This is a genomic window from Nitrosopumilus adriaticus (genome assembly GCF_000956175.1).
Classification (GTDB): Archaea; Thermoproteota; Nitrososphaeria; order Nitrososphaerales; family Nitrosopumilaceae; genus Nitrosopumilus; species Nitrosopumilus adriaticus.
Genome location: NZ_CP011070.1, coordinates 1,511,810 through 1,738,252 on the forward strand (window position 1 = coordinate 1,511,810; position 226,443 = coordinate 1,738,252).

The 226,443-nt window shown below is 32.8% G+C and carries 255 protein-coding genes, 13 tRNA genes, 1 rRNA gene and 4 pseudogenes (2 of these 273 only partly in view); 138 read left to right on the plus strand and 135 right to left on the minus strand.

Annotated elements, in window-relative coordinates; all coding sequences use genetic code 11:
• The 9 genes from NADRNF5_RS08995 to NADRNF5_RS09030 form a co-directional block, all read right to left on the minus strand.
• Nucleotides 1–10, minus strand: the 5' end (the start) of a protein-coding gene (locus NADRNF5_RS08995; RefSeq protein WP_048117681.1) for a NusA-like transcription termination signal-binding factor. Its footprint begins 455 nt before the window's first position; the window shows 10 of its 465 coding nt (coding positions 1–10); its start codon is at nt 8–10; its stop codon lies beyond the left edge, outside the window.
• Nucleotides 11–73: 63 nt separating this feature from the next.
• Entirely contained in the window at nt 74–397 is a 324-nt protein-coding gene (locus NADRNF5_RS09000; protein ID WP_048117684.1) for a ribosomal L7Ae/L30e/S12e/Gadd45 family protein, read from the minus strand.
• 76 nt (nt 398–473) lie between these two features.
• On the minus strand, nt 474–1,451 hold the full coding sequence (locus tag NADRNF5_RS11655; RefSeq protein WP_237089263.1) for a tetratricopeptide repeat protein: 978 nt from the start codon (nt 1,449–1,451) through the stop codon (nt 474–476).
• Nucleotides 1,420–2,088: a hypothetical protein gene (locus NADRNF5_RS11660; protein WP_237089264.1), complete on the minus strand. Its 669-nt coding sequence runs from the start codon at nt 2,086–2,088 to the stop codon at nt 1,420–1,422. Before NADRNF5_RS11660 ends, NADRNF5_RS11655 begins: the two co-directional genes overlap by 32 nt.
• A 51-nt stretch (nt 2,089–2,139) precedes the next feature.
• Nucleotides 2,140–3,321: a hypothetical protein gene (locus tag NADRNF5_RS09010; RefSeq protein ID WP_192828322.1), complete on the minus strand. Its 1,182-nt coding sequence runs from the start codon at nt 3,319–3,321 to the stop codon at nt 2,140–2,142.
• 44 nt (nt 3,322–3,365) lie between these two features.
• Nucleotides 3,366–3,596 (minus strand): LSM domain-containing protein, encoded by a 231-nt coding sequence (locus tag NADRNF5_RS09015; protein ID WP_048117687.1) that lies wholly within the window; start codon nt 3,594–3,596, stop codon nt 3,366–3,368.
• Nucleotides 3,597–3,609: 13 nt separating this feature from the next.
• A complete protein-coding gene (locus tag NADRNF5_RS09020) occupies nt 3,610–7,401 on the minus strand; it encodes a DNA-directed RNA polymerase subunit A' (protein WP_048117690.1) in 3,792 nt (1,263 codons plus the stop codon).
• Complete coding sequence (locus NADRNF5_RS09025) at nt 7,401–10,748, minus strand: DNA-directed RNA polymerase subunit B (protein ID WP_048117692.1); 3,348 nt, start codon at nt 10,746–10,748, stop codon at nt 7,401–7,403. Before NADRNF5_RS09025 ends, NADRNF5_RS09020 begins: the two co-directional genes overlap by 1 nt.
• The gene (locus NADRNF5_RS09030) at nt 10,748–10,999 is read right to left on the minus strand and encodes a DNA-directed RNA polymerase subunit H (RefSeq protein WP_048117695.1); all 252 of its coding nucleotides are present in this window, start codon (nt 10,997–10,999) and stop codon (nt 10,748–10,750) included. Before NADRNF5_RS09030 ends, NADRNF5_RS09025 begins: the two co-directional genes overlap by 1 nt.
• Before the next feature lie 178 nt (nt 11,000–11,177).
• On the opposite strand from NADRNF5_RS09030, the gene NADRNF5_RS09035 reads away from it, so the two are divergent.
• The 4 genes from NADRNF5_RS09035 (at nt 11,178) to NADRNF5_RS09050 (ending at nt 14,742) form a co-directional block, all read left to right on the plus strand.
• Nucleotides 11,178–12,014: a PEFG-CTERM sorting domain-containing protein gene (locus tag NADRNF5_RS09035; protein ID WP_048117698.1), complete on the plus strand. Its 837-nt coding sequence runs from the start codon at nt 11,178–11,180 to the stop codon at nt 12,012–12,014.
• 63 nt (nt 12,015–12,077) lie between these two features.
• Nucleotides 12,078–12,935, plus strand: coding sequence for a PEFG-CTERM sorting domain-containing protein (locus tag NADRNF5_RS09040; protein ID WP_048117702.1), 858 nt, complete (start codon nt 12,078–12,080; stop codon nt 12,933–12,935).
• Nucleotides 12,936–13,057: 122 nt separating this feature from the next.
• Nucleotides 13,058–13,870 (plus strand): PEFG-CTERM sorting domain-containing protein, encoded by an 813-nt coding sequence (locus NADRNF5_RS09045; protein ID WP_048117704.1) that lies wholly within the window; start codon nt 13,058–13,060, stop codon nt 13,868–13,870.
• Between the two features lie 71 nt (nt 13,871–13,941).
• Complete coding sequence (locus NADRNF5_RS09050) at nt 13,942–14,742, plus strand: PEFG-CTERM sorting domain-containing protein (protein WP_048117707.1); 801 nt, start codon at nt 13,942–13,944, stop codon at nt 14,740–14,742.
• On the opposite strand, the gene NADRNF5_RS09055 is transcribed toward NADRNF5_RS09050, so the two are convergent.
• The 3 genes from NADRNF5_RS09055 to larC are packed head-to-tail and all read right to left on the minus strand — an operon-like array spanning nt 14,739 to nt 17,922.
• On the minus strand, nt 14,739–15,905 hold the full coding sequence (locus tag NADRNF5_RS09055) for a cysteine desulfurase family protein (protein ID WP_048117710.1): 1,167 nt from the start codon (nt 15,903–15,905) through the stop codon (nt 14,739–14,741). The genes NADRNF5_RS09050 and NADRNF5_RS09055 overlap by 4 nt on opposite strands.
• On the minus strand, nt 15,902–16,699 hold the full coding sequence (gene larE / locus NADRNF5_RS09060) for an ATP-dependent sacrificial sulfur transferase LarE (protein WP_048117713.1): 798 nt from the start codon (nt 16,697–16,699) through the stop codon (nt 15,902–15,904). The genes NADRNF5_RS09055 and larE overlap by 4 nt, the downstream gene beginning before the upstream one ends.
• Complete coding sequence (gene larC / locus NADRNF5_RS09065) at nt 16,696–17,922, minus strand: nickel pincer cofactor biosynthesis protein LarC (RefSeq protein ID WP_048117716.1); 1,227 nt, start codon at nt 17,920–17,922, stop codon at nt 16,696–16,698. Before larC ends, larE begins: the two co-directional genes overlap by 4 nt.
• A gap of 89 nt (nt 17,923–18,011) precedes the next feature.
• Here larC and NADRNF5_RS09070 point away from each other — a divergent pair, with 89 nt between their 5' ends.
• The 3 genes from NADRNF5_RS09070 to NADRNF5_RS09080 all read left to right on the plus strand — a co-directional run bounded on the left by NADRNF5_RS09070 (nt 18,012) and on the right by NADRNF5_RS09080 (nt 21,380).
• Nucleotides 18,012–18,926, plus strand: a complete 915-nt coding sequence (locus NADRNF5_RS09070; protein ID WP_048119518.1) for a malate dehydrogenase — start codon at nt 18,012–18,014, stop codon at nt 18,924–18,926.
• Nucleotides 18,927–18,959: 33 nt separating this feature from the next.
• Nucleotides 18,960–19,736, plus strand: coding sequence for a nickel pincer cofactor biosynthesis protein LarB (larB, locus tag NADRNF5_RS09075; protein ID WP_048117720.1), 777 nt, complete (start codon nt 18,960–18,962; stop codon nt 19,734–19,736).
• A gap of 63 nt (nt 19,737–19,799) precedes the next feature.
• Nucleotides 19,800–21,380 (plus strand): B12-binding domain-containing radical SAM protein, encoded by a 1,581-nt coding sequence (locus tag NADRNF5_RS09080; RefSeq protein ID WP_192828323.1) that lies wholly within the window; start codon nt 19,800–19,802, stop codon nt 21,378–21,380.
• Here the strand turns inward: NADRNF5_RS09080 and NADRNF5_RS09085 are convergent.
• The 3 genes from NADRNF5_RS09085 to NADRNF5_RS09095 are packed head-to-tail and all read right to left on the minus strand — an operon-like array spanning nt 21,375 to nt 25,995.
• The gene (locus NADRNF5_RS09085; protein ID WP_048117723.1) at nt 21,375–21,698 is read right to left on the minus strand and encodes a hypothetical protein; all 324 of its coding nucleotides are present in this window, start codon (nt 21,696–21,698) and stop codon (nt 21,375–21,377) included. The two genes, NADRNF5_RS09080 and NADRNF5_RS09085, sit on opposite strands and share 6 nt — an antisense overlap.
• Nucleotides 21,699–21,752: 54 nt before the next feature.
• Nucleotides 21,753–22,742, minus strand: a complete 990-nt coding sequence (locus NADRNF5_RS09090) for a CFI-box-CTERM domain-containing protein (RefSeq protein WP_048117726.1) — start codon at nt 22,740–22,742, stop codon at nt 21,753–21,755.
• 55 nt (nt 22,743–22,797) lie between these two features.
• Nucleotides 22,798–25,995, minus strand: a complete 3,198-nt coding sequence (locus tag NADRNF5_RS09095; protein ID WP_048119524.1) for a peptidase — start codon at nt 25,993–25,995, stop codon at nt 22,798–22,800.
• 100 nt (nt 25,996–26,095) lie between these two features.
• Here NADRNF5_RS09095 and NADRNF5_RS09100 point away from each other — a divergent pair.
• Nucleotides 26,096–27,449, plus strand: a pseudogene (locus tag NADRNF5_RS09100) (cation diffusion facilitator family transporter).
• Here NADRNF5_RS09100 and NADRNF5_RS09105 read toward each other — a convergent pair.
• Nucleotides 27,446–28,624: a ZIP family metal transporter gene (locus NADRNF5_RS09105; protein WP_048117729.1), complete on the minus strand. Its 1,179-nt coding sequence runs from the start codon at nt 28,622–28,624 to the stop codon at nt 27,446–27,448. The pseudogene NADRNF5_RS09100 and the gene NADRNF5_RS09105 overlap by 4 nt on opposite strands.
• A complete protein-coding gene (locus NADRNF5_RS09110) occupies nt 28,614–29,642 on the minus strand; it encodes a multicopper oxidase domain-containing protein (protein WP_048117732.1) in 1,029 nt (342 codons plus the stop codon). Before NADRNF5_RS09110 ends, NADRNF5_RS09105 begins: the two co-directional genes overlap by 11 nt.
• Nucleotides 29,643–29,797: 155 nt before the next feature.
• Here NADRNF5_RS09110 and NADRNF5_RS09115 point away from each other — a divergent pair, with 155 nt between their 5' ends.
• Nucleotides 29,798–30,301 carry a hypothetical protein gene (locus NADRNF5_RS09115; RefSeq protein ID WP_048117736.1) on the plus strand — a complete coding sequence of 168 codons (504 nt, stop codon included), beginning with the start codon at nt 29,798–29,800 and terminating at the stop codon, nt 30,299–30,301.
• On the opposite strand, the gene NADRNF5_RS09120 is transcribed toward NADRNF5_RS09115, so the two are convergent.
• Entirely contained in the window at nt 30,293–30,604 is a 312-nt protein-coding gene (locus tag NADRNF5_RS09120; RefSeq protein WP_048117739.1) for a hypothetical protein, read from the minus strand. The two genes, NADRNF5_RS09115 and NADRNF5_RS09120, sit on opposite strands and share 9 nt — an antisense overlap.
• A gap of 361 nt (nt 30,605–30,965) precedes the next feature.
• Here NADRNF5_RS09120 and NADRNF5_RS09125 point away from each other — a divergent pair, with 361 nt between their 5' ends.
• Genes NADRNF5_RS09125 through glmS form a run of 3 tightly spaced genes read left to right on the plus strand, consistent with a single transcriptional unit; the run spans nt 30,966 to nt 33,938 of the window.
• Nucleotides 30,966–31,532, plus strand: coding sequence for a 30S ribosomal protein S13 (locus NADRNF5_RS09125; protein ID WP_048117741.1), 567 nt, complete (start codon nt 30,966–30,968; stop codon nt 31,530–31,532).
• A 9-nt stretch (nt 31,533–31,541) separates the two neighbouring features.
• Nucleotides 31,542–32,126 (plus strand): 30S ribosomal protein S4, encoded by a 585-nt coding sequence (locus NADRNF5_RS09130; RefSeq protein WP_048117744.1) that lies wholly within the window; start codon nt 31,542–31,544, stop codon nt 32,124–32,126.
• 51 nt (nt 32,127–32,177) lie between these two features.
• On the plus strand, nt 32,178–33,938 hold the full coding sequence (glmS, locus tag NADRNF5_RS09135; RefSeq protein WP_048117748.1) for a glutamine--fructose-6-phosphate transaminase (isomerizing): 1,761 nt from the start codon (nt 32,178–32,180) through the stop codon (nt 33,936–33,938).
• On the opposite strand, the gene cobT is transcribed toward glmS, so the two are convergent.
• The 3 genes from cobT to NADRNF5_RS09150 are packed head-to-tail and all read right to left on the minus strand — an operon-like array spanning nt 33,925 to nt 36,249.
• Nucleotides 33,925–34,989: a nicotinate mononucleotide-dependent phosphoribosyltransferase CobT gene (gene cobT, locus NADRNF5_RS09140; RefSeq protein WP_048117751.1), complete on the minus strand. Its 1,065-nt coding sequence runs from the start codon at nt 34,987–34,989 to the stop codon at nt 33,925–33,927. The genes glmS and cobT overlap by 14 nt on opposite strands.
• Nucleotides 34,990–34,996: 7 nt before the next feature.
• A complete protein-coding gene (locus tag NADRNF5_RS09145) occupies nt 34,997–35,605 on the minus strand; it encodes a hydroxyacylglutathione hydrolase family protein (RefSeq protein ID WP_048117762.1) in 609 nt (202 codons plus the stop codon).
• Nucleotides 35,602–36,249, minus strand: a complete 648-nt coding sequence (locus NADRNF5_RS09150; protein ID WP_048119527.1) for an NAD(P)H-hydrate epimerase — start codon at nt 36,247–36,249, stop codon at nt 35,602–35,604. Before NADRNF5_RS09150 ends, NADRNF5_RS09145 begins: the two co-directional genes overlap by 4 nt.
• A gap of 222 nt (nt 36,250–36,471) precedes the next feature.
• On the opposite strand from NADRNF5_RS09150, the gene NADRNF5_RS09155 reads away from it, so the two are divergent.
• Nucleotides 36,472–37,944, plus strand: a complete 1,473-nt coding sequence (locus NADRNF5_RS09155; protein WP_052661932.1) for a hypothetical protein — start codon at nt 36,472–36,474, stop codon at nt 37,942–37,944.
• Here NADRNF5_RS09155 and NADRNF5_RS09160 read toward each other — a convergent pair.
• Nucleotides 37,938–38,585, minus strand: coding sequence for a fibronectin type III domain-containing protein (locus NADRNF5_RS09160; RefSeq protein ID WP_048117765.1), 648 nt, complete (start codon nt 38,583–38,585; stop codon nt 37,938–37,940). The two genes, NADRNF5_RS09155 and NADRNF5_RS09160, sit on opposite strands and share 7 nt — an antisense overlap.
• 145 nt (nt 38,586–38,730) lie before the next feature.
• Here NADRNF5_RS09160 and NADRNF5_RS09165 point away from each other — a divergent pair, with 145 nt between their 5' ends.
• Nucleotides 38,731–39,342, plus strand: a complete 612-nt coding sequence (locus NADRNF5_RS09165) for a translin family protein (RefSeq protein WP_048117773.1) — start codon at nt 38,731–38,733, stop codon at nt 39,340–39,342.
• A 19-nt stretch (nt 39,343–39,361) separates the two neighbouring features.
• Here the strand turns inward: NADRNF5_RS09165 and NADRNF5_RS09170 are convergent.
• Nucleotides 39,362–39,446, minus strand: a tRNA-Leu gene (locus tag NADRNF5_RS09170).
• Between the two features lie 52 nt (nt 39,447–39,498).
• On the opposite strand from NADRNF5_RS09170, the gene NADRNF5_RS09175 reads away from it, so the two are divergent.
• Genes NADRNF5_RS09175 through NADRNF5_RS09215 form a run of 9 tightly spaced genes read left to right on the plus strand, consistent with a single transcriptional unit; the run spans nt 39,499 to nt 47,563 of the window.
• Nucleotides 39,499–39,735, plus strand: a complete 237-nt coding sequence (locus NADRNF5_RS09175) for a DNA-directed RNA polymerase subunit N (RefSeq protein WP_048117776.1) — start codon at nt 39,499–39,501, stop codon at nt 39,733–39,735.
• A 1-nt stretch (nt 39,736) separates the two neighbouring features.
• The gene (eno, locus tag NADRNF5_RS09180) at nt 39,737–40,975 is read left to right on the plus strand and encodes a phosphopyruvate hydratase (protein WP_048117778.1); all 1,239 of its coding nucleotides are present in this window, start codon (nt 39,737–39,739) and stop codon (nt 40,973–40,975) included.
• A gap of 7 nt (nt 40,976–40,982) precedes the next feature.
• On the plus strand, nt 40,983–41,606 hold the full coding sequence (gene rpsB / locus NADRNF5_RS09185; RefSeq protein ID WP_048117790.1) for a 30S ribosomal protein S2: 624 nt from the start codon (nt 40,983–40,985) through the stop codon (nt 41,604–41,606).
• 23 nt (nt 41,607–41,629) lie between these two features.
• Entirely contained in the window at nt 41,630–42,571 is a 942-nt protein-coding gene (gene mvk, locus NADRNF5_RS09190; protein WP_048117793.1) for a mevalonate kinase, read from the plus strand.
• A 23-nt stretch (nt 42,572–42,594) separates the two neighbouring features.
• Complete coding sequence (locus NADRNF5_RS09195; RefSeq protein ID WP_048117795.1) at nt 42,595–43,338, plus strand: isopentenyl phosphate kinase; 744 nt, start codon at nt 42,595–42,597, stop codon at nt 43,336–43,338.
• A gap of 1 nt (nt 43,339) precedes the next feature.
• Nucleotides 43,340–43,990: an isopentenyl-diphosphate Delta-isomerase gene (gene idi / locus NADRNF5_RS09200; RefSeq protein ID WP_192828324.1), complete on the plus strand. Its 651-nt coding sequence runs from the start codon at nt 43,340–43,342 to the stop codon at nt 43,988–43,990.
• Entirely contained in the window at nt 43,977–44,957 is a 981-nt protein-coding gene (locus NADRNF5_RS09205; RefSeq protein WP_048117817.1) for a polyprenyl synthetase family protein, read from the plus strand. Before idi ends, NADRNF5_RS09205 begins: the two co-directional genes overlap by 14 nt.
• Before the next feature lie 20 nt (nt 44,958–44,977).
• Complete coding sequence (gene gltX, locus NADRNF5_RS09210; RefSeq protein WP_048117821.1) at nt 44,978–46,687, plus strand: glutamate--tRNA ligase; 1,710 nt, start codon at nt 44,978–44,980, stop codon at nt 46,685–46,687.
• Nucleotides 46,688–46,693: 6 nt separating this feature from the next.
• The gene (locus NADRNF5_RS09215) at nt 46,694–47,563 is read left to right on the plus strand and encodes a fumarylacetoacetate hydrolase family protein (RefSeq protein WP_048117824.1); all 870 of its coding nucleotides are present in this window, start codon (nt 46,694–46,696) and stop codon (nt 47,561–47,563) included.
• Here the strand turns inward: NADRNF5_RS09215 and NADRNF5_RS09220 are convergent.
• A complete protein-coding gene (locus NADRNF5_RS09220; RefSeq protein WP_048117827.1) occupies nt 47,550–48,335 on the minus strand; it encodes a GNAT family N-acetyltransferase in 786 nt (261 codons plus the stop codon). The two genes, NADRNF5_RS09215 and NADRNF5_RS09220, sit on opposite strands and share 14 nt — an antisense overlap.
• Before the next feature lie 51 nt (nt 48,336–48,386).
• Between NADRNF5_RS09220 and NADRNF5_RS09225 the strand changes: the two genes are divergently transcribed.
• From NADRNF5_RS09225 to NADRNF5_RS09240, 4 genes are read left to right on the plus strand one after another with little or no spacing between them, the layout of a single operon-like run.
• Entirely contained in the window at nt 48,387–48,695 is a 309-nt protein-coding gene (locus NADRNF5_RS09225) for a Rieske (2Fe-2S) protein (RefSeq protein ID WP_048117830.1), read from the plus strand.
• Between the two features lie 35 nt (nt 48,696–48,730).
• The gene (locus tag NADRNF5_RS09230) at nt 48,731–49,000 is read left to right on the plus strand and encodes a stationary phase-response protein (RefSeq protein ID WP_048117838.1); all 270 of its coding nucleotides are present in this window, start codon (nt 48,731–48,733) and stop codon (nt 48,998–49,000) included.
• Nucleotides 49,001–49,025: 25 nt separating this feature from the next.
• Nucleotides 49,026–49,787 (plus strand): class I SAM-dependent methyltransferase, encoded by a 762-nt coding sequence (locus NADRNF5_RS09235; protein WP_048117841.1) that lies wholly within the window; start codon nt 49,026–49,028, stop codon nt 49,785–49,787.
• Between the two features lie 41 nt (nt 49,788–49,828).
• Nucleotides 49,829–50,176 carry a hypothetical protein gene (locus NADRNF5_RS09240; RefSeq protein ID WP_048117843.1) on the plus strand — a complete coding sequence of 116 codons (348 nt, stop codon included), beginning with the start codon at nt 49,829–49,831 and terminating at the stop codon, nt 50,174–50,176.
• An 11-nt stretch (nt 50,177–50,187) separates the two neighbouring features.
• Here the strand turns inward: NADRNF5_RS09240 and NADRNF5_RS09245 are convergent.
• A tRNA-His gene (locus NADRNF5_RS09245) sits at nt 50,188–50,259 on the minus strand.
• A 267-nt stretch (nt 50,260–50,526) separates the two neighbouring features.
• Here NADRNF5_RS09245 and NADRNF5_RS09250 point away from each other — a divergent pair.
• On the plus strand, nt 50,527–51,552 hold the full coding sequence (locus NADRNF5_RS09250) for a magnesium transporter CorA family protein (RefSeq protein WP_048117846.1): 1,026 nt from the start codon (nt 50,527–50,529) through the stop codon (nt 51,550–51,552).
• Between the two features lie 127 nt (nt 51,553–51,679).
• Nucleotides 51,680–51,952 carry a hypothetical protein gene (locus NADRNF5_RS09255; RefSeq protein WP_048117849.1) on the plus strand — a complete coding sequence of 91 codons (273 nt, stop codon included), beginning with the start codon at nt 51,680–51,682 and terminating at the stop codon, nt 51,950–51,952.
• Nucleotides 51,953–51,990: 38 nt separating this feature from the next.
• Here the strand turns inward: NADRNF5_RS09255 and fsa are convergent, their stop codons facing one another.
• Genes fsa through NADRNF5_RS09270 form a run of 3 tightly spaced genes read right to left on the minus strand, consistent with a single transcriptional unit; the run spans nt 51,991 to nt 55,297 of the window.
• On the minus strand, nt 51,991–52,662 hold the full coding sequence (fsa, locus tag NADRNF5_RS09260) for a fructose-6-phosphate aldolase (protein WP_048117852.1): 672 nt from the start codon (nt 52,660–52,662) through the stop codon (nt 51,991–51,993).
• Nucleotides 52,659–53,633 carry a transketolase family protein gene (locus tag NADRNF5_RS09265; RefSeq protein ID WP_048117855.1) on the minus strand — a complete coding sequence of 325 codons (975 nt, stop codon included), beginning with the start codon at nt 53,631–53,633 and terminating at the stop codon, nt 52,659–52,661. The genes fsa and NADRNF5_RS09265 overlap by 4 nt, the downstream gene beginning before the upstream one ends.
• Complete coding sequence (locus NADRNF5_RS09270; protein ID WP_048117860.1) at nt 53,630–55,297, minus strand: ribulose-phosphate 3-epimerase; 1,668 nt, start codon at nt 55,295–55,297, stop codon at nt 53,630–53,632. Before NADRNF5_RS09270 ends, NADRNF5_RS09265 begins: the two co-directional genes overlap by 4 nt.
• 76 nt (nt 55,298–55,373) lie before the next feature.
• Between NADRNF5_RS09270 and NADRNF5_RS09275 the strand changes: the two genes are divergently transcribed.
• Both NADRNF5_RS09275 and NADRNF5_RS09280 read left to right on the plus strand, forming a co-directional pair.
• Complete coding sequence (locus NADRNF5_RS09275; RefSeq protein ID WP_048117863.1) at nt 55,374–55,751, plus strand: hypothetical protein; 378 nt, start codon at nt 55,374–55,376, stop codon at nt 55,749–55,751.
• Between the two features lie 12 nt (nt 55,752–55,763).
• The gene (locus NADRNF5_RS09280; RefSeq protein WP_237089266.1) at nt 55,764–57,260 is read left to right on the plus strand and encodes a leucyl aminopeptidase; all 1,497 of its coding nucleotides are present in this window, start codon (nt 55,764–55,766) and stop codon (nt 57,258–57,260) included.
• Between the two features lie 2 nt (nt 57,261–57,262).
• Here the strand turns inward: NADRNF5_RS09280 and NADRNF5_RS11830 are convergent, their stop codons facing one another.
• Together NADRNF5_RS11830 and rrf are read right to left on the minus strand one after the other, a co-directional pair.
• Complete coding sequence (locus NADRNF5_RS11830; RefSeq protein WP_255465311.1) at nt 57,263–57,391, minus strand: hypothetical protein; 129 nt, start codon at nt 57,389–57,391, stop codon at nt 57,263–57,265.
• Nucleotides 57,392–57,445: 54 nt separating this feature from the next.
• Nucleotides 57,446–57,565: ribosomal RNA gene (gene rrf / locus NADRNF5_RS09285) — 5S ribosomal RNA — on the minus strand.
• A 93-nt stretch (nt 57,566–57,658) separates the two neighbouring features.
• Between rrf and NADRNF5_RS09290 the strand changes: the two genes are divergently transcribed.
• Together NADRNF5_RS09290 and NADRNF5_RS09295 are read left to right on the plus strand one after the other, a co-directional pair.
• A complete protein-coding gene (locus tag NADRNF5_RS09290; protein ID WP_048117866.1) occupies nt 57,659–59,446 on the plus strand; it encodes a ribosome biogenesis/translation initiation ATPase RLI in 1,788 nt (595 codons plus the stop codon).
• A gap of 5 nt (nt 59,447–59,451) precedes the next feature.
• Nucleotides 59,452–60,278 (plus strand): annotated as a pseudogene (locus NADRNF5_RS09295) (class I SAM-dependent methyltransferase).
• Here NADRNF5_RS09295 and NADRNF5_RS09300 read toward each other — a convergent pair.
• Entirely contained in the window at nt 60,279–60,497 is a 219-nt protein-coding gene (locus NADRNF5_RS09300) for a hypothetical protein (RefSeq protein WP_048117869.1), read from the minus strand. It lies immediately after the preceding pseudogene.
• Between the two features lie 37 nt (nt 60,498–60,534).
• Nucleotides 60,535–61,032 carry a ribosomal protein S18-alanine N-acetyltransferase gene (gene rimI / locus NADRNF5_RS09305; protein ID WP_048117872.1) on the minus strand — a complete coding sequence of 166 codons (498 nt, stop codon included), beginning with the start codon at nt 61,030–61,032 and terminating at the stop codon, nt 60,535–60,537.
• 74 nt (nt 61,033–61,106) lie between these two features.
• On the opposite strand from rimI, the gene NADRNF5_RS09310 reads away from it, so the two are divergent.
• On the plus strand, nt 61,107–62,213 hold the full coding sequence (locus tag NADRNF5_RS09310; protein WP_048117875.1) for a site-2 protease family protein: 1,107 nt from the start codon (nt 61,107–61,109) through the stop codon (nt 62,211–62,213).
• On the opposite strand, the gene NADRNF5_RS09315 is transcribed toward NADRNF5_RS09310, so the two are convergent.
• Nucleotides 62,205–63,287 (minus strand): nickel-dependent lactate racemase family protein, encoded by a 1,083-nt coding sequence (locus NADRNF5_RS09315; protein WP_048117878.1) that lies wholly within the window; start codon nt 63,285–63,287, stop codon nt 62,205–62,207. The genes NADRNF5_RS09310 and NADRNF5_RS09315 overlap by 9 nt on opposite strands.
• 50 nt (nt 63,288–63,337) lie before the next feature.
• On the opposite strand from NADRNF5_RS09315, the gene pyrE reads away from it, so the two are divergent.
• Nucleotides 63,338–63,943 carry an orotate phosphoribosyltransferase gene (gene pyrE / locus NADRNF5_RS09320; protein ID WP_048117890.1) on the plus strand — a complete coding sequence of 202 codons (606 nt, stop codon included), beginning with the start codon at nt 63,338–63,340 and terminating at the stop codon, nt 63,941–63,943.
• 112 nt (nt 63,944–64,055) lie between these two features.
• Here pyrE and NADRNF5_RS09325 read toward each other — a convergent pair.
• Nucleotides 64,056–64,129: transfer RNA gene (locus NADRNF5_RS09325), tRNA-Ile, on the minus strand.
• A gap of 41 nt (nt 64,130–64,170) precedes the next feature.
• On the minus strand, nt 64,171–64,803 hold the full coding sequence (locus NADRNF5_RS09330; RefSeq protein ID WP_048117893.1) for an iron-containing redox enzyme family protein: 633 nt from the start codon (nt 64,801–64,803) through the stop codon (nt 64,171–64,173).
• Nucleotides 64,804–64,883: 80 nt separating this feature from the next.
• On the opposite strand from NADRNF5_RS09330, the gene NADRNF5_RS09335 reads away from it, so the two are divergent.
• Together NADRNF5_RS09335 and NADRNF5_RS09340 are read left to right on the plus strand one after the other, a co-directional pair.
• A tRNA-Glu gene (locus NADRNF5_RS09335) sits at nt 64,884–64,977 on the plus strand.
• A 14-nt stretch (nt 64,978–64,991) separates the two neighbouring features.
• Nucleotides 64,992–65,870, plus strand: a complete 879-nt coding sequence (locus NADRNF5_RS09340; protein ID WP_237089267.1) for a polyprenyl synthetase family protein — start codon at nt 64,992–64,994, stop codon at nt 65,868–65,870.
• Here NADRNF5_RS09340 and NADRNF5_RS09345 read toward each other — a convergent pair.
• From NADRNF5_RS09345 to NADRNF5_RS09395, 11 genes and pseudogenes are all read right to left on the minus strand, one after another.
• Nucleotides 65,860–67,344, minus strand: a complete 1,485-nt coding sequence (locus NADRNF5_RS09345; RefSeq protein WP_048117897.1) for an NADH-quinone oxidoreductase subunit N — start codon at nt 67,342–67,344, stop codon at nt 65,860–65,862. The genes NADRNF5_RS09340 and NADRNF5_RS09345 overlap by 11 nt on opposite strands.
• Before the next feature lie 12 nt (nt 67,345–67,356).
• A complete protein-coding gene (locus NADRNF5_RS09350) occupies nt 67,357–69,435 on the minus strand; it encodes an NADH-quinone oxidoreductase subunit 5 family protein (protein ID WP_048117900.1) in 2,079 nt (692 codons plus the stop codon).
• Nucleotides 69,436–69,438: 3 nt separating this feature from the next.
• Complete coding sequence (locus NADRNF5_RS09355) at nt 69,439–70,992, minus strand: complex I subunit 4 family protein (protein WP_048117903.1); 1,554 nt, start codon at nt 70,990–70,992, stop codon at nt 69,439–69,441.
• Nucleotides 70,992–71,297, minus strand: coding sequence for an NADH-quinone oxidoreductase subunit NuoK (gene nuoK / locus NADRNF5_RS09360; RefSeq protein WP_048117906.1), 306 nt, complete (start codon nt 71,295–71,297; stop codon nt 70,992–70,994). The genes NADRNF5_RS09355 and nuoK overlap by 1 nt, the downstream gene beginning before the upstream one ends.
• Nucleotides 71,278–71,790, minus strand: coding sequence for an NADH-quinone oxidoreductase subunit J family protein (locus NADRNF5_RS09365; protein ID WP_048117911.1), 513 nt, complete (start codon nt 71,788–71,790; stop codon nt 71,278–71,280). The genes nuoK and NADRNF5_RS09365 overlap by 20 nt, the downstream gene beginning before the upstream one ends.
• Nucleotides 71,783–72,280 carry an NADH-quinone oxidoreductase subunit I gene (locus tag NADRNF5_RS09370; protein WP_048117914.1) on the minus strand — a complete coding sequence of 166 codons (498 nt, stop codon included), beginning with the start codon at nt 72,278–72,280 and terminating at the stop codon, nt 71,783–71,785. Before NADRNF5_RS09370 ends, NADRNF5_RS09365 begins: the two co-directional genes overlap by 8 nt.
• Nucleotides 72,280–73,578: an NADH-quinone oxidoreductase subunit NuoH gene (gene nuoH / locus NADRNF5_RS09375; RefSeq protein ID WP_048117917.1), complete on the minus strand. Its 1,299-nt coding sequence runs from the start codon at nt 73,576–73,578 to the stop codon at nt 72,280–72,282. The genes NADRNF5_RS09370 and nuoH overlap by 1 nt, the downstream gene beginning before the upstream one ends.
• On the minus strand, nt 73,579–74,715 hold the full coding sequence (locus tag NADRNF5_RS09380) for an NADH-quinone oxidoreductase subunit D (RefSeq protein WP_048117920.1): 1,137 nt from the start codon (nt 74,713–74,715) through the stop codon (nt 73,579–73,581).
• A gap of 1 nt (nt 74,716) precedes the next feature.
• Nucleotides 74,717–75,309, minus strand: a pseudogene (locus tag NADRNF5_RS09385) (NADH-quinone oxidoreductase subunit C).
• On the minus strand, nt 75,309–75,833 hold the full coding sequence (locus NADRNF5_RS09390) for an NADH-quinone oxidoreductase subunit B (RefSeq protein ID WP_014964441.1): 525 nt from the start codon (nt 75,831–75,833) through the stop codon (nt 75,309–75,311). Before NADRNF5_RS09390 ends, NADRNF5_RS09385 begins: the two are co-directional and overlap by 1 nt.
• 40 nt (nt 75,834–75,873) lie before the next feature.
• Nucleotides 75,874–76,206, minus strand: coding sequence for an NADH-quinone oxidoreductase subunit A (locus NADRNF5_RS09395; protein WP_048119539.1), 333 nt, complete (start codon nt 76,204–76,206; stop codon nt 75,874–75,876).
• Between the two features lie 155 nt (nt 76,207–76,361).
• On the opposite strand from NADRNF5_RS09395, the gene NADRNF5_RS09400 reads away from it, so the two are divergent.
• Nucleotides 76,362–76,826: a redoxin domain-containing protein gene (locus NADRNF5_RS09400; RefSeq protein ID WP_048117926.1), complete on the plus strand. Its 465-nt coding sequence runs from the start codon at nt 76,362–76,364 to the stop codon at nt 76,824–76,826.
• A gap of 14 nt (nt 76,827–76,840) precedes the next feature.
• Here NADRNF5_RS09400 and NADRNF5_RS09405 read toward each other — a convergent pair whose 3' ends face one another.
• The 6 genes from NADRNF5_RS09405 to NADRNF5_RS11670 form a co-directional block, all read right to left on the minus strand.
• Nucleotides 76,841–77,353 (minus strand): acyl-CoA carboxylase biotin carboxyl carrier protein subunit, encoded by a 513-nt coding sequence (locus tag NADRNF5_RS09405; protein WP_048117929.1) that lies wholly within the window; start codon nt 77,351–77,353, stop codon nt 76,841–76,843.
• 6 nt (nt 77,354–77,359) lie between these two features.
• Entirely contained in the window at nt 77,360–78,847 is a 1,488-nt protein-coding gene (locus NADRNF5_RS09410; RefSeq protein WP_048117932.1) for an acetyl-CoA carboxylase biotin carboxylase subunit, read from the minus strand.
• Between the two features lie 6 nt (nt 78,848–78,853).
• Nucleotides 78,854–80,401, minus strand: coding sequence for an acyl-CoA carboxylase subunit beta (locus NADRNF5_RS09415; RefSeq protein WP_048117935.1), 1,548 nt, complete (start codon nt 80,399–80,401; stop codon nt 78,854–78,856).
• A gap of 105 nt (nt 80,402–80,506) precedes the next feature.
• Complete coding sequence (locus tag NADRNF5_RS09420; RefSeq protein ID WP_237089270.1) at nt 80,507–80,797, minus strand: hypothetical protein; 291 nt, start codon at nt 80,795–80,797, stop codon at nt 80,507–80,509.
• 17 nt (nt 80,798–80,814) lie between these two features.
• Nucleotides 80,815–81,972, minus strand: coding sequence for an AAA family ATPase (locus tag NADRNF5_RS09425; RefSeq protein WP_048119542.1), 1,158 nt, complete (start codon nt 81,970–81,972; stop codon nt 80,815–80,817).
• Nucleotides 81,973–81,980: 8 nt separating this feature from the next.
• Nucleotides 81,981–83,096, minus strand: a complete 1,116-nt coding sequence (locus NADRNF5_RS11670) for a hypothetical protein (protein WP_048117945.1) — start codon at nt 83,094–83,096, stop codon at nt 81,981–81,983.
• An 82-nt stretch (nt 83,097–83,178) separates the two neighbouring features.
• On the opposite strand from NADRNF5_RS11670, the gene NADRNF5_RS09435 reads away from it, so the two are divergent.
• The 3 genes from NADRNF5_RS09435 to NADRNF5_RS10965 all read left to right on the plus strand — a co-directional run bounded on the left by NADRNF5_RS09435 (nt 83,179) and on the right by NADRNF5_RS10965 (nt 85,227).
• The gene (locus NADRNF5_RS09435) at nt 83,179–83,979 is read left to right on the plus strand and encodes an inositol monophosphatase family protein (RefSeq protein ID WP_048117948.1); all 801 of its coding nucleotides are present in this window, start codon (nt 83,179–83,181) and stop codon (nt 83,977–83,979) included.
• Nucleotides 83,980–84,111: 132 nt separating this feature from the next.
• Nucleotides 84,112–84,954 carry an FAD-binding oxidoreductase gene (locus NADRNF5_RS09440; RefSeq protein WP_048117951.1) on the plus strand — a complete coding sequence of 281 codons (843 nt, stop codon included), beginning with the start codon at nt 84,112–84,114 and terminating at the stop codon, nt 84,952–84,954.
• A 105-nt stretch (nt 84,955–85,059) separates the two neighbouring features.
• Complete coding sequence (locus NADRNF5_RS10965) at nt 85,060–85,227, plus strand: DUF1059 domain-containing protein (RefSeq protein ID WP_082052010.1); 168 nt, start codon at nt 85,060–85,062, stop codon at nt 85,225–85,227.
• A 4-nt stretch (nt 85,228–85,231) separates the two neighbouring features.
• Here NADRNF5_RS10965 and NADRNF5_RS09445 read toward each other — a convergent pair whose 3' ends face one another.
• The 3 genes from NADRNF5_RS09445 to NADRNF5_RS09455 form a co-directional block, all read right to left on the minus strand.
• Nucleotides 85,232–86,308, minus strand: coding sequence for a glutamyl-tRNA reductase (locus tag NADRNF5_RS09445; protein WP_148313095.1), 1,077 nt, complete (start codon nt 86,306–86,308; stop codon nt 85,232–85,234).
• A 10-nt stretch (nt 86,309–86,318) separates the two neighbouring features.
• Nucleotides 86,319–87,110, minus strand: a complete 792-nt coding sequence (locus NADRNF5_RS09450; protein WP_048117965.1) for a hypothetical protein — start codon at nt 87,108–87,110, stop codon at nt 86,319–86,321.
• 136 nt (nt 87,111–87,246) lie between these two features.
• A tRNA-Asp gene (locus NADRNF5_RS09455) sits at nt 87,247–87,324 on the minus strand.
• 96 nt (nt 87,325–87,420) lie between these two features.
• On the opposite strand from NADRNF5_RS09455, the gene NADRNF5_RS09460 reads away from it, so the two are divergent.
• Nucleotides 87,421–87,494: transfer RNA gene (locus NADRNF5_RS09460), tRNA-Lys, on the plus strand.
• Between the two features lie 13 nt (nt 87,495–87,507).
• Here NADRNF5_RS09460 and argH read toward each other — a convergent pair.
• Complete coding sequence (argH, locus tag NADRNF5_RS09465) at nt 87,508–88,968, minus strand: argininosuccinate lyase (protein ID WP_048117968.1); 1,461 nt, start codon at nt 88,966–88,968, stop codon at nt 87,508–87,510.
• 49 nt (nt 88,969–89,017) lie between these two features.
• Here argH and NADRNF5_RS09470 point away from each other — a divergent pair, with 49 nt between their 5' ends.
• Nucleotides 89,018–89,341, plus strand: coding sequence for a metal-sulfur cluster assembly factor (locus tag NADRNF5_RS09470; protein WP_048117971.1), 324 nt, complete (start codon nt 89,018–89,020; stop codon nt 89,339–89,341).
• Here the strand turns inward: NADRNF5_RS09470 and NADRNF5_RS09475 are convergent.
• The 4 genes from NADRNF5_RS09475 to NADRNF5_RS09490 are packed head-to-tail and all read right to left on the minus strand — an operon-like array spanning nt 89,338 to nt 92,598.
• Nucleotides 89,338–90,105, minus strand: a complete 768-nt coding sequence (locus NADRNF5_RS09475; RefSeq protein WP_048117974.1) for a succinate dehydrogenase/fumarate reductase iron-sulfur subunit — start codon at nt 90,103–90,105, stop codon at nt 89,338–89,340. The two genes, NADRNF5_RS09470 and NADRNF5_RS09475, sit on opposite strands and share 4 nt — an antisense overlap.
• Before the next feature lie 2 nt (nt 90,106–90,107).
• Nucleotides 90,108–90,452, minus strand: a complete 345-nt coding sequence (locus NADRNF5_RS09480) for a succinate dehydrogenase/fumarate reductase transmembrane subunit (RefSeq protein ID WP_048117977.1) — start codon at nt 90,450–90,452, stop codon at nt 90,108–90,110.
• Between the two features lies 1 nt (nt 90,453).
• The gene (locus NADRNF5_RS09485) at nt 90,454–90,885 is read right to left on the minus strand and encodes a succinate dehydrogenase/fumarate reductase transmembrane subunit (protein WP_048117980.1); all 432 of its coding nucleotides are present in this window, start codon (nt 90,883–90,885) and stop codon (nt 90,454–90,456) included.
• Nucleotides 90,886–92,598: a succinate dehydrogenase/fumarate reductase flavoprotein subunit gene (locus NADRNF5_RS09490; RefSeq protein WP_048117983.1), complete on the minus strand. Its 1,713-nt coding sequence runs from the start codon at nt 92,596–92,598 to the stop codon at nt 90,886–90,888.
• A gap of 118 nt (nt 92,599–92,716) precedes the next feature.
• Between NADRNF5_RS09490 and NADRNF5_RS09495 the strand changes: the two genes are divergently transcribed.
• The gene (locus tag NADRNF5_RS09495; protein WP_237089271.1) at nt 92,717–93,199 is read left to right on the plus strand and encodes a PadR family transcriptional regulator; all 483 of its coding nucleotides are present in this window, start codon (nt 92,717–92,719) and stop codon (nt 93,197–93,199) included.
• Nucleotides 93,200–93,277: 78 nt separating this feature from the next.
• Here NADRNF5_RS09495 and NADRNF5_RS09500 read toward each other — a convergent pair whose 3' ends face one another.
• Nucleotides 93,278–94,345: an MBL fold metallo-hydrolase gene (locus tag NADRNF5_RS09500; protein ID WP_052661934.1), complete on the minus strand. Its 1,068-nt coding sequence runs from the start codon at nt 94,343–94,345 to the stop codon at nt 93,278–93,280.
• 151 nt (nt 94,346–94,496) lie between these two features.
• On the opposite strand from NADRNF5_RS09500, the gene NADRNF5_RS09505 reads away from it, so the two are divergent.
• Entirely contained in the window at nt 94,497–95,345 is an 849-nt protein-coding gene (locus NADRNF5_RS09505) for an isocitrate lyase/phosphoenolpyruvate mutase family protein (protein WP_048117989.1), read from the plus strand.
• A gap of 28 nt (nt 95,346–95,373) precedes the next feature.
• On the opposite strand, the gene NADRNF5_RS09510 is transcribed toward NADRNF5_RS09505, so the two are convergent.
• Nucleotides 95,374–95,661, minus strand: coding sequence for an AlbA family DNA/RNA-binding protein (locus NADRNF5_RS09510; protein ID WP_048117992.1), 288 nt, complete (start codon nt 95,659–95,661; stop codon nt 95,374–95,376).
• 114 nt (nt 95,662–95,775) lie between these two features.
• On the opposite strand from NADRNF5_RS09510, the gene NADRNF5_RS09515 reads away from it, so the two are divergent.
• Complete coding sequence (locus tag NADRNF5_RS09515; protein ID WP_048117995.1) at nt 95,776–96,309, plus strand: HEAT repeat domain-containing protein; 534 nt, start codon at nt 95,776–95,778, stop codon at nt 96,307–96,309.
• On the opposite strand, the gene NADRNF5_RS09520 is transcribed toward NADRNF5_RS09515, so the two are convergent.
• Nucleotides 96,310–96,383 (minus strand) — tRNA-Ala (locus NADRNF5_RS09520).
• A gap of 124 nt (nt 96,384–96,507) precedes the next feature.
• On the opposite strand from NADRNF5_RS09520, the gene NADRNF5_RS09525 reads away from it, so the two are divergent.
• From NADRNF5_RS09525 to NADRNF5_RS09550, 6 genes are all read left to right on the plus strand, one after another.
• Nucleotides 96,508–97,353 (plus strand): ferredoxin--NADP reductase, encoded by an 846-nt coding sequence (locus tag NADRNF5_RS09525; protein ID WP_048117998.1) that lies wholly within the window; start codon nt 96,508–96,510, stop codon nt 97,351–97,353.
• A 64-nt stretch (nt 97,354–97,417) separates the two neighbouring features.
• Entirely contained in the window at nt 97,418–98,029 is a 612-nt protein-coding gene (locus tag NADRNF5_RS09530) for a nucleotidyl transferase family protein (RefSeq protein WP_048118001.1), read from the plus strand.
• Between the two features lie 84 nt (nt 98,030–98,113).
• Nucleotides 98,114–99,031 (plus strand): branched-chain amino acid transaminase, encoded by a 918-nt coding sequence (locus tag NADRNF5_RS09535; protein ID WP_048118004.1) that lies wholly within the window; start codon nt 98,114–98,116, stop codon nt 99,029–99,031.
• Nucleotides 99,032–99,967 (plus strand): Gfo/Idh/MocA family protein, encoded by a 936-nt coding sequence (locus tag NADRNF5_RS09540; RefSeq protein WP_048118006.1) that lies wholly within the window; start codon nt 99,032–99,034, stop codon nt 99,965–99,967.
• On the plus strand, nt 99,964–100,233 hold the full coding sequence (locus tag NADRNF5_RS09545; protein ID WP_048118009.1) for a Trm112 family protein: 270 nt from the start codon (nt 99,964–99,966) through the stop codon (nt 100,231–100,233). The genes NADRNF5_RS09540 and NADRNF5_RS09545 overlap by 4 nt, the downstream gene beginning before the upstream one ends.
• Before the next feature lie 4 nt (nt 100,234–100,237).
• Nucleotides 100,238–100,714: an acyltransferase gene (locus tag NADRNF5_RS09550; protein WP_048118011.1), complete on the plus strand. Its 477-nt coding sequence runs from the start codon at nt 100,238–100,240 to the stop codon at nt 100,712–100,714.
• On the opposite strand, the gene NADRNF5_RS09555 is transcribed toward NADRNF5_RS09550, so the two are convergent.
• From NADRNF5_RS09555 to gins23, 5 genes are read right to left on the minus strand one after another with little or no spacing between them, the layout of a single operon-like run.
• Nucleotides 100,711–100,941: a hypothetical protein gene (locus tag NADRNF5_RS09555; protein WP_048118014.1), complete on the minus strand. Its 231-nt coding sequence runs from the start codon at nt 100,939–100,941 to the stop codon at nt 100,711–100,713. The two genes, NADRNF5_RS09550 and NADRNF5_RS09555, sit on opposite strands and share 4 nt — an antisense overlap.
• Nucleotides 100,938–101,930: an MraY family glycosyltransferase gene (locus tag NADRNF5_RS09560; RefSeq protein WP_048118016.1), complete on the minus strand. Its 993-nt coding sequence runs from the start codon at nt 101,928–101,930 to the stop codon at nt 100,938–100,940. Before NADRNF5_RS09560 ends, NADRNF5_RS09555 begins: the two co-directional genes overlap by 4 nt.
• Nucleotides 101,931–104,057, minus strand: a complete 2,127-nt coding sequence (locus tag NADRNF5_RS09565; RefSeq protein ID WP_048118019.1) for a DEAD/DEAH box helicase — start codon at nt 104,055–104,057, stop codon at nt 101,931–101,933.
• Complete coding sequence (locus NADRNF5_RS09570) at nt 104,054–106,141, minus strand: minichromosome maintenance protein MCM (RefSeq protein WP_048118023.1); 2,088 nt, start codon at nt 106,139–106,141, stop codon at nt 104,054–104,056. The genes NADRNF5_RS09565 and NADRNF5_RS09570 overlap by 4 nt, the downstream gene beginning before the upstream one ends.
• Entirely contained in the window at nt 106,122–106,652 is a 531-nt protein-coding gene (gins23, locus tag NADRNF5_RS09575; protein WP_048118025.1) for a DNA replication protein Gins23, read from the minus strand. Before gins23 ends, NADRNF5_RS09570 begins: the two co-directional genes overlap by 20 nt.
• A gap of 192 nt (nt 106,653–106,844) precedes the next feature.
• Between gins23 and NADRNF5_RS09580 the strand changes: the two genes are divergently transcribed.
• Nucleotides 106,845–107,795 (plus strand): replication factor C small subunit, encoded by a 951-nt coding sequence (locus NADRNF5_RS09580; RefSeq protein WP_048118028.1) that lies wholly within the window; start codon nt 106,845–106,847, stop codon nt 107,793–107,795.
• Between the two features lie 2 nt (nt 107,796–107,797).
• On the opposite strand, the gene NADRNF5_RS09585 is transcribed toward NADRNF5_RS09580, so the two are convergent.
• From NADRNF5_RS09585 to NADRNF5_RS09595, 3 genes are all read right to left on the minus strand, one after another.
• Nucleotides 107,798–107,881, minus strand: a tRNA-Ser gene (locus tag NADRNF5_RS09585).
• Between the two features lie 73 nt (nt 107,882–107,954).
• A complete protein-coding gene (locus NADRNF5_RS09590; protein WP_048118031.1) occupies nt 107,955–108,503 on the minus strand; it encodes a 4Fe-4S dicluster domain-containing protein in 549 nt (182 codons plus the stop codon).
• A gap of 98 nt (nt 108,504–108,601) precedes the next feature.
• Nucleotides 108,602–109,111, minus strand: coding sequence for a 4Fe-4S dicluster domain-containing protein (locus NADRNF5_RS09595; RefSeq protein ID WP_048118035.1), 510 nt, complete (start codon nt 109,109–109,111; stop codon nt 108,602–108,604).
• Nucleotides 109,112–109,235: 124 nt separating this feature from the next.
• Between NADRNF5_RS09595 and NADRNF5_RS09600 the strand changes: the two genes are divergently transcribed.
• Nucleotides 109,236–109,901, plus strand: coding sequence for a translation initiation factor IF-6 (locus NADRNF5_RS09600; protein ID WP_048118038.1), 666 nt, complete (start codon nt 109,236–109,238; stop codon nt 109,899–109,901).
• On the opposite strand, the gene hisS is transcribed toward NADRNF5_RS09600, so the two are convergent.
• A complete protein-coding gene (hisS, locus tag NADRNF5_RS09605; RefSeq protein WP_048118040.1) occupies nt 109,882–111,165 on the minus strand; it encodes a histidine--tRNA ligase in 1,284 nt (427 codons plus the stop codon). The two genes, NADRNF5_RS09600 and hisS, sit on opposite strands and share 20 nt — an antisense overlap.
• 82 nt (nt 111,166–111,247) lie before the next feature.
• Here hisS and NADRNF5_RS09610 point away from each other — a divergent pair, with 82 nt between their 5' ends.
• Together NADRNF5_RS09610 and NADRNF5_RS11480 are read left to right on the plus strand one after the other, a co-directional pair.
• Nucleotides 111,248–112,234 carry an aldo/keto reductase gene (locus NADRNF5_RS09610; protein WP_048118048.1) on the plus strand — a complete coding sequence of 329 codons (987 nt, stop codon included), beginning with the start codon at nt 111,248–111,250 and terminating at the stop codon, nt 112,232–112,234.
• A gap of 87 nt (nt 112,235–112,321) precedes the next feature.
• Entirely contained in the window at nt 112,322–113,065 is a 744-nt protein-coding gene (locus tag NADRNF5_RS11480) for a thermonuclease family protein (RefSeq protein WP_048119548.1), read from the plus strand.
• 196 nt (nt 113,066–113,261) lie between these two features.
• On the opposite strand, the gene NADRNF5_RS09620 is transcribed toward NADRNF5_RS11480, so the two are convergent.
• Complete coding sequence (locus tag NADRNF5_RS09620) at nt 113,262–114,905, minus strand: hypothetical protein (RefSeq protein WP_048118051.1); 1,644 nt, start codon at nt 114,903–114,905, stop codon at nt 113,262–113,264.
• Nucleotides 114,906–115,393: 488 nt separating this feature from the next.
• On the opposite strand from NADRNF5_RS09620, the gene NADRNF5_RS09625 reads away from it, so the two are divergent.
• Complete coding sequence (locus tag NADRNF5_RS09625) at nt 115,394–116,053, plus strand: uracil-DNA glycosylase (protein WP_048118054.1); 660 nt, start codon at nt 115,394–115,396, stop codon at nt 116,051–116,053.
• Between the two features lie 405 nt (nt 116,054–116,458).
• On the opposite strand, the gene NADRNF5_RS09630 is transcribed toward NADRNF5_RS09625, so the two are convergent.
• Complete coding sequence (locus tag NADRNF5_RS09630; protein ID WP_048118057.1) at nt 116,459–116,854, minus strand: DUF6659 family protein; 396 nt, start codon at nt 116,852–116,854, stop codon at nt 116,459–116,461.
• Between the two features lie 387 nt (nt 116,855–117,241).
• Between NADRNF5_RS09630 and NADRNF5_RS09635 the strand changes: the two genes are divergently transcribed.
• The 3 genes from NADRNF5_RS09635 to NADRNF5_RS09645 all read left to right on the plus strand — a co-directional run bounded on the left by NADRNF5_RS09635 (nt 117,242) and on the right by NADRNF5_RS09645 (nt 120,096).
• A complete protein-coding gene (locus tag NADRNF5_RS09635) occupies nt 117,242–117,430 on the plus strand; it encodes a hypothetical protein (protein ID WP_048118061.1) in 189 nt (62 codons plus the stop codon).
• Nucleotides 117,431–117,510: 80 nt separating this feature from the next.
• The gene (locus NADRNF5_RS09640) at nt 117,511–118,944 is read left to right on the plus strand and encodes a PQQ-dependent sugar dehydrogenase (protein WP_237089273.1); all 1,434 of its coding nucleotides are present in this window, start codon (nt 117,511–117,513) and stop codon (nt 118,942–118,944) included.
• A 360-nt stretch (nt 118,945–119,304) separates the two neighbouring features.
• Nucleotides 119,305–120,096 carry a DUF72 domain-containing protein gene (locus tag NADRNF5_RS09645; RefSeq protein ID WP_048118067.1) on the plus strand — a complete coding sequence of 264 codons (792 nt, stop codon included), beginning with the start codon at nt 119,305–119,307 and terminating at the stop codon, nt 120,094–120,096.
• A gap of 97 nt (nt 120,097–120,193) precedes the next feature.
• Here NADRNF5_RS09645 and NADRNF5_RS09650 read toward each other — a convergent pair whose 3' ends face one another.
• Both NADRNF5_RS09650 and NADRNF5_RS09655 read right to left on the minus strand, forming a co-directional pair.
• Nucleotides 120,194–120,742, minus strand: coding sequence for a DedA family protein (locus tag NADRNF5_RS09650; protein WP_048118070.1), 549 nt, complete (start codon nt 120,740–120,742; stop codon nt 120,194–120,196).
• 731 nt (nt 120,743–121,473) lie between these two features.
• A complete protein-coding gene (locus tag NADRNF5_RS09655) occupies nt 121,474–122,424 on the minus strand; it encodes an MDR/zinc-dependent alcohol dehydrogenase-like family protein (protein ID WP_048118074.1) in 951 nt (316 codons plus the stop codon).
• Nucleotides 122,425–122,515: 91 nt separating this feature from the next.
• Between NADRNF5_RS09655 and NADRNF5_RS09660 the strand changes: the two genes are divergently transcribed.
• The 7 genes from NADRNF5_RS09660 to trxA (NADRNF5_RS09685) all read left to right on the plus strand — a co-directional run bounded on the left by NADRNF5_RS09660 (nt 122,516) and on the right by trxA (NADRNF5_RS09685) (nt 129,381).
• Nucleotides 122,516–122,881: a VOC family protein gene (locus NADRNF5_RS09660; protein ID WP_048118077.1), complete on the plus strand. Its 366-nt coding sequence runs from the start codon at nt 122,516–122,518 to the stop codon at nt 122,879–122,881.
• A gap of 47 nt (nt 122,882–122,928) precedes the next feature.
• Nucleotides 122,929–123,468 carry an HD domain-containing protein gene (locus tag NADRNF5_RS09665; protein ID WP_048118080.1) on the plus strand — a complete coding sequence of 180 codons (540 nt, stop codon included), beginning with the start codon at nt 122,929–122,931 and terminating at the stop codon, nt 123,466–123,468.
• A gap of 75 nt (nt 123,469–123,543) precedes the next feature.
• A complete protein-coding gene (locus tag NADRNF5_RS09670; RefSeq protein ID WP_048118083.1) occupies nt 123,544–123,960 on the plus strand; it encodes an archease in 417 nt (138 codons plus the stop codon).
• Nucleotides 123,961–124,119: 159 nt separating this feature from the next.
• Complete coding sequence (locus tag NADRNF5_RS09675) at nt 124,120–125,673, plus strand: CFI-box-CTERM domain-containing protein (RefSeq protein WP_425339014.1); 1,554 nt, start codon at nt 124,120–124,122, stop codon at nt 125,671–125,673.
• 102 nt (nt 125,674–125,775) lie between these two features.
• Nucleotides 125,776–128,526, plus strand: a complete 2,751-nt coding sequence (locus NADRNF5_RS09680; RefSeq protein ID WP_048118089.1) for a fibronectin type III domain-containing protein — start codon at nt 125,776–125,778, stop codon at nt 128,524–128,526.
• A 48-nt stretch (nt 128,527–128,574) separates the two neighbouring features.
• On the plus strand, nt 128,575–128,721 hold the full coding sequence (locus tag NADRNF5_RS11485; protein ID WP_192828325.1) for a hypothetical protein: 147 nt from the start codon (nt 128,575–128,577) through the stop codon (nt 128,719–128,721).
• 258 nt (nt 128,722–128,979) lie between these two features.
• Nucleotides 128,980–129,381 (plus strand): thioredoxin, encoded by a 402-nt coding sequence (gene trxA, locus NADRNF5_RS09685; protein WP_048118092.1) that lies wholly within the window; start codon nt 128,980–128,982, stop codon nt 129,379–129,381.
• Here the strand turns inward: trxA (NADRNF5_RS09685) and infB are convergent, their stop codons facing one another.
• The 6 genes from infB to glmM all read right to left on the minus strand — a co-directional run bounded on the left by infB (nt 129,382) and on the right by glmM (nt 133,792).
• On the minus strand, nt 129,382–131,163 hold the full coding sequence (gene infB / locus NADRNF5_RS09690; RefSeq protein WP_082052012.1) for a translation initiation factor IF-2: 1,782 nt from the start codon (nt 131,161–131,163) through the stop codon (nt 129,382–129,384).
• A 6-nt stretch (nt 131,164–131,169) separates the two neighbouring features.
• Entirely contained in the window at nt 131,170–131,571 is a 402-nt protein-coding gene (gene ndk / locus NADRNF5_RS09695) for a nucleoside-diphosphate kinase (protein ID WP_048118105.1), read from the minus strand.
• 2 nt (nt 131,572–131,573) lie between these two features.
• A complete protein-coding gene (locus NADRNF5_RS09700; protein WP_048118108.1) occupies nt 131,574–131,774 on the minus strand; it encodes a 50S ribosomal protein L24e in 201 nt (66 codons plus the stop codon).
• Nucleotides 131,775–131,784: 10 nt separating this feature from the next.
• Nucleotides 131,785–131,997, minus strand: coding sequence for a 30S ribosomal protein S28e (locus tag NADRNF5_RS09705; protein WP_048118111.1), 213 nt, complete (start codon nt 131,995–131,997; stop codon nt 131,785–131,787).
• Nucleotides 131,994–132,380, minus strand: coding sequence for a 50S ribosomal protein L7Ae (gene rpl7ae / locus NADRNF5_RS09710; protein WP_014964374.1), 387 nt, complete (start codon nt 132,378–132,380; stop codon nt 131,994–131,996). The genes NADRNF5_RS09705 and rpl7ae overlap by 4 nt, the downstream gene beginning before the upstream one ends.
• A 62-nt stretch (nt 132,381–132,442) precedes the next feature.
• Nucleotides 132,443–133,792, minus strand: a complete 1,350-nt coding sequence (gene glmM, locus NADRNF5_RS09715) for a phosphoglucosamine mutase (protein WP_048118114.1) — start codon at nt 133,790–133,792, stop codon at nt 132,443–132,445.
• 47 nt (nt 133,793–133,839) lie between these two features.
• Here glmM and NADRNF5_RS09720 point away from each other — a divergent pair.
• From NADRNF5_RS09720 to rpiA, 7 genes are all read left to right on the plus strand, one after another.
• Nucleotides 133,840–133,927 (plus strand) — tRNA-Leu (locus tag NADRNF5_RS09720).
• A gap of 51 nt (nt 133,928–133,978) precedes the next feature.
• Complete coding sequence (locus tag NADRNF5_RS09725) at nt 133,979–134,821, plus strand: formyltetrahydrofolate deformylase (protein WP_048118123.1); 843 nt, start codon at nt 133,979–133,981, stop codon at nt 134,819–134,821.
• 5 nt (nt 134,822–134,826) lie between these two features.
• On the plus strand, nt 134,827–135,549 hold the full coding sequence (locus NADRNF5_RS09730; protein WP_048119551.1) for a creatininase family protein: 723 nt from the start codon (nt 134,827–134,829) through the stop codon (nt 135,547–135,549).
• Between the two features lie 58 nt (nt 135,550–135,607).
• The gene (locus NADRNF5_RS09735; protein ID WP_048118126.1) at nt 135,608–135,844 is read left to right on the plus strand and encodes an LSm family protein; all 237 of its coding nucleotides are present in this window, start codon (nt 135,608–135,610) and stop codon (nt 135,842–135,844) included.
• Nucleotides 135,845–135,854: 10 nt separating this feature from the next.
• On the plus strand, nt 135,855–136,022 hold the full coding sequence (locus NADRNF5_RS10970) for a 50S ribosomal protein L37e (RefSeq protein ID WP_014964369.1): 168 nt from the start codon (nt 135,855–135,857) through the stop codon (nt 136,020–136,022).
• Nucleotides 136,023–136,988 (plus strand): hypothetical protein, encoded by a 966-nt coding sequence (locus NADRNF5_RS09740; RefSeq protein WP_048118129.1) that lies wholly within the window; start codon nt 136,023–136,025, stop codon nt 136,986–136,988.
• The gene (gene rpiA, locus NADRNF5_RS09745; RefSeq protein ID WP_048118132.1) at nt 136,989–137,663 is read left to right on the plus strand and encodes a ribose 5-phosphate isomerase A; all 675 of its coding nucleotides are present in this window, start codon (nt 136,989–136,991) and stop codon (nt 137,661–137,663) included.
• A gap of 6 nt (nt 137,664–137,669) precedes the next feature.
• Here the strand turns inward: rpiA and NADRNF5_RS09750 are convergent, their stop codons facing one another.
• The 3 genes from NADRNF5_RS09750 to NADRNF5_RS09760 all read right to left on the minus strand — a co-directional run bounded on the left by NADRNF5_RS09750 (nt 137,670) and on the right by NADRNF5_RS09760 (nt 140,717).
• Entirely contained in the window at nt 137,670–138,338 is a 669-nt protein-coding gene (locus NADRNF5_RS09750; protein WP_237089274.1) for a protein-L-isoaspartate(D-aspartate) O-methyltransferase, read from the minus strand.
• Nucleotides 138,339–138,395: 57 nt separating this feature from the next.
• A complete protein-coding gene (locus NADRNF5_RS09755) occupies nt 138,396–139,160 on the minus strand; it encodes a hypothetical protein (RefSeq protein WP_237089275.1) in 765 nt (254 codons plus the stop codon).
• Nucleotides 139,161–139,325: 165 nt separating this feature from the next.
• On the minus strand, nt 139,326–140,717 hold the full coding sequence (locus tag NADRNF5_RS09760) for a dihydroorotase (protein ID WP_048118135.1): 1,392 nt from the start codon (nt 140,715–140,717) through the stop codon (nt 139,326–139,328).
• Nucleotides 140,718–140,792: 75 nt separating this feature from the next.
• Here NADRNF5_RS09760 and NADRNF5_RS09765 point away from each other — a divergent pair.
• A tRNA-Ala gene (locus NADRNF5_RS09765) sits at nt 140,793–140,867 on the plus strand.
• Between the two features lie 162 nt (nt 140,868–141,029).
• Here NADRNF5_RS09765 and NADRNF5_RS10770 read toward each other — a convergent pair.
• Entirely contained in the window at nt 141,030–141,644 is a 615-nt protein-coding gene (locus NADRNF5_RS10770) for a hypothetical protein (RefSeq protein ID WP_148313096.1), read from the minus strand.
• A 98-nt stretch (nt 141,645–141,742) separates the two neighbouring features.
• Between NADRNF5_RS10770 and NADRNF5_RS09775 the strand changes: the two genes are divergently transcribed.
• Nucleotides 141,743–142,099, plus strand: coding sequence for a zinc ribbon domain-containing protein (locus NADRNF5_RS09775; protein ID WP_048118138.1), 357 nt, complete (start codon nt 141,743–141,745; stop codon nt 142,097–142,099).
• Between the two features lie 26 nt (nt 142,100–142,125).
• Here the strand turns inward: NADRNF5_RS09775 and NADRNF5_RS09780 are convergent, their stop codons facing one another.
• Together NADRNF5_RS09780 and trxA (NADRNF5_RS09785) are read right to left on the minus strand one after the other, a co-directional pair.
• Nucleotides 142,126–142,659 carry a zinc ribbon domain-containing protein gene (locus NADRNF5_RS09780; protein ID WP_048118141.1) on the minus strand — a complete coding sequence of 178 codons (534 nt, stop codon included), beginning with the start codon at nt 142,657–142,659 and terminating at the stop codon, nt 142,126–142,128.
• 65 nt (nt 142,660–142,724) lie between these two features.
• Entirely contained in the window at nt 142,725–143,051 is a 327-nt protein-coding gene (gene trxA / locus NADRNF5_RS09785; RefSeq protein WP_048118145.1) for a thioredoxin, read from the minus strand.
• Between the two features lie 115 nt (nt 143,052–143,166).
• On the opposite strand from trxA (NADRNF5_RS09785), the gene NADRNF5_RS09790 reads away from it, so the two are divergent.
• The gene (locus tag NADRNF5_RS09790) at nt 143,167–143,904 is read left to right on the plus strand and encodes a PRC-barrel domain-containing protein (RefSeq protein ID WP_048118148.1); all 738 of its coding nucleotides are present in this window, start codon (nt 143,167–143,169) and stop codon (nt 143,902–143,904) included.
• Nucleotides 143,905–143,943: 39 nt separating this feature from the next.
• Nucleotides 143,944–144,705 carry a signal peptidase I gene (locus NADRNF5_RS09795; RefSeq protein WP_048118151.1) on the plus strand — a complete coding sequence of 254 codons (762 nt, stop codon included), beginning with the start codon at nt 143,944–143,946 and terminating at the stop codon, nt 144,703–144,705.
• Nucleotides 144,706–144,913: 208 nt separating this feature from the next.
• Here the strand turns inward: NADRNF5_RS09795 and NADRNF5_RS09800 are convergent, their stop codons facing one another.
• From NADRNF5_RS09800 to NADRNF5_RS09825, 6 genes are all read right to left on the minus strand, one after another.
• Nucleotides 144,914–146,428, minus strand: coding sequence for a 4-hydroxyphenylacetate 3-hydroxylase family protein (locus tag NADRNF5_RS09800; protein ID WP_269464926.1), 1,515 nt, complete (start codon nt 146,426–146,428; stop codon nt 144,914–144,916).
• Between the two features lie 84 nt (nt 146,429–146,512).
• Complete coding sequence (locus NADRNF5_RS09805) at nt 146,513–148,609, minus strand: 4-hydroxybutyrate--CoA ligase (RefSeq protein WP_048118157.1); 2,097 nt, start codon at nt 148,607–148,609, stop codon at nt 146,513–146,515.
• A gap of 65 nt (nt 148,610–148,674) precedes the next feature.
• Nucleotides 148,675–149,031, minus strand: a complete 357-nt coding sequence (locus NADRNF5_RS09810) for a reverse transcriptase-like protein (RefSeq protein ID WP_048118160.1) — start codon at nt 149,029–149,031, stop codon at nt 148,675–148,677.
• Nucleotides 149,021–149,464 carry a hypothetical protein gene (locus NADRNF5_RS09815; protein ID WP_048118163.1) on the minus strand — a complete coding sequence of 148 codons (444 nt, stop codon included), beginning with the start codon at nt 149,462–149,464 and terminating at the stop codon, nt 149,021–149,023. The genes NADRNF5_RS09810 and NADRNF5_RS09815 overlap by 11 nt, the downstream gene beginning before the upstream one ends.
• Nucleotides 149,465–149,494: 30 nt before the next feature.
• The gene (locus tag NADRNF5_RS09820) at nt 149,495–149,779 is read right to left on the minus strand and encodes a DUF8036 family membrane protein (RefSeq protein ID WP_048118166.1); all 285 of its coding nucleotides are present in this window, start codon (nt 149,777–149,779) and stop codon (nt 149,495–149,497) included.
• Between the two features lie 25 nt (nt 149,780–149,804).
• Nucleotides 149,805–150,107, minus strand: a complete 303-nt coding sequence (locus NADRNF5_RS09825; protein ID WP_048118168.1) for an ArsR/SmtB family transcription factor — start codon at nt 150,105–150,107, stop codon at nt 149,805–149,807.
• A 102-nt stretch (nt 150,108–150,209) separates the two neighbouring features.
• Between NADRNF5_RS09825 and NADRNF5_RS09830 the strand changes: the two genes are divergently transcribed.
• Nucleotides 150,210–151,088 (plus strand): radical SAM protein, encoded by an 879-nt coding sequence (locus NADRNF5_RS09830; RefSeq protein ID WP_048119563.1) that lies wholly within the window; start codon nt 150,210–150,212, stop codon nt 151,086–151,088.
• Here the strand turns inward: NADRNF5_RS09830 and NADRNF5_RS09835 are convergent.
• A complete protein-coding gene (locus NADRNF5_RS09835) occupies nt 151,085–151,537 on the minus strand; it encodes a hypothetical protein (protein WP_048118171.1) in 453 nt (150 codons plus the stop codon). The genes NADRNF5_RS09830 and NADRNF5_RS09835 overlap by 4 nt on opposite strands.
• Nucleotides 151,538–151,575: 38 nt before the next feature.
• On the minus strand, nt 151,576–151,827 hold the full coding sequence (locus NADRNF5_RS09840) for a hypothetical protein (protein ID WP_048118174.1): 252 nt from the start codon (nt 151,825–151,827) through the stop codon (nt 151,576–151,578).
• Between the two features lie 78 nt (nt 151,828–151,905).
• Between NADRNF5_RS09840 and NADRNF5_RS09845 the strand changes: the two genes are divergently transcribed.
• Nucleotides 151,906–152,397: a hypothetical protein gene (locus NADRNF5_RS09845; protein ID WP_052661937.1), complete on the plus strand. Its 492-nt coding sequence runs from the start codon at nt 151,906–151,908 to the stop codon at nt 152,395–152,397.
• A gap of 39 nt (nt 152,398–152,436) precedes the next feature.
• Here NADRNF5_RS09845 and NADRNF5_RS09850 read toward each other — a convergent pair whose 3' ends face one another.
• Entirely contained in the window at nt 152,437–152,889 is a 453-nt protein-coding gene (locus NADRNF5_RS09850; RefSeq protein WP_048118177.1) for a GNAT family N-acetyltransferase, read from the minus strand.
• 330 nt (nt 152,890–153,219) lie between these two features.
• Nucleotides 153,220–153,597 carry a response regulator gene (locus NADRNF5_RS09855; RefSeq protein WP_048118188.1) on the minus strand — a complete coding sequence of 126 codons (378 nt, stop codon included), beginning with the start codon at nt 153,595–153,597 and terminating at the stop codon, nt 153,220–153,222.
• Nucleotides 153,598–153,758: 161 nt separating this feature from the next.
• Between NADRNF5_RS09855 and NADRNF5_RS09860 the strand changes: the two genes are divergently transcribed.
• Nucleotides 153,759–155,552: a sensor histidine kinase gene (locus NADRNF5_RS09860; protein WP_048118191.1), complete on the plus strand. Its 1,794-nt coding sequence runs from the start codon at nt 153,759–153,761 to the stop codon at nt 155,550–155,552.
• Here NADRNF5_RS09860 and NADRNF5_RS09865 read toward each other — a convergent pair.
• The 3 genes from NADRNF5_RS09865 to NADRNF5_RS09870 are packed head-to-tail and all read right to left on the minus strand — an operon-like array spanning nt 155,547 to nt 157,257.
• Nucleotides 155,547–156,101, minus strand: coding sequence for a class I SAM-dependent methyltransferase (locus tag NADRNF5_RS09865; protein ID WP_048118194.1), 555 nt, complete (start codon nt 156,099–156,101; stop codon nt 155,547–155,549). The genes NADRNF5_RS09860 and NADRNF5_RS09865 overlap by 6 nt on opposite strands.
• 38 nt (nt 156,102–156,139) lie before the next feature.
• Entirely contained in the window at nt 156,140–156,301 is a 162-nt protein-coding gene (locus tag NADRNF5_RS11490; protein ID WP_192828326.1) for a hypothetical protein, read from the minus strand.
• A gap of 41 nt (nt 156,302–156,342) precedes the next feature.
• Nucleotides 156,343–157,257, minus strand: a complete 915-nt coding sequence (locus tag NADRNF5_RS09870) for a branched-chain amino acid transaminase (RefSeq protein ID WP_048119569.1) — start codon at nt 157,255–157,257, stop codon at nt 156,343–156,345.
• A 97-nt stretch (nt 157,258–157,354) separates the two neighbouring features.
• On the opposite strand from NADRNF5_RS09870, the gene NADRNF5_RS09875 reads away from it, so the two are divergent.
• Complete coding sequence (locus tag NADRNF5_RS09875; RefSeq protein ID WP_048118197.1) at nt 157,355–157,561, plus strand: hypothetical protein; 207 nt, start codon at nt 157,355–157,357, stop codon at nt 157,559–157,561.
• A gap of 150 nt (nt 157,562–157,711) precedes the next feature.
• On the opposite strand, the gene NADRNF5_RS09880 is transcribed toward NADRNF5_RS09875, so the two are convergent.
• Nucleotides 157,712–159,127 carry an amino acid kinase family protein gene (locus NADRNF5_RS09880; RefSeq protein ID WP_048118208.1) on the minus strand — a complete coding sequence of 472 codons (1,416 nt, stop codon included), beginning with the start codon at nt 159,125–159,127 and terminating at the stop codon, nt 157,712–157,714.
• A gap of 45 nt (nt 159,128–159,172) precedes the next feature.
• Nucleotides 159,173–160,186, minus strand: coding sequence for a glycosyltransferase (locus NADRNF5_RS09885; RefSeq protein ID WP_048118212.1), 1,014 nt, complete (start codon nt 160,184–160,186; stop codon nt 159,173–159,175).
• Nucleotides 160,187–160,265: 79 nt separating this feature from the next.
• Here NADRNF5_RS09885 and NADRNF5_RS09890 point away from each other — a divergent pair.
• From NADRNF5_RS09890 to NADRNF5_RS09920, 7 genes are all read left to right on the plus strand, one after another.
• A tRNA-Val gene (locus NADRNF5_RS09890) sits at nt 160,266–160,340 on the plus strand.
• Nucleotides 160,341–160,384: 44 nt separating this feature from the next.
• Nucleotides 160,385–161,575, plus strand: a complete 1,191-nt coding sequence (locus NADRNF5_RS09895) for a site-specific integrase (protein ID WP_048118215.1) — start codon at nt 160,385–160,387, stop codon at nt 161,573–161,575.
• A gap of 216 nt (nt 161,576–161,791) precedes the next feature.
• Nucleotides 161,792–161,923, plus strand: coding sequence for a hypothetical protein (locus NADRNF5_RS11835; RefSeq protein WP_257719699.1), 132 nt, complete (start codon nt 161,792–161,794; stop codon nt 161,921–161,923).
• Nucleotides 161,924–162,115: 192 nt separating this feature from the next.
• Nucleotides 162,116–162,679 (plus strand): HNH endonuclease signature motif containing protein, encoded by a 564-nt coding sequence (locus NADRNF5_RS09905; RefSeq protein WP_048118226.1) that lies wholly within the window; start codon nt 162,116–162,118, stop codon nt 162,677–162,679.
• A gap of 514 nt (nt 162,680–163,193) precedes the next feature.
• Nucleotides 163,194–164,054, plus strand: coding sequence for a hypothetical protein (locus NADRNF5_RS09910; RefSeq protein ID WP_048118229.1), 861 nt, complete (start codon nt 163,194–163,196; stop codon nt 164,052–164,054).
• 165 nt (nt 164,055–164,219) lie between these two features.
• Nucleotides 164,220–164,471, plus strand: a complete 252-nt coding sequence (locus NADRNF5_RS09915) for a hypothetical protein (RefSeq protein WP_148313097.1) — start codon at nt 164,220–164,222, stop codon at nt 164,469–164,471.
• A 138-nt stretch (nt 164,472–164,609) separates the two neighbouring features.
• Nucleotides 164,610–164,936: a hypothetical protein gene (locus NADRNF5_RS09920; RefSeq protein ID WP_048118235.1), complete on the plus strand. Its 327-nt coding sequence runs from the start codon at nt 164,610–164,612 to the stop codon at nt 164,934–164,936.
• 19 nt (nt 164,937–164,955) lie between these two features.
• Here the strand turns inward: NADRNF5_RS09920 and NADRNF5_RS09925 are convergent, their stop codons facing one another.
• A complete protein-coding gene (locus tag NADRNF5_RS09925) occupies nt 164,956–165,312 on the minus strand; it encodes a hypothetical protein (protein ID WP_048118238.1) in 357 nt (118 codons plus the stop codon).
• 148 nt (nt 165,313–165,460) lie between these two features.
• Between NADRNF5_RS09925 and NADRNF5_RS09930 the strand changes: the two genes are divergently transcribed.
• From NADRNF5_RS09930 to NADRNF5_RS09990, 13 genes are all read left to right on the plus strand, one after another.
• A complete protein-coding gene (locus tag NADRNF5_RS09930) occupies nt 165,461–165,793 on the plus strand; it encodes a hypothetical protein (RefSeq protein WP_048118241.1) in 333 nt (110 codons plus the stop codon).
• Nucleotides 165,777–166,037, plus strand: coding sequence for a multiubiquitin domain-containing protein (locus NADRNF5_RS09935; protein ID WP_048118244.1), 261 nt, complete (start codon nt 165,777–165,779; stop codon nt 166,035–166,037). Before NADRNF5_RS09930 ends, NADRNF5_RS09935 begins: the two co-directional genes overlap by 17 nt.
• Complete coding sequence (locus tag NADRNF5_RS09940; RefSeq protein WP_052661938.1) at nt 166,012–166,866, plus strand: ThiF family adenylyltransferase; 855 nt, start codon at nt 166,012–166,014, stop codon at nt 166,864–166,866. Before NADRNF5_RS09935 ends, NADRNF5_RS09940 begins: the two co-directional genes overlap by 26 nt.
• Nucleotides 166,833–167,198: a hypothetical protein gene (locus tag NADRNF5_RS10775; RefSeq protein WP_148313098.1), complete on the plus strand. Its 366-nt coding sequence runs from the start codon at nt 166,833–166,835 to the stop codon at nt 167,196–167,198. The genes NADRNF5_RS09940 and NADRNF5_RS10775 overlap by 34 nt, the downstream gene beginning before the upstream one ends.
• On the plus strand, nt 167,188–167,559 hold the full coding sequence (locus NADRNF5_RS09945) for a ubiquitination-like system serine protease family protein (protein ID WP_048118247.1): 372 nt from the start codon (nt 167,188–167,190) through the stop codon (nt 167,557–167,559). The genes NADRNF5_RS10775 and NADRNF5_RS09945 overlap by 11 nt, the downstream gene beginning before the upstream one ends.
• Nucleotides 167,547–167,858: a hypothetical protein gene (locus tag NADRNF5_RS09950; RefSeq protein ID WP_048118250.1), complete on the plus strand. Its 312-nt coding sequence runs from the start codon at nt 167,547–167,549 to the stop codon at nt 167,856–167,858. Before NADRNF5_RS09945 ends, NADRNF5_RS09950 begins: the two co-directional genes overlap by 13 nt.
• A gap of 85 nt (nt 167,859–167,943) precedes the next feature.
• On the plus strand, nt 167,944–168,216 hold the full coding sequence (locus NADRNF5_RS09955) for a hypothetical protein (RefSeq protein ID WP_048118253.1): 273 nt from the start codon (nt 167,944–167,946) through the stop codon (nt 168,214–168,216).
• Between the two features lie 33 nt (nt 168,217–168,249).
• Complete coding sequence (locus tag NADRNF5_RS10780) at nt 168,250–169,131, plus strand: CAP domain-containing protein (RefSeq protein WP_052661941.1); 882 nt, start codon at nt 168,250–168,252, stop codon at nt 169,129–169,131.
• A gap of 39 nt (nt 169,132–169,170) precedes the next feature.
• The gene (locus NADRNF5_RS09965) at nt 169,171–169,758 is read left to right on the plus strand and encodes a 2'-5' RNA ligase family protein (protein ID WP_160289406.1); all 588 of its coding nucleotides are present in this window, start codon (nt 169,171–169,173) and stop codon (nt 169,756–169,758) included.
• 151 nt (nt 169,759–169,909) lie between these two features.
• Nucleotides 169,910–171,283 carry a hypothetical protein gene (locus tag NADRNF5_RS11925; protein ID WP_425338999.1) on the plus strand — a complete coding sequence of 458 codons (1,374 nt, stop codon included), beginning with the start codon at nt 169,910–169,912 and terminating at the stop codon, nt 171,281–171,283.
• The gene (locus NADRNF5_RS11675; protein WP_237089277.1) at nt 171,280–172,038 is read left to right on the plus strand and encodes a CFI-box-CTERM domain-containing protein; all 759 of its coding nucleotides are present in this window, start codon (nt 171,280–171,282) and stop codon (nt 172,036–172,038) included. The genes NADRNF5_RS11925 and NADRNF5_RS11675 overlap by 4 nt, the downstream gene beginning before the upstream one ends.
• A 169-nt stretch (nt 172,039–172,207) precedes the next feature.
• Nucleotides 172,208–172,591: a response regulator gene (locus tag NADRNF5_RS09985; protein ID WP_202812730.1), complete on the plus strand. Its 384-nt coding sequence runs from the start codon at nt 172,208–172,210 to the stop codon at nt 172,589–172,591.
• An 88-nt stretch (nt 172,592–172,679) separates the two neighbouring features.
• The gene (locus tag NADRNF5_RS09990; RefSeq protein WP_082052013.1) at nt 172,680–173,099 is read left to right on the plus strand and encodes a response regulator; all 420 of its coding nucleotides are present in this window, start codon (nt 172,680–172,682) and stop codon (nt 173,097–173,099) included.
• A 64-nt stretch (nt 173,100–173,163) separates the two neighbouring features.
• Here the strand turns inward: NADRNF5_RS09990 and NADRNF5_RS09995 are convergent, their stop codons facing one another.
• Nucleotides 173,164–173,529 (minus strand): response regulator, encoded by a 366-nt coding sequence (locus NADRNF5_RS09995; RefSeq protein WP_048118259.1) that lies wholly within the window; start codon nt 173,527–173,529, stop codon nt 173,164–173,166.
• 103 nt (nt 173,530–173,632) lie between these two features.
• Between NADRNF5_RS09995 and NADRNF5_RS10000 the strand changes: the two genes are divergently transcribed.
• Nucleotides 173,633–173,830, plus strand: a complete 198-nt coding sequence (locus NADRNF5_RS10000; protein WP_048118262.1) for a hypothetical protein — start codon at nt 173,633–173,635, stop codon at nt 173,828–173,830.
• Nucleotides 173,831–173,898: 68 nt separating this feature from the next.
• Here the strand turns inward: NADRNF5_RS10000 and NADRNF5_RS10005 are convergent.
• Nucleotides 173,899–173,972, minus strand: a tRNA-Lys gene (locus tag NADRNF5_RS10005).
• 59 nt (nt 173,973–174,031) lie between these two features.
• Nucleotides 174,032–174,634 carry an SRPBCC family protein gene (locus NADRNF5_RS10010; RefSeq protein ID WP_048118265.1) on the minus strand — a complete coding sequence of 201 codons (603 nt, stop codon included), beginning with the start codon at nt 174,632–174,634 and terminating at the stop codon, nt 174,032–174,034.
• 96 nt (nt 174,635–174,730) lie between these two features.
• On the opposite strand from NADRNF5_RS10010, the gene NADRNF5_RS10015 reads away from it, so the two are divergent.
• Nucleotides 174,731–175,252, plus strand: coding sequence for a hypothetical protein (locus tag NADRNF5_RS10015; protein ID WP_048118268.1), 522 nt, complete (start codon nt 174,731–174,733; stop codon nt 175,250–175,252).
• Here NADRNF5_RS10015 and NADRNF5_RS10020 read toward each other — a convergent pair.
• From NADRNF5_RS10020 to NADRNF5_RS10045, 6 genes are read right to left on the minus strand one after another with little or no spacing between them, the layout of a single operon-like run.
• Nucleotides 175,242–175,685 carry a COX15/CtaA family protein gene (locus NADRNF5_RS10020; protein WP_048118270.1) on the minus strand — a complete coding sequence of 148 codons (444 nt, stop codon included), beginning with the start codon at nt 175,683–175,685 and terminating at the stop codon, nt 175,242–175,244. The genes NADRNF5_RS10015 and NADRNF5_RS10020 overlap by 11 nt on opposite strands.
• 2 nt (nt 175,686–175,687) lie before the next feature.
• A complete protein-coding gene (locus NADRNF5_RS10025; RefSeq protein ID WP_048118273.1) occupies nt 175,688–176,650 on the minus strand; it encodes a plastocyanin/azurin family copper-binding protein in 963 nt (320 codons plus the stop codon).
• Between the two features lie 12 nt (nt 176,651–176,662).
• A complete protein-coding gene (locus NADRNF5_RS10030; RefSeq protein ID WP_048118276.1) occupies nt 176,663–178,189 on the minus strand; it encodes a cytochrome c oxidase subunit I in 1,527 nt (508 codons plus the stop codon).
• A 49-nt stretch (nt 178,190–178,238) separates the two neighbouring features.
• Nucleotides 178,239–178,667, minus strand: a complete 429-nt coding sequence (locus NADRNF5_RS10035) for a cytochrome c oxidase subunit II (protein WP_048118280.1) — start codon at nt 178,665–178,667, stop codon at nt 178,239–178,241.
• Between the two features lie 2 nt (nt 178,668–178,669).
• Entirely contained in the window at nt 178,670–178,930 is a 261-nt protein-coding gene (locus NADRNF5_RS10040; protein WP_048118283.1) for a cytochrome c oxidase subunit II, read from the minus strand.
• A gap of 59 nt (nt 178,931–178,989) precedes the next feature.
• Nucleotides 178,990–179,610: a histidine phosphatase family protein gene (locus tag NADRNF5_RS10045; protein WP_048118286.1), complete on the minus strand. Its 621-nt coding sequence runs from the start codon at nt 179,608–179,610 to the stop codon at nt 178,990–178,992.
• Nucleotides 179,611–179,662: 52 nt separating this feature from the next.
• On the opposite strand from NADRNF5_RS10045, the gene npdG reads away from it, so the two are divergent.
• From npdG to NADRNF5_RS10060, 3 genes are read left to right on the plus strand one after another with little or no spacing between them, the layout of a single operon-like run.
• Nucleotides 179,663–180,334 (plus strand): NADPH-dependent F420 reductase, encoded by a 672-nt coding sequence (gene npdG, locus NADRNF5_RS10050; protein WP_048118288.1) that lies wholly within the window; start codon nt 179,663–179,665, stop codon nt 180,332–180,334.
• A 16-nt stretch (nt 180,335–180,350) separates the two neighbouring features.
• Complete coding sequence (locus NADRNF5_RS10055) at nt 180,351–180,584, plus strand: hypothetical protein (protein ID WP_048118290.1); 234 nt, start codon at nt 180,351–180,353, stop codon at nt 180,582–180,584.
• A complete protein-coding gene (locus NADRNF5_RS10060) occupies nt 180,568–180,969 on the plus strand; it encodes a pyridoxamine 5'-phosphate oxidase family protein (RefSeq protein WP_048118292.1) in 402 nt (133 codons plus the stop codon). The genes NADRNF5_RS10055 and NADRNF5_RS10060 overlap by 17 nt, the downstream gene beginning before the upstream one ends.
• Here NADRNF5_RS10060 and NADRNF5_RS10065 read toward each other — a convergent pair.
• A complete protein-coding gene (locus NADRNF5_RS10065) occupies nt 180,963–182,138 on the minus strand; it encodes an aminotransferase class I/II-fold pyridoxal phosphate-dependent enzyme (protein WP_048118295.1) in 1,176 nt (391 codons plus the stop codon). The two genes, NADRNF5_RS10060 and NADRNF5_RS10065, sit on opposite strands and share 7 nt — an antisense overlap.
• A 44-nt stretch (nt 182,139–182,182) precedes the next feature.
• On the opposite strand from NADRNF5_RS10065, the gene NADRNF5_RS10070 reads away from it, so the two are divergent.
• Nucleotides 182,183–182,257, plus strand: a tRNA-Arg gene (locus NADRNF5_RS10070).
• Between the two features lie 42 nt (nt 182,258–182,299).
• A complete protein-coding gene (locus NADRNF5_RS10075; protein ID WP_048118298.1) occupies nt 182,300–182,791 on the plus strand; it encodes a hypothetical protein in 492 nt (163 codons plus the stop codon).
• Here the strand turns inward: NADRNF5_RS10075 and NADRNF5_RS10080 are convergent.
• The gene (locus tag NADRNF5_RS10080; protein ID WP_048118302.1) at nt 182,755–183,348 is read right to left on the minus strand and encodes a hypothetical protein; all 594 of its coding nucleotides are present in this window, start codon (nt 183,346–183,348) and stop codon (nt 182,755–182,757) included. The genes NADRNF5_RS10075 and NADRNF5_RS10080 overlap by 37 nt on opposite strands.
• 116 nt (nt 183,349–183,464) lie before the next feature.
• Here NADRNF5_RS10080 and NADRNF5_RS10085 point away from each other — a divergent pair, with 116 nt between their 5' ends.
• The 4 genes from NADRNF5_RS10085 to NADRNF5_RS10100 all read left to right on the plus strand — a co-directional run bounded on the left by NADRNF5_RS10085 (nt 183,465) and on the right by NADRNF5_RS10100 (nt 186,396).
• Nucleotides 183,465–183,704, plus strand: a complete 240-nt coding sequence (locus tag NADRNF5_RS10085) for a hypothetical protein (RefSeq protein WP_048118305.1) — start codon at nt 183,465–183,467, stop codon at nt 183,702–183,704.
• A gap of 26 nt (nt 183,705–183,730) precedes the next feature.
• Nucleotides 183,731–184,378, plus strand: a complete 648-nt coding sequence (locus NADRNF5_RS10090) for an SDR family NAD(P)-dependent oxidoreductase (RefSeq protein ID WP_048118308.1) — start codon at nt 183,731–183,733, stop codon at nt 184,376–184,378.
• A gap of 66 nt (nt 184,379–184,444) precedes the next feature.
• Complete coding sequence (locus NADRNF5_RS10095) at nt 184,445–185,383, plus strand: class I SAM-dependent methyltransferase (protein ID WP_048118311.1); 939 nt, start codon at nt 184,445–184,447, stop codon at nt 185,381–185,383.
• Nucleotides 185,384–185,535: 152 nt separating this feature from the next.
• Nucleotides 185,536–186,396 carry a polysaccharide deacetylase family protein gene (locus NADRNF5_RS10100; protein ID WP_160289407.1) on the plus strand — a complete coding sequence of 287 codons (861 nt, stop codon included), beginning with the start codon at nt 185,536–185,538 and terminating at the stop codon, nt 186,394–186,396.
• Nucleotides 186,397–186,414: 18 nt separating this feature from the next.
• Here NADRNF5_RS10100 and NADRNF5_RS10105 read toward each other — a convergent pair whose 3' ends face one another.
• The 4 genes from NADRNF5_RS10105 to mtnA all read right to left on the minus strand — a co-directional run bounded on the left by NADRNF5_RS10105 (nt 186,415) and on the right by mtnA (nt 189,404).
• Nucleotides 186,415–187,275, minus strand: a complete 861-nt coding sequence (locus tag NADRNF5_RS10105) for a sulfotransferase family protein (RefSeq protein ID WP_048118317.1) — start codon at nt 187,273–187,275, stop codon at nt 186,415–186,417.
• A gap of 172 nt (nt 187,276–187,447) precedes the next feature.
• Entirely contained in the window at nt 187,448–188,086 is a 639-nt protein-coding gene (locus NADRNF5_RS10110) for a PqqD family peptide modification chaperone (RefSeq protein WP_048118321.1), read from the minus strand.
• A gap of 123 nt (nt 188,087–188,209) precedes the next feature.
• Entirely contained in the window at nt 188,210–188,344 is a 135-nt protein-coding gene (locus tag NADRNF5_RS11840; protein ID WP_257719700.1) for a hypothetical protein, read from the minus strand.
• 31 nt (nt 188,345–188,375) lie between these two features.
• On the minus strand, nt 188,376–189,404 hold the full coding sequence (gene mtnA, locus NADRNF5_RS10115) for an S-methyl-5-thioribose-1-phosphate isomerase (RefSeq protein ID WP_048118324.1): 1,029 nt from the start codon (nt 189,402–189,404) through the stop codon (nt 188,376–188,378).
• A 93-nt stretch (nt 189,405–189,497) separates the two neighbouring features.
• On the opposite strand from mtnA, the gene NADRNF5_RS10120 reads away from it, so the two are divergent.
• Genes NADRNF5_RS10120 through NADRNF5_RS10135 form a run of 4 tightly spaced genes read left to right on the plus strand, consistent with a single transcriptional unit; the run spans nt 189,498 to nt 193,409 of the window.
• Complete coding sequence (locus tag NADRNF5_RS10120) at nt 189,498–190,526, plus strand: SIS domain-containing protein (protein ID WP_048118327.1); 1,029 nt, start codon at nt 189,498–189,500, stop codon at nt 190,524–190,526.
• 56 nt (nt 190,527–190,582) lie between these two features.
• Nucleotides 190,583–191,488 (plus strand): NAD-dependent epimerase/dehydratase family protein, encoded by a 906-nt coding sequence (locus tag NADRNF5_RS10125; RefSeq protein WP_048118329.1) that lies wholly within the window; start codon nt 190,583–190,585, stop codon nt 191,486–191,488.
• Between the two features lie 60 nt (nt 191,489–191,548).
• Nucleotides 191,549–192,340: a cytidylyltransferase domain-containing protein gene (locus NADRNF5_RS10130; protein WP_048118330.1), complete on the plus strand. Its 792-nt coding sequence runs from the start codon at nt 191,549–191,551 to the stop codon at nt 192,338–192,340.
• Nucleotides 192,327–193,409: a DegT/DnrJ/EryC1/StrS family aminotransferase gene (locus NADRNF5_RS10135; protein WP_048118333.1), complete on the plus strand. Its 1,083-nt coding sequence runs from the start codon at nt 192,327–192,329 to the stop codon at nt 193,407–193,409. Before NADRNF5_RS10130 ends, NADRNF5_RS10135 begins: the two co-directional genes overlap by 14 nt.
• A 7-nt stretch (nt 193,410–193,416) precedes the next feature.
• On the opposite strand, the gene NADRNF5_RS10140 is transcribed toward NADRNF5_RS10135, so the two are convergent.
• Nucleotides 193,417–194,148, minus strand: a complete 732-nt coding sequence (locus NADRNF5_RS10140) for an N-acetylneuraminate synthase family protein (RefSeq protein WP_048118336.1) — start codon at nt 194,146–194,148, stop codon at nt 193,417–193,419.
• Between the two features lie 59 nt (nt 194,149–194,207).
• Here NADRNF5_RS10140 and NADRNF5_RS10145 point away from each other — a divergent pair, with 59 nt between their 5' ends.
• Entirely contained in the window at nt 194,208–194,630 is a 423-nt protein-coding gene (locus NADRNF5_RS10145) for a GNAT family N-acetyltransferase (protein ID WP_048118339.1), read from the plus strand.
• Here NADRNF5_RS10145 and NADRNF5_RS10150 read toward each other — a convergent pair.
• From NADRNF5_RS10150 to NADRNF5_RS10165, 4 genes are all read right to left on the minus strand, one after another.
• On the minus strand, nt 194,627–195,637 hold the full coding sequence (locus NADRNF5_RS10150; protein ID WP_048118342.1) for a polysaccharide biosynthesis protein: 1,011 nt from the start codon (nt 195,635–195,637) through the stop codon (nt 194,627–194,629). The genes NADRNF5_RS10145 and NADRNF5_RS10150 overlap by 4 nt on opposite strands.
• A gap of 70 nt (nt 195,638–195,707) precedes the next feature.
• Complete coding sequence (locus NADRNF5_RS10155; protein WP_048118345.1) at nt 195,708–196,847, minus strand: N-acetyl sugar amidotransferase; 1,140 nt, start codon at nt 196,845–196,847, stop codon at nt 195,708–195,710.
• A gap of 27 nt (nt 196,848–196,874) precedes the next feature.
• Nucleotides 196,875–198,761, minus strand: coding sequence for a CDP-glycerol glycerophosphotransferase family protein (locus NADRNF5_RS10160; protein ID WP_048118348.1), 1,887 nt, complete (start codon nt 198,759–198,761; stop codon nt 196,875–196,877).
• Nucleotides 198,762–198,857: 96 nt separating this feature from the next.
• On the minus strand, nt 198,858–199,862 hold the full coding sequence (locus NADRNF5_RS10165; protein ID WP_048118351.1) for a class I SAM-dependent methyltransferase: 1,005 nt from the start codon (nt 199,860–199,862) through the stop codon (nt 198,858–198,860).
• 71 nt (nt 199,863–199,933) lie between these two features.
• Between NADRNF5_RS10165 and nadE the strand changes: the two genes are divergently transcribed.
• Both nadE and NADRNF5_RS10175 read left to right on the plus strand, forming a co-directional pair.
• Nucleotides 199,934–200,908 (plus strand): NAD(+) synthase, encoded by a 975-nt coding sequence (gene nadE / locus NADRNF5_RS10170; RefSeq protein WP_048118353.1) that lies wholly within the window; start codon nt 199,934–199,936, stop codon nt 200,906–200,908.
• A gap of 41 nt (nt 200,909–200,949) precedes the next feature.
• Complete coding sequence (locus NADRNF5_RS10175; RefSeq protein WP_048118356.1) at nt 200,950–202,029, plus strand: glycosyltransferase family 2 protein; 1,080 nt, start codon at nt 200,950–200,952, stop codon at nt 202,027–202,029.
• A 1-nt stretch (nt 202,030) separates the two neighbouring features.
• On the opposite strand, the gene NADRNF5_RS10180 is transcribed toward NADRNF5_RS10175, so the two are convergent.
• A complete protein-coding gene (locus NADRNF5_RS10180; RefSeq protein WP_048118360.1) occupies nt 202,031–202,378 on the minus strand; it encodes a holo-ACP synthase in 348 nt (115 codons plus the stop codon).
• A gap of 52 nt (nt 202,379–202,430) precedes the next feature.
• Here NADRNF5_RS10180 and NADRNF5_RS10185 point away from each other — a divergent pair, with 52 nt between their 5' ends.
• The 8 genes from NADRNF5_RS10185 to NADRNF5_RS10220 are packed head-to-tail and all read left to right on the plus strand — an operon-like array spanning nt 202,431 to nt 209,680.
• Complete coding sequence (locus NADRNF5_RS10185; protein ID WP_160289408.1) at nt 202,431–202,679, plus strand: acyl carrier protein; 249 nt, start codon at nt 202,431–202,433, stop codon at nt 202,677–202,679.
• Nucleotides 202,676–204,112, plus strand: coding sequence for a class I adenylate-forming enzyme family protein (locus NADRNF5_RS10190; protein ID WP_048118363.1), 1,437 nt, complete (start codon nt 202,676–202,678; stop codon nt 204,110–204,112). Before NADRNF5_RS10185 ends, NADRNF5_RS10190 begins: the two co-directional genes overlap by 4 nt.
• An 11-nt stretch (nt 204,113–204,123) precedes the next feature.
• Nucleotides 204,124–204,654: an acyltransferase gene (locus NADRNF5_RS10195; RefSeq protein WP_048118366.1), complete on the plus strand. Its 531-nt coding sequence runs from the start codon at nt 204,124–204,126 to the stop codon at nt 204,652–204,654.
• Nucleotides 204,655–204,677: 23 nt separating this feature from the next.
• Nucleotides 204,678–205,673, plus strand: a complete 996-nt coding sequence (locus NADRNF5_RS10200; RefSeq protein ID WP_048118369.1) for a hypothetical protein — start codon at nt 204,678–204,680, stop codon at nt 205,671–205,673.
• The gene (locus NADRNF5_RS10205; RefSeq protein ID WP_048118372.1) at nt 205,673–207,139 is read left to right on the plus strand and encodes an MBOAT family O-acyltransferase; all 1,467 of its coding nucleotides are present in this window, start codon (nt 205,673–205,675) and stop codon (nt 207,137–207,139) included. Before NADRNF5_RS10200 ends, NADRNF5_RS10205 begins: the two co-directional genes overlap by 1 nt.
• 50 nt (nt 207,140–207,189) lie before the next feature.
• Entirely contained in the window at nt 207,190–207,738 is a 549-nt protein-coding gene (rfbC, locus tag NADRNF5_RS10210; protein ID WP_048118375.1) for a dTDP-4-dehydrorhamnose 3,5-epimerase, read from the plus strand.
• 50 nt (nt 207,739–207,788) lie between these two features.
• Nucleotides 207,789–208,790: a dTDP-glucose 4,6-dehydratase gene (rfbB, locus tag NADRNF5_RS10215; protein ID WP_048118378.1), complete on the plus strand. Its 1,002-nt coding sequence runs from the start codon at nt 207,789–207,791 to the stop codon at nt 208,788–208,790.
• Nucleotides 208,787–209,680, plus strand: coding sequence for an SDR family oxidoreductase (locus tag NADRNF5_RS10220; RefSeq protein ID WP_048118381.1), 894 nt, complete (start codon nt 208,787–208,789; stop codon nt 209,678–209,680). The genes rfbB and NADRNF5_RS10220 overlap by 4 nt, the downstream gene beginning before the upstream one ends.
• 9 nt (nt 209,681–209,689) lie before the next feature.
• Here the strand turns inward: NADRNF5_RS10220 and NADRNF5_RS10225 are convergent, their stop codons facing one another.
• The 4 genes from NADRNF5_RS10225 to NADRNF5_RS10240 all read right to left on the minus strand — a co-directional run bounded on the left by NADRNF5_RS10225 (nt 209,690) and on the right by NADRNF5_RS10240 (nt 213,996).
• Nucleotides 209,690–210,568, minus strand: coding sequence for a glycosyltransferase family 2 protein (locus NADRNF5_RS10225; RefSeq protein WP_048118384.1), 879 nt, complete (start codon nt 210,566–210,568; stop codon nt 209,690–209,692).
• Nucleotides 210,569–210,590: 22 nt separating this feature from the next.
• Nucleotides 210,591–212,099 (minus strand): capsular polysaccharide export protein, LipB/KpsS family, encoded by a 1,509-nt coding sequence (locus NADRNF5_RS10230; RefSeq protein ID WP_048118389.1) that lies wholly within the window; start codon nt 212,097–212,099, stop codon nt 210,591–210,593.
• A 57-nt stretch (nt 212,100–212,156) separates the two neighbouring features.
• Nucleotides 212,157–213,245: a lipopolysaccharide biosynthesis protein gene (locus NADRNF5_RS10235; RefSeq protein WP_148313099.1), complete on the minus strand. Its 1,089-nt coding sequence runs from the start codon at nt 213,243–213,245 to the stop codon at nt 212,157–212,159.
• A 100-nt stretch (nt 213,246–213,345) separates the two neighbouring features.
• A complete protein-coding gene (locus NADRNF5_RS10240; protein WP_048118396.1) occupies nt 213,346–213,996 on the minus strand; it encodes a class I SAM-dependent methyltransferase in 651 nt (216 codons plus the stop codon).
• A 142-nt stretch (nt 213,997–214,138) separates the two neighbouring features.
• Here NADRNF5_RS10240 and NADRNF5_RS11680 point away from each other — a divergent pair, with 142 nt between their 5' ends.
• The 5 genes from NADRNF5_RS11680 (at nt 214,139) to NADRNF5_RS10260 (ending at nt 217,652) form a co-directional block, all read left to right on the plus strand.
• The gene (locus NADRNF5_RS11680) at nt 214,139–214,993 is read left to right on the plus strand and encodes a glycosyltransferase family 39 protein (protein WP_237089278.1); all 855 of its coding nucleotides are present in this window, start codon (nt 214,139–214,141) and stop codon (nt 214,991–214,993) included.
• A gap of 281 nt (nt 214,994–215,274) precedes the next feature.
• On the plus strand, nt 215,275–215,658 hold the full coding sequence (locus NADRNF5_RS11685; RefSeq protein WP_237089279.1) for a hypothetical protein: 384 nt from the start codon (nt 215,275–215,277) through the stop codon (nt 215,656–215,658).
• Between the two features lie 42 nt (nt 215,659–215,700).
• Nucleotides 215,701–216,090 carry a hypothetical protein gene (locus NADRNF5_RS10250; protein ID WP_048118399.1) on the plus strand — a complete coding sequence of 130 codons (390 nt, stop codon included), beginning with the start codon at nt 215,701–215,703 and terminating at the stop codon, nt 216,088–216,090.
• 1 nt (nt 216,091) lies between these two features.
• Entirely contained in the window at nt 216,092–216,493 is a 402-nt protein-coding gene (locus NADRNF5_RS10255) for a hypothetical protein (protein ID WP_048118402.1), read from the plus strand.
• A gap of 94 nt (nt 216,494–216,587) precedes the next feature.
• Entirely contained in the window at nt 216,588–217,652 is a 1,065-nt protein-coding gene (locus NADRNF5_RS10260) for a glucose-1-phosphate thymidylyltransferase (RefSeq protein WP_048118405.1), read from the plus strand.
• A gap of 21 nt (nt 217,653–217,673) precedes the next feature.
• On the opposite strand, the gene NADRNF5_RS10265 is transcribed toward NADRNF5_RS10260, so the two are convergent.
• From NADRNF5_RS10265 to NADRNF5_RS11695, 3 genes are all read right to left on the minus strand, one after another.
• A complete protein-coding gene (locus NADRNF5_RS10265; RefSeq protein ID WP_048118408.1) occupies nt 217,674–219,221 on the minus strand; it encodes a capsular polysaccharide export protein, LipB/KpsS family in 1,548 nt (515 codons plus the stop codon).
• Between the two features lie 126 nt (nt 219,222–219,347).
• Nucleotides 219,348–219,833, minus strand: a complete 486-nt coding sequence (locus tag NADRNF5_RS11690; RefSeq protein WP_237089280.1) for a DUF3473 domain-containing protein — start codon at nt 219,831–219,833, stop codon at nt 219,348–219,350.
• 41 nt (nt 219,834–219,874) lie between these two features.
• Nucleotides 219,875–220,183: a polysaccharide deacetylase family protein gene (locus NADRNF5_RS11695; protein ID WP_237089281.1), complete on the minus strand. Its 309-nt coding sequence runs from the start codon at nt 220,181–220,183 to the stop codon at nt 219,875–219,877.
• A 132-nt stretch (nt 220,184–220,315) separates the two neighbouring features.
• Here NADRNF5_RS11695 and NADRNF5_RS10275 point away from each other — a divergent pair, with 132 nt between their 5' ends.
• Nucleotides 220,316–221,293 carry a glycosyltransferase gene (locus tag NADRNF5_RS10275; RefSeq protein ID WP_048118411.1) on the plus strand — a complete coding sequence of 326 codons (978 nt, stop codon included), beginning with the start codon at nt 220,316–220,318 and terminating at the stop codon, nt 221,291–221,293.
• Between the two features lie 27 nt (nt 221,294–221,320).
• Here NADRNF5_RS10275 and NADRNF5_RS10280 read toward each other — a convergent pair whose 3' ends face one another.
• From NADRNF5_RS10280 to NADRNF5_RS10290, 3 genes are all read right to left on the minus strand, one after another.
• Nucleotides 221,321–222,316: a Gfo/Idh/MocA family protein gene (locus NADRNF5_RS10280; RefSeq protein ID WP_048118414.1), complete on the minus strand. Its 996-nt coding sequence runs from the start codon at nt 222,314–222,316 to the stop codon at nt 221,321–221,323.
• Nucleotides 222,317–222,323: 7 nt separating this feature from the next.
• Nucleotides 222,324–222,755: a cupin domain-containing protein gene (locus NADRNF5_RS10285; protein WP_048118417.1), complete on the minus strand. Its 432-nt coding sequence runs from the start codon at nt 222,753–222,755 to the stop codon at nt 222,324–222,326.
• Between the two features lie 80 nt (nt 222,756–222,835).
• On the minus strand, nt 222,836–223,720 hold the full coding sequence (locus tag NADRNF5_RS10290) for an NAD-dependent epimerase/dehydratase family protein (protein WP_048118420.1): 885 nt from the start codon (nt 223,718–223,720) through the stop codon (nt 222,836–222,838).
• Nucleotides 223,721–223,811: 91 nt separating this feature from the next.
• Here NADRNF5_RS10290 and NADRNF5_RS10295 point away from each other — a divergent pair, with 91 nt between their 5' ends.
• The 4 genes and pseudogenes from NADRNF5_RS10295 to NADRNF5_RS10790 all read left to right on the plus strand — a co-directional run.
• Nucleotides 223,812–224,816, plus strand: a complete 1,005-nt coding sequence (locus NADRNF5_RS10295; RefSeq protein ID WP_048118423.1) for a GDP-mannose 4,6-dehydratase — start codon at nt 223,812–223,814, stop codon at nt 224,814–224,816.
• Nucleotides 224,817–224,865: 49 nt separating this feature from the next.
• Nucleotides 224,866–225,849, plus strand: coding sequence for a Gfo/Idh/MocA family protein (locus tag NADRNF5_RS10300; RefSeq protein WP_048118424.1), 984 nt, complete (start codon nt 224,866–224,868; stop codon nt 225,847–225,849).
• The gene (locus tag NADRNF5_RS11180; protein ID WP_160289409.1) at nt 225,846–226,007 is read left to right on the plus strand and encodes a hypothetical protein; all 162 of its coding nucleotides are present in this window, start codon (nt 225,846–225,848) and stop codon (nt 226,005–226,007) included. The genes NADRNF5_RS10300 and NADRNF5_RS11180 overlap by 4 nt, the downstream gene beginning before the upstream one ends.
• A 14-nt stretch (nt 226,008–226,021) precedes the next feature.
• Nucleotides 226,022–226,443 (plus strand): annotated as a pseudogene (locus NADRNF5_RS10790) (SDR family oxidoreductase) (its annotated part continues 223 nt past the right edge of the window); the annotation flags it as partial.

Sequence of the window (226,443 nt, forward strand, 5' to 3'; positions counted from 1 at the left end):
ACTGTGTCATAAGAAATCCTATTTATCTCCGACCTGAATTGTCTCATTTAAACTTTCATTAAATAAAATATAGTTATTCATTTTTTTCCTCAGCTTCTGTATCTTTTAAAATTGATTTTATGTTTGCGTCAGTTATTGATGTAAATGAAATTGTTGAAATTCTAAATTGTAAGCCGCATAATCTTCCTAGTGCGACTGAAGTCCCTTGAAAGTTGACTAGAGGTACTTTTTCTTTTTTTGCATCTGATTCAATTTTCTCAACCATTTCTTTACTCACTGATTGAGATAATACAATTAGCTTGGAATTTTTTAGAGAGTTCAAAACTTGTTTTGTTCCGAATGTTAATTGATCTTCTTTTCGGGCATCCTTTAATGATTTTTCAAGTAGTTTACTCATTTATGTTTCCTTAAATCGATCGTCATCACAGGGCTTTATAGGTTTATTGAAAAAATACGCATGGATATAGAAAAAATTAGTTCAGAAAATCAAACACAGAACCCAAATTTGAAAATACTAAACCAATTTCATCAAACAAGGAAATTGGTTTTTCCTTTTCATGATTTGAAGTACTAGTAACTTTCGGCAATACATTTTCAGAGTAATCTATTTTTTTGATACTTGGTTGTACTGGCTTATCAACTAAAGTTACAATTGGAGTGTTTAATGAATCTGCAATTTCAAGATTTTTTCTTGCTGAATTATAGTTTGGATTTTTCTTTAAAATTTCTTCATAAATTGAAATAGCTTTTTCATAATCTTTCAAATTTGCAAGTGCATTTGCCTTGTTATTTTTGGCAGGTAAGAATTCGGGATTGATTTTGATAGCATGTTCATAGTAGATTAGAGCCTCAGTGAAATATCCCAATTTCCCCAAGGCAGAGCCTTTGTTTACTAGAATTTCCACATCGTTTGGATTTTCAGTTAGGGATTGATTAAAGAATTCCAAAGATCCATCAAAATCACATAATCTATACAGTGCAGGGCCCATTCCATCATAGTAAGATATAGTATCAGTAAACATGCTTTTGTCACATTCCAAATTAATTTGGTTTAGAATTAGTCCCAATTCAATATCCTCAACAGTAAGATTTGTTTGTTTTTTGATTTCAGTTGGAATGATTTTTTCTTGAATAGTTTTTTTGATTTCAATTGTATTAGATTTTGATTCAGAAGTTGGAGGAGTTTCTTTAATTGCAGACGTTATAATGGAATTCGAATTATCAATTGTTTCTTCAATTGTTTCTTCAATTGTTTCTTCAATTGTTTCTTCAATTGTTTCTTCAATTGTTTCTTCAATTGTTTCTTCAATTGTTTCTTCAATTGTTTCTTCAATTGTTTCTTCAATTGTTTCTTCAATTGTTTCTTCAATTGTTTCTTCAATTGTTTCTTCAGATACAATTTGAGGCTCCTTATAATAATCAAAAAAAAGATATTGCTTCAGATTCCCCATAATGGGCTTTTATTGAATAAGTTCCCTCGGTTCTAAAATTAACACCATCTTTTACAAGAAAGCTAGTTGAGAATTCCAGATCAGAATTTATTGTTCCAAAATAAAACCCAGCAGGCATTCCAAATGGATCATAAACTCCAATCAACGAAGTTGGCGAACCTAGCGAAGAAACAAGACCTGTGATATGTATAGTATCATTGTCAGCGTATTGATTTTGGTCAGTGTAAAGAAGAAAGATTTCTGGTTCTTCATTTACCCGAACTGGAATTTCAGGTGCGGAATAATCCCCTACAGTGAAATAATGATTATCAGAGATTTGTCCATAGTCTAATTTTATTTGGTATTCCCCAGTTTTTTCATAAAATGGAGAATCAAGTTGAATGGTTTTTGTAAATGTTTTTTCAGATGAGATTTCCAAATTATTTGCAGACAAAATTTTCCCATCAGGATCATAGATACTCATAGCAATTACTGGCATTCCAAAATCAAGAATTTGGCCTGAAATAGTAAGAGAATCACCTGTGTTGTAGGATTGTTTATCTGTACTTACCAGAAATGTTTCGGCAAAGGCATCAGAGAAGACTAGAGGAGATAATACGGTTAACACTAAGGTAATTCCAATTAAATATCCTAACACATGAAAAATTTTGTAATTTTCTATTTAATTATCACGTAGAAATGATACTTTTCATTCCACTGTAATTAAACTCGACATTATTGGTGCTAGCACAGTTGGATCGCCAAGAGAGTTCCAGACAAATGTTTCAATGGCGTAATTTCCAGAGTTTTTTGGGATCCATGATTGTGAAACATCAAGACTTTGTCCAGACGATAATTCACCTTGAACCCATGAGATAGACTCTACAATATTATTTTCGTTTTTAACTTGAATCAAGTAAACAAATTTCTGATCAAATTCATTTGGATTAACTATAGTTCCAACTATTTGTAATGAATTATCAGGTGAAAAGGATTCTAGAGAATTTCCAAGTGCATCAGAAAATTGGATTGGGAGATTATCAATTCTATCTATTGGAGGAATTGATGAATCAACCAAGGCAAAAGTTTCAAGGGCTAAATTATCTGAGACGGAATATGGCTTTGGTAAAGTATAATCATCATATTTTGCAGAGATTTTATCACCAGGAATCGAATACAGTCTACTTCCACTGGTAGTTGAACTTTGAGATAAGGAAAAGGTTGCCACAAACATACCAGAACTTTCTGATGTCTCAATTCCATCAACTTCAAATCCTGCAATATCAGAATCAGATGAAATTTGAATTGGAATATGATCTAGTGCTTCAGGATTGAGATTCATATCTGAATCAATGATGCGTACAGTTACAATTTCATCTAAGAGATAAACTTCTTGAGTGAATTGAATAGTTCCAGCATTCCAACGTACAGGTGCAGATTCAGTTAGGATTACACCATCTGCAAATTCAAATGATATTGTAACTGCCGAATCCCTATCGACTTCTAAAAATCCACTAGTAGGACCAGTGCCCATGGTTCTCGGAGTTGTGTCAATAGTTCCATCACCATCTACATCATGCGCAAATCCTGTAAGTATTACTTCAGCTGTAAAAATTCCAGAATTTACATCAGTCTCTGTAAATCTATAAGGCTCTAGCGAATGCTCTCTTGTGGAAATTTTAATGGGATGGTCTTGTGTATTTCCTATTGAATCAATCAAATCTTTATCAGTATTCCAACTAGGAGCAATGATTGTCATCTTTATTTTGTCAGTCCAAGAGTAGAAGGGTTTGTCTGTAAATATCGGAGAGTATGGTTTATCATAATCAGGAATTGATTCTCCAAATGCTGGAAATAAAATCAATGGAACTATGATGAAAAAAAGATACATGTGAATAATTAACAAATATTGAATTTAATGTTTGATAGAATAATCTAGGATTCGTCTTCTGGAAGAGAGACGAGTAAAATATTATCTCCACGCAGTAGAGTCTTTCCAATCTTTTCATGCTTTTCTTCAGTCACATCTTCAGCATCTTCTAATGTCAAATTCATGTGAATATCAAAGTCTTTGAGAATTCCTTGAATAGTTCTAGTATTTCTTAAACGAAGTAAGACAAGCTTATCTTTGCTGTTGTTCATTAGATTTGTAATTTCATCGGCCATAATTTTTACCAGATTATTTCTTTTTACTTACTTGCATGTACAAGTCAACAGTTCCACTTCCGATTGGAATGTTACTACCGACAATTACATTTTCAGTGATACCCTTGAGTTGTTCCACTTCCCCGCCAAGTGCAGCATGTGCAATGGTTGGAACTGTAATTTCAAATGCGGCTCTTGCAAGGACACTGTCTTTGGTACCTGCAATTCCGTGTCTACCGATTTGTTGCATGTATCCTCTTGAGCACATCAAATCAGATACTAACATAATGTATCTATTATCTACCTCCAATCCTTGGTCGCCTAGTGTGTGATTGAGTTCATCAATCAATGCGTTTCTTGCAGCCTCAATACCCAGAGTTCCTGCAATTTCAAAGACATTGTTTGTTCTGACATTTGTTTTGTCAATGCCCTTTACTTCAAGAACTTTGGCAATGTTTGAACCAGTTGTTTGAATTACCCATTCATCATCTTTTTGAACCAGTGTTACACGTTCAACGTCAGGAACTCCCTTTACGGTAGTGTTTAGAACTTTATTTCTAATTGCAATTACAGTAGCAGTGTCAGACTCTTCAACTAGTTTGAGAGTAATCAGTTCACCAACTGTCTCCATTTTGAATTTCTTGTTGGATGCAAGTGATGCTTCAACCTCAGCAATTGAGCAACCCCTTTCTTTGAGCCTATTTTCACTTAAGATTAATTTGATTTCAGTAGAATAGTCAGTTTCACTGGTTGCAATTAACGCACTGATTTTAGTTTGTAATACATTTCTTGCAACTTCAATTGCTTTTTCTCGAGATTTCTTTGATTCGTTATCAAGATAGATATCCATAGTTGGAGTTACAGGTTTCTTTCTTGCGTCAACTAATTCAATTAATCTTGGAAGACCCAAAGTTACGTTTCTTTCTTTAATTCCTGCAAAGTGGAATGTTCTCAAAGTCATCTGAGTTCCAGGTTCACCAATTGATTGTGCAGTAATAATTCCGACTGCTTGTCCTGGCTCCACTTTGGCTTTGTTGTACAGTGATAATCCTTTCTTACAAACTGCTTCCACACCATCTTTACTTAAAGAAGACTCATGCAAGGCTTCAGAAACAAGAGAGGTTAGTCTTGGACTGAATGTCTTTGTGTATTTTTTAATGGCAGAATCAATTTCATCTTTTGTTGCTTTTTTACCAGAATCAATCATGGTTTGAGATTCAGCTAGTCTACTAGCGTTAAATGCTTCACCATGATCACTTTTTGCAACATCAATTCCATCTTCACCGTAAAGGAATTGTACAATGTGACCGTGTGGATCTCTTACTGTTCCATCATATTCTAATCTAATGTGTTCTAATGCGTTGATCAATCTACGCTGCATGTAACCACTTTGTTGGGTTCTAACTGCAGTATCTACAAGTCCTTCACGTCCACCCATTGCGTGGAAGAAGAATTCTAATGCAGAAAGACCTTCTCTATAATTGGATTTTACAAATCCGTGTGCATCGGGATTATTATCATGTTCTTGGAAATGGGTCAATGCACGATTATGATAACCATCATTCATTCTATTTCCTCTTCTTGACTGTTGTCCTAATGCACCTGCCATCTGACCTACGTTAAGAGATGAACCTCTAGCACCTGTTGTAGCCATAATTTTTCCAGCATTAGTGTCATCAAGGGAATTATTTGCAGTAGAGCCGGCTTTGTCTCTTGCTTTACCCAATTCATTTACAATGTATGCTTCAAGTGCCTCTTCAGCTCTCATTCCTCTTGTAAGTTTCAGGGTTCCTTTTTCATATTGATGAGTTAAATCAGATACAACATCATAAGTTGCTTGAATATCATCTAGAATCTGTTGTTTTTCTTTTTCTGGTACTTCAAGATCACCAAAGCCATAACTGAAACCATAACTTGTGATGAATTGTTTTACCATAATTAGAATAGAGTTTAAGAAATTCTTTCCAACTGCATTTCCATAGTCTTTTGTAATTCGGTGTAAGACACTTTCTGGTTCTTCTGCACCAATTGATGTTTTGTCAATCACACCACTGATGAGTTCACCTTTTTTAATTACAACATCTTTTGCAGGACCGCTTGTACCCTTTGACCATTTTGATGTAAGGACATAGTTGAAGTCTTTTGGAAGGAATAGTGAAAATAGTTGTTTTCCAGTGTAGGCTGGACCATCTTTAGTTTTAGTACCGGGCTTTGGAAGTGCGTCTTTGTAACCGCCAAGCATTGCAAGGTTTGAGAATTCTTGAACAGAAAGAGTTGTTCCGTCTTTTGTTAGAAGATATGCACCAGTAACAAAGTCTCTTAGTGCGCCAATGATTGGACCACCATATCTAGGAGAGATTAATTGATCTTGAACTCTCATCAAAAGAATTGCTTCTGCTCTGGCCTCCTCACTTTGAGGAACGTGAAGGTTCATCTCATCACCATCAAAATCTGCGTTGTATGGAGGACACACTGAAGGATGCAATCTGAAAGTTTTACCAGGGAGTACTCTCACATAGTGAGCCATAATTGACATCTGGTGAAGTGAAGGTTGTCTGTTAAACATGACAATATCACCGTCTGCAAGATGTCTTTCAATTAGATAACCAATCTCAAGGGTTTCTGCAATAGTAGAACGGTCTTCTACAAAATCCAATCTAATCTTTACACCATCAGGTCTAACGATATAGTTGACACCTGGGAATTTTTCAGGTCCGTTAATTACGAGTTTTCGCATTCTCTCAATATTCCATTCTGTAACAATTTCAGGGATTGTTAGTTTCATGGCTACTTGTTCAGGAACTCCAACTTCAGACAAATCCAAGTTAGGATCAGGGGAAATTACAGTTCTACTTGAAAAGTCAACCCTCTTTCCAGAGAGTGAACCTCTGAATCGTCCTTCTTTTCCTTTTAGTCTTTGAGTTAATGTTTTAAGTGGACGTCCAGAACGATGATGAGCTTGTGGAATTCCAGAAACTTCATTATCAAAATATGTTGTAGAGTGATATTGTAACAGGTCAACTAGGTCTTGTACAATGAGTGGCGGTGTTCCTGCCTCTTTACTTTCTTTTAGTCTTTGATTAACTCTGATGATATCTACCATTTTGTGTGTCAAATCATCCTCAGATCTAATTCCTGTCTCAAGAATAATTGATGGTCTTACAGTTACTGGTGGTACTGGTAATGCTTGAAGAATAAACCACTCAGGTCGAGCAGTGACAGGATCATATGATAGCAATTGCAAGTCTTCATCAAGAATTTGTGAGAATCTTTCTCTAATTGTAATTGGAAGTAATCTATGTTCACCAATCTCTGTTTTCTCAACGAAGATAGTTGGTTTTGTAAATACTAGCTCATACTGTGTCTTTCCACAATGTGGACATTCTTTTGCTTTCTTTGCTTTTTCTATAATTTGTTCTGGAATACGTTTTTGAGAAATTACAGTATATGCAGCATGTTTGTCTTTGATTTTTTTGAATTCATTCAAATCTTCTTGTGGGACTTTGAGTCTTGCACATGAGCGACATGTTGATTGTAATAGTTTGTAAATATTATCAATGAATGCAATATGTAAAATTGGTTCTGCAAGTTCAATATGTCCAAAGTGTCCAGGACATCTGGCTGCTGTATTTCCACATGTTAGACATTTTTGTCCAGGTTCAAGAGTTCCAAGTCGTCCATCCATAAGACCGCCTTGAACTGGCATTCCATCTTCATCATATGTTTCAGGAGCAGTGATTTCTGCAACAGAGTATTTTCTAACTTCAGTTGGAGACCATACAGAAAAACGAATTCCGTCAATTGATTTGATAGCTTGAAGGGACATTAGATTTTCTCCTTGATTAATAGACGTGGTGCAACGTTAAGACTCTGCATTTCTTGTAAGAGTAGTTTGAATGCATATGCCACTGATACTGATGAGACTTTGGCTTTATCGCCACAAACTCGGCAGACATATTTTCTTTGTTTAACATCATGATAAGCAACTAGACCACATCTTTCACATACAAAGATATCAGATTTGTCAGATTCATCTAGCAATCTATCTTTTAGAATCATTGAAGCACCATAAGCAATCAAGCAATCTCTCTCCATTTCACCAAATCTTAATCCACCACCTCTTGCTCTACCTTCAGTTGGTTGTTTAGTTAACATCTGAACTTGTCCACGTGCTCTTGCATGGATTTTGTCTGCAACCATGTGATGAAGTTTTTGATAGTACACAACACCAATAAAGACATCTACTGGGAATGGTTTTCCAGTTCTTCCGTCATACATCACTTCTTTACCAGAATATTTGAAACCATGTGCATCCATTACTTCCTTGACCTCATCCATTTTTTCTCCTACAAATGCTGAACCATCAAATCGCTTTCCACGAAATGCAGCAGCTTTTCCACATACAGATTCCATCATCATTCCAACAGTCATTCTTGATGGGAATGCATGAGGATTAATTAAAACGTCAGGAGACATTCCTTCTGCAGTATATGGTAAATCTTCTGCTTTAGCTAAAATTCCAAGAACACCTTTTTGTCCGTGTCTTGATGCAAACTTGTCACCAATTTCAGGTATTCTCATATCTCTTGCCCGAATCTTGTACATTTTTCCACCTTCATTTGATTGAGTCATTACTACAGTATCAACAACACCAGTTTCAGATGGTCTTACACCAATTGAGGTATCTCGTCTGTAAGGACCTGAAGATTCAAACTCTCTATATTCTTCCATAAATCTTGGAGGACTGGTTTTTCCAATTAAAATATCCCCACCCTTTACTGGTGCTTCTGATGCAACAACACCATCTTCTTCAAGTAATCTATATGCTCTCTCTCCCTTGTAACCTCTAATGTTATCTTCAGCATTAGGAATTTCAAAAGTATCACGCATTCCACCAGGGTATTGTTTTGCCTCGGCATCATAAATTCTATAAAAGAAAGTTCTACCCAAACCCCTATCAACAGATGCCTTGCTAAGTACAATTGCATCTTCGATGTTATATCCATCAAATGGTAATACTGCAACTACACAGTTCTGACCTGCAGGTCTATCTTCCAATCCTAAAAGCTTCATTGCTTTGGTGTTTACAATTGGAACTTGAGGATATAGCATAAAGTGTTGTCTAACGTAAGTACTAGTATTCATCATCGGTGTTGAGAATCCTAAACTTTGTTTTGCCATTGCAGACTCGTATGTATTTCTTGGAGACTGGTTATGTTCAGGATATGGAATGATAGAAGCTCCTGCACCCAAGATTGCTGGTGGGAAGACTTCAAGATGAGTGTGTTTCTTTGTATCTTTTTCATCCAAAGTAACATAGCAATTTTCTTCTTCATTAGCATCAATCATTTCTAAAACACCCATTCTCAAAAGATCAGTCCAAGAAAGTAATTTCTTTGAAATTTTATCCAACAGATCTTGGGTTAGTAATGATTTGTTATCTTTGATAATTATCAGTGGTCTCAAAACACGTCCAGCATTGCAATTTACATAAAGTCTTCTTGTCGATCCTTCAATGTCAGATTTATGGAATGAGACTCCAACGTGAGGATGTATCTTTGAGTTTCTTCTAAGATCTCTTAGAGATTCAGCTAGTTCTTGACCGTCTTTATAATAGCCAATAAGACGACCATCAACAAATACGCGGGTTCCATCTTTCTTCAAATCTTCTTTTGCATCAAAGAAATGTACAGTTCCAAGATCATAGAGTTTTTCTACAATTTCTTCAGATGGGACATTTACTGAGATAATTCCAGATAGTGCAAGATTTTTTACCAAACCACAGTTGGAGCCTTCAGGAGTTTCACTAGGACAAATTCTTCCAAAGTGAGTAGCATGCAAGTCTCTTGCCTCAAAGTTTGGCTGTGTTCTACTAAGAGGAGATTGAATTCTTCTAAGATGGCTAATTGTTGAGAGATAGTTTGTTCTATCAAGTAATTGAGTAACACCGACACGTCCTCGTCCCCAGTTTCCTGTTGCAATGGCATTGTTTAGTTTATCAGTGATAATTCCTGGACGAATTGCAGCAGCGACTGCATTGATTCCACGTTTTTGACCTGATCTTTCTAATTGGTATTTCATGTCTCGGACCAAATTTCTAAATGCAGTTCTAAATAGATCTGCTAACATTTGTCCGGCAAATTTGATTACTTTGTTTCCATAATGATCCTTGTCATCAGGAGTAATCCAGCCGAGTTTTAATTCTAATAATTTACAAGCTGCCTCACCTAAGAATTGTGCTTTCTCTTTTCTGTTCTCGGGATGTTTACCCAAATGTGGTAACAATCCCCAATCAAGTAAAGTCTCAGCACGTTTGATTTGGAATTCCTCTAACATTCCAGGTGCGATTCTTTTACTGATGTAAACAATAGCATCTTTAGATGTTGGAACATCACCTGCTTTTTCAAAGGAGCCTTCTAATTCATCTTGCAAGTCATCTACCAATGAAACTACTGCCGCAATTTCTCTATCAGATTCCAATCCAAGTGCCCTCATTAATGTGACAACGGGGATATCAACAGGAGAGCCAGGGATTCTAGCTACAATCAAACCATCATTTTTCATTACAAGTTCTAATTTTGCACGATAACCAACAATTGATGAATATACTTTAGCTTTGAAAACAATGTTTCCACCAACAGTTTCTCTATCAACAATAATTTTGTTGTATGAAAGATCTTCGAGTCCTACTATGACTCTCTCAGAACCATTAATGATAAAGTAACCACCTGGATCATTTGGATCTTCACCATGTTCAATTAATTTTTGAGTAGAGAAATTATGTAAGATGCATGCATTTGATTTTGCCATTACTGGTACGTCACCAACATGAACAAATCTTGATTCCAAAATTTTACCATCTTCTACAACACTTGCCTCCATCATTACAGGTGCAGAATATGAAACATTTCTCAGTCTTGCCTCAGCGGGAGTAATGTGAGTAATAGAACCATCAAGTTCCATCATTCTTGGTTGTTGGAGTTTAACTTTTCCTAGTTGAATTTTGTAAGGATATTCAGCATTTTCAATATCAATTTGACCTACCTCATTGATGATACTTTGTAATCCTCTTTCTAGGAATTCATCAAAGGAGTTTAGATGTTGACGTGCAATACCTTCACGTTTTAAAATATCTTGAATTACGGGCCAACGTTTGGTAGAAGGATCTGCCATTATACTTCCACCACGTATCTGTAATAGAGACTCTCACCGGCAGTTGGGCTTTTTCTAGTAATTTTTATCATATCACCAGGTTTTATTCCAAGTCCCAAAATTGCAGGATCGTTTACAAAGATTAAAGGCAATTCTGTTGGTTTACAGTTGTATTTTTTCAAAACTTCTTCAGCTTCTTGTTTTGAAATAATCTCATGTTTTGGTACATAGATATGATCAGGTACTAGAACTTGATTTTTTTTAGTTGCCATCTACAAAACCCCCACGTAGAACATTAAATGTAACGGAAAATAATACACACAAACTGTCAAATTTCACGCTCGGGTTAATATATATCTAATCTGATATTCGTCAGAGAATTGTGTTTTTTCTTTTTAGTCAATAAATTTTATCGCAACCTTAAATAGCATAATTTTTCGCCTAAAATTGATGAAAGCTCATCTAACGGTGTTTACCTTATCTGCAATTTTAATTGTAAGTATTGGTATGGCACCAGCATTTGGACAAATACAAAACTCGATTGTTGTTACTACGGACAAATCATCATATTCAGAAGGTGAAACAATTCTAGTAACAGGTGAAGTGAGAGATCTGTATTCTGGCACTCCAGTTAGTGTAATAGTCAAGGCTCCTAATGGAAACTTGGTATCAATTGCACAAGTAACAGTTGGTGTTGATAAAAAATTCAGCACTGAGATTACTGCTGGCGGAGCGTTAATGAAAGCAGAAGGATCATACACGATTACAGTTCAGTATGGAACTGAAAATCGATCAGCTGAAGCAACATTTGAATTTGGAGGATCAACAATGACACCACCATCTACAGGAGGTTCTGGTGTAACTGACAAAACAGTTGCAATTGAGGGTTCTACAGATTTGATTGGATATACGATCACAGGTGGAAAATTACTAAGTATCATGCCTGATGTAGAAGCAAATTCACTCATTGTATCTATTGATGCAACAAGTGACGGTTCACTAACCTTGACAATTCCAAGATCTGTGTTGGATGCAACAATGAATGGTGAAGATGACGATTTCTTTGTCTTAATTGATGGAGAAGAAGTTGACTTTGAGGAAACAACATCAGCGACAAACAGAGTTCTTACCATAGCATTCCCAGCAGGAGCTGAAGAGATCGAAATAATCGGTACATTTGTAGTCCCAGAATTTGGTACAATTGCAGCCATGATTCTAGCAGTAGCAATTATCTCAATAATTGCAGTATCTGCAAAGTCAAGACTTAGCATTATGCCAAGATACTAAATTTCATCTTTTTTTCTATTTTTAAATATACATAAATAACAAGATATCTGAAGTTGAATTAGTATGAATTTTAAACGTTCTACAACATCAATGGCGATAGCCCTCATGGCATTGTCATTAATTTCAATGACTTCAATTCAACAAGATGCTTTTGCTCAAAGTCAAGGAATGAGTCTTACAGCCATGGCTGACAGAAACTCAGACACGATTACAGTAACAGGCAAGACAATTTCAAAAATTACAGATGTCACATTTAGAGTAACATCTCCAAGTGGAAACAATGTAGTAGGAATTAGTCAAGTTTCACCAGATGTCAATGGAGAATTTGCAACTGAATTCAAAATAGGTCCAACATGGACTGAAAATGGATTCTATACAATCAAGGCAATGCAAAGCCCACAGCAAAGTTCATTGTACTCACTAAAGGTGCTTGTTGAAGTAACAAACGGAATGGCAAAAAAAACTCTTGTAACTGAAACCAATATGGAATCAGGATTAGTTTACACCACTCCAAATGTTGCAACAGATCAAGGAATTGAAATTTATGCAGATGCTGTTATAGGATCTACAACAATCAACATAGAAGGTACAACAGACAGAGTAAGTCAAGATGTTACTTTGACCATAACGGCACCAAATGGAAATGTAGTATCTGTTGCCCAAGTATCACCAATGCTTAATGGAGAATTTACCAAAGAAATTACGACAGGTGGACCACTATGGAAGCAAAATGGATTCTATACTGTAAGTGCAAAACAATTTGACGATCCAAAATATACCGCTTCAACCGAAGTCGATATCAAAGATGGAGTCGTAGTACCTGAATTTGGTACAATTGCAGCCATGATTCTAGCAGTAGCAATTATCTCAATAATTGCAGTATCTGCAAAGTCAAGACTTAGCATTATGCCAAGATACTAAGTTCACAACTTTTTTCTCTTTTTAAATATACATAAATAGAGACAGGTTCAATTCGCAACAAGATGAACAGTCGTACGTCGTTCGCGCTACTAGCCGTTTTGACTGCAGTCGGTACCTTAACTATGTCATCAGCATATGCAGCAGAACTTCCACCAGCATGTGTAGGATGTGCTCAGGATGAGGCCAAAGCATCAGCAAAAAATGCTTTGATGCAAGCACTTCCGATATCTGTGTGGACAGATAAAGAAGAATACATGCATAATGAGATAATTACGGTAACAGGCCAAGTAGCAAACATAGCATCTGGATATCCAGTCACAGTAACTGTTGTGAACCCACTCAACTCCATTGTTACAATTAATCAAATAGTTGTAGCAGATGACAAGAGTTTTGAGACCACATTAAACACAGCAGGTGCATTGTGGAAATACGACGGTACTTACACCATTAAAGTAAACTATGGCAGTGTTGAAAAAAGCAGCAAAGCACAAGTTGAACTAATTGGTGGAGAAGCAACTTCAAAACCTACAACACCAAGCAAATGTGGCCCCGGTCAGATTACTGCAAGTGGTCAATGCATACCATTTACCATAAATGGTGGAGTAGTGAAAAGTGCAACTCTCAATACTAATGACAAATCAATTGTCATTAACATCGACGCTAAAAGTGATGGAACACTAACAGTAACCCCAACCAAAAAAGTCCAAGATGGTATCTTCATGGTACTAGTTGATGGACAAGAATGGGATGATGTTGAAATTGACGGAAACAAAGTAACAGTCATGTTCCTTGCAGGCGCTGAGAAAATTGAAATTATAGGTACCTTTGTGATACCAGAATTTGGTACAATTGCAGCCATGATTCTAGCAGTAGCAATTATCTCAATAATTGCAGTATCTGCAAAGTCAAGACTTAGCATTATGCCAAGATACTAAAATCACACAACTTTTTTCATTTTTTCATTTTTAGTAGTAAAGAAAATATACAAATAGACATTTCAAACTTTGTGGAGTTTAGAATATTTTATGCATTATTGCCATTACTAATAATCACTGGAGGAACTGCTTTTGCACAAGAATCCTTACTATCTGTTGAAACTGATGATAACAATTATGATGAAGGAGACACGATTGTAATTTTTGGAAATGTGAACACTGTAATTGGTGACACACCAGTATTGATACAAATTGTAAACGAGGGCGCCATAGTAGAAATTGCACAGATTACTGTAGGTCAAGATGGAACATTTACAAAAATAATTATCGCAGAGGGAGGAGTATGGAAAAAAGGCGGAGATTATACAATTCGAGCATTTTATCAAGAACACATTGCAGAATCAGAATTTACATTTACTCCAAAATCACAGATGACTGAAACCACCACTAATTTCGAGGTTGATGCAGGAAGTAAGGGAACATTTGATGTAGAATATACTATCAAGGGTGGCACAGTGAAAAACATAGTAGTAGATTCTGAAATTTTTGCATTGATTGTACAAATTGACGCAATAGATGAAGGAACAATCACACTAGATCTACCTAGAGAATTCATCGGGGCAGAAAAACAAGATGGAAAGGATGACACATTCATCATTCTAATAGATGGAATTGAAGTGGCATATCAGGAATCAGTAGTAGGTTCAGATTCAAGAGTAATAACAATTAATTTTGAACAAGGGGATTCAGACATAGAGATTATCGGGACATATGTAGTTCCAGAATTCAGTACGATTGCAGTAATGATTCTCATCATAGGAATCATGGCAACAATTGTAATGACTAGAAACAAAATTCAAATAAAAATTTAGTTCAAGCCAAAAGAATATTTTTCTTTGAATGGGGAAACTGAACGGAGTTCTTCAACAACCCTTTTGAGCACTTCAACGGTTTCATTAATTTCATCCTCATTATTAAAAATCCCAATGGTTAATCGCAACGAACCAGTAATTTGTTCTAGTGAAAAACCCATTGCCTCTAAAACATGTGAAGCTTTTTGTGTATTAACAGAACATGCAGAACCGGTCGAAGCTGCAATTCCAAATTCATCTAGTTTGATTATCAAGTCTTCTCCATTAACTCCAAGAAATGTAAAATGAATATTATTAGGCAATCTTGATTCAGAATGTCCATTTAGAGTAACTTGGGGTATTTCATCAAGCACTCTTTTAATCATATAATCTCGCAGTTTTTTCATATTAGAGAGATTTTCATCTAAATGGGTTTTTGCAATCTCACATGCTTTTCCAAATCCTACAATATTTGCAACATTTTCAGTTCCAGAGCGTAAGCCATTTTCTTGTCCACCCCCTAAAATGACAGGATCGATTGAAATTCCATTTTTGATAAATAATGCACCTACTCCTTTTGGTCCATAGAGTTTATGAGATGAAATTGACAGTAAATCTACACCTAATTCTTTGACATCAATGGGGATTTTACCAACTGCTTGAACTGCATCAGTATGAAATAAAATATTTTTTTCATTACAAATTTTTGCAATTTCAGAGATTTGTTGAATAGTACCCACCTCATTATTTCCAAACATAATAGAGACAAGACGAGTTTTTTCAGAAATGTGGTTTTTGAGTTCCAAGATATCCACCATTCCAAATGAATCTACGGGGAGATAATCAATGTCAAATCCATTTTGAGATAATTTCTTGCAAGGCTCTAAAATTGCATCATGTTCAATTGAGGATGTGATGATTCGAGATGATGGATTTTTCATCGCTATCCCCCTTAATGCAGTGTTGTTAGATTCTGTACCTCCGGAAGTGATAAGAATTTCAGAAGGTTCAGCATTTATTAAGGATGCAATTTGTTTTCTTGCCTTTTCAATGGCTTTGTGTGATAATCTCCCATAACGATGAATAGATGACGGGTTACCATATTGTTCTTTGAGATATGGAAGCATTGTTTCTAAAACATCTTCATGAATTTTAGTGGATGCAGCATTATCAAGATAAATCAATCTGCAATCACATTGATTTTTCCTGGTTTATATCCTTCCGGATCAATTTCGACGGTACGAAACCCTATCAGTTTTAGTTTTTCAGAAATTTGCTTGAAAATAGATTCATCAAAAATAGATATCATTTCTTTGTCAACTTCAATTTTGGCAGAACCATTCAGATCTCGAACTCGAACTTGTTTTAATTTAGTTAATTGTTTTACAATTGTCTCACCAAATTCTATTCTAGTTAGTTTTTCTGCTGTTACTCTTTGTCCCCAAGGAATCCTAGATGCAAGACAAGAATTTGATGGCTTGTCAAACACAGACAATCCAACAGATTTAGCAGCATCTCTAACTTTAGATTTTGAAAATCCTGTTTCCACAAGTGGACTCCTAATCCCATATTGTTTTAATGCCTCAATTCCAGGTCTATAGTCACCCAAATCATCAAGATTTGTACCATCAACAATAATCTGAACATCATGCTCTTTTGCCAATTCAGTTAGATGATCTCCCAATTCCATTCTACAGTGAAAACATCGATTTGAATCGTTTTTTGTAAAATCTTCATTTTCAAGTTCATCATAATCCAAAAAGATCTGCTCAATCCCTATCTCAGAACAGACATCTCTAGATGTCTGTAGTTCTTCTTCAGACAAAGTTTTGTAGTCAGCAGTAACAGCAATTGCAGATTTTCCTAATTTTTGAAAAGCAGCATAAGCTACAAGTGCACTATCAACACCGCCAGAAAGTGCAATCATCACCTTACTTTTGTCACCAAACCAATCAACTAGTTCATCAAGATTTGTCATGTTGAAATCTCCATTTTCTCAATTTCTTTTCTTAGTAATGATTCTGTTTCTTTAATTGATTTATCAATGGTGTTCGATATTTTCTTTAAATCATCAAATTCTATTTTAAAATCAGTTTTTCCTTTAAAGGTAGACTTTTTGTAATTTACTTTGAAAGACTTGCCATCCAATGTTAAAGATACATCATGGATTGTTCTGGGAACAATGAATCGATTGGAATCAGATATTCTCACACCCAAAGTTCCTGTTTCTAAGACCAAGGCATCAACAATATCATCCACATTTTCATCATCACATATGACAGACACAAGATTTGTAGGCCTTCCTTTCTTTGCAATTCCATGATATATCGAGACATCTTTTGCACCTTTAGTCATAATTTTTTCAATAAGATTTCCAAGAATTTCACCAGATACATCATCAACGTTTGTTTCTAGAATCTTTACTGAATCAACATCAAAATTATTGTTTGAGCCACGAATAATTTTCAAAGAATTTGAAAAAGATTCAAAATTTTTTTGACCTGCGCCATAACCGATTGAATCGATTTTCATTGATGGGTAATACTCCACAGCAATATCTGTCAAGTTCACTAAAATGCATGCTCCAGTAGGGGTGGTAAGTTCTTCTTTAGAATCATTTCCTTTGACTATTAAATTTGAGTTTTTAAAGATCTCAAGAATTGCACTAGCTGGATTAGACATGATTCCATGTGAAAAAGTCACAGTCCCCCCACCAACAGAAACAGGCAGACAAACAATCTTCTCTTTAAACAAACCCAAATCCTCTAAGCAAATTGTAACACCTACAATGTCTACAAGTGTGTCAATACTTGAGGCTTCATGAAAATGAACCGAGTCTTCAGGAATTCCATGGATTTTAGATTCAGAAGAGATCAGAGTATCAATACAAGATTCAGCAAAAACTTGTGATTTCTCGCATAGCCCTAATGCTTTAGTTGAATTAACAATAGCATTTTTTATTTCTGAGCCTTTTCGTTCATGTGGCTCTTCATTAACTTCTAAAATCAATTGCTGACAATCAATTCCATGTTTCTGAATTTTTTGAAAATCAATTTTATTAATCGTAGAATTTGAAAGAAATTTTTCAGAATCCTTAATTCCGTCAATTATCCTTTTTTTATCAGCACCCAAATCAATTAATGAAGATAAAATCATATCACCGGAGATTCCAGCAATCTGAGGATCAATCACTACAACCATGATTAAAAATTATCAAAAATGCTTATAAATTCGTCTAAAAGTTGAATAATTTCATTAGATTTAATTATTCAAAATCATCGATGATTTTTATGATTACAATTATTGGTTCTGGTAAAGTAGGTGGAGATGCAGCATTATTCTCAGCATTAAAAAGATTAGATGATCAGATTTTGCTACTTGATGTTGCAAAAGGACTTCCACAGGGTGAAGCAATGGATATCAATCATATGCTATCAGAACAAGGCATTGACGTAGAGGTTAAAGGATCAAATGATTTTGCAGATATGAAAGGTTCAGATGTTGTTGTAGTGGTTGCAGGTTCTGGTAGAAAACCAGGAATGACAAGAATGGATCTTTTGAAAATCAATGCATCAATTGTAAAAAGTGTTGTAGAAAATGTCAAAAAATTTGCCGATAATTCAATGATAATTCCAGTGACAAATCCGCTTGACCCAATGGCCTACATCACATACAAGGTTTCAGGATTTGATAGAAGTAGAGTATTTGGTATGGGAGGTATGCTGGATTTGTCAAGATTTAGACAATTCATTCACGAAGCAACAGGACATTCTCGTGATTCAATCAGAGCACTAGTCATTGGAGAACATGGTGAAAACATGTTACCATTACCAAGATTTTCATCAGTATCAGGAATTCCATTATCAACATTTCTTCCAAAAGAGAAATTAGATGAGTTAGTTCAAAATACAAAACAAGTAGCAGCTAAAGTAATTGAATTGAAAGGAGCAACAGTGCACGCACCAGGAAATGCAATTTCTGCAATTGTAGAATCAGTAGTAAGAGACAGAAAACAAGTCATTCCTGTTGCCACATATCTTGATGGGGAATATGGTCATTCAGATGTTACAATTGGTGTTCCAGCAATAATTGGAAGAAAAGGTGTGGAGAAAATTATCGAGTTGGATCTAAATGATGAAGAAAAACAGGTTTTTGATAAAGCTGTTGAGAGTGTCAAGAGTGCCATTTCAGGTATAGAAATCTAAGCATTTTTTTATACTAACAAAAATACAACATCATTGGAAATTGATAAAATCCTAGAATCACTAAGTGCTGGAAAGATATCAGTTAACAATGCAAAAAAACTTCTTTCATTATATTCAATTGAAGAGGTAGAAGGATTTGCAAAAATTGATATCAATAGAAGTAAGAGACGTGGAATTCCCGAAGTGATTTTTGCTGAAACCAAAGAAATTGAAGAGATTAAAAAAATTGTGAAAAAAACTTTAGAAAAATCAAATTCAGTATTAATTTCAAGAATTAAGAAAAAGGACTATCCAACAATTTTAGCATTTGCTAAAAGATTAAAAATTACAATTAAAACTGGAAAAAATTCATCTACCTTACTATTATTTAAAAACCCAATTTCATTTCATGGAGGAAAAGTAGGAATTCTTACTGCAGGAACTTCAGATATAGGAGTTGCAGAGGAATCTAGATTGATGTGCGAAGCGATGAATTGTAAATGCATAACAGGATATGATGTTGGCGTTGCAGGAATTCAAAGAATTTTTCCAATTTTAAAAAAAATGATTAAAGAGGATGTAGATTGCATAATAGTTGCTGCAGGGATGGAGGGGGCTTTGGCAACACTCGTTTCATCTATGGTAGATATTCCAATAATAGGAATTCCAACATCAGTGGGATATGGATATGGAGAAAAAGGAATTGCTGCATTAGCATCAATGCTTCAAAGCTGCTCATTGGGGTTATCAGTGGTTAACATAGATAACGGAATAGCTGCCGGAGGAATTGCTGCAAATATTGCAAATAGAACAATTAGAAAAAAGGATTAATTTCCAATCAGTAATAATCTGTCTCGTAAATCATATATAACATACTTTGTCGAAGTCTGGTAGTTGGCTGGCAAACGTGTTGTTCTTACTGCTGATCGTAGCTTAATGACAAATTACAGAGGAAATTTTCTTTATGGATTCATCGCATGTGGACCATATGAGGTGCTACCTGAATGGGTATTTGATAAAGTATTTTGTCCCTCAGTTGAAACAGACCCAATCACAGGAGAGGTGAAAGTTGCTCAAGTTGGACTAAGAAGAATTGAAAGTTCATTGATTCAAGGAGGATACAAAAGAGAAGATGTTTTTATGGCACATCCAGAAATGCTTCACAAATCAATTGGACCAGATACCAAAGTTGTAGGAATTAATGTTATGGATCCATTAGGAATGGCCCCTGTAACTACAACAATGTCACCTGAAAAATTATCCTATGTAGCAATGAAATTTAAAAAAATGTGTGCAAGTATTATTCAACTCAAAAAGAAATATGATTTCAAAGTGGTAGTAGGTGGAAATGGTGCATGGGAATTAGCAAAATCAGATAGAATGAAAATACATGGAATTGATACCGTTGTTGTAGGGGAAGCAGATGAGTTAGCAGTAGATTTATTCCAAGACCTGGAAAAAAATGATGCTCCAGAACTAATGCATTGTTTTGTCAGAAATCTTGAAAACATTCCAGTAATAGAAGGACCCACAATCAACTCATTGATTGAAGCAATGAGAGGTTGTGGAAGAGGATGTGACTTTTGTGATGTAAATAAAAGATCAAAGAAAGACTTGCCTTTAGAGAGATTGCAGCATGAGGCTAAAACTAATTTAGATTATGGATTTGATTCAATTTGGTTACATTCAGATGAAATGCTTCTTTATGGATGCGACAATAGGGATTTCATCCCAAACAGAGACGCCATTGTAGATTTGTGGAAAGGACTAAAAGGATTAGGTGCAAATTTCGTTGGCACTACACACATGACATTTTCAGCAGTTGCTGCAGATCCGACATTAATGCAACAAATTTCACAAATCAACGAACAAGACAAAACAGGGAGATGGCTTGCAACCAATTTAGGGATTGAAACTGTTGCACCTGCAATGGTAAAGAAACATCTAGGTGTCAAAACAAAACCATTTTCACCAGAAGAGTGGGGAAGTGTAGTTAGAGAAGGAGCAAAAATACTAAATGAAAACCATTGGTTCCCAGCTGCTACAATCATCATTGGATGGCCAGATGAAACTCCAGATGACATTCAGTACACCATTGATATGATGAGCGACTTTAGAGAGATGGACTTTAGAGGTCTAGTAGCACCATTACTTTATCAAGACTTTAGTGAGAAAAATTCAATGCATTTTGGAAACTTGAATGAAGCACAATTTACACTGTTTTGGAAATGTTGGGAAAATAATTTGCGAGTAATTAATGATATCATCCCAATTATTCTCAGAAATAAGACATATGGGCCACCAATGAAAGTATTCATGTACGGAATACTAAAAGCTGGGACATGGGCAATTATGAGATATCTAAGAGGATTATGTAAGGATCTCTTTAATGGAAGAACTCCAGATGAAATAATTGACAAATATGCAAGAAGTAGATCAGTATCTGCACCTAAAATTCAAACTAAAAAATTATAGAGTATCAATAGCAGAATCTGCTAGAGTGTTTCTTTTTGGTGTTAAACAAATAAAGTAAACTTTGTCTGCTCTTTCAATTCCATCTACCTTTTTGTAAGATTTTGATGAAACATCAAATTCATAAATCCCAGGTTCAAGAGAGCCAGTTGCATAAATCATAAGATATGTTTCGCCAGTTGAAGGGCTGAGCGGAATAAATGCCATCACATATCCTTTGTAGGAATTAATCGGCATTGTATTTTTCATTGGAGGGGCTGCAGATGCCATATACATGAACATATCTTCAATATTTTCAAATTCTTCATATTCAGTATGCATTACAATTGGTAATCTGTCTCAATATAATAAGTTACTAGAAGAGAGTCTGGTAAATTATTTTCTGGATTTAAAGTGTTTGTGAACTTTGAATCCAATTAATGCAGGTGCTGCAATATACATTCCCAAGTTAAGCGCAATTACAGAAATTCCGAGACCTAAAACTTCAACTTCAGAACCACTATCTGCTAAAGTCATAATAGATAATGTTGAAATCATTGGAGTGATAAATACTCTAACAGCTTCTTGGAACATTGGGTTTTCTCTTTCCATATCAGCAATTGTTGGTGAGAATGAATAATACAATTGATTAAATCCAGTCATGAAAGCCATTCCAGAAGAAGTACTCATTACAGTATTATCTCTAATTTCTCTAAGGAATTGAACTTGCGGAGCTAATTCAGTTCCATAAGCTGCTGTTGCAATTAAGCATCCACCACCTTTAGATTCTGGTTCTGGGGTTTTGATTACTTGACAAATTCCATTAACAAGTTCAGTTCCTGCCCCACATGTTGGTTCTGGCTCAGGTTCTGGTTCTGGCTCAGGTTCTGGTTCTGGCTCAGGTTCTGGTTCTGGCTCAGGTTCTGGCTCAGGTTCTGGCTCAGGTTCTGGCTCAGGCTCAGGTTCCGGAGTATTAACTACCAAGTCTCCACCTACATAATCAAGAACGAGTTCACTAGTATTTCCACCATATTTTGTTTCAACAATATAATCTCCACTTAATTTCCATAGTTGACCACCTGCAATAAATGAAAATTCAAAAGTTCCATCAGAATCCGGAATCAATTGCCCAATAGTTACAAGATTATTTTCCGGAGATTTTACAACGTATGTAACTGCACCAGCAGATGGAGATAATGGATCATAGTCTTTCAGATTTCCAGATATTATGACATTTGCACCATTTGCAACAATGTCTATGTTTGAAGATGTATTTACTGGTAAAAGATTATGACTATCAGCAAAGACAGAGCCATTAACTCCGTATGATAAAATAGATATTGATAATAATGCAAATGCTAAGATTGCAGTAAGCCTCATTTTCATTTTGATTCATGAGTTGAGAGTATTTATGTTTTCAACGAAACAAAAATTGACCAGATTATACTCTAATGATACCTTTTTTGATTAAGAATTGAAGTGATTTAACAAAGTCATCGTCAGATATTTTCCCATCAGCCCACCACAAGGCATTATTTTTGATCCAATCTGGAATCATTTGATTTGCAGAAGACATACTTTCAATAGAAGGAACAGAGATTATACCTTCCTCAATCAGAAATTGAATCCCATCAATAAATTCAGAATTTGTAATTGTAGTTGAGGCCCAAGATTTTGCAGTGTTTTTAACCCAACTAGGTATTTTTGGTGAGATTACTTCAAAGGATACAGAACCCAAATCAAAGTTATTGTGAGACAATTGAATTTCATAAAGTCCGGACAAAGAATTTTCGTTAATTGAAATTATGGATCTATAACTTCCTCCACTAGAAAGGGTTGCTCCAAAATTCTGAGATTGCCCATCTGGAGAAACAATATTCACTTCCAATGGAATTCCACGTCTGTGATTATTTACGCTGCCAGAGAGAGTTATTTCCTCAATGTTTCCTGAAAGAGGTTTTACAATTTCATAGGAACTAAGTTGTGGTGAGCTAGAAAAAGAAGCAGATGATTTACTTCTCAACAAACTAAACGTATTTGCATTACCAGAACTATCTCGTGAATCATAATACTTAGCATCAAGACTGCCCCCTGCAGATGAAATTAAAGCAGTTCCAGATTTGTTACAAATTTGTGAAGGCATTTTAAATACACCTTCAAAAACACCGGTACTTGGTCCAGTCTCAACTAGAGTGAATCCAGTAGCACCTAAACCACCATGTTCAACTCCATTAACAGTACAACGTTTGTAACGAATATCCTTAATCAAAACTTCAAGTAAAATAGCCCCGTCCTTTCCGACGGTATCAACATCATCAGAATTTGGATCGTTATTTACAAAATAAATGTCAATTAGATCTTTTTTTAAGTTAAGATCAGGATCTTTGAGAGTTATTGTAACAGGTTGCCCAAAACGAAATGATTGTGAAGATGTAAAAACATCACCAGAGTGAGTTTTAAAATCAGATTGTGATGTAATAGTAGTTGCAACACCAGTCACATCAAGATCAGAATAAGATATAGTAATTCCAGTTTCATCAATCAATCTATTTATGACAATAATTTTTACCTCATCACCAATTGTTTGAATGGTTTGAATGAAATTAGGATCTAGTATATTCAATTGATTTGTTACAGCATATTCCAAAGTACCTTCAAAAATTGAAGAGTTATCACCTATTTCTTCTAACTCAAAACGGTAAATAGAATTGTTTATACTTTTATCATTTTTTAATCCAAAAGAAAATACATCAAAGACAATGGGTTGTTTTTTGGTTTCACTAGAAATATCAATTACACCTGCATTATTATTAGATGAGTCAAAATCAATTACAAGAAATACATTTCCACTTTCAACCAAGATGGAAGTTATATCAGAATTATCAATTTGAATAAATCCTTGTGATGATGAAAGATCACCTGCATCAACAATAGTAATTGGTGAAGAACCAAGCGTTCCAAAAGTTAAAGTGAATGAGGTATCACTAAAGTCAGAAACACCTAACTCTTTTTCAAATGATCTTAAATCATAATTTATCCAGTTTGTACCACTTGTGTTGGATTTAGAATCATCAAGTAAAATTGAAGTAAAGGTAGAGGCAGAAACCCCCAAGTTTACAGAAAGCATGTCATATGATGCAACTCCCAATGTTGTAGTATCAATTATCAACCTATCAGAATTAGAGTCAGGCACAGATGAAGTGACGCTAGTACCACCTGTCAGAGCAGGTGAAGTTAAATGAAATTTAACATCATTTGCATTACCCAGAGTTATTGGATTTCCAATTGTTATAGTAGGAATTATTGCAGTTTCCCTAAAGACGTCTAAATCATCATTTGAGCCAGTGTTTAAATTTTGATCTGGATCTTTTAAAATCACAGGATATTCAGTTCCAGGACGTAGAGAGTTATTGTTTCCAATAGTCAGAGTAGGGGTATTATCAAGTGAAACAGATGCAGTTGAAGAACCTGTCAAAACTGACAGGGACTCATCATTGTAGCTTATTTTTCCCGTTTGCCCACGAGGAGCATTAGCAAGAATTCCGATTGTGGATTGATCATTTGAATCAAAGCTCTCAAAAATTCCTGAATTTGGTTGTTGTTCAACTAATGTCACTATCTCTGAAAAAGTATTTGCACCCCCATCATTTACAGAAGAAGAAGGCTGATCACTGTTTGTTCTTAATTCCATGATATTTCCAAGATCTATGGAAAGTTTACCATTGCTTTCAAATCCCAAAGAAGAAAGACTGGGTACCAAGTCAACTAAACCTAGACCTCCATTTGCAGAATTAGTTCCAGAATTATCAAATGCTTGATAAAATGTTGATGGATTAGATCCAATATCAAATGTCCATGAATCTTCATCCGTAGGATCCTGATTTAATTGAAAATCATTGACAGTTAGAAACACTTCAGCATTATTAGGATATAGAGTTCTATCAATATTCAAAGAAATATTTTCCATTTCATCAAATTCAAGTGATACTTTTTGTGTTGGACCACCGGGATTATATTGAATCACTACATCATCAAATGAATAAAGTTGAATCAATGGCCACGCATTTGAATTCAAACCAATTTGTCCAACTGGAATATTGGAATTAGTGTTGATTGATTTTGCTTTTCTAACTACATTATTCAAATTTGCAGTAGAGCCTGGTGTACCAGTACATGCATTAAATGAAGAATCACCATTTGTGGAACCAGTCAAAGATCCTAAACGTGGTACTGCAAAACCATCTGTTTCAGAAAGGGAAATTCCAAAAATCGAAGGAGAAGTATCTCGACTACAAAAAACACCAAAATCTAAACCTTCTCCAGATAAACCAACTGTTGCATCTGCAGATTTTGCCATTTCAACATTGGCAAAATAGGCATACCAATTTCCATCAGTTGCCTGAACCATCCGTAATGATTTTCCATTAATAGTAACATCAGGTTCACCCTTTCCCTGACCCGTATCCTTGAGATTAGGATCATTTACTACAACTTCAATTACCATGGAACCTGAAAAATGGTTTTTAAATTGTGAATTTTCAGCTGATACAAACAGGTTTGGATTACTAGAAGCTTCTACTTCAAAAAGTGGAATTAAAGATAGTAATGAAAGAAGTACTGTAATATAGAAGAATTTCATGCCCAACATTGCAAAAAATCACTTTATCACAAATAATGTTGTCGTATCTTTTATTCTTAGAAACCTGTAATACATGATTAGAATTATTAAAAATATGGAAATGTTTGTACAAAGGACCAAAGTATTAAAAATTTCATTAGTAGCTATATTTTCGGCATTTTTAGTAGAATTAATTTTTGGTTTAATCTCAAACAGTCTAGCCCTCATTACAGATGGTATTCATGCATTATTGGATAGTGTGGTAACAATGGTCTTGTTATTGGCTGCAAGAATGGCAATGAAACCAGCTGATGCAGAGCATACCTACGGACATGGAAAAATTGAGTCATTAGGAGGTATGATTGGAGGAATTGCAATTTTTTTGATTGCATGTTTTTTTATTTATGAATCGATTCACAGACTACAAAGTCCACCCCCAGCAATATTGCCAGGATTGTTTGCAATCGTTGCAGGGCTGTACACAATCGGTATTGATATTTTTAGAATAGGGCTATTAAGAAAATCAATGAAAAAAAATCGGAGGGGCCACTCTCAAAGCAGATTTCTATCACGCATTTATGGATCTTGGATCTACTCTAGTTGCAATAATTGGAATAATTCTTGTTTCATATGGATTATACTTTGGAGATTTTGTTGCAGCGTTAATACTAGGAGGATTATTAGCTGTACTAAGCATCAAACTAGTCTACAAAACTGCACTTGATTTAACAGACATCATATCACCAGAACTTGTAAAAAATGTAAAGGAAATTGCAATATCAACTGACGGTGTAATTAATGCAGAACCAATATTGATGAGAAGATCAGGTGAGACAATTTTTGCAGACATTACCATATCATTAAGAGGAGACACTAGTTTTGATAAAGCGCATGAAATAAGTAATAATGTTGAAGCTAACATAAAAAATGAAATTTCAAATTCAGCAATTACAGTACATTTTGAGCCTAATTGGCAAGATGTTCCACTAGATGCAAAAATTCTAGAAATTGCAAAAGGAGTTGAAGGTGTAAAAGATGTTCATAATGTAAGTACGCATAAAACCAAAGGAAGAACATTTTCAAATTTACATGTAATGGTTGACCGAAAAATGGATCTTTTATCTGCACATAAAATTTCTGAAGTTATTGAAGAAGAAATTCACAAAAATATTCCAGAAATAGAGCATGCTACAATTCATTTAGAACCTTTTGTTAAAATACCAGAAAATTTCAACTTGGAAGACAAAATTACTGAAAATCAAATTAAAAGAATATTAGAAAAATATTCAGAAATTAAAAAGATTGGAAGGATAGTATCTTTGAATTTTGAAAATATTCTAAAAATTGATATCGATTGTTCCTTTGACAAAGACTTGTCGATAGAAAAAGTTCATGATTTGATTTCAGAGATAGAGCATGAAATCAGGACTAAGATAAATGATTCAGTGATAACAATTCATCCAGAACCAGTCTAAACCAAAATACTGGTCAAATACATAATGACCATTCCAATTGCAAAACCAGAGGCAACTGCAGCACTTGAGAGATTTTTGTCACCTTGTTCCCTTATCCACTTTAAAATTGTGATAATTACTTGAAATATCGCACCAGCTCCAATTGACAAAAATACCACAGATGTAAATGGTGAATAAACAAAACCACCTATCCACGCACCAAAAATAGCCGGAGCTCCGGCAATTAATCCCATGGCAGCAAGTTTTCCAATCACTTTTTTTTCTCTAGACATTGGTGCAGCTATTGCAAGTCCTTCAGTTGTATTATGTAATGCAAATCCTATTATCAAAAATGTGCTAAACGCAATGGACCCAAGACCTACTGCAGCTCCAATTGCAAGTCCTTCACCAAAATTATGTAAACCAATGCCAATTGATATCATTAATGCAATTGCAACAGGCTTTGTAATCCTAGAGGATTTTGCTCTACTCACCAATTTTTCACCAGTATAATACAATCCAAGAAATGACAATATCAAAACAGTTGCAACAAGCAATACTCCATTAAAGCTTCCTGCAAGACTTTCATTTGAAACATCTAATGCCTCTTCAACAGAATCAATTGCTAAAAATAACAATAATCCAGCAGTTAATGCCAAAAAGAAATGATATTTTTGTTTGCTAATCCGTTTGATAAAGGGTAGCCAAAGCAAACCAATCATTACAGGGATTATTCCAACGTAGGTTCCAATGATTGCAAAAAATCCTAAAAGCTCAAAGCTTGGTTCTAATGCAGGAGCTGCTGCCTCAATCTCTTTTTCAAATCTAGTTCCATCTTCAATCGTAATTCCAACGATATAGGGTTCTGCATCATTCCATTCAAAAGGAATTCTAACGAGGGCTGTTTCATATCGTTCTAGATATCTGTCTGGTTCAACTGCTGCCGGTTGTATCCTATCATTGACATCAGCCATTGCAATCTCTACGGATATTGGACCAGTGTTTCTAACTGTCACTTGAATTTCAGAATCTAGGAAGTCAACTTTTTCCATAGTTATCTCAGGTAAGGGAATACCAAGATCCAATAATTCAGATCCAGGTCCAAAAATGTAAGCAATCAAGATGATTAAAAATGCAAATGGAATTACACCACTGGCAATTAATTTTCCTTTTGAAGACGTATTACTAACTTCCATATTTTACATCCTCCGTACCTTCTTTGTTTTCATTTACCATGAATATCCCAACCCATCCTTTTTCTGAGAACTCAACTTTGTGGGCATGGAACAGATATTTTCCAGGGTATTGATATTCAAATTCCATTATGCCCCTTTCTGTTTGAGATAGAGTAATCATATCAGTGTAAAACGATGGTACGATGTCAGTTCCAGTTGGATAATATTTATACAAATTTCCATGCAGATGGAAATTATTTATCGGATCAAATTCAACCATGTTGACAACATAAATTCGGATTAATTCATTTGTGTTAATTTGAATAGGGTGGTGCTGATAATAAAATGGAATTGTATTTGCAGCATAAAAATTATTTTCAGTATCAAAGTCAGTATCCAGTCCATTTAACACCATTACCATTTCATCTGCTGGTGGTCGTTCTTCTTTAGGATCAACAATAAACACACCATAAAGCCCATGCACAATGTGTTCTTCTAATGGCATTACGTGACAATGATATGGATGAACTCCTACAGGGCCAGCTTCAAATTCATAAACAAATTGTCCACCATTCCCACCTACTGGTTCAAATACACCATCCATTCCAGCAGGATGAATTCCGTGAAAATGAATGGTGTGCTCTTTTTCACCGTTGTTAATGAACTTGACTCGAACAATATCTCCCTCTGTTGCTCTGATTGTTGGACCAGGTACAGTGCCATTAAAAGTCCATACATTGTAAAATATACCAGGAGAGACTTCCATGATTTCATCATCATTTGCAATAATGGTGTACTCTCTTAGAACAGTACCATCTTCTAGTTGTGAAATTCTACCATAATTGAAATCACGTAAATATTCCATAGGATCAAATTCAACGGTTGCACTTGTGTATAGAGGATCTAATACTTCACCAGTGGTTTTAACCACTGCTCCACTATGAGTAACAAAAATGTTTTCCTCAGTTTGAGCTTGAGAACCAATTGGAAAAATCATAATTACTGAAATTCCAATCAAGATTGTGATTGCGAGGATCATTGATTGAGTACGGTTTATCAACAAAACAATTAATTAAATTCTTTATTTAAATTTAACCTAAGCTAACTTTTTTAGCCTAGTCTAACTTTTTATGCTCAATTTTTCGAGATTTGTAGAAAAATTAGGTTTAAACTAAAGAAAATCAAATAAGTTTTGTGCAGAAATCTGGAATGATAATAATTGGGTCCGGAGTTCTAATTATCATAGGGTTATTTCTACTAGTATTAGGAAATCAAGCTATTCTTGAAGGAATTGTTCAAGAAAATGGTAAAGTGAGTTCCGAGCAAGTACTTTCAATTGACAACAATTTTGATCCACAGACAACTCCCATCGGAGTTTTTGCTGTTCAGATAGGAGATTTCCAAGAAAATACATTTTCTGCAAAAATAGTGGATCCATTGGGTATTGAAATAACTTCACAGCAAATTAATGATGAAACTATTGAAGAAGAATTTGAAGTTTTAGAGACGGGAATTTACAAATTGATCATTCAAAGTAATAGTAATGAAGAATCTCAAGTTTTTGGAGCAATTGGATCGTTACCGGATTCAGGAAAGAAAGTTCTTGGTTTTATTCCAGTATACGTCATTGTTGCTGGAATGATTGGCTTAGTTGTAGTTGGAATTCTAGGTATTAGAAATAGAAAGAGATCAGTTTAGATAACTATCCATTTTTTCAAGACCGCTAATTGTAGCATCAAAATTATCACCATTTTCAATTATGCCATTGAGTTTCTCAGAATTAGCTGAAAGAAAATACTTTCCATCATTTAGATTTTTGAAAATAAATTCATGCTCAATTAAATATGAAAGCCTATCAAGGACGTCATTTTCAGAAATAGAAGATTTTTGTGCCAAAAATGAACATTCTTTGGGACCATCTTCAAGATCTGCCAATATTGAAGAAGTGACAGGATCAAACATACAATCCACAACTTTTTCTTTATCAAAAGAATTACTCATTTACATAAATATAGAAATTAGAAATTATTAACTTTTGGAATATCTATTCCAATAAGATAATTAAGAAAAAGGGGTTTTTACAATATTATGCAGAGGCTATGTAGTCAAGATCCATCAGGCAAAGGTGAACATTGTTTTTGCATAGATATTGACGCTCAACGCGGAATCAAAAAATGCTGTAAATGTAATTTATGGAATGTCCAGGGTAATGATTGGACAGAGGATGAAGACTTCAGATAATTTGTGTCAAAAATTTACCAAAAAAGGCATTGAGATTTAGACACGTCTGAAAATATTCAAAAATCATTCAATTTGGTGCCTAGCATGGTTTTTATCGGGGTTTCTTTGAATTTTTGAATACTTGAGTACTCAAGAATATAGACACATTGTAAGGATTGTGGGTAATGATATCCCAGGAGAGCGAAAAATGCTTGTAGGGTTAACCCAGATTAAAGGAATTGGGTATAATTTTGCCACAGCAATTCTAGACACATTAAAGATTGATACAAATTCCAACATCGGAAATCTCACTGAAGAGAATGTTCAAGCAATTGAAAAATTGATCACAGATCCTATTGGAGGAAATTTCCCAACATGGTTCCTCAATAGAAGAAAAGACATTGAGACAGGAGCTGATTTGCATTTACTTACATCAGATATTCCATTTACATTAAGAAACGATATTGAAAGAGAAAGAATAACTGCAAGTTGGAGAGGTTATCGTCACCTTAGTGGCCTAAAAGTAAGAGGTCAAAGAACTAGAACATCAGGTAGAAAAGGTGGAGCTGTAGGAGTTGCAAAAGGAGGAATGGCAGCACCAGTAAAGAAGGGAAGTGCAGGAGCTCCGGCAGCAGAAGCAGCAGCTCCGGCAGCAGAAGCAGCAGCTCCGGCAGCAGAAGCAGCAGCTCCGGCGGAGAAAAAAGAATAGGTGTTTTGAATGGGAGATCCAAAATATCCACGTAGAGTTTGGAGAAAACCAAAAAGACCACTTAATTATGAATTAAAAATGGAAGAGCTCAAAACTCTTGGTACATTTGGGTTAAGAACAAAAAGAGAATTATGGAAAGCACATACAGAGTTATCCCGTGTAAGACATCAAGCAAGATCATTGCTTGCATTAAGACAAGAAATTAGAGAAGAAAAAGAACCAATTTTAATGCAATCCCTTGCAAGGATTGGATTAGTTAGCAGCGGTGCAACACTAGACGATGTGCTTAATCTGAACGCTAATGATTTACTTTCACGCAGATTGCAAACTATTGTAACAAAGAAATTTGGATTTAAAACACCATATCAAGCAAGACAAGCAGTTATTCATGGCCATATTATGATTGGAGATAGAAAGGTGGACATCCCATCATACACAGTAACAGTTGCAGAGGAAGACAGCATTCATTTTACACCAGAATCAAAAATTCCAGAAATGTTAGAGAATACAAAATCTAAAGAGGCTGCTCCTGAAGAAACCAAAGAGGCTGCTCCTGAAGAAACACCAAAAGATGAAAGTTCTTCAACAGAGTAATCAAAAAAATAGGCTTATCAGTAAATAACCCCAATTATCAGAGAGAATGATATGTGTTCAATTATAGGATATTACGGAAAGATTAGTGCTGCTCCCATTCTTGTAAAGGGGTTAAAAAGAATGGAATATCGTGGATACGATAGTGTTGGGGTTGCAACAGAATCAGAGAATAAAATAGAACTAAAAAAAGGAATAGGGAAAGTTGATGAAGTAAATTCGAAAATTCAATTAGATATTATGCCAGGAAAAATTGGCATTGGCCATACCAGATGGGCTACACATGGAAAAGTGACAGATACAAACGCACATCCTCATTCAAGTAACTCTGGAAAAATAGCAATAGTTCATAATGGAATTATTGAAAATTTTGAGGAATTAAAGCAACAATTAGAAAATGATGGATATAGTTTCAAAAGTGAAACAGATAGTGAGATAATTGCCAATTTACTTCAAAAAAATTATGAATTAACAAAAAATGTCAAAGAAACAATTATCAAAACAGTTTCAGAAATAAAAGGACATTACGCTTTTGTTGCAATGTTTGAAAATGGTCAGCTAGCCGCAGCAAGATATCATGAACCACTAATAATAGGAGTTGGAAAAGATGATTTCTTTTTATCAAGTGATGTTCTAGGATTCATTGAGTATACAGACGATGCAATTTACTTGGAAAACGGGAATTTTGTAATTTTAGACAAAGATAAATTTCAAATTTTAGATTTTGATGGAAATCATGCAAAATATGGCATTACCAAAGTATCAAAAGAATTTGGAGATGCTTACAAAGGCGATTATGCACATTTTACTTTAAAAGAAATTTATGAACAACCTGAAACAATTTTGAAGGCAGGCGAGAAAACAACAGAAGCAATTGAAAAAACTGCTGATTACCTAAAACATTCAAAAAATATCTACATTACAGGTAGTGGTACAAGTTACAACTCAGCATTAATTGCAAAACAAATGTTATCAAAATATGCTAAAATCAAAGTAGAGCCAATCATGTCAAGTGAACTTCAGTTTTCACCAGATAGTATTGAGGAGAATTCAATCCTAATTGCAATTTCTCAAAGTGGTGAAAGTGCAGATGTGTTAGAGGCAGTAAAAATTGCTAAAAAAGCGAATTGTAAAATCATATCTATTGTAAATCTGCTTACATCATCACTTGCTCGAGAAGCAGATGTAGTTATTGGAATGAATTGTGGGCCAGAAATAGGAGTTGCGGCAACAAAAAGCTTCACAGCACAACTTGTAATAATTTACAAAATAGTAGAGAAACTAAATAACAGTGAGATTAAGATAAATTTTGATAAGATTTCAGAATCGGTTTCAAAAACTTTGGACAAACCCATTAGAATTCAGATAGTGGCACAAAAATTAAAAAATATTTCAGACATCTATGTTCTTGGTAGAGGAGTTCATTATCCAATTGCCATAGAAGCTGCCTTGAAATTAAAAGAGCTCACATATATTCATGCAGAAGGAATTCCGGGGGGAGAACTAAAACATGGACCACTTGCATTAATGGATGAAAGCGTGTTTGTCTTAATCATCAATCCCAATGATTCAACATATTCAGATACTCTAACTAGTGCAAGAGAAATTAAAGCTAGAGGAGCAAAAATAATTGGAATTTCAGATGTGGAAAGTGATGTGTATGATTATTGGATAGAGATTTCCAAAGTTGAAGAATCAATGTATCCAATTTCAGAAATAATTCCAATTCAGTTGCTATCTTATTATGCAGCACTTGAAAAAGACACAGACCCAGATTATCCTAGAAATTTGGCAAAATCAGTTACAGTGAAGTAAATAATCGATGATACTCTTTTTCTGCCAAATCCAGATACGTTGAAGAATCATTTCCAGTTTTAATCATTGAGGAGATAATACTTCCACCAGCACCAACTCCTTCTTTTGCAAATCCTTCTGAAAATGCCTTTAGACCAGAATATCTAGAATTTTCTAAACCGGGATTAACAGAAATTGCGGGAATGTTGGCAATTTTTTCAACTAGACTAACAAAATTTGCATTTTCATCGTTTGTAATGTATGAGGTGGTTCCAATAACAGCATTTTCTTCATTGAATCCAATTTTAGATGCAAATGCCAATACTGCCAACATTTGAGTTCCTCCTGCAAGCATAACCTTTGAAACATCAGATGCAGAGCTTAGCATTCCAGCTACAAATGGAATCATTGGATCACCTACTTTTGCCACAATACTATATGGATGATCAGAATCAATTCTTTCAAGTGCAGAATCAACAATTTGATTTTTCAACTCTACAGGATTATTCGGGATGCTAGAGCTGACTTTAGCATCAAAACCTAATCCTCTCAATACTGCCAATGCAGTTGTTGTTCCACCTGGTATACTCTCACCAATCACAAGACAATCTGAAAGCGATGCTAAACTTCTGCCAACTATTCGCCCATAATCCACGGCATGAGTTACTTCTGAATCAGTCATTGCATCATTCATGGAGATATTTTTTCCAAAGGATAAGCCTGATTCAATAAAAGGTAATTTAGGCAAAACCTTACTTCCAGCATTAATCGTCAAATGTGGAATACTAGAGGATTCTAATGCAGTTTTGGTAAGTAAGCCAGGAGTAGGTTTTCCATCTGGAGTCATCGGGATTTTATCTATAGTTTTACAATATCCATAATGTAGATATTCTGCATCAGCAGGAGGAGTAAATTGAATAGAGTTCATGTCTGCACCAGCAAAAGTAATTCCGGGAATTTCACAAGTTTCAGTATAGGATATTACAAATGAAAAAAGAAATCTGCCGGATTTCATAGTTTCGATGAAATTATTGGCTTGATCTATATTCCCATGCAGTTCAAATTTTTCCAAGAAATCACTATCCCATCATTTCGACAAATTGTTGCTCTGTTCGTTTTTGCATTACATGATTTGTGATCTTTTCTTGTCCAAGAGTAGATACTTCAGAAGGACCATAATTGTGACCCGAATACATAACCAAATTATCATCTAATGAATACAAAACATCAAACAGACTGTGATATAGCTCCTTTGCACTACCCCCAGGCAAATCAATTCTTCCACAATTTCCAACAAATAATGTGTCACCTGAAAAAATTTTTCCATCACCGACAAGACATATACTATCTTTAGAATGGCCGGGTGTGTGAAGTACTTTTAATTTTGAATTTCCAAATTCAATAAAATCACCATCTTTTACTGTAATGTCATGCTTTAATTCTGAATACTCATGTTGAATTATTGGAGCTTTAGTAGATTCAGAGATTGCTTCATTTCCCAAAGTATGATCAAAATGATGATGAGTGTTTACAATGTATTTTATCTTTAGATTATTTTTTTTTATGATCATTTCTAATTCCATTAATTCCCAAGATGGATCAATTATTATTGCCTCACTTGTATCTTCATCTTCAACAATGTAAGTGAAATTTTGCATGTTTCCTACTTGGATTTGATGAACTTTCATAAGATTCCCTCTTCAGCTTCTGGCGGAATTCCAATTTTTTCTGCATACAATTCACCAGTCAAGTCTTTTCTCTTTGGAATCCCTTGTTTCATTTTATGAAAGGTAACTGTCATGTTGCATTTTGTGCAAATGTTTGCAGTCTCACCTGTTTGTGGATCTAATCCAGATGGGACATCAACTGCGAATTTGTAACAGTCTGTTTTATTGATATAATTTATTGCAGATGCATACGGTTCTCTAATTTCTCCTGAAATACCAGTTCCTAAAATTCCATCTACTATTATATCGGGTTTGAAATCAAAACTCAAAGAATCACCAATCATTAATTTCACAGATGGCATTTTCTTTAATATTGACCAATTCCAGTTGCTCTCTTCGGTTTTAATTTTTTCAGGAGTACCAAGAAGCATCACTGTAACTTTAGCACCATAACCTGCCAAGTGTCTTGCCATCACCAAGCCATCCCCGCCATTATTTCCTAGTCCTACAAAAATCAAGATATTTTTAGATTCTATATTTTCAATCTTCTCAACTAATCTTCTAACTGATGCAGCACCAGCATTTTCCATCATGAATTTTTTTAAAAAGCCCATATCATGACCTTTATTTTCAATTTGATACATTTGATCTACAGTAATTTCCATACAATAAATGAAAATTATATCCAAAATAAGAGCTTTGAAAATAGGAATTCTGGCTAAAATAGGCATAAAATTTTAGAATTTAAGATAATGTTTCTCAAACAAAATTGGAGAGATAATAGATATTCATTGTAAATGTTCTAAATTCTAATTTTAACCAATTAGTCGATCTAGAATCTTTTTTGTTTGTTTTAAAATAACAAACACGATGCTAAGTATTAATTTATGAATCTAACAGTAATGAGAACATTAAGAACTCAATTATCCGTATTAACAGTTATTCTTTTTACATTAGGATTTGCCCCATATCTTACATCTGATGCTTTTGCAGCATCTGGAATTTCATCTGCAATAGCAGACGATCCAAATGATGCAGATGCAGTATATTCTGTTGACGATACCATAGTCATCACATTTCCAGCTCAAGTAAATAGCACATTTGCATCAGGAACAATGACTAATGCAGAATTCCGTGCAAACTTTACAGTAGCTAATTCAGATATAGATACTGCTGATACTATCAGTGGTATTTGGAATGCAGGGGCTACTGCATTAACATTAACAATTGATACAATTGCAGGTTCTACTCCTCCAGTGATAAATACTGACACAGTACTTTATGATCCAACTGCAGGAAATATTCACTATCAAGGAAATGGAACTGAATTTACAAACACAGCAGTTACTCTAACAGGTGACTTTGGTTTGTTTGTTTCAGTTTCTGCAAGTAATGGAAGTGGATGTAGCGGGGATTGTGAAGAGCCAACACTGGGTGTAGATAGTAAGGGTAAGAGATTAGTTGATAACGGATTTACATACAATGGAAAATCAATTGATGTTGAGAGATACTTTACACCATATCCTCTTGTAACAGTAACCACAGGAGAGAAAAACATTGCAGAATTCAAAATTTATGATAACTTGGGTCCGGACAACATCTCTCACTTTGAGTTAGCATTTGGTCTGGCAAAAGGAGAAATTATGAGTAACAGCAAGGCAGTAATTAATTGGGACAAGTCATTTGATGGTGTAGCAACACTTTCAGTTGATGATCCTGAACATGTCTTAGGGGACATCGAAGTCTCAACTTCTGAAGGTAATTGCTCTGAGGAATCAGCACAGCAATGCCTACTAGTCAAAGTAATTCACACATTTAGAGCACCACTTGATTTCAACATACTTGGAACAAATGTTTGGGATACAGAGCGTAATGCTTGGCAAAACTATTACAATCACGGAATTGAAGTTGTAGGACCATCAATGAATCCTGCAAAAGAATATGATGGAATCAACAATGGTCAGATTTACCACTTGACTGAAACTGGCAGGACCACAGCAGTTGATGAATTTGGAAATTCATGGTCTCTAGTAATTGACCAATGGACTATGGATTATATTCCAAACAAAAAGATAGTGGATGAAATTGCAATGAGCGGTATTGCAAGAGAGCATGCTTACTTTAACATGTACAAATATGGGCAATATCTATTGGCAGAAAATGAACTAAACCAGATTTGTCCTGGATGTCTTGATGGATCGTATGAGGAAATTGACAATATTTTCTCTTATGACTTTAAGGAAAGAATCAGCAAACTTGACAAACCAGAAGTAAAACAAAAGATGCTATTAGGATCTGAGAGAGCACAAAAAACTATGGATTACATACTTGATCCAATTTTACATCTAAAGAATCAATGATTGCTTTTTATTTTGAATAGGGACTCAAAAAGATTTTTTGTTCTAAGAGATTCTGAATCTAAGTTTTGTTGATATTCATTGTTAACTCGCTTGTTATATTCAGGAAAATCATATTGGAAAATATCATCTATTTCTTTAAAAGATTCATCAAAGCATTTCAAACAGTTTTGTTTTAGCAAATATTGAGCAACTAGCTGTTGTCCTTGAACATAAATTGGAAAGAAACTGTGCTGCCTATCAATACCATGCATTGGAATTTTGTTTGATTCAATTTTCATTAATACAGGAACTATTTTGTATCCATAGTACCCTTCATCCAGATTCATATCCAGATAAGAAAATATTTTTGGATTTGTAATTTCTGCAACTTTATGATAGTCTGAATTTAAATCTTTTCTCAGTATTTCAAATCCAGTTATTTTTTTGTCTTTTGAAATAGTTGGTTTTTCCCATTCGAGTTTCAGTGAGTCTTTTGAGAAAGTAGTGATTGTAACTGGGACAGATGCATCAATTTCTGAATCAAGAATTCCAACCAGATATTCTGATTTCCAGGATAGTGATTCTTCAGCAAAAGAACTTTCTATAGATCCAAGTAATATTATAGCAGTGATAATGCTAATTCCTAGTAATTCACATCTCATTTTGAGTCTAGATTTGAAATGAAATATGAGGGATTAAAGACAGAGGAATATTTTGAAGATAGTGAGTTCCTTTTTGGAAATAGTTTACGTAAAATTCCTAAGAGTTTGGCAAACGGCTTTATCCTAGTCTTAAGATATTTCCACCATGACTTTAAAAAATGTCAAAACATCATTAAACAAAATTTCAAAATCTTTAGGAGTAGTTCAAGATTCAAGAGAATTTTTATTGAAAAACACTAGAGAGATCATTATTCTATGTAGCAAATCAATTATCGCAGTTCATAAAGGAGAACTTGAGACAGGCAAAAACAATCTAAAACAGGCAGATATTCTCTTAAAAAAATACAAGAAAAAAGCAACGGGGGGACTAGAAAGATATCTAATTACACCAGAGCAAGAATTTGTAGAGGCAGCATGTCTAATTGCAATTGTTGAAAAAAAAGAGATTCCTTCTGACAAGAAATTATCAGTAATGCCAGAGTCATATGTCCTAGGATTGCTTGATTGTGTTGGAGAACTAAAAAGAATGGTATTTGACAAAATTCGAGTAGGAAAAATAGATGATGCTACTAGAATTTTTGATATAATGGAGAATCTGTATATGAATTTGTATACTTTTTCATTATATGACAAAGTAGTCAAAGAGGCTAGAAGAAAAATAGATGTAAATAGAATTCTAGTAGATGATGTCAGATCTGCAATTACAGAAGAAAAAAGACGTAGTGAATTAATCAAAACTTTACAAAAACTAGAATAATAATTTTCAAGAATTCTAGTGCGGGCGATGGGATTTGAACCCACGAACTCCTGAGAGACTAGCCCCTCAAGCTAGCGCCTTTGGCCAGGCTGGGCGACGCCCGCAAAGGAACTTCCTTGCATGGTTTTTATAATCCTTGATTACTTTTTCGTTCGTATGTTAATACCTGTAAGATGTTTTACTTGTGGAAATTTAGTTGCAGACAAGTTTGAGGATTATCAAAATAAAATTAAATCAGGAGAAGATCCAGTTAAAACTCTGGATTCCTTAGGAATTGAAAGATATTGTTGCAGAAGAATGCTTTTGACTACCGTAGAAACAATTCAGCAAGTAATTCCATTTTATGAAGCAATTCAGAGAAGAAAACAAGAAGTTCAATCTGAGTTAGAATAACTTGGCCAAAATATCCTCAATTGAAGGACGTACTCTATACAACAGTAGAGGAACAAAAACTATTGAAGTTGATGTTGAATCTGAAGGAAAATTTCTAGGCAGAGTTTGTGCACCTTCAGGTGCAAGTGTCGGAAAATATGAAGCAGTAAGTTTTCCCAATGGAAAACCTGAAGAAAGTCTGAAAATTTTAAAAGAAAATGCCAATAAATTCATCGGCTTAGAATCCTCAGATCTTAAAGAAATCCACAACACGCTGAAAAGTTTGGATGATTCTACAAATTATGCAAACATAGGCGGAGCATTAGCTTTTGCAGTAACAATTGCATCAATGGAATCAGCATCAAAAGCTTCTGGTCAGGAATTGTTTCAAATATTATCATCAGAATCATCGTTCAAATTCCCATTTCCAATAGGCAATATTTTAGGTGGAGGAGCACATGCAGGTCCTGGAACCCCAGACATTCAAGAGATTCTAATTTGTGCTACAGGTTCAAAAACTATCGAAGACGCAATTGAAACAAATTTGTTAGTTCACAAAGAATTACGTAGTGTTTTAGAAAAAGAAGATCCTCATTTTACAAATGGGAGAGGAGATGAAGGAGGATGGGCACCAAAATTAGAAAACATAAAAGCTCTAGAAGTTTCTTCAAAAGCTTGTGAAAATTTAGGATTCACATTAGGTAAAGAAGTATCATTAGGTGTAGATTTTGCATCATCTACCCAGTGGAATGAGGAAAAAGGAAAATATGTTTATGACAGAGCAGGATTTGAAAACTCCCCAGGAGAACAAATAGATTTTGCAGCAGGCATTATTGAAAAATTCAAATTAATTTATGCAGAAGATGCAGTTCATGAAGAGGCGTTTGAAGATATGGCAGAACTGACAGCAAAATTTCCAGACACATTAGTCACAGGAGATGATCTTACAGTTACAAACAAAGACATTCTGACAAAAGCAATTGGCTTAAAATCATGTAATGCTGCAATTCTCAAAGTTAATCAGGCAGGTAGTCTTTATGATGCATTTGAATTTGCTAGTGTTGCAAATCAAAATAATGTTAAACTAATCACATCACATAGATCGGGCGAATCTACGGATTCACAAATTTCCCACATTGGTCTTGCTACAAAGTCAAAAATGCTCAAAGTAGGAGTGGTAGGAGGAGAAAGAGTGGCAAAATTAAATGAATTATTACGCCTCTCAGAGCATGATTTAATACGCGGTATGGTAGAGATTTAAAATCGTCATGAGCCAACAAGCAGAAACAACTGACATTAAGAAGAAGATCCTAGCTACTGGAATCAGAGTAGGAACTCAAGTAAAGACAAAATTCATGAAATCATTCATCACCAAAGCCAGTCCTGAAGGCCTTTACATGCTTGATTTGGACATTACGCTAGAGAAAATTAAAACTGCAGCCAAATTCATCAACAGATTAGGTGCAGACAATCTCATCGTATGCTCAGGTAGACAATATGCAGAAACACCAATTGAAAAATTCTGTGAGATGTTAAATTCAAAGAAATTACTTGGAAGATTTATGCCCGGAACATTGACAAATCCATCATTACCATATTACATTGAACCAAAATTGGTGTTAATTTCAGATCCTCAAGTGGATGAACAAGCTATCATTGAAGCAACCAATGCAGGAATTCCAATCATAGGAATTGCAAACACAGATAACATCACATCTAATCTTGATGTAATTATTCCTGCAAATAATAGAGGAAGAAAAGCTCTTGCTACAGTCTACTGGCTACTTGTACGCCAAGTACTAATTGAAAGAGGAGAGCTAAAAGAAGATGAATCAATGAAATATGAAATTGATGATTTTGAAACAAAGATTACCGAAGAGGAAATCGAGTAATTCAATCAAAATTCAGAATTCACTTGAAATCTAAAGCTTCTGCTCCAGGAAAAGTAATTCTTTTCGGAGAACATTTTGTAGTATATGGAGTAAAAGCTATCCTTTGTGCAATTGACAAAAGAATCACCGTTTCTGCAGAAAAAACTAAGGAGAGAAAAATTTCCATCATATCAAATATTGGCAAACTAGAACTAGAGAAAAACACATCACTTTCAGAAATTAATTCTCCACTAAAACCATTTTATTTTTTAGCAAATAAAATAATAAAAAATCACGATACGGGAATTGAAATTATAGTAGAATCAGACATTCCATTAGGGGTTGGGTTGGGTTCATCATCTGCCTGTTGTGTTGCAGGAGCTGCTGCAATTTCCAGATTATTTTCAAATACAACCAAAGAGGAGATTCTAAAACTTGCAATTGAAGCTGAAAAAACAATTTTTCAGAATACATCAGGGGCAGATTGCACTGTTTGCACATATGGTGGAATAATGGAATATGATAAAGAAAATGGATTTACCACAATAGAATCTCAGCCTAATTTTCATTTAGTAATTGCAAATTCAAACATTGAGCATTCAACAAAAGTAGTAGTTGCAGGAGTAAAAGAATTTAAAGAAAAAAATGAGATAGAATTCACCACATTATGTAACAACGAATCAAAATTAGTAGATGAGGTTTTGAAGGAAATAAAAGAAAACAACATCAAAGAAATTGGGAATAGAGTAACTCAAAATCAAGAATATCTTGAAAAAATAGGAATATCTAATGACAAATTAAGGGACATGATTAAAATTGGAAAAAATGGATCTTTTGGAGCAAAAATCACGGGTGCAGGTGGTGGTGGATGTATTTTTGCTTTAACAGATGAATCTAATCTAGAGAAGACGATAAAACAATTCAAGGAGAAAAATTATGATTGCTTTTCAGCCAAAATCGATTTCAGAGGACTGGATACTTTTTAATTGACTAAATAATTTCGAACATCATGATTCTAATAAAATTAGGAGGATCTATTATTACAAATAAAGAAAAACCACTATCACCAAGGAAAAAAACAATCGACAATCTTACTAAGAGTTTAAAGAAAATCAGCGAACCCATGATCATTGTTCATGGTGGTGGCTCGTATGGACATTATTGGTCTGTAAAATACGATATGCATACTAAAGAAAAAAAATACGATCCAAAAGGTGTCGCTATTGTAAAAAATTCAATGATTGAATTAAACAAAATAATTTTAGATTCAATGTTACAAAATAAACTAAACCCATATTGTTTGCCACCAACAGATTTCATGTCAGGAAACAAACCAATAATTAAAAAAATCAAAGAGATTGAGAAAATTTCCAAATCAAGATTAATTCCAGTTACATATGGAGATGCACTGTGGTATGGGCAAAATAAAACTTACATATTATCTGGAGACAAGATAATGACTCATCTAGCAAAAATACTAAAACCCAGACTTTGTATTTTTGCATTAAATGAAGATGGCTTGTATGCAGATCTAAAATCTAAAAAATTAATTTATGAATTAAAAGGAGAACACCCCTCAATATCTGAAAATAAGATGGACGTCACCGGTGGTATGACTAGAAAAGTGGAAGAGGCAACAAAAATTTCGAAAATGGGAATGAATGTATTCTTTGTGAACGGAAACAAGCCTGAAAGAATTGTAAAAGCGGTTAAAAATAGGAAATATGAAGGAACATTGTTTAGGAGTAAATGAAATGCCAGAAGAATTAGTGATTTTAGTTGATGAAAATGACAACCCAATCGGTACTGAAGAAAAAGTAAAGTGTCATTTACCAGATGGAAAACTTCACAGAGCATTTACTGCATTATTATTTGATAAAGATGGAAGGCTTGTTCTTACAAGACGAGCAAAGGAAAAAATGCTTTGGCCAAATGATTGGGACGGAACATTTGCAAGCCATCCCAGAGAATCAGAAACATATGTATCATCTGGGGAAAGAAGAATGCCAGAAGAATTAGGAATTACTGGAAATCTAGACTATCTTCACAAATTTGAGTATCATGTTCCATACAAAGATGTAGGCGCTGAAAATGAAATTTGCGGAACGCTGGTTGGAGTAATTGACAAATCTACAGAATTAAAAGAAATTGATGGTGAAATAGATGAAATAAAGTGGATTTCAGCAACAGAGTTAATCTCAGAACTAAATTCAAACCCACAAAACTATTGCCCATGGATGCTTATTGCATTAGAATTACTTGAGAAATCAGAACAGTCAATGCTTGAAAAGTATTCAAATATTTTATCTCCATGGTTGAATAATGAAATCCATGAAGGATTGCAAAAAGCAATCAAAGTTCATTTACCAAAAGAAAAATGGAGATTAGTAAATGAAAAAAACTAAACAAATTGAAAAAAATGCCAAAACTGTAAACAAATATCTTAAATCAAAGCTAAAAGGAAATCCAAAAAAACTCTATGATGCAGCAGGACATCTAATAGTTAATGGAGGAAAAAGACTTAGACCATACATGGTAATTAGAAGTTGCCAAATTTTGGGAGGAAATAGTTCCAATGCAATGCCAGCTGCAAGTGCAGTTGAAATGGTTCATAATTTTACCCTAGTTCATGACGATATTATGGATAATGATGAAATGCGTCACGGAGTACCTACAGTACACAAAAAATTTGGAATGCCTATTGCAATTCTAGCAGGAGATGTTTTATTTTCAAAAGCATTTCAAGTGATTACAGATTCTAAATTATCACCTATTGCCGTAACCCAGTTGGTTTCAAGACTTGCTAAAGGATGTGTTGATGTTTGTGAAGGTCAATTACTTGATGTTAAAATGGCAGAGGAGGGAAGAATTCCAACACAATCAGATTATATTACAATGGTCAGCAAAAAAACAGCAGCATTGTTTGATGTATCATGTGCTATGGGAGCAATATGTGCAACAGACAAAGATAATGATATATCAAATTTATCATCATTTGGAAGAAACTTAGGGATAGCATTTCAAATAACAGATGATTTAATCGGAGTGATGGGAGATCCAAAGATTACAAAAAAACCAGTTGGAAATGATCTTAGAGAAGGTAAAAAATCACTTCCAATTTTGATGGCAATAAAATCAGCAAAAGGCAATGATAAAAAAATTATTTTAAAGGCATTTGGAAATTCAAAAATTTCAAAAAATGAGCTAAACAAGGCTGTGGAAGTAATTCGTTCTCTAAATATTGAAGAAAATGTAAGAAAACAGGCTCTAAAATATGCAGATAAAGCTGAAAAATCACTATCAAAATACTCAGGACCTGCCAAAGAAGAGCTAATATCATTGTTGGATTTTGTAGTTAAAAGAAGTGTATAGCTGCAAAAAGGAAAATTATCATGGATGAAGAATTAAGAAAAGAAGTTAGAAAATTATCACTACAAAATGCATATGAGCATGGGGGAAAAACTCAGGATAAAATAATTTTGGGAAAAATTCTCGGTACAAAACCAGAATATCGAACCAAAGTAAAAGAAATTACAAAAGATATTTCTGAAATTGTCAATTCAATTAATCAGTTATCATCTGAAGAACAAGAAAAAGAAATCAATGAAAATTTTCCAGAACTCTTAGTACCAAAAGAAAAAATTGAAGAGAGAGAAGGACTACCAGAATTAAAAGATGCAGTTCAAGGTAAAGTGATTACAAGATTCCCTCCAGAACCCAATGGGTATCCGCACATCGGACATGCAAAAGCTGCAATAATTAATTCAGAATATGCAAAGATGTATGGAGGAAAATTCATTCTTAGAATGGATGATACTAATCCTGAAGCAGAGCGAATGGAATATCATGCAGCTATCAAAGTTGGACTTGAATGGTTGGGTATTGAGTTTGATTTGGTAAAAAATACTTCAGACGACATGGAAATATTTTATGAGAAAGGCATGGAATTAATAAATTTGGGAAAGGCCTACATTTGTACTTGTAAAAGAGAAGATATCAGTAAGAACAGAAGAGAAAGAAAATCCTGCAAATGCAGTATGAATGATATTGATAAAAATAATAAAAATTGGGGAAAAATGAACACGAAATACAAAGCAGGGGAAGCCATTGTTAGATTTCGTGGAGATATGAAAGCAGATAATGCAGTTATGAGAGATCCAGTATTATTCAGGATTATTGATGGAAAGCATTACACATTAGGTGAAAAATTTAGAATTTGGCCTAGCTATGATATGGCAGTTGCAATCGAAGACAGTATAGATGGGGTAACACATGCATTTCGTTCAAAAGAATTTGAACTGAGAAAGGAATTGATTGATGAGATTTTAGATGCGTTAAACATGCGTAAGCCACAACAAGGCTTTTTCTCAAGATTAGAATTCAAAGGTATGCCCATTTCAAAAAGAATCATCAAGCCGCTAATTGAGGAAGGCAAGGTTTCATGGTATGACGATCCAAGATTACCAACTCTTGAGGCCCTAAAAAGAAGAGGAATAAAACCTGAAGCCATTAGAAAATTTATCATGTCGTTGGGGTTAACAAAAGCAAATACTCTGGCACCTTTTGATTCTCTTGAAGCATTCAATCGAAAGTTTGTGGATTCCGATAGTATCAGACTATTCATGGTAAGTGATGCAAAAGAACTAGTAGTCAAAAATTTATCAATGTCATCAGTAGAAATTCCAAACCATCCAGTAAACGATAAAGGTAAAAGAAAAATTGAGATAGATGAAAATTTCTATATTTCTGGAGAGGACGCAAAGAATTTCAAAGAAGGAATTAAAATTAGACTATTAGGATTAGGCAACATACTAATTAAAAAAATTGGTACTGTATTTGAAGGAGAACTAATCAATGAAGGGGATACCAAAGAGATAACAAAAATTCAATGGGTTCCACAAAAAACTGCTCATGAAATTAAAATGATCATTCCCAAAACATTGTTTATTGAAGATGAATTTAATGAAGAAAGTTTGGAGGAGATAGATGTCTACACAGAACCACACTATCTACAATTAAAAGAAGGTGAAGAAATTCAATTTGTTAGATTTGGATATTGTAGAAAAGATTCACAGAATCAAGCAATTTTCACACACAAGTGATGGATTATGAAAATAGTACGCTTAGCTTATGAGAATAATGAAACATATGGTTTTGTAAATGGTGATAGAGTATCAACAAAAGATGAAATCACATACCTAACAGGGGTGCCAATTCCACAAAATGTGAAGGACTTTCTTTTTGATGGCTGGTATGATGAAATTAAAAATAAAATTAAAGATTTGCCATATGCAGAAAATATTTCTAAATTCAAAATACTACCCCCAATACCAAATCCAAATAAAATAATCTGTTTGGCATTCAACTATGTGGATCATGCAAAGGAACAGGGATTAGAAGCACCAGAGGATCCGGCAATTGTAATAAAACCTAGAACTGCATTAAATAGCACTAAATCAGATATCGTATGCCCAGATTTTGTAAAACAACTAGACTATGAAGTGGAATTGGCTTTGATAATTGGTAAAAATTGTAAAAATGTAAGCATAAAGGATGCACCAAGTGTAATTTTTGGATATATGGTTTTCAATGACGTATCTGCAAGAGACATTCAATTCAAGGATAAACAATTCACAAGAGGGAAGAGTTTTGATTCTTTTGCACCATGCGGACCATGGATTACAACATCTGATGAAATCCAAGATGCACAAAATCTAAAGTTAACTACAAAAATTAACGGTGAAATAAGACAGAATTCCTCTACAAGTAACATGTTTATCAAAATTCCAGAAATTATTTCAAAAATCTCAAATGTAATGACGTTAGAAAAAGGAGATATTATTTCTACAGGAACCCCAGCTGGAGTAATGCTAAACAAACCTAATGCAGTGTTTTTGAAAGATGGTGACAAAGTAGAAATGGAGATAGAAGGTCTTGGCACTTTAAGCAACACAATAAAATTTGTTAAATCAAATTAATCAAAGATTTTTTCATCAAATAAAAAGAAATTTTATGTTCCAGCGAATCAAATTTTGGTAAGATATTTTTTGTTAAAATTTGGATTCTTTCATAGTTTTTTTCAATTGCATGATGTTGTAAAAATGAAACAACATCCAAAACAGAGTTTTCTGAACCTGGAAATAATGTAACGATCAAAGTTTTATCAAAATGTTCTGAATCAGTAAGTATTGCAATCGAATCAGTATCAAAACCAGAAGATTTGATAATTTTTTTGTTCTCATAAAATTGAGAAAGAGTAAAATCATCAAGTGGGAGCCACCTCCAGGATTTCACATAATGAGTACAAAATTTTGGATTAATTGATTTTACATAATGTATTTTATGATTTAGGTTTTTTTTTGGAGATAATGAATAATAATTCCAAGTTTGAAAAATTTCATAGTCTAAAGATTGCGCCATTTCTAAAGATGAAAAATTTTGAGTGTCAATTAACATATACGAAAAAGAAGCATTCTTTTTTAGACCAATTAATTCAGCATTCATCACAAGCTTTGAGGCAATATTTTGTCTCCTAAAATTAGGATTTACACGAATTCCTTCAATCCAGACTTGATCCTTGGAGTAAAACGAATGACAGATTCCCACAGGCAACTCTTTTTCAAATACAATAAGATTTTCCTCAGATAACCAAAAATCCCAAACATATTCGATGTAATCTCCCCAAGAAAAAGTGTTTTTACAAAATTTTAAAACTGGAATTTTATCTTCATTTTTGGCAACTCTGATCATCATTTTCACCGTATACGAAAAAATAATAAGAATAGTTAGATAATAACTGCGATGGGAAAAATTATTGCTGGAAAAACATCAGATATTCCTCCTGGAAAAATGACCAAAGTGACCATTGATGGAAGAGATATTCTAGTTGCTAATATTGACGGCGAGTATTATGCTACAGATGATTCTTGTACTCATTCTGGTTCAAGTTTGTCTGAAGGAAAATTAGATGGTTGTGTAATTACTTGTGGCTGGCATGGAGCACAGTTTGATTGTAAAACAGGGAAACTGGAAAAATTTCCAGCAAAAATAAGAGATTTAACATCCTACAATGTTGTTGTTGAATCAGATAGTGTATTTGTAGAGATGTAACTATATACCTCTATTTTTTAATAAAATGTAATAATATGGCAGATAACGCTCAGAATAAAGAATCCATGAAAGAAGCAATCGATACACTAAATCAGATTGTCGCTAGCAATTCAACACCAAAGACAATCAAAAAATCAATTACAGACTTAATTTCTGATTTGAATAATCAAGAATATTCGTTATCAGTAAGAGCCGCAAATACAATTAGCCTTCTAGATGACGTTACACAAGATCCCAATATGCCATCATATGTTAGAACCCAGTTATGGCAAGCAGTTTCAAAATTAGAAAGCATAAGAGAATAAATTCTTGTTTGCAGTACAGTAAATATTGAAAATAGAAGAATATCTAGAAACACTTCCAGAGAACTTACTCAGTGGCGAAGATGTTCAGCTTCCAGAGAAATCATTTAGAGAGATTTTCAAATTTGTAGATTTAGGAGAAAATGATATTTTTTATCATTTAGGATGTGGAGATGAAAAAGGAATTGAGATTGCAATTAATGAATTCAAAGTAAAAAAAGCAGTTGGTATCGACAACAATTCTGAAAAAATTCAAAAAGCAAAAGAAAATCTAAATGCAAAAAATCTTCAAGGACAATTCATTTGTAGTGATGTAGAAGATTCAGACATATCAGAAGCATCGATTATTTTATTTTGGTTTACAGATGAGGAGGTCATAAATAATATGATGATGAAGTTTGAACATCTTAAACCAGAAACAAAAATAATTACAATTTGGGGACCACTGCCAGATTGCCTTCCAGATAAAGTTAGTTTCCCATACATTATCAATCAAACGCCATTTAAAAAAGCTGAAAATATGCAAGAGCAACTATTATCCATTTTTGGTGTAAAGTGCATAGATTTCGTTACTGCTTGGGAATTTGCTGAAAGATATACTAAATCTATTGGAACTCCAGAAATTCAAAATGATCGTTTTTTGACAATTATTCAAACTTTGATGATTTGGATAAATGCAAAAAAATTAGGAGTTGCATGTGGTGAAGAAATTCCAGAATCCATTCAAACATACATAAAATTAATGAAAATGAATTTCGATATTGATTTTGGGCATCTATTAAATGAGTAATTCATGTAATCCTTTTATTTTGTTTTAAAACTATCAAAGTATTGGAAGGTAAGATAAACATCAACGTTTCTGCAGTAGATTATGATAAAACTAGTAAGGCATTAACTCATCAGTTATCACTATTAGAAGAGATGGTTCATGGAGAGGAGGATTTTGTTATGACAGATTCAGAATTTGCCTTTGGATGGCATTTTTTTGTGCTTAGTGTGAATAGATCTCTTGTCCAAAAGTTGTCAGAAATGATGGGATCTGACTTTGAACGATTAAAAGGGAAAGGAATGGAAAAAAAATTTCTTACATGGTTAACAAAGAATCTAGAGAATAAATCACCCAGATTCAAAATTGCCATCAAAGAAGAGATGGAATCTAGTAAATTCGGAATATTCTAAAAGTATGAATGGGCCCTCGAGGGGAATCGAACTCCTGTCCGAGGATCCACAATCCTCTATACTAACCACTGTACTACGAAGGCCACAAGGAAGAAACTTTGTTTATCCTGTAATAATCTTTTAGCTGGGAATTAGACTGTAGATTTATTATTGACTAGGTGAAATTTGTAATATGAGATTATGGTGGGTAGCAATGGCAATTGCAATTGGATTAACGTGGGTTGGAATGAACTATTTACTTCCATTCAAGTAGGCTCAATTTCAAAACATTTCTAATTTTTAGGTGTAATAGTTTTTCAATAAATTAAAGCCGATCGCTTTAAATTTGTTGTATCAGGGTATTTTTCAACTTGAAAAAAGGATTCATTACCAAAAAATTGCGAACCGGGAGAAGAGTCCAAGAAGAGGATATCAATACAGGTAAAATGGAGAGAATCCAAGGAGAGAAATTTACTTGGTTGGATCTTCAGAATCCAGATAGAGGGCTGATGGAGCAAATTGCCAAAGATTACAATCTTAACTCACTTAATTTAGAAGACTGTTTAACCAAATTTGAGCTTCCAAAACTAGACAGTTATGATGATCATTTCTTTGTAATTTTACATTTTCCGCCACTATCACAAAAAGTAGGAATATCAAAAAATAGTCAATTATCTATTTTTGTAGGTAAAGATTTTCTAATCACCGTACATCAAGGAGATCTAAATCCATTAGTTGAATTAGTTGAATTATGTATCAATGATTCAGATCCAGAAAGAAAAAAGCGATTAATAGGAAAATCCCCAGGGCATTTACTCCATGAGATAATCGATGTACTAGTAGATGATCTTTTGCACACATCTAGAAAAATCATCGCAAATTTAGATGAGATGGAAGATAGAGTATTTGATGAAAGGAAATCTGTCGCAAGAAGTATTTCATTATTAAGAAGAGAAATTAACAGGTTAAGAAGAATTGCAAACCCATTAAAGAAATTCGTATTAGAGATTGCAAAGAATATTGACAGATATTCAGATAGGGAGCTTGATGAACTTACATTATATTTTGACGATGTAATTGACCATATTGACAAAGTAATTGAAACATTAGAAGAATCAAGAGAAACTATGGAAATTTACAAAGATACAGACTTTGTGTTAAGCACTGAAAAAACAAACAAAGTGCTAGGAGTTTTAACAATTATCTTTACATTAGCAATACCGGCAACTGTTATCGGTACATTTTATGGAATGAACGTCAATCTTCCAGGTGGGATTGGAGGAGATTTGATATTTCTGGGTCCACATACATCGTTTATCATTATAATTTTGGCATCAGCAATTCCAGCAATTCTGATGTTTGCTTACTTTAGAAAATTAGGCTGGATAAGTAGCTAGGGAAATTATTTCATATAGATTTACTTTGTCAAAGGCAATTACAGATAGAAAAATCAATTCATTTTGAAAAATATCCAAGATCTAAAAAAAGAAGCTTAGATAAATATGAGATATTTTAAAGTAAATTATGGGGAAAATTAGAATACGAACCGGTAGAGGAACAGGAACCATTGAAGTTGACGATGATCCTACTAAATGGTCAGGAGACGAATATAGAAAAATCCAAGAAGCTAGGAAGAAAGCATCTGCAAACAGAATGGTTCACACCGGAAGGGGAACAGGTTCAAGAAAATTAGGAGACATGCCTGAACCAAAAGCAAGACCTTCTACTGAAGGAATGACTAGAAGTACAGGTAGAGGAACTAGTTCAAGAAAGAGTAAAAACAAAGGTTCAGGATAAAAAGTCCTCAATTTTCATTTTTAATATTTTTTATAGTTTTAGATTTTTATGTCAGGATTTCCGGCTTTGAGTTTCTCCCAATCTGCAAGAAAATTCTCCAAACCAATTTTTGTTAGTGGGTGTAGCAGCATCTTATCAAGAACAGTTGGAGGCAACGTTACCACATCTGCCCCAATTTTTGCAGCATCTACTACATGCACCGGATGACGAACACTTGCAACAAGAATTTGGGTATCTATTGAATCCTCATAATTTTTAAAAATTTTTTTAATATCTGAAATTAATTTCATCCCATCCTGACCAACATCATCCAATCTTCCAATGAATGGACTAACATATTTTGCACCAGATTTTGCTGCAAGTAAGGCCTGATTGGCAGAAAAAATCAATGTAACATTAACAGGAATTCCTTGAGATGAAAGTGTTTTACAAGCTTTGAGCCCATCAGGAGTCATGGGAACTTTAACTACAACATTATCCCCATATTCACGAAGTCGTTTACCTTCTTCAATCATTCCAGAATAATCTGTGCTGACAACTTCTAGACTTACATCACCCTTGATAATTTTAGTAATTTCTCCCATTGCATCTTTTGGATTTCCACCTTCCTTTGACATCAATGATGGATTAGTAGTAATTCCATCCAGTAAACCCATATCATTGAATTTTTTTATTGATTCAAGATTAGCAGTGTCAAGAAAAATTTTCATAATTTTTTGCTCCTAATTTCTTTGACTTGTTTTGCTATATTAAAAGATGTTATTCCATGTTTTTCCAAGAGTAGTGGAACCTCATTATCACGAGCAGATTCGCCAAACATATCTTGAGCGCCGATTCTCTTAATTGGGACAGGATATGATTCGGAAATAGATTCTGCAACTGCAGAGCCCATTCCTGCAAAAATATTATGTTCCTCAGTAGTTACAATACAACCTGTTTCACGAGCAGCTTTTTCCAATATCTCATCATCAATTGGTTTTATTGAAAACATATCCAAAACTCTACAGGAAATGCCCTCCTGTTGCAATGAATCAGCTGCCTCCAAAGCCATACGTACCGTAATTCCACAAGCTGCAATAGTACAATCAGAGCCATCTCTTAGTGTAATGCCTTTTCCAATTTCAAAATTTTGGGATTCTGAATGAATCAATGGAGTTTTAGATCTTGCCATCCGCATGTAAAAGGGACCATATTCTTTTGCCATCAATGCAGTCAATTTTGAAACTGCAACAGTATCAGCTGGAATTAAAACTCTAAAATTTGGAATTACTCTCATTATTGCAATATCCTCTATTTGTTGATGAGAACCTCCATCAGGTCCAACAGATAAACCTCCATGTGATGAAACTAATTTTACATTTAATCCCTTTTTTCCAAGAGGAGATGGATATGCAATGTTATTTCGAATTTGATCAACAGCTCTTCCGGGTAAAAAAATAGCATATGTACTTGCAAAAGAAATCTTTCCAGAATATGCTAATCCTGCAGAAATTGTCACTAAATTCGCTTCAGCAATTCCAACATTGAAAAATCTATCAGGGAATTCCTTTCCAAAATCAGATGTTTTTAAAGAATCAGTTGTGTCTGCACCTAAAACTACAACATTTGGATTTTCTTTTCCAAGATGTATAAGTGCTTTTGAATATGCTGAACGCATGTCAGTCATAATTGGATCGTTCAAAGATATCCTGCCTCCTGTGCAATTTTTTGAATTTGATCTTGTTTTTCACCTACAACATGCAAACCGATCCATTTCTTTACTAAATCAACACCACCCAACTCATTTGCCTTATCAAGTAAAATCCGTCGTCTAGATTTTAGAATCTCTGATCTAAAATCTCTTATTGCCATTCGGACATCTTGTTGTCCTATAATTGCACCACCCCCAACAAATACACGTGCACCATCAGCAAAAATAGAACCAATATTTTCCAGATTTACTCCTCCATCAGCCTCAATGTAACCTGAGAAATTGTGTTCTTTAAGAACAGAATTTAATCTAGCCATCTTTGAGTGGGTTTCTTCAATGTATTTTTGGCCAGATTTACCAGGTACAACAGACATTACAATTAGTTGATCAAGTGACGGTAAAAATTTGTGCGACCATTCAGGTAATTCAGTGTCAGGATTTATTGCAAATCCCACACCAACTTGGTTTTGTTTAAGCAAATCATGAATTTCACCAAAACTTGATTCGTCAGTTACTTCTGCATGGACTGTTATTATGTCACTACCTGCGTCAATGTAATTCTTAACATGTTTTACTGGTTCGTTAATCATCAAATGGGAATCAAATGGAATTACAGTAAGAGGCCTTAGTTCTTTGATTTTATTATGATCAAAAGTTTTGGTTGGTACAAAGTGCCCATCCATCACATCGAGATGAATGTAATCTGCTCTACCAGACACACATCTTTTAATTTCATTTTCTAAATTTGTCATATCTCCTGCAATTATCGATGGTGCAATCATGAATTGGGAATCCAATTCAGAATTAATTATAGGAACCACATCAGAGTCAGGAGCTTTACCATGCCATTGGGGATTATCTTCCATGTGTTCAACAGATTTACCCTTTACTGTTCTAGAAATTATCATTGTGGGCACTCCTTTTGTTGCATTTGCTTTTGCTATTGCAGCGTTGATTTGTTCAATTCTATGACCATCAATTTCAATAACATTCCAGCCAAAAGATCTCCATTTATCACCGGTCTTCCAGCGTGATGCATCTTTCCACATTTCAGAAAGATCATCACCTTCTAATTTTTCATCAAGGGGCATAATTTTTTCAGTGTAAGAATCTTGTTGAATAAAATTTCTATCAAGAAAGGCAGTAAGATTATCAACTTTATATTTTGCAGCAGTCATTGCAGCCTCCCAAACCTGTCCTTCATCAGATTCCCCATCACCAATAATTGTGTACACATGATGATTTTTAGAATCAATTTTTGCTGCAAGTGCAATTCCAATAGAGTAGGACAACCCAGTTCCGAGTGAACCCCCACAGAATTCTACACCCGGACATTTAAGATCAGGATGACCTTGTAATTTACTGCCAAATTTCCTCAGTGTTTCAAGTTCAGATTCAGGAAAATAACCAGATACTGCCATGTTAGAAAATAATCCAGGAGATGCATGACCTTTAGAAAGAACTAGGCGATCTCTGTCTTCCCATTGAGGGTTTTGAGGATCGAATTTCAAATATTTGTTAAATAAGCATCCCATAATTTCTGCCATTGAAAAGGAACCTCCAGGATGTCCTGAGCCAGCAGCATTCGTTCCTTTAATCACTAATTTTCTGGCTCGTAGAATATTTTTCTTTATTTGATAATAATTGAGCCCCATCTGGAACGTATTCTTTGTAAATTGAATAAAAATCTACTTCTGCAATATTTTAATTAGATCGGAATAATCTAATCATATGGAAATCAAAGAAAACACTCCAATAGTAGTTTTTGATAATCAATGTTACTTGTGTGTGAAATTTGCAAAAGTCGTTAAATTTTTTGCAAGGGATAAAATCACTATGATTGGTCATTATTCAGATTTTGGAAAAAAGATACGAGATGAGATTTTAGATGAATCCGCTTTAGAGATGTTTTGGTTTATTGATAAAAAAAGAGCATATGGTGGAAGAGCTGCATTACTCCCATTAGTAAAATCATTGTTTGCTAAAAAAACAAAAAAATCAATTTCAATGAAAATGGATGATATTTGTGAACAAGACTGTAAAACAGTCAAAGCAGTTTTTATCAGATCAGCTAGTTTACTAACTAATAGCAAAAAAATTGATTTTTAGTAAATCTAAATAATGCTTCAAAAACTAGCAAATAGTGTGAAATTAAAAACTGAGAGTTCTATAAAAAAGAAAACAGAACTTCTTTGTGGATTTGTTTTAGAAAATTCAAACAAAGTCTTAGGATTAACGAAAATAGATGTAAAAACAGCATCATCAATTAATCAATCCCTAAAAGATCTGGATGGGAAGTTGGGGAAAATGATCATTATTCCTACCCCAGGGGCAAAATATGCTAATAGAATTCTTCTTGCAGGATTAGGAAAAAAAGAAAATTTGACAAATGATACCATAAGATATGTTTCAGGAAAAATTGCACAAAAAGCACAAGAGTTAAAGTTAAATGAATTTTCCATAATTTCGCCTCCTAATTTTGCATATGACCAAATTTCATCGGTTACACAAATTGTTGAAGGCTCCAAAATGGCACTATACAAATTTGATAAATTCAAAGCAGAGAAAATAGAGAAAACACCAGATCTTACAATCATCGTTTCAAAATCAAACAATATTTCAAAGGCTATCAAAATTTCCGAAATTGTTGCAGAGGGTGCAATATTTACTAAGAGCATAGCAAATTTACCTCCTAACGAATGTACTCCAACAACTTTGGGAAATTTTGCAAAAATGATTTCCAAAAAAAATAAAATGAAATGCAATATTATTTCTAAACTTGAATTAAAAAAGAAAGGCTTTGGTGGAATTTCTGCAGTAGGGCAAGGAAGTAAAAATGAACCCAAACTAATTGTTTTAGAACATAATAATGGACGAAAAAATGAAAAACCCATTGTTCTTGTTGGAAAAGCTGTAACATTTGACACAGGTGGAATTTCATTAAAGCCCGGAGATAAAATGGATGAAATGAAATTTGACAAATGTGGCGGATGCACAGTTTTAGGAATTATGAAAGCAGTATCAGAATTAAAACTACCAATCAACGTTGTTGGGATTATCCCTTCAGTTGAAAATATGCCAGGTGGGGAATCATATAGACCAGGAGACATCATTAAATTGTATGGCGGTAAGACTGCCGAGATTCTAAATACAGATGCAGAAGGGAGATTGATTTTATCAGATGCATTATCATATGGTGAAAAACAATATTCACCTAAAGCAATAATTGATTTTGCAACTCTTACAGGTGCATGTATTGTTGCATTAGGAACTAATGTTGCAGCTATAATATCAAATAATGAACAATTGACAAAAAAGATCAAGAGCGCTTCAAAGAATACAAGCGAAGATGTATGGGAACTTCCACTTAATCAAAACTATATGGACATGATAAAATCAGATGTGGCAGATATGAAAAATGTTGGTATAGGAAGAGCTGCAGGAACTATTACTGCTGCTGCATTTTTGAGAAATGCAATAAATGACACACCATGGGTACACTTTGATATTGCAGGAGTTGCATGGACTCAGATAGCTACCAAAGAGAAATCATACAACCCAAAAGGCGCAACAGGTTTTGGTGTTAGATTAATCTTGGACTATTTACAAAAATTATAAAATTAGTACCCTCTACTATTTCTATCAGGAGTTCCAACATTTGGATTTCTCCAACCATGTTTGTCCATCATATGATTTAGTAATCTAATGTCATTATCACACATTTCTCCACAAACGCTACAATTGGGCATTGAATTCATTTCATCCCAAGTATTTGGATATTAAAAGATTGATTGTAAAATAGAAAATGCCAGCACTGTTGCTTCCCAAAGGCTCTCGCATTTTAGTAGCACAACAGCGACGTCAGGTTTGACTTCCAAGTTCGGAATGGGATTGGGTCGCACCCTAACGCTATGGCCGGCTTGAAAATTAATGATGAATTCTCATCTATTAACCTAACGCTGAATTTGAAATACGCTCAAAATAGGTATAAAGCAAAGAAAATACGGGATTACAACATGACTCACAGGGTAGCTGTTTTAGATCAAGACCTATGTCAACCACAAAAATGTGGTTTAGAGTGCATAAAATACTGCCCAGTAAACAAATCTGGGGCAGAATGTATTGTTATTAATGAAGAATCAAAAAAAGCCAAGATAGATGAAGACATCTGTAATGGATGTGGAATATGTGTCAAAGTATGTCCTTTTGATGCAATAACTATTGTAAATCTAGCAAGTGAATTGGCTACTGATAAAATTCATCAGTATGGAGATAATTCATTTAGGTTATTCAAATTACCTACACCAAAAAAAGGAGAGGTCGTAGGATTGCTGGGAAGAAATGGAATGGGGAAAAGTACGGTAGTCAATATTCTATCAGGGAATTTAAAACCAAATCTTGGAAGATATGAAAACCCTCCTGAATGGAATGAGATTTTAAAACATTATAGTGGAACTGAACTCAAACAACATTTTGAAAAAATAGAACAAAAACAAATTCGTGCATCGATTAAACCGCAGCAGGTTCATCATATTGCACAAGCATTTGATGGAACAGGAAAAGAATTACTTGACAAATATGATGAAAGAGGAGTTTCAAGAGAATTAATCAAAGAATTAGGATTAGAAAATTCTATGGAGCAGAGTTTAAAAGAATTAAGTGGCGGGGAGTTACAAAGAATTGCAGTAGCTGCTGCCGCATCAAAAGATACTGAATTTTATTTCTTTGATGAGCCATCATCATACAACGATGTTTTTCAAAGAACAGGTGTTGCTCGGGTAATTCAGAACTTGGCAAAAATTGGAAAGAGTGTGATGGTTGTAGAGCATGATCTAACATTGCTTGATTTTCTTAGTGACTATATCGAAGTTTTATACGGTGAACCAGGTGCATATGGAATTGTTTCAACCATACTATCTACCAAAATCGGAATCAATGTCTTTCTTGATGGATATTTACCAAATGAAAATGTGAGATTCAGAGATAAGAAATTTTCTTTTGATGTATCATCATCTACTACAGATATTTTTGAAGAAGGAAGTACGATAGTCACATATCCAAAATTAGAAAAGAAATATTCAACATTTTCAGTAACAATTGAAGCAGGTCAAGTAAGAAAAGGCGAAGTTTTAGGCATAATGGGAGCTAATGCCCTTGGGAAAACAACCATGATGAAGATGATAGCAGGAGTTGAAAATCCAGATTCTGGTACTGTAAATAAAAAAATCAAGATTGCATACAAACCTCAATATCTACAAAACGATCTTGACGTAGAAGTAATATCAGTATTAGATAAAGCAAATGGCAATCCCGTTGAAGGTAGCATGGAAGAAGAACAAATACTTGAACCATTAAAAATTAAAAAACTATACAATAAATCAATCAAAAATCTTTCTGGGGGAGAATTGCAAAAAGTTGCTGTTGCATCATGTTTATTGCAAAAAGTAGATTTGTATGCATTAGATGAGCCATCAGCATTTTTGGATGTTGAAGATAGAATTGCAGTTGCAAAATTTATTCAAAAATTTGTTCGTTCGTTTGGAAAATCTGCAATAATTATTGATCATGATTTACAGCTAATGGATTTAATTTCAGATTCTATAGTAATTTTTGAAGGAGAGTCAGGAGTTTCAGGAACAGCTACCACTCCAATGCGAAAGGCTGAAGCCATGAACAGATTTCTAAAATCCCTTGATATGTCATTTAGAAGAGATGAAAGAAGCCTTAGACCTAGGGTGAACAAACTAGAGAGTAGATTAGACAAGGATCAAAAATCATCCGGTAATTTCTATTACAAACATTGACTCGAATGCTAAAAAAATCACTTGCTAGTGTACTTTCTGAAGAAGAAAGTGAAGATTTAATCTCAGCATTTGATCAAATTGGAGACATAATAGTTGTAAGAATTCCAGACACTCTTTTATCAAAAAAAAAATCATTGGAGAAACTTTGCTAAATGAGGTAAAAATTGTTCGAAGTGTGTATTATCAGGCATCGGATGTAGAAGGGGATTTTCGAACTAGAAACCTAGAGATCATAGCAGGAGAAGACAATACTGAAACTGAATACAAAGAATTTGGATGTAAATTTATTGTTGATGTAGAAAAAGCATTTTTTTCGCCAAGACTTTCAACAGAAAGAGAAAGGATTGCAAATTTGATTCATGATGGTGAGATTGTGACTAACATGTTTGCCGGAGTTGGAATGTTTTCTATAATGGCTGCAAAAAAGAAAAAATGTACTGTGTACAGTTTAGACATTAATCCAGTTGCTTCAAAACTCTGTGAAAAAAATATAGGGTTAAACAAACTAGCAGGAAAAATAATATCAATTAATGGGGATGCATCACATATTATCAAAGAGCAACTAGAGAACAAATCAGATAGAACCCTGATGTTATTACCAGAAAGATCTGATGAGTTTTTAGATTCTGCAATTAGTGCAACTAAGAGTGAAGGAATAATTCATTACTACTCGCATATTCATGCAGATAAAAAATCAGATGCTGGAAAATTATCAGAGGAGCATTATCTTCAAGTTACACCAGTAAAATCAGAAATTCTAAATTCAAAAATTGTTAGAGCAGTAGGTCCAAGATTCTATCAAACAGTAGTAGATGTAAAAATTTTCAAATAATTAATCTTCAGAAGTAATTGATGCAGGAGATGGTTTGGTTGTTGCCATAACATATCCAATCCATGCAATGACTCCAAGAATTCCGCCGGCTATCATTAATACAGATAATTGTAATACAATTGGACTCCATTCAGAGAGCATTAACAAATATGCATAAAGAAAAAATCCACCAATGCAAAGCATGAAAATTGTAATACCCATTCCTTTACGTTTATCCATGGCGAAGAATTTTTTGAGAGTTATTTATTGGTTTGAACTAATCTAATTCAATTGCCATAAGATATGCATCTTCCCCATCTCGATAATACGAGTTTAATTGTTGTCTAATGACAAACCCTAATTTTTCATAGAGTCTAACAGCTTCATTATTACTACATCTAACTTCTAAATAAAATTCATCACACTTTCGTAATTTTACACCATTAACGGATTCTTCTACAAGAGCATTTCCAATTCCTCTTTTTCGATATTCATTTAGAACAGCAATGGAAACCACATGACCTTTTTTAACAAACCCTAATTTTTTAAAATTTGAAAAACCGTATTCAGTTTTACACATAATATACCCTACATGTTTTCCTCCAATTTCTGCAACAATAAATGCTTCAGGAAGTTCTGCCAGTAGACTTTCATAGAAATAATCAGAATAATGTTCTGGAAGTGTTTTCAAATTAATTTCCATTACAGAAATAAGATCGCTAGGTTCAGCTCGTCTAATATTACAATCTCCTAACTGTCTAAGAATTACTTGCATACTTTAGATTAAGAGTATCAATATTTATTTTTAAACCAAAAGACCATTTAATGGAAAGATGCAGCATTTAAGAGATGGAAGATTCCTCACAGGAAGAGATTATCTCTCTAGTTGAATCAATATTCGAGGTAAGTGATTATACAAAAACTGAATTTTCTTTAGAATTTAGAATTGAAGACTATGATTTCAAATCAAAGTTCGAAGATCTAGCTAGAAGACTGGAGAATATGAGTTATGCTGGGAAATTAGAAGAGAGAAATAATGAAAAATATGTAATCATTCAAAAATTTTCACCAAAAAAACAGAGAAAATGGATGAGCTCTTCATGGACTCCGAGAATACTATTTGCAATTGTCATATCATTTGTGATGATTGACGGGTATTATAGAACTGCAGGAACTAATTCCATCATAGAGATTGGAGATCCTTTAGAAATGGCTGGAGTATACACATTATCATTATTAGGGATTTTAGGAATTCATGAACTTGGCCATATCATTGCTGCAAAAATACACAGACTAAAAACTACTTGGCCATATTTTATTCCAGGATTACCTGTAATTGGAATACCAACATTTGGTGCGTTTATTCAATCAAAAGGATTAACAATTAACCGTGAAATTTTGTTTGATGTTGCCATTGCAGGGCCCATTGCAGGGTTAGTAATTGCAGTCATAGTTTCAATTTATGGGGCATATACTGCACCAATATTAGATCAAGATATTGCAGCAGGATTATTTGCCGAATCTAAATTAATAGAATGGAATCAAGGCGAGCCATTACTAATGACTGCCAGTTTAGCACTGTTTGGAAAAGGTGGAGCAGGACATGAGGTAATCATGACACCAGTTATGTTTGCAGCATGGATAGGATTTTTGATTACTTTTTTGAATTTACTTCCAGCATGGCAATTAGATGGCGGACATATGGCAAGAACATTACTTGGACCAAAACTACACAGATATGCTACTTTTGGAAGTATGGCAATTCTTGTTTTGCTAAATTATTGGTTAATGGCTTTACTAATTCTCTTTATGAGTTCAAGAAATCCAGGGGCAACTCCACTTGATGATATATCGCCACTTTCTAGAAACAGAAAACTTGCATATATTGGAATTATAGGATTAGCAATTTTGTGTGCACCATTGCCATCAGATTTCCTACCGTATCTTTTACCTTAGCAATAGTCTAGCACCATCTAGAACAACTGAAACCTTTTGTTTTACTCCTTGTGTTTTTAAAATATAATCCATAGAATATTTTATTCCAGGTAGCGATATCATGTTTAGTTTCTTAGCATAAAATTCAGGCAATATTGAAACTAGTCCAATCTGAAAATTCTTTTGGATTTCGGAGAGAAATAACAAATCTTCCATTCCGCCAATGTATTTGGTAGGATTTCTTAGTTGCTCCAAAGTCAATCTGTCTTCAACATATTGCTGAATTGCATCAGATCCCAATCCACCTTTGCATTCAGCTACTAAAATTGCAAGACCATCTTTTTTTATTGCATTAGAACAATTCCAGAGAGATGAAAGAGATTTCCCTAAATCAAAATTACTTGCATCCTTACCAGTACTAATTACCATGGTTTTATGCTCCCCAACATCTTTGATTGAGTTTGATTCCAAAGTTTTAGTAGCAGTAATTGTTTCAGATGGATGGCCAATTGAAAAATCAAGTATACCTTGAGAATTTGCCACTATTTCAATGCCCTGAATTTCAAAATTATCAGTGAATTTCTTTGCTTCAACTAAACTTTCGGGATGTTGTCCTGGCACTGGTAAATTTCCTTGTCTTTTAGCATATGCAGAAAGCATAGAATCTAAACCGAATTTTTTAATTAAACGTGTTGAAACAGTCTCATAACCAAATAATCCATCAAATTCCATCTCACCCATAAATACAAGATTTGAATTAGAAATATCAACATCGTCAAATTCATTAATTGAGCTTCCTTCGGGAAGTCCAGCTTTGACCAAATTTAGTATTTTTTTCTCAGCAAAAATTTTGGGAAAAGGTTTTGATTTTTGCTCACATAAAGTAAACAATGAAGAGATAATTTTTTGGATTGACTTTGAATTATGTAAAATTACTAGTTCCATTGGTTTTGACAGATCTAGAGAATTGAGTTTTTCATTGATCGCTGAATCTTCCAAAATTTTTCCGTCAGAATCAATTTTTTGCTCTAAATTTTCTGCCCTTATATCCAAAACTACGTCTGTAACACCATAATTTAACCAAATTTCAGGCATAATTCATTGATAATACAAACCAAAATAAATCCAGTGTAGTTAATTTTGGTATGGAATTTGTAAAAGAGTTTGCAACCTTTTTGCATGAAAAAGGCATTATAAAATTTGGAGAATTTACTCTTGCCAGTGGCAAAAATAGTTCATACTATGTAGATTTAAGACTAGTTCCTAGCTACCCACACGAATTTAGAAAAATGGTAAAACATCTTGAAAATGAGATAGCTCAAAATATTGGTTTAACTAATTTTGATTCTATTGTTTCTGTTCCAACAGGTGGTTTGGTGATTGCTTCAGCATTAGCAATAGAAACTGTAAAACCTCTAATCTATGTAAGAAGCAAACCGAAAGATTATGGCACTTCAAAATCAGTGGAAGGAAAAATTCATGATGGAATGAAGGTGGTTATGATTGATGATGTTGCAACTACTGGAGGATCAGTAGTAAACGCAATAAAATCCTTAAAAGAGGTCAACATTTCAGTGAAAGACGCATACGTCATTGTTAATAGAATGGAAGGTGCAGACAAAGCCTTATCTGAATTAGGAGTCAATATGCATTCAATTTTAGATATTTTGCAAATTACAGAAGTATTGTATGAACAAAATTTAGTTGATGAAGGCATTCTAGAAAAAGTCAAAAAACAAATTAACAAATGAATATTGGCAGCTCAGACAAATGCCTTCCAATCACCATTCAGATATAACTCTGATTCTTCATTGCGGCCAATGAATTTTGGATTGGCTTATTTTAAAACTAATTGAAAATATATGGGCCCGAAGGGCTTCGATCCCTTGGCTCACCGGTTATGAGCCGGTTACTCTACCAAGCTGAGTTACGGGCCCTAAGCAGATGAATCTAGTCTTAGGTTTAAAATGTTATGAGATTAACAGTATTCTTCATAACAACTATCAAGTAACGAGTTTTGTGCAGAAATGGATTTATCTGCAATTTCAATCAAGTTATTTGTCTCAGATGAAGATTTTTCCAAGATGTTTCTCCATGATGCTGTATGACGAATATCAGCTTCTGTATGGAGTGTAAAGTATTCTGTAGCCTCATGACTTGTTAATCCATAAAATTCAGCCAGACCATCAAGTTTTGTTTGACTAATTTTTGGAATTTCTTTTTCAAAAGCATACATTGCACATGCACCACCTTCAAAGGTATCCATTAATGCATTAAGATCAGATACAGCTTTCTTAGTTTTTGATGTTCCAGAATATGAGATTAATTCATCTTGTGAAATACCAAGTTCTCCTGCAAATGCAATCCAAGGGGCAATATGATCAGATTCTTCTTGCTGATTTTCAATTAATTCATCAACCACTCCTTCTGGTGCTTTAGCAATAATAGGAGTCATAAAATTTGGAACAGCTTTTACAAGTTGAAAGTATTCTTTTGAATAACCTGCCAAAGATTCTTGAGTTAGCTTTCCATCAGACCACATTTGATAGAATGGGTGTTTTAGCAAACTTCTTTCTTCAATCATTTGATCAATTTTTTTAATTATACTCATGATTCAACTCCTAAATTGCCAATAAAAAAATCTTTGTTGTTTACAAAAGATTTTATGGTCAAAACACAGAATTTTCATGGGTTCCAGTGGTGTAGACCGGTCAAGCATACTGCCCTTTCAAGGCAGTGATCCCGGGTTCAAAATCAATCGATGAAAATCCCGGCTGGAGCACCAAGATTTATTTACTAATGACAAAGTTTTTTGATCAGGCAATTTTGGACAGGAAAAATATTGAAATTAATCCATTACTTGAAACCTATGGAAAATATATTGAAAAAATTGACGAAGCATTAAAAAATGAATTGTCTCTTTATTCAGAATCTGAATTTATTGAACCTTTAAAATATTCATTGGAAGGTGGAAAACGAATTAGACCAATAATTTTGACATTGGCAGCTGAAAGCGTAGGGAAAGTTGATGAAAATACATGGTCAGCATCTTGTGCTGTTGAATTTTTACATATGGAATCAATCATTCATGACGATATTATCGATAATGAAACAATGCGAAGGCAAAAAGATCCATTTCATATCAAATATGGCTATAACACTAGTGTTCTTACAGGAGACTTTGTTTTAGGATTAATTCTTGCAATATCTTCTAGATTAGATAATGCCAGAATTACAAAAGATTTAGCCACAACTGCAATGTTGATGAGTGAGGGTGAAATGATTGAAAATAGATTAGAAACAAGCGAAGATGTTACTTTTGATGATTATCTCAAAGTAATTGAATACAAAACTGCAACTGCATTTGAGGTAGCAGCCAGAATAGGTGCAATAATTGCAAATGGTTCTGAAGAAGAGATTGAAGCGTTAACGGAGTATGGAAAAAATATAGGTATCGCATATCAAATTAGAGATGATTTATTGGATTGGAAAAATGAAGATAAATTATTCAATCTATTAATTAAAAAAAGTTCAGATCCAAGAGACGTTTTTAATAAAATGGAAGAGTTGTTAAAGGAATATTCTGATAAAGCCAGAGTCGGTTTAAGAAAAATTCCTGATAATGATGCAAAAATAAATTTAGATAATTTAATTAAATTTACTTCGTTTAAGGCATAAGACCTAAGCTAATTACAGGTGTTGCAAACTCTACAAATTTAATTAATGGATCTGGATATACACCAAATCCTACTAAGAAAATTGTGGAGAAGATCATAACTGCCATTATAGATTTTGGTTCTGCAACTCTTTTTTCTGTTTCACCTTCAAAGTACATTTTTCGTGTAATCCAACCATAGTATGCAAGAGATAATGCACTGTTTAGGACTCCTGCAATTGCAAGCCATGGAGCCCACCATAAAGCAGAACTTGCATCTAAAGCACTTCCAAATAACATGAGCTTACTCCAGAATCCTGAAAGTGGTGGAATTCCAGCTAATGCAAACAATGCAATTACCAACCCCAAAGCAGTGATTGGCATTCTTCTTCCAAGTCCTTTGAGTTTATCAATATTAGTTACAGCAAGAGTTGTTACAATTCCTGCAATTGCAATAAAGGCAGCTCCTTTCATTACTGCATGATTCATTATTTGATACAAAGATCCTTGTAATCCAAGTGAACTGTGTGGTGCAACTGCAAGTCCTATCAAAATGTATCCTGCATGTGCAATACTAGAATATGCCAACATCCTCGAGAGATTCTTTTGCATAATTGCTGCAACGTTTCCAACAGTCATGGTCATCACAGCAATAATAGCAAGAGCTAATGTCCAATCAAGATTAAGAACTACCATTCCAAGAATTACAATTCTAATTGTTGCTGCAAATCCAGCTTTCTTTGTTGCTGCTGCAAGAAGAGCAGTAATTGGTGATGGTGCACCCTCATAAGTATCAGGAAGCCATTGATGGAAAGGTACAAGTCCCATCTTGAACCCAAATCCTGCAATAAACATTCCAACAGATAGCAAAGCAAGAGGTAGCAATGAAGGATCAAGTGTGGAATAACCTTGAATAACCTCTCCGATATTTGTAGAACCAGTTAATCCATAAGATATCGAAATTCCGTAAACAATAATTGCTGATGATAATGCACCAAACAAGAAATATTTGAGAGCTGCTTCATTTGAGCTTGGATTCTTTTTCATAAATCCAACTAAAACATAAGTTGGAATACTCATCAATTCCCATGCAACAAATAACATCACCAAATCAGTAGAGTATGCTACTAACACCATACCAATAGTTGCAAGTAAAATTAGAGAATAGTATACTGCAGGGGAATTATGTTTTCTCATGTAATTGAAAGAGCCAACTGTTGTGAACAATGCAACAATCAACATTGCAATTGCAAAGAAGCCACCAAATGCATCATCAACTATAACATCATTTGAGAAAAGAGCAGATTGTGAAACATTATCGTTAATGAATTGATATCCAACGTATCCCATGGATACAATTAATGCTGCAAATGCAATTACAGCATAAAATGAATTGGAGCCTTTTTCTTTCCTAGCAATGCTAATTATAGGAAGAATGACGCCTACAGTACCCAATATTGCAATTAATACCAATGGTGTTGAAGTAATTTCTAACAAGTCATCAATCTCCTACATCAACAATATCAAGACTACGAATAGTAATCCCGCTCCAAATACGAATAGATATGATTGTGAAACACCGGTTTGAGTTCCCTGTACAACTTTTGCACCCCAGCCAACTGCTTTCTGAACTCCATCATTCATACCATAATCGATAGCCGTCTTTTCAAAGTATCTGAACACACCTCTTGCTAACCATAATGGCGCTACAACAAAGCACCAATAGATTATTGCATTAAGATACCATCTGTTTAAGATAACTTTGTGAATTGCGTAAAAGAATATGTTGGAATTTACAAATCTTACAGGATCAACCCATCTTCCAATATAGAAGATGTAACCAAGACCAATTCCTGTAGCAAATGCTACTAATGATGCACCAAGGGCCACTGGATTAATTCCTTGTAAGAACTCTGGTAAAATGGATACCCCATCTTTTGCATATTCGCTATGAATACCAAATGAGTGTTCAAGATACTCTTCAAACATGTGATGAAGTCCTTGTTCTGTTGATAATCCAATAAGACCAATTCCTATTGTCAGTACTGCAAGAATTCCATATGGAACCCACATTGATAATGATGCTTCATGGATATGATGACCTTCTTCTTCCATCTTCTCAATGTGTTTGCTCTTCTTTCCAAAGAAGACCAATCCAATCATTCTTGTAGTGTAAAATGCTGTTATTACTGCAGTTAGAACTGCAATAGCAAATAACGGTAATGCCCATTCATTTCCAGATGTGTAAACAGCAGCAAAGATTGCATCCTTACTCCAGAAACCTGTTGTGATAAATGGTGCTCCCATCAAACCAAGACCTGCAGCCCACATGAACGCATATGTCTTCTTCATTTGTTTTCTAAGACCACCCATATCAGTCATGAATCGAGAACCAACAATATGCAACAGTGAACCTGCTGCCATGAATAATGAAGCTTTGAACATTGCATGAGAAATTAAATGGTAAAATCCTGCAGTATAGCCATCAACGTATTGATGGGATAGTCCTGCAACACCTAATGCCATCATCATATAACCAATTTGAGAGCCAGTAGAATAAGCGAGAACTTTCTTAATTTCAGGGTTGACCATTCCTTGTGTTGCAAGTAATAATGCAGTAATTGCACCAACCCAAGCAACAATCTCAAAGAATTGGTCTGCCATAATTCCAGCAGCTCCTAGTGCAAAAACAAGTGGACCAATTCTTGCAACCAAAAATACCCCTGCTTTGACCATTGTTGCTGCGTGAATCAATGCAGAAACAGCTGTTGGACCAGTCATTGCTTCTAAGAGCCATTCGTTTAGTGGGAATTGAGCTGATTTTCCTATTGCCCCTCCAAAGAGTAAAACAAACGCTGGAACTAATAGTCCCTGTGCAGCCATTGTGGTTGCCCATTGAGTATCACCCATTAGTTCTTTAAATCCAAATGTACCTGCAAATAAAAATATCAAAAGCATACCTGCAATCATCATCACATCACCAACTTTGGTCATGATGAATGCCTTCATACCTGCGTGTGTTGGTGCATAGTAATCTAACATTCCAAGAACAGTTCTACCTTCAACACCAACATGATCTTTTTTCTTGTCACGATACCAAAAGCTGATCAAAGCGTATGAGGCTAGTCCAACACCTTCCCATCCAAAGAATACTTGAAGTAAATTATCAGACAAGACAATTAATTGCATTGAACCAATAAAGAACATCATCCAGAACCAGAATCTTGTGATATCTTTATCGCCTTTCATGTATCCTGTACTGTAAATCATAATGAGGAATGAAATCCAACCAACAACGTTTGCCATGATTATTGAAAGCGGATCTGCTAAGACACCAGCTTTAAGTCCAATTGCCTCAATCCACATAATTTGATGGTGTAATTCGTGTGCCTCTAAAGCTACAGGAATCATTGTTGCTGCAGACAAAGCACTCATCAAAGCAAATGCTACTGCAACATATCCAGTTGCATGTTTTGATAATTTTCCAACACCGGGTATAATCATTGCAGCTGCAAATGGCAATATCCAAACTAACCAAGCACTTAGAGCTCCAACTTCAAATGGCAATCCAAAAGCTTCTGTTGCCATATTCTAGACTCCCAGCACTCCATTCATGTATGGAATAATTGTTTTCAAGAAAATATCTGGATAAATTCCAACTATAATTGTAAATCCTGCTAGTACCATCATTGGTGCAGTCATATACCAACTTCCTTCTTTCACATTTTCAAGATGCTCAGGAGTTTTTCCAAAGAATACGCGCTTTAGCATCCAAAGCATGTAAGACATCGTAAGAGCTGTTGCAACAAGACCTAAACCAAACGTTACGGCTCTAAGAGTTGAGCCTTCTTCAATTGCAGTCTCTAAAGCACCGTAAAACAAAATCCATTCACCCATAAATCCACTTGTTGGTGGAACTCCCATTATTGTCAATGCGCCTATAACTGCACAAACAGCTGTAATTGGCATCTTTCCTGCTAAGCCTCCAAGTTTTGAAATACTTCGGGTTCCAACTTTAACAATTATTATTCCAGCCATCATGAAGAGAATGCCTTTTCCAATTGCGTGAGTTACATACATCATCTCTGCACCAGCAAGTCCTAGTGCAGACATTGAACCAATACCAAACAAAAGATAGCCCATTTGACTTATACTTGAATATGCTAAGAGACGTTTGAGATCATCTTGCATTAATGCCATTGCACCACCATAAATCATCGTAACAAGTCCCCAAATGTGGAACCAAATTGAAAGTTCTGCAAACGTTGCAGGCAAGAACTCAACAATTAATCTGAAAATACCATAAGCACCAATTCCAATCATGGCAGGGGACAATAACGCACTGATTGGTGTTGGTGCAGAACCGTGAACATATGGAAGCCAAATATGGAACATGAATACTGCAAGCTTAACTCCCAATCCAATTGCAATTGCAACTGCTGAGATCATTACAATGTCTTGAGGTATATCAGATTCACGAATATCTACAAAATCAAAACTTCCCAATGAAAGACCAATCATCAAAAAGCCTAAGAGTAAAACAACTGCACCAGCATGGGTCCAGAATAAGAACATTAAACCAATTTTTCGTCTTGGTCCATCACCCCAAAGTGCAACTAAGAAGAAACCTGGAATTAACATCACCTCGAAGAAAATATAAAATTCGATGAGGTTTGTTGAAAGAACGGTTCCAAGCATTCCCATTGCAAAGACAAGATACAATGCAAAGTAAAGACCAGATTTAGCATTAACATAATTTGAAAGTGAAGATGATTCAACTACTGAAGTTTGAGCACCTGAAGAAGAATTCATTTTATGTTCTTCTTCAAATTGTTCGTGGAATTTGTGAATCATGTATGGTTTTGAATATACTGCCAAGATTGTAGACAACACATAGATCATTATTGCAAATGGAGATGCCAAACCATCTAACAAGAAACCAAATTCTCCAAACTGTTCAGTCCATGGATAATGCTCCTCTACTGTTCCAGATAATGCTGCATTAATTACTAAGATTGTAGTGTAAAGTAAAATTGCAAATGTAAACCACATTGCAGGTGTTGGACCCATTTTTCTTCCAATAATGTAAGCAACTGGTGATAAGAGTAACGGCAAGAAGACTGCCTGTAATAATGCATATTCCATTATCCCTTCAAACTCCTAAAGTCTGCAATATCGACATTGTTATACATTCTATATGCTACAATAATCAAAGACAATCCAACTGCTACTTCTGCTGCTGCAATTGCAATTGAGAATAATGCTAAAGTCTGACCTCCACTATGAGGTAAAAATCTACCAAATGCTACAAGATTAAGATTTGCGGCATTGATAATAATTTCAACGGCAAATAACATACGAATAAAATTACGTTTTACTGCAAGACCGTAAATTCCTATGCCCAATAGAGCAACAGATACAAGTGTAAAATCAACTAGCTCGTTGGTCATTCTCCACATCCTCTCGTTTGGCTAAAACTAGTGCACCAGTAACAGAACCAGCTAGAATCAATCCCATCAAAATCAATGCAGGCCAATAATATGTTACAAAGTCTGTACCGATATCTCTGAAATTAACTGGAGGTTCATCAGTAGTTATTGTTTTTATTCCTGAATCCAAGAATACTGCCCCTAGTGACACCATAACTACCAACATTAATCCAATACCTGCAAATTTTCTTCTCTTGTCCTCAATTTTTTTGAAAATTAATTCTCTTTTTACTAGCATAACAGTAAACAAAATCAGAACAGCAATAGAACCAACATAGACTGCTAATTGAAATAATGCAACAAATGGAGAATCTAGTAAGAAGAAGAATCCAGCTATCCCACCTAAGGTTCCCATCAAAGCAATTGAGCCATAAATTAATGATCTTAATTCAAGTGCTGCAATTGCAGAACCAATTGTAATTACAGTTAATGCTAGAAACGCTGCATCAGCCATGTGAGGCACCTCTATCAGTAATTTGGATTTCACTATCTTGTGCTACATATGGTTTTACAGCAAGTTGTGCAGGAGTATAGATCAACCCTTCTTTAGAAAATGAAGATAGTTCATAATCGTTTGTCATGTATAAAGCATAAAATGGACATGCATCAACGCAAAGTCCACAAAAAACACATTTACCATAATCAATTTGTGGCATGATAGATTTTTTATTTTGTTTTTGTTCTTCTGGAACTTTGACCATTGCAATAGCTTCTGCAACTCCTTCACATGCAATAGAACATAGTTGGCAACCTGTACAATGATCATGGAATAACATATGACGTCCCTTTAATCCAGCAATTCCAACACCAGTAGAAGGATCAAACTGATAACCATCGCCTACAAATTTTAATTTCTCTTCAGGATAACGAAGTGTAAATCGCTTTGTTGCAATATGTTTAATTCCAGAGTTTAATGCACGAATAATACCTGTAGCAGTTCCCATTATTGTAAACCTCCTGGACCTAACACTCCAGCGTAAAGCAAGCCTAGAGCAATAAAGATGTTAACGAATGCAAGTCCAATAAGTTTGGTCCATCCAAGACTCAATAGCATATCAATTCTAATTCTTGGGAATACACCTCTTGGCAATAATATGAAAAAGATGACTCCTACAGTTTTTAGAACAAACCATAATGTTCCATTAAGCATTTCTTGGGTAAATATTGGTAAACCTGCGATATTGGCAGTGACAGGACCAAGTTCAATTCCATCAGTAACAATTTCGGCGGGGAACGGAGGTACAATCATTGGGCCATTCCATCCACCAAGGAATAATACTACAAACAATGCTGCAAATGCATAAAGTTTCAGATAGGTTCCTAATTGAACAAGTCCATACATCATTCCAGATAGTTCAGTAAGCCATCCAGCTACAATCTCACTTTCTGCCTCGGGTAGATCAAATGGGATTCTTTCTAATTCTGCCAACATTGTAATGAAAAAGACAATAGCGCCAACTGGTAAAAATACTATCCAAGGGAAGCTAGATTGACTAGCTGCAATTTCAGACAAGTTTAGAGTTCCAGTTAGAATAACAACCCCTAACAAAGATAGAATTAGTGGAATTTCAAATGAAACCATTTGGAATAATGCTCTGATACCACCAATGAATGGGAATTTACTGTTTGCAGACCATGCAGAAAGAATTGTAATTATTGGGAAAAATCCAATTACTGCAAACACACCTAGCAATCCCAAGTCTACATCGGCTACTACCCAACCAGGGGCAACAGGAATTAATGCTACAAATGATGCTGCAGCTGCAACAAACATTACTGGTGCTGCCCAGAAAATTGGCTTGTCAGCTTTGGCTGGAATAATAATTTCTTTTGAAATTAATTTTAGTCCATCGCCCATTAATTGTAAAATACCCTCGAATTTTCCACAGTAAAATGGACCAACTCTTAATTGTAATTTTGCAAGCATCTTTCTTTCAACAAATATTGTTGCTGCAGCAAGTAGGGCAGCAAAACCAAATCCTGGAAATGCCATTACTCTGAACATATCAGTTGCCATGAAGGCTTTGATGATTGGAAGAGTACGTGATGGATCTGCTATCCATGTCAATGCTAGAAACGGTGTAAGTAATTCACCATCAATTACAGGCATTTCTATTCCAAATAAAATTACTTGAACTAATGGAATTCCAATTAAAACCAAAATGAAAAGTATCCAAAATACATTATCAAGTAGTGATTTGATAAATTCACTTAGTTTGAATTTTGGTGCAATTACAGACATCTATCGGTCTGCCTCCACTGGCCAATAATTAAGACTCCAATAAACTGAAGGCATGTTTCCAAGTTTTTCACCTTTTAGAAGATATGGTAATGCAATTAGATTTCTAAAAGAACCAACACTCATCTTAAGTCTATAAGGTTCAGTTTTTCCATCAGACACAATATAACATCCTAAAGAACCTCTTCCAGATTCAACTCGTTTGTAAACTGAATCAAGTCCTTTTCCTTTTGGATTTGGTTTAAGTTTAGTTCTAACAGAGCCTGACTTTGGCATTTTTTGTAATGCTTGTCGGATAATATTACAACTTTCAAGCATATCAAGCCATGGAACTTTTGATCTTGCATAAGAATCACCTTCTTTCATTACGTTAGTGTGAACATCTAATTCATCATAGACATCATAAGGCTCCTTTATTCTAAGATCATAATCTACACCACTTGCACGAAGTACAGAACCAGTTGTTCCAAGTCTAATAGCATCTTCACGCGAAAGAACTCCAGTATCACGAGTTCTAGAAATCAGAATCGGGTTATCATAAAATACTGCAGCATATTCTTTGATTCGTTTTTCAAAGTAATTTACTTGACGTAGGCAAACATCCTCAAAGTTTGGAGGTAAATCATTTCTTACTCCACCTGGAACAAAATGAGCATGTGTAACTCTTGCACCAGTCATTTTTTCCATCAGATCAATTAAGAGTTCACGATCACCTGCTGGCCACATGAACATTGTAGAATGTCCTAAGAAAATACCATAAATTGCAAGCCAATACATTGTGTAAATACATCGATTCAGTTCAGATGCAATAACTCTAACATATTTTGCACGCTCAGGAACTTCAATACCAACAATTTCTTCAACACCCAAAACATATGGATAAAGAACATTACAGGAATCATGAATCACAGGTCTTTCTAAGTGAGGAATGTTCAAAATGTAGTTTCGGTATTCTGCCATTTTTTCTTCACCACGATGAACATATCCTGGATCAGGATCACATGCAACAATATAGTCACCATCAATTTGAACAATAATTCTCATGTGACCAGAACCAGGATGTTGAGGCCCTACATTGAGAGTCATTATTCTCTCATCAACTTTTTGGAGTGCTAATCCTGGAGGTAATTCAGTAGTCATTCTATCTTCCCTTTATTGTAAAGTCCTTTCTGAGCGGTGGTAAATCTGCCCAATCTTCTGGTAAAAGTAATCGTCTATTATCAGGATGTCCTTCAAAGTAAACTCCAAACATTTCAAAAACTTCTCTTTCATGAAATTCAACACTGTAAAATATATCTCTAAGAGTTGGAAGTTTAGTAGCATCATTTCCAGGAATTGGATTTTCTTCTCTTTGGGCCCTGGTGGACAAAACAAGAATTTGACTAGCAAGTGATGAATCGGTATAAGATCCTATATGATAAACAACCTCTATTTCTTTATCTTGAGGATAATCTACACCTGAAACAGATTCTACATGATCAAAATTTAATCCGTCACGAATGAATTCAGCAACATCATGAATATTTTCTTTTCCAACTTTAATTCCAACTCTATCCTGTTTCACAAATGTAGATTCCACCTTATCACCAAATTTTTCAATAATTTTATCAGAAATTCCCTTTTCAAAAGCCGGTAAATCTTCAGATTTTTCTTCAGGTTTTTTTGCAGGAGGTGGAGGCGTTTTTTTTCTTGGGGTTTAGCATCTGCAGAAGGTTTTTCAGAATCAGAACTCATTATACAAACTTCCTAGCCTTCATTCTCTTGATTTTCTCTTGTAATAACATACATCCTTGGATGAGAGTTTCAGGTCTAGGTGGGCAACCTGGAACATATACATCAACTGGAATAACTCCATCAATTCCTGGAAGTACATTGTACGAATCAAAATACAACCCTCCAGTAATTGCACAAGCTCCCATAGCAATAACATATTTTGGTTCCGGCATTTGATCATAAACTAATCTAAGACGTGGTGCCATTTTTCGTGTAATAGTTCCCTGAACTACAACTAGATCACATTGTCTAAGCGAACCAAATGCTTCAATGATACCAAATCTTTCAACATCATATCTAGGGCTTGATGCTGCGCCAAATTCAACACTGCAACAAGCTGTTTCAATATGGACAGGCCAGAGTGACCAAATTCTACCCCAATTGATGGCATAGCCCAATGGTTTATCAATTGCTTTTTCTAAAATATCTCCTAGTTTACCGACAAACACATTTGCATTTTCTGGTGTAACTAAATCTTTAAGCAATCTTATCCCCTACCCTCGTAAATACGATTTATATAAAAAACTACCATATTCTCCTTCTCCCTGATTGATATAATGCAAATGCCATTGCACCAAACATTATTGCTAAAAATCCCATCATAGGAAGCGTGGCACTTTTTGGAAGTTCCAAAAGAGCACTTCCCCATGCATACAAGAAGATTGCCATTACATCAAAAACAACAAACATCAGAATGTAAGGATAATACTGCATCATAAAATGAGTTCGTCCTTCACCAGTTGGAACCTGACCACATTCCATTGGCAAAAACTTGACAGGATTACTTCTTTTTCTTGGAGAAATCATTCTTGAAATTATTAGTGCTGGAGCCATTGCTACTACAGCAAAGCCAAACATCAATACAACGGTACTATAATTGCCCGCTAATTCCCCGACCAATTTATCTTCTGACTCTGATTTTTGTATAAAAAGGTATTCTTCCTTTTTTCCGATCAAGTTTTGAAAATAATTATTTTCTAAAGTACTTTATAGACCATTTTCTTACTGCGATCATGACTTTGAACATTGGAGATACAGCTCCTAACTTTGAACTTCCAGATACAGAATTGAAATTGCGGACTTTGGATGAATTTAAGGGCAAAAAAATTGTTTTATCATTCATAGTTGCTGCCAGTTCACCAGTTTGTGAAGCCGAATTGTGTACTTTACGGGATTCATGGCAAGAAATTGCAGATCAAGGTGCTCAAGTAATTGCAATCAGTAACGATGGTCCATTTGCAAATAAAGCATTTGCAGAAAAAAATAACTTCAAATTTCCTTTATTAGGAGATTATTCAAGTAAAACAATTCGTGACTATGACATATTGATGCCAGATTTACTTCACATTAAAGGATACAACGCTGCAAAACGTTCTGTATTCATAATTATGGAAGACGGAAAAATTGGTTACAAATGGGTTTCAGAAGATCCATTAAAAGAACCAAACTATGAAGAAATTAAAAATTTCCTGAAATAGGAAAATCTTCTTTTTTATTCTATATCAGCTATAGGATCGCCTTTAGCAACAGATGCAGTTTCTTTAATTTTAATTGATTTTACGACTCCATCTTTGTGAGCCTTTACAGAAACCTGCATCTTCATAGATTCGAGTGTACATATCACATCACCTTTCTTTACTGAATCTCCTTCGGCAACTGCAATTGAAACAACTTTACCTGGGATTTGGCTTTTGAGTGCTAATTGAGTACCACCTGCACCTCCACCTCCAGAGTTTTTGAAAACAATTTTATCAAAATGAGTGTTCATGTTTAGGGTAATTGGAACATGATCAATTACAAGATTCATTTCGTTAGTTAGAGTTTCAAGATATTTTGCTTTATGGTATTGTTGGTCTAAGATGAATTCTATTCCTTTTGCATCCATGTTAAGAATTCTTAATTGATGCTCTTTGTCATTTATCTTAATTACATAATCATTGTTACCCAAATTTTCAACAATTTTTCCTTCAAATGATTTTTCAATGTCTGGTATCTTATAGTCCATTAATTATCAATCCAATTTATTTTTCCATGTAGAACTGGTTGCGCCGCTATTTTGAACTTTGCTCTTAAAGTATTCAGAATGAATGACAGCAGCAGCCAAAGCAGCTTCACTTTTATCTTCCTTCTCTTTCTTTAGATCTTCAGTTAATTTTTCAATCATATCATAACGTTTCAAAAAGTCGGTTGATAGTTCTCCATTTTTGTATTGGTCAGAGTTTAGAATTGTTTTGTAAAGTGGAATAGATGTTTCAACGCCTTGAACGTACATATCATTTAGTGCTGTAAGCATTCTTGTTCTAGATTCTTCAAATGTTGGTCCCCATGTACAGAGTTTAGCCATCAATGAATCATAAAATGGGGATACAGTGCATCCAGGATAAAGATAAGTGTCACATCTAACATTTGGTCCAGCAGGAATTATTACATCCGGAACAGGTCCAGTTGAAGGTGCAAAGTCCAAAAATGTGTCTTCTGCGTTAATTCTACATTCGATTGCATAACCATTGATTTTGAGGTCACTTTGTTTGAATGGTAATGGCTCACCATTTGCAATATCAATTTGAAGTTTAACAAAGTCTAATCCTGAAACCATTTCACTGATTGGATGCTCTACTTGGAGTCTTGCATTAATCTCAATAAAATAAAACTCTCCATTATCTGCTCGTAGAAATTCTGCAGTTCCCAGATTAGTATAATCAACTGCTTCTGCTGCTCTAACAACTATTTCACCAATTTCTTCTCTTTTTTCATCATCTACTACAGGAGATGGTGTTTGCTCAATTAATTTTTGATTACGTCTTTGAATGGAGCACTCTCTCTCAAAGAGATGTACTGCATTACCATGTTTGTCTCTACACATCTGATATTCAATGTGTCTTGTTTTTTCTAGGAATTTTTCAACAATAATGGCAGATTTTCCAACAGCAGCTATAGATTCAGATGTTACTGTTTCAAAACCTTCTTGTAATTCTTTATCATTAGTTACTATTCTAATTCCTCGACCACCACCACCATAAACTGATTTTAACATTACAGGATATCCGATATCATTTGCAATTTTTGCTGCATCATCTGCATCTTTAACTAAACCAGGACTACCAGGTACTGTTGGGACTTTAGCTTTTAGCATTGCAGCTTTACATTCCATTTTATCACCACAAAGATTCATTGAATCTGCAGATGGACCAATGAAATTAATTTTATTTTTTTCACACAGTCTTGCAAAGTCATCATTTTCAGAGAGAAAACCATAGCCTGGATGTATAGCATCAGCACCTGCTGAAAGCATTACATCAAGAATTTTTTCTTGATTTAGATATGATTTTGCAGGAGCTGCCTCTCCAATGTGATAAGATTCATCAGCTTTCTTTACATGTAAAGAATTGTAATCTTCATCAGAATAAACTGCTACAGTCTTTATTCCTAATGTGTTACATGTTCTAATTACACGTAAGGCAATTTCCCCTCTATTTGCAATGAGAACTTTTTCAATCATCGTTAATCACAAATTGATATTTCCATGTTTTCTTGGAAGTTGTTTTTCCCTCTTATTTGCAAGCATTTGAAGTGCTTTGATAATCATTGGTCTTGTTTCTGCTGGGTCAATTACATTATCTACAGTTCCATGAGATGCTGCCACATATGGATTTTCAAATTTTTCGGCAAATTCGTCAATTAATTGTTTTTTTAGTGCTTCAGGATCATCTGCTGCAGCAAGTTCTTTTCTGGACATAATTTTGACTGCTGCCTCGCCACCTAAGACCGCACATCTTGCAGTTGGCCATGCATAGTTAATATCAGTTCTAAGATTTTTACTTCCCATTGCAATGTATGCACCACCATATGCTTTTCCAATTACTAGAGTAATGCGTGGAACAGTTGCTTCACAGTATGCATAGAGTAGTTTACTTCCATGTCTAATGATACCATTATGTTCTTGATTAGAACCTGGCATGTAACCTGGAGTATCAACTAGAGTTAGAATAGGAATGTTAAATGAATCACAGAATCTAATAAAACGTGCAGCTTTGTTTGATGAATCAATATCTAGTGCACCTGCAAGATGCATTGGATTGTTTGCAATAATTCCAACTACTTGACCATTCATTCTACCATAACCAACAACTACGTTTGGTGCAAACAATTCATGTACTTCGAAAAATTCATGATTATCAACAATAGAATTGATGATCTCTTTCATGTCATATGGTTGAAGAGGATTTTCTGGAATAATGCTAATCAAATTATGATCTAATCTGTTTGGGTCATCATCAGTTTTAGTCTTTGGGGGTTCTTCTGTATTGTTTTGTGGAAGAAATGAAATTAATTTTTTAATGTAATCCATGCATTCGTATTCATTTTGTGCAACAAAATGTGCAACTCCACTTTTTGAACCGTGTGTCATTGCACCACCAAGATCATCAAATGAAATATCTTCACCTAAAACAGTCTTTACTACATCAGGTCCTGTAACAAACATAGTTCCTGCTTTATCCACCATTATTACAAAGTCAGTCATCGCAGGAGAATATACAGAACCACCTGCAGAAGGACCAATGCTTGCAGTAATTTGCGGAATAACTCCCGAAGCTAATTGATTGTGATAAAATATATCTGCAAATCCATCAAGACTCATAATTCCTTCTTGAATTCTTGCACCACCAGAATCCATAATTCCAATAATTGGGCAACCAGTTCTAACAGCATGATCCATTAATTTAGTAATTTTTTTGGCTCCCATCTGGCTTAGTGTTCCGCCAAGTACTGTGAAATCATATGCAAAAACAAAGATTTGTCTTCCATTGACATTCCCATAACCACCAACTACACCATCAGTGTAGAATTTCTTTTTCTGCATGTCATATTCGTGATAATGGTGAGTAACCATTGGATCAATTTCAGTAAAAGTACCTTCATCAAGTAATAAATCGATTCGTTCACGAGCAGTTAATTTTCCCTTTTCATGTTGGGCCTTGATTCTATCTTGACCTCCACCTTGGTGTGACGTGTATTTCTTTTTAGTATAATCTTCAATTTTTTCAGAATGCATAACAGTGATCTAAGTCAAGGAAGGTTTCCTATATTAATTTAATTTGAAAATACAATCTACTAGAATTTTTACAAAAACTCATAGATCATTGATTTTTTTAGAATTTCAAGAGTTAAGAATTGGGAATTTCTTGTTTGTTGATGTTTGATATGACTTGAAAGCGTCTTTTTTTTCGCTACATTTCTTACAAATGCATAATTGAGAAACATTTGGAATATCACAAGTTTCCTGAAATTCGCACTGAAGGCAACCAGCAGGACCCCCACAAACACTGCATTGTAATTCATTGATTTGAGCACATTTTTCGTGTTTTACGCCTAATCCTTTTGCCCATAAACCGATCTCATTAATTTCAATTTTTTCATTGCAAACTATACAAGTACCAGGAAATTTCATTGGTATTTTTCTCCAACTCATTGAATTATGCCAATCTCCTTTTCAATAATATCCCCAAAAGTTTCCTCCAGTTCTAATTCAAGAGCATTATTTTTAATACAAAGTAAAACAAAAGGTAAACATAAAGTTACAAATGCACTTGAAGACATATGTAACTTTCTTGCCATTATAGATGACATTGATTTAATTTTTGCACCATCCCAACGGATTCGGTTTAACAATGGCCATGATAGATTGTATTGTGAATATCTTATTCGATCATCATTTTGATACAATTTAATTAAAATATCATTAAGATATCGTAAAAGTCTCCAGTTCTGAGTTTTCATAATCTTTCCAAAAAGCATATCAGCATTTGAAATAGTTTCTAGATATTTTGCAAGACTTGAATTATCCAAATTACTTGTAATTATACTTGAATAGAACGCATTAATTTTTTCTCGAGGATCAATCTGCATAGAGTATAAAACTATTCTAGCTTCTTCAATTGAATTTGCTTTAAAGAAAGCATTAACACCATCTTCCACATTAATATTTTCAAAAGTTGTTTCTGTTTGCGGATTAAATCCAGTAACTAAAGATTGGGCAAAATTTATCATTGAACGTATATCGCCTTTGGATTTATCAATAACTTTGATTAAGGAGCCAGGACTAAGTTTTGAATTTTCTTTTTTTAAAATATTTTCAAGATATACTCTAAGTAATCTAGGAGGAATTCTTTTGAATGAAATTGTTTTGACAACTTTTTTTATACTTTTCATTTTATCGGATGTATCATTATTTGCTGCAAGAACTATTGGTACTGTAGGTTCTTTGAGAATATCAACAAGTGCAGAAGCACCTCCATAATCACCGCGTCCATGAATTCCATCAACTTCATCAACAAAAATCATTGGAGTCCCTAAGACGCTTACATTACCCAAAACAGGCATAAGAATTTCATTTATTCTAGATTTACTTCTAACATCGCTTGCATTAAGTCCAATCATATCATACCCAAACTGTTTAGCTATAAGATATGCAATGGTGGTCTTTCCAATACCCGGAGGGCCAACTAGAAGAAGAGGTTTTGTGCCTTTTTTCCATTTGGCAAACCATTCCATGATTGCTGCTCTTTGTTCTTCGTTTCCCACCATATCAGAAATAATCTGAGGTCGGTATTTTTCAGACCACATCAATTTTATCACTTGGGAAGTTTTGATTGAAATTCAGACCACTTGTTAGCCTTTTGTAATTTATTATACCAATATTGATTATAATGTTCCACAGTCAAAAATAAAAATTCTAAAAATTCTTTATGTGAGAATTCCTCAGGTAATAATTCCAGAGTAAGCCTAGCATCTTGTAGATACAAATTACTTTTTTCCAGTGTGACATCAAATCCTTTTTTCACATCATTGGCCAACAAAGAATAGTATAATGGCCAAGAAGGGATTTTTACAAAACCATTTTTTATTGAATCTTCAATTTCATTACCACATCCAACACCTTCTGCAGCACGGGCCATACCTAAGTAGAATATTTCTCCCAGCGGTCGCTCTGCTAAGGCCATGTTTCTACCAGCTGTTCCCATTACGGCACGGTATTTTTTGTAAGACAATGTCATTTCTTCTTCAGTAATTGTTGTGGGTGTTGATTTTAATTTCTCATCCAGATATTGTCCAATTCTTGCATCCTTAAAGCCATCTTCAAATTCTTTTAGGACTTGTTCTCCACCTTTTGAGATTTTATCTCTAGCTAATTTTAGAATATATGGATTCATGAGTTTGTAATCATCAAGAAATTCCAAGTCTTCATCTTTATCTACAATTCTATCCATAGGTTCACTCAAATCAATTGCCAGAATATGTCCTTCAACCATATCTTGTTTTAATTGTGGATCGTCTCTTCCAGAAAATTCTGCTGCAGCATCAAACAATCCATTGAAAACAGGGAAAGTCATTTTTACAAAATTTGAATTTAGTATACGATTTACTCTATCTTGCATTACTTCAAGATTATCCAATTTTGATTTTATAGGCTCAATTTCAGATGCATTTAGTATAATTTCAGTAGAGCCTACCTCATTTCCAAAAGATTGTTGTGTAGAATTTGGATTTGAATCAGATTGAATTTCATCTAGCAATCCCTTTGCAAATCTTTCAGCAAAATTTGGAAATTGTTTTTCAGTTTCTTCTTTGTATTTGTTAAATAATTTGTAACCTTTTGATTTGAATAGAGCCTGTTTCATAATTTGTTTTCCAGGTTTTGTACTCATCAAAGATTCTTTACTTACAACGGATTGATCTTTTCCACTCACAAACGTTAAGCTTCTTTATTGTTATTTATGCTTTCAATACAAAAATTTCTTCACTTAAATTACGAACAACTAATTTTGCAATATGGAAATAATAGAAATTCTCCGCGAAGCATCAAAAAGAATTTATGAAAATGTAAAAGATCTACCAGGTACTGATAAAGCTGCAGGTGATTTTGGTCTTGGGGCAGGTGGAGATATTTCAAGAAACATTGACATTATTGCAGAAAAAACAGTCTTAGATTATCTTAAAGAAATTAATTTCAAATGTGTTGTATTAGGTGAAGAGTGCGGTAGAGTTGAATTATCTGAAAAACCCAAAGGGTTTGTAATAATGGATGCAATCGATGGTTCTGCAAATGCAGTAAGAGGTGTCCCTTTCTTCTGTAGTTCACTAGCATTTGCTACTGAAAATAAACTTAGTTCAATATCTGATGGTGTGATCACAAATCTTTCAAATGGTGAAATGTATTGGGCTTCAAAAAATCAAGGGGCATTTTATAACAATAAAGAAATCAAGGTTCACAAAAAAGATCCAATTTACAAAATAGTTGGGATAAACACATCAGGCGCATCAATTGAGTTGATAAATAAACTACAGCCAATTTTTGAAAAATACGATCATACCAGACATTTTGGTGCCAATGCATTAGAAATGGCAATGTTTGCAAGAGGTTTAATGGATATTTTCATAGATTTGAGAAATAAAATTAGAATTCAAGATATTGCTGCAGGTTACATTATTGTTAAGGAAGCAGGGGGTTTGCTTTTAGATTCTAATTTGCATCAACTTGATGCAGATCTTGGTTATGAGACAAGAGTTTCTTTTATCGCTGCTGCAAATCAAGAAATTCTAGATGAAGTAGTATCTCAAATTGAAAAGTAAATTTTTGAATAAAAGATTGGAAAATTTCTAATAGTTTGAGGAATTATTTGACATTCTTGAGTTTTCAGTAGATCTTGGAAGGTAATTGATAAGAGAAATATATTTAACCAAAGTCGGGAAAAAACTTCTTGTATGGTTACTGAGATGAAGGCAAAGGTTGTCTATACCGAACTACTAAAAGAAGATCTTGTAATCATTAGATTAGTTCCAGAAAATGGAATGCCAGAGTACAAAACAGGTCAATTTTTGACAATAGGACTTCCAATTCCTGCAGAAAAAAAAGTTGTTAGAAGAGCATATTCAATTGCATCACATGCAGAAAATAGAGATTATTTTGAATTTGTTATCAGATGGGTAAGAAAACCACTTCCAGGTCGTGTAACTACGGAATTATTTTATCTTAGTGTTGGAGATGAAGTTTCTCTAGGAGACCCAACAGGGGCTGCACTACAAATTAGTGAAAAGTTATCTAATGGGCAAAAAGATAATCGCAGAGTAATTTGTGTAGGTGGAGGTACCGGACTTGCACCATTTATTGCATTTGCAAAACATTTCCACGATACTAATGATAAGCGGGAAATAGTTGTCCTTCATGGAGCAAGTTATGTGGATGAATTAAGTTACAAACGATTGCTTACAGATTTAGAATTAGAGAGTGAAAAAAGAGGGAGAGATCAATGGAATTTTAGATATAGAGCAGCAATCAGTAGACCAAAAGAATATTTTAACAGGTCATGGAATGGTCATGTTGGTAGGGTAGAATCATTTTTCAAACCAGACAAAAAGACAGGGCTTTCTCCTGTTGAAGAAATGGTGGGAGAAAAACTAACTCCTGAAAACACCATAATCTACATTTGTGGATATCAAGGAACTATTGATGGTGTTATTGAACATCTAGGGCCTAAAGGATTCGTTACAGAACATGAAAAGAAACCAGATGGAAGTTTTGGGATCAAATATGAGTCATATGGATAATCAATTCTAAAATCATAAGATAATTCATTTTCTCATAGTCAAAATCAATTCTCTTTAATTCTCATTTACCTGTGGATTTTTATATTCATTATTTTTCAATAATGTATGGCAAAACTCAAGTGTAATGATTATGGATTTGAGTGTGATTTTATTGCAGAAGGAGAAATGGAATCAGTTATTGATGAATTTCAAAAACACACTGATGAAGAGCATGGAATAGATTATTCTAAAGAAGCCATTATGCAGTTCCTATTAAGAAAGCAAGGATTATAGAAAATTAAGCATCTAATCTTTTCATTCTAGCTGACAAAACAGGTAGTTCTTTCTCAATGATTTTCTCTACTGCAGGAACAATACCAACTCGGGTTTTCACACTCTCTTCATAAATTTCTGCAATTTGATCTCTGAATAATAATTTAATTCCAGGAAGAGCAGTAATACCTTCATCTACAGTTCTGGGTTCTGATAAATCTAAAATCAGTGTACCTTTTTTCTTTTCTTCCATCACTAATCTAATTCTATCATATGTAATCAAGAAATAATCAGCAGTTGTGGCAACAAAAATAATATCATATTTGTCAAAACCTGCCAATACATCACTAAAGTCAACAGGAGTTCCACCTAGAAGAGTTGAAAAACCAGTTGCACGATCTAAACTTCTACTAGTTACATCAAATGGAACACCTTTTTTTCCTAATGTTTTTGCAAGCATAGCTGCAGGCTCACCAGTACCAATAACAAGGATTTTTTTCTTTGAATCAAGACCGGCTTTTTCATCGACTAATTTTATTGCAATATCACCTAATGAAATTACATCTTTTCCAATACCTGTAGTATCTCTCATTCTTTCAGCTAATCGTATCACACTATCAAATAATTTATTGAGAATACTTCCAGATGCACCTGAATTCTTTGCATCGGCAAATGCTTTTGTTATATCATCAAATACACTTTGCCATCCAATTACAAGTGAATCTAAACCGGATGCTAATCTTAAAAGATGTAGATAGACATCATCACCTTTGTAAACTTCAAGTGTTTGATCAAAATGATCTATATCAATTTGTTCTAATGAAGATAAAGAAACCCAAGTGTCTTTAATTTGATTTAAGACAAGTGTTTTTCCTTCTGCCCGTCTTGCATCAGGTGAATCATCAGTTTCAACATTGCTAACTGTAAATATTTCAACTCTGGTTGCAGTTTGTATAATAACACATTCCTCAACACCAGGTATTTTTTTAAATTCTTCACATGCTGCTGCTATATCCTTGAAAGCAAATTTAGCTATTGTATGAATAGGTACATTCTTGAAAGTTACTCTCGCATTCATTACATCAAAAGAAATTTGACTCAAATCATAGCACCTATACCTTAATCTTACTCCTTCCACCTTTCGCAGTTCTAAATACATTCATACCAATATAGAAATTTTCATGTAATGATTCTAAGTAAATAATTTTATCTTGAGTATCTTTAATCTCTTTTTCTGTTGCCTCAGGATTATTTTTCAATTCTTCTAATTTTCGTTTAGTTTCTTCTAAGAAAGAATCAACACCTCTTTCGTAATTTGAGACACCCCCAAATTCAGGACTCAAAACATGTTCAGGTTTGTATTTAGGAGTTTGATCTTTAGGAATTTCAACTTCTCTTGAAAGAGATTCTTGTACGTCTGCAGATAGAATTGGTCTAGGGAAACGATCTTTTTTCTCTAACCAAAATTCAGGCTCACCCATGTCTCTTCTAAAAATTTCTTCGCCCTGTCGCTTAAATGTAAAGTCAGATTTTGAAGAAGCCTCTGCTTTTACTTCAGCAGCAATTGCTTTGTATTCTTCTTCAGCTGCAGCTTCTGCTTCTGCTTTAGCTGCTTCTGCTTTTGCAAGAGCTTCTTTGACTGCTTGTTCTGCTTCTTCGGCTGCTTTTGCTGCGGCTTCTGATTTCAAAATTGCTTCTTCGGCTGCTTTTGATTCTTCAGCTGCTTTTTCATCTTCAGCTATTTGTGCATCTTTAGTTGCTTGTTCTGCTTCTTTAGCTGCTTTTGCTGCAATCTCAACTTTTGCAACTGCTTCATCAGTTACTTTATTTTCAGTTTTATCGGGAGATGTTTTAGTCTCAGTTGATTTTGTTTCAACTTCAGATTTTTTTTCCTCTTCAGACAACAAATTTTACTAAAATTCCCTGAATTTTAATATTCTTGTGAGATTCATCTTCAATCTATCATTATTCATTAATTATTTCTAAAAATGTATTTTTGATCGATATTAAGTGATTTTCAACTAATGATAATAGAAATAATGGCGCCCTCGGCGGGATTTGAACACGCGTCTCAGCCGTGACAGGGCCGAATTCTAGACCGGGCTATACTACAAGGGCACAAATTGTTTGAACAAAATTGCCAGATTAAAAGTTTCTGTCATAAGAAGATATTTTGTAAAAGACTAAATTATACACGAAAATCATTTTTGATGAGGGTCTATGGCGCAGCCAGGTAGCGCACCGGACTTTTAATCCGGTTGTCAAGGGTCCGAATCCCTTTAGACCCGCTACTTTTTTTATTTATTTCATAATTTCATCAATTTGTTTTGTCAATGCTTCAATTGAAGAATTGATTTTGTTTTCTCTTTTTGTAACATTTGTTCTATATTCATTAATTTTTTGAATCCTATCTGTAATCATTCTTTTCTGCTCATCGTATCCTGAAGAACCTAAAGATTTTCTATCCTTTAGAGATGAAACTACAGATGTACTGGAAATAATTTTAGATACAATTTTTGGATCAACTTTGGTGCCAGATACAGATTTTTTTATTTGTTCTAGAGTTAATTTTGAAATGGGTTTTTTTGATTGATATGCTAATTGAACTAAAATCCCTGAAATCTTATGAGTTATTCTAAATGGGATTCCTTCCTGTACTAATTTTTCAGCAATATCAAGTGCAATAAGATTACTGGATTCTGTAACTTTTTTCATTTGTTTTTCATTTACTTTTAACGTAAGAAGAATAGATTTTAAAATCAATAATGCACTAATAGATATTTTTGATGTATTCCAAATTGAAGATTTTATCTGTTGTAAGTCACGTCCATAACCTGAAGCTAATCCTTTGATAGTTGTAAGAATTGCAGTAAGGTTTCCAATAATTTCAGATGTTTTACCACGAGTTAATTCCAAGATATCAGGATTTTTCTTTTGTGGCATTACACTTGAAGGAGATGTAAATTCATCAGCTAATTCAATGAACGAAAATTCAGATGTTGACCATATCACAAAATCTTCGGATATCTTACTCAGATTAGTCATTAAAATTGAAACCATAGCAACATATTCTGCTACAAAATCACGTGTGCTTGTAGCATCAATTGAATTTTCAAGAACGCCGTCAAAACCTAACATTTTTGCTGTACTTATCCTATCAATTGGGATGCTAGTTCCCCCAACTGGCCCTGCACCTAATGGACTTTGATTTACTCTTTCAAAGGTTCCATAAAGTCTTTCAAAATCTCTAAGCAGTACATCTGCATGAGCTAGTAAATAATGAGAAAACAAACCAGCTTGAGCCTGTTGAAGATGGGTGTAAAGTGGCATGATTGTTTTTTGATGGTTTTTAGCTATAGAAACTAAGGCTTCAACAGTATCTAAAAGACAATTACAGATAATGTTTACATCATCTCTAATTTTCATTCTAATGTCTAAAGCAACTTGATCGTTTCTAGATCTAGCAGTATGCATCTTCCCACCACTTGTCATACCAGCCTTTTTGATCACAAGTGATTCAATTAATTCATGAATATCTTCAGATCCAGAAGAAGTATCAAATTTTTCATTTTTCAAAATATCCAAAGCTGACAAGATCTTTTTTGCATCATTTCTTGTAATGATGTTATTTTGATATAACATCAAAGTGTGAGCTTGACTTCCAATAATATCATAATATGCAATTTCAGAATCATCGTTAATTGATGAAACATAGTCTAACGTAATATCACTCAAATCAGTACCTAGACGTGAACGATACATTATCTAAGGTTCTAGAATGGTTATATATAGCATCGACGCTTTTGCCGACATGAGTCAAGATATCAAATTGCTTAGAGTGAAAATCTTCGATGAATTATCAAAGATTGTGGATCCAGAAATTAATACTTCAATTGTAGAATTAGAATTGATTGATGAAGTAGACATCAATGACAGCAATGTCAAAGTAGATTTGCATCTTACCAGTCCATTCTGTCCTGCAGTATTTGGTTTTAAGATTTGTCAGGATGTTCATGATAATCTCTTGAAAGTAGATGGAGTTAATGATGTTAAAGTGAATGTATCAAATCACTTTATGGCTGAACAGATTAACAATCAAGTAAATAACAGTCCAAACCCAAAGAAGTCAGGTTAATCTCTAAAACCTAGCAAGTAACCTCTAAGAAGCTGAATACCCATTGCCGGATCTACACCCTTTGGGCATACTTGGCTACAAGAACCAGCAAAATGACATCTCCAAATTCCATGAGACTCGTCAATAATTTTTAGCCTTGAATCTTTTCCTTTATCTCTGCTATCAGCAACATAACGATATGCTTGAGCTAATGCTTGAGGTCCAACGAAAGAAGAATCAGTTGCCATTGTAGGGCATGCAGAATTACACAATCCACATTTTATACAATTTGCAAATTGAATGTATTGTTCTACCTCTTCAGGAGATTGTAAAAATTCTTTTTCATCAGTTTCTAATTCAGTGTCATCTCGAATAAGATATGGTTTGATTTTTTGATGAGTGTCAAATAATCTTTCAAACTTTACTGCAAGATCTCTAATTACAGGGAAATTATTCATAGGTTCAACTGTAACAACATCCGAGTTTAATTCACTAATTTTTGTAAAGCAAGCCAATCGAGGTTTTCCATTAATTATCATTCCACATGAACCACATGTTGCTTGTCTACACGAATAACGTACTGCTACTGAATGATCAAAATGTTTTTTGACCTCTAAAATTGCCTCCAAAACAGTTGTCCAGCGTTCATATGGAATTGTAAATTCCATGAATTGACTAGAATCATCATGTTCTGGATTATATCTTGCAATTCTAAGTGTAATTGATTTTGATGAAGATACTGGTGAGGATGCCTTTTCATCTGCGATGTGAGATACCTGTGCCATCTCTATATCATCCCCATGTTAGTCATAATAATTGTTCTTGAACCGTATGCTATTAAACCAAACATTGCTGCCAGACAACCATATGAAACAGCTTTCTCATAAACACGTCCTTGTTTTAACTCCAACAATATAACTCGCAATCCATTAAATCCATGAACAGATAATAGAATTAAAATCAGTTCAAGCATTATAGCATATGGAATGAATTTGTAATTTGCTAAAACTGATTCATATTCTAAAGACTCGGCAAAGCCCATTGTAAGACGCATCAAAATATGGACTGCGACCAAGCCTACGGCTGCAAGGGCGGTCCCATAGTGAATTTTCATAATTGTGCTTTCTCTCATTTTATTCACCAAACATTACGGCTAATCCGTACATCATAGCAATTGCAGCAAGAACTATTGCAGAGTAGATACCTATTTTGTGTCTATAGTTTTGAGATGCTGGATCATATGGGTAATCAGGTCTTGCAGGTTTTCCCACTCCAACTCCGCCATGTCCCAACATCACTCTAATTCCATTAACAGTATGAAACACACACATGGCAATTACAATTGCCAAGAAAATATGTCCTTCAGTAGTTTGAGTTAATTCAAGGAATTCATCCCATCCTACTTGACCTCTCAAAATATTACTTGTTTCATAAATGTGAGCTACAAAATATGCTAATAGTCCCAATCCACTTAATCGCATTAACCAGTAAGCTACTCGTTCAATTCCATAACGGCCTGGATTGGCCATTCCTTTGATTCCTTCTTTATGTTCGTCGTGTGTCATCTAATATTTCCTCTCTACTGGTTGATATTTTGTAATTGTTACAGGATGTGTTTTCATAATCGGTTCATTCGGATCATAGTATGCAAGGGTATGATGTAAAAAGTTTGCATCATCACGTTTGGTATAATCAGTTCTTGCATGTGCGCCACGAGATTCTTTTCTATTAATTGCACCAAGTAAAACAATTTCTGCTACTCTAAACATTGAATCAAGTTCCATTACATTTGCAAAATTGGTGTTGTATTCTTTGGCTTTATCATCCACATGTTTCCATGTCTGTGTTTTTAATTCACGAATTTTTTTAAGACCTGCAACAAGATCAGTTTCGTTTCTATAGACATATGCTTTTTCATTCATGGTATCAGTTAGCTCCTGTCTAATTTCATATGGATTAACATCACCATTTCCTCTAAATATTCCATCATAGATTCTCTTTTCTTCAGCAGCAACTAAATGATGTGGCCAAGGATTTGAAGAAGTATCATTCATTACATATTCTGCAGCTAATTCACCAGTGATTTTTCCCCAAACAATGCATTCAGATGTGGAATTCGCGCCCAATCTATTTGAGCCATGAACGCTATTACATGCAGCCTCTCCAGCTGCCCAAACACCTTGAATTTCTGTTGCACCATCAATATCAGTATGAAGACCACCCATCATATAATGGCACACAGGTCTAATGTCAAGCAAATCAGTAGCAGGATCTATACCAGAAAATTTTATGGAAATTTCTCTAATTCCCCCTAATTTCTCTTTAATTTTTTCATCACCAATATGTCTCAAATCAAGTTTCATACAATCAACACCAGTTTCATGTTTGAATCCGCGTCCTTCTTGAATTTCTGTCATAATTGATCTAGATACGATATCTCTTGGCGCTAATTCCATTTTTCCAGCAGCATAAGTTTTCATAAATCGTTCACCCTTGTTATTTAGAAGATAGCCTCCTTCACCTCTGGCACCTTCCGTAATCAAAATTCCAGAGGGCATAATTCCTGTAGGATGAAATTGTACAAATTCCATATCTTTCAGTGCCATTCCAGCACGTAATCCCATATCCAAACCGTCAGGGGTTGAAGAAAGAGCATACGTTGAAAAACTGTATAATCGTCCAGCCCCACCAGTTGCAATAATAAGAGATTTTCCTTTAATTGTGTAAAAGGTTCCTGAAGCTAATTCAATTGCAGTTACTCCCATGAATTTTTTTCCATCGTGAATGATTGATGTTACAAACCATTCATTGAGATATTCAATATTTTCAAATTTTTGACATGTATCATACAAAGTCTGCATTTCAAAGAAACCAACTTTATCAGATGCATATGTTGCCCTTGGAAAACTATAACCTCCAAAGTTTCGTTGATCAATTCTACCATCAGGTCTTCTAGACCATGGCATCCCCCAATGATCTAATTGATGGATTTCTTTTGGCATCTCTACACAAAGTCTTTCTGCAACATCTTGGTCTGCAAGAAAATCACTTCCTTTTACAGTATCATAAACATGAGATTCAATAGTGTCACCTTCATCCTCAAAAAGGACTGCTGCAGTACCTCCTTCTGCAGAGACAGAATGAGAACGCATAACTTGTACTTTTGAAACAACACCGATTTTGAGACGAGGTCCCTTTTTTGCTGCGGAAATAGCAGCCCTTAATCCAGCAAGACCTGAACCACAAATAATCAAATCAAATTCTAAAGAATCAACCATTTTCAGACAAACTTGCTTGATGTGGGATAAATATGTAGTAATTGTTAGGCACAACACAAAAAATTAAAATATATCACTAGTGATATCACTAGTGATGATATCTGAATGGTTTCAGAGAGTGGGTAGCTCAGTTCCTAGAGGGTTTTCAAGATATTTCATACTAGAGTTGTTGAAGAAAAAATCTCATACTGGAAAAGAGATTATTGATTATGCAGCCGAGCAAAGCAATGGAATTTGGAAACCATCACCAGGTTTGATCTATCCCTTATTGGGAAGGCTGTTGGATGAGGGATTGATCGATGAAACAAAGGATGGAAAGTATCAACTTACACAAAAGGGTGCAGAGACTGCACAAGATGTAGATAAGGTAAATGATATTGTAAAAAAACAGCTAGAAGTTTTATTCAGATTAGGAAATGTTGGAAGATTTGTTGCAATTGATTTGCTTGAGAAGATATTCACAATGGGATCTATTCTGAGCTCAAATGTTACAAAAATGACTGATGAGGAGACTCAGAAATATAAAAAATTCCTACAAGATGAATTAAAAAAAATAGATGAGAGTTCTGCCAAGAAAGGCAAGAAGATCAAAATAGAATAATAATTTTTGAAAGGTAATAATTAATTGAGTTCAACTCCACGGGACTCACCCATATTTTGGGACGAAAATAGATGCAGATTAGTCAATCATTGCATAGAAAACCATTGTAACACAGTTTTCAACTGGAGAAACTTCAATATCTTTTAGATCTGGATATTGTTCCACAGTCAATTCTGCACACTTGTTTGCCAAATCACCAAAATAATTTGCACTTGGCTTGGTAGTTTTCATTGCAGTATATGCATTATCCAATACTGACAGAGTAAATTCTTTATTGAATTTTAGATGTTCAGGGGTTCCCAAAATTGGTTCATGCCCTGAAACAATAATGTCCCAATCCATTGATAAGAGTTTGTCATGTGCAGCAATATGTTCACCCATATCTCTTGTGATTCCAAAATATTGAAATGGTGCAGCTTTAGGATGGAAAAAGTCAACTGCCATGATCACTTTATGTGCAGGAGAGTTAACTACAATGTCACCTTTAGAATGAAAATCTCCAATGTAGGATAATTCTAATCTTTGATCACCTACATTTAGTGTATAATTATCATCAAAAGTTACTGTTGGAACTGGTCGCTGAGGATCATTTTTCATTATCAAATGTTCTGCAGTATCACTATGGGATATGTACACCGTATCTTTTGGAAGCAGACTAGCAGAGCCAACATGATCTTTGTGAATATGAGAGTAAATGAAATGAGTTACTTTTTCTGAAGTTACTTCAGATATGGCTTGCTGAATCTTTGTACCCATACCCATAGGAGCATCAACTAAAATTACTCCTTGACCTGTTGCCAGAAACATTACTTGATACATTCCATCAGTAAGCCAATAGAGTCCATCGCCAATCTCAATTACTGCATATCCTTTGTCAGGATCAATCTCAGGTCCAGTTACAGTGTAATCCATAGAGGATGGAAACAAAGCTTTTTGAGATTTTGTTACCACATGTGGTGATGTTATTTTATTGTCAGAAATTTCTGAGCATAATCTATCACCACAGACTTTGTTAGAATTGATTTCAGTCATAGAATTCCCTTTTGCCTTGATAGCATCCACACTTGGAATAAATTCAGATTGCAACGCAGGTATGATTCCAAGTGATAAGATAAGAGGGATAAATGCAAAAACTAGAATATTCATGAAAATAATTGATTTAAAATCAAATTTAAAGGATCTTTGTGATTCTTAGAGGTCTTAACCTTTCTTGGGCAGATTAATGACATAAACTTTCATAATTTTAAAATCATAAATAATTCAGATAAAGAAAGGATTCATGAAAAATTTACGTAGTATGCTAAAGTCAAAAAAACCACTTGTAATTCCAGGTGTCTATGATGCTATTGGAGCTAAAATTGCAGAAAAAGTTGGGTTTGATGCAATGTTTCAAACAGGATATGGGACATCAGCAACTCTATTCGGAATGCCAGACTATGGATTCATTGGTGCAACTGAAACTCTAGATAATGCAAGAAGAATTTGCAGAGCAGTATCAGTTCCAGTTATTGTTGATTCAGATACTGGATATGGTAATGCGCTAAGTGTTTGGAAGCTTGTAAAAGAATTAGAAACAGCTGGAGCATCTGGAATTTTTCTTGAAGATCAAAGATGGCCAAAGAGATGTGGTCATATGAGTGGAAAAGAAGTAATTTCACAAGAAGAATACACAGAAAAGCTTGGAGCCGCAATTGATGCACGAGAAAGTAAAGACTTCATTATAGTTGCACGAACAGATGCAAGAGCAACAGAAGGATTAGATGCTGCAATTCAGCGAGGCTTGCAAAATAAAAAGACAGGTGCTGATGCCATCTTTGTTGAAGCCCCAAAATCAATTGATGAGATGCAAATGATTGGAAAATCTATCAAAGCCCCACTTGTTGCTAATATGATAGAAGGTGGCGCCACACCAATTAGTTCTGCTAAGGACTTGCATAAAATGGGATTTAACATAGTTCTTTATCCACTATCAGTGTTGTTTGCAAATACATTTGCAACAATGGAAATATTGCAAGAACTAAAGAAGACAGGTACAACTAAAAAATCAAAACAAAAAGTTGTGAATTTTGATCAGTTCAATGATTTAGTTGAACTTCCAAAGTTTAGAAAGATGGAAAAGAAATACGGATTTTCAAAGAGAGAATAAAAGAAAAAATTTCAAGTAAAGTATACAGCTATGCTGTATTTCTCTTTACTTCAATTTCTATTGTTGAAACGTTTCTGGTTCTACCGTCTTGTGACTCTAGTGATTCTGAGCCTATTTTGATTTCTCCGATTGAGTAGCCTGCATTTTCAGTTTTTCTTGCAATGATTTGAGCTACATCTACAGCACGACCTATGCTGAGTCCTCTAGCTTTGATGTTGACGGCCGGTAAGTTTGCCAGTTGAATTAGCGTTGATGTAACATATGCCATCAATGGTTTCTTACCAATGAATATGGTGTCTCTGGCTTCGTTTGACATAGAAATTTTACTATTTAAGGATAATTTAAAGCTAAAAGTGTTTTTTTGAATTTGTTGAAAAAATATTGAAAAATTTTAACTAATATTAACCAGAAAGGAGGATTTCTAGCGAACTTGGAAAACATTTCAAAAGTTTTAGAATCAGGAAACAATCAAGAAAAAATCAGAATTTTAGAAACTATGGATAACATAAACAATCCAATAATTTTGGAAAAAATTATTTCGAAATTAGATGACGACGATATTCAAGTAAGAGGAGAAGCGTTTAGTTCACTTATCTTAAATGAAAATGACATTTCTAATTTTTTAATTAAAAGCCTTAATTCCACAAGTAAAAACATTAGAGGTTTTGCATCACTAGTATTAGCAAACAGAAACGAAGTAAATTCAATCCCAGAAATAATTAAACTTACAAAAGATAAACGTTCAATGGTTAGATCATGTGCAATAGGCGCATTAGGTCACCTAAAGGCAGAAAATGCAAAAGAAGTTTTCTTAGAATCACTTTTAGATTCAAATATAGAAGTAAGAAAGAGTGCACTTCATGCAATAATTGATCTAAGAATTTCAGTTTCTGAAGAGAGAAAAAATGAACTTAAGAAAGAGAAGGATACTGAATTGGAAAAATTACTTTTAAAATTAAAATAGTGGACCGGAAGGGATTTGAACCCTTGATCCGATGCATGCCATGCACCTATCCTACCAGACTAGACGACCGGCCCAATTATCAGAAATCTGATTGAATAGAATTTTTTAAATTGGTTATTAACGTTTAGCGGTTTTCTTGTAATCCACCTGTAAAATTAACACAATATATTTAACCTTGATAATGATGGTTCAATCGTTATGGTAGTAGATAACAAAGCAACTGTCACTTATGTTCAATTACTAAAAGAAGATCTTGTAATAATTAGATTAGTTCCAAAAGATGGACCCGTTCCAGATTATAAAGCAGGTCAATTTATCACGTTAGGATTACCAAATCCAGCAGAAGGAGGTAAAATAGTTAGAAGAGCATATTCAATTGCATCTCATCCAGAAAATAGAGATTACATTGAGCTTGTAATTAGATGGGTTAGAAAGCCACTCCCAGGAAGATTAACTACTCAAATATTTAATACAAAAGAAGGAGATGAAATTCTCTGGTTAAAACCTACTGGCAGAGCATTGTTAATTAATGAAGAACTTCCAAATGGTGAAAAGGATAATAGAAGAATAATTTGTATTGGTGGTGGAACAGGATTAGCACCATTTGTGAGTTTTGCACAACATCTTCATGATGCTGGGGATAAGAGGGAAATCATAGTTTTACACGGTGCAAGTTATGTTGATGAATTAAGTTACAAAGACTTGCTAACAAATCTTGAAAATGAAAGCATAGCAAAAGGTAAGGATGAATGGAATTTTAAATATAGAGCAGCAATCAGTAGACCTCAAGAATGGTTTAACAGATCATGGGCGGGTCAAATTGGAAGGGTTGAAACATTTTTGAGACCTAGAGAAAATGGAATGTCACCTCTAGAAGAATTAATTGGAGATACAATTACTAAAGAAAATACCATGTTCTATGTTTGTGGTTGGCAAGGAACAATTGATGGAGTAATGGACTTTTTAAAACCAAAAGGCTTTGTTACAGAACATGATAAACGTGAAGACGGAAGCTTTGAAGTCAAATACGAATCATATGGATGATTTTTTTTTAAAAACAAGTCTAAAAATCAATCATTGAAATAGAAGATTCATTTAGGAAAATCAATTGATTACTGCCCTATATCTTGCACATCTAAATCCGGTAACAAATGCTCATGTTGAAATAATTTCAGAATTAAAAAAAGAGGCAGATATTGTCAAAGTCATGCCAGTAGTTTTCATAGATGGAAAAAAAGAAGTTAACAGTAAAAGTTTTCCATTTAATTTCGAAACTAGAAAGAAGATGCTTTTATCAGTTTTTCGAGATTCAATTCAAATTTCTGATGATTACGCTTTTTTCTCCCCGTTTAAGAAATACCTCCCACCATTACTTGCACCTAGATCATGGAAATTAAGAAAACAAATTCTCAGGGGAGTTGAAGGAGATTTTTTTTCATACACAGGTGACAAGGCGGAAGGATATATGCTTAGAATTTACAGATTGAAACCCAAAATAGGTGAAAGAAAAGCACTTTCTGCTGCATCTGTTAAAGAGAAATTGTATGATGCGGCTCTTGGAAAAAAGTCTTCATGGAAAGAGCACGTTCCAGAAAACATTGCCAAAATAATCGAGGATGATTGGGAAACAGTTGAGAAATATGCACATATGGACGATTTGACTACCAGAGTTGCAGGAATGAAATTTCCCAAAGAAGGATGGTCAAAAAAATCACCATAAAGCATGATTTGATACCTCACTCACGAATATTGTGGATTTGTTAGATTGAAAATAGATTAATACGCAACTGCTAAAAATTTTCCTATGAAACTTCCACTTTCAAAATATGTCTGGTTTGATGGAAAGTATGTTATTTCAGAAAAAGCCCAAGTTCCAATTACTACACATGCAATTCATTACGGAACATCAATCTTTGAAGGAATCAGAGCATACTGGAATGGAAAAAATCTCTTTATCTTTAGACTAGATGAGCATGTTAAACGATTTAGAAGATCTGGGCAGTATTACAATATCTCACTTAATTTTTCAGATAAAGAAATCACTGATGCAATAATAGGAATTTGTAGAAAAAATAAGATACAAAAATCATGTTACATAAGACCATTTTATTTTGTAGGGGATTACGGAATTAATTTACACGTAACTGAAAAGGCACCAACAAATGTTGCAATTTTCACATTTCCTTTTGGGGATTTATTTAATAAAAATGGAATTACAGCAGGAGTTGTATCTTGGAGAAAATTCTCAGATATGTCTACACCACCACAAGCAAAAATGGGCGGGAATTATCTTAATTCAATTATAGCAACACAAGAAGCAAAAAGAAATGGTTTTGATGAGGCAATTTTGCTTGATCATAACGGAAATGTAAGTGAAGCTCCAGGAGAAAATATCTTTATTGTTAGAGAGGGGCAATTGATAACACCGACATTATCATCATCCGCACTTGAAGGAATAACCAGAGATGCAATAATAAAAATTGCAAAAGATTTGGACATAGATATACTAGAAAGAGAAATTACCAGAAGCGAGTTAATTATTTCAGAAGAAATTTTTCTTACAGGAACTGCAGCTGAGATTACACCAATCATATCAATGGATTCAAAAAAGATTGGAAGTGGTAAACCAGGAGACATTACAAAGAAAATGATGCAAGAGTATACAGATATTGTAATGAACAAAAATATCGATTATTCACATTGGCTGACGGAAGTGTATTAGATGAAAATTATTCAAATTGGAACTGGTGGATGGGGCAAAAACCATACAAGAATTTTATCCCAATTGGGAGTGCTTTCGGCAATATGTGATACTGATCTTAAAAAAAGCAAAGAATATGGAGAAAAATATTCTGTAAATTATTATGATTCATTAGATGAATTACTAAAATCTGAAGAATTTGATGGAGCATTTGTAGTAACACCCACATCAACACATACCCAAATTACAAAAAAATTGTTAGAGGCAAAAAAACATGTATTTGTAGAAAAGCCCATGACTTACAAATCTGAGGATGGGGAAGTATTGGCAAAACTTGCAGAAAAAAACAAAGTGATTCTCACATGTGGGTATATTGAGCGATTTAATCCAGCAGTAGATGTAGTAAAAAAACTTGTCAAGGAAAAAAAATTTGGCGATTTAGTAATGCTAGAATTTCATCGTGAAAATAGAATGCCTCTCCACATCAAAGATGTTGGAATTATTTACGATACATCGGTTCATGACATTGATACTGCAAATTGGTTATTTGATGACATGCCTCATGTTGTATTTGCAAGAGCAGGAAAAATTAGACATGAGCATGAAGATTTTGCAAGCATAATGCTAGGATACAAAGATGACAAAGTTGCAATTATTTCATCAAATTGGATTACTCCAAAAAAACTAAGAAAATTTAATGCAGTGTGTACTGATGCAATAATTTCATCAGATTTTATCTCTCAAGAAATTACTGTAGAAAAAGATGAAGAAAATGAAACGATTCAAAATGAGAAACAAGAGCCATTATTATTAGAAATTAAGAGTTTCCTTGGAGCAATTGAAGGTAAAAATGAACATATTGTCAAAGCACAAGAAGCAGTAAACGTGACAAAAATAGCAGAAGCGGCACTTTTATCTAGTTTAAAGGGAATTCCAATTTATCTGGATTTAAAATGAATAAAACAATGATGGACATATTGGCATGTCCAATTGATAAAAATCACCCATTAGAATTATTTGAGATCAAAGAAAAAGATGATGTAATTTCAGAAGGCGCATTATTTTGTAAAAAATGTTCAAGATTTTATCCAATCATAGAAGGAATTCCAATCATGCTCCCTGATGAACTAAGAGACAAGAAACAGGAGATAGATTTTCTAAAAAATTACAAAGAGGAATTACCTGAAAAAATTATTACACAAGGAAATCCATGGCATTTGTGAGATAATGGTTACAAATTTTGTTTCAGATAAAGCGAAAATTGGTGAGAATGTTCAGATTTGGCATTTCTCATACGTAGGAGACAATGTAGAGATTGGCAATAATGTCAAAATAGGATCTCTTGCACACATCGATTATGATGTAAAAATTGGTGAGAACACAAAGATAGAAGGACAAGCATACATTCCACCTTTGTCTAGAATTGGAAAAAATGTTTTCATCGGTCCAGCAGCTGCTCTGACAAATGATCCATTTCCAATGTGTGACAAAATGATAGGAGTTACCATTGAAGATAATGTAATTATTGGTGCACGTGCAGTAATCAAAGCAGGAGTAACTATAAAAAAAAATAGTGTTGTTGCAATGGGAGCTGTAGTAACAAGAGATGTTCCTGAAAACTCAGTTGTGATTGGTTCTCCGGCAACCATTAGATATAGCAGGGAAGAATATGACAAGAAACAAAGAAAATGGAAAGAGAGTTAAGATTTAATTTCTTTTCTAAAAATCCAGTTTTTCAATTTTGCCAAAATTAGAATCCAAACTACAACAAGCACTATAGCGATAATAGCTTTAATGATTGATGAAATGAATAGATCCAATTGACCAAATCCAGAAATTGAGATAGGTCCTAAAATTGTAACAAGAATTCCCCCACCAAGCAGAATCAAAATCCACATGCCAAACAAGAATCCATACAGACCAGATTTCATATGTATACTCCCATCAAAAATGCAGTAATAATTGCCAATATTCCTGAAAATACAGTCAACCTGAATATTGCAAACCCAACCTGTTTTTCGGTAAGTGATCCTCCAGCAAGAATTAATCTAACCAAAGTTACAGGGGCAGTTTTGTCATCAGTTGCTTTTAGCTTAAAGTCATCAGTATGCTCTACAGGCTTACCCTTGACTTGTCTGTGTTCCACTATTCGTTTTACGCTTGAAAGAAACAAAAATGAGTTGATAACAGCAGGCAGTAGTGCAACAGCTGCAATAATTTCAACACCCCCTACAATAGCAATTGCACCATACATTGCACCAAGAGTTAATGCACCGGAATCTCCTGGAAATATTTTACTTGGTACTTTATGGTATTTGTAAAATGCCAAGGAAACAAAGCCTAATGGCAAACTAACAATTGCAATTTCATAATTTTGCATTACAAACAAACATACTGATAATGAAAAACTTGCAATAACCATAAAACCACTAGCAACTCCATTTAGAACATCAATTGAATTAATTGTGTTTCCAGTAATTGGAATCATAAAAATAATCAAACCAAGATATAATGCAGGAATTTGAACTGTTCCAAATATAGGGAAAGCAAGATCAGAATCATAAACACCAAAAGCTATGATTGGAAGCGCAGCAATTGCAAGTGCTACAGGTTTAAACCAGCCACCCATAACTTTTCTGTCATCAACATATCCTATTAGAAAAGCTGCAAATGTTGTAATGATTATTGCTAGAATTTCATTTAGTTGTAAAAATGCATAAAGTACAATTTCTGAGGTAATAATTCCCGCAATTATAGATATCCCTCCAGGTCTTACAACCATTACATCTTCTTTTTTATTTACATCCTTGACTGCAAAATTTCTATTTTTAAGGAATTTGATTAGAGGTGGAGTCATTGCAAAAACTACAAAAAATGCAACAAGACAAGAAACTATTGCTGGAAGTATTAATTCAATCAATTATCTAACCTTTCGTAACTCGGCCTTTATGTTATCCGCAATGGTTGAACCAATTTTATCAATCTCTGCTAATTTATTCACAGGGATTTTTGACAAATCATCTAAATTCTTTATCCCATGTTTGTATAGAATTCTGGCTCTGACTCTTCCGATTCCTTTGACTTTAACCAGGTCAAGTAATTCTTTTCTAATTCCATATACAATTCTTGTTCGTAAATCAGCTAATTCGTCTAGTAAATCAGCTCTCTCGACGTGTTTTGAAATCTCTCTTAAGCAGTATGTAAGCCAATTGGCATTTTCAGCCATCCTATGCATATCTCCTGACTCTATTCCAAGGCTATCAGAGAGAGACAATTCTGAAGACTCGGTAATCCATGACTGCAAAGCCAAAAGGCTTCTTGAGCAATCATATTCAGAAATTGGCTCTAAGAGTTCTGAGGAATTGTTTTCTATCATCAAACTAGCTGATTCATAGTCTTTTTGTCGTAGTGAAAATTTTGGAAAAAATTCATCACAATTGGAAATTAAATGTAAAAATCCAAACGTATGATTTCGTTCTTCAGATACATTTTCAATTGCATCTCTAAAATATGTTGCAGTTAAGGGATCAATATACAACATTGATGTCTTTTTTCCAAATTCAGTAGCTGCATATCTTTCTCCTTTTTTTATTATCAGATACTTGCTAGAAAGAAAACGTAGAGAGATGTCAATTGCAAATTTTAACGTGGGTTTTCTTGATTGTAATCCTCCCAAGGTTTGCAAAAAGAATTCCAAGATCTCTTCTTTTTTAATTCCAGGATGTGTCACAATTACACTGAGAATATGAGTTCTCAAAGACTTATCATCAGTGATCTTTGAAACAATTGGTTCTGGTTCTCCATTTATGTAATACTCTATAAGATCTTCAGTGTTTCCATTTCCAACAATTATTGATTCACCAAAATCATCGTATTGAGGTCGTCCTGCTCTGCCACATAGTTGTTTGTACTCTAGAATACTAATCGGTCTATTTGCCCCAACTTTTGCATTGTATCGATTAATATTTGAAATTACAACTCTTCTTGCGGGAAGATTCACCCCTGCAGCTAAAGTTGGTGTAGACGATAATAGTTTGATTGTCCCTTTACGAAATTCAGTCTCTATGATCTCTCTGCATTTTTGATTTAATCCTGCATGATGAAATGCAACTCCTTTTTTAACAAGAACAGCCAAAGTTTTTACTAATTCAGTATGTTCATTTTCAGAGAGGATTTTTTTTGATGTTTTTTCCAAATCATGTAATTCATTTTTTTTTAAAATCTGAAAAATTGCATCAGCAGCTTTTGTTGCTAGAGATTTTGAGCGAGTTCTAGTTTCAGCAAATACTAGTGATTGACCCCCTTGTTGTACTGATTGTACGCCTAAATCAATAGGTGTTCCACGGAGACTGCGCTCAACTTCAAAGGTTTTACCATCACTCATAGTCACCTCCCCCCCATCACATACTCCTTCTGAGAGAGGTACTGGTCGCCAGTCATTTTTTACTAGTTTACAATTTAGCCAATCTGCAATTTCATCAGAATTTGTAATTGTCGCACTAAGACCTACAAGTTGGGGTTTTGTATCCAAAAGTTTTAGCTGAGTCAATATCATTTCAAGTGTTGGTCCACGACTTTCGTCTCCTATCAAATGTACTTCATCTGAAATTACTAGGCCAATTTCTTCAACCCATTCCACACCATGCCTAATTATGGAATCCATCTTTTCATTTGTTAATATCAACACGTTACTTTTCTCTAGGTTTTTCTCAATATTTTCAAAATCACCAGTAGATATTCCAATTTTAATTTTTTTTCCTAATGCTACTTTTTCTAATTTTTTAAATTCAGAAAACTTTTCAGCTGCAAGTGCTCGCAATGGACTAAGATAAACTACTTTTCCATCATTTTTTGAAAGATAACTAATCATTGCAAGCATTGCAATCAAAGTCTTTCCACTTGCAGTAGGGGCAGATACTAGAATACTTTTACCATCTAATAATCCAGACTTTACACTGTCAGCTTGTGGAGGATATAATTTTTCAAAACCTTGAGATTGTAAAAAATCAATTGCTGATTTTGGAAGATCTAGTTTTTCAATTTTCATACTCGGTTATAGTGACCGGGTTTTGATTCATAAATAGATGCTTCTCTGAGCATTCTTCGGATATAGTTTCGAGCTTCCTCTTCTGTGAATTTTTCACTCTTTTCAAGTTCTTGGACAAACGTCCTTTCCTCTACTGGGACTTTATTGTCACCTTCTAGACTTTTTAGGATATCCATGAATAATTGCATTTTTGATACCTCACTTCTTGGCTTTCCTTGTAAGACACCAAGGTCTACCTTTCCAGTATTGACATCAACTCCTGCATCTTGAAGCATACTCTGAATTAGGAAGATTGCACGCTCAGCATCCTCTTCTTCTACCTTGTCTTTCATGAGCAATCTTGCTCTAGCAGTAGAGAGTCGAATAATTCCTTCTAATTGTCTTGGAGTAACGGTAATCATTTCTTCAGATTCTACATTTCTCATCTGGAGATAGTATGATAGAATTTTTTCTTCGGCTTCTTTTGTTAATTCAGGAATTCCACGTTTTGCATATGATAGGTATTTTGTAAGTAAATCAACTTCAATTACAGATTTTTTATCAGTTCCTTGAGTAGTATTTCTTTGAATAATGTGTCTTGCAATCTTTTCATCTCGTTCTTTTGTAGGAATGTCTCTTACTACAAAGATCAAATCAAATCTTGTAAGTAACGGAATTGGTAGATTTACATTTTCTGTAATATTTTTGAATGGATCATATTTTCCATACATTGGGTTTGCAGCAGCTAAAATTGAAGTTCTCGCATTTAATGTTGCAACTATACCACCCTTTGCAATACTTGCTGATTGCTGTTCCATGACTTCGTGTAAAGCACTTCTATCTTCAGGTTTCATCTTGTCAAATTCGTCTATACTTACTAGACCTTGATCACCAAGCACTACAGCACCAGCTTCCAACATCATAATTCCTGTTTTATCTCGGACTACTGCAGCAGTAAGTCCTGCAGCAGTTGAACCCCTACCAGAAGTATACAAGCCTCTTGGTGCAATTCTTGCACAGAATTTTAGCATCTCACTTTTTGCAGTACCAGGATCTCCAACTAGAAATACGTTAATGTCTCCTCGAATCTTACTTCCATCACCAAGTAATCTCTGATTAGAACCTACAATTAGTAGCAAAATTGCTTCTTTGATTAATGCTTGTCCCTGAATGTGTGGTGCAAATGAATCAATCAATCTTTGATAAACATCAGAACTTTGACCAAGAGATTTGATCATCTTTTCTTCTTCAGGTGAAATTTCTTCTCTCCCTATTTTTCTATCAGTTTTAGAACCACGTCCACTTAGAAATTCAATATTATTTCCTTCAATTCTTAATCGATATAATCCACTATGACCTCTCTGAATCCCTGCTACAGATTCTTGTTCAACTCTGACAACACCTGTAAGAATAATTCTATCACCAGGTCTTGAATTATCTACTAAATCCTGCCTAATTGTGACATCAATATAGTGAGGAAGTTGTCCCGGAGGCAAGTCCTCAGGGAGTTCTTGTAATCTAAGTATCTGAAAATCAATGAACTTACTAGCTTCAGGTTTTAACTCAAAGTCACGCTGTTTGCAATTTGGATTGTCACATACAACTGGAATTTTTACATCCATTCCTTTTAGTTGAATTACTTTGGTTGTATGCTCATCAGGGCATACAAAAACTAGTTCTTTTGCTAGAGGCTTTACTTCGGATGCTCTAACTACCATTCCTGAAACACTAGTAATGTGTCCAATTGTTTCAGCATTGATTTGTCTTAAGCTTCTTTCAAGTGGAAAATTAATTAACCTTACACGAACTTCATCTTTGATTTTTTCAGCATAATCAGGAAATCTTGTTTGAAGAGCTTCTTTGATTGCTCTAGAAAATGCATCAAAGATTCTATCAGGATTTGAAGAAAAAATTACTTCAATTTGTGGTTCGACTACTAAATCATTATAATCTACTATGATGTATTTAGAATTCTTTGGCATCATCTCGTCGATTGCATCTACATACTTGTAATTACCATTCTTATCTTTGAATCTAGTTAGAAATTCTTTTACTTTATCAGATAAAGCAGAATCAGTAAAAGTACTAGTTTGTTTGGTGCTCATTTATGCCTCCTGTAATTTGTTTTTCAAATTCTTTGCTGTTATCATAGATAGTTTTGTAGAAAATATTTTCTTCAACAGTTAGTTTGTTGTATAATTCAGAATTTAGTTTGATAGAGTCTGCCATCTTTACAAGTTTACCCCTTCGCATTCTAAACAATTCAAGCATCATGCTTTCAACTTTATCAAAATCATCACGATTCAATTCTTTTAGTGATTCTCTTAATTTAATGTAAAAATGCGGATCAAGTGTTGATATTTGATATTCGCCAACCATCTTTTCTTTCGATAGTGCTTGCTTTAATTCGGTAATCATATCAGGAGAATCCAATACCCCGAGGTTATTCTCAGATAGAATCTTTCCGACCCATTGAGGAATGTTGTTAGTATCACCCTGCGTTGCTTCAATTTTTACTCCAGCAACATTGAACTTAAAATCTTGATTAACTGTAAATTTAGCATCCTTTAGGCGGTATCCAATAGAATGAACTTTTTCTACTTTGTCAATTTCCATGCGAGATCACTTATCCTCTTTTAGATCCTCAAGTATCGGATCGATCAATTCTGTTAACAATTTGGTGAGATCAATTGATCCTAATTAATCTCAGGCTGATCGCAAGGAGATTTTGTTATATTTTGATTTTAAGATATGGTATGATACTATAACCAATTCGGATTTATTAATGGGGTTTAGCCCTTAGGACTCATGCTGGATAGTGGTATGTGGGTAGAAAAGTATAGGCCAACAAAACTCTCAGAAATTGTAAATCAAACTGAAATTATTGGCAGTTTAGAGGCATTAATCAAAGATCCAACAGACATGCCACATTTGATGTTTTCAGGTTCTGCAGGAGTTGGAAAGACAACTGCTGCATTATGTATTGCAAATCAAATTTTAGGAGTAAATTTCAAAGATTACACATTAGAGCTAAACGCTTCAGATGAGAGAGGGATTGGCATGGTCAGAGAGAAGGTAAAGAAATTTTCAAGATTTGCCGGAATGGGAGAAGTTCCATTCAAGATCATCATACTAGATGAAGCAGATGAGATGACTGCAGATGCTCAAACAGCACTTAGAAGAATCATAGAAGACACTGCAAAATATTGCAGGTTTATTTTCATTGCAAATAACATATCAAAAATTATCGACCCAATTCAAAGCAGATGTGCTACCTTCAAGTTTACAACAATTCCAGAAGAGGATCTCATCAAAAGGTTAGAGGAGATTGCAAAAAAAGAGAAAGTCAAATTTGATAAAAAAGGACTCAAAGCAATTTATGATTATTCTGAAGGAGATATGAGACATGCAATTAATCTAATGCAGGCAACTGCAAGTCTGGGAGGAATTACTGAAGAACATGTCAAGGGTTCAGCAGGTCTGACCAAAACCTCTGATGTAGATGAGGTTCTAAAGATTGCATTAGCAGGCAAGGTTGCAGAAGCAAGAGAGAAGATGATTGAATTAATCAAGGTGTATGGAATGTCAGAATCAGATTTTCTAAAATATCTCAACTCAGCAGTTTTCAAATCAAAGCATGAAAAGTTATCAGATATTTTAGAGATAATTGCAAAATATGATTATAGAGTTCTAGTTGGAGCAAATTCTGAAATTCAGCTATCTGCAATGCTAGCAGAACTCGGAAAAATAGAAAATTAAAACGCAGAGAGAGGGATTTGAACCCCCGTATGCTTGCGCACACAGGCTCTCAAGGCCCGCGCCCTACCGAGCTAGGCGACCTCTGCGAAAACTGTTCAATAGAAGTGATTAAAATTTGTTGATGTGGAATAGAAAAATAAGAAAAAAGAAAAAATTTCTTTAATCGTGTGCGTGTGGGTTTTCAGAACCAGATTTCATAATTACATATGTTCCGGCTGCTTTCTCGTGCCATTCTTGGTTAGCTGATTCGATACGAATAGCTCCTTCAGGACAGATTTCTTGACATGCCATACAAACTGTACAATCGTGTTCTCTGATTGGTTGTGATTTGTCTGTATAATCTAATCTTTCATCTTGTTCTGTTAGGCCAGTTCCTTCAAAAGTTTCTCCCATTACTTTATCTGCTGGAATATCTTTTTCGGTTCTGTACCATTGGAATGTTTGTACTGGACATACACTCATGCATGAACCAGCGGCTACACAGGAATCCCAATCGACTGCAACAGTAGTTCCATGAATTCCAAGAGGAACTTGTTTTTCTCCTCTTGCTTCATAGGCTGCTTTTACATCTTCATTTGAGAATGCTGCACCATCAGTTCTTCCCTCACCCCAAATCCAGTGGAAATTCTCACCATCTGCATGGCTTGTTTTTCCCTTTGGTTTTACATCGTTGTGACAAAAGTCTTCTGGTATTTGTAGATCTGCCATAATCAGACTACCTCAAAATATTATTTAAATCTAGATATAATTAGTCGAGACTAAATAAAAAATAATAAAAATTTCTAGATATAATCGGTCTTGAAATTCTAAAGAGTTTTGGCTGCGGCTTCATGTTTTTCAACATTTGATTGATCAACTTTGATAGCTTGTGGTGGACATACTGATACACATGCCATGCACCAAATACAATCATGTTCTCTGATTGGATCTGCCTTGTCAGTTAGATCTTTTCTTTGATCTTTTTCATTTGAACCAGTTCCTGCAAAAGTTTGACCAACAACATCTTTGGCTGGAATGTCTTTTTCAGTTCTGTACCATTGGAATACTTGAACAGGACATGCTTCAATACATGCTCCATCTGCTACACAAGAATCCCAATCAACGGCTACCATTGTTCCACTAACACCAAGAGGAACTTGTTCTTCTCCTCTTGCAGTGTATGCTGCCACTACATCAGAATCTGCTAATACCTCAGCTGGTGAGCCATCAGTGTTTTTTTCTTTACCGGGACCCCACATGATATGGAAATTTCCATCATCGAGGTTAATTTTTCCAATAGGCTTTAGGCCTTCAGGGAAATTTTCTGCTATTGGCATAGTATAATTTTTCAGGGTTATTATTTAAAGCTAGATAAGCTGAATTATGTATTCATGGTAAAATATCGATCTGCTAGGAATGATTTCCTTACGTTCATAACGCTGAACGATCAATTCTCGGGATATGGATATTATCAAATTTGATGTGTATCGTGGCCCTAACATCGGGGTTTACACTAGAGTTAACGATAGTGTAATTTTACTCCCAATGGGATATGCACAATCAAAAGCAGACAAACTTGCAAAACATCTTGATGTGGAATGTCTATTCATGTCAATTGCAAATACAAGACTAATTGGATCATTATGTGTGATGAATAACAAAGGAATTCTAATTCCAAAAACAGCTTACCAAGATGAATATGATTTTCTCAAAAATGAAACAGAATTAGAAGTAGGAGTTCTTGATTCAAAATTATCGGCCTTAGGAAATGTAATTTGTACAAATGATAAAGGAGCAGTTGTTTCCCCATGGTTATCTTCTCAAGACTGCAAAAATATTTCAGATGTTTTAGGAGTAGAAGTAATTCAGAAAAAAATTGCAGGTTTTAATCAAACAGGTGCTGTAATGGTTGCAAATAATTCTGGTGCTGCCATCCATCCAGAAGCTGACGAGGAAGATATGAAGACATTTTCCAATTTATTAGGCGTAAAAATTGAGCAATGCTCCATTAATAATGGAATTCCATATGTTGCATCAGGAATATTGGCAAATAATCATTCCATAATTGTTGGATCATTAACTACAGGTCCTGAAATTATGATGCTAACTAGAGCTTTTCTAAATTAAGAACAGATTTTGGATCTTCAGTTAATTTCTCTAGTGAAATCGTTCCTTCTGTTCCATTAATCATATCTTTTAGAACAACATTTCCTTCTTCAAGCTCATCAGGTCCAACTATAATTGAAAATTTTGCATTGTTTGCAATATCCATTTGTTTTTTTAGATTTCTTCCTGCCAAGTCAATATCAGTTGGGATATTATTGAGTCTTAATAGCGAAGCAATTGAATGAGCAACTTTTTGCATTTCCTCATTGATGTATAACACAGCAACTCTTTTTTGTAATATTTCTGGAATTATTTTTTGCTCTTGCATTGTAAGAATAATTCTTTCAGCTCCCCCTGCAACTCCAGTTGCACCAATGTCTTCTCTTCCAAATGCTTTAGTCAGTGTATCATATCTACCACCACCTGCCAATGCTCCTAATGTTGAATTTTTATCAAATACTTCAAAAACAATTCCTGAATAATAATCCAATCCTCTAACTATACCAAAATTAATTCTTACATTAGAAACACCACGATTTTCAAGTGAATCAAATAATTGTTTTAGTTCATCCCATGATTCTAATTGTGTCGTATCAAATAATTTTTCAACTTCTGAAATTGTTCCTTTAATTTCTGAGAACTCTAGAATCTTTTCTATTTTTTCTGTTTCGTATCCTTTTGCTAGAAATTCTTTTAGAATTTCATCTTTGGATTTTTTTGCAATTTTATCTACTGCTCTTAAAATATCAGCGACTAGTTCAGGTTCTTTTGAATTGAAAATTTTGTTAATGTAAGACTCTACTAGATTTCTATGATTAATGTCAATTGTAATTCCTTTGAGTAATAGTGAATCAAATAATCTGGAGGTCAGTTCAATTATTTCAGCTTCTGATTCAATGGAAGATTTCCCATACACCTCGATATCCCATTGGTGAAAATATCGATATCGTCCCTTTTGTGGTTCGTCATATCTGAATACACCACCAAAACTTGAGAGTTTTGCAGGTAGTTTCATAGATTTTTGAGATGCGGCATATCTTGTCAAACCCATTGTAAAATCAAATCTTAATGCAACTTCTCTGTCCCCTTTATCTTTGAAATAGTAAATTTCATCTCTAATTCCTGGACCTGACTTTGTTTCCAAAGTAGATAGCAGTTCGATTGGAGAAGGATCCATGAACGAGAACCCGTACAAATTGGATAGTTGTTTGAAATGGTATCGGATATGTTCAAGATTTGCATTTTCTGCACCCTCAAAATCTTTCATTCCGCGCGGTAGTTCCAAGATGATTCTTTCTAAGATGGTTGTGATTTAGATATTTCTGTGAGAATGCCAGTTTTTTAAAGAGATTTTTTCTAAGAAACTTGTGTCAATTGAGAAAACTGCTCTTGCAAAGGATTTAGAGATTTGCAGAATTCTAAACGGAATGTGGCAAGTTGCAGGAGGTCATGGTCAGATTGAGAAAGATTTAGCGATTACAGACATGATAGAATACCATAATTCAGGATTTACAACTTGGGATTTGGCAGACATTTACGGTCCTGCAGAGTCATTGGTAGGGGAATTTAGAGAAAAAATCGACAGTACTCAATCACAAGCACTAACTAAATTTGTTCCAAATCCAGGTCCAATGAGCAATAGTATTGTTACACACTACATTGAGCAATCATTGAAAAAAATGAATACTGATTGTATTGACTTACTTCAATTTCATTGGTGGGACTATAATGATACAAGTTATCTTGATGCACTTCACCACTTGTCAAAATTGCAGAGTGAACAAAAAATAAAACATTTGGGTTTGACAAACTTTGATACTGAAAGAGTTAGAATAATGATTGAAAATGGTTTTCATATAGTATCAAACCAAGTTCAGTTTTCTATTTTAGATCAAAGACCAGAAAAAATAATGACGCCGTTTTTTGTAAAAAATGGAATAAAGATTCTAGCATATGGGACACTGTTAGGGGGATTCTTTTCTGAAAAATATTTGGGGTTAGATGAACCACACAGAGGTGAATTGACGACAGCTAGTTTGCAAAAATACAAGAATATGATAGATGTTTGGGGAGGGTGGCAGTTATTTCAAGAATTACTTTGTACCATGGATGAAATTGCAAAAAAGCATCAATGCAGTATTGCAAATGTTGCTACCAGATTTGTACTTGATAAATCTCAAGTTGCAGGAGTAATTATTGGGGCGAGATTAGGAATTACTAATCACAGAAATGACAATGCCAAAGTTTTTGATGTGAAATTAGATAATGATGATATTTCATTGATTAATTCAGTTACTGCAAAATCAAATGATTTGTTTGAGAAAATCGGGGATTGTGGGGACGAATATAGATAGGAAAAGTCATCATAAACTATGCAAAACTAGGCAGTTTTTTTAAAACTTTATTTTAATATGCTTGAGTTACAGAATTACTTTAGAAATATGCGAAAAGAACTCATAATTGGTGCAGGTGTTGGAATTCCCCTCGTAATTTTAATGATTTTCATAGGCGGAGATGGTCATTCATCATTTGATTTTGCAGAGTCAGAGAGTACTACTGGAGATTCAAAAGAAATAGAATTAGAAACATCTCGAAAGAATTTACAATCTTCATTAAATTGTTCTGGAAGTGCTCAGTGCTTTGAGGGAACAGTTACTAAAATTATTGATGGAGATACTATCATAGTTGATGATCAATCAGTTAGATTTGCATTATCTTCAGCTCCTGAATTAAAGATGTTTGAAGGGGTGGATTCAAGAGAGTTTATAGAAACGATTTGTCCAGTAGGCTCTAAAGTTTTGGTAGATGAAGATGATGGACAAATACTGGGAAGTTATGGAAGAATGGTTGGTGTGATAACGTGTAATGGTGTGAATCTCAATTCAGAATTGCTAGATGCTAATTTAGGATATCTACAAGACAGATTTTGTGATTCAAGTGAATTCGGAAAAGAATCTTGGGCTCAAAAACATGGATGTTCAAACTCTGTTTCAGAATTGGAGAATTCAAATAAAAATCCAGAGCCTATCAAAGATGATTGTGATACGTCATATCCAGACTTTTGTATTCCTTCCAGTCCACCTGACTTGGATTGCAAAGATATCGGGCAAAAGAAATTCACAGTATTACAACCGGATCCACACAGATTTGATTCAGACAAAGACGGTATTGGTTGTGAATCCTAAGGGATTGTAAAATTACCATACTTCCAAAATTTCTGTATGGATATATATCAGAAAATGCAATGAAGTGATATCCTTCAAGAATCCTGTTAAGAGAAATCTTTGTAGGCTTGAAGAAAATTAATTTTAAAATTTTATTTTCAATTAAATGGGATTAAATGGTACAAAATAGAATTTTTTTAAAAATAAAAAAGAAAGATTAGTTAGCAGGAATAACAATTCCTCTATCTATCATCTTAAGAGCAGTGTTTGCTTTGAGACACATCGGTACTCCGTTTGATGCTTTCATTACAAGACTGAATCCTTCACGACATTCTACTTCTGCAGCATCAATGCCTGCAACAATTTGTGTACGTGGGGAAATCCATGCTAATTGCATGTCTTTAGCCTTTTGAATGAAATCTTCTCTAAGTTGTTGTTTTTCTTCATCAGTCATTTCAGATGCTCGTTCACGAAGTTCTTCCTTGAATGCTTTCATGTCCGATAATCTGTCATGAATTGCTGATCTTCGTTCATCAGACATTTTGATTTTGACTTTTTTCATGTGATCTTTGAATTTCATCTTTAGTTCTGACTTTTGCTCAACAGTTAGTTCACCGTGTTTTTCTCTGTATTTCATCTTGATTTCTTCACGTTTCTCATCAGAAATGTCATGTTTTTCCATGATCATTGCCTTGAGTCGTGGAGACATATCAGACATTCTGATTCTTTCAGAAACTTTGTCTTTCATGTGATCTTTGGCATAGTCCTCTCGTTCTTCTGGTGTCATATTACACCATTTTGAGGCCTTTTCTACAAATTCTGTATCAAATGTTGCAGTTGCAAGATCAGTATTTGTCATTGAACAGTATTTCTCAAAATCCATATGAGAGAATTTATCCATCATACGATCTTTGACAGTATCTTTCATATGATCAGTTTTGTAGTCAGCTCTCTCTTTAGGTGTCATTTCACACCATTTAGAGATTTTATCAAGTTTTTCAGAGTCTCTGATTTCAGTTGCTCTATCAGTTGAGGACATTGCACATAATCTGTCATAGTTCATGTGATGTTTGTCAGTTATTTTGTCATGAATTTTGTCTTTCATGTAATCACGTATGATATCTTTGTGTTCTACAACAAATTTGTCAATTGCATCATCTCGATCATCTTCAGATAAATCACAGTAATTTTCTAATCTATCAGAAAATTGTGCTAATCTTGGATGGTCTGCAAAGAATTGACGTTTTTCATCTGTAGTCATATCACAGAAGTACTCTAGTCTGTCATCAAGATCAATTGCTTCACGAACATGCTCTCGAATAAATGCATCAATTTTATCTTCTCGATCATCTTCAGATAAATCACAGTAATTTTCTAATCTATCAGAAAATTGTGCTAATCTTGGATGGTCTGCAAAGAATTGACGTTTTTCATCTGTAGTCATATCACAGAAGTACTCTAGTCTGTCATCAAGATCTGCATGTCTGTCATACTTGTCGTCTCTATCGTCTTCTACTTCTGTTCCATCATCATTGAACTCATCGTCAAGTTCCTCAAACTCGGAATCAAAGTCGTCTTCAACATCGTCTCTAGCTAGAACAACATCGAAAATGAAATCATCAAGTGTATCATCACGCTCTTCTTCATCTATAATATCACAAATCACAGAAAGTTTTTCATCATATTCTGCCATATCTGGATAATCAGTGAAAAAGTCACGTTGCTGCTCGATGTTCATTTCACAAAAGTCTTCTAGTCTATCTTCAAGATCATCTGTATCAGCAAAAGCTGTACTACCGGCAGTTACTCCAGTAAGCATGATCAGTGAAAAAACAACGCTTAGAAGTTGTGTACTTTTCATTACGCAAATTCTTTATTTTTGTATATAAAGGATATCGGTCAAGATCATAGTAAGTATTATTACAAATGAGACAATTTTTGAGTAATTCACGCCTAGCAAATACAGATTTGATTTTATAGAAAAATGAAATACTCTAAACTCAAATTAGTTATGAAAAAAGATTAATTTTTAAAAATTTCTTCTATTGGTTTGATGATAATTTCCTTATGCCTACACAAAAAGAAAATGATTTTGTAGAGGAATTATCAATGTGGGCTTAAATCTACTGGAATTAATACAGATAGAGATCCAAAGCGGGTGTAGTTTTTGAACACGCATTTTGTTAAGTAAAAAAATTTTAAGGTAAAATCATGAAATTAATTGGACAAACAAAACTACCACATGGAATTGTGTATCACTATTCAAACAGCAGCGGATACATAGAATCTTGTTTTATTGAAAAAAATACCCAGTAGAATTTTTAATACAACAAATTCAATTCAATACTATTGAAATCAATTGAATCACTAAACAAAAAGATTGCAAGCTGCAAAAAGTGTCCAAGACTATCAGTCTACATTAGAGATGTTGCAAAAAATAAGGTTCGACGATTCAAAGATGAAAAATACTATGGTAAGCCACTATCTGGATTTGGTGATGTAAATGGGAAATTACTCATTGTCGGTTTGGCACCAGCTGCACACGGTGGAAATAGAACAGGTAGAATGTTCACAGGTGATTCATCGGGAGACTGGGTGGCAAAAGTAATGCACAAACATGGATTTGCGTCAATTCCTACTAGTCAAAATATTGATGACGGATTGATACTCAAAAATGCGTATATCACTGCAGCAGTAAGGTGTGCACCACCACAAAACAAACCAACCCGAGAAGAGATGGACACTTGTTTTAGTTTTTTGGAGCAAGAAAGAAAGATTCTAAAAAACATTACAACAGTTCTCTGTCTTGGAAAAATTGCATATGATGCAACTTGTAAATTATACAAGGTAAAACCCGATAAATTTGGGCACAATAAATTATTCAAATACGATACCATAAAGATCATCACATCATATCATCCTTCAAAGCAAAATACACAGACAGGAAGATTAACTTGGGTTCAATGGTCTGCAGTACTTGCAAGGGCAAAAAAACTTGTAATTTCTTGAATTAATATTCCTAGCAAAAAATTAAAATATTCAAAATTCCCTTACAGTAAAAATGGCATCAGGTAATGGGTGTTCAAGTTGCAATCCAGAGCATGATGGTGATTTTTACAGAATTTGTAAGTGCACTTGTCATGATAAAATTGCAAGAGAAATAGTAGACTAGAAATAAATTAAATAAAAATCACAACTTTAGATTTTTTTAATCAGTATTTTCATAGAGTTTTTGAATTTGCTCGATAGTTTTAGGATCTAATTTCTCAAATATCTTTTCTAATTCTTTTTCATTTAACTCTTCATCATGATATAACATCTATGTTCTGATATAATTTTGGAATTTAGCTGATTATAATTATAGATTACAAACAATGTACTAAATACTCAAAAAATTATAGTTTTTACAATACTCTACAGCCCATGAAATTCAGACCACTGATGCTCTAGCTTGTAAATAACTTTCCAACCAAGCCTATCGATGTTTACACTTGGCTCTGCAATAACTAGTAAGATGTATCTTCCAAATGGAAAACTCATCATTACAACTTTTTCTCGCCTTGAAGAAGAATATTTGACTCTGCCTAAATTTGCATCAAATCCCTTTCTATTTGCAACTCTGTGTGCTAGTTCTTGAAATGTCTGTCTTCGTCTTGCATCATTTTCAAAAGGGATTATGCCTTCCTTAAAATCACCTGCGATTAATTCTCCTTTGCAATCAATTAAACCACAATATCGAATTTCAGGTTCAGCCAAAATATCTTTGATTTTATTTTTGATATCCTCAATTGAAAATTTCTCATTTGTCATATTGGATTAGATGTGGTTTTGTGTATTTAACACAATTAGGCAATTAGCAAAAATGATTCTAAAATTGATTATGGGAGATAATAGAAATCATGAATTAATGTACATCTGTATGATTAAAAAATTAATAATAAACAAATGTTAAGATTTTATACAGAACTCTTTAAATTTTATTTTTGCACAACTAGAATAACGAGGTCTATCATATCTGCCGAAATTCAAAAGGAGAAATTTGAGGAGGTGGACAGGTAGTAAAAAAGGAAAACACGAAAAAAGATGGAAGCATCTAGAATTCGTAGTTTTCCAGTATACCTCGTTTCCTATTTCGTAATAAATCACCTTATAGATTTTAAAGCAAATACTTAGATTTGTTGTAGAATCCAAAATAATGTGAAAAAATGTCAATGCAACAAATGTGATTGTCCAAGTAAAATCAAGGAGTTTGGTCACAGATATGAAGAAGAGAATGCTATTGTCGAAGCCAAATTTGAAAATGACGAAGATAAAGTCAAATCAATAATCAAAGAGATTTGTAATTTTTGTGAGAAAGGTCAACATCAAGGCCAGCCAATTTCCTAAGCAATGTCTAATTATTTATCTACGTTTAATGTAAGAGTTGCATGAATGGTTTATTGTATGGAGTAATTTTTATAATTTTTTTGTTTTCAATACCTGTAGCACTTGCTCAAGAATATCATGATCTTGGAGTGAAAGTGGACATAGTAGCTGACAACCTCACTATCCCATGGAGTATTGATTGGTTACCTGATGGGACCGTCATATTTACAGAAAGAAACGGACACATCAGAATTATTGAAAATGGAACACTGTTGGATGAGCCCATATTGTCACTTGGTGTTGGAGGAGTTGAAGGAGGAATGTTAGGAATTGCAGTGGATCCAAAATTTGAAGAAAATAATTTCATCTATATCTATTATACATACAATGAATTTTTATCAACAATAAACAAACTTGTTAGATTTCAATTTACAGATGGAGAATTAACAGAAGATAAAATATTACTTGATGGAATTCCTGGCGGGCCATTTCATGATGGAGGAAGAATTCAATTTGGCCCAGATGGAAAATTATACATTACAACAGGGGAAGCAGGAGATCCAAAATTAGCTCAAGATCTGAATTCGTTAGGCGGAAAGATTCTAAGAATTAATTCTGACGGAACAATTCCTAATGATAACCCATGGAAGAATTCTCCGATTTATTCAATTGGCCATAGAAATCCTCAAGGGATTGATTGGGATGAATCTGGGAATTTGGTTGCAACAGAACATGGACCATCAGGATGGAGAGGAGTAGCCCATGATGAGATTAATGTGATAATTTCAGGTACAAATTATGGCTGGCCAGACATAATTGGTGATGAAACATCAGAGGGATTGCAAAATCCTATCCTGCACACAGGTGATGATACATGGGCACCATCAGGTGCAGAGTTCTACTCTGGAGATAAAATCCCTGACTGGAAAGGGAAATATTTTGTGGCTACACTCAGAGGAAGTCATCTTCACATGATAGAGTTTGATTTAGAAAATAACTTGGTTGTCTTACACCAAAAACTATTCCAAGATGAATTTGGAAGACTACGTGATGTGCAAACTGGACCTGATGGGTTTTTGTACATCCTTACAAGCAATCAGGATGGTAGAGGATTTCCAAATCCTAATGATGATAAAATTTTGAGAATATCTCCATTAGATACAATCAATAGTTTTGAGGAGTGTGCCGAATCTGGAAATCCTATAATGGAATCATATCCAAGACAGTGTAGAACTGAAGATGGTAAACATTTTGTCGAAATAATTTCTAAAATTCCTGAATGGGTTAGAAATACTGCAAAGTGGTGGTCATTAAATCAAATATCAGATAACGACTATTCATCAGGACTCCAATATCTTTTAGAAAATAATATCATTTCAATGCCATTTGGAACAACATTTGAAGGAGACTCTGAAGAGGAATTACCATCATGGTTACGAAAAGATGCTGGATGGTGGAGCCAGGGATTAATATCAGATGAAGAGTTTTTCAAAAACATTCAATGGATGATAAATAACGGATTCATCAAAATCTAGTCTTTAGGGATTTTACTTGATGGGATTGAAGGAATACGAATAAATACAAATTCTCTTTTCTTTCTGAAATTAAACACATCTTTCATATTTTGGAATTTTAATATAAACATCAAGTAGAAATTATTCTTAAATTAATTTGGAGAAGAAATTTCTTACAAATCCAATTAACACTAGTTGAGATTTGGGATCTACTTTTTATTTAATGAATGCCCAATGTATATCAGAAAGCTGACACAATAACCTATTGTCCAAATGCTGGTGATTGTTTACCGGTCTATGCATACAGCAAGGCTGAGTAAAGATTAATCCGCAACAGTCAGCTTTCAAATTTTTAAAAATACCACATAATCAACCATTATTATGAATATCAAAATAGGATGTACTGGGTGGAGCTATCAAGGATGGTCAGGTACATTTTATCCAAGAAATCTAAAGAGTCAAGATTGGCTAAGGTATTATTCACAAATTTTTGAAATTACTGAAATAAACTCTACATTTTACAAAATTCCCTCTCAAGAGATTGTAAGAAGATGGAATGCAGACACTCCACGGCATTTTAGATTTACAGCCAAATTTCCATCACTTATTACGCATGAAAAGAGGTTAGAAAATGTAAATTCCGAAGTTTTTTCATTTTTGTCTTCTCTCATTCCAATTCACGAAAAGGTGTCAGCCCTGGTTTTGCAATTACCGCCATCCCTGTCATTTGATGAGGCAAAACCAAGACTAGAAGAGTTATTTGATATTTTGCCTGATGATTTTTTGTATCCAATTGAAGGAAGACATGAATCATGGTTTTCAGATGACGCATTGTCATATCTAAAACAAAACAAACACTGCCTAGTATGGAATGATGTTGCAGGAATAAACAACCCATTTCCAGTAACAGCAAATTATCTTTACGTTAGATTAATTGGAGATCGTTCCATTCCAGACTCAGAATTTGGCAAAGTTACAAAAGATAGAAAAGAAAAGATTACAGACTGGGCAAAGAAACTAGAAAGCATTCAAGACATTCCAGTTGCAATGGTAATGACAAATAATCATTTTGAAGGATTTGGTCCTGCTACTGCAAATTCTTTGCGGATGCAATTAGGAATGAGTGAATTGATTTGGGAAGAGAAAAGACAAAAAACATTAGGTAATTTTTAAACAGAAATTCTTCAATAACTAGGGGAGCATTGAAGAATCTCTGCTATGCATCCAGCCAAACAGTAGGATGTTACAAGTTATAGTACCTTTTTGATATTTAAGGCAATGATGCCATAGTGCTAGTGCCAAGTCCAATTGCCTCTCCAAAATAATATCCGGATAGAATTGTTCCAGTAGACCAAACACATGAACCTCCAAATGTGTAAATAACAAATTTTGGAATTCTCATTTTTAGTAATCCAGCTGGAACTGAAATCATTTCTCTCATTACTGGAACCATTCTTCCTAAAAATACAGCCTTGTCACCATATTTTTCAAACCAAATCTCTACTCGCTCTAATTTTTTTTCAGATACTCTAACATATCGAAGATAACGGATTAAAACAACTCTACCTAGTTTTAATGCAATTAGGTATATTGCAGATGTACCTATTGTAGCACCTATTCCCCCAAGTAGAATCATAGGAATAAGACCAATTAGAGAGATACCTTGTTGAGATGCCAAGAATCCAGCAGTAGGAAATACTGCAAGAGTGGGAATTGGAGGAACAATAGTCTCAAGTAATGCGGCCAAGAAGATTCCTTCGTATAGATGCTCTCCTAAAAACTCTGCAATCCAAATAAGGAATGAATCAAATGGTTCCAATTGCTTCTGGAAATGAAATCTTACTAAATTACTTTCCGAGTGAAAACTATGATAGACTTAGTCACTTTACATGACAATTATGGGAATTTTCGTAAAGTCAAAAACCTATTTTTCAATCTTGTGAGAAAATATCAAAATAAGCATTTTAAAAAAATCTGTGATCGATTTTTTCATAAATTGCTTTTAAAAAATTTGACAGTTTATTTTTTCAAGTTTAAATTTCTAAAATAAACAAAATTGATCGATCATAAAATAGATCCATTAAATGGAATATTTCAAAATAAGAGATTTATAATTTAAAAAAATTCGAATTTTAGGGGAGTAATGGAAGAAAAGGAATTTCGCATAATGGTAGACATGTTAAAAATAGCAATCAAACAAGAAAGGGAGCTTACATCTGACGAGGTGTATGGATTGATGGCCTGCTTTAAACAATTAGCCATATTGAAATAATATTTTATAATTTAATTCATTTTTTTATTTTTGAGATTTGGATGCTTCCAAATGTTCTGGTTCATATTTTTCATTAAGAAAATTTACATCATAAATAAAAACTATGAAAAGCATCTATTAGCGTGAAAGAGCAAAATGAAAAAATCACATGTTGGGTATGCAGTACAGAGATTATCGAATATTTTGAAATACGTTACAAAGGTAAAAGAGGGAAATGTACTTGTTGTAACATTGATTTTCCTTTAGAATAATCAATTCATATGTAAAAATAATTCAAATCATGGTTTAAGGAATACCTTTAGTGTATCAGGCTTTTTTGCATGAATAATTGCATCTTGAAATTTCTCAAGAGGGAATGTAGAATCAATCAGATCATCAACTGTGATTATTCCAGTGGCTAGTGCATCAATTGCCGGTTTAAACAATCCACAACGAGAACCAATTAGAGTTATTTCATTGACTACTGTAGGAGTCAAATCTAAATTTTCTCTAGAAGCAATAGTTGATTTTAAGATTACAATTCCACGTGGTCTTGTTAATTTCATAGTATCAGAGAATCCTGAATTACTACCTGTAGCTTCTATCACTAAATCAAAAGTAAATTCATCTGAGGGTTCAATTCCAATCTTTGTTTTGATTCCTAGTTTCTCTAAACTTTGTAGTTTATTTTTGTGTCTACCAAAACAGGTGATATTCTTACAAGATAATTTCAATACTCTTGCAATTAATTGTGCTAGTCTTCCATCACCTATCACTGCTACATTCCATAAAGGATCAAGTTTTACTTGTTCTTTGATTTCAAATGCTGCTGCCAGTGGTTCAATAAACACAGCTTGCTCATCACTAATTGAATCAGGTAAAACATGCAAGTTTTTTTCTGGTAGTGAAACAAATTCTGCAAATGCTCCATCTCTTTTTAAAATTCCAAGAACTGTTCTGTTTGGACAATGACGAAACATTCCGATTTTACAAGTTTCACAAGATCCACATCCAGCATTAATTTCACCTACAACTCTTTTTCCAATTAGTTCAGAATTTTTTGATTTTTCTACAGTTCCAACAAATTCATGACCCAATATTCCATTGTACTTCATGTATCCATCAAGGATCTCCAAGTCAGTTCCACAAATTCCTGCCAAATTTACTCTAACAAGTGATTCAGAAGAAAGTGGTTTTGGATAGTTTTGATCAAAAATCATTTTTTCGCCATCAAAATAAGCAGCTTTCATAAAATAATTTCATAAAGTATCCAATTTTAAAATACTGAAATTTTTCAAAATTAAAAGCTCAGTTTTAAATAATTCAGTGAGATCAAAAATTATGCCAAGAATTTCTCATTTTGATATACCCGCAGATGATCCTGAAAGGGCACAAAAATTCTACAAAGAAGTGTTTGATTGGAAATTTGAGAAATGGGATGGACCAATGGACTATTGGATGGCTACCACAGGAACAGAAGAGCCCGGAATTAATGGAGGTTTATCAAAAAGAATGACAGGACAAATAGGAATATCAAATACCATTAATGTTCCATCACTTGATGACTATTCTAAAAAAATTATAGAAAAAGGTGGGCAGTTAATTGTTCCAAAAATGGCAATTCCAAAAATAGGGTGGTTTGCACAATGTACTGACACTGAAGGGAATATGTTTGGAATTATTGAAATGGATGAGAAAGCACAATAGTCCATGCAATTATGAAAATACAAATTTTACCACATCAGAAATAAATCTTGGAATTAGTAAAAAGTGCAGAATTTCTTGCAAAAAAGAAACATGCGGTACATTTGAGAAAGGATGGCAGTACTTTCTCAAAGCATCTAGAAGATGTAGTGAATAGACTCAAGGGTTTAGGTGTTATTGACGAAGAACTTCTAAGTGCAGGATGGCTTCATGAGATTATTGAGGATACTGATGTCAGTTTTGATGATTTGTATGAACAATTTGGAAATAGAATTTCAGTAATTGTATCATCTTTAACTGAAGATAAAACACTACCCAGAAAGCAAAGAGAAAAAGCATACAGATTACAACTAAAAGATGCGTCATTTGATGCCAAGCTAATCAAACTTTGCGATATTTCAGCAAACTTGAGTGATTTGAAAAATTCTGATGCATCAAAATCAAAAAAACTACGAGAGATAAAACAAAATAGATATCATTTGTCTATCATTAGAAAGGATTTAATGAGTTCAGATTTTCCTAAAATAACAACATTACTAGAAACAATAAATCATATCTTAAGACGATACGGTCAAAGAGTAATTAACTAGAATCATGAAAAACATTTTTTGCCCATATTGCATATAGACTAGATTAATAATCAGAAAGTTTTCTAAAAAATACTATTGAGTTACAAGTTTTTAGATCATGCAACAGATGCAATTATCGAAATTACTGCAAAAGATATCAAAGAAGCATTTGCTCTAGCCGCAGAAGCAGAAATTAATCTAACACTTGATCAAGACAAAGTTGAAGAAAAAGGCAAAATGGATTTCAATGCAAATGGAAAAGATTTACGTTATCTTCTGTTTAGCTGGCTTGAAGAGATCCCATTTCTTTTGATAACTGAAGGATTTGCAATAAAACGAATTGAGTTTAATATTGAGGAAAATGACGGCTATACCATCAAGGCAACAGCATATGGGGAGCCACTTGATGTTCAAAAACACAATTTCAAGGTGGAGATAAAGGCCCCAACATTTTATGACATGGAAATTAGAACAAATGGTAAAGTCTACATGAGATTTTTACTTGATTTGTGAGGGTGGTGAAAATTTATTCGCTCAAAGCAAGAAGAAATTATACGTGTTTTTTAAAAATAAACTATTTCAAGCATCATTGTGCTCATTAAATTATCGGGATTAACGGCATTATTGTTATTGCTAGTTGTAATTACACCAGCTTATGCAAATGTAACTTCTATGTCCCTAGAAAAGGGGTTTTACACAACTGATGAAAATTTTACTTTTATTGGAAATCAGGAGGGTAAAGAGCAAGTCTTTGTCATAATTTATGATTGGTCAGGAACATACATAGGAATGTTATCAGATATTAATCCAAGTCAAGGGGAATTTTCTGTAATTCCAAGACCAGTAACAATGTTCTTTGAAGATGAAGGGATCTATAATGCCACAGCATTTACTAATAATCAAACACAGAATAACGGAATTACAATTCAATTAGAGTTTGATGGAAAAAAATTATTTCAGGTTCCAGACTTTGTATTACAACTAAAAACTATTGCAGATAGATCAGTTGAAGTAGAAAAAACTATTTCATTCACTGCTGGGCTTATTGATAGTTCAATCACAGATGCAGTTTTTAGTTTAGAGGGAGAACCAACTGGTGCTACAATTGATCCAAGTACGGGTAAGTTTGTTTGGACACCATCAAAATCTCAAGGAAACATCCAAGATGTATTTTACACATTTGATATTGTTGTAAATAAAGGAAGCCAAGAAGACAAGGAAAAAATTACAATTACTGTAAAAAAGGCATATGAAGAACCTGCTCCAAAACCAAAACAAACCACACCTGAACCGGAGCCAGAACCTAAAGAATTACAAATTCCAGCTTCATTTGTTGATGAATCAAAAGATCCACAGAGTTATGTTGACAGGTACAACAATGAGGCAAGCTACAAGAAATGGTTTGATGATAATTTTTCAGAGTATGAATCAATTTATCAGGCTGTAGGTTTGGATGAACCATTACAAATTCCAGCTTCATTTGTTGATGAAGCAAAAGATCCACAGAGTTATGTTGACAGGTACAACAATGAGGCAAGCTACAAGAAATGGTTTGATGATAATTTTTCAGAGTATGAATCAATTTATCAGGCTGTAGGAATTGAAGAGCCTAAAGAGTTAGCAGCATTTGTTGATCCAAATTTAGATCCTCAATACTATATTGACAGATACAATAAAGAAGTCACATACAAAAAGTGGTTTGATGAGACATATCCAGACATTACAATTTACGATGCTGTAGGTATTCAAAAACCAGTAATGGAAGAACCAGAAATGGAAGAACCAGAAAGTGGCGAGTGTGGTGAAGGAACTGATTTGGTAGATGGAGTATGTGTGATTGTAGATAATTCTGAAGGAGGGGGTTGCCTCATTGCAACAGCAACATATGGTACTGAGATGGCTCCACAAGTTCAATTACTCAGAGAAATTCGTGATAATCAGTTAATGAATACTGATTCAGGTGCATCATTTATGACAGGATTCAACCAACTCTACTATTCATTCTCACCAACAATCGCAGATATTGAAAGAGAAAATCCAGTATTTAGAGAAGCAGTAAAGATTGGAATCACCCCATTATTATCATCATTGTCAATCCTATCATTTGCCGAATCAGAATCAGAGGTTTTAGGTTATGGTATAGGTGTTATTATGATGAATATAGGAGTGTATTTTGTGGCACCCGCAATCATAATTTTGAAATCAAGAAAATACATCAAAATTTAAAAAATCTTGTAAATAGTGTAAACCTCAATTGATCAAATGAGTAGTGAAATTAATTATCCAGTTTAATAAATTTCCAATTAAGGAAATAATTACAACTTGAAGATGAAAATAATTTTTAGCATACTATTTCTGCTTTGCATAGCATCAATTCAAAGTGGATATGCCCAACCAGAGTTTGCCTTCAACTTTGGAACAACAGGCTCAGACAATGATGAGCTTGATACACCAACTGATGTAATTATGGATAAAAATGGAAAAAACCTCTATGTGGTAGATAACAAGAATAATAGAATTAATGTGTTTGAAGATGATGGAGATGATGATTTTCTGTATGGGTCATTTTGTGATATTGTGGAAATTCAGAATTGTAATAGTGATGCTGATGGGGCAAATGAAGACGGGGATGGTCAATTCAACGATCCAATCAGTATTGCAAGGGACGCATTAGGAAAATTCTTTGTAGTAGATTCAGATAACTCTAGAATTCAGGTATTTGATGATGATGGAGAATTTCAATTTAAATTTGGATCATCAGATAGTGGTATTGATGAATATCTTGGGTCAGCCATAGGAATTACAATACAAGAATCAACGAATAATATTCTAGTTTCTGATATTGAAAGGGATTCAATTTCCGTTTTTGACTCTACAGGGGATTTTCTGTTTAAATTTGATTCATTTGATGGTAACAATGATTTTCAAAATCCAACAAACATGGTAATTGATAACTCTGAAGATATGTTATATGTTACAGATTCAGGAAATGACAGAATTATAATTTTTGAACTAGTTGATGGTACAACTTGCCCTAGTGGAACTGAGGAATCAGTTGGTGGTGTTTGTTTTGTAAAACAGTTTGGAACTTCAGGAGATGATAATGGTGAATTTGATGATCCTTCAGGTCTAGCATTTGATTCTACAAACAATCTTCTTTACGTTTCAGATACCGACAATAACAGAATCCAGATATTTGAAATAATTGATGATACAACTTGCCCTAGTGGAACTGAGGAAATTGTTGATGGTGTTTGTTTTGTAGAAGAATTCGGTACTTTGGGAACAAGTGATGAAAATTTTGATTCCCCTATGGGAATAGCACTTAATCCAACAAATGATTTATTGTTTGTAGCTGATTCAGATAATGATAGAATACAAGCATTTAATGTAAATCCAGAACCAGTTGCATTAATTCCAGATAAGCCAGATAATGTGAAGGCATTTCCAATATCACCAACATCAGTAATGATTTCTTGGAACAAGCCTATTATGGATGAAAGCGTGCCTGAAATCACCGGATATAAGATAGAATACAAAATTAGTTCAGGAGATTTCATAATAATTACTGCAAACACTGCAAGCAAATCTACATCATTTATTCATCAAGGACTGGATTCAGATGAAGTTTATTTTTATCGTGTATATTCTATTAATTCAGAGGGCACAAGTGTTTCATCATCAATTGTTTCTGTAAAGCCAGAACATACCACAACTCCTGCGGCATTAACTGCAACAGCAATTTCTCCCAGCCAGATAAAGCTTTCATGGTTACCACCATCAGAAACATTTGGTCAAACAATAAAAGGATATGAAATTAAACGAGAAATTATTCCAGGAGTCTATGACAACGTTGGTGAGACAAGCGGTAGTACTAGAACATTAATTGTTAGTAATTTAGCAACTGACAAAACATACTCTTTTGCAGTAAGTGCAAAGATTGGGTTTGGTTCTACACAAGAATCAAACACAGCATCGGCAACTCCAAGAGATGATTCTGTAGATACATCAGAAGAACCCATAGAATCTACTGCAGTTCAAATGACAGTTTCTTCACCACCAATTAAATTAACAGCAACAGTTGTTTCAGGAACTCAAATCAATTTATCATGGAGTCCACCAGTTGAGGATGGAAATACGCCAATCACAGGTTATAAAATTGAAATGAAAAAAGACAGTAATCCCTATACAACACTAGTTGAAGATTCTGAAAGTACAACTAGAACATACGCACATACAAACCTAATTACAAATACAAAGTATACCTATAAGGTTTCAGCAATTAATAATGTTGGAATAAGTGAACCATCAAATGAATTTTCTGCCACACCAAAATCAACAAATGTCCAAATTAGCCCTCTAGGGAAACTTACAATTGACGAAGGGAAATTCCTATCTTTCACTGTTAAACTCGTAGATAAATCAGTAAAAGACGTAGTGTTTAGCTTAGAGAAAAATCCACCAGCGGGTGCAAAAATTATTTCAAATACAGGCATGTTTTCATGGACTCCATCAACATCAGATGGTGGGAAAACATACACATTTGATGTTGTAGCAAAAAAGGATGGATTATCAGATAGAAAAGCAATTACAATTACTGTAAATGATGTTATAGGTAATTCAGAACCTGAAACAGAGCTAGAACCTGAACCTAAAACAGATCCTGAAGAACTTGGATTAGCTTCATTTGTTGATGAATCAAAAGATCCACAGAGTTATGTTGACAGGTACAACAATGAGGCAAGCTACAAGAAATGGTTTGATGATAATTTTTCAGAGTATGAATCAATTTATCAGGCTGTAGGTTTGGATGAACCATTACAAATTCCAGCTTCATTTGTTGATGAAGCAAAAGATCCACAGAGTTATGTTGACAGGTACAACAATGAGGCAAGCTACAAGAAATGGTTTGATGATAATTTTTCAGAGTATGAATCAATTTATCAGGCTGTAGGTTTGGATGAACCTAAAGTAGTAGAGAAAAAGTTTGGAATATGTGGTCCTGGAACAAAACTTATCGAAGGTGTATGTACAATTATTGAAAAACAAGTTGTAAAACCTTGGTGGCAATTTTGGTAACTCATAAAAAAGGTTAAGTTTTAATCATAATGTTTTATGAGAATTAGCATGGGTAAGCTAAGTCGAAATCTTAGAATTTGTGGTGATTGTGGTATTGCATATACTTCGGTCAGCTTTACAAAATACATAGACCAATGTCCTATTTGTAAATCAAGGAGATTTGAAGCAATCCCTATTAAAACAGAAAAGGATTAGTTGAAATCAATCAGCATAAATTTGATCATCATTTGATTGTTGACTTAGGATTAAACTTTGGGTATAATCCATAGAACAAGATTGAGAACAAAAATCACTATACCTATTCTCAAATTCAGTATTGCAATGTTTGCAAGTTCTTTTCATAATGAAAATTGTTCTATTTAGCATATAACCAAAAAGTAATTTTTTTCATAGTGCTAATTTATGATTAAATGTGAGGCTAGATTTTTTAGTAGAAGTATATTCTTGTAATCTGTGTCTGAAGATCCAGAAATTCAAAAAATAATGCAAAAAAAACTAGCAGAAATGCTCAACCAAAAAAATCAGCCCAAAATTGAGCCTGGAATCATAGATTTGAATGGCTCTAATTTCGATCAGGTGGTTTCAGCTGAGAATCCAACATTGGTAGATTTTTGGGCTGAATGGTGTGGTCCATGCAAATCTATGCATCCAATATTTGAGAGCCTTTCAAAAAAATATCCTAATGTAAAATTTGCTAGAGTAAATGTGGATCAAAATCAAAATATCTCAATGAAGTTTGGCGTACAATCAATTCCAACATTTATCATGTTCAAGTCAGGCCAGATTGTAGATAAAATGATGGGCGCAGTAGGGGCTCCTGGAATTCATATGATCTGTAAAAAGCACTCTCAATAATTAATAACCATAAATTGGTTCTTTTTCTCTTTGAATTCTAACTATATCATTTAGAACTTCTTGTTCTTCGGGACTTAGCTTATGCATATACTTGGTGAGTAATTTTTTAGCTTCTGGTGATGGAGGAAATGTATAGAAAACTTCTTCTTCGAAAATTTGTCTTCCAATTGTTACATCATTAACAGAGCACGCAACTTCATCCCCTGCCTTTGCAGAAGATACTGTTTTTTTATCAAGCTGTAGTTGGTGAATTGTTCCAACTTTCCGTCCAGACATATTCATAAATGGAACTTTATGTTTTAGATTTCCAACATCCACGCGAACCCCAAATACTGCAGGATTATTATTTCTAAAGATCATTCCTTTTAGAAAACTAAATTTTGCTATTGGAGTTAGTTCTGCAAACATTGCATCTTCTTCATTTGCAGTATCTTCTTCAACCCAAGCATTGTAATTATCAATCAAGCTGTAGATTACTCGGTCTTCGAAAATTTTGATGTGACTATCCTCTGATTCCTCTTTTGCATCAGGTAAAATCTTTACATTAAATGCCAAAATTATTCCAAGATGCCTATCGTTTTCTTTGATTGCTTTTGCTTCCATTACATCTCGTCTATTTACAGGACCAATGTCGGCTTTCGCCACAGGCACTTGTGAGCGTCTAAGCATCTCAATAATCGCTTCAAGTGAGCCTATAGTATCACATTTGAGGATTATTCCATTTGTTTCAGTATCAATAAAGACAGATTTCATTTCAGCCTCAATTAGTTTAGTGAATTTTTCAATCTCAGCATCATTTGTAGCAACATAGAGAGTACTTCCAGGAAGCACACCTTCAAGATCTGGAGATGCAATTTTCAGTCCTGCTGCTGCATCAACTTGTGGTACTGGTTTGAATTTATCTCGAGGATCTCGCATCTCATCAAGAGGTTTTGGTAATAATATGGCCTTGGGTTTTGTAACGATTACAGAATCTCTTTTTGCTACCACAATGCTATTTTCTTTTTTTATTGATCCATCAATTAAAATAATATTGGCAGTTTGTCCTAATCCTACTTCATCATTTACTTCCAAAACAATTCCACGTGGTTCTTTTTCTTCCTGATTGAGCCTTTTCTGGAGATATTGTTGAGTTAATCCCACTAAAACACTCAAAAGTTCTGGTATTCCAACACCAGATCTTGCAGAGATTGGAACAATAGCTATTTCGGATTTAAAGTCTTTAACACGATAGAATGCCTCTGATTGATATCCAAGAATTGACAGAGTACCTACAACATCATAGATTTTTTGATCAAGATCTGTCTGAATTGAAGCGTCTTGTTCTTTGATTGCTTGAGAAATGAATTTTGTATCTGATTTTCTCCAACCAGAAATTTGATCACATTTGTTAAGGGCTACAACAAAAGGAACTTTTCTGCTCTGTAAGATTTTTAAGCTTTCATTTGTTTGTGGTTGAAATCCACGATTAACATCAACCACTAAAATTGCTATGTCAGCTGCTGAACCACCACGTGAACGAAGATTTGTAAAAACTTCGTGTCCAGGTGTGTCTATAACTAAAATTCCTGGTACCTTGTGTTCGGCCTGTTCAAGTTTTTTGTATAGTATTCCACATGTCTCTTTGATTGTCTCAGACGGAAGAAAGCTTGCACCAATATGTTGAGTGATACCTCCTGCTTCTCTACCTTGAACCCCAGTTCCACGAATTCTATCTAAGAGAGATGTTTTTCCAGAGTCTACGTGACCAAGAACTGCCACTATGGGCTGACGAATTTGCAAATCAGATCACTCAAATGCTACCCTCGATTCGTGATCAAAACTTTCTTGTGAATCTGATGCGTGAATAATGTTTTCACTAAATCCTAAACCATAATCTCCTCGGATAGAACCAGGTTCAGCTTCAAATGATTTTGTAGCGCCAATCATAATTCTAGTAGTTGCAATTGCATTATTTCCTTCAATAATTGCTGCAACAACAGGTCCTGAAGTAATAAAGGATGTTAATTCACCAAAAAATGGTTTGTCTTTATGTACACCGTAAAAGTTCTCTGCTTGTTGTTGAGAAAATGTAAACATCTTTAATTTCAATAGTTTGAATCCTTTTTTTTCAAATCTTGATATTACTTCACCGACTAGATTTCTAGCTACTGCATCTGGCTTTACAATGAAAAGAGATTGTTCAGTCAATTCTACTTCTTTCTAATGCCGCCTTTGACGTATTTCTTTGTCCACTTTAATTTTCTTGGATCACGTTTTAGTTCCAGCATATTCTTTTTGCATTTTGAAGAGCAAAACCATAGAACAGTTCCATCGTTTTTGGCAAGCATTGTACCAGAACCTTTGGCTACAGGTCTGTCACAGAAATTACATGGTTTAACTAAAAGACTCATATCATATCACCTATTTGATTTTCTTTGCTTCTCTCTCTGTTTCTCTTAGCATTAGAATTTCTCCTGCTCTAACAGAACCTTTGACGTTTCTTGTAAGTATTCGACCTTTATCTTTACCAGTAAGAACTTTCACTCTAACTTGAATAACTTCACCAGCAATGCCAGTTCTACCAACAATTTGAATAATTTCAGATTGAACTACTTCTTCAGCGTTTTGACTCATTCTTCAGTCTTACCGCCTTTAATTTTAGCAATTGATGATACAACTTGGTCTACGATGTGTTGTGCATCACCAGCATCCAAAATTGCTGCAGCGGCAGAAGTGATATCAATACCCAAAGACTTGCCTAATTCTTGTTTGCTTGGTACAAATGCATATGCTGCACCTTGTTCCTCACATAGAATTGGAAGATGTGCTACTACCTCAGGTGGTTCTACATCTTCAGCGATAACAATTAGTTTGCTAGTACCACGTTCGATTGCCTTTGTGGCTTCGTTAGTTCCTTTCTTTACTTTACCGCTAGTTGATGCTACTCTAACTGCCTCTAAGATTGGATTTACGAGGTCCTCTGGTGTTTCAAATTTAACATAATATGATTTTCCCATACTTCGTCACCCTTAGGGTTCATTCTCCATTCTCTCAAAACGTTGGAATGGTTTTAAAAGTGTTATCGGGAAATGATTGTCTTGACTTTTTCGAGATATTCCGTCATCAAAGAGTCTAGTTTCTCTTGACTTTCAGCTTCTGCATATACTCTAACTATTGGTTCTGTTCCACTAGGTCTAATCATTACCCAGTTTTTGGGATCATCTGAAATTTTGATTCCATCTGCGGTATCGGAGTTTGGGAACTCTCCTTTTAGAGAAGAGATCAATTCATCTACTTTTTCAGAAGGACACGATACCTTGTCCTTGGTAGTAAAGGAAGGGGGTAAAAGTGAAATCTCATCAGACAGTGATTTTCCAGAAGTTGCCAAAAGATCAAGCATTAATCCTAACGTCATACAGCCATCTCTTACTTGATTATGCTTGCCATACATGAATCCACCATTTTCTTCAAATCCAATTAGCGCATTAGTTGGAACCATCTTCCGGGACACTTCAACACTTCCAACTTTAGTTCGGAGAACTTTGGAATTAAACTTCTCAGAAATGTTTTCAATGTTAGAGCCTGAATTCAAACAAGTCACAACCAAAGAATTTGGATTCTTCTTTAGGATATGTTGGGTTAGTAAAAGTGCAGACTTGTCACCAGTTAAAATATTACCTTTATCATCACAAAAAATACTTCTATCCCCATCACCATCAAAAGCAATTCCAACATCTGCTTTTTTTTCAAGAACTGTCTGTGAAAGTGTAGAGAGGTTTTGCGGTGTTGGCTCTGAACCACGACCTGGAAAATTGCCATCAATGCTTTGATTTACCAAAAAGGTTTCACATTGTAACTTTTTACAAAAATCTGGTGCAGATACTGCCTGTGCACCATTTCCTAAATCTAAAACAACTCTAAACTTTTTTGATTCTATAAGGCTAGAATCAATATGAGATAAAATTCCATTCAAGTAGGTCTCAATTGTCCTCTCTTCAGTTCCTGTAGTACCCCATTTGGATGGATTCGTAATCCAATTTTTTTTAAAGTAAATGTCTTCAATGATTAATTCATCATCTCGGGAAATCTCTACACCATCTTTTGCAGCAGGCTTGATTCCATTGTATTGGGATGGGTTGTGCGATGCAGTGATCATAATACCACCAGAATACCCTAAACTCTTTACACCAAATTCGAGACACGGTGTTGGAACAATTCCTGCAACATTGCAGTCAATACCAATTGAGTTAAGAGCTGAGCTTACAACCTTGCAAATGATCGGACTTGATTCTCTTCCATCATATCCAATTAAAATAGGTCCTCTCTCAAAATAAGTTCCAATAGCCAAAGTCATATCATGTACAAATTCTAAAGTAAAATCTTCTGAGAAAACACCACGTATTCCATTAGTTCCAAAAAATTTTGCCATGAAAGTATTCAATAATAGATAAATTTGTGTTTAATGGCAAAATCGTTGCGGGAGTCGCCCAGCCTGGTCAAAGGCGTAGGGCTTAGGACCCTATCTCTTAGGAGTTCGTGGGTTCAAATCCCACCTCCCGCACCATTTTATTTCTGTGAATGATTAATAATGAGAAAATATTCATGAAACAAAGTCATGAAAAAGACAGTAGTTGGAATTACAGTTGTTGGTAAAGACAGAGAGGGAATTGTTGCTGCATTTACTAATTTTGCATTTTCAAAAGGCGGTAACATTGAGAAAGTAAATCAGAATGTAATCAAAGGTCTTTTTGGAATGTATTTGGAAGTATCATTCTCAAAATCATTGGATGTAAAGAAATTTGATTCAGAGATTCAAAGTTTGGGTAAAAAAGAAAAGATGGATGTAAGCACACATCATGAAACTAATTCTCAAAAAAATATTGCAGTATTTGTAACAAAAGAACCATTATGCCTTGAAACTATTCTTAAAAATGCAAAGTCTCTAAAAGGAAAAATATCAGTCATAGTTGGTACTGAAAAAACATTAGAACCACTAGCAAAAAAAGCAAATATTCCATTTGTATCAGTAGAAGAAAAAAATCAAGATAAAGCAGAAGAGAAAATTATTCAAATTTGTAAAAAATACAACATTGATTTGATAGCACTTGCAAGATACATGAGAATTCTTAGCCCCAACTTTGTTTGGAGATATCCAAATAGAATCATCAATATCCATCCTTCATTGCTACCGGCATTTCCAGGTGCATTAGCATATGCACAAGCTTTTGAGAGAGGCACAAAAATTGTTGGTGTAACTTCACATTACGTTACGGAAAACTTGGATCAAGGACCAATTATATTCCAAGATTCTTTCAAGGTTAATCCTAATGATACTCTTGAAAAAATAAAGGCAAAGGGACAAAAACTAGAGGCAGATACTCTACTAAAAGCAACAAAGATGCATCTAGAAAACAAACTAGAAGTTCGTTGGAGAAAGGTTCACATTAAATCTAAGTGAATCAGATGGTAGAAATCAAATCTCAGTTTGATCCAAATCTTAGAAGATCAATTTTAAAGAAAAAACAGATTGCAATAATTCCAGTAGGTTCAATTGAACAACATGGTCCACACTTACCCATATCAACTGATACAGATATTGTAACGGAGGTTGCAAAAAGAATTTCTGAGAAAAATAGGTTTCTTCTACTTCCAACCATTACATACGGAGTATCATTTGAGCACGCACCATTTTTCAATCTAAGTATTAAAGAATCAACTCTCCGTACAGTTCTTTCTGATTTGTGTATGTCATTACTATCAAATGGCGTTAAAACAGTTTTCATAATTAATGGGCATCATGGTAATCTAAAGCCAATAAAAAACATAGATGTCAAACTAAAGAAACTCTCAAAAAACAAGCTAAAGGTTTTCTCGTTATCTTATTGGCATTTTATGAAAAGAGAGTTTGATCATGCAGGATTTGTTGAAACATCACTAATGCTTGCAATCTCAAAAAATATCAAAATGGGTTCAGCCAAAAAAGGGCTAATTACAGACAAAATGACAAAAAAGGAAATTCAAGAACTTGGAAAATTAGCAAATAAATCATTTCCAAAAGCTACCAAAAACGGAATTTGGGGAGATCCAACTAAAGCAACAAAGAAAGATGGACAAGCAATTTTAGCTGAAATCATCAATAATCTATCAAAAAGGTGTCAAACTTGCCTTACTGGGCATAGCTCATAGTTTCACCAATGGAAATTTAATATAACGCCTCAATATCCAAGTCAATAAGTGATTATAGATGTCCGTTGATATGGCAGTAAAAGTATTGGATGAGAGTATCAATCAAGTCGTATTGATAAAGCTCAAAGGAAACAAAACCATTAGAGGCATGCTTCTTGGTTTTGACCAACACATGAACCTGCTACTCGATTCTTCAGAGGAAATTCCTGCTGAAGGCGATTCTAAAAGCCTTGGAAGCATTGTAGTTAGAGGAGACAATGTCGTTATGATATCTCCTCCACCAGCACAGCATTAGGTGATTTGAGATGACTAAAGGCACAACTTCTATGGGTGGTTTTACAAAGAAAAAAGTTCACATCAGATGTAGACGATGTGGTAAAAACTCACTCCATAAGCGTCACCACGAATGTGCAAGTTGTGGATTCCCAGAGGCTAAACGCAGAAAGTATTCCTGGATTAAATGGTATACATAGATGCAAGAAATTGTTTTAATTCTTAGTTCATTAGCAGGTGTTGCAACTGCTGCTGCAGTACGAAAAATGCCTAGAGACAAAAATCAATTACTCAGTTTAGGTGCTAGCTCTCACATTAAAAGTCAAATTAATTCTCTAAAAATAGAAAAAGATATTCTAACCAAAACAATTTCAAGATTATATCAAGCAGATACAGAGTTTTCTAAAATTCAAAAAGACAAACTATTACTCAAATATCAACATCAATTGGGAATTGTTTTAGCAAAGTTAGAAAAACTAGATCAGGCAAGCAAGCATCCTGACTTGGGACCAGTAGGAGATGGTTTGATTACTTTGATGGATCAGAAACTATCAAAATTAGATGATAGATTGTATGAGCTATCATCAAAGATTGTAACTTCTAAAGCTGAGACAGAAAGTAAAGAGAAAGAAGTAAAGAAAGAATCAAAACAAGATATTTCAAAGTCTTTCAAAAATACATTCAACTTTGATATTCCAAAGAAGATAGAGTCAAAACCAATTGAAATTCCTTCTACAAAATCAAGACAATCATTTGAATTAACTACGCTAACAAACATTTCAAAAAGTGAACCAAAATTTCCACTCTTTGAAAAAGAAGAAAAACAAGTTGTCAAACCAATGCCAGAACCAAGAGTAATTCAAACTGAACTAATCAAACCTAAGGAAGAGATTGTTGAAGAAATAATTCAACCAAAACCAAAAGTTGAAGACAAAATAGAGATTATTCAATCAGTAACACCAAAACAAGAAACAAGTATTGAAACTAAACCAGACATAAACAAAGAAGTAGCAAAAATTACAGAACACAAAGCATTACCAGGACCAGAAAAACCAAAGACTACAACAATAGATGATGACTTTGATGATGATACTGATGATTTAGATAAAATCAAAGGAAACATCATGAGAGTTTTATCAAAGCTCGATCAAGCTGAGGTAGAGTAATTGTCCTTCGATAATGCCATCGTGGCATTGTCAAATGATGCATTAAAGTTAGTTAAAGACAATTATGTCATTGGATTAGGCAGTGGAAGGGCAGCTACTACACTGGTAAAATCACTTGGAAAATTAATCAAATTAAAAAATTATAGCATCATAGGAATTCCAACATCATTGCAAATCAAATTGATTGCAGAAAAAGTTGGTATTCCATTAGCAGAGGCTGATCAGGTTAATCATATTGATATCGTATTTGATGGGGCAGATCAAATTGATTCTCAAAAATATGTTATCAAAGGAGGAGGAGGTGCATTATTACGAGAAAATATTTTGTTTAGTCTTGCAAAAAAAGTTGTAGTAATGGCAGACAAGTCAAAGTTTGTAAAAAATTTCACCAGAACTGTTCCAGTAGAAATTCATCCACTTGCAAGAAATTCAGTACTCAGATCTATTGAGAAATTAGGAGGAAAGGCAGAATTACGCTCACTAGATAGAGGATACCCATTCTTTACAGAAAATGGCAACATAATCTTAGATTGTGATTTTGGAACAATTAAGAATCCTAAAGTTCTGACTCAAAAAATCAAACAAACTACAGGAGTTTTAGAGTCAGGTATTTTTCTAAGAAAACCAGATGTCATTTACAGAGCTAAAACAAATGGCAAATTCGATATTATATAAAAAATATCATCTATTTTTCCCAAATTTTCCACGTAATGGAACAAATACATAATGTGATTCGTTTTTAATTTCAATAATTCCTTTGAATGTTTTTTGTAGTAAAACTAATGATTGTGTTGAATTACCAACGGGTGCAATAATGAGTCCACCTTCTTTTAGTTGATCAATTATTGGTAAAGGAATTGCAGTACATGCTGCAGTGATTATAATTCTATCATAAGGTGATCCTTTTTCATATCCAACACTACCATCACCAAGAATTACATGAACATTATCTATGTCGAATTTTTTTAGATTTTCTTCTGCAAATTTTACGAGTTGTGTATGTCTTTCAACAGAATAAACAGTTCCTCCACCGACCAAGTAAGAAAGGATTGCACTTTGCCATCCAGAACCAGTACCAATCTCGAGGATTTTTTGTCCTTTCTTAACATCTAGCCATTCTGTCATTCTTGAAACTACACCTGGTTGAGAAATAGTTTGGTTTTTCATAATTTGGAGAGGTTCATTGTTATACGCATAGTCTAATTCAGATACTGGGACAAATTCATGTCTAGGAATATTTCTAAAAGCATCTTCAATTTTTTTATCATTTAGAAATCGTGAATTTTTTAAATAATCAATTAAATCATTTAATGCTGTTTGGTATTTTTTTTCTATTGGTATTTTTCTCAATTAATTTAATGGGTATTTTTTCCAATTAAAACACTCTGCAAATTATCCTAAATGATTTTAATGATCAGTGTTTGTTTCAGAATGTCTTATAGAATTCATAAATTCAGGATGTTCTAACAATAATTCTATCATTTGTCGACGTAAATCTTCATCATCCATTATTGAATCAAGTATAGGATTCATCATTTGTTCAGACATCTTTGACATGTGTGAGGGATTTTGGATCATTAATTGGTGAATCTCATAACTTATTCCAGAATTAACCCACAACTCATGCATAACATCCATAATTCTATCTGAATTTGAAAATCCGGTAGAAGGAGAACTAGAATCCATCTTGTAACTAGGACACCATGAACATGAAGAACTATGCATTCCAGATTTCATCATTGGGTGATGTACTGAATCCATCCATGCCGAATGCATTTTTAGAGAGTTTTCCATGTGAGAGTGTTTTTTCATTGCTTGAATCATTTTTTCACGTAATTGAGGATCACTTGCCATAGGACCCAAGATATTTTTCATAAATTCAGGATTCACCTTCATTTGAGATATCCAATCATTCATAGTATTCATCATAATAATGGGGTTTTTCTGCATCATCTCATGCCAATGATGCATTAGTTTTTCATTTGATACCATATTTTGCATTAGTTGATTCATCATCTCAGGACGTTTACTCATAATTGATGAATCATAGTTGCCAAATCCTCTATCAATCAGTATTAGATATGTGGAAGGCATCACACAAGTAGGAGTACCATCATTTTTTTGCAATAACAAATGACCAGATTTACAGGTAATAGTATCTGGATCTGCCATATTCTTCCATTGATGATGCGGAGACATATTTTGTGCAAAAGAATTTTCAAAAGATACAATAGAAATGCTAAAAACAATCAAAATTAAAAAAGCTAAATAAAAATTCAACAGAATAAATTTAATTTTTATTCATAAAAAGTCATCGCATAAAATTAGCGGTAAAATTTAATTTATTTTTCTTTCAACTAGTTTGCCGTGTCCAAGTTTACCAATGACTTCAAAGTTATCAGCAATAATTTCTCCACGCACAAGTGTTTTTACGGGCCATCCTTTTAGAATTCTTCCCTCATATACAATATAATCAGAGAACCCTCCAAACAAATCAGATGTAACTTTTTTTTCTTTTTTCAAATCAATCATAGTAATATCTGCATCAGAATTCTTTTCAAGAGTTCCTTTTTGTGGATACATTCCAAAGATTTGAGCAGCATTTTGACTAGTAAACTTCACAAATTGCTCTAGAGTAATTCTATTTTGATTTACTCCATCATTGAGCAGGATTGGAAGTACAGTTCCAATTCCCGGAAAACCTGCTAGGGCCCCCCAAACATCATCTCCACCAAGTTTGAGTTTTAATTGATTAGCAACATGATCTGTACCAATTGTGTTTATCAAATTGTTTGATAAAGCACTCCAAACAGCTTTGGAGTCTTTTTCTGTTCTGATTGGAGGCATTACTTTAGCTAAATACCCTTGTTGTTTCTCATAAGATAGTGTAAGATAGTGAGGGCAAGTTTCAACAAAAATTTTAGTGCCAAGTTTTCTTTCTTCTTCAATCTGTGCAAGAGCCCTCTCAGAACCAATATGCACAAAATATATCACACAATTGTAATCTCGTCCAAATTTAGAAACTGTCTTGATTGCTTTTGCCTCAAATTCAGGAGAGCGACTTTCAGACCAGGCATGCAATCCATCTTGGTTTTTCTCTTTTGCAGTTTTAATTCCACAACCACATGACTCATAGTCTTCAGCATGAACTAGTACTGGACAACCAAGTGATGCTGCAGTCTTTACTGTCTGTTCAACTATTTCATCAGTTACATCAACTTGGGCTGCAACAAGATCAAATGAATCAGGCGGCATATCCATGTAAACATGGCCAATTTCACCGCCTAGATTCATGTAAATCTTAAAAGATGTGATTCCTTTATCAACACAAAAATTCATTTCATTGATTTGAGTTTTAGTAAAAATTGAAGCGTGTATTGCATAATCAACATAATGATACTTTGATGCCGCATCAAGTTGGGCTTGTAATGATTTTGTAAATGGATCTCCCAATCGCAGCATTCTCATCATTGTTGTAATTCCTCCAATTGCAGCTGCATGTGATTCGGTTTTTGCCGCTTCATTAATTGGAGAATATACCCCATAGTGAACATGAGTATCAATTGGACCTGGGACAGAGATCAAACCATTTCCATTAATTTTATTGTCACATGCAGGAGTATCATGTGTTAATCCAACTATTTTCCCCTCATCAATAATTATATTTTTGTCAACCATCCCTTGAGGAAGAATAACGTGTGAATCAATTATCACAGTATCATACGTCATATCAAAACATTATGCTTGCAGTCTATTATGCGTTGAGAAAATGAATAAAAGCGCAACTCTAAGAGATAGTTCATTGGGCCGGTGATTTAGGGGTATAATGCCTCGTTCGCAACGAGGATGTCGAGGGTTCGATTCTCTCCCGGTCCACCATAACTTTTGAAATTAATGTAACATTAGTTTAATTTTTAATTTATTTACCATTCATCTAGGTCATCATCAGTATCTTCAGAAATATTTTTTCTTGAAGGCCTAATTGGAATATAGATTCTCACAAATATCTCACAGAATTATTACACTTAGTATGGTGTTTGGTTAATCTGAAAACTGTGTATGTGTTGAAATAATTGGTCTAGAATAGATACGACAAAAGAGGAAAATACCTAAAATTTCAACTTGTTCTACAAGTAAAATGAAATACAAGTGCTCTAACCACCCACCAGAAAACTCATTCATTATAGCATATGTAATTGAAAATGCATAATCAAATGTAGAGTATATTCGGTTCTCAGAATCATAGACAATCTGAATATTTTTTAGATTGTTTGGATTAATTTGATTCAAATCATTGTTTGAAACTATAGCATCATAAAACATTGCCTTGTCCTCAGAAAAAATAGATTCGCCTCTCTCCATGAAAAATATAGAACTACCAAAATAAAGCAAGGATAGAGCAGAGATTCCTATTACAAATTTTCCAGTCTTTCCAAAAATAGTCTTTTTCATTTGCTTTTCTAAGATACTTCCAATTTTTCCCAGTCTTTCTTTTCTGGCTAAAATCAAAATTACAATACCTAATCCAGTAATTAGACCGAAATTGCCTAGCCAGTGATCAGAGACATATTCCACGAAAATTAATCTCAGAGGCAAAAATACCCCTACAAGGAATCCGATCACAATTAGCTTTTCTAGAACGTCATTTTTTCCCATGCCCCTTAACCCAAACATAATAGCTCCCCATTTAGTTAAAACATTTCGAATGAATGCTATCCAGAAACTATTATACATAAATAAAAAATATAATCTTCATGGAAGTTTTTGACGGAAAAAAGGCTGCACAAGATTACATGTCAAAACATACTTTAGCATTCTCTACACCTGAATTAACTCTAATGAGATTTGCATTTTGGCTAGGTGATTCAGTGCCAGATCCAAAAAATGAGGGAGAGGGAATTCCAAGAATGATGACTTATTTGACAGAGCAGGACTTTCAACCAGTCTTAATTGATGATGATAAATATGAACCATCAGGAGCTGTAAGAAGTTCAGCAGTTGTAGGAAATGCATACAATGAAGTACAGTCAGATGGAAAGTTTTGTTCAGAATGCGGATCTAGTTTATCTGCCACAGCAAAGTTTTGTCCTGAATGCGGTACAACACAATAAAATAATTAAAAATTTTTCAAAAAATTTTATGCTTTAGCGCCACATTTTGTACAAAATTTTGCATTGGCCCTTAATGCAGCACCACATGAAGAGCATCCACCGTCACTAGTTTGTGGAGCGGTTTGTCTTGGCATCAAAGATGGATCAGGTGATGGTAAAGTTCCAACATCTCCAAATGCTTCTTGTGCAGAAACAATTCCTGGTGGACCTCCGCCAACTGGATTTTGTGCAGTTCCTGCTCTAGGTGGTGCACCCATACCTCCAGCCATCATTCCAGGATTGGCCATTCCAGGCATCAAACCTGGAGACTGAGTATTTCCAGAACCAGAACCCATTGATTTTTTCATTTCAAATATTACTTTGATTGCAAGAAATTCTAATGCGGAATATGCCACAGTATAATCACCTAATTTTTGGAAGAATTCTTTGTCACTGATTTGACCCTTTTTGTACATGTTGTTAGTATCTAGAAAAGATTCATAGTAGCCTTGAGATTCATCAAACAAACTCTGTAGTTTATCAAATAACATGTTGAGTGTATCTACTTCGCCAAATGACATATTCTCACTAAAGTTTTGGAATATTAATTACTTTAGGATCAAAAAAGAGGAAAACGTGTTTGAGTTTACGCAAGTGCTCTATCAATCATATTTTTGTATGATTCTTTTGAAGCTGCACCTACTTGTTGGCTAACTATTTCTCCTTTGTTAAGGAGGATTAAGGTTGGAATACTAAAGACATTGTATTTAGATGCCAATTCATTGGCTTCATCAACATTAACCTTGACAAATTTTACTTTGCCATCATAGTCATTAGCCAATTCTTCAACTACTGGACCTACCATTCTACATGGACCACACCATTCGGCCCAAAAGTCTACAAATACAGGAACGTCAGAATTTATCACATCGACTTCCCATGACTTTGCATCTGAAATTTGAGTAATTCCCATTCTAATATTATTGAGTTAAACGTACCTAAAAATGTTCACCAGAATTAACACCATATTTTTTGTTGTACAATAAAATTTCATATATACTTAAATGACGTTTTGACAAAACCCAGACATGAGTTCAGAGCTTAGATTAAAGAAATTACGGGGTTCTGGAGGCTATGTTATGGCTACAGTTTCAGATGAACAACAGATGAAAGGCAACCTAGGCGGTCCAGATCTATTTTTAGCACCAATTGGAAGACTAGAAGCTGAAAGAATTACTAAACATTTTTGCAATACTTGTGAAAAAGAATTTGAGGGCTCTCCAAAGATAGAGTTTGAAAATCCCAATGAAGAAGTTGCAGAAAATTTAATCTTATATGAAAAAGGTCAATACATTTGCAATTCATGTAATGCATCAATTGCAGAATATAGAGAATTTAGAAAACAAGATGAAGCTGGGGATGTAGGAGTTGCAAAGCCATTAGAGCCTTCAGTTGAAAGTACACCACAACAAGTTGTAGAACCTACAGTAGAACCTACAATACAAACTCCACAAGAAACAGTTACACAACCAGGTCCAGCAACATCAGTTAGCTCCATTGAAGGAAGAGGAGTGTATGATGAAAATGCAAATAAGATTGGAACTGCAAAACAAGTTGGAATTGATTCTACACAATCAATGGTTTTAGTTATTACTAAAAATGACGGTTCTGAAGGCAGTATTCCATGGAGTAATATCAAAAAAGTTGGAGAAGTAATTCTTTTAGGAAATCCAGAAGAGATAGCTCAACCCGGAAAATGCTCAAATTGTGGATTTGGAAATAAGGAAGGTTCCAAGTTCTGTGAAGAGTGTGGAACTAAGATTTAGTTAGAAAATTTAATCAATGACACTAAGGCGATAATGTAATTGGCAAAAAAATCCATCTCCAAAGGTGTTATCAAAGATATTGTCATTGTAGGCGTTGGAGTTTTAGTAATTTGGATAGGATTGCAGGTTGCTTTTGGAACCCAAAATCCATTTTATGTAGTTGCAAGTGGAAGCATGATTCCAGTTTTAGAAGTTTATGATGTACTAGTTGTACAGGGACATGAACCTTTTGAGGATATTGAAGTTGGTGATATTATTGTGTTTAATCGGCCATCTGATCATAATAGAGTGATTGTGCATAGAGTAGCGTCAATTATTGATGATGATCCAAAAACAATTAGAACAAAAGGGGATGCAAATCCAGCATCAATTCCAGGAACTGATTTTCCAATTACTGAAAAAGAGTACATTGGCAAAGTAGCGTATACAGTTCCCCAGGTTGGTTATGTAACACAGCTACTAAAACCACCAATCAACTATGTAATCATTGCAGTTGTGATAGGAATAATGGTTGTAAAACAGATGGCAAAGAAGAAAAATGAAAAAGAACTTCCACTTTCAGATCCACTAAATTCAGAAAACTCTGAAACTATTGATGAATTATCTGATATTAATAAAATAGAGAAAGACACTGAATATTCTGAGCATACAGAAAAATCTAAAGAACTTGATGAGTTAGGTGATGTTGATGATTCTGAATATTTAGAAAAAATGGAAGAAATGAAAAAAGAGATGCAAGACATAGATGAATCCATTGAAAAATCAGTTGATGACGATAAAACTGATGAGGAAAAGAAATAGACAAAATTTGATAAAAATCAGGCAAACAGGTTCACATATGCTCTTTAGATTCAAGCAATAGATCGTCCTGTTTGCTTGGTAGTATTATTATGAGAAATTTACTAAAAAAGGATACTCAGAAATTGTAAGTTTCAAGAGTAGGATCATTTATGAATTAGTAAAAATTACAAGTTGAGCATCAATTTGTTAAATTGAATTTGAAATTATTCTAAAGAACTGATTCTTTAGTTTTGAAAACTCGCTTAAAGTATTCTGATGGCTCACGTGGTTCTTCAACATCATTTGTAATTCCAGCCAAATGTTTTGCAAGATTCTTTTTGTATCCTACTTGCATTTGTCTTTGAATTTGAATTCTTTGTGCTTGTGGAGAACCTGCGCCATGCATTGACTCTGTTAGATAGCCAACTGCGTTTCTACCAAGAGTCATATTTTCAATTAATCTTAATATTCTCATCCTATTTTCAATATCAACACCTTTTCTTCCTGCCAGATATTTTTTCAACAGTGGCCCTGCTTCTGGATGTCTAAAGTCCTTTTCAGATGGAAGAGTTACTACTAATCCGCCTGCAATGTCTTGTGCAAGTCTACTAATTTCATATGGGAAGCGTGTCACATTATGTTTGCAAACTTGAGCAAGCATATCATCATTTAGATAAACACCAGATTTCATCTTATGTCCTTGATGAGAGGATGCAAGTCCTGCAGCAAAGATTGTTTCATTTAGGTGAGTCATCTCAATTATTTTGTCTTTGATGTGTGATACCTTTGGAACTCCATTGTAATCAGCAATAGTTGCTGCTGCACCAATTAGTACATCTCCAAGTCCAGTTTTACAGACATAACTTCGTCTATGATAACAAGTAAAACGCTCTATGAGCATTGATGCAAATTCATATTCTCCATTCATGAAAACTTTTTCCCATGGAATAAACACTCTATCTAAAATTATTAATGCCTCTTGCCCACCATATTTTGCATTACCATCATCAATATCACCTTCTTCCATACTACGAGTGTCACATGACTGTCTACCGTAGATGTAAGTGACACCTTTGGCATCAGCTGGAATTGCTCCAACAATTGCCCAGTCTTTATCATTTTCTGTTAGTCTAACTGTTGGCATTAAGATAATCCAATGTGAGTTGATACAACCAGTTTGATGCGCTTTTGCACCAGAAACATAGATTCCTTTCTCATCTTTATCGACAATTCTTGTAAATAGATCTGGATCATCTTGCTCTGCAGGTCCCTTACTTCTATCACCTTTAGGATCTGTCATGGCACCACCAATGACAAGATTTTCTTTTTGAACCATCTTTACAAATTCTAAAAATCTTTTATGATAATCTGTTCCATGTTTCTCATCAATCTCAAATGTAGTAGAGTGTAAAGAATTCAATGCATCCATTCCAACACATCTCTGGAAACATGTACCAGTATTTTGTCCTAGTTTTCTTTGCATTTTATTTTGTAAAACTAAATCCTGAGCACTTTCTGCAATGTGTAAAAATCTATTTACCTTCAATCCAGTAAGAGATGAATTTGCAGAAGCTAGTTCTTCCTCTCTAACTGCTAGATCATAAGTTTCTGCAACTGCGTTAATTGATGGTCTAATCATTGGATGGTCTACTGGTTCTTTTACAAGTTCTCCAAAGAGGTAGATTTTGAGATCCCTTCCTCTGAGACTTTCAATATAATCATCGCCTGTTCTAATTGTCTTCAAGACATTAGCCATCTAACATTATAGGTTTTGATGCTGTATAAATATTCTAAAAGTACATGAATGAATTTTAGGAATGAATTGCGATCAGAGCCCTATTCGTACATCAAGTATACGACAGCCTTTACCCTTTTCCATGACAAGTACTGGATTCATGTCTAATTCTTTGATTTCTTTAAAGTCAGAAACTAGTTGTGATAATCTCTGAATACATTCAGAAAGTTTTACAATATCAGATGGTTTCTCACCCCTTACACCCTGAAGAAGTTTTTGAGTCTTAATTGAGGCTATCATATCATCAGCTTCAAGGTTAGTAACTGGTGCAAGTTTGAATGTAACATCTTTTAGAACTTCCACATAGATTCCTCCCATTCCAAGCATGATTACTGGTCCAAAACCAGGTTCAAGTTTTGAGCCGATGATTAGTTCCTTGCCACCTTTTACCATCTCTACAATCAAAACTCCCTTAATCTCTGCTTTCTTGTTGTATTTTTTAGCATTTTTGATAATTGTTTTGAATGCATCTTTAATCTCTGCATCATTTGTAAGATTCACTTTAACACCACCTGCATCAGATTTATGAATAATCTGAGGTGATGCAATTTTCATTACAACAGGATAGCCGATTTTCTTTGCAATCTTTACTGCTTCTGCTTCATTTTTAGCAAGTGCACTTTGAGGTAATGGTAACCCATATGCTTTGAGAACTTCTTGCCCTTCTTCTTCTAAAAGATTTGGTCTCTTTTCCTTTTTGACTTTATCAAAAATCTTTTTTGCTTTTGCCTTGTTTACTTTGAATTTGGTAATGTTTCCATCTGGAGATTTGATCCAGTTTGAAAATCTAATCATTGCCGAAAGTGTTCGGATGGCACCTTCTGCATATGTATAGTATGGAACATTTCCATCTGCTAAAATTTCCCTGTTTGTAATTCCTTCATCGAGTCCCATTAGACTTGCAAGCATTGTTTTTTTGTATTTTTTTGACATTTCAACAATTACTTCGGCAAGTTTGTCATAGTTGAGAGTTCCAGACGGAGTACACATAGAAATTACAGACCCAACTTTTGGATGTTTTAGTACTCTATCTAGAACATTATGGAATCTATTAAAATCAGCATCACCTACAATATCAACTGGATTTCTAGAACTCCCCCAAGGTGGAATAACTTCATCAATTTTTTTTCTGACACTAGTAATGTCAGCCATTTTAATTTTCATTTTTGAACATGCATCAGTGGAAATTATTGCAGGGCCGCCAGCATTTGATACAATAACTAGATCACCGCCTGTTGGTAACGGTTGTTTTGAAAATGCAGTTGCATAATCGAAGAGCTCTTCCATAGTATCTACTCTAATTGCACCTGATTGTTTTAGTAATGCATCATAGATTTCATCTGAACCCATCAAAGCACCTGTATGAGACATTGCAGCCTTTGCACCCTCTGGACTACGTCCAGATTTGAGCACAAGAACTGGTTTTTTGAGTTTTTTAGTAATATTTTTACAAACTTTAAGAAATTCCTGACCATCACCCATATCTTCAAGATACATTACGATTACCTCGGTTTGTTTGTGATTTGCTAGAATTTTTAGAACATCAACTTCACTCATTACTGCCTTATTTCCAAGACTTACAACTGCTGAGAAGCCAATTCCTTGTGCACTAGCATCTTCAACTAGCGCAGCACATATTGCACCGCTTTGAGATACAAGTGCAATTTTTCCAGACTTTGGTGTAACTTTAAGAAATGTAGAATTCATCATTGTTTTTGGATCAAGATTCATCACACCAAGACAGTTTGGTCCAATAACATGGATATTGTATTTCTTGGCAATATCTTTTATTTCTTGTTCTCGTTTTGCACCTTCTTCATCAACTTCTTTGAAACCTGCAGTGATGATTATTACTCCTTTGATTTTCTTTTTACCACATTCTTCTAAGACAGGTGCAACTAGAGTATTTTTGATTACTACAACAGCAAGATCAATTGGTTTTGGAACATCTAAAACGCTCTTGTATGCTTTTTTGTAAAAAACTGTGTCGCGTGTTGGACTAATTGGATAAACTGAACCCTTGAAACCATTCATAATATTAGACGTAATTGTAGCACCAACGCTTCCTCTTTTATCAGAGGCCCCTATCACAGCAATTGATTTGGGGGATAAAATTACAGAATCTGCCATGATTAATTGAATCTAAGGATTTTGTATAATAAAGTTATTCATAGAAATTTCTGATCTCTAAGTTTTTAGCTTCCCAACATCTTTCCTGCCAGATTCTCTTTTCGTGGAATCCAAATGATTGAAAGATTTGAAAATTTGCCTATTACATTCCAAGCTTCACGTGCGAGATCTCGAAGTTGTTCATTATTTATTGCAAATTCATGATTGAGTTGATTTACGGTATTTTTAGAATCACTGTAAATTGTAATTTCATCATCGGAATTAACAAATTTGTTCAACGCAGAAATTATTGCCATGTATTCAGCCTGATTGTTTGTAATGTCTGGTTTTTTTTCATAAAATGATTCTCCAGTTTCTTTTACGAAAAATCCAAAACCACCATTTGGGCCTCCAGAGCCATCTACGTAAACACTAATTCCCATCTTTGTACAACCTCGTAATCTTCACACTAAGATTAACTACTACCATGTAAATTATTGTTGATATTCCTTGTGATGCAATTGATGCAATATATGGATCATAGTTTATGGTCAAAAAATAATACTGGAAAACCCATCTAACAACTGTATATACAATTTCTGCTATTCCTAATGATGTAACTAATTTTTTTAGATCTGCCTTTAGTTTTGCATTATCAGTTCCTCCAGATACTAAACGATATTTTTTCCTATTATCAAAATAAAACAATCCACTAAAAACTGAAAAATAAATCACATAATCAGCAATTGTGGTATAAGTTGTATTTAGATAATCTGTTTGGTCAGATAAAATTTGTGCAATTAATGCAGAAATAATTATGGAGGCTGCAAATGCAATTAGAATATTTTTGTTAAGTTTCAGATATTCTTGTAACACATTTTTTGATTCTGTTTGTTACAATTAAACTCAATCTAAAGTAATCTTAAGGAAAATTAATAATCCTGCTAGCTCTGCAATCCCCACTCCCAACATGTATGGGAATATCTCATGAGAGAAAATTTCTTCCATTGAGAAATATGCAAGAGAGCCAATTACATTATGCAAAAATAACATACCTGCAACAACAATCATTCCCAATGGAAGCTGTGCACGTGTCTTAGTATACATGTTACCAAATATCGCAATTAAAATTCCTAATATTCCCATATTTGCAATTGAGACAATAGATAAGATCAGAGAAGTAGTTTCCATTTAGTCAAAAACACCTTTTGAGCTTTTATTTACTTTTGTCCAATTTTGCTTCAATTTCTTCAAATGTCTCCATATTTACTTCAAGAAAGTTAGAGATAAAGTATGCAACACCATATTTTTCCCCAACTTTTGTAACCATGTTATTCTTTTCAAGAACCCTAATGTGATGCTGAATAGCTTTGTAATCTAAATTCATCTCTTTAGCTAGTTGATTAGTATTGAATGGTTTTTCCTTTAATTTTGAAATAATTTTTAATCGATTTAATCCGCCTCGAGATCCTGCAAAAACAAACCAAAGTAGTCTTTTTGCATCAGGATCATTTGCCATAAGTTATGAAATTCTTCTGAATTACCACTAAAAGGTATTTTGGGATTAAAAGAAAATGGAAACTATAAAAACAGAAAAAAACAAATTTCTTTGAAAAGTAAGATGTTAAATTATGATGCACCTTTATACAGACCACCATCAGAAGCTAGATCGTTAATTTTTCAGGTAACACTAGGTTGTTCATTTAATGAATGTTCATTTTGTGATATGTATAGATCAAAAGAATATTCAGAAAGGCCATGGGAAGATGTCAAAGCTGAAATTGACATGATGGCAAATTATCTTCCAGATACTAGAAGAGTTTTTCTTGCAGATGGTGATGCGCTAAATCTTGATTCTGAGTATATGATAAAAATTGTAAAATACATTAAAGAAAAATTTGCAAATCTTGAAAGGATTTCATGCTATGCAATGCCAATGAACATTCTAAAAAAATCATCTGAAGAATTAAAGAAAATGAATGAGGCGGGATTAGACATGTTTTATTTGGGAATAGAGAGTGGTTCAGATATTGTTTTAAAAAAAGTTACAAAAGGAGCAATTGGAAAAACAATCATCAAGTCTGTTAACAAAGCAAAAGAAGCAGGTTACATCATGTCATGCATGGTGATTTTGGGACTTGGAGGAAAAAAATATTCTAAAGAGCACATCAAAGGAACTGCCGAAGTCATAAGCGCATGTTCTCCAAATTATGTAGGTGCGCTAACACTCTATTTAGAAAATGGAATCAAACAAGAATTTCTTGACAAGTATAATGGAGAGTTTGTCAGAATTAATGATGATGAATCATTAGATGAACTTCATGATTTGATAAGTCAGATTGATACAAAAGAAGAGATTGTTTTTAGAGCAAATCATGGTTCAAATGCATATACAATCAAGGGTACTTTTCCTCAAGATAAACAAGAGATGTTAGAAAAAATAGAATGGATGAAGCAGCATCCAGAAATTATGCGTCCACAAGGTCTACGTGGATTCTAAATCATATTTTCTTGATTAAGATATACAACTTTGAAAATCTTTACTGAATAATCCCCTTCAAATATTTTGGTGGTGTGGTTTTTGTCAGAATTAAGTATTCTAAATTTGTATTCATAAACACCATCTTCTCCAATATCGGTTTGAGCAAAGTGAACAGCATCATTATTTTTGAAGATTTGAATTATAACAGGATATCCTTCAACATGATTTGCAACTTTTCCTTCAACAAATCCCCATGGCAATGTATTTCCTGAAGGAGCATGGAAGAAAACAGTTGATTTTTCAAGTCCAATCATTGAATTAATTGGAGTAATCTCTGTTAATGGTTCATGAGTGTGATTATTGATCAAAATATTTCCGTGATGTGGATGAGCAAAAGCTGAATCAACAGAAAAAGACAAAAGAATTGTCATAGTCAAAATGCTTGAAAATAAAATGAACTTTTTCATGATAAATCTATAATTAGAGTGATTTAAGAATTTATAGATTAAAGATTTTCAATTATAGATTGTAAGTTTTCTGGAAGTTCAGGAAGCTCAGTATGACTTTCATTATTTTGAATATTTTCTGGACCAATTCGTCTTACTTTTTGAGTTCCAATTAGAGTATCAATATTTCTTTGAATGTCTTTTTCAGGTAAGATATTTTTTAATTTTTCAAGTACTATTTCCTCATTTTCAAATTTTTTAATTGCATATTGAACAAGGATAGTTTTCTCTTCAAAAGTGAAATCAGTCATGTATTTTCTATATCTTTTGTGGCTAAGAATCTTTGGTTGTTAGATAGTTAAAATATGATGAATTGTAAATTATCCTACTTGGTAAGCAAATTACAGTTAATTTCAAATGTTCTTACAACAAGAAGGTATGCTACAATTGCTATAATTAGTGGTCTTGGATTGGGAATAATCTATTATTTTTTGACAATGTCAATGCTAGTATCTCATTTGGAGACCACAATGGAATTGATGCCATCGTATATCATTACGACAGTTGTATTAACAATTATAATTTCAGCTTTGGCTGGGATCAATTTTGCACTAATGGCTTTTAAGATGAAAAGAATGAAGATGATGAATTCCGTCAAGGGTAACTCATCAGCTGTCTTAGGGGGTGCATTTGCAGCGTTTACTCCAGGATGTCCTGCATGTACTGCTCCATTAGCTGTAATTTTAGGAGCGGTTGGAGGATTATCATTATTTCCAATGCAGGGATTAGAATTAAAATTTATTTCAGTAGGGGTTTTGATTTTTTCTATTTTTTGGATTACAAGAGGCCTTCAGAGTAAAAGTTGTTGTAAGATAGGATGAACGAATCCAATATTTCACCATATTAAAGACTAGATTATTCTAATTCAAAGAAATTGTAAAAGATAGACCAGATTGATCAAATCCTAATTTTTTATAAAACTGATGTGATTCTTTTCGTCGATTTCCAGATTCAAGCCTAATTCTATGACACTTTTTCTCTCTCCCAATAGATATGCAGTAATTGATTAGTTTTTTACCTACTCCCTTATGCTGAAATTTTTCACGTACAATTAATTCGGGAATGTATAACTCTAAAGAATTTTGATTAAGTCTTGTCATAAAAATAATACTTACCATCGCAATTATTTCAGTTTCATTATATTGCACAAGAATGATTTTTTTATCATTATCTGTGATGTATTTTTTTACTAGTTTTCTAAAAGAATCTACGTCTAAGTCTGTTTCTGGTTTTGGACGACCAAGTTCATATAGCAATCCAAGAATAATAGGAATGTCGTTATTTGTGGCCTCTCGTAAATCAATATTTTCCATGTAGATCTTATTTCATTATACTTTAAGAACTGCCTGATACTAATAGAATCATGGAAGACGTTGGGCAAATAGTTATGATTGCCTTAATAATAGGAGCTGTTGGGATTTTTGTTGGTTCTAGAATTTGGATGCTTTTTAGAAAATAGTTTGACGTGTTAGCATCAGGTAAAAATTCTGAACAAAGTTAAATATTATTTTGACGTATATATCATAACGAGAAACCGTCATTCTGCGTAGTAGAATGGCAGGTTTGGAAAACAATTCATGTTATAGAAATCGTTCCTAGATTCTATGTTTTCCAAGAATTTCTCGTTGTTTTAATTTAAAAAATTATGGCTTTATTTTAGCTTCAGTGTACTGTTGTGCAAGAGCAATTAATTCATCTACACCTAATGGTTTTGAAATTATTTTGATTAATCCTTCTTTTACAGCCTCTTGATTTTTTGGATCAAGTTGTGAATAACCAGTTACCATAACAACTTTAGCATTTTTATCAATTTGTTTAATTTGTTTGAATGCCTCATATCCATCAAGTACTGGCATATCACCATCCATAATCACTAAAGATGGATTTGCATTTTTGAATTTTTCAACCGCTTCTTCCCCATTAACTGCTGTTTGAAGTTCAAATCCATGTAATTCTAGAATTTCTTTATAAATAGAAATTAGGTCTTCATCATCTTCAACTAGCAGAATGACACTATTCATGATACATCATATACTCATACTTTACTATTAAATACTATGTTTGTTATAATTGGCACATACCAAAATATCTTTGAAAAAAAATCAAGCCTAGAAACCATCGTTGTATAAAAAATACATCTTTATACATTCTCAAATTTAGGTGATTTGGAAGGGCTTAATAGTTGAGTAGTGGTGTTTTATCAAAATCAAGTATAAACCATAAACAAATTTTAATTTTATTAATTTTAGTTTTAGTAGTAATTACTACAATCTATCAATTAAGACCATTTCTTGATGATGAGCAATTTAGTTGGATATCAATTCCAACATATTCAATTCTTCCAGGATTACTCACGGTTTATTCTAGCGTTCTTGCAATAAAATTACACAAGCAAAAACACTTTCAAGCAAAAGCATTTTTTTTCTTCGCACTAGGAAATGTATGTTGGTTTATAGCTGAACAAATTTGGCAAGCATATGATCATCTTTGGAATGAAGACCCATTTCCATCTGAAGCTGATGTTTTTTTTATTGCGTCTTACCCATTTATGATAATTTTTCTATTTCTCTCCATCAAACCCATCCTTAAATCAATTAGTAGAAATGTTTGGTTGTTTTCACTTGCTTTATCTTTCTCATTTTTGATACCATCTGTTTTAGCTGCGTATGATGATATGGTAGGTGAACAAGCATTTGCAACATCTATTGCTCTAACATATCCTATATTATCATCAATTCAATTAATTCCAGCAATTATTGGTTTACTGTTTCTTAGTAAAAAAGGGATAAATTTTTCATGGATGTTGTTATTATCTGGATTTATAATTAATAGCATAGCTGATTCTTTTTTCCTCTTTGTAGAACTTGATGGCTCCTATTATGATGGGCATCCAGTTGATTTGATCTTTGTATATGGTTTCATTTTGTTAATTTTTTCCCTTCACACCCGCTTAAAAATTTCGAACATTCCTAATTCTGAAAATTATGGAATGCTATTTCATGAAAATTTGCAATATGACACAATTCATAAATTTGGAATTCCATTAACTTTATCCATTATTTGCTTGATTGTTACAACAATTTTAGTTCATTCAGTTTTCATTGAATCCGAAGAAAGTATTTCTGCTCAGAGTATTACATTTGGAATTGTTGTAATGCTTGTTGTTTTTGTAACAATTATTTTAACAATCAATAGAAATCTATCAAAATTAGTCAAAATTAGAACTAACGAGCTTGAAAAGCAAAAAAATAATCTAGAACATCTTGTTGAGGAAAAAACTCAAGAATTATTGAAATCCGAACGCCTATCTGCAATTGGGGAGTTATCTGGTCGTCTAGCACATGACATGAGAAATCCATTGTCAGTAATGAAAATGTCTGTAGATTTGATAAATCAGAGTGATGGTGAAACGAAGATTTCTGATGTTAAAGTAGTAGAACGATTAGATTTAATCAAAAAAAGTATTGATAGGATTTCTCATCAAGTAGATGATGTTTTGAGTTATGTAAGAAGATCTCCATTAAAATTAATTTCAGTGTCTTTATCAGAATTGATACAAGATTGTATAAAAAAAATTAATCTACCAGATAATATAAAATTGAAATTTATTAAAAATGATTTACAAATTAAATGTGATCCAGTAAAACTAGAAGCTGTTATCATTAATCTTATTGTAAATGCAATTCAGGAAATTCCAAATGGCGGTAATATCGAGATAAGATCATTTGAAAATGATGAATTTATGGTAATTGAATTCATTGATTCAGGAAAAGGAATATCAAATGAAAGTATTGACAAGGTATTTGAACCTCTATTCACTACTAAACAAAAAGGAACTGGTTTGGGATTGGCTAGTTGTAAAAATATTGTAGAGCAACATCTAGGCAAAATTTCTGTGAGAAATAACCCGACAACATTTACTATAATGATTCCAAAGGAATTACAACAAATTTCTAAAGGTTCAAAGCAATCATAATTTCTTTAGTAAAGTAAATCTTGATTTATCAGGATCTATATCTTCATGCATGTCCACATTACTTACAATTCTTACATTGTAATTTAACCACCTTTTGTAGACATTTCGAAATTTGTGATTTTCATCTATCTGTTTTTCTGTTTCTTCAAATTTTTCACAATTCATAATGTATTTTCCGGCAACCCGATGCATTTCTGCAATTCCTTTATCAAGTGTGTCATCATCTAAATAATTCAATAATTGATGTGTGAAAACAAAATCAATTGAGGAATCCTCAAATGGCAAATCAGTAATACTTGATTTCTTAAAATTTGCAAAGGGTATCTTTAGTTTTGCAATTTCTAATGCATTATCATTTAGATCAACTCCATGAATTTGAAAATCTTTTGTAAATAGTCTCAAATCTATTCCAGTGCCACACCCTATCTCAAGTATGCTGGTGCAATGCAAGGATGTAGCCAAATCTCGAGTAAATTTTGAAAATTCTTCATTGTATCTTGCCTCATTGTCATTAGCATATTTGTCCCAAAATTCCTTTTTGTAACTCATAAAATTATTGATTAAAAGCCGTATTTGATATTAATTATTCAATGCTGGCATTTACACGGAATTAGTTTTGTATCAAAAGTGCAATCATGTGGTCCATCTGATTTGCCTTGAGTGGGAATTTCTTTCATGCAGTCTTCATGACGCCCTTTTCTACAAAACCAGCAAATATCATGAGTTTCTCCAGGTGTGCATGAATCCATAATTTTTTATCAATTTTGAAGGTAAAAAACTTCGTGATAAATTAGATAAATGTCAACCATGGCAAAAATCTCTCATCTTTACCCATTACCACATCAGAAAATGATTTTTGTAGTGCTTTTGTTATGTTGCCCATCTTTCCATTTCCAATTTTTACTTTATCTACCTGAGTCACAGATTTTACTTCAGCTGCAGTGCCAGTCATAAAAATTTCATCAGCTGAATAAAGATCATCTCTTTCAAGATCTCGCTCTATAACAAAACCACTATTCTCTTCAATGATTTGAATAACACTGTCTCTAGTAATTCCTTCTAAACCACCCGCTGAAAGAGGAGGTGTTTGAATAATGTCATCTTTTACTACGAATATGTTTTCAGCACTTCCTTCTGCAACGTTTCCATGTGAATTTAACATTATAGCTTCATCATATCCATTTTCTAATGCTTCCATTCTTGCAAGTGCAGCATTTGCATAGTTTGATGCAGCTTTTGCTTGCATTGGTTGAGATCTTGAATCAATTTTCATCCAGCTTGACATTTTACATTTTGCTCCAGAGAATTTACCTGCTTTTGACTCACCCATTTTCCATTCCCAACATGCAATGGAAACATCTACTTTATTTTCAGTAGGAGTAAGCCCCATTGTTCCGTATCCATAATATGCTAGTGGTCTAATGTATGATTCTTTTAGTCCGCTTGCTTTGACAGTTTTAATTATTGCATCTGAAATTTCTTTTTTTGTAAATTGCATTTTCATTGAATATAGTTTTGCAGATTTGAAGAATCTATCAAGATGTTCAGGTAATCGAAATATTGCTGAACCGCTAGGAGTATCATAGCAACGAATACCCTCAAAGATAGATGTGGAATAGTGTAATGCGTGAGTCAGTACATGGACTTTGGCATCTTTGAACGGTACCAATTTTCCATTCATCCATATTTTACCAACTTCTTTCATAGGAGTCGAAAAAAACAATGCTAATTTAAAGAATTATCTTTTAATGGTATTTTGAGTGAATATGAAACTAAATATCTGATGAAATACAAATAATTCTATGAACTGGACTCTAGGCTTTGTATCAATTGTGCTTTTAGTAGTAGGCTTAGTAGGACAGGCTTTTGAAATGAGAAAAATTCGTTTGACTACATACAAGGATGAAGATGCAGGCTCGGCCAATATTTTCATGAATAAAAGAAATCTAAAATGGTATGCTATTTTGGGGGTTGGAATAATTTTGTGGTATATTTCTGAGCGTATGTAGATTATCTATATAGATCAGCTCTATATACTAGAAATTGTAAGTTATAGTATCGCGTGTTTAGGGTAACGCCCGGACTGAATCTAGATAATGGTCCAAGAACAAACCCTCGATGGCGCTTACAGGTGTAAAAACCCGTACGCCACACTTTTACTAAATAAAATTAATATTTGAAATCTCTTGGTGTATTGCTTTGATTGCATTTTTTATATTGTCGCCAGCATCTTCTACAACAATAATAATTCGTGAAGTCTCTTCTTGTGCATCCATATTCAATATGTTTAATCCAGCATCGCCAATCTTTGCACTTGTCCTTGATGCAACTTGCTGTACTCTCCACATCTCATCACCAATTAGCGTAATAACTCCTCGGTTGTATGTAATTGTTGCAAGAGAATCAAATCCTAAAAGATATTTTTCATTTCTCTTAACATAATCTCCATCTAAAAATAAAATTCTAGAAAATTCAATTCCATCTTTTGTAAATGGAGATAATATTACAAACTCACTGTATCGCTTGTCTTTTTCTAATGAGATTAGTAATTTTTGAATGGAGCTAGTCTCAATTCTAAATATTGCGCAATTTTCTTTTCCAGTAACAATTTTGATGGGATGACCTTTTTGCTCATCCAATATTCTCTTTATGGTAGTAATTTTTTCAGGATTTTTCATATTTGTGATTGTTATCGGAAGATCAACACCATTTTCTACAATTTCTTTAATTGCAATTGGATCTAATATTTTCATTCCAAACATTCCTGCAAGTCTTGCTTCATTGTATGACAATTGAGATACTTCACGTAGATTAGTTTCTACAATTTTCGGATCAGCAGAAACTACTGCACTGTCTTTCTCAAAATCTATACTTGTTTCATATTTTTTATGAAATAATATTCCAAGATCTGCTGCCGTCCTATCAGAACCCCCACGCTCATATGTGGTTAAGACATCATCAATTGTTTTTCCAATAAATCCACCTATAGTAACTACCTCATTTTCATCTACAAGTTGTGAAATTTTATCAATATTTTCTCTTGATTTAGATGCTAGGAAATTGGTAGATTCAATGTTATTATCTGTGATTATTGGCCAATCATCAAAATCTACAGAATCAGATTTCACACCATTACTTTTTAGAATGTAATTCATCATATGAGACATTAGTATCTCTCCAGAAAATGCCAGTGCTCTTGAGCGTGTTTCATCCACAAATTCTTTGTTCCCAAATGCTTCATCTAGTGCTTTTTGTGCTTTTTCTAAATTCAAGTTTAGGATTTTTTTACAATTTTCAATATTTTCAGAATTTATCATTTCAAGAATTTTTTGATATGTCGATGCTACAATATCTAGAGAAGGAGTAATTCCATTCTGTGCATTTTCTCCCTGCTCCAAAATTACATCAGTTAATGACCGTTTTTTTCCATTGTGTATAGTCAATGGTGCAGAAAAAACGGCAATTACTTTTGATTCTTTTTTTAAATTATTAATACGCTGAATAATTTTTGGAATTGATTCACCATTAGGGCCTATTGCACTGCCACCAAATTTTGCAACTACAAGTTTAGTCATAGCACTTTATCAAAACTCAGTGGCCTTCTATTAAGCATTTGATTTTTAGATTAATTTTTCAATAATATTTGATGCCGTTTTTGCACCATCGGAATTTACTGGATTTCTCTTTTCTTCAAGTTTTTCTAAAATTAGAGAATCTAATCTTTGAACATCATCAAAAACAAATCCTTGTTCTCTTGCATTATCTTCTTGTTCAAAATGACCTTTTATTGGAATAAATATTGCCGGAGTTCCATAAGCATTTGCCTCATCTATTGTAGATTTACCTGCCAATGAAATTAGTAAATCTGCTGCAAAAATCAATTCGTGTAAATTATCAACAAACCCCAAATTTGTGACATTTTCGAATTTTCTAGTAATTGCTGGACCAGATATCAAAATGACATCAATGTCTTGATTAATTTTTGAAATAGAATCTAATGCTTTTTCAATAAGAAAAACCCCTGCATCAGTTCCACCTATTGATACAACAATTGTTTTTCCTTTAAATGAGAATTTTTCTCGTAATTCATCTCTTGAATGATTTGTAGTTCTAACGATTGGCCCAACTCTTTTGATATTATCAATATCATCTCCATGTTCAGGAAGAATAACTAGATCACATTTTCGAGATATTTCCTGCATTGACTTGTTCATTTTTTTCTCAATTAATAATGCTAGTCCTCTAGTAAAACGAGTCTCTAAGATATCAGTTATCAGAACTGTTGGAATTCCCATTGTTTGTGCAACAGTCAATGATGCAAAATCTTCATCACTTATCACCAAATTTGGATTATCAATGTACAGAATCTTCTCTGAGATGCTTTTGCAATCTTTGTAATATTTGTAATAATTCCAAAGCCACCTTGCAGGATTCTTTAGATTTCCATTTTCTACAATAAAAGATGGGGGTTCGTATACATCTCGAAAATTAAAATGTAAATTTCCCAGAATTTTAGCAGCTCCACTACCTGTTACAAAATTTGTAGATATTTTTTCAAAATTATTTACAATCGCAATATCTCTAGTTACATGGCCTAAACCAATAGGACTAGAAAAAAAATTACAAATATTCATGAAATGCTTATTTTTTAATCAAATTTCTAGATTCTCCCATGTCTCAAAGTTTAAATGGATTTTAACAAGGTAGGTTTCTGGGCTCATAGTCCAGGTCGGTTATGACGTCGCCCTTACACGGCGAAGATCCGGGGTTCAAATCCCCGTGGGCCCATACCCTATATTGGGACTAAAATAGGACGCACTCGTGCCTAAAGTATGGAAATATCCTTTGATGAAGTAAATTCCAGATCTGATCCTTACCAATTATTCTTGGATTCAATTCGTAGTCCTTCAACTCTACGTCGTTACAAGAATCTATTACAGACATTTCTCAAGCTTGTTCCAAACAAGTTCTATACAGAATCTCTAGGAAAAACTCCACAAGACAGAGAACCTGCAACTCTAGCTAAATTCTTTGTAGAGTTGGCAAGAAAAGATATGAAACTAGCTTCAAACATTATTGCTACATTCATCAAAGCTGACAGAAAGCGAGTTGAATCTGGAGAGATTAGCTCACAAACCATTCCTAATCACATAAAACCAATCAAAGTTTTGCTTGATGCCAATAGTGTTCCAATCCACTGGAAGTCATTAAACAAACTACTCCCACGAAGAGAGGCAAAGTCAAAAGACAGGGCATACACCAAAGAGGAAATTCAAAAGATGTTTGAGGTTTCAAGCAACATTACAGACAGGGTTTTGATTTTGATGTTCTCATCAGGTGGTTTCAGATTGGAAGCTTGGGATTACTTTACTTGGAAAGATATCATATTTTTCAAAAATGATGATGGTTCCTACAAAGGTGCTGCATTGCTAATCTACAGAGGAGATCCAGAAAGTTATTTTACATTTATCACTCCAGAAGCTTGTAAAGCACTAGAAGTTTATCGTGAAAATTGGAAAGCAGACATTGGTGTTTATCCAAAACCAGATGATCCTTTAATCAAGACAGTTGCATCCCCTATGATTCGAAGACTTGCTCAGAAAGGAGTAAGAAAGAGAATAGATAAAGTTGTGACCGATATTGGTTTGAGACCGCCACTACCTCTAGGAGTTAGAAGACATGAAGTCCAGCTTGATCATGGCTTTAGAAAATATTTCAATACAATGCTTAGACGTGCTAAAGTAGATTATTTGGATAAAGAAGACATGATGGGGCACAAAGTAGGTCTTGAAAAACACTATGAGAGATACCAAGAAGAAGATTTTGAGCGATTCCCCGAGTACCAAAAGGCAATTCCATTCTTGACCATCTCTGATGAAGAAAAGATTAGATTTGAAAATGAAAAACTATTAGGGGAAAAATCTGATCTTGAGAAAAAGAATGAAGAGTTAATGAAAATGCAACTTGATATGGACAAAATCAAGCAAAGATTAGATATTTCTGAAAATTTTGAAAAAGTTTAACTATTTTAATTACATACCTAGAATGTAAAAGTAATTTTTACAATAACCTTTCAAGACGACGCTTACCGTCGTGAGAATAGTTCTTTAAATACTATTTTAAAACTAGTTAGAATTTTCTTTTGAAATGTACATTTTGGATAATTTTATTTCAAATTCATTTTCAAATCTAAAGGTATCAAATTAGTTCCTTTAAACAAGTTAATTCATTTAATGAATATGAATCCAAAATCTCACCATATTGTTGTATCTGAAATTAATTTTGAAAAACTAAAACTACTTGGAAACAAAGGTGATTCATTTGATAATATAATATCCAAACTTTTAGAGGTACAAAAGAATGATTTTTGAACCTATTTTTCGTTGTAAATGCAAAAAATCTAAAACAAATAGAATGATTCTTGATGGAGGAACAAAGGGGAATTATACTATTGAACTATGTTCTACTTGTTATAATAACCATAATAAAAAATTCCTAATTTCTGAAGAAATAATTTCTAAATCAAACATTTCTCTCTCACAGAACCAAAATCAAGTGATACTATGAATAGAACTCTTACTGGAAAGATGAAAGTAGAATTTTTTCAGATTTTACTTCGACGTGATGGTGGATTCAATTGTTTCTATTGTAGATGTGATTTACTCAACATATCTTGGGTTTACGAGCACTTGGATAACAATTCTGCACATAGTCAAATTGAAAATATTGTTTTATCATGTCAATCATGTAATGTGAAAAAGAAAAATGATTTTGATATGCAATTATTAGCATTAGAAAAGAAGAAACAGAATGAAAAATCAAACTATCCGTGTGAGAGAGAAAAGATAGAGAGATCAGGCCCAACTTTGAGTCCCGAAATGGATGCTAATCAACAAAATTTTGAAATTACTAAACAATATGTTTCAGAAATTATTGAAACAGATGGTTCTATTGAATTCAAAGATGCGATGGATTCTGTAGCTTACACATGTTTTGAAAAAACAGGTACTGGTAGTCAAGTTTCAGTACGAAGATATCTTGATGCATTATGTTCACAAGCTGGACCATTCAAGATTATTGATAATGAAAAGAAAAAACGCAGTATTGTAAAAAGAACCGGTCAGTAATTTTGGCACAATTACTGCCATTTCACGCCTAATTTTTGTTACAAAATGGCAGTAAAAATTAGAATCGTCATATTTTAAAAAAATTGAGACTAAATGTATCACATTAGGCGTACTTTTTAGGCTAAAATGAGACATAAATTTTTCAGAAAATGAGAAAATCACTGTCATTATAGGCACAATTTTTGCTCAAAAATGACAGTAAGATTATCACAACCCTACGTTCCCAGGATTGTAAGGTCTAGGATGTTTTATCGTATCTAAAAAAAATTATTGTTTGAGTACACTAGGATCTTGAAACACAGATCTAATTGTGTGTACCAGTACTGTAAGATTATCTGTGTCCATTTCTATCCCCAAAAAAGTAGCTGAGTCTCTAAAGAATTGGAATTGAAAACAATCTTTATGAGAAATTTGATTTTTGTTGAATTAACTAGTCTTTTAATAGATTCATAATCTATTATGAATCAAATAAATGAACATAAATTAAAAACAAAAGGAGTATCGAAAAACAAACATGTCCACGATCAATAATCAGTTTTATGATTTTCTAAAAAAATCACAACCATTAGCTTTTCTAGGTTCATTTTCAATGTTAATTGCAGTTTTTGCTGAACCAAATGATGGGATGGAAGCAGTATATCAAAATGCAGCAATGGCATCATTTGTATTTATTTTTTCATTTATTTTTTCATTACTTAGTCAATTTGCAATTCAAAGTGAAGAAAAAGAGGGAATAGAACCAACATTTATTCCAGAATTTTTAAGATATGGAACATATGCATTGTTAGGAATTGGGATATTGTATCTTGTTTTGACAATTTTAGAATTTAAAGAAAATTTCCCGGCATTAGATGGAATTATTGTAGGTTGGGTTTCATTATTTATTGGAATCGTATGGTTATATTCAGTAAAGGGATTTTATCTTTCAATAAAAAAATCTACAAACTTTTTTGGACCTATATTCAAAATTGTAGGAGTTTTTGCTGGAATATCTGCTGCATGTTCACTTATAATTATTGGTGGAAGTGAAATATTTAGTGCAATGTATGGAATTGAAATTCCTTGGATTTTCGTTTTTGCAATGATGTTCAGTGTAGCATATTTTGGTCTTGGATATGCAGTAATATTGTTAATCACTTCAATTTTAAGAAAAACATCAGAAGAGAAATATTCAGATTTTCCAGGAGTCTATGTTAAAAAACAAAGTAAAATTGGTAGAATTTACAGTATTGGGTTTACGGGAATAATGTTAATTTTTATAATATCTTCAATATTCTCTATTAATTCTCTCAATTCAGTATTAGAAATTAATCTTGATGAATTTGTAACTATTACAGACAGCATTATAATAAATCAGTCTTCAGCAAATCCATAATGTTGGAGAAATTATAATCTCCAACTGATTTTGTAAATTCTTTCAAGGATTGGAGTTGATTATCTCCCAAGAAAGGTTCAAGCTTCAACTGGCTCATAATCTTTGATAGATTTTTTGTAATTGTTACCTGAAATTATCTTTGTGAGAGTCAAAAGAGGAATTGATATGATTGATTTTCTAATTGAATATGAAATAAAATTACAGAAAGGAATGACAGTTCCTACAAAATCCTGGAATGTTAGTTTTGATTGTATGAGAGAGTTAGCAACATCTCTTGCAAAATCACATGAAGATAATGGACAAGTTTTGAATATTATCAAAAACGAACTCGTTGGAAAGTGCAAACATCCAAAGAATGTGAGAGATAAATCACCTAATGGTCAGTGGTATTGTATTAATTGTAACGTAGATCTTTAATATTCTTCTTATGATATGAAAGTATTTTTTGGTATTAATATGATGTTAGATGATGCATGTTAATTATTTTACATCTATATTCTATATTATGTTAATTAAAAATTAATAAGCACTTATTCCTTTATAATCATGATTTACTTGAGTGTCGAAGATAATTTATGGGCACATTTAGCTAAAACAGCGATTCTACCATGTAATGATCGTAGTACTATAGAAACCGATCTTTCTGAACATCCATGGGTAGTTCATTCTTTTAGTTTTGATTGTATTACCATCAACGGTGTTATTTTTAGAGATGTGCATGCTACTGTTGATATCAATGGTGTTTCAGAAATAACTTTCACTGGCTTTGATTCTCCTGGACATGTAGATCTTTCTTCTGCTTTACTTAACTTAGATGAGATGGAAGGTAATCTTAGAGAACAATTGCGATCATTTACTGAAAATAATGATGATTTAGTATAAAGAATAAAATAGAAAATGATTATGAATTAATCATTTTTTTAATTAATGGTAAATACTCCTCGAGCAATATCTCTTTGTCCTTTGTCAATGTAAACACTTTCACTGCTCTTGTAACTTTTTTACCACCATTGTCTATGTGACGTACCTGCCATTCACTTGAAACTATTTTCAACTTCTCTAGACTTCGTAAAATTTCTTGTGTAGAGGTTTTACTGCCTGCAACTTTTCCTTGTATTTCATTGAAATACGATCCTTTTTTGTCACATAAAATGGAAATTATTTTTGCTGCTTTCCCATTTTTCAACACATATGCCAAAACCTTCATTTCTGATGTACCTAGATTTTTTGGCAATAATTTTGTGCTTGATGCTTCCATAATACTTCAAGTATCACGCTGATCAGTATAAAAATGCAATGATGTCATATTTGATCTTACAATCAATTTTTGTAATCTTTCTCTCTCTAGGCATGATTTAATCCTATATGTTTATATATATCGGTATTCTAATAATACTTGAAGTACGATGATGAAGTATGATTATGATACTGATGAAAAAAGAATAATTAAGCTAGTGACAAAACAGCCATGTTCATTTAATGAAATAAAATTAGTAGAATCAATTAACTCTCTACGTCTATCTGAAATTCTTCATGGTTTAGAAAAAGAAGGTTCAATCTATTCCATGTGGAAACATGAAAAAATTTTGAAAGATGATAAACCGTATACAAGAATGAGACGCATTTATCTTATTTCTAATTTATTTCAGTTATCAAATAAACATGATAACACTGTCTCTGCAATAAAGCCCTGCAGAACAATCAATTCAAGGATGTGTAACAATGCAAATAGAAAATGAACAATGCACCCGACACTTTAACATATTTGTTAATGCAAGGAGACATTCATGGGAAGACAAAACAATCAATTATTCACAAGTAGTTGATTTAGCATTTCCTCCTCCACATGGACCAAACGAAGTATTCACTGTACAATACAGTCGTGGTCCAAAGGAAAATCGTGAAGGTACTCTTGTAGAGGGACAGGAAGTTGAAATTAAGAGCGGAATGGTATTTGATGTCACTAGAACTGATAAATCGTAATTCTGATCTGCAACAACTTCAAAATGAAGGTTATGAGGTAGAATTTTTTAACATCTACCTCATGATCCATCATGTTCCATATGTGAATGACAAGAAACAAGTAGCATATGGAACATTAGTTTCAAAATCCAGCATATTAGAATCATCTGTAAAACCTGCAGATCATACAACACTTTGGATTGGAGATTTTCCATGTGATTGCAAAGGTTCACGATTACTCAAATTGGGGGATAATAGCGTACAAGAAAAAATTCGAGATGGATTAGTGGCTACTCGTATGTTTTCTCAAAAACCCAAAACTTCCTCAGCAGCATATGCAAACTATCATGAAAAGATGACTACCTATGTTAGGATGTTGGAAGGTGAAGCCCGTGTTATAGATCCTAATGTAACTGCTAAAACATTCTTACCTATTCAACCCACTAAGGAAGAATCTGTTTTTCATTATTTGGATACTGCTTCAACTCGTGCTGGAATTACTTTGATAAACGATAAACTAAAACAAGATCGAATTGCCATAGTAGGATTAGGCGGAACAGGCTCATATATCCTAGATTTTATGGCTAAAACCCCAGTAGGAGAAATTCACCTTTTTGATGGAGATAAATTTTATAACCATAATGCTTTTCGTTCTCCTGGAGCACCCACATATGATGAACTCTTAAACAACACAACTAAGGTAGAGTGGTTTACAGAAATTTATTCTCGTATGCGAAGAAATATCATTCCACATCCACAGATTATTGATGAAACAAACATTGGAGATTTGGATTCGATGGATTTTGTTTTTTATGTGTGGATAAAGGAGAATCAAGGGAATTATTGGTAGAGCATCTAATAAAAAATAAAATTCATTTCATAGATGTTGGAATCGGTCTCATAAATGAAAATAATTCATTAACAGGGTTGATTAGAACAACTTCTTATGATCCAATATTAAATAATAACATATCAGGAAAAATTCCTTTTGACAACAATGAAGATAATGAATATTCCACGAACATTCAAGTTGCTGAGATGAATGCATTGAGTGCCATATTTGCAATTATCAAGTGGAAAAAGATCTGTGGTTTCTATCACAGTTTTCCAAATGAAAATCATTCTGTTTATGGAATTTTTAGTAATACTTTAACAAATGAGGAGGTTGAAAATGAAGCGTAAAATGATTCGACATAAGTTTGTTGATTTAATTCCAGACATGGTAGAAGAAGGAGTAATTTACATATCTATTCCGTTTTCCACAGCTACTCACAAATGTGTATGTGGTTGTGGTGAAATTATTGTAACCCCAATCAAACCTACTGATTGGGAAATTATCTGGAATGGAGACACAGTTTCACTAAACCCGTCAATTGGAAATTGGAGTCTTCCATGTCAATCTCATTATTGGATAGAAGAAAATAAAATTATCTGGTCAAGAAAATGGAATGACTTAGAAATAGAAATAGGTCGTGAAAAAGACACAGTTGCAAAAGCTAAACATTATGGGAAATTTAGAAGGTGGCTTTCATGGATGAAGTAAAACGAACTCATAGTTGGATTTTTGGAGCTTTTGTTGGTGGACTCTTCTATGCTATATTAACAAGAACTGGAATAGATATCTCCCCATCTGGGATTGGCTTGACAATTTTGAGAGCATTTGAGCCATATGTAATTGAGCAAAGCAGAATTGTGTTTAATATTGGAGAAATTGTTTTGTATGCTATTCCAGTGATATCACTTTTAGCTATATGGTATCATCATGGAAGAAATGGATTCATAGCTTATGTGATTGTTATGATTCTAAGCTATGCATTCTTTCTTTATTTTTGGAAAGTGTAATTCACACATATCAGTGGTATTGTATGAACTGTAATTCTGATCTGTAATTACAATATGCTTAAGTTCATAAAATACTCTGAGAGATATGGCTGAAAAGATAATTCATAATGAAAGAATTTTGATTATTATGGCACTTATCCCAATATGGCCCGTACAGCTATATTCTTTTTACATGATCGAAAAAACTAGAAAGTACGGTTTAATCTTACTTGGTATTTTAGCCATATCCATTACTTGTCAAATGGTTCTTCCATTCCCTTATGGTCTTGCAGTAGCATTACCAATTACAATTGCAATTCCTGGTTATTACATGAAAAAATGGGTCAGACAATGGAATGCAAAATTAAATTCATCTTAATATCTTTAAGAACTTCATAAAATTTAGAATATTATGGGCTGTAGTCACAACTATGTTTTCACTCAAGGGTATTTCGTATGCACAAAGTGTGGTAAACGCTCCTATGGACGTTCTTACAAGAGAAAACAAGGAAAGAAAGTTACTGTAGGTGTAATCGTTGTACTAATAGTTGGGATTGCAATATTGGGATTCTCAAATGAAATATTTGAGATTAATCAAAATAATTTAGAACAGTCAATTCAAAATATGCCCCAAAGCATTCAAGAAGTTGGAGAAACTGCCAAAGATTTTGCATCTGATACGACTATCATTCTAAGAGAAACAATTGATAAACAACTAGACAATGTAAAAATGGAACCAATCGATATTCCAGTAGATGATATTCAAAGTGTTCCACAAATAATTCAAAACAATAACCCTACTAATAAAAAACCAATCATTGATAAACTAAAACTTGAACGACAAGTACATCTTCTCACCAACCAATATCGTATTGAACATGGACTTTCTCAATTAACGTGGGATGATAATTTGGCAAATATTGCAAGACATCACAGTCAAGATATGGCAATAAGAAATTACTTCTCACATGATACGCCTGAAGGAAAAGATCCTACTGATAGAGCAACATCACAAGGATATCATTGTCAAAAAAGAGTTGGAAATCTAATTTACAGTGGAATTGCTGAAAACATATTCCAAAATAATCTGTATGATACTGTATGGTATACTAATGGCATTCCATCATCCTATGACTGGAATAATTTGGATGAACTTGCTACATCAACTGTAGATGGTTGGATGGATTCTCCAGGTCATAGAGAAAACATACTAACTGCAATGTATGATAAAGAAGGTATAGGTGTAGAGATTTCCTCTGATGACAAGGTGTACATTACTCAAAATTTCTGTTGATGTAAAATGTTGAGACCATATCTAATTGAAATTCGCTTAATGGGGGAATCAAAAAATCTAACAAAGAAGCTAATCTATGACATATTTCACAAATTTAGAGTTAAAGGTCAGGTAAGAAAAAGACCTGTTCCACATGTAACTTTGTTTGGACCCTTTGCATGCAAGGGTATTCGTCAAGTAATTCATGACATTGGTGAAGTTGGTTCAGAATACGCCGAGTTACCATATGAGATTGATGGATTTGATTATTTTGAATTAAAGAAAAAATTTCTATTCATTACTACTGCATCAAAGAAAAATGTCATCTATCTAAAAATAATCCCCAGTGAAGATCTTAAAGATTTTAGGCATAGGTTAGCAAAAAAATTACTCAAGTATACTGACGCAGTAGAATCTTCTCATGATTCAAAAAATAAATTCAAATATCATGCAACTATTGCAATGAAGGATATACATCATAAGTTTGATGAAATTTGGGAATATCTCAAAGGATATGACATTAAAACAAAGGGAATGTGTTATAGAATTACTCTACTTAAACAAGGCAAAATTATGTATGAATATGATTTACCTACGAAAAGATTGCTTAATCGTAGACAGTCATTGGGTAGAAGAAAAAGAAGATGATGGTTCCTTTCCCTAAGGCATGATTTTTAGACTTAGAATTTTCTATTACATAATTATTGGTTAAAAATTAAGATCAGATTTAATAATGAATAATTCTTGAAAAAAATACTTGAGAATTTCATATTATATTATTCTGGTTTTGGGACTCAGTTTGTTTTTTAGTGCAGATTATGTCTTTGCAGATCATTTAGAAGTTACAATTGTACCAGCAGTAGGTTCTGGTGCACCAGGTTGTGAAGAAACCGCAGATGGATGTTACATTCCAAGTACTGTAACAGTTGATGTAGGTGGCGTTGTAATAATGTCAAACACAGATACAGCAGCACATACATTTACAGCAGGAACAGGAAGTGATGGTCCAAGTGGGGAATTTGATACTGGTTTGTTAATGGCAGGAAATTCATTTGAATATTCTCCAGATACAGTAGGTGAAATCCCTTATTTCTGTATGGTTCATCCATGGATGCAAGGTTTGATTGTTGTCAAAGAATCATCTTCTGGAACTTCATATCCAACTCCTGCTCCAACTCCCGCTCCAACTCCATCATATTCTATTCCAAGAGGTACTGATGTTACAATTGCAGTAGGTTCTGGTGCTCCAGGATGTGAAAAACAAAATCTTTGTTATGCACCATACAAATTCACAACTTTTACTGGAAAAGCAATTGATTGGTTCAATGCAGATTCTGCAGCACATACTGTTACTGCAGGAACTCCTGAAGATGGCCCAAGTGGGGAATTTGATAGTGGTTTGTTTATGGGCGGTACTTCTTTTAGTTATACTCCTGACACAGTAGGTGAAATCCCTTACTTCTGTATGGTTCATCCTTGGATGACGGGTTTGATTGTTGTCAAAGACTTGAGCTCACCAACTCCTACACCAACACCAACCGCCGCAATTTCAGTTTCTACTGATGATTCTCAATACAGTCCTAATGATTTGGTAACAATCAAAGTTTCTACTTCAAAAAGTGCAAATGTTGCAATTAGTGTAGTTGGTCCTGGAGGAGACAGTATCGTATCTCGATCAGTTTCAACGGATTCTAGAGGGAATGGTTCACTTCAATTCAAATTACCTGATTCTTCTCAGAATGGAACATATCGTGTAGATTCAACTGCTACTATTTCTGGAAGTAAGGTATCAGACATTACAACATTCACCGTAAAATCTACGTCTGCTAGAGTCAGTATTGTTTCATTACAGCCAACTGATCAACAGGGTAATGCTGTTTCTTCATTTACAAAAGGCAAATTAGGATTTGTCAAAGTTGTGCTAAACTCTGATTCTAGTATTAATTCTCTTGTAACTATCAATCTATTTGATTCAGAGTTGACTAGTTTGGGTATTGGTTCGTTTAAAACCACTCTTGGTTCTGGTTCTTCTGAAATGACATTATCTTTCTTTATTCCAAATGATGCAAAGCTTGGAAGTGGCGATATTTATGCAAATGTATTTTCTGATTGGCCTAGTCAAGGCGGTGTTCCATTAACAGGTGAATCTGCAACACAGGTGAGAATTCAATGAAAATAGTGTTGTTTTTGTTTGTGATATTTACATTGTTCACAATTCCTGTTGCATTTTCTGAGACTATAACAATTAACACTAACAAGGAACAATTTACAGGAGGAGACACTGTAGAAATCAACGGTGTTGTAGAAAATGGAGATGCTGGAGATTTTGTTGCATTGGAAATCAAAGATCCTAACAATGAAACAATTCTGATTAGAACCGTTACACTTGGTGACGGGGGAACATTTTATCTTAAATTCAAAATTCCAGAATCGGGTCAATCTGGAAGTTATAATATTGTAGCAAATTCAGAACAAGATGGACAAACCGTTACTGAAACAAAAACTATCTCTAAGACAACCATTTCTGAATCATCCAATTCTGAAAAAACCCCAAAAGGTGGTGGATGTTTAATTGCAACAGCAGCTTATGGGACTGAATTAGCACCACAAGTTCAATTCCTCAGAGAAATTAGAGATAATACTGTCATGAGTACAACATCAGGTGCAACATTCATGTCTGGATTTAACCAATTGTACTATTCATTCTCACCAACAATTGCTGATATGGAAAGAGAAAACCCAATGTTCCAAGAAGCTGTTAGGATATTTATCACTCCAATGATTTCAACATTGTCAATTATGACATTGGCAGACGATGGTTCAGAAGTCGAAGTGTTAGGGTTGGGAATATCTGTAATTGCACTTAACTTGGGAATGTACATTGCAGCACCTGCAGTTGTTGCATGGCAAGTTAAAAAACGAGTTTAGTTTTCTGTGCCTATCTGCGTCCATTTTCATACCCAAAATGGTAGGTGAATCCCCGTGGGCCCATTTATTCTAAAAATTATCATTATTAGAGAAGCAATTCAGAGATGATCATCCCTGAATTATCAGCTAAATCTAATATAGTATAATGGTATGATGATCATATCATACTATGACTAAAAGCAATATGAATTACAAAGTAATGATAGTAGATGATTCATCATTTATGAGAACATTGCTTTCAAAAATTTTTTCAAATACGTCAGGGGTAGGAGAGATTTATCAGGCAAATAATGGTGCAGAAGCTCTAACAACTTACAAGGACAAAAAACCAGATTTGGTAACCATGGATATTGACATGCCAGAAATGGATGGAATTGAGGCTGCAAAGCGAATAAAGTCAATTGATCCAAATGCAAAGATTGTGATGGTTTCATCATCTGATAAAAAAAATACCAGGGATGAAGCTGCAAAAATCGGAGTTTCTCAATACATAAGAAAACCATTTGATCGCCTGGAAATAAAAAGAACAATTGAGAGTCTCTCAAACGAGTAGAATCCTGCAAAATTTGAGAATATCAGTATGTTAGAAATGATCACACAAGATTATCTAATCTTGAAAGCAGATATCAGTTTATTGTGAAATGAAAATTATAATTATTAATGATTCAAGAGCGATGCGGCTCTTTATTGAAGAAACGATAAAATCATTTTCAGAGTGCCAGATTATTGGATCATATTTTAATGCAGAGCATGCATTAGATAATATTCAGTTTAATGAACCAGATGTGATAATTTTAGACCTTGAAATGCCTAAAATGGATGGAATCACATTTCTTGAAAGATTGAATGATGGTAAAATGTACCCTACAATTGTATTGAGTAATTATGCTACAGAAGGCTCCAAGATTGTCAATGATGCGATTTCTTTAGGCGCTGTTGATTCACTATTACCGCCTTTATCAAATAGGGATATAGACATTAAAGCATTCAAAATCATGCTTCGTCATAAAATAATAAAAGCATCATTGAGATCTAAACGATACTCTTTATCTTGTCAATAAATTACGAAACAGAATTTGAGATTTATTTTTAATTGATTTGCAGTATGAATTATTCTAAACCAAATCATACCATGCTAAGAGATTTCAAAACAAGATCAAGTTGTGTTAATGAACATGGTTTTTCCATGATTTTAGACACATCAAATGGTCTAATTTTTTCTCTATTCTTTTCATTATAGTGTCCAGTTAATATTATGACTTTGGCATTGGGATTAATTTTTTTGATATTTTCTAGGCCATAAATTCCATCATAGTTAGGCATCGAAAGATCTAGTAAGACCACATCTGGTCTGTACTCTTCATACAATTGAACTGCTTCTAATCCATTGTGACCGCATCCTAGAATGTTAAATCCTTTCATCTGAAGAAATTCACTGAGAGATTCAAGCAAGTCGTCATTATCATCTACTAGTACGACTGAGCCATTCATAAGATTAGAAAGGCAAAAAATTTCTTATAGGTATGAGTATGTATTTTTTAAGACACACTTTTGACATATAACATAAGTATCAGATAAACAGTGAGATAATTAGATGGATGATGAGATAGATTTTGAGAAGTGTGCAGATCCTTTAATGATTATTCAAAATTCATTGGAATTAATCAAACTTCAATATGACGGAGTAATGGATGAAGGAATCAAGGCTTACCTAAATCGTATTGACAAGTCTGCACAAAAAATAGAAAATCTACTCAAAGAATTGAAATTAAAACATAAAATTTACAATTAGGATTTTCAGGATTTTTAATCAATAAAGTAAGATTATTTTTTATTCAAATTCATTGTTAGGATATAGAGCGGGTCTAAAGGGATTCGGACCCTTGACAACCGGATTAAGAGTCCGGTGCGCTACCTGGCTGCGCCATAGACCCACCAAAATTGATATGCCCAGAGTTGTTATTAATCTTAAGATTTTAAAATAAAGTAAAATTTAGTTTTGGGTTTTTGCTTCAATTTCATTGTACTTTTCAATGATTGCTGTAAGTGCAGTTGAAACTGGAACGTCGTTCATCTTTTTCTTTTCGGCAAGAAGTTTTTGGTATGCATCTAGTGTAATGTAAACTGGAATTGAACCATTTCCTTCTAGTAAACCTCTAACGTTGTAAAGAGCAGTCTCCATTCCTTTTTCAGCAGATTTTGCAAATTTTGCTTTATCCAAGATTGCTCCTAATGGACCAAATGGCATTTCATAATCTACTGACATGGTTACTCTAGTGAGATTATTTCCTAATGCTTTGAATTCATTTGTGATTTGCCATTTCTTAAATGGGCCTTCAATTTGTACGGCTGAAATTTTCTCGTTTCTAATGAATTCAGTTGTCTCACAATCCCACTCTAGACGTTTTCCGCTAAAGTCACCGATAATTCTAAAGGTTGTACCAACACCCATTCCTTCTTTGATATCCATAGGAACTACAGTCATACCTACGGTGTCATTTTTGATTTGATCAGAAACATGTTCTGGTCTTGCAAAGTAGGTGAAAACATTCTCTACGGGTGTTTTAATATCGATTGATTTTGTAACGAGGGTCAACGATTGAGATTCTTGCCAATAAGGATTTAAAGGTTTTGAAGATTTTCGTATAATAATTGATTTACAATATATTCATCTAAATTTTATATTATTTGAATGGCCAAAAAGCGATCAGTTTTTTTGATCTTGATTTTGATATTTTCATCTGCCTCAATATTTGATGACGCATATGCCCATTCTATGTTTAATTCTTCAGAGAAATTTGAGGCAGGATATAGAGTACAGGTTGCAACATCACCAGAATTTCCACAAATTAATGAGCCCTCACAATTTTTAGTCAGGGTAACTGATGGAGACTTTAATGAGGTAGAGAGATTCACTATGGGAATTAGAGTATATTTTCATGATCAACAAGTTGATGCAATTCCGCCAAAGTCAATTGAGGGTGCTCATTGGGATTTTGATTATGTTTGGAGACAACAAGGAAATCATATTGTAAAGATTGATTTGTATGATATGGGAGGAAATGATGGAATTATTACTTATACATTTAACATGGGGACACAGAGTCCATTTGGAATAATTTTCTTTAGTGCAATAATTGTAGGTGCCCTAGTTTTTACGGGTATGATGATCTACATCTATTTGCCAAAAATGTTCAAAAAATCTAAACTGTAGATTTTAAAGATATTTTAGAAATTCTAAATGCGAATATCACAGTCAGCAAAACCATAGCAAACAACCAAATCCCAATTCCTAAATGAATTGCAACTAGGACGGCATGAAGTTTGGTATCAATGACTAATGCCCCTAGAGTGATTTGTGTAATGACTAAAGCAGTAGCAAGGGAGCTAGTAATTTTTATTTTAATGTTAGAATTCTTGTTAATCAGACTTGCAACCATAGTTGAGATTACTAATACTCCAGTTGTGGCAGCAATAGTTCTATGAATCCATTCAATTAGATATTCTTCTGATGGCATTACTCCATTAGGACACAATGGCCATTCAGGGCAAGTTAATCCTAATCCTGCTGCTGAAATATATCCACCAATAAACATCAATGAATACAAAACTATCAATGTAGTTAATGCTAGATATTGAATTGCCAAAATTATTCTACGATAAAGCTACCTTGCATGCCTTGTAGTGCATGTCCTGGAACAGTACAAATGTAATAGTAAGTTCCGGGTGCACCAGCAGTAAATGTAACACTACCACCTTCACCTGGTTTTAATGGGTTTGATGCCGATGCAATTGCTGAATCCATTACTATGCTGTTAAAGTCTTCAGGATTTGTAACTACTCCAAATGCGTGAAATGATTTACCCAAATTATCTGAAGTCACAGTAACCTCATCGCCAGAATTTACGCGAATTTCTGGGTTATGTCCATCTTCGCCAGGTAATGCGTTAAATGCCAGAGTTCTGAAATCACTAGATTCTACAAAGTCCAAAGTAAAGTCATGAGATACACCTGTTGGTGCAGCTGCGGCTTGTGAGCCACCACCTTGTGATGGTCCAACAATAATCTCTCCAACCATTCCTTGTTCTCTATGACCAGGAACGGTACAAATGTAATAGTAAGTTCCTTCCTCACCTGCGATAAATTCAGCTGTGCCACTCTCGCCTGGTTTTAATGGGTTTGATGGAGATGCTACTTCACTTCCTGGAATTAATCCGCCAAAACCTTCAGTATCTTTTGTAACACCAAATGCATGAAATGATTTTCCAGCATTGTCAACATTAAAGATTATTTTGTCTCCAACATTCATGTTAATAGTTGGATTGTTATCAGGTTCTCCAGGCAATGCATTAAATGCCAAAGTCCTAAAATCGGATGATTCAACAAATACAAGATCTTGTGTTATTGTTTTTCCAGTTTGTGCTGCTGGTGCTGCAAGATCTTTGTCTCCTGCCATCATTGCTACAACTGGAGGAGCTTCTGAAATCCAATAATCCCACATTGCAAAGAATATGACTCCACCAACAATACAAATGCCTAGCATGATAGCCATCATTTTTCCAGTTCTAGCTGGTGTCGTTCTGTAAATTGTTTGTTGATTATCGTGACTCATTTCATTTATCTCCTAATGTGATGGATTCTTTGCCTCAAATGGATAGTAATACTTGCCACCTACTCCAAATGGATCCTCGGTATTTGCAAGTTTTCCTTTTCCAGAACTGTAGATCATGTTTGCCAAGAAAATTGCCATACTGACACCAATAATCATGGCACCAACTGTTGCAATCTGGTTCATAGCAATCCATTCTGGGATTGGCGGATAATCGAAAATTCTTCTTGGCATACCATACAATCCAAGAACATGTTGTGTAAAGAATACCAAGATTGTTCCTATAAATGACATTACAAAATGTACCTTACCCAATGTTTCATTATACATTCTACCAGTTACATATGGGAACATGTAGTATAGGAATCCAATTGAGCCAAATGCAATAGTACCCATGACAAAGAGATGGAAGTGTCCAACTACCCAGTATGTGTCATGTGTTGAAAAGTCCAAAGGCATTGCACTATTTACTACACCGCCAGCTCCTGCTCCAAAGAATAATGCAATTCCACCAACTGACCACATCATTGGTGATAAGAATTTGATTCTGCCATTCCACATTGTTGCAATAAAGTTAAAGACGTGCATTGCAGATGCAGGTACTGCTGCAAGAGTTCCTACCATAAAGACGGTTTTTTCAGTAAAAGACATTCCGGTTGCAAACATGTGATGTGCCCAAGATGAGAAACCTACAATTGATAACAAAACAAAGGCAAAGATTCCAGAGTTGTAGCTGTAAATTGGTTTTCTTGAAAATCTTGGAATAATTTCATACATCATACCAATTGCCGGGATAACAAGTACGTATACTTCAGGATGGAATGTAAACCAAAACAAATGAGCATATGCAATAGGATCCCCTCCCATTGCAGGATTGAAGAATCCACTAACTCCTAATCTATCAGTAAGTAACATTAGAAGTGCAGCTGCGAATGTTGGAATTGCAACAAGTATAATCAAAGATGATGAAAGGTATGACCAAGCCAATAATGGAACTTGTCCAATAGACATGTCTGGATGTTTACATTTGAGAATGGTAACTACAAAATTAATTGCACCAAGGACTGATGAAATACCAAGAATTTTGAGGCCAAAGATCCACATGTCTGCGGCAGGACCGGGGGCACTAATTATAGAATAGGGCGGAGTAGCATACCAAGTAAAGTCTGCAAAGCCTAACCAAATCAGTGCACCTGATGGAGGAATCATCCAAAATGCAATTGCATTAAGTTTTGGATATGCCATGTCTTTGTATCGAACCATAATTGGAACGTAATAGTTTCCAACTGCAGATGCAAATGGAAGTATAAACAAGAAAATCAAAGTAGTGCCGTGAACAGTAAAGATTCTGTTAAAGGTCATTGCATCTGTAATAATTTGTGCACCAGGCAAAAATAATTCTGCTCTAATTGCAAGTGCTAATGAACCACCTAAGAATAAGAATCCTAGTGAAGTAATTAGATAAAGTAGGCCAACATCAGTATGATGTGTTGAAAACATTATTTGCCAAATTGGACGTGGCTTTTGTAATTCTAGAACCATTAGTTAATCTCCTCACTTGCAACAATAGAAAGTTGTGATAAAAGCGTTATCAAGCTGGATCCTCCACATATAATGTTCCTCGCATGTTGTAGTGAATTAATCCACAGTATTCTCTGCATTGAATATCATGTACTCCTGGTGCGTCTGGTGCAAACCATACAGTGTTAACTCTACCAGGAATTGCATCCATCAAAACAACATAATCGTGAATATTAAAAGAATGATTAACATCTTTAGAGACTATTTCAAATTTGTAAGCTTTGCCTGTTTCAACATGAAGCTCACCAATTTCTTTTGTACCGTCTTCATGTTCAAAAGTCCAGAACCATTGTTGACCGGTAACTATGATAGTTTCTGCATCTTCAGGAACGTGTTCAACTAATCTTTCAGCTTCCCAAGCTTCTGCCCCTACCCAAGTCATTAAAGCAATAACGATACCGACGTAAATCCATTCAGGCCAGTTAGAGTGTCCACCCATTTCTACCAGTCAGTCCCCTCATATGGAGTTGGTTTTGCTTTTGGATGAGATTCTCTAAATCTCCAAACTTGCCAAATCATTGTTCCTGCTACAACGGCTCCAACAGTAAAAGCAACAGTCATCATTCTAAAGAATAAATTCCAAATTACAACTCTACGATCAAGATATTCGCCAGGCTCATCACCTGCAGCAAATGCTGACTCTATAGCTGGAATAACTACTATAACTGCCAATACTAAGAATAATCCGACCAATTTCTTCATTAGCGATTGAATGACGTGGCCTATAATTTCTATTTAAGGGTTTTCAAGATTATTAGATGCTAACGTAGATCGAATCTTGATGGATGCATTACATTAAGTCCCGAAAGAGAAAACTTTCGATCTTTTTCTCGAAATAGATTAAGAGATGCATTCTCTATAATTAGCTCAAATAGATTGGTAGGTGATAGATCAACTATAGTAGAGAGCATTGCTTTGATTGGATCCATATGTGTAACAAGAACTACATTTTCATCTGGATGCTTTTCAATGACATGATCAACTATTCCCAAAACCCGTTTTTTAACTTCTGAGAAGGTTTCCACTCCATTATGAGCAATTTCTAATTCCCCGTTGTAAAATTTCATAAAGACATTTCCATGACTAGTAAAAATTTCATCATATGGAACACCAGTGAATTTTCCCATATCAAGCTCAATTAGACGATCATCAATGGTTACATCAAGCGAGTTATGTTTTCCAACAATTTCTGCAGTGTGTTTTGCCCGCTGAATTGGACTAGAATAGATTGCAGAGACATTCATGTGTTCAAGTAGTTGAGCAGTATGTTCTGCTTGTTTTATTCCAACATCAGTTAGTGGAACTCCTTCTGTCCTACCTGCTAAAATTCGCTCAGTGTTGTTTTTTGCCTGACCATGTCTTAGGAAAATTATATGTCCCAACTTGATCGGAAATTCAAATAAAGATAATAATAAGATTATCAGATGAATTATCATGAAAGTAGGAATTATTGGCGGAACAGGTGGGATGGGAAAAGGTTTTGCTCTAAGATGGTCACAAAATCATGATGTTTTAATTGGCTCTAGAGATGCTGCAAGAGCATCAGAATCAGCAGTTGAATATACAAATCTTGCAAAAGAAGCATTTGGTGAAATCAAAGGAACAATTTCTGGAAATGATAATGTTTCAGTTGCAAAAGAAAGTGATGTTTTGATTTTATCAATTCCTTATGAAAATATTGATTCTGTATGTTCTGGAATATTACCTGAAGTCAAAGACAGTTGTGTTGTAGTATCTCCAATTGTTCCAATGACAAAGACAGATGTTGGGTTTGAATGCATCTCAATTAAAGAAAACAAACCATTTTCATACAAACTCGTACTAAACCATATGAAAAATAAATCAAAATTGGTTTCAGCATTCCATGTGATTTCTGAGAAAAAACTAGTAAATCCAACATTAGAACTTGATTACGACATATTTGTTTGCGGAGATGACAATGATTCAGTTCAAGTGGTTAATACTTTGATTGATGAAATCAAAGGCCTAAGATCAATTTACTTGGGTCCAATAGAATTATCATATCTTGCAGAAATGTCTACACCATTGCTACTTAATGCAATGATTAAAAACAAGATAAAAAATCCAGGTATCAAAATCATCTAAGTCCATTTCATTTATCATGAGTCACGAATACTATAGACGTGGTAGAAATTGGTTTACTGCAATTGGAGTTTTATTTTGTGTGATGGGCGGAATAGTTCTAATTCAGCAGTTATTGATTTGGGGAATAGAATTTGTAGAGGAGTTTTTGGTAAATGCAGAATTTACTAATGAGAAGGTATCTGTTGGAATGCTAGGCTTTGGGATATTTATGATAGTGTTGGGATTTAGAAAACATGAACAAAAGAGATGATTTTCTAAAATCTCAGAAAATATTACGATTATCTACAATTGCTAAAAACAAAACACCTCACATTGTTCCTGTTTGGTATAGATATAGTGGAAAAAAATTCTATATTGGAACAAACACAAAAACTGAAAAAGCTAAAAATGCCAAGAGAAACCCACATGTTGCATTTTGTGTTGATGTAGGTGTAAAATCTCCAGACATTTATGGGCTGATGGGACAGGGAGATGCTAATTTGATTTTAGAGAAAACCAAAGTGAAATCAATTGCAAAAAAGATTCTCTTGCGATACTTTGATTCATTGGAAAACAAGTCTGCAAAAGAACTGCTAGAGGATACTGACTGTATTATAGAAATTATTCCAAAAAAGATTTCAGTTTGGAGTTACTGACTAACAAAGTCTTGGATTTTGTTCATTGCAGAGTCTAGGATTTCAAGACTTGGAAGATAGACCAGTCTGAAATGTCCACTACCATACTGTTCTCCAAATCCTGAACCATGAACTGTTAGAACACCTTTGGTTTCCAATAATTTGGTTACAAATTCTTTGTCTGTTCCAAATTTGTTGTCTTCAATCTTTGGAAATGCATAAAATGCACCTTTTGGATTAGGGCATGAGAGTCCAGGCATTTCGTTTAGTCGTTTTACAACCAAGTCTCGTCGTTTTTTGATTTCAGAGACAAATTCATTAATGTAATTTTGAGGACCACGAAGGGATTCCAAAGCTGCGTATTGAACTGGAAGACTAGTGGCAATTCTCACTCTGGCTAATTTTGGAAGATGCTCTCGTAATGCATCAAGTTTTGATGATTGATTAAATGCAATGTATCCAATTCTCCAGCCAGACATTAGATGGACTTTGGAGAAACCATTAAGGACAATTACCGGTGAATCTCCTGCAACTTTACCAATTCCTACAAATTTATCATCAAAAATTATTTGATCATAAATTTCATCACAAATGATGTATAGATTATTTTGATTTGCAATATTTACTAGTTCTTTGAGGGATTTTTCATTGAATACAACACCAGTTGGATTATTTGGACTGATAAGACAAATTGCTACAGTCTTTGCAGTGATTTTAGATTTTATATCATCGATGTCAGGTGTTGAGTTTTCCAAGTCAACTGCAAATTCTATTGGTATTCCACCATGAAGTCTAACATAGGAGGCATATGGTGGATAATATGGTCCAGGTAACAATACTTCATCTCCTTCTTCTACAATTGACGAAATTACCATGTCCAGTCCTTCAGATACTCCATTTGTAACTAGAATTTCATCTGCACCAATTGAGAGTCCCTTTGCATTTTCTTTTTTGGCAATTTCTTCTCTTAATTCCAAGAGACCTTCTGATGTAGAGTAATAATTTTCACCCTTGTTAATTGCATCAATCAAAGCTTGTTTTACATTGTCAGGTGGCTGAAATCCAAACTGTACAGGATCACCAATGTTTAGATAATCAACTTGCATTCCTTTCTGCTGGACTTTACGTGCAGCAACTACAATATCTCGAATTGCATATTCAACACCTACGACTTTTTTTGATACTTTCAAAGTATCTAGACAGATATTTAGGCCTGTTAAATTCTTACTTGTTTGGACTCGTTGCACAGCCTGGATAGTGCGAGCGGCTTCGAACCGCTAGGTCGAGGGATCGAAGCCCTCCGAGCCCTTTAGATTATCTTATAAAGTAAATGAATAGTCAGTATGGTGAAATGAAAGTATCACCATTGATTGTATCATTAATGTTGGTGATTATTGGAATGGTTTGGGTAACAGGAGTTTTTTATGAAACTGAAAAAACACATGATTTGATTTTATTAAAAGAATCAGATTCTTTTGAATTAAAATCAGAATTTTTAGGTGAGGGTATTGGATATTATAAGATGTACATGCCTGAATTTTCTGGAGAGACAATATTTGTTCAGATATTAGATACTAAAAATAACATAATTCAAGAAGAAAAAATTCAGACAAAACTCTCAGTAGGTTATTTTGATTTTAATGATGATGGTACACATATTTTAAAAATTACAAATATTTCAAATAATTCAATTAACTTAGAAACAGAATTTGGTGATACAAATTCTCAAAATATGCTCCTTCCAGGAATAATGATACTAGTAGGTTCTGTGATTATGATGATTACATTATATTTTAAAATAAAGAATTACAGAATAGAGCAGCCTGAAGAAAATATTTCATAGATTTGGATACATTGAATGGTATGACCAAAAAACAAAACCACATTAAAAATCAGCCAAGTTGCAAAAAACAAGAATGCAATAATTGAGAAGGGAAGGAATATTTTGAGTTTAGTGTGTTCTCTATTTTTTAATATTAAAACTGCCCCTAATGATGCAAGTACTAGTCCTAATTCAAGAGGTTGGTGTGACCAGGATATCAATCCATCAATGCCAAAAATATCATGAGATAAAGAATCTCCAAAACCCGAGACAATTTGTAAAATAGATCCAATAATTACCAGTTTGATTCCAGTTTTAAGAGATCCATGAACTGATTTTCTAAATATTAGCATGCAACCCATTATTGCAGCACAAGCAGTCATTGAGACCCCAAAGTATACTACCATATGAGAAGGACTCCAGAAAAATTCTGGTTCTTGTTGGAGATGCGATATTGCATCCCAAAATCCTGCTGAGACTATAACAATAGGACCAATAACTGCGAGAATTGATACTAGAGAAACTAGAGTAGAGGATTTTGCAAGTGTGGAATTTGATAATCTTTGAATTAGTTTCATTTTATTCATTCAAAGTATTTGGGTTATTTGTAATATTGTAAGAATATTAGAAAAATTCAACATTATGGGTAATTTTGTGAATTAACTATATTAGATGAAACAATGAAAGGAATTGTATGAGTCCAGGAATAGGGTTAATGAAAAGACGGTTAGAGAAAGAAAAAGATGCAATAGCTTTGGCGGTATCAGGTGTTGCAAAAAAATATGATGTAAAACCAGATGACATTCAGACTTTGGAGACAAAATACCATGATGATGCAGGTGATTGGTATGTTGCATTAGGATGGAATGAAAAAAAGGCAGTTATCCAGATGGATTCAGTGTTAGGCACAATTACAGAAATTAAAGAAATTTAATTATCCATAAAGATTTTGAGAGTATTATGACAAGTGCAATTGTTCTTGGAGGTTCGAGAGGAATAGGAAAAGCAATCGCGGATTCTCTAAAATCCATAGGAATCGATGTGTTTGCAACGTCAAAAAAAGATATTGACACTTCAGATTTAGACAGTGTAAAACAATTTCTTGAAAATCATAATCAAACTGATATTTTAGTACTAAATACAGGTGGGCCTGCTCCAATACCATTTTCTGAAATAACACAAGAGGATTGGACACTATACCACAATCAATTGTTTCTAGGATTTTGCACCATTTTACAAAATATCAAAATTAGTAATGGAGGATACATCTTTTTGATCAGTTCAAATGTAATTAAAGAACCAAATATGAAATTAATAATTTCTTCAGCTTATCGTGCTGCATTTAGTGAAGTTTTCAAAGTATTAAGTAAAGAATATGCACAAAATGATATCAGTTGTATCAACATAGCACCAGGCCCAATTAATACAGATAGAACTAAAGAATTAATAGAAAATGTTCAAGAATTTGTTAAATCACTTCCAATGAAAAGATTAGGGGAGCCTGATGAAATTGGAAATTTTGTGAAAGCTATAATTGAAAATAAAATTAAGTATCTATCAGGCGTTACAATAAATTTTGATGGTGCAAATTCCAATTTCATTCATTAATCGATTAAATTTTGATTTTTAAGATTAAAATAATGTTAAATGCTAGATTTTTTGTATTAATTTAATATGGAAGAAAACTACGAACTACTTGAATCTAAACTCAAACATTATTTGAGTCTGTATTGGTTACGACCAGAAAATGGACTTATCACAACCTTCAAAAGTAAAGCATTTGAGAATTTAAAAATTGAATCACCATCATTGGATTTGAGTTGTGGAGATGGAATGTATATGGCAATACATTTAGGAGCTGAATTTGACTTTGATTTTGATTTTTTTAAGTCCACTAAAGCCAAAGAGTTTAGTCATTCTAAATTCATCGATATTTATGATGTATTTGATAAGAATTATGAAGTAGACTTTGTAAAAAAACCTTCAATGCAAATTGACTATGGAGCAGATTGGAAACAAGCAATGTTAGATAAAGCAGAAAAAACTAAAGTTTACAAAAATTTAGTTCATCATGATAACAATAAACTTCCTTTACCATTTGCTGACAATTATTTTAAGAGTATTCACAGTAATTCAGTTTATTGGGTCAATGAACCTGATAAGTTAATTTCAGACATATATCGTATTACTGCTCCAGGTGGAAATGTTGCCTTAGAACTTTTAACTCCACATAGATATGAAACTCTTGTACAATTAGAAAAATTTCTTTCTCATGAAGCAATAGAAATTTTAGATAGAAAACGTAGAGCAAATACCACTGGAATGAGAGAGTATTCAGAATGGAAAGAAATTATTGAAAATGCAGGATTTAAAATTAAACAAGTCAACTCAGTATATCCTGATAAATTAATTATGGATATATGGAATATTGGCTTAAGACCAATTGCTCATTTATTAATCCAAATGGCAGAGGCATTAGATAAAGAAGATCGTATTAGAATTAAAGAAGAATGGGTAGAAATATTCTTTAAATTATTCAAACCATTTCTTAAGATAAATACATCATATACTATTGATAATGCACCATATTTAGCATTCTTACTTGAAAAATAATCATAATTAAAGAAGTAATTAAACAAGATTATCAGGTAAGAGATAACATGCAACAATTTACATCACTGTGCTATCATTATATTCGTACAAAAAATAATCAATTTCCAAGAATTTTGGGGAATGATATTGATGAGTTTATAGATCATATCAAGATGTTACAAAAAAAATACTCAATTATCTCAGCGAATGATGTTCTTAATTTTTATTATAATAATCAAAGCTTCAAAAATAATAAAAATATTCTTATCACTTTTGATGATGGATTATCAGATCATTTTGAAGCAGCAAAAATTCTTCACGAGAATGATATCAAAGCTATGTTTTTTGTTCCAACATGCATTTTAGATGAAAAATTACCAGCTAATCCTATGATCATACATTATTGTATTGCAGAATTTGGAATAACAAATTTTTTGGGTACATTTTATGATATAATAGAGGAGTTGAAAGTGTCTAATAACATAGATTTTAGCATTAATCATTTTAACGAATTTAACAATAGATGGGATAAAATTAGTCAGATAAAAAATATGTTTAAATATAAAATTCAATATTCATTATCACGAAAAATTCTAATTAAGATCTTCCAAAAATTATTTTTAGAAAAATATCCAAATGGTTTGGACATAATACATTTGAATGAAAATAAAATCAGAGATATGATCAAAATGGGACATACAATAGGAACTCATACTCACACACATTTATCTATTGGTGCAACAAAATTAAATTCTAATGATTTTAAAAAAGAAGTGATCAATCCAAAAAAAATTTTAGAAAAAAGATTTGATTTAGAAATTTTTTCATTCAGTTATCCTTTTGGAGAAAAACAAGATTGCTTATCATCAGCAGAATTGCTTAAGAATACAAAAGAATACAAAATAGCTTTTACAGTAGAAGAAAATAAGAATACCAAAAAAACATCCCCATTATTGTTAGGACGATATATGCCTACAAGTAAAGATTCAGCGAAAAAACTATCATTGAAAATTGAAAAAATTTTCAATAGTTAAGAAAGTCTAGATTTATTATTAAAAATTTTCCCATGGAATGTTTTTTCCCAATAAATTTTTCAATTGATTTACATCATTTTGATAAAAATTTATTAAATCTTGTTTTTCTTGTTCCGAGATTTTTGGTTTTTTTCCAGACTCTAAATATTTATTCTCCAGGTTTTTTCTATTCGGTAAAAATGGGAATGTAGATTTTATTCCCATTTTCCATAGTATATCATCAATAGATAAAACTAATTTTGAAGTTTTATTTTTGGGTTTTTTGTATTCGTTAAATATTGTGTTAATTATTTTTGGAGGTTCACTTTTGATATCTAAATATTTTAGTAAATCTTTAAATTGATTTTTTATGTCTGGGAAAAATTCTTCAAAGAATAAAATTTTAACAGAATTTTGTCCAAATGTATTAAGATATCGTTTTACATGTTCAAAATACATTCCTCCTTTTACTACAAGATGTAAGAGATAATCTCCGGATAGATCAGTTTCTAGGGATTTTTTTACTACCATATTAAATGGTTCATTTTTTTCTCTTCTAAGATAATAAAGATAACTTGAGAATGCACGTTCAACTGGATCCCTTAGAACAATAATAATTTTAGCGTTAGGAATCTTATTTTTTATTAAAGAGGGTGATTTTGGATCAATAAAATATCTTGTACTTGCTTCACCAATTGCTTGCTCAGGTTTTGCATCATTAAATAAATTAAGATAGTCATGTTCATTTTGAATTGGTTTTCTACGATTAATGGAAACAGAAAAAAATGCAGGTTCTTTAATTGATGACATAAAAACACCATTAGTTTCATTCAAATATTCATAAAGTGAGCTAGTTCCACATCTAGTTGCACCTACAATGAAAAAATTTGGCCAAGGCAATTTTATAAAATCCTGATTAAATCATCGTTTACCAAGATCAAAAATCTAAATTCTAATTCATCATTATTGAATGAAAATGAATTTTTAGTAAATTTATAGGAAATTTGTTTATTCATCATTATTATTTAAAATAATTAATTAGATTTAATCTCATTGGTTTTAAAGCCAAAATTTATTTTTTAAATTCGACATTTGGTGCATCAGGCTGTCCAACAATAGCAATTAATCCACCTTCACGTAATTGTTGTAGTAACTGCATAACTTCTTTTTCTACTTGATTTCTTTGTAATCCAGTTTGCTGCGCAAATATCTCAACTAATTCTGTAACTTTACGTTGACCATTACAGGATTTCCAAAAATCTACGATTGCTTGATTTACCATAAATCCTTGTTCATGTTCGTTTGCCAATACCATAGAACCATCTTCCTGTTGGACTAGTTTACCAACTCCTTGTGGTAATGCAGTTTCATAGTTAATTGGTGCCGGAGTATTCATGGTAGAACCCATATTTTTTAATTTCATTTTCCCCTCTTCAGTCATTTTATCCATTGACCATGCAGGTTCCCATACAATATCTATTTTGACATTATTCACACCTGGAACTTTTTTAGCATATCTTGTTGCATCTTGAACTAAAGTTTCATGAAGTGGACAACCCTGAGTAGTCATTGTCATCTTGATATTTACATCATTATTTTCTGCTACATCAATGCCATAAATTAACCCCATTTCAACTATATTAAGAGGAACTTCTGGATCCATACATTGTTTTAAAGAATCTTCAATAGCTTGAGCAGAAACTGTATTCATATTCTATGTTAAAGTTTGAAAAACAATAAAAACTTTCTATTAATTAGCTCAAATTAACTTATTTTGGCAAATTGGATTTACATGATAATTTATGAAATCATTTTTCAGTTTAAGATTTAGGATTTAAACCTCAATCATTGTTCTCTTACTTGGCAGATGACCAATATGAGATCCATTAACAATTTCACCATATTGAGGAGGATTGTATAGTCTCTCTATTTTTTTAATGTCAAAATCATTTTTATTTGGATTATTCATATTCCTAAAATTATTTATCTCATTAAAAATCTTAATTAAATAATTTTTTTATAGATTCCTCATAAGGAGGTTTTACAATCCCTTTTTCAGTAATTATTCCAGAAATTAATTCAGGAGGTGTCATATCAAATGCAGGATTAATAACATTGATGTCATCAGGTGCAGTTTTCGTATCACCCATTCCTGTAACTTCAGTTCCTTTTCTCATTTCAATAATTACATCTTCAGCATCACTTTTCATGTCAAATGTTGAAAGTGGAGCTGCGACATAAAACGGAATTCCATGTTGTTTTGCCATTGTAGCTACTTGATAAGTACCAATTTTATTAAAAACATGGCCTGTTTGAACTATTCTATCTGCTCCAACTACCACTTTGTTTACTAATCCATTAGCCATTGTATATCCAACTGCAGTGTCAGGAATAAGACTTACATCAAATCCATCATGTTTTAGCTCAAATGCTGTTAATCTTGAGCCTTGTTGAACAGGTCTTGTTTCTGTTGCAATAACTTTAACATTTTTTCCACTTTCTTTTGTAGCTCTAATAACTCCTAATGCAGTACCATATCCTACTGTTGCAAGTGCTCCAGCGTTACAGTGAGTCATTATTGTATCATTGTTTTGAAAAAGTTCTGAACCATTTTTACCCATTTTTTTATTGATTGTAATATCATCTTCTGCCATTTTTTTAGAAACCTCAATCAGAGAATTTTTAATTTCAGAAATGGTTTTTCCTTGTTTAGCAATATCTAGGGTTTTCTCCAATCCCCATTTGAGATTTACAGCAGTAGGTCTAGTTTGAAGTAAGATTTGGTATGCAGTTTCCAAATCAACAATAAGTTCTTCTTTTGTCATAGCATTGCTTTGTTGGGCAGCTAAAGCCATACCAAAAGCACCTGACACTCCAATTGCAGGTGCTCCACGAACAACCAAGTTTTTGATAGCTTCAGCAACATCACGATAATCAGTATACTCAACAAAAATTAGTTCATTTGGTAGTTTGGTTTGATCTATCATTATCACAGAATTATCCTTCCATTCTACAGTTTTCATATCCATAAAGAATGAAAATTTTTGAGAGCTTATATTGCTTACCGATAAAATGTTAAAATGGACTATTTTTATTGTCGTGTAATATTCATTGATTGATTAATGGATAAAAAATTACTTGATGAAATAGATTCAAAAAAAATGTATAAAGTATATGATGACTGGCCTCAAATAGCAAAATCATGTTTTGGACAGGAAATTAAAAAGATTAAATCTTCTGAAATTGATCATGTGATATTTGCAGGAATGGGTGGTTCGGGAGCTTTAGGTGACGTTTTTTCATCGATTTTATCTAAAACAGACATTCATGTTTGTGTAGTTAAAGGGTATCATTTACCAAAAACAGTAGATTCAAAAACATTAGTTGTGATAATTAGTATTTCAGGAAATACAGATGAAACGTTAAGTATTTTGAAATCTGCTCAAAAACAAAATTGTAAACTAATATGTTTTTCATCAGGAGGATTAATGGAAGAAATTTGTAAAAAGCAAGAAGTCGAATATAGAAAAATTGAACAATTTCATTCTCCAAGAGCTTCTTTTACATCATTTTTATTTTCTATTTTGAATGTTTTATCTCCCATACTTCCAATTAAAAAAGAAGATGTTTTACAATCAATAGAATTTTTAGGATTAATTCAAAATGAAATATCATCAAGTAATCTTAATAAAATGAATCCAGCATTAAATTTAGCAGAATGTATTAAAAAAATTCCATTAATTTATTATCCATGGGGATTGCAATCAGCAGCTATAAGATTTAAAAATTCACTTCAAGAGAATTCTAAATTACATGTGATTGTTGAAGACGTTGTTGAATCTTCTCATAATGGAATTGTTGCATGGGAAAAGAAATCAAGTGTTCAACCAATTTTCATTAGAGGATTAGAAGATCACATAAAAACTAAAGAAAAATTTCAAATACTATCAGAATATTTTGAGAAAAAGAAAATTCAATATAAAGAAATTTTTTCAGTTGATGGAAATATTCTGTCAAAAATTATTTGTTTGATTTATGTTTTAGATTATTGTTCAATTTACAAGGCTGTTTTAGATGGAATAGATCCATCTCCAGTTGAATCAATTGATTTTGTGAAAAAAAAGATCAGAGATACAGATGAATATATTTAAAGAAAAGAAATTGATTACTTTGATTAACATATATCCAATGAATTTTTCATGAAATTATGAATATTTTAGTAACTGGAGGGGCAGGATTTATTGGGACTCACCTGGTGAGTAATTTATTAAAAAATAATTTTAAAGTTAGAATTTTTGAAAATTTTTCTAATTCTAAAAAAGAATCAATTTCTAATTTGATTGATTTGGGTGCAGAAATTATTGAGGGAGACATAACAAACCTTACGGAGGTTCTTGATGCGTCAAAAGATCAAGAAGTAATTATTCATTTAGCTGCAATTATATCAGTCGAAGAATCAATTAAAAATCCAAAAAGAACATTTGAAGTAAATGTTCAGGGAACAAAAAACATCCTGGAAGCGTGTAAACGAAATAATATAAAAAAACTTGTAGTGGCTTCATCATCAGCTGTTTATGGGGAAAGTTCTGAAAATCAAAAATTAACAGAAAATTCAAATTTAAATCCGATTTCACCATATGGTGAAAGTAAATTAAGAATGGAACAAGAAATAAACAATTTTGTTATAAAAAATAAGATTAATGTTATCATTCTCAGATTTTTTAATATTTTTGGAATTGGTCAATCATCAGAATATGCTGGAGTAATAACAAAATTTGTAGATAGAATTAGAGAAAACAAATCTCTAGAGATATTTGGGGATGGAAAGCAAACAAGAGATTTTGTATCTGTTAATGATGTTGTGAATTCAATCAAAATTTCTATAACAACAAAAAATACTGGAATTTTTAATATTGCAAGTGAAAAAGCAATAACAATTAAAGAGCTTGCAAATAAAATGATTGAATTATCTGGAAAGACACTCAATATCATATTTCTTCCAGCAAAAAAAGGGGATATTAAATTCAGTCAGGCAGATATATCATTAGCAAGAACCATGTTAGGATATTCACCAAAATTTGAACTAAATGAAATCAAAAACTTGTTTGACTAATTTTCGTTCAATAAAATACTGGGAAATAGATAATTTATAGCAGATTTTAAAGAAAAAGTGATGATTGGTTGTATTATTCAGGCAAGAATGGGTTCTTCAAGATTGCCTGGCAAGGTAATGAAAAAAATTTTTGAGAGTCATACGGTTCTTGATTTTGTTCTAAAACAACTTAGTTTTTCTAAAAAAATTGAAAAAATTATTGTAGCAACAACTAATCTAAAAGAAGATGATATCATTTGTAATTATTTAAAAGCAAAAAAAATTGAGTTTTTTAGAGGATCTTCTGATGATGTATTAGATAGATATTTTCAATGCGCACAAAAATTTTCTTTTGAGGTAATAGTTAGAATCACTGCAGATAATCCTTTAGTAGATCCTGAAATTGTAGATAATGTAATTGAAAAGTTTTTAAATAATAAGTGTGATTTTGCTTCAAATACATTAATCAGAACTTTCCCTTATGGTACAGAAGTAGAAGTATTTTCAATTGAGTCACTCGAAAAAGCTTGGCAAAATGCTGTTAAACCGTCAGAAAGAGAGCACGTTACACCATTTATTCAAGATCCTAAAAATAAATTTAATCTAGTAAATTTAGAACACAAAAATGATCAATCATTTTTACGATTAACTGTGGACAGGAGTAAAGATCTAAAATTAGTTCAAGAAATTTTGAAAAATATTTCTAAACAACCAATTCTAATGAATGATATAATCAATCTGTATAAAAATAAACCAGATATTTTTGAGATAAATAAAAATGTCAAGCATGATGGGTATATTTCATCTCTAAAAAGAGATGAGGAATTCTTAAAATCAAAAGAATTGGAAAAGAGTCAAAATGTCAAAAATTAAATTATTTGATCCATTTGTGGATGAATCAGAAACGCGAGCAATAAAGAGAGTGCTAGATAGCCATTTTTGGGCATCAGGAGCAGGAAGTGGAAATGTAAAAAGATTTGAGATGAAATTTGCAAAATATATTGGATCTAAAAATTGTGTTGCCGTAAACAGTGGAACAGCAGCACTAAATCTTGCATTATCAATGATTGATATCAAAGGAAAAGAAGTAATTCTACCTTCATTATCTTTTGTGTCTACTGCAAATGCAGTAATTGAAAATGGCGGAATTCCCAAATTTGTAGACATAGAGGAAAAAACACTATGTATAGACTATACAAAAATTTGTGATGCCATTTCTAAAAAGACAAAAATAATTTTGCCAGTACATTTTGCAGGTTATGTTTCAAATCTTGAAAAAATTGCCTCATTATGTAAAAAATTCAATATTGATTTAATTGAGGATGCAGCTCATGCTGCAGGTTCATCATATAATAATAAAAAAATTGGGTCTCATGGAAAATTTGTATGTTTTAGCTTTCATCCAGTAAAAAATCTAGCAATGCCCACAGGAGGATTAATAGCAATAAATCAAAAGAGTTCTAGTAATATTTCAAGAATTCTAAAGGCAAAACGTTGGTGTGGAATTACAAATAGAAGAAATTCGAAATATGATATAAAAGATCTTGGTTGGAATTATTATATGAATGAATTTTCAGCAGCTATAGGATTAGAACAATTAAAAAAATTAGATTGGACGAATAAACAAAGACAAAAAAATGGAAAGAGATACTTTAATGAAATTTCAATTAAAGAAAAAATGCCTTTTGATAAAGGATGCTCTTATCATTTTTACTGGATCAGAGTAAAAAATAGACAAAAATTCAGAAAGAAAATGTTTGAGAAGGGGATTGAAACGGGAACTCATTATGAACCAATTCATAAGTTTAGTTTCTACAAATCAAAAATTAAGCTTCCAATAACTGAAAAGGTTTCAAAGGAAATTGTTACTTTACCAACTCATCCTAATCTTTCAGATTATGATATAGATAAAATCATAAAAACTGTGAATGGATTGTCTTAGAAAAAATCTAAAAACTTGCTTTTTCAATAATTCGAATGTGATGTATCAAGTCAGATAATTGAATTATATCAATAGAAGTAGAAGCATCAGGGCCTTTGGATGTAGGTAATTTCACATGTTTTTCAATTAAGATGTTTTTAGAATTTTGTTGTTTTTTTAATATTGAAAATAAAATTGGAGCTGTTATTCCCATTGTATGATCAGAAAAGCCATCAAAAGTAGTTGCTTTTTTCCAATTTATTTTGTTAAATTTTAAAGGATAATCGGAAATGCAATAACAGAAAGTAGTTTTATTCTTAGAAAAGATATTCTTAATTTTTTTCTTATTACCTCCCATTCCCATACTTATGATTAGTGGTTTGTTTGAGTTAGCTTTGGATTTTAAAGTTTCCAAAGAAAATGGATCTTTTAATAAACAAGTCCTAGAGGCTATTTTGAATCTTTTTACATTTAGAGATTCTAGGAATTGAACTCCCTCAGGAAAAAAGACACTACATATGAATTCAATTTTTAATTCATCACAAATTTTTTTTAATTTTTTTGCTTTCTCAAACGTTAACTCAGATTTTTTGATAACTTTCCAATCAGGATGTTTTTCTGAATAAAGATCTTTTGCTCGCCACATTTGAAATTTTACAGCATCAGCACCTGCTTTTTTACATTCAGAAATAATTTTTTGAGCAATAATTAGACTTCCTTCCCAGTTTGAGCCTATTTCTGCCACAATTGTTGTCTTCAACTATTTTTCCTTAGAAAAGAAAAATTTAACTGTTTTAAAAATCAAAATTTAGAATATTAATGAAAAAAGAAAATGGAACAATAAGACTTCATACTGTAAAAAAATCAGATATACAATTTCTTTATGATTTACTTAAAGAAAGGGATCCCAAAGCCAATATTTCTCATAAAAAAATGCCAACTTTTGCCCAACATGAGAAATTTGTAAATTCGAGGCCATATTCTAAGTGGTATGTAATTTCAGATTCTGGAAAAAATGTTGGTTCCATCTATTTAACAAAAGAAAATGAAATTGGGATTTTCATTAAAAAAAATACACAAAATAAAGGGATTGGGGTTAGTGCAATAACTAAAATGATGGAAAAAAATCCACGTTCAAGATATCTAGCAAATGTAAATCCCAAGAACAAAAAATCTATTCAATTTTTTAAAAAAAATGGTTTTAAATTACTTCAATATACATTTGAATTAGAAAAATCTTAACAATCTACTGATTCAGAATTTTTTATCATTGTGATAAGATCATTTTTTGAAATTCTTTCTGCAATATCAGAAGAATAATTTTTTAAATTTTCAATTTTTTTAATATTTGGATAAATTTCATTAATCTTATTTGCGTGGAAAAGTGGATACAAAGGATTTGTGATCATATACATGTCATTATATTCCCATGTGTGTCGGATTTCATCATCGCCAATTAACACTTCATGAAGTTTTTCACCGAGGCGTATTCCGATAATTTCTTCATCAAAATTACCATATAATTCGTGTAAAGCATCTTTAACATCCATAATATTATATGCACGCATTTTAGGAACAAAAATTTCAGAACCCAATCCAGATTTAGTGGCATTTAGAATAAAATCAAGAGCTTCACACATTGTGATACTAAATCTTGTCATTTCTGGGTCAGTAATTGTTATTTTTTGGTGATTCTTAATTTGTTCAATAAACTTGGGAATTACAGAGCCACTACTACCCATGACATTTCCATATCGAACAGCAACATATTTGGTGGGATGTATTTTAGGATCTTGATAATTGTTAGCAGTTACAAATAATTTTTCCATCAATAATTTTGTTGCCCCATAAGTGTTTAATGGAGAAACTGATTTGTCAGTTCCAATACAAACAGCTTTTTCAACATTATTTTTTAAACATGCATCTAAAACATTTTGAGAACCAATAACATTGGTGTTAATTGCCTCAAATGGGTTATATTCAATTTTTGGCACATGTTTAAGAGCAGCAGTATGAAAAACAATATCAATATCTTCAGTTGCACGAATTAATCTTTCCCGATCTCTTATATCACCTAGTAAAAATCTTAAACGTTCATCATTGAATTTAGACTCCATTTCAATTTGTTGGCTTTCGTTTCTACTGAATATTCTAATAGTATCTATATTAAATTCCAATAACCGCTGTGTTAGAGCTCTCCCTAATGAGCCAGTACCTCCAGTAATTAGAATTTTTTTTCCATCAAACATGATATCGTATCATTAAATTGAATAAATTGGTAGATAATAAATTAACTAAACATTTTGCGCATAAAAAATCTTAATTATCAAAAGAAATTTTTTCGATATTTCCTTCCTGATCACGTAAAAGTTTGCCATTTTCATCTTTTTTAAACAAATCTAAGTTAGTAAATTTGTCACAGATTTCTATAAATTGTTCACGAGAAAGTTCTGCTTGTTCTAGAAATTCAGAAAGGTATTTGGTAGGAATTTTGCCTTCATGTTTTTTTACTAATTCTAATCCTTGGTGACGTGTTATTCTGCCATGACGGATTTCTATTGAAGCATGATCTGTTGCACGTCCAAATCCAAATTTAAGGAATTTAAAGTAGTCATGAAAAGAAGTGAATTTTACATCAAGATTTTCCCAACTATCATAAGTTCCTTCACGAATTTCACTGTCTTCAGAAAAGCCTAATTTTTTAACGATTTCAAGTTGTTTGAAAATATTCCATTCGATATAAGTACCAAGGAAAATTCCAGTTACACCAACTTCTCGAATTTCTTCATCAGATGGATAAATGTAGGGTTTTAGATCCATTAGATCAAAACCATATTTTGTCATATCTTGAGGTTTTATTTTATCTAAAAAATAGCCACCATTTTTTTCATTCCATTCCTTATCAAGTAAAGTTTGTTTTGAAATGTCAGTTGGCTTTCCATATTCAAATTGAGGGTTTTCCCCCCAAATGATTAAAGGAATTTTATTTTTTACTGCAATTTGAATAGGAATTGTAAATATTCCAATGTGTTCGGGCCATTGATAATCACCCAATTCCATCAATCCAAATTTAGCTAATTTTTTGTAAATTATTGGGTTTGGTGAAAATTCAATACAATCAACACCTAAGTTTTTTAGATTTTCAAGATTCTTTTTTCCAAGATTTGTTTGATCAAGAGGATGAAAATTAATAACTAGGGGATTATAACCCAATTCTTCTTTAATGAAATAAGTTTGGAAAGTTGAATCTTTTCCTCCACTAACAGGAATTATACAATCATAATTGGAACTATCTTTACTTGAAAATTTTTTAAGAATTTCTTCAAGTTCTTTTCGTTTTTGTTCCCAATTAATTTCAGATTTTTTCTTAAAATTGGTACAAGCACTACAAATTCCATCATTATTAAATTCTAATTGTGGTTTAGTATCTGGATAAAGACATAATTTGCAATATTTCATAAATTTATAAATTAATTCGTCTGTTAATTAGTTTTCTAAGATGGAGATAAGATTTTTTACAAATATTTCAGAGGCATTTCCAGGTTCATGCAAATAAGATTTTATGAATTTCTGTCCATTTTTAATTAAATCATTTCTATAATTCTCATTGAATACTAATTTTTCAACACAATCGTTCAAATCTGATTTTTCTGAGGCTATTAAAATGGCATTCTGTTGAACATATGGGAAATCATAGAAATGATTGTCAAGGATGATATTCATTATAGGTTTTTGGAGAATCATGGATTCCAAGATAATAGTTGAGGGCCCCCACCCTTCAGGCGTTATTGTAATAACAGAATCAGATACTTGGATTAAATCTACAATCGAAGTCATTAGATGAATAGTGATATTTGGATCCAAATTTTTAGCTAGATTTTTTATTATTTCATTATGAAATGATTGACTAGGATGAAGTTTTAAAATAATTTCAATGTTTCTGTTTTTTAAAATTGAACATAATTCTGTAAATATTTTTTCAAATTTTAGATGGAATTTTGTTTCATCAAATCCTTGAATTTGTGTAATAGGTGTAGGTGCAATTAATATCCGGTGGGATTTATTTTTTTGTTTAATTGTTTTTGTGAATAATTTATCATGTCGAGGACTTCCTGAAACAATGATTTTTTCAGATTTAGTTTTCAAATTTTTCTCAAGAAAATCTTTTTGACTTAAACTCCATACTGCAATTTTATCAGTAAATGAAGGATAATTTGATAGAGTAGAAAATCTTGTTGATTCCGGTAAAAAAATTGCAAAACCATGTTCCAAAACTATTGAAGGAATTTTATTTTTATTAGCAGCTAGAAAAATTTTTTCAGTTTCTCCGACTTCATTTAAAGTCATTATAAATTTAATATTAATTTGTTTAAGAATTTTTTTAGAAATATAATATGTTAAAAGATATTCATGAATTCTTGTTTGATAAATTTTAATTAGTTGGTTTTTGATAATATTCCATAAAGAAAAATCTTCCACTACAAAAATATTTTCAAAGATTTTTTGATTTGAAAATATATGATTTAATTTTTCAATTAATCCTTTCTCTATAGATTTAATAGAATCTTTTTCATTTGATTTTAGTATTTCATCATAATTGATGATTTTTACACCTAAATCCTTTAAAAGATTAATAGATTTTTTATCGGAAATAGCTGGTCTACGTCGATTTAAAAAAATCACATTATAGCCAATTTTAATAAAATTTGAAATTAATTTTTCGTATAACGGAGGATAGAATTCTAAAAAAATTACAGTTTTCTTGTCTGCATCTTTAAAATTAAACCATAACTTGTAAAAAGAGCCAATAGATTTCTCCCAAAAAGATTTTACTTTATGATAATTTTTTCGAGAAAGATTAAAAGAAATTGGTAATTTTCCAATATTTTGTTTTATTTGAATATCTTCCCAAAGTAATTTTTCTGATGAAATAATATCTTTAATTTCAAATTCAAAATCAAATTTTTGATTTAATGTATGTAAAATTTCTGAAAATTTTTCTGTGGAAATAATTTTTTTAGGTTTTATTTTATTTATGATATTCCTTGTTGTAAAAAAATTGATGAATTCATTCATCAAATGTGTATGAAACTCAATAGTGTCAAAAAATCTAAAAAAATTGACTTCATCAAATTCTACTTCTTTTAATTCGCTATTTTTATACCAATGATGAAAACTGGAAACTTGATCAAAAATCTTTAATCTTTCATTTTCTATAAGAAATTCTTCTGCAATTTTATGAGGGATTTTTTTCTCCTCAAGAAGTTTATGTGCACTAATACTAAATGAATAAACATCATTTTCAAAAAATAGCTTCTCATCAATGGATGAAAAATCATTTGCATCTTTAACTAAAATTATAGAATTTGGCATTTTTTTTCACTGTTATTATAAAACAAAATAATTGAAATCATTATTATCCCAGAATCTAAGATAAGTATAAGAAATTTTCTAGGGATTGAATCATTTTTAATTTATTTTGATAATATTTCTTTTAATTCGTTCATTAGATAACCTTTCATAGGCATTTTTTGTCAAACCTATAACAGTATACCCATTTGGTTCATAAACTAGATCTAAGATACGGTATTTTTCAAGAGTGCTCAGAGATTTAAATTTTGACAATGTAAAATTATTTTTGAAAAATTCTGAGATATTTGTTTGTGGCATAGAAAGTTTTTTCTTTGATTGAATGGAAGTATCAAAAAGTAAGCCATTTTTATCTTTGGATATTCCAAAAATAGCAAATCCATAAAGACCCGAATTTTTAAATAAATTTTTTATGTCTTTGCAATCATAAAGGGTTTCATTAGCATGAAGTAAAGAATCAACAATTAGTGAATCTTCTTCATCTTTAGTTTTAAAATTTAGATTCCAACCATAATCAAATTTGTTTAATCCAAGATCTCTAACTAATTTAATTCCTAATTCATAATTTGATTTCTCTTTCCCTAACAAAATTGATACAAGTTCTTTATTGAGCATTCTTTTATGCCCCCCTAATTTTCCATATAAATAAAGGAAAATCATTCCATCTTTTTGTAAAGAACTTACTAAATTTTGTAAACCATTTTCAGGACTGGAAAGATGATGTAAAACACCCATACAAAGAATAAGATCAAATTTTCCTAAACTTTGAACATCATTCATAATATTATGCTGAATGAATTTAATGTTGCCAATTTTTTTTAATTCTTTTAATTTATTTGCAATTTGTAATGATGTTTCAGAAATATCAATTCCAATAAAATCACATTTTTTAAAATGACTTGCTACATTTGTAATTCTATGTCCACTTCCCGAACCTGCATCTAAAATAATTTTATTTTCCAGTTTGATATCGCTTTCTAATTCAAAAATTCTTAAAAGATTTAGTAGTTCATTTGTTTGAGTAATTTCAGTAGATGGTGATGGATATGGATATTTTTTATACATATTTTTTACATTTTTAGTAATGGGATCATCATTATTCATAAGCAATCACGTAACATACTAAGAGATGATTCATCCACATATTTAATTAATCATTATTTCAAAGTAATCTAATGGAATCTATTCTAGACATACTAAAAATTAGAAACGAAAATGAAACTGTGAAAAGGATTTGTGATTTTATTAAAAATGAAATCTCAGAAGATTTTAAAAAGACAGGAGCTGTAGTTGGGTTAAGTGGAGGTATTGATTCTGCAGTAACTGCTGCTCTTTGTGAAAGAGCATTAGGTGCAGACAAAGTTTTAGGTATAATATTGCCTGAAAATGAATCAGACTCAGAAAGTGTTAATGATGCAGAAAATATTGCTAGAAAATATAATATTAAAACAGAAATAATTGATATAACTTCAATATTAAATTCTTGTGGAGTATATCAAACCAAGGAAAAAATCATAAAAGAAAAATTTCCAAATTTTAATTCTAATTGTAAGTATAGAATAGCTGTTCCTTCTAATACAAAGAATTCAATTGGAATGCCATTTTTAGAAATACTAGATGATCAGAATAATGTACATAAATTGAAAATTTCATCTTCTGAATTTCTTACCGTTACAGCTGCTACATCTATTAAACATAGAATCAGAATGACAATGCTATATTTTCATGCAGAAAAAAATAATTTTTGTGTTATAGGAACTACAAATAAATCTGAATACCTACAAGGATATTTTGTAAAATATGGTGATGGCGGAACAGACATAGAGCCTTTAGTTAATCTCTATAAGTCTCAAGTCTATCAATTAGGGAAATTTCTTGAAGTTACTGATGAAATAATATCTAAAGATGCATCACCTGATGTGTGGAGTTATAAAACAAATGATGAAGAATTTTTTTATAGTGTACCTTATCACATTGTTGATTTAATTTTATACTCAAGAGAGAATAATCTACCTGTTAAAGATATTCAACAGATTTCAAATTTATCAGTAGACGAAATTGAAAAATTAGTTAAAACTCAAAAACAAAAACAAATCAATAGTCAACATATGAGAGAAACACCTCATGGATGGGTACCAGATTTTACTTAATAGATAATAATTACATAAATTTTAAAGAGTTAAGAAATTGCATGAACAAAATTAATCAAAATAAAAATTCAGGAGTAAATATTACAAATCCGCTAGTAAGTATTATCATTCTAAATTATAATGCGGGAAATTTGTTATTAGATTGTGTTAGTTCCATTCAAAAAACTACCTATGCAAATTTTGAAGTGATTCTAGTAGATAATGCTTCAGAGGATAAGAGCCACATAGAATGTAAAGAAAAGTTTCAAAGTATCAAATTAATAGAAAATCCTCAAAATTTAGGCTATTGTGAAGGGAATAATATAGGATTAAGAGTTGCTAGAGGACAATTTTCTGTGATTTTAAATCCAGATACAATTGTAGATCCTCATTGGTTAGAAGAATTACTAAAAGCTTACAAAGAAAATGGTAGGGGGTTTTATCAACCAAAATTTTTAGCTACTTCAGATAATTCAATGTTATTAAGTACAGGAAATATGATTCAAATTTTTGGATTTGGGTTTTCACGTTCTAAAGGAAATGCTGATGTGGGAAAATTTGAAAAGTTTGAAAAAATAAATTATGCATCTGGCACATGTCTCTTTACTTCAAAAGAAGTTTTAGAAGAAACTGGTCTTCTTGATCCTTTTTTATTTGCATTTCATGATGATTTGGAATTATGCTGGCGTGGTGCATTAATCAAAATAAATTCTTACTATGTACCAAAATCAATTGTTTATCATCCAATTGAAGGTTCCAGTTTCAAATGGAGTCCTATTAAATTCAAATTAATGGAACGAAACAGAAAATATTGTTTGCTTACATTATACGATCGAAGTACTTTAATCAAAATGATTCCAGCTTTATTTTTAGTAGATATTGCGGTGTTTTTTTTCTATTTAAGTAAAGGATTACTAAAAGTGAAGATTTCAGCAGATCTTGAGATTCTAAAAAATATGAAACTGATAAATAAAAAATATGAAGAAAATCAAAAAATCAAAGAGGTGTCAGACAATGAGATCATTCAACAATTTGAAAACCAGGTAAATGTTCCACATTGGGTTGTAAATAATAAAACAAATCAATTTTTTAATAATTTTCTTGAAAAGATATCAAAAATTACAAGAAGATTTCTTAACTAAACTAACGTTTTTCAGAGACTACAACAGCAACTGCATTATTTTTTTCGTGGCTAACGGAAACAAGGAAGTTGTAAGATAGATTATTCAATAAGGAAACTGTTGGTTTAGAATCTTGATGTTCAGTCATAATATCAAGAAACTCAATTTTTTCATTTATCGACTTTATAACAGATTCCTTTATTGCAAATTTTGCAGCAAATGATTGTGATGAATTATTATTATTAAGACAATATTCAATTTCTGAATTATGAAAAATTTTTTTATAAAAATTTTCATTGTTTTCATAAGGTTTTTCGTTAAATCGATGAATTTCTATTATGTCAATTCCTATTCCAATTTTCTCAATCATATACAAAATATCGAGAAGGTTTATTTATTATCTATTGGTTTTCGCAAATGTATTGACAAGTGATGGAGGGTTAAAAGAAAAAATCAAAGATATTTTCTTTGAAGTGTTTCCTAATATGAATAAAAATGATTTTTTATGGGAAAAAGAACAAAAAGATTATGAAAATTGGGATTCATTTGCTCAATTAAATATAATTACTTTTGCAGAAGCAAAGTTTGACATTGAATTTACGTTGGAAGAATCTTTAGAGATAAAATCTCCAAATGATCTTCTCAAATCGGTTCAATCACATTTATCATGAATATAATTAATCATATTAAAAATAATGCAGATAAACATCCTGCAAAAATAGCTGTAATAGATGAACAAAGGCAAATAACTTTCAATGAGTTGTATCAAAAAATACAAAATTTTTCTACAATATTTTCGTCGAAAAACCAGAAGATAATAAGTTTAGTATCAGAAAATTCTATTTCATTTCTTATTTCATATCTAGGATTGATAAATTCGGGGAAAACTGTACACCTAATCCCACCTAAAATTTCTCAAGACAATCTGCTAAATCAAATAAATTCTTCAGAATCAGGAGCAATAATTTGTCCTAAAATAATAAAAAATGAATGGAAAGAGAATGACTCAACAAATATTCCAATTTTTGAATTTGGGGAAAACATATCAATAAAAGGAAATGATGATAATGAATTAAAAAAGAATGAACTAGCATATCTAATATACACCTCAGGAACTACATCCGAACCAAAAGGTGTTGCAATATCACATTCAATGATAGAATTTACAACAAAAAATATTATTAATGTTTTAGGATATACAAATCAGGATATAGATTTACTACCATTACCACTTCATCATTCTTTTGGTTTGGGATGTGTTCATTCTTCATTAAATGTAGGTTCGACACTTATTTTGTTAAAAAATGCAAGTAATTTAGAACAACTACTTGAATCAATAAAAAAATTTAATGCCACAACATTAGCAGTAATTCCAGCAACATTAACAAAATTGTTGATGTTTGATAAATATATTCTAGAAGATTATTTTACAGATCTACGATTAATTATTACTAATAGTACTTCAATTCCAAAAGATACTGTACAGAATTTTAAAAAAATTATGAAAAAAGGAAATTTAGCAACATACTATGGTCTAACTGAAGCTTCTCGCTCAACTTTTATGATTTTTGATAATGACAATAACAGAGAGGAGTCAGTTGGAAAAGCTGCACCAGACGTTGAAATAAAGATCGATACAAATGATCAAGATGGTATAAACATTGGAGAAATTTTGATTAAAGGAAAAAATGTTATTCAAAATTATTGGAAGAATAGTGAAGCTGATAAAAAAATAGTTAATGGATGGTTACGAACTGGAGATCTTGGATTTTTAGATGAAGAAAAATATCTTTTTCTAAAAGGACGTCATGATGAAATTATTAACATTGGAGGTGAAAAGGTATCACCACTCGAAATTGAAGGGGTTGTTAAAAAACTATCAGGAGTTGAAGATATTGCAGCATTTGGGATAGAGCATAAGATTTTTGGTCAAACCATTAAAGTTAATATTGTAAAAACGAAAAATTCAGATTTAGATAAATCTCAAGTTTTGAGTTATTGTATTAAAAATCTTGAAAAATATAAAATTCCATCAAAAATTGAATTTGTAGAAAAAATTCCCAAAACAGACTACGGAAAAGTTAAACGTTTTATGCTAAAATAACTATAGACATCATGACTAATTCTGACAATTTTAAGACTAATGAACGAGAATTAATGGAATATTATGGGCATAAAGGAATTAGTGGTAAAATCAAACTTCGAATGAAATTTTTAAAAAGTTGGATTTTTCATTCATTAGCATATTCTTCTCCTTTACCATCTTGGAGTATTAAATTTCAAAGAATTAGAGGTGTAAGGATTGGGGAAAATTGTCATATTTCTCCATATGTGCTAATTGATCTGTTACATCCCGAATTAATCAAGATTGAAGATAATGTAACAATTAGTTCTAATTCAATGATCTTTGCTCATGTAAATCCTTCAGCTAATGATTTTTTGAAAAACCACGGATACCCTAGAACAATAAAGCCGATAACAATCAAAAAAGGAGCCGTCATAAGTGTTGGTTGTATAATTATTGCAGGAATCACGATAGGAGAAAACGCAATAGTTGGTGCTGGAAGTGTTGTAACACAAGATGTTCCTGATTATTGTGTTGTTGTAGGAAATCCAGCAAGGGTTGTTAAAAAAATCGATCATTAATTTTAAAAAAAGTGAGAAAATAAATGATTTCAGAAAATAAAAAAATTACTTTTGCAATTACGTTTGTTTTAGTTTTTACAATTTCAATGTTAATCGCATATGAAAAAATAGTTGACCCATCACACGCAAATGATAGAAAAAGAGAACAAAATTTGCTTCTTAATAATCATATGACTAGTCAGGATTTTTTTTCAAGTGATTTTTCAGATGCAAATGTTGTATTTTTAATTGGTTCTAGTCATTTAGGTTCAGCAAATGTTACATCAATTAATCAATTAGTTTTCTCTGAAACGAAGAACTCAGATTCTCCTATTACAGTTTACAATCTTGCAGCTTTTGGAGATTATCCTACAAAGAGAGCAGAATCCATGGAAAACATTATTTCAACATCCCCTAAAGTAATTTTTTACCAGATTTCATACAGAGATTTTCAATTTCCTTATAAAGAAAATAAAGATATCATTCCTATTAATTTTAAAGAACTTATTTTTTCAAAAATATTTTCAATTTTCATAAATCATATTCCTGTAAATCCTCAAGAACTCCTTTTTTCAGTTCTAAGACCAATACAGGATAGTATTTCTCCAACATTAGAAGAGTCACTAATCACTAATGCTAAAACACCCTTTTATCATTATACAAAATTTAAGATTAAAACTCAAGAGGAATTAAAAAGTGAGTTATCTCCAGTTACAGAATGGAATAATGCGGAAATAGCAAATGAAAATTATAGGGCATTAAAAAAAATTATCGAAGATGCTAAAAAAAGTAATATCAAGATAGTTATTTTCACATCCCCATTACACGAATATTATTTAGAAACTCTTAGCCAAAAACAAAAAAAAGATTTCTCTAGAATACTAAATAATTTAGAAGTTGAATATGACTTAAAAATTTATAATTTCGAAGATAGATATCATGATTTAGATTTATGGGGGAATATTTCCCACATATCATATCACAAAAATGTTACAATTTACAATGAAGACATTGCAAAAATGATTATCGAGGAAACATAATGCTTTTCAATTCCCCTGATTTCATCATCTTTTTCATTTTTGTAGTATCAGTAGTTGTAATTTTCAAATATAGAAAGTTTCAACATCTCTTCTTACTTGTTGCATCTTACTTTTTCTTTTATTATACCAGTAACTATCTGATTATTCTACTGATATTTTCTACACTTCTTGATTTTTATGCAGGTAGAGAAATTTGGAAATCACAAAATATTACCCGCAAAAAAATAATATTCTCAATCAGTCTTGCTGGAAACCTTGGATTATTGGGATTCTTCAAGTATGCTGATTTTGGAATATCTCAAATCAATGCAGTGGGAAGTTCGTTAGGATACGAATCAATTCCATTTCTCAATCTTGCATTACCCATAGGAATTTCATTTTACACGTTTCAAACAATTAGTTATACTGCAGATATCTATCGAGGGAAATTAGAGCCTAGTAAAACATTAAGAGAATTTGCTTTGTTTGTGGCATTTTTCCCACAGCTAGTTGCAGGACCCATTGTAAGAGCCAAGGACTTTTTGCCCCAACTAAGAGAAAAGATGGAGAACTTTGGAACCAACAGACTATCTCTGATCTCAATTCATGACAGAAATCTCAAACTAGGCATAACAATTATGGCGTTTGGCTTTCTTAAGAAAATGTTTTTTGCAGATAATATCGCACCTATGGTAAATACTATTTTTCAGGATCCAATTGGAGCGAGTACTTTTGAAATTTGGTTGGGTGCAATAGGTTTTGCATTTCAAATCTATGGGGATTTTTCAGGTTATTCTGACATTGCAATTGGTGCAGCGTTAATTCTTGGATTTAAGATACCAATCAACTTTAACAAACCGTATTTTGCAACCTCTCCATCAGATTTTTGGAGAAGATGGCACATCTCACTGTCAAGCTGGCTTCGTGATTATCTGTACATTCCTTTAGGTGGAAACAAGAAATCATCAGGCAGAACATATTTCAATTTGATAGCTGTGATGTTTTTGGGGGGATTATGGCATGGAGCATCATGGAATTTTGTTGTCTGGGGATTATTACACGGATTATATCTTACAGTTCACAAATTAATTCTAAATAAATTCCCAATTCTTAAAAACAATTCATTTTTCAAATCAAAAATAGGAAAAATAGTTTCAATATCAGTCACACAGTATTTTGTGTTTCTAGCATGGATTCCATTTAGAGTAAGAGATGTGGACAGTATGATGTATTCAATTGAAAAATATGTTTTGATAGATTTACAGTTTAGTGAAATAGCAGATGTTATTTTATCTCATAAATTACCAGTTTTGTTTTTATCATTATTCATAATTTTACATTTTATTTCATATAGAAAAGAAAATATGATTGATAGAATTTCAAAATTTAGTATCAAATATTGGGTAATAGTATTAACAATAATTGCATTGATGATTACTTTTACTTATAGTATTAATTCTCAAGACTTTATTTATTTCAAATTTTAAGCAATTTACACCATGAAAATACATTTATCATTATAATTTATTAGAATAACATGGTTTTTACTTTTAAGAGATTAGAAATTAAAGATCTTATATTAATAGAGCCAACATTGTATTCAGATAATAGAGGATTTTTTTATGAAAATTTTAAAGAATCAGATTTTATTCAATATGGAATTTCTGATAAATTTGTTCAAGAGAATTTTTCACATTCAGTAAAAAATGTAATTAGAGGATTACATTTTCAAAAAAAACCCAAGTCTCAGGCAAAGCTTGTTTCAGTAGTTAAAGGTAAGATTTTTGATGTTGGTGTAGATATTAGAAAAAATTCATCTACCTATGGAAAATGGGTAGGGGAAATCCTCTCAGAAAAAAATCATAGATCATTATACATTCCAGAAGGATTTGCACATGGTTTTTGTGTTTTGAGCGATGAAGCAGATGTAAGTTATAAAGTAAATAACGAATTTTCTCCAGAAAATGATAGAGGGGTGATTTGGAATGATTCAAAAATCAACGTCATGTGGCCGATTGAAAAACCAATAATATCAAAAAAGGACAGTCAGCTGCCTACGCTGGATGAATCTGATAATAATTTTTAATGAAATAAAAAATACATTAGAGTTAAATAATTAATTTTAAATTCGTAATCATGAAAATTTTAGTTTGTGGTGGTGCAGGATTTATTGGTAGCGCATTCATCAGAAATTATTTTAAAAATCATCCTAATGACGAGATAATAAATTTAGATTCATTGACTATAGGTTCTAATTTAGAAAATCTTAAAGAGATTGATAAAAATGAAAATTATTCTTTTTTTAAAGAAGATATTAAAAATGAAAAAATCATTGATAAATTAACAAGTAGTGTAGATACCGTAGTAAATTTTGCAGCAGAATCTCATGTAGATAGAAGTATTTCTAATCCAGAGCCATTTATTATGACAAATGTATATGGAACATACATTCTACTTGAGGCAGCAAAAAAACATGACAAATTATTCGTTCATATTTCAACAGATGAAGTTTATGGTGATGCAGAAAATTTAGATTCATTCACTGAAGAATCTTTGATAAAACCTAGTAATCCTTATTCAGCTACAAAGGCTTCTGCAGATCATTTAGTTGCAGCATATCAGAGAACATACAATATGAAATGTATCACAACAAGATGCACCAATAATTTTGGACCTTTTCAATTTCCAGAGAAGCTAATTCCTAAAACTATCATTAGAGCAAAAAAAGATCTAAAAATTCCATTATATGGAGATGGAGAACAAATTAGAAGCTGGATATATGTATATGATCATGTTCAAGCTATTGAAGATTTAATTTTCAAAGGTATTTTCGGTAAACAATATAACATTACAGCGTGGAATGAAATTTCTAACATAAAAATTGTAGAAAAAATACTTGAATTGCTTGGAAAATCACGAGATTTAATAGAGTTTGTAAAAGATAGACCTGGTCACGATAAGAGATATTCCATTGATTCATCAAAAATTCAAAATGAAATAGGATGGAAACCAAGATATGGATTTGATGAAGCTTTGAGTGAAACGGTTGAATGGTATGAAGAAAATCAAACGTGGTGGGAACCATTGGTTGATGACAAATCATTACATCCACAGCCTTGGACCTTAAACTGGAAATGACTAAAATTTTAGTGACGGGTTCGGCTGGGTTAGTTGGAATACAAGTTGTAAAAGATCTTGTTAGAGAAAATTTTGATGTTTATGCATGTTATAATGAGACAAAGATACAATTTGGCGTACCAACACATTTAGATCTAACAAAAAAAGACATGATAATAGATGTTTTTCATACAATAAATCCAGATTTAGTAATTCATCTTGCTGCTAAAACAGATGTAGAAAAATGTGAACTTCAAAAAGAAGAAACGACTCTTATCAATACAATCGCTACTGAAATTTTAGCGAGAGAGTCAGCCAAACAAAATGCATTTTTTATTTATGTATCAACAGATTATGTTTTTGATGGAGAAGAAGGTTTAAAAAAAGAAAATGACATTTGTGATCCAAAAAATTTTTACGGTAAATCAAAATTGAATGGGGAAAATACAGTAAAAAAATTTGCATCACAATATCTAATTATAAGAACAAGTACACCATTTGGAATACATTCAACGAAAAAAAGCTTTCCAATATGGGTTAAAGAAAATCTTGAATCGGGAAAGGAAATATCAGTTTTGACTGATCAATTTACTTCACCAACATTCGTTCCAAATTTTTCAAAAATGCTTTTAGAGGTTATTAAAAAAAGAATTACTGGAACAATTCATTTAGCAGGTGCAACAAGAATTTCTAGGTATGAATTTGCTAAAATGATTGCAAAAAAACTTAAACTTGATACTATGTTATTAAAAAAATCAGAAATTCAAGAAATGGGTTGGAATGCAACTAGACCCAAAGATTCTTCCCTTGATGTTTCAAAAGCTAACAAAATTTTAGATAACAAGCCTCTAAAAATTGAGATCAGTTTAGAATTATTTTTAGAGCAAATCAAAAATTCTACAAAGTTTTAATTAAAAAAATTACCTGTTTTCTCTTACAACACTTACAATAGAATAAAGAATTGTAGCTGTAATAAGTAAAATCGTTCCTAGAATAACCCCCCCAATACCAATCAGAGCAATGTTGGTCATGACAACTCGCTCTTCAGAATATATTTGCATTGTCCAAGCTCCAAAAATTAAACCTAAAATCAGAAAACATAATCCAGTAACTCCATAATACAAAAGTGGACGTTCAATTGCCACGTGTTTTAGTGTACTCATTACTACAGATGTGCCATGGCGTATCGGCTCTTGAGAATGTGAATTATCGGTATAAGAAATTATAATTGGAACTTCGGTAATTCTTAGTTGCTTTTTTGAAGCTTTGATTAAGATTTCTGTAGATATACCCATACCAGATTCAGTAGGAGTAATTTCATCTAAGGCTTTTTTTCCATATGCACGAAAACCACTTTGTGAATCAGTTATTTTAGAACCTGTTACAACATTAGTCAATCCAGTTATTGTTTTAATTCCAATTTTTCTATATCTGGGTAAATCTTTTGTTTTTCCTAGAAATCTTGAACCGATTACAATATCTGCATTATTTTCGGATATTGGTTTTATCAATGAATCAATTTCTGAAATTTGATGTTGTCCATCAGCATCAAAAGTAACTAAAATATCACAATCACTGTTTTTTGCTTCATTAAAAATAGTTTTTATTGCAGAACCATACCCCATATTTTTTTCATGTTTTACAACATGGGCTCCCATTGATGAAGCAATTGTAGAAGTCATATCAGATGAACCATCATCACAAACAATGATCTTTGCATATTTTTGAGATAATTTTGCAACAATTGAACCAATATTTTTTTCTTCGTTAAATGCTGGGATTCCTACTATTATCTTCATGTGAAATTTCTATCTTGTGTGATTATTTAAGGGGTATGTCAGTTTCTAAAGAAATTATTTTCAAATGGGCTTTAACAAGTTCAGATAACATATTTTTGTTATCATCAAGGAATTGAACCATATCTTTTTCATAAATAGGAACATTTGAGAAAATATCACCAGTAAAAAAAGCCTTGTTTCGTTTAATATGATATTCCAATGTATTACATTTAAAACCTCTATCACCAATTATTTTCTCGTATTGTTCATATTCTGATGGATCTACATTATGATTTAATGCTGATTTAATTAAATCAGGTAGCAAAGTTACATTTTCTACAGTGAATACAGAGGGCATAATCTGAAATGGTATATCGCCAAAAACAATCAAAGGTTTACCAAATTTAATAGATTTAAAAGCTGATGTACCTCTTAATGTAGCAACAATTTTTGAGTTTTTCATCAGTTCATCATTATCAGCATTAGGATGAATTAGTTTTACATTTGGAATTTGCAATATTTCTGAATAATAATCAGTTGAGTTCCAACCTCGGATTCTAGCTCCTTTATGCTCTTTAACATAAAGTGTGAAATCTACAGGGATTGATTTTGCTACATGTCTAATAACTTCTAATTGATCAGTAAAAAACGGGGCATAGTGAAGTAAATTGTATTCCTCAACAACATTCATTGGAAAATAAACATATGGAATGTTAAGATTAGGGGACAATATTGCATATTTTTGTAGAAAATGAAAATTTTTCTTTCTTTTAATTTCTAATGAAATTGCATCTTTAACAACTTTGAACTTAGTTCTACCATAATACATAAAATTAGATTTAATCAATTCAGAATCAGATGTAAGTAGATAATCTTTTAATGCAATTAATTTATTTATAAAATTTGTATTACGATTTTCAAGAAAATTTGAAAATAGTGAATCATACACATTAGTTTCTTTATTGATAGAATGATTATTTTTATCAAAATTTAGATTAGAATTTGGTTTTAATTCAAATGTAGCTCCATCATCAGAAAGGATCATTTTATCCCTTATACCAGTAAAATATACTACTAAGACTCTAATTCCTTTAGCCCTACAAAGATCTTGCAATAATTTTTGATGGTGAAAAACAGGAACAAAAGTCAGAAAATAATCTGGTTTTGATTCATTCAAAATATTTTCAAATAATTTTAGTTCCTGTTCAAGGATTGATAAAATTTCATTTTTTGAAAAATTGTAAAAACGATTATGTAGATAGAAAAATCTTTCATTAATTACATGTTTCCATAAATCAATTTTGTATTTTTTCTCAAAATTTGATAAATAGTTTAGATCAGGTTCTTGTAACGTTTTTTTAATATGATCATGGAGAAACCAATTTTTTTTAAAATTTACGAGTTTTTGCTCTTCAAAAAATTTTTTTGGTTTTGAATTAATATCTATTAATCCAAAAAAATTCCCATCAAAATGAGGTTGTAAATAATATGCAAGACAGAAATGTAAAAGAAATCCATCAAGCGAGAATAAGATATTAGGCTTAGATTTCATGGTACTGACTTTTTGTGTAAATATATTAAAGATTGCTTATATTATTTTTAGAATTTTTTATGATGATTTATTAGAGTGTAATTTTTCAAATTTAATGATTAAGCTTGATGATTCAGCTATCGTTGCTAGTAGATAACTAAATGCAAGACCAATAATTCCATAAAAAGGGCCTAAAATCAAAATAGATATTATGAAAGTAGCTATTGAGACAATTTTACTTAAAACAATTCGTTTATTTTTTTCTCGACCTAGTAATTTGGATGAATATGTAGATGTGATTGTCATAGGTATAAGACTAAAACTGATAATTCTAATCGCATCAATTGCTTCAATGTATTGTGGGAAAAAAATTGGAATAACATAGGGTGCAATAAACATTCCAAACAAAGCAATAATTATTGAAATTATAACTGCAAGTTTTTTTAATTTTTTATTTTCCTGTCCTTGTGCATCATGTGAAATGGTATACTTGAAAACAATCATGGTAAAGATCATCCCTATGTTAACAATTTGTAAGGATAATGAAAAATTTCCCAAAACAGTAAAGCCCAAAAGAGGTACAATAATGAATTTGTTGAGATGCGCATTAATTTTTGTCAAAATATCAATTGCATAGTTGTTAACAATGAAAGTTGAACGATTTTTCAACAACTTGAAATTAATTTTTGTATCTCTAAATTTTCTAAATATTACTATAATGAAAAATATGTATGAGAGTGCAAGTGCATAAAGAATTCCTTCACTTCCAAAAATTATAAAGAACAGAATTCCTAAAGATAGGGTTAATCCTTTTTGTAATAACATATATTTTGAATATAAAGAAAAAGATTTGTTTCCCAAAAGTTGACCTATAGCAAGTGTATTAATGATGTATCCAAATAAAAGAAAAATTGTATCAACTCTGTAAAACAATATCATTATGATAAAAGAAGCTACTACACCTAACATCAGAGAAATAAAATATAATGTGGATTCAATTTGGATTTTCTTTGATACGTAAACAATTAACGTATTTTGATTTCCAAAAAGAACAAATGCGCTTGCAGTTGCAACAATTCCAATAAAATAGAATAATTCACCGTATTGATCTGGAGGAATTTGTGAAGATAGAAAAAGCCAAAAAAATGCAGTTATTGCATTTCCCATTATATCGGCACTCCCTATTTGAGATAATTCTTTTAGTTTTTTCAATTTTTATAAAATTTCTAATTATGAGTATAATTTATGGAGTTTGATAATTAATATTTCATATTTTTCGTATAACGCCTAATCCATTATTATGAAAAAATTTGTAGAATCTTAGATCTTTTCTACCTAAGATATAATCATTAATAGCATCTAAAACAGGTGGACAGGACACAATATCGTGTAGAGTAATAAGCCCACCTTTTTTCACATAGGGTTCAAATTTTTTGAATTCAGATATAGTATGATCATATGTATGAGATGTGTCAATAAAGAGATGATCAATTTCATCATTCCAATCTAAAGTCAAATCGTCTTGTTGGATAAAATTCCAAAAAGAATCTATTCCTAATTTTTTTACATTTTTCTTGGCTTCTTCACATGGATCAATATCAACACTAGTAACTTTTCCATTTAATTCTCTTGCAGCAAGTAGAAAAGCAACCGTAGATTCACCTGTTCGAGTTCCTAATTCAAGAATGTTTTTTAGATTAAGTTCTATTGTAAGCATATGCAATGTTTGAAGATGTTCATGAATATCAGTAGGTTGAATCATTTGAGATTCTAAAGGTGTTTGAGTTTTTTTGATTGAAAAACAAGAATGATTACTAATGTTTTGTAATGTATTGAAGTTTTTGTCACCCAAGATAATGTATTCTAATCCTTTTTTAGGATCTTTTAACCCATTTTTTAATTTAGAGATAATACTCAATATTTTTTATAAAAAAATACAAGAATAAAAGTGCAGTCTTCTTTTTTGGCAATAAATTACAAAAATCCAATTTTTGAGAGTTTTCACACTTAAGAAATAAGATAAGAATAAGTAATATGATTTTTTCTTTGAGGTAAACAAAATGATGAATTCAGATTTAATTGTAAATGATAAAAAAATCATATTTTCATTTTTATCGATTTTTTTTATGGGATTAGGAATTAGGATTTTTTATTTTCCATTCGAATTACCGTTGATAATAGATGCAATGGATAATTTTACTTATGCAACTGCAATCAATTACTACGGGTATTTACCAACAGAAGGATCACCTGCCAATAATGGATGGCCAATATTTCTTTCATTTTGGTTTTCAATTTTGAGTTTTGAAAACACACATGATTTTATGCAAATCCAGAGAATGATTTCAGTTATTTTATCAAGTTTAATCATAATCCCTGTTTATTTTTTGTGTAAAAAATTTTTTGACGATAAAATTGCTTTAGTAGGTGCGGCAATTTTTGCATTTGACCCAAGAATAATTCTTAATTCATTATTAGGAATAACAGAACCATTATTCATATTATTAGGAATTTTGTCCCTAGTAGTTTTTTTAAAATATGATAGAAAATTAATGTTCATAGCTTTTGCTCTTTCAGCTTTTGCGACCATAGTAAGATCCGAAGGAATTTTTCTTTTTTTTGGAATATCAATACTATTTTTTCTAAAATATAGAATTTCCAAAGATATTGTTAAAACATACTTACCTTGTGTGATAATTTTTCTAATTATTCTTTTTCCAATAATGAATTACAAAATTGAAGTTACTGGATATGATGGAATATTTCAAAGAGTTGCTTATGGAACAGGTGAAATTTTAACAATTTCAAATCAAGATAATTCTAATAGCATATTCGAGGGAATAGAGCTTTTTGTGAAATATTTAGGATGGGTAATGATCCCGATTTTTTTGTTTTTGTTCCTTATGGGTTTATAGAATATCTAAAAAATAGAAAAAAAGAAACAAATTTTATTTTAGTTTTTTTGATAATCCCCTCATTACCAATTTTGTATGCATATATTGTTCAAGCACAAGATACCAGATATTTGTATATTCTATATCCGATTTTTTGTTTAATTTCTCTTTTTGCTGTTAAAAGTTACATTTCAAAATTTTCTAGAAAAAATTTAGTGTTATTATTAATCATTATAGGAATTTTTGTTGGTTCAATTGGGTTTTATGAATATAAAAAAATAGACTATCAAAAGGAAATTGAGATGTATAAAATTGCTAAAATTATTACAGATACATCTTCTGGATTAAATTTTCATCCTTCAGAAACAAAATACATTAGAGCTGCAGAGCTACCTGAAAAGTGGCCATTTTTGTTTTTTGGTTCAGGAGTTCATGAAATAAAATCTATTTCAACAACAAATCATAAAAATTTGGAGAGTTTCATTTCAAATTCTAGGGAAGAGTTGACTCATATTTTGGTAGATGATGATTCAAAACTTCCAAAATTTTTGAAAGAGGTATATCAAAATTATGAAGAGTATGAATATTTGAGAAAAGTCTTTGATTCAAAAGATCATGGTTTTGAGCATCAAATAATGCTTTTTGAAATTGATTTTGAAAAATTTGATTCCATTAGTGAAGGATGATTTTACAAATCTTATTTATAGCCAGATAAGAGAAATTATCTAATGAAAGTTGGATGGGCAAGAAGACGATGGTGGGAATTTCGACAGGGACACAGTGTTTATCTAATTTTTGTTTTAACTTTCATTAATTTTATTCTTATTTCTTATAGATTACTTATTGAAAGAGTTTCAATTTTCAAGGAAATGGTACCTGAATTGTGGATTTTTGCATTTATGTTTATTTTAATTTATGTTCCTACTGCAGTACTAGTTGGTTATTGGCATAGGAAAACTCAATTGAGAGTTGAAACAACTCTTGTTCATCAACAAAATCCCATATTGGCAAAAATGATTAGAACATTATTAGATGTTCAAACTGGTACAGCAACAAAAGATGAAATTGAAGAATTTAGAAAAATGTTATCAAAAATAGAAAAAAAGATGGATAATTAAAATGATTTTAAGAAAAAATTTTATTCGAAAACTTTGGATGGACGGAAGAGTAGGGCACAGTACATATCTTATGTTTGTACTTACATTTACAAATTTTATTTTAATTACATTCAATTTTTTCCTTGAAGATAACAATATGTTAAAAAATATTATATCTGATTTATGGATATTTTCCATCATATTTGTAATATTTTATTTTCCCATTTCTACATTAATTGGTAGGTGGCACACAAAAACTCAGATAAGTGTAGATAACACAATGAGATTAGAAGAAGATCCAGTACGAGCAAGAATGATAAGAATATTATTGGATACATATACAGGAAGAGCAACAGAAGATGAGATAAAAAAAATTAGAAAATTTATGCTAAAAATTGAAAAAACAGATATCAAAGAATTCTAGAAAATGAAGAAATTCAGAAAATCAACTTCCAATTAAACATCAAAACGGGTTCTATAATAGATTCATTAAATTATAAGAATTTTTTCATGATAATATGAAAGGGATAATTTTACATGGTGGACATGGAACACGTTTACGTCCTCTTACACATACTGGTCCAAAACAATTACTTCCTATTGCAAATAAACCAATGTCACAATATTGTGTTGAAGCCCTAGTTCAGGCAGGGATTATTGATATTGCTATTGTTATTGGGGGTATTGGTTCAAACAAAGTTAAAGAGTATTATGGAAATGGGGAAAAATTTGGTGCTAAATTTTCATACATAGAACAAGATTATCCTAAAGGAATATCACACGCCATATCATTATGTCAAGATTTTATAAAAAATGAAAAATTTGTTGTGTTTTTGGGTGATAATATTATCCAAAATAAAATAAATGAGTATGTTTCAAATTTTCAATCATCAAATGCTGAAGCATCTTTATTGTTATGTGAGGTAAATAATCCATCACAATTTGGGGTAGCTGAGATAAAAGATAAAAAAATAGTTAATATTGTTGAAAAACCAAAAAACCCAACATCAAACTTGGTAGTAACAGGAATTTATTTTCTTACTCCATACATCTTTGAAATAATTAAAAAATTAAAACCTTCATGGAGAAATGAATTAGAAATTGCAGATGCATTACAAATGTTAATTGACGAAAAAAGAGAAATAATTTATGAGATAATTACTGATTTTTGGAAAGATACAGGAACTCCTATTGATATTATAGATGCAAATAAAACCATACTTGAAAACATGAGAGAGTCATTTCAAGGAAAAAAAGAAGGGAATGTGTTCATAGAAGGAAAAGTATTGGTTGGAAAAGGAACTATTATAAAAAATAATGTAAAAATTAAAGGACCTACAATTATTGGGGATGATTGTATTATTGATGAGAACACTACTATCGGGGAAAATACAAGTATTGGAGATAATTCTCATCTGAGCAACTGTATCGTTTCAAATTCAATTATCATGTCTGATTGTACTATTGTAGGAAAAATGAATATCAATCAAAGTATAATCGCATCAAACTCGAAGATTTTAAGAAAACAGGGAGAAACAGAAAAAAAATTTCTTTTAGGTGAAGGAACTCAAATTTTTATTTAAAAATAGAATTTGAACCTGAAATTAATATTTTTTAGAATAGATTTTTGAAAAAATATCAGCAGCAATTAATTCAAAATATTTTTTATATGTATCATAAAATTTTTTGAATTCCTTTTCTGTTAATGATAAGTCATTTTCATATCTTTGAATAGAGGATATTACATTTCCATCTTTTAACATTGAACTGTATGGTACTAAAAGAGACAAATCATCATATACCTTCATTAAAGCATTAAGTTCAATAGGTTCAAATTTAAAATTTTGAATAAAATTATGAATAGTATTTGGTAGATGATTGAATGATTCAATTTTTTTTACCATTGACAAAGGATCATAGTGTTCATTCGAAAATAAAATTACTGGTTTTTTATGAAATAGTGCTTCAAAACCAGTTGATCCAGAAATTACTATTACACCAAGACTTTTAGAAGTTAATTCTTGATTATTAGTACTTGGATGTACAAGTTTTACATTTGGAATTGATGAAATTCTTTTGTAATCCTTTATTGATCTCCATAATTTTGCCTTTTGGACTGGATGTTCTTTAACATACAATACAGTATCAATGGGTATAGATTTTGCAATATTTTCTGCAAGGGTAATTTGATTGGAAAAAAATGATGAATTTGTTAGAATATGTGCTTCTGGTTCACTTGCTAAAGGGAAATACATGAATTTTTTATCTTCAATTGATTTTATCGAATGTTCGTCTAAATACTGTTTCCTATGCTTTACTTCAAAATAATTCATAATTCTATATTGAAGCATTCTAAAACGTGTTTTACCTATATTTTTGTAAATTTTTTCAGAATTATGAAAGATTTTTCCAATTAAATATTTCATTTTTTTTGACATACTTGAGATTTCATAATGATAACTTAATTTGATTTTTAGTGATTCAGTATGATCTAGATTTTTGATATATTCATCATCATAAATTTCAGAAGAATCATTAAAATTAGAAATTATTTGATTGAATTTATCAGAGATTTCAGAATTTGTAAGATTGTTTGAAATGAGTATTCTATTTTTCATATGTAATACATTTGGCATTAATGTTGTTATTGACATCTTTTTTGCAATTCGATAAAGTAACAGATTAGAAATATTCTCTCCTGCTTGTTGCATAAATACTAATTTTGGTCTATAAGTTTCAAGTACATCCACAAAAAATTCAATAGAATTTTCAATAATAGGAAAAATTTCTTCTTTTGAAAATTTATGGAATTCAGTCCAATATTTATAAAAACTTCGTTCGGTAAAAACATCTAACCATAAATTAAGATTAAATTCCTTTTCAAATTTCTTTATTTTATCTATATTAAAAAAGGGTTTATTTTGATAACATGTTGGATAATAAATCAATTTTTTAAAAGGAATTAATTTTTGATTTTTAAAGAAACTGATGTCTTGTTGCGTAGTTACAATACCTATAAAATTAAATTTTTTTACTTTTGATAATGCAAGTATTATTCCAAAATTTGTATATGCATAAGTATCAAAATCCAACCATACTACAATATTTGGATTTTCTTCATCAATTTTGTTATCTTTGATAGGTGTATTCATGATTATAATATTTATTGTTTTGAATATATAGCGCTATATTAAGAATTAAAATACTATCTAGCAAAAACAATTTTAAACTAATAAAAGAGTCAAACAAAAAATCTTAGGTTAAAAATATTGAGATCATTAATTATGAATTTTAGATATATACGAATCAAATCTAGTAAATTCAAATTCATTCAATAGTTTTTCCATTTTAGAAAATGTTTTTTCAATTTTATGAAAAGTTATAAAATGATTTTTTGTTGGTAATTTTATTTTAGGTATTAATTCTGGAGTCAATTCCCATGAATGAATATAAAAACTCCCAGGGATTTCTTTACGTTCATAAGATTTTATGGCATTTTTAATAATTTTCAAAGGTAGTGTTCTTAAGTAAAATCCTCCAGCTGCAGGTATAGTTTTACCTAAAAATTTTGTAACCAATAAAGGAAATTCTATTAATTTTCCATTATCATTATCTTTATCTAAATTAGAATTAGAAATCATGTAAGGGGACTTGGGTGCTTGTGGCATTCCATACATACTAGTTTTTGCAGGAATTATACTACTATCATATTTGTAATTAGAATTTAATAACTCGTCAATAACCCAAGAACTTTTTTCATTCAAAGAAAATGTAGGTGCTCTAAAACCTATGGATTTTTTTGAAGTTAGTTTTTCAAATTTTTTAATTCTTCTTTAAATTTAGATTGAAAATCAAGAGAATCTAATCTAGTATGTTTCATAGTGTGAAAGCCAATCTCATGTCCTTCGGAAATTATATCATCAAGCATTTCAGGATTAAATTCTAACAGCTCTCCTACAAGAAAAAAAGTAGCTTTAGAATTAGTTTTTCTCAAAAGATTCAAAATTTTATCAAGTCCTTTATACATTATAGGAATTTTTTCTTTTTCCGAAACGAAAGGTTCTACAAGTTGTGGATGATACCAATCCTCAAAATCTATTCCAAGTAAATTCAAATTATATGATCTCCTATTTGTAGTAAAATTTACCAAGATTTATTTTCAACTATGCATTCTTATTTGTATAATTTTCTTTGAATTTGAAAATGATTAAAAAGACTTTAATTAAAAATTTGTTTATATAGAAAAATGACTAAAGTTTTCATGATCACTGAACACAAAATTGATGGAATTAATGCAAGTGGTAACAGGGCTAAATGGGAAGTTGAGGCACTTAAAAAAAAGAATTTTTCAGACATTGAACTAATAGATAAATTTGATAAAACAAAAATTCCTAAAATTTCAAATAAATTAGTTCATGCTCAACAACTAAGTGGGAGATTACTTGAAAATATTCAATATATTGTCGATGCACATGGACTTGAATATGTGTATTCTGCACAAATGTCTCATGGATATCCATTACATTCATGGCGTAGATGGGCCTTTAAAGTAAAATCCTATCATTATGAAAAATTAGAAACAAAAATTTTTAGAAATTCTAAACATATTATATGTGCTGGAGAAAAAATTTATGAAAAAGTTAAAAATATTCAAAATGCTACAGTTGTAAGAAATTCTGTTTTTCCCGAAAATTATATTCCAACTAAATGTAAAAATTTGAAGATAGCTTTAGTAGGTCCTTTCTTACCAGGAAAATTAAACTATTTTGGATTAGATATGATTAAATTTATTGTAGAAAAATTTAACAATGTTGAATTTGTATTCATTGGTCCTACTGACAAAAATTTTCGAGATACATTAAATTTTAAAAACACTACATTTACTGGAAAAGTAAATAATTACATTGAAACATTACGAACTTGCAGTGTTTTATTAGCACCATATCCTGATTTTGCTTATTATTTAGGTTCAAAAACAAAATTTATTGAAGCAGCAGCTTGTCAAATACCAATAGTTACTACACCAGTAGGAAATATTGATTTTCAAAATGATTATGTTTGCATAGGTAAAACAAAAAATGAACTTGTAAATCAAATTCATTATTTAGAAGATGAAGACATACGTACTGATTTAGGAAAAAAATTAAGAAATCTAATTTTGAAAAAGTATAATGCAGAAATCGAAATTGAAAAAGTAATTAAAATTTATAATGAATTACTTTAATAAAAAATATATTTTTATTAATTTATTTTATTTTTCAATATCTTCTAAATAAACAAACTTCTTCTTTTTATTCGACAATCTTACTGCTTCTAAAATTTTAGCTTGTTTTAATAAATCATCTTCAAAATTAAAATCACATTTTTTAATATTTGAGATTTCTTCAAAAAAGGTTTTTATCATAAGAGCAGTTTGATCTACTGGTTCAATCATGATAATTTTTTTACTATCATTTTTTATTAAATGTATTTCTGTTTCAAAATTTTTTGGAACTGCAAATGCACGATTTAATTTAATGTTACCTTTTGAACACCAAATTTCATAATTAGATTTAAAATTTCTATCAAATCCTGATTCGGCATATGCATTTTTTTTATCATAGATTAGAAAGACACTAGAACTAATATCAATGCCTAATGTAGCATCAATCAGTAAATTACTCATCACACCAACAGGTTCTTCATTGAAAATAATTCTACTGGCACAAATTGGATAACAACAAGCATCATTTAATATTCCTCCACCTAATTTTTTTTGCAATCGAATGTTATTATCATTGGGTCTTGGATATCCAAAATTTCCAATAAAATTATGAATGTTTCCTAAATTATGCTCTTGAATTAAATCTAATACTTTTTTATGTTGTGGGTGAAATCTAAATGAAAAACATTCTATAATTCGTGTTTTAGATGATTTACTAGTATTAACCATATTTTTTGCTGATTCATATGATGTTGTAGATGATTTTTCACATAAGACATGTAGACCTGCTTCTGCAGCTTTAATAGTCCATTTTTCATGTAATCCATCGGGTAATGAAATATAGACACAATCAATGTCAGATGAAATAACATCTTCATAGCTACCAAAAGTTTTACAACCTATCTCTTTTGAAAATTGTTTTGCTTTAGAATCTGTTCTACTTCCTACGATATCTATTGAAGCAAATTCTAAAGAGTTTATTGCAGGAATGAATTTATTTTTTGCAACTCTTGAACAACCAATTATACCAATTTTAAAAGTCATTTTATGGCTATGTTGAATTGAAATACGGAGAAGAAGGATCTCCATGATCTCCCTTACCCATTCCCATATCTACATGAATAATAGGATCTTTACAATCATCCCATTTTTTAGTTAACATTGCAACAGCTATACAATCGGTTATTGCCAAAAAAACATGTTTGGTACCTTTTGGAGTATGTGTACAGTGCCCTTTACTTAAAAAAATAAACTCCTCTTCTGTATTTTCATTTTCTCTTGTAACAAGTACGCCCTCTCCTTCTGTAATTAAAAAATATTCATCAAATTCTGGATGATAGTGATTTCCACGAATTTTTCCTGCTTTAATATAATTAAAATTAAATTCTACAATTGGATCTTTTGGTATAAACGTAAAAATCCCACCTCTACCATCCTTTACTGTATTTAGATTTGCTGTAGGAAACAATCTTTCAATTTTCATATAGAAATTTTATTTACAATCAATTTATCTTTTTATGTTAATTTTCAATATGTAATTTCATATTTTGAAGAAATACCACCTCAGATATAGGAATTATATGTGATTTCTAATCCCTTCTTCAAAGAAATCTTTGGTTTCCAATTGAAGTCTGATTTCATCTTAGAAATGTTAGCACAAATATCTGATATCTCGTTTTTCCGGCGTTTTTCTTTAGAAGAAATCAACTTGGGATTTTTATTGTGTATGTTAAAACAGGTTTTTACTAGTTCTTCAATAGAAATGCTTTTTCCACTTCCAAGATTATATACTTGAAATCCTCTTTTTTTAGAATTTATAATTTGAATTAAACCGTTTATTACATCATCAATAAAAATAAAATCTCTTTTAGGAGAAACATTACCTAATTTTACTTTTGAATCATGAATCATTTGATTAATTATATTAAAAACAAGGTTTGATTTTGAACTTGATGGTCCATATACTGAAAATATCCTTGCAACACGTATATCTAAATCATAGGTTTTTGAATATGTTTCACATAGTATTTCACTCATTTTTTTACTTGATGCATAATGGGTAAAAGGATGACATGGATCAATTTCTGCAATTGGAAGTTTTTTTGGATTTCCATATACATGACTTGAACTTAAGAAAATAAAACTGGAGTCTTTTTTTCTTGCAATTTCTAACATTTTTAGTGTCGAGTTTACATTTAATTCATAACATTTTGTTGGATTCAGATTGCAATAATTTACATCACTATAAGCTGCCATGTGAATAATCTTGGAAAAATGATTTTTTAATATAATATTAGATTTAGTAATATCTAGATTATGTGAATAGAAGTTTTTAGAAGATTTTATTTTATTTTTAGATATACCAAAAATTTTATAATTTTTATTTAATGCCGAAACTAGATGATTTCCAATAAATCCAGTAGTTCCTGTTATGAGTATTTCTTCCAAAATTTCAACCTATTTTATTAAATGATATTTTTCAATTTCACTTTTTTCATTTATTATATAACCTTAAAAAGTGAATGTAAGTGGGTATTGTATGACTAGAGCTTTAATTACTGGAATTACAGGTCAAGATGGGGCATATCTAGCACGGTTCTTACTAAAAAAGGGATATACTGTTTTTGGGACATTTAGAAGACAATCTTCCAGTAATTTTTGGAGATTACATTATCTTAAAATCGCTAATAAAATAAATTTAATTCCTGCAGATGTGTTAGATTCAACATCTGTTTATCGTGCCTTAGAAGAATCAAATCCAACAGAAATTTATCATTTAGCTGCACAAAGTTTTGTTGGTGCATCATTTGATCAACCACTCTACACAAGTGATGTCACAGGATTTGGTACTGTAAGAGTATTAGATGAAATTTTAAAATTTAATAAAAAAATAAAGTTTTATCAAGCATCTTCAAGTGAAATGTTTGGGTCTGAAAAATCTCCTGTAAAAAATGAGTCCTCTCCATTAATGCCATCTAGTCCATATGCCATTTCAAAACTATATGCTTATTGGCAAACAAAGCTATATCGTGAGGCATATGATGTTTATGCTGTTAATGGAATTTTATTTAATCATGAATCACCTTTACGTGGATTAGAATTTGTTACAAGAAAAATTTCAAATGAAGTTGCAAGAATTTCTCTTGGAATATCAAAGAAATTAGAATTAGGAAATATTTTAGCTAAACGTGATTGGGGTTATGCACCTGAATATGTTGAAGGGATTTGGAAGTCTTTACAAGCTAAAAAGCCAGATGATTATGTAATGGCTACAAATGAAAACCACACGGTAAAAGAATTTGCAGAAAAAGCATGTAAAATAGCTGGGATATCTACAAAATGTATTTCAGTAAGTAAAAAAAATCTTAGACCATTTGATGTTAATAATCTAAAAGGGGATTACTCAAAAGCTAAAAGAAAATTAGGATGGAATCCTAAAACTAAGTTTAATGGTTTAGTTAAGATTATGGTTGAAGAAGACATCCATAGATGGGAACAAAGATTGAAAGGGGAATATCTTCCTTGGGACGCAGGAACTGCATGATTTCATAACAAATAGAAATTAAATATAGAGAAGTTAAACTTATTTTAATATGAAAATTGTTGTTATAGGGTATGGTTCTATTGGAAAAAGGCATGTAACTAATTTACTCAAAATCTCTAAAACAGAAATAATAATTTGCACAAAACAAAAAATTAAAAACCCTTCTCTTAAGAGAATAAAAATTTTTGAATCCATTTCAGATTGTCTTAAAGAAAAACCAGATATAGGAATAATTGCTAATGAATCAAGTTTTCATATTCCAATTGCAATTAAACTTGCCAAGGCAGGAATTGATCTATTTGTTGAGAAACCATTATCAAATTCTCTTAAAAATTCAAAAGAATTACTTTCAATTATTGAAAAAAAGAAAATAATAACTCAGATGGGATGTCAGTTACGTTTTCACAAATGTATTAAAGAAATCAAAAAAATAATTTCAAGTAATAAAATCGGGAAAGTAATTTCTGTTAGAGCAGAATGTGGTTCATTTTTACCTGATTGGCACCCATATGAGGATTATAAAAAAAGCTATGCTGCAAGAACTGAATTAGGAGGAGGAGTAGTATTGACAAATATTCATGAGATTGACTATCTTTATTGGATATTTGGAGACGTTAAAGAAGTGATTTCAGTGACGGGCAGCTATAGCGATTTAAAAATTTCTGCAGATGATCTTTCTGTAGGGATATTGAAATTTAAGAATAATATTATTGCAGAATTGCATTTGGATTATTTTCAAAAACCCGATTTTAGAAGTTGCAAAATAATTGGAAGTAAAGGTACCGTGTTTTGGGATTCGGATTCAAATATGGTCACATTATATGATAATCAAAAAAATAAATGGATTAAAGTTTTAAAATGGTCCAAATATGATAGGAATTTAATGTATAAAGAAGAACTAATTCACTTTTTAGATTGTGTAAAAAAACGAAAGATCACAATTAATCCTGTTGAGATAGATGGAATTAAAACATTGAAAATTGGACTCGCGATAATAAAATCTTCTAAATCACGGAAAATGATCAAAGTATGAAAAAGCAATATAGTTTGGAATTATTTGATCTTACCGACAAAGTTATAGTTTTAACAGGAAGTGCAGGTCGTTTAGGAACAAATTTTGCACATATCCTTAGTGATGCAGGTTCTAATGTAATTCTTATAGATATAGATAATAAAAAAATAATCAATTAGAAAAATCATTATCTGAAAAATATAATACTGATCCATTTGCATGTAAGATAGACATTACAAAAAAAGATCAATTACAAAAAATTAGTAAACAAATTTTAAAAAAATATGGAAAAATAGACGGATTAGTAAATAATGCATTTTATAGTCCTAGATCAAATGTGAAAAAATCCGCAAAGAGATTTGAAGATTTTCCATTAGATTTATGGAATGATGTAGTGTCAGTAAACTTAACTGGAGTTTTTTTGTGCTCACAGATATTTGGTAAAATTATGTCAACACAAAAATCAGGAGGAAAGATTGTAAATATTTCATCAATATATGGAATTAATGGAGCAGATCAGCGCATTTATGGAGATAGTGAATTAAATTCTCCACCATCATATGCAGCAACTAAGGGGGCAATAGTTAATTTTACAAGATATTTAGCTGCATATTG

What these genes read in the sequence shown, in the direction of transcription:
- NADRNF5_RS09945 (WP_048118247.1), top strand. Translation starts at nt 167,188, where the DNA reads ATGAAGCGTAAAATGATTCGACATAAGTTTGTTGATTTAATTCCAGAC.
- NADRNF5_RS09485 (WP_048117980.1), bottom strand. Translation starts at nt 90,885, where the DNA reads ATGACACACGACGAACATAAAGAAGGAATCAAAGGAATGGCCAATCCA.
- NADRNF5_RS10130 (WP_048118330.1), top strand. Translation starts at nt 191,549, where the DNA reads ATGATTGGTTGTATTATTCAGGCAAGAATGGGTTCTTCAAGATTGCCT.
- gins23 (WP_048118025.1), bottom strand. Translation starts at nt 106,652, where the DNA reads ATGGAAATTGACAAAGTAGAAAAAGTTCATTCTATTGGATACCGCCTA.
- NADRNF5_RS09570 (WP_048118023.1), bottom strand. Translation starts at nt 106,141, where the DNA reads ATGAGCACCAAACAAACTAGTACTTTTACTGATTCTGCTTTATCTGAT.
- NADRNF5_RS09740 (WP_048118129.1), top strand. Translation starts at nt 136,023, where the DNA reads ATGCAAGAAATTGTTTTAATTCTTAGTTCATTAGCAGGTGTTGCAACT.
- NADRNF5_RS09870 (WP_048119569.1), bottom strand. Translation starts at nt 157,257, where the DNA reads ATGAAAGAAGTTGGTAAAATATGGATGAATGGAAAATTGGTACCGTTC.
- NADRNF5_RS09600 (WP_048118038.1), top strand. Translation starts at nt 109,236, where the DNA reads ATGGATATTATCAAATTTGATGTGTATCGTGGCCCTAACATCGGGGTT.
- NADRNF5_RS09910 (WP_048118229.1), top strand. Translation starts at nt 163,194, where the DNA reads ATGTCCACGATCAATAATCAGTTTTATGATTTTCTAAAAAAATCACAA.
- NADRNF5_RS09950 (WP_048118250.1), top strand. Translation starts at nt 167,547, where the DNA reads ATGGATGAAGTAAAACGAACTCATAGTTGGATTTTTGGAGCTTTTGTT.
- NADRNF5_RS11180 (WP_160289409.1), top strand. Translation starts at nt 225,846, where the DNA reads ATGAAAAAGCAATATAGTTTGGAATTATTTGATCTTACCGACAAAGTT.
- NADRNF5_RS09300 (WP_048117869.1), bottom strand. Translation starts at nt 60,497, where the DNA reads ATGGATAAACGTAAAGGAATGGGTATTACAATTTTCATGCTTTGCATT.
- NADRNF5_RS11685 (WP_237089279.1), top strand. Translation starts at nt 215,275, where the DNA reads ATGTATAAAATTGCTAAAATTATTACAGATACATCTTCTGGATTAAAT.
- nuoH (WP_048117917.1), bottom strand. Translation starts at nt 73,578, where the DNA reads ATGTCTGTAATTGCACCAAAATTCAAACTAAGTGAATTTATCAAATCA.
- NADRNF5_RS09805 (WP_048118157.1), bottom strand. Translation starts at nt 148,609, where the DNA reads ATGGCAGATTCTGTAATTTTATCCCCCAAATCAATTGCTGTGATAGGG.
- NADRNF5_RS10175 (WP_048118356.1), top strand. Translation starts at nt 200,950, where the DNA reads ATGAACAAAATTAATCAAAATAAAAATTCAGGAGTAAATATTACAAAT.
- NADRNF5_RS10055 (WP_048118290.1), top strand. Translation starts at nt 180,351, where the DNA reads ATGAGTCACGAATACTATAGACGTGGTAGAAATTGGTTTACTGCAATT.
- glmS (WP_048117748.1), top strand. Translation starts at nt 32,178, where the DNA reads ATGTGTTCAATTATAGGATATTACGGAAAGATTAGTGCTGCTCCCATT.
- NADRNF5_RS09675 (WP_425339014.1), top strand. Translation starts at nt 124,120, where the DNA reads ATGTCCCTAGAAAAGGGGTTTTACACAACTGATGAAAATTTTACTTTT.
- NADRNF5_RS11830 (WP_255465311.1), bottom strand. Translation starts at nt 57,391, where the DNA reads ATGCCCAATTGTAGCGTTTGTGGAGAAATGTGTGATAATGACATTAGA.
- NADRNF5_RS09725 (WP_048118123.1), top strand. Translation starts at nt 133,979, where the DNA reads ATGAAAAAGACAGTAGTTGGAATTACAGTTGTTGGTAAAGACAGAGAG.
- NADRNF5_RS09145 (WP_048117762.1), bottom strand. Translation starts at nt 35,605, where the DNA reads ATGAAAGTTCATCAAATCCAAGTAGGAAACATGCAAAATTTCACTTAC.
- NADRNF5_RS09230 (WP_048117838.1), top strand. Translation starts at nt 48,731, where the DNA reads ATGGCAGATAACGCTCAGAATAAAGAATCCATGAAAGAAGCAATCGAT.
- NADRNF5_RS09400 (WP_048117926.1), top strand. Translation starts at nt 76,362, where the DNA reads ATGACTTTGAACATTGGAGATACAGCTCCTAACTTTGAACTTCCAGAT.
- NADRNF5_RS09510 (WP_048117992.1), bottom strand. Translation starts at nt 95,661, where the DNA reads ATGTCAAACGAAGCCAGAGACACCATATTCATTGGTAAGAAACCATTG.
- fsa (WP_048117852.1), bottom strand. Translation starts at nt 52,662, where the DNA reads ATGAAAATTTTTCTTGACACTGCTAATCTTGAATCAATAAAAAAATTC.
- NADRNF5_RS10160 (WP_048118348.1), bottom strand. Translation starts at nt 198,761, where the DNA reads ATGCCAAATTCTATAATTTTAGTTAAAGATGCAAATGATTTTTCATCC.
- NADRNF5_RS09580 (WP_048118028.1), top strand. Translation starts at nt 106,845, where the DNA reads ATGCTGGATAGTGGTATGTGGGTAGAAAAGTATAGGCCAACAAAACTC.
- NADRNF5_RS10180 (WP_048118360.1), bottom strand. Translation starts at nt 202,378, where the DNA reads ATGATTGAGAAAATTGGAATAGGAATTGACATAATAGAAATTCATCGA.
- NADRNF5_RS10970 (WP_014964369.1), top strand. Translation starts at nt 135,855, where the DNA reads ATGACTAAAGGCACAACTTCTATGGGTGGTTTTACAAAGAAAAAAGTT.
- NADRNF5_RS10225 (WP_048118384.1), bottom strand. Translation starts at nt 210,568, where the DNA reads ATGAAGATAATAGTAGGAATCCCAGCATTTAACGAAGAAAAAAATATT.
- rimI (WP_048117872.1), bottom strand. Translation starts at nt 61,032, where the DNA reads ATGCAAGTAATTCTTAGACAGTTAGGAGATTGTAATATTAGACGAGCT.
- rfbB (WP_048118378.1), top strand. Translation starts at nt 207,789, where the DNA reads ATGAAAATTTTAGTTTGTGGTGGTGCAGGATTTATTGGTAGCGCATTC.
- NADRNF5_RS09540 (WP_048118006.1), top strand. Translation starts at nt 99,032, where the DNA reads ATGAAAATTATTCAAATTGGAACTGGTGGATGGGGCAAAAACCATACA.
- NADRNF5_RS10200 (WP_048118369.1), top strand. Translation starts at nt 204,678, where the DNA reads ATGATTTCAGAAAATAAAAAAATTACTTTTGCAATTACGTTTGTTTTA.
- larE (WP_048117713.1), bottom strand. Translation starts at nt 16,699, where the DNA reads ATGACAAATCTTGATGAACTAGTTGATTGGTTTGGTGACAAAAGTAAG.
- NADRNF5_RS09830 (WP_048119563.1), top strand. Translation starts at nt 150,210, where the DNA reads ATGTTAAATTATGATGCACCTTTATACAGACCACCATCAGAAGCTAGA.
- NADRNF5_RS09935 (WP_048118244.1), top strand. Translation starts at nt 165,777, where the DNA reads ATGCAAATAGAAAATGAACAATGCACCCGACACTTTAACATATTTGTT.
- NADRNF5_RS09340 (WP_237089267.1), top strand. Translation starts at nt 64,992, where the DNA reads ATGACAAAGTTTTTTGATCAGGCAATTTTGGACAGGAAAAATATTGAA.
- NADRNF5_RS09085 (WP_048117723.1), bottom strand. Translation starts at nt 21,698, where the DNA reads ATGCATACTGAATATGAAGAATTTGAAAATATTGAAGATATGTTCATG.
- NADRNF5_RS10095 (WP_048118311.1), top strand. Translation starts at nt 184,445, where the DNA reads ATGGAAGAAAACTACGAACTACTTGAATCTAAACTCAAACATTATTTG.
- NADRNF5_RS09550 (WP_048118011.1), top strand. Translation starts at nt 100,238, where the DNA reads ATGGTTACAAATTTTGTTTCAGATAAAGCGAAAATTGGTGAGAATGTT.
- NADRNF5_RS10250 (WP_048118399.1), top strand. Translation starts at nt 215,701, where the DNA reads ATGAAAGTTGGATGGGCAAGAAGACGATGGTGGGAATTTCGACAGGGA.
- NADRNF5_RS09565 (WP_048118019.1), bottom strand. Translation starts at nt 104,057, where the DNA reads ATGAAAATTGAAAAACTAGATCTTCCAAAATCAGCAATTGATTTTTTA.
- NADRNF5_RS09995 (WP_048118259.1), bottom strand. Translation starts at nt 173,529, where the DNA reads ATGAATGGCTCAGTCGTACTAGTAGATGATAATGACGACTTGCTTGAA.
- nuoK (WP_048117906.1), bottom strand. Translation starts at nt 71,297, where the DNA reads ATGACCAACGAGCTAGTTGATTTTACACTTGTATCTGTTGCTCTATTG.
- NADRNF5_RS09655 (WP_048118074.1), bottom strand. Translation starts at nt 122,424, where the DNA reads ATGAAAGCTGCTTATTTTGATGGCGAAAAAATGATTTTTGATCAAAAC.
- NADRNF5_RS09825 (WP_048118168.1), bottom strand. Translation starts at nt 150,107, where the DNA reads ATGGCAAATGATCCTGATGCAAAAAGACTACTTTGGTTTGTTTTTGCA.
- NADRNF5_RS11680 (WP_237089278.1), top strand. Translation starts at nt 214,139, where the DNA reads ATGATGAATTCAGATTTAATTGTAAATGATAAAAAAATCATATTTTCA.
- NADRNF5_RS10040 (WP_048118283.1), bottom strand. Translation starts at nt 178,930, where the DNA reads ATGAAGAAATTGGTCGGATTATTCTTAGTATTGGCAGTTATAGTAGTT.
- NADRNF5_RS09730 (WP_048119551.1), top strand. Translation starts at nt 134,827, where the DNA reads ATGGTAGAAATCAAATCTCAGTTTGATCCAAATCTTAGAAGATCAATT.
- NADRNF5_RS10060 (WP_048118292.1), top strand. Translation starts at nt 180,568, where the DNA reads ATGAACAAAAGAGATGATTTTCTAAAATCTCAGAAAATATTACGATTA.
- NADRNF5_RS10145 (WP_048118339.1), top strand. Translation starts at nt 194,208, where the DNA reads ATGAAAAAAGAAAATGGAACAATAAGACTTCATACTGTAAAAAAATCA.
- NADRNF5_RS09130 (WP_048117744.1), top strand. Translation starts at nt 31,542, where the DNA reads ATGGGAGATCCAAAATATCCACGTAGAGTTTGGAGAAAACCAAAAAGA.
- gltX (WP_048117821.1), top strand. Translation starts at nt 44,978, where the DNA reads ATGGATGAAGAATTAAGAAAAGAAGTTAGAAAATTATCACTACAAAAT.
- NADRNF5_RS09000 (WP_048117684.1), bottom strand. Translation starts at nt 397, where the DNA reads ATGAGTAAACTACTTGAAAAATCATTAAAGGATGCCCGAAAAGAAGAT.
- NADRNF5_RS09310 (WP_048117875.1), top strand. Translation starts at nt 61,107, where the DNA reads ATGGAAGATTCCTCACAGGAAGAGATTATCTCTCTAGTTGAATCAATA.
- NADRNF5_RS09095 (WP_048119524.1), bottom strand. Translation starts at nt 25,995, where the DNA reads ATGAAATTCTTCTATATTACAGTACTTCTTTCATTACTATCTTTAATT.
- NADRNF5_RS10265 (WP_048118408.1), bottom strand. Translation starts at nt 219,221, where the DNA reads ATGAATACACCTATCAAAGATAACAAAATTGATGAAGAAAATCCAAAT.
- NADRNF5_RS09915 (WP_148313097.1), top strand. Translation starts at nt 164,220, where the DNA reads ATGATTGATTTTCTAATTGAATATGAAATAAAATTACAGAAAGGAATG.
- glmM (WP_048118114.1), bottom strand. Translation starts at nt 133,792, where the DNA reads ATGGCAAAATTTTTTGGAACTAATGGAATACGTGGTGTTTTCTCAGAA.
- NADRNF5_RS09855 (WP_048118188.1), bottom strand. Translation starts at nt 153,597, where the DNA reads ATGAATAGTGTCATTCTGCTAGTTGAAGATGATGAAGACCTAATTTCT.
- NADRNF5_RS09380 (WP_048117920.1), bottom strand. Translation starts at nt 74,715, where the DNA reads ATGACTACTGAATTACCTCCAGGATTAGCACTCCAAAAAGTTGATGAG.
- NADRNF5_RS09195 (WP_048117795.1), top strand. Translation starts at nt 42,595, where the DNA reads ATGATTCTAATAAAATTAGGAGGATCTATTATTACAAATAAAGAAAAA.
- NADRNF5_RS10190 (WP_048118363.1), top strand. Translation starts at nt 202,676, where the DNA reads ATGAATATAATTAATCATATTAAAAATAATGCAGATAAACATCCTGCA.
- NADRNF5_RS09885 (WP_048118212.1), bottom strand. Translation starts at nt 160,186, where the DNA reads ATGAATATTTGTAATTTTTTTTCTAGTCCTATTGGTTTAGGCCATGTA.
- NADRNF5_RS09415 (WP_048117935.1), bottom strand. Translation starts at nt 80,401, where the DNA reads ATGCATTCTGAAAAAATTGAAGATTATACTAAAAAGAAATACACGTCA.
- NADRNF5_RS10100 (WP_160289407.1), top strand. Translation starts at nt 185,536, where the DNA reads ATGTTACAAAAAAAATACTCAATTATCTCAGCGAATGATGTTCTTAAT.
- NADRNF5_RS10280 (WP_048118414.1), bottom strand. Translation starts at nt 222,316, where the DNA reads ATGACTTTTAAAATTGGTATAATTGGTTGTTCAAGAGTTGCAAAAAAT.
- NADRNF5_RS10015 (WP_048118268.1), top strand. Translation starts at nt 174,731, where the DNA reads ATGGCCAAAAAGCGATCAGTTTTTTTGATCTTGATTTTGATATTTTCA.
- mtnA (WP_048118324.1), bottom strand. Translation starts at nt 189,404, where the DNA reads ATGGATATGAAAACTGTAGAATGGAAGGATAATTCTGTGATAATGATA.
- NADRNF5_RS09175 (WP_048117776.1), top strand. Translation starts at nt 39,499, where the DNA reads ATGTTAATACCTGTAAGATGTTTTACTTGTGGAAATTTAGTTGCAGAC.
- NADRNF5_RS09120 (WP_048117739.1), bottom strand. Translation starts at nt 30,604, where the DNA reads ATGAGTAATTCTTTTGATAAAGAAAAAGTTGTGGATTGTATGTTTGAT.
- NADRNF5_RS10780 (WP_052661941.1), top strand. Translation starts at nt 168,250, where the DNA reads ATGGGCTGTAGTCACAACTATGTTTTCACTCAAGGGTATTTCGTATGC.
- NADRNF5_RS09595 (WP_048118035.1), bottom strand. Translation starts at nt 109,111, where the DNA reads ATGCCAATAGCAGAAAATTTCCCTGAAGGCCTAAAGCCTATTGGAAAA.
- NADRNF5_RS09165 (WP_048117773.1), top strand. Translation starts at nt 38,731, where the DNA reads ATGACTTTAAAAAATGTCAAAACATCATTAAACAAAATTTCAAAATCT.
- NADRNF5_RS11655 (WP_237089263.1), bottom strand. Translation starts at nt 1,451, where the DNA reads ATGGGGAATCTGAAGCAATATCTTTTTTTTGATTATTATAAGGAGCCT.
- NADRNF5_RS09865 (WP_048118194.1), bottom strand. Translation starts at nt 156,101, where the DNA reads ATGAGTTACAAAAAGGAATTTTGGGACAAATATGCTAATGACAATGAG.
- rfbC (WP_048118375.1), top strand. Translation starts at nt 207,190, where the DNA reads ATGGTTTTTACTTTTAAGAGATTAGAAATTAAAGATCTTATATTAATA.
- NADRNF5_RS09475 (WP_048117974.1), bottom strand. Translation starts at nt 90,105, where the DNA reads ATGGCACAGGTATCTCACATCGCAGATGAAAAGGCATCCTCACCAGTA.
- NADRNF5_RS09090 (WP_048117726.1), bottom strand. Translation starts at nt 22,742, where the DNA reads ATGAAAATGAGGCTTACTGCAATCTTAGCATTTGCATTATTATCAATA.
- NADRNF5_RS09255 (WP_048117849.1), top strand. Translation starts at nt 51,680, where the DNA reads ATGGGGAAAATTAGAATACGAACCGGTAGAGGAACAGGAACCATTGAA.
- NADRNF5_RS10255 (WP_048118402.1), top strand. Translation starts at nt 216,092, where the DNA reads ATGATTTTAAGAAAAAATTTTATTCGAAAACTTTGGATGGACGGAAGA.
- NADRNF5_RS09490 (WP_048117983.1), bottom strand. Translation starts at nt 92,598, where the DNA reads ATGGTTGATTCTTTAGAATTTGATTTGATTATTTGTGGTTCAGGTCTT.
- NADRNF5_RS10165 (WP_048118351.1), bottom strand. Translation starts at nt 199,862, where the DNA reads ATGAATAATGATGATCCCATTACTAAAAATGTAAAAAATATGTATAAA.
- NADRNF5_RS11485 (WP_192828325.1), top strand. Translation starts at nt 128,575, where the DNA reads ATGGGTAAGCTAAGTCGAAATCTTAGAATTTGTGGTGATTGTGGTATT.
- NADRNF5_RS09440 (WP_048117951.1), top strand. Translation starts at nt 84,112, where the DNA reads ATGGTTACTGAGATGAAGGCAAAGGTTGTCTATACCGAACTACTAAAA.
- NADRNF5_RS09350 (WP_048117900.1), bottom strand. Translation starts at nt 69,435, where the DNA reads ATGGCAACAGAAGCTTTTGGATTGCCATTTGAAGTTGGAGCTCTAAGT.
- NADRNF5_RS10085 (WP_048118305.1), top strand. Translation starts at nt 183,465, where the DNA reads ATGAGTCCAGGAATAGGGTTAATGAAAAGACGGTTAGAGAAAGAAAAA.
- NADRNF5_RS09875 (WP_048118197.1), top strand. Translation starts at nt 157,355, where the DNA reads ATGAACTGGACTCTAGGCTTTGTATCAATTGTGCTTTTAGTAGTAGGC.
- NADRNF5_RS09880 (WP_048118208.1), bottom strand. Translation starts at nt 159,127, where the DNA reads ATGACTAAACTTGTAGTTGCAAAATTTGGTGGCAGTGCAATAGGCCCT.
- NADRNF5_RS09290 (WP_048117866.1), top strand. Translation starts at nt 57,659, where the DNA reads ATGACTCACAGGGTAGCTGTTTTAGATCAAGACCTATGTCAACCACAA.
- NADRNF5_RS09150 (WP_048119527.1), bottom strand. Translation starts at nt 36,249, where the DNA reads ATGGAAATTACTGTAGATCAAATGTATCAAATTGAAAATAAAGGTCAT.
- NADRNF5_RS09330 (WP_048117893.1), bottom strand. Translation starts at nt 64,803, where the DNA reads ATGAGTATAATTAAAAAAATTGATCAAATGATTGAAGAAAGAAGTTTG.
- NADRNF5_RS09965 (WP_160289406.1), top strand. Translation starts at nt 169,171, where the DNA reads ATGGGGGAATCAAAAAATCTAACAAAGAAGCTAATCTATGACATATTT.
- NADRNF5_RS09110 (WP_048117732.1), bottom strand. Translation starts at nt 29,642, where the DNA reads ATGATCCTCGCAATCACAATCTTGATTGGAATTTCAGTAATTATGATT.
- NADRNF5_RS09545 (WP_048118009.1), top strand. Translation starts at nt 99,964, where the DNA reads ATGAATAAAACAATGATGGACATATTGGCATGTCCAATTGATAAAAAT.
- NADRNF5_RS09275 (WP_048117863.1), top strand. Translation starts at nt 55,374, where the DNA reads ATGGAAATCAAAGAAAACACTCCAATAGTAGTTTTTGATAATCAATGT.
- NADRNF5_RS10770 (WP_148313096.1), bottom strand. Translation starts at nt 141,644, where the DNA reads ATGGGAAAAAATGACGTTCTAGAAAAGCTAATTGTGATCGGATTCCTT.
- NADRNF5_RS09160 (WP_048117765.1), bottom strand. Translation starts at nt 38,585, where the DNA reads ATGAGATGTGAATTACTAGGAATTAGCATTATCACTGCTATAATATTA.
- NADRNF5_RS09835 (WP_048118171.1), bottom strand. Translation starts at nt 151,537, where the DNA reads ATGAAAAAGTTCATTTTATTTTCAAGCATTTTGACTATGACAATTCTT.
- larC (WP_048117716.1), bottom strand. Translation starts at nt 17,922, where the DNA reads ATGGTTGTAGTGATTGATCCTCAGATTGCTGGAATCTCCGGTGATATG.
- NADRNF5_RS09840 (WP_048118174.1), bottom strand. Translation starts at nt 151,827, where the DNA reads ATGACTGATTTCACTTTTGAAGAGAAAACTATCCTTGTTCAATATGCA.
- NADRNF5_RS10285 (WP_048118417.1), bottom strand. Translation starts at nt 222,755, where the DNA reads ATGAAAATTGAAAGATTGTTTCCTACAGCAAATCTAAATACAGTAAAG.
- NADRNF5_RS09755 (WP_237089275.1), bottom strand. Translation starts at nt 139,160, where the DNA reads ATGGCAGATCCAGATACTATTACCTGTAAATCTGGTCATTTGTTATTG.
- NADRNF5_RS10030 (WP_048118276.1), bottom strand. Translation starts at nt 178,189, where the DNA reads ATGGTTCTAGAATTACAAAAGCCACGTCCAATTTGGCAAATAATGTTT.
- NADRNF5_RS09365 (WP_048117911.1), bottom strand. Translation starts at nt 71,790, where the DNA reads ATGGCTGATGCAGCGTTTCTAGCATTAACTGTAATTACAATTGGTTCT.
- NADRNF5_RS10295 (WP_048118423.1), top strand. Translation starts at nt 223,812, where the DNA reads ATGACTAGAGCTTTAATTACTGGAATTACAGGTCAAGATGGGGCATAT.
- npdG (WP_048118288.1), top strand. Translation starts at nt 179,663, where the DNA reads ATGAAAGTAGGAATTATTGGCGGAACAGGTGGGATGGGAAAAGGTTTT.
- NADRNF5_RS09220 (WP_048117827.1), bottom strand. Translation starts at nt 48,335, where the DNA reads ATGATCAGAGTTGCCAAAAATGAAGATAAAATTCCAGTTTTAAAATTT.
- NADRNF5_RS10275 (WP_048118411.1), top strand. Translation starts at nt 220,316, where the DNA reads ATGACTAAAGTTTTCATGATCACTGAACACAAAATTGATGGAATTAAT.
- NADRNF5_RS10155 (WP_048118345.1), bottom strand. Translation starts at nt 196,847, where the DNA reads ATGAAATATTGCAAATTATGTCTTTATCCAGATACTAAACCACAATTA.
- NADRNF5_RS09015 (WP_048117687.1), bottom strand. Translation starts at nt 3,596, where the DNA reads ATGGCCGATGAAATTACAAATCTAATGAACAACAGCAAAGATAAGCTT.
- NADRNF5_RS10205 (WP_048118372.1), top strand. Translation starts at nt 205,673, where the DNA reads ATGCTTTTCAATTCCCCTGATTTCATCATCTTTTTCATTTTTGTAGTA.
- NADRNF5_RS09500 (WP_052661934.1), bottom strand. Translation starts at nt 94,345, where the DNA reads ATGAATATTCTAGTTTTTGCATTTATCCCTCTTATCTTATCACTTGGA.
- NADRNF5_RS09420 (WP_237089270.1), bottom strand. Translation starts at nt 80,797, where the DNA reads ATGAAATTTCCTGGTACTTGTATAGTTTGCAATGAAAAAATTGAAATT.
- NADRNF5_RS09040 (WP_048117702.1), top strand. Translation starts at nt 12,078, where the DNA reads ATGAATTTTAAACGTTCTACAACATCAATGGCGATAGCCCTCATGGCA.
- NADRNF5_RS09225 (WP_048117830.1), top strand. Translation starts at nt 48,387, where the DNA reads ATGGGAAAAATTATTGCTGGAAAAACATCAGATATTCCTCCTGGAAAA.
- NADRNF5_RS09660 (WP_048118077.1), top strand. Translation starts at nt 122,516, where the DNA reads ATGCCAAGAATTTCTCATTTTGATATACCCGCAGATGATCCTGAAAGG.
- pyrE (WP_048117890.1), top strand. Translation starts at nt 63,338, where the DNA reads ATGGAATTTGTAAAAGAGTTTGCAACCTTTTTGCATGAAAAAGGCATT.
- NADRNF5_RS10000 (WP_048118262.1), top strand. Translation starts at nt 173,633, where the DNA reads ATGGATGATGAGATAGATTTTGAGAAGTGTGCAGATCCTTTAATGATT.
- argH (WP_048117968.1), bottom strand. Translation starts at nt 88,968, where the DNA reads ATGTATCGTTCACGTCTAGGTACTGATTTGAGTGATATTACGTTAGAC.
- NADRNF5_RS09820 (WP_048118166.1), bottom strand. Translation starts at nt 149,779, where the DNA reads ATGGAAACTACTTCTCTGATCTTATCTATTGTCTCAATTGCAAATATG.
- NADRNF5_RS10230 (WP_048118389.1), bottom strand. Translation starts at nt 212,099, where the DNA reads ATGAAATCTAAGCCTAATATCTTATTCTCGCTTGATGGATTTCTTTTA.
- NADRNF5_RS09020 (WP_048117690.1), bottom strand. Translation starts at nt 7,401, where the DNA reads ATGTCCCTTCAAGCTATCAAATCAATTGACGGAATTCGTTTTTCTGTA.
- NADRNF5_RS11675 (WP_237089277.1), top strand. Translation starts at nt 171,280, where the DNA reads ATGAAAATAGTGTTGTTTTTGTTTGTGATATTTACATTGTTCACAATT.
- NADRNF5_RS11840 (WP_257719700.1), bottom strand. Translation starts at nt 188,344, where the DNA reads ATGAATAATCCAAATAAAAATGATTTTGACATTAAAAAAATAGAGAGA.
- NADRNF5_RS10025 (WP_048118273.1), bottom strand. Translation starts at nt 176,650, where the DNA reads ATGAGTCACGATAATCAACAAACAATTTACAGAACGACACCAGCTAGA.
- NADRNF5_RS09850 (WP_048118177.1), bottom strand. Translation starts at nt 152,889, where the DNA reads ATGGAAAATATTGATTTACGAGAGGCCACAAATAACGACATTCCTATT.
- NADRNF5_RS11480 (WP_048119548.1), top strand. Translation starts at nt 112,322, where the DNA reads ATGCGAAAAGAACTCATAATTGGTGCAGGTGTTGGAATTCCCCTCGTA.
- NADRNF5_RS09045 (WP_048117704.1), top strand. Translation starts at nt 13,058, where the DNA reads ATGTCATCAGCATATGCAGCAGAACTTCCACCAGCATGTGTAGGATGT.
- NADRNF5_RS09895 (WP_048118215.1), top strand. Translation starts at nt 160,385, where the DNA reads ATGGAAATATCCTTTGATGAAGTAAATTCCAGATCTGATCCTTACCAA.
- NADRNF5_RS10300 (WP_048118424.1), top strand. Translation starts at nt 224,866, where the DNA reads ATGAAAATTGTTGTTATAGGGTATGGTTCTATTGGAAAAAGGCATGTA.
- NADRNF5_RS09735 (WP_048118126.1), top strand. Translation starts at nt 135,608, where the DNA reads ATGTCCGTTGATATGGCAGTAAAAGTATTGGATGAGAGTATCAATCAA.
- NADRNF5_RS09010 (WP_192828322.1), bottom strand. Translation starts at nt 3,321, where the DNA reads ATGTATCTTTTTTTCATCATAGTTCCATTGATTTTATTTCCAGCATTT.
- NADRNF5_RS09760 (WP_048118135.1), bottom strand. Translation starts at nt 140,717, where the DNA reads ATGACGTATGATACTGTGATAATTGATTCACACGTTATTCTTCCTCAA.
- NADRNF5_RS09035 (WP_048117698.1), top strand. Translation starts at nt 11,178, where the DNA reads ATGAAAGCTCATCTAACGGTGTTTACCTTATCTGCAATTTTAATTGTA.
- trxA (WP_048118145.1), bottom strand. Translation starts at nt 143,051, where the DNA reads ATGGGAATTACTCAAATTTCAGATGCAAAGTCATGGGAAGTCGATGTG.
- rpsB (WP_048117790.1), top strand. Translation starts at nt 40,983, where the DNA reads ATGAGCCAACAAGCAGAAACAACTGACATTAAGAAGAAGATCCTAGCT.
- NADRNF5_RS09355 (WP_048117903.1), bottom strand. Translation starts at nt 70,992, where the DNA reads ATGGAATATGCATTATTACAGGCAGTCTTCTTGCCGTTACTCTTATCA.
- NADRNF5_RS09905 (WP_048118226.1), top strand. Translation starts at nt 162,116, where the DNA reads ATGAATAGAACTCTTACTGGAAAGATGAAAGTAGAATTTTTTCAGATT.
- nadE (WP_048118353.1), top strand. Translation starts at nt 199,934, where the DNA reads ATGGAATCTATTCTAGACATACTAAAAATTAGAAACGAAAATGAAACT.
- NADRNF5_RS10075 (WP_048118298.1), top strand. Translation starts at nt 182,300, where the DNA reads ATGAAAGTATCACCATTGATTGTATCATTAATGTTGGTGATTATTGGA.
- NADRNF5_RS09280 (WP_237089266.1), top strand. Translation starts at nt 55,764, where the DNA reads ATGCTTCAAAAACTAGCAAATAGTGTGAAATTAAAAACTGAGAGTTCT.
- NADRNF5_RS10235 (WP_148313099.1), bottom strand. Translation starts at nt 213,245, where the DNA reads ATGGGAAATGCAATAACTGCATTTTTTTGGCTTTTTCTATCTTCACAA.
- NADRNF5_RS10125 (WP_048118329.1), top strand. Translation starts at nt 190,583, where the DNA reads ATGAATATTTTAGTAACTGGAGGGGCAGGATTTATTGGGACTCACCTG.
- NADRNF5_RS09790 (WP_048118148.1), top strand. Translation starts at nt 143,167, where the DNA reads ATGAGTTCAGAGCTTAGATTAAAGAAATTACGGGGTTCTGGAGGCTAT.
- NADRNF5_RS09990 (WP_082052013.1), top strand. Translation starts at nt 172,680, where the DNA reads ATGAAAATTATAATTATTAATGATTCAAGAGCGATGCGGCTCTTTATT.
- NADRNF5_RS09930 (WP_048118241.1), top strand. Translation starts at nt 165,461, where the DNA reads ATGATGAAGTATGATTATGATACTGATGAAAAAAGAATAATTAAGCTA.
- NADRNF5_RS09425 (WP_048119542.1), bottom strand. Translation starts at nt 81,972, where the DNA reads ATGTGGTCTGAAAAATACCGACCTCAGATTATTTCTGATATGGTGGGA.
- NADRNF5_RS09810 (WP_048118160.1), bottom strand. Translation starts at nt 149,031, where the DNA reads ATGGGAATTAGTGTTTACGTAGATGGCTCTGGAGGCCCAAATGGTGGT.
- NADRNF5_RS10120 (WP_048118327.1), top strand. Translation starts at nt 189,498, where the DNA reads ATGGATAAAAAATTACTTGATGAAATAGATTCAAAAAAAATGTATAAA.
- NADRNF5_RS09070 (WP_048119518.1), top strand. Translation starts at nt 18,012, where the DNA reads ATGATTACAATTATTGGTTCTGGTAAAGTAGGTGGAGATGCAGCATTA.
- NADRNF5_RS09405 (WP_048117929.1), bottom strand. Translation starts at nt 77,353, where the DNA reads ATGGACTATAAGATACCAGACATTGAAAAATCATTTGAAGGAAAAATT.
- NADRNF5_RS09525 (WP_048117998.1), top strand. Translation starts at nt 96,508, where the DNA reads ATGGTAGTAGATAACAAAGCAACTGTCACTTATGTTCAATTACTAAAA.
- NADRNF5_RS09505 (WP_048117989.1), top strand. Translation starts at nt 94,497, where the DNA reads ATGCTAAAGTCAAAAAAACCACTTGTAATTCCAGGTGTCTATGATGCT.
- NADRNF5_RS10135 (WP_048118333.1), top strand. Translation starts at nt 192,327, where the DNA reads ATGTCAAAAATTAAATTATTTGATCCATTTGTGGATGAATCAGAAACG.
- NADRNF5_RS09030 (WP_048117695.1), bottom strand. Translation starts at nt 10,999, where the DNA reads ATGGCAACTAAAAAAAATCAAGTTCTAGTACCTGATCATATCTATGTA.
- NADRNF5_RS09925 (WP_048118238.1), bottom strand. Translation starts at nt 165,312, where the DNA reads ATGGAAGCATCAAGCACAAAATTATTGCCAAAAAATCTAGGTACATCA.
- NADRNF5_RS10220 (WP_048118381.1), top strand. Translation starts at nt 208,787, where the DNA reads ATGACTAAAATTTTAGTGACGGGTTCGGCTGGGTTAGTTGGAATACAA.
- NADRNF5_RS09480 (WP_048117977.1), bottom strand. Translation starts at nt 90,452, where the DNA reads ATGAGAGAAAGCACAATTATGAAAATTCACTATGGGACCGCCCTTGCA.
- NADRNF5_RS09435 (WP_048117948.1), top strand. Translation starts at nt 83,179, where the DNA reads ATGGAAATAATAGAAATTCTCCGCGAAGCATCAAAAAGAATTTATGAA.
- NADRNF5_RS09620 (WP_048118051.1), bottom strand. Translation starts at nt 114,905, where the DNA reads ATGAAAAGTACACAACTTCTAAGCGTTGTTTTTTCACTGATCATGCTT.
- NADRNF5_RS09940 (WP_052661938.1), top strand. Translation starts at nt 166,012, where the DNA reads ATGTCACTAGAACTGATAAATCGTAATTCTGATCTGCAACAACTTCAA.
- NADRNF5_RS09555 (WP_048118014.1), bottom strand. Translation starts at nt 100,941, where the DNA reads ATGAAATCTGGTCTGTATGGATTCTTGTTTGGCATGTGGATTTTGATT.
- NADRNF5_RS10150 (WP_048118342.1), bottom strand. Translation starts at nt 195,637, where the DNA reads ATGTTTGATGGAAAAAAAATTCTAATTACTGGAGGTACTGGCTCATTA.
- NADRNF5_RS10965 (WP_082052010.1), top strand. Translation starts at nt 85,060, where the DNA reads ATGGCAAAACTCAAGTGTAATGATTATGGATTTGAGTGTGATTTTATT.
- NADRNF5_RS09705 (WP_048118111.1), bottom strand. Translation starts at nt 131,997, where the DNA reads ATGAGTCAAAACGCTGAAGAAGTAGTTCAATCTGAAATTATTCAAATT.
- NADRNF5_RS09535 (WP_048118004.1), top strand. Translation starts at nt 98,114, where the DNA reads ATGAAACTTCCACTTTCAAAATATGTCTGGTTTGATGGAAAGTATGTT.
- NADRNF5_RS10260 (WP_048118405.1), top strand. Translation starts at nt 216,588, where the DNA reads ATGAAAGGGATAATTTTACATGGTGGACATGGAACACGTTTACGTCCT.
- NADRNF5_RS10110 (WP_048118321.1), bottom strand. Translation starts at nt 188,086, where the DNA reads ATGAATACAGTTTCTGCTCAAGCTATTGAAGATTCTTTAAAACAATGT.
- NADRNF5_RS09775 (WP_048118138.1), top strand. Translation starts at nt 141,743, where the DNA reads ATGGAAGTTTTTGACGGAAAAAAGGCTGCACAAGATTACATGTCAAAA.
- NADRNF5_RS09590 (WP_048118031.1), bottom strand. Translation starts at nt 108,503, where the DNA reads ATGGCAGATCTACAAATACCAGAAGACTTTTGTCACAACGATGTAAAA.
- idi (WP_192828324.1), top strand. Translation starts at nt 43,340, where the DNA reads ATGCCAGAAGAATTAGTGATTTTAGTTGATGAAAATGACAACCCAATC.
- NADRNF5_RS09680 (WP_048118089.1), top strand. Translation starts at nt 125,776, where the DNA reads ATGAAAATAATTTTTAGCATACTATTTCTGCTTTGCATAGCATCAATT.
- NADRNF5_RS09470 (WP_048117971.1), top strand. Translation starts at nt 89,018, where the DNA reads ATGAGTCAAGATATCAAATTGCTTAGAGTGAAAATCTTCGATGAATTA.
- NADRNF5_RS10195 (WP_048118366.1), top strand. Translation starts at nt 204,124, where the DNA reads ATGACTAATTCTGACAATTTTAAGACTAATGAACGAGAATTAATGGAA.
- NADRNF5_RS11490 (WP_192828326.1), bottom strand. Translation starts at nt 156,301, where the DNA reads ATGGATTCATGCACACCTGGAGAAACTCATGATATTTGCTGGTTTTGT.
- NADRNF5_RS09370 (WP_048117914.1), bottom strand. Translation starts at nt 72,280, where the DNA reads ATGGGAACTGCTACAGGTATTATTCGTGCATTAAACTCTGGAATTAAA.
- NADRNF5_RS09645 (WP_048118067.1), top strand. Translation starts at nt 119,305, where the DNA reads ATGAATATCAAAATAGGATGTACTGGGTGGAGCTATCAAGGATGGTCA.
- NADRNF5_RS09630 (WP_048118057.1), bottom strand. Translation starts at nt 116,854, where the DNA reads ATGACAAATGAGAAATTTTCAATTGAGGATATCAAAAATAAAATCAAA.
- NADRNF5_RS09395 (WP_048119539.1), bottom strand. Translation starts at nt 76,206, where the DNA reads ATGTTTGGCTTTGCTGTAGTAGCAATGGCTCCAGCACTAATAATTTCA.
- rpl7ae (WP_014964374.1), bottom strand. Translation starts at nt 132,380, where the DNA reads ATGGGAAAATCATATTATGTTAAATTTGAAACACCAGAGGACCTCGTA.
- NADRNF5_RS09955 (WP_048118253.1), top strand. Translation starts at nt 167,944, where the DNA reads ATGGCTGAAAAGATAATTCATAATGAAAGAATTTTGATTATTATGGCA.
- NADRNF5_RS09410 (WP_048117932.1), bottom strand. Translation starts at nt 78,847, where the DNA reads ATGATTGAAAAAGTTCTCATTGCAAATAGAGGGGAAATTGCCTTACGT.
- NADRNF5_RS10080 (WP_048118302.1), bottom strand. Translation starts at nt 183,348, where the DNA reads ATGAAACTAATTCAAAGATTATCAAATTCCACACTTGCAAAATCCTCT.
- NADRNF5_RS09215 (WP_048117824.1), top strand. Translation starts at nt 46,694, where the DNA reads ATGAAAATAGTACGCTTAGCTTATGAGAATAATGAAACATATGGTTTT.
- NADRNF5_RS09315 (WP_048117878.1), bottom strand. Translation starts at nt 63,287, where the DNA reads ATGCCTGAAATTTGGTTAAATTATGGTGTTACAGACGTAGTTTTGGAT.
- NADRNF5_RS09985 (WP_202812730.1), top strand. Translation starts at nt 172,208, where the DNA reads ATGACTAAAAGCAATATGAATTACAAAGTAATGATAGTAGATGATTCA.
- NADRNF5_RS11835 (WP_257719699.1), top strand. Translation starts at nt 161,792, where the DNA reads ATGAATCCAAAATCTCACCATATTGTTGTATCTGAAATTAATTTTGAA.
- NADRNF5_RS09205 (WP_048117817.1), top strand. Translation starts at nt 43,977, where the DNA reads ATGAAAAAAACTAAACAAATTGAAAAAAATGCCAAAACTGTAAACAAA.
- NADRNF5_RS09780 (WP_048118141.1), bottom strand. Translation starts at nt 142,659, where the DNA reads ATGTCATTTGGCGAAGTAGATACACTCAACATGTTATTTGATAAACTA.
- NADRNF5_RS09155 (WP_052661932.1), top strand. Translation starts at nt 36,472, where the DNA reads ATGAATCTAACAGTAATGAGAACATTAAGAACTCAATTATCCGTATTA.
- NADRNF5_RS10035 (WP_048118280.1), bottom strand. Translation starts at nt 178,667, where the DNA reads ATGGGTGGACACTCTAACTGGCCTGAATGGATTTACGTCGGTATCGTT.
- NADRNF5_RS09105 (WP_048117729.1), bottom strand. Translation starts at nt 28,624, where the DNA reads ATGGAAGTTAGTAATACGTCTTCAAAAGGAAAATTAATTGCCAGTGGT.
- NADRNF5_RS09270 (WP_048117860.1), bottom strand. Translation starts at nt 55,297, where the DNA reads ATGGGGCTCAATTATTATCAAATAAAGAAAAATATTCTACGAGCCAGA.
- NADRNF5_RS09700 (WP_048118108.1), bottom strand. Translation starts at nt 131,774, where the DNA reads ATGAGTCTTTTAGTTAAACCATGTAATTTCTGTGACAGACCTGTAGCC.
- NADRNF5_RS09025 (WP_048117692.1), bottom strand. Translation starts at nt 10,748, where the DNA reads ATGGCAGATCCTTCTACCAAACGTTGGCCCGTAATTCAAGATATTTTA.
- NADRNF5_RS10090 (WP_048118308.1), top strand. Translation starts at nt 183,731, where the DNA reads ATGACAAGTGCAATTGTTCTTGGAGGTTCGAGAGGAATAGGAAAAGCA.